Origin of the sequence: Brachybacterium ginsengisoli (assembly GCF_002407065.1) — a bacterium.
GTDB classification, from domain to species: Bacteria; Actinomycetota; Actinomycetes; order Actinomycetales; family Dermabacteraceae; genus Brachybacterium; species Brachybacterium ginsengisoli.
Window position 1 is genome coordinate 737,009 of the sequence record NZ_CP023564.1, and the last position, 229,074, is coordinate 966,082.

196 protein-coding genes, 7 tRNA genes and 1 pseudogene (2 of these 204 only partly in view) are annotated in these 229,074 nt (G+C 71.8%); 108 read left to right on the forward strand and 96 right to left on the reverse strand.

The genetic code is table 11. The annotated features are described in order from the left end of the window. Both hemG and hemE read right to left on the reverse strand, forming a co-directional pair. Positions 1-566, reverse strand: partial view of a protoporphyrinogen oxidase gene (gene hemG / locus CFK41_RS03165; RefSeq protein ID WP_096798367.1) — the beginning only. 880 nt of this gene lie to the left of the window's left edge; the window shows 566 of its 1,446 coding nt (coding positions 1-566); it begins with the start codon at positions 564-566; its stop codon lies off the left edge, out of view. Then, positions 563-1,603 carry a uroporphyrinogen decarboxylase gene (gene hemE, locus CFK41_RS03170; protein WP_096798368.1) on the reverse strand — a complete coding sequence of 347 codons (1,041 nt, stop codon included), beginning with the start codon at positions 1,601-1,603 and terminating at the stop codon, positions 563-565. The genes hemG and hemE overlap by 4 nt, the downstream gene beginning before the upstream one ends. Before the next feature lie 276 nt (positions 1,604-1,879). Here hemE and CFK41_RS03175 point away from each other — a divergent pair, with 276 nt between their 5' ends. Beyond that, on the forward strand, positions 1,880-3,409 hold the full coding sequence (locus CFK41_RS03175) for a glutamyl-tRNA reductase (protein ID WP_096798369.1): 1,530 nt from the start codon (positions 1,880-1,882) through the stop codon (positions 3,407-3,409). Positions 3,410-3,434: 25 nt separating this feature from the next. Here the strand turns inward: CFK41_RS03175 and CFK41_RS03180 are convergent, their stop codons facing one another. Continuing rightward, positions 3,435-3,806, reverse strand: a complete 372-nt coding sequence (locus tag CFK41_RS03180) for a hypothetical protein (RefSeq protein WP_096800912.1) — start codon at positions 3,804-3,806, stop codon at positions 3,435-3,437. Here CFK41_RS03180 and CFK41_RS03185 point away from each other — a divergent pair. Beyond that, positions 3,805-4,197, forward strand: a complete 393-nt coding sequence (locus tag CFK41_RS03185; protein ID WP_227873188.1) for a hypothetical protein — start codon at positions 3,805-3,807, stop codon at positions 4,195-4,197. The two genes, CFK41_RS03180 and CFK41_RS03185, sit on opposite strands and share 2 nt — an antisense overlap. Positions 4,198-4,219: 22 nt before the next feature. On the opposite strand, the gene CFK41_RS03190 is transcribed toward CFK41_RS03185, so the two are convergent. The 5 genes from CFK41_RS03190 to CFK41_RS03210 form a co-directional block, all read right to left on the reverse strand. Beyond that, complete coding sequence (locus CFK41_RS03190) at positions 4,220-6,349, reverse strand: acyltransferase family protein (protein ID WP_096798371.1); 2,130 nt, start codon at positions 6,347-6,349, stop codon at positions 4,220-4,222. Between the two features lie 16 nt (positions 6,350-6,365). Beyond that, positions 6,366-7,685 carry a M18 family aminopeptidase gene (locus tag CFK41_RS03195; RefSeq protein ID WP_096798372.1) on the reverse strand — a complete coding sequence of 440 codons (1,320 nt, stop codon included), beginning with the start codon at positions 7,683-7,685 and terminating at the stop codon, positions 6,366-6,368. Then, a complete protein-coding gene (locus tag CFK41_RS03200; protein ID WP_151904657.1) occupies positions 7,682-9,682 on the reverse strand; it encodes a DUF6541 family protein in 2,001 nt (666 codons plus the stop codon). The genes CFK41_RS03195 and CFK41_RS03200 overlap by 4 nt, the downstream gene beginning before the upstream one ends. Positions 9,683-9,787: 105 nt before the next feature. Continuing rightward, positions 9,788-12,226, reverse strand: coding sequence for an acyltransferase family protein (locus tag CFK41_RS03205; RefSeq protein ID WP_096798374.1), 2,439 nt, complete (start codon positions 12,224-12,226; stop codon positions 9,788-9,790). 42 nt (positions 12,227-12,268) lie between these two features. Continuing rightward, entirely contained in the window at positions 12,269-13,276 is a 1,008-nt protein-coding gene (locus tag CFK41_RS03210; protein WP_096798375.1) for a hypothetical protein, read from the reverse strand. Positions 13,277-13,358: 82 nt separating this feature from the next. On the opposite strand from CFK41_RS03210, the gene tgt reads away from it, so the two are divergent. Then, positions 13,359-14,681 (forward strand): tRNA guanosine(34) transglycosylase Tgt, encoded by a 1,323-nt coding sequence (tgt, locus tag CFK41_RS03215; protein ID WP_407641137.1) that lies wholly within the window; start codon positions 13,359-13,361, stop codon positions 14,679-14,681. Between the two features lie 7 nt (positions 14,682-14,688). Next, complete coding sequence (locus CFK41_RS03220) at positions 14,689-16,281, forward strand: hypothetical protein (RefSeq protein WP_151904658.1); 1,593 nt, start codon at positions 14,689-14,691, stop codon at positions 16,279-16,281. 91 nt (positions 16,282-16,372) lie between these two features. On the opposite strand, the gene CFK41_RS03225 is transcribed toward CFK41_RS03220, so the two are convergent. Then, positions 16,373-17,188: a hypothetical protein gene (locus tag CFK41_RS03225; protein ID WP_174705955.1), complete on the reverse strand. Its 816-nt coding sequence runs from the start codon at positions 17,186-17,188 to the stop codon at positions 16,373-16,375. Positions 17,189-17,317: 129 nt separating this feature from the next. Beyond that, positions 17,318-20,323 (reverse strand): glycoside hydrolase family 2 TIM barrel-domain containing protein, encoded by a 3,006-nt coding sequence (locus tag CFK41_RS03230; RefSeq protein WP_096798376.1) that lies wholly within the window; start codon positions 20,321-20,323, stop codon positions 17,318-17,320. 462 nt (positions 20,324-20,785) lie between these two features. On the opposite strand from CFK41_RS03230, the gene CFK41_RS03235 reads away from it, so the two are divergent. Further along, positions 20,786-22,351 carry a DUF3375 domain-containing protein gene (locus CFK41_RS03235; protein WP_096800915.1) on the forward strand — a complete coding sequence of 522 codons (1,566 nt, stop codon included), beginning with the start codon at positions 20,786-20,788 and terminating at the stop codon, positions 22,349-22,351. A gap of 21 nt (positions 22,352-22,372) precedes the next feature. Here the strand turns inward: CFK41_RS03235 and CFK41_RS03240 are convergent, their stop codons facing one another. Then, entirely contained in the window at positions 22,373-23,824 is a 1,452-nt protein-coding gene (locus CFK41_RS03240) for an MFS transporter (protein ID WP_096798377.1), read from the reverse strand. Positions 23,825-23,926: 102 nt separating this feature from the next. Here CFK41_RS03240 and CFK41_RS03245 point away from each other — a divergent pair, with 102 nt between their 5' ends. Continuing rightward, positions 23,927-24,808 carry a helix-turn-helix transcriptional regulator gene (locus CFK41_RS03245; protein ID WP_096798378.1) on the forward strand — a complete coding sequence of 294 codons (882 nt, stop codon included), beginning with the start codon at positions 23,927-23,929 and terminating at the stop codon, positions 24,806-24,808. Between the two features lie 13 nt (positions 24,809-24,821). On the opposite strand, the gene CFK41_RS03250 is transcribed toward CFK41_RS03245, so the two are convergent. Both CFK41_RS03250 and CFK41_RS03255 read right to left on the reverse strand, forming a co-directional pair. Continuing rightward, positions 24,822-25,202, reverse strand: a complete 381-nt coding sequence (locus CFK41_RS03250; protein WP_096798379.1) for an MGMT family protein — start codon at positions 25,200-25,202, stop codon at positions 24,822-24,824. 113 nt (positions 25,203-25,315) lie between these two features. Beyond that, complete coding sequence (locus tag CFK41_RS03255; protein ID WP_096798380.1) at positions 25,316-27,760, reverse strand: hypothetical protein; 2,445 nt, start codon at positions 27,758-27,760, stop codon at positions 25,316-25,318. A 165-nt stretch (positions 27,761-27,925) separates the two neighbouring features. Here CFK41_RS03255 and CFK41_RS03260 point away from each other — a divergent pair, with 165 nt between their 5' ends. The 5 genes from CFK41_RS03260 to CFK41_RS03280 all read left to right on the forward strand — a co-directional run bounded on the left by CFK41_RS03260 (position 27,926) and on the right by CFK41_RS03280 (position 33,878). Beyond that, positions 27,926-28,621 (forward strand): DUF4194 domain-containing protein, encoded by a 696-nt coding sequence (locus tag CFK41_RS03260; protein WP_096798381.1) that lies wholly within the window; start codon positions 27,926-27,928, stop codon positions 28,619-28,621. A gap of 244 nt (positions 28,622-28,865) precedes the next feature. Further along, positions 28,866-29,900, forward strand: coding sequence for an ABC transporter substrate-binding protein (locus CFK41_RS03265; protein ID WP_096798382.1), 1,035 nt, complete (start codon positions 28,866-28,868; stop codon positions 29,898-29,900). A gap of 9 nt (positions 29,901-29,909) precedes the next feature. Further along, entirely contained in the window at positions 29,910-30,905 is a 996-nt protein-coding gene (locus tag CFK41_RS03270) for a FecCD family ABC transporter permease (RefSeq protein ID WP_096798383.1), read from the forward strand. Between the two features lie 74 nt (positions 30,906-30,979). Further along, positions 30,980-31,957: a FecCD family ABC transporter permease gene (locus CFK41_RS03275; RefSeq protein WP_096800916.1), complete on the forward strand. Its 978-nt coding sequence runs from the start codon at positions 30,980-30,982 to the stop codon at positions 31,955-31,957. A 4-nt stretch (positions 31,958-31,961) separates the two neighbouring features. Next, positions 31,962-33,878, forward strand: coding sequence for an SIP domain-containing protein (locus CFK41_RS03280; protein ID WP_096798384.1), 1,917 nt, complete (start codon positions 31,962-31,964; stop codon positions 33,876-33,878). Between the two features lie 19 nt (positions 33,879-33,897). Here CFK41_RS03280 and CFK41_RS03285 read toward each other — a convergent pair whose 3' ends face one another. Continuing rightward, a complete protein-coding gene (locus CFK41_RS03285) occupies positions 33,898-35,757 on the reverse strand; it encodes a CDP-glycerol glycerophosphotransferase family protein (RefSeq protein WP_096798385.1) in 1,860 nt (619 codons plus the stop codon). Positions 35,758-36,123: 366 nt separating this feature from the next. Between CFK41_RS03285 and CFK41_RS03290 the strand changes: the two genes are divergently transcribed. The 6 genes from CFK41_RS03290 (at position 36,124) to CFK41_RS03315 (ending at position 45,095) form a co-directional block, all read left to right on the forward strand. After that, a complete protein-coding gene (locus tag CFK41_RS03290; RefSeq protein WP_096798386.1) occupies positions 36,124-38,217 on the forward strand; it encodes a glycosyltransferase family 2 protein in 2,094 nt (697 codons plus the stop codon). A 186-nt stretch (positions 38,218-38,403) separates the two neighbouring features. Next, positions 38,404-40,146: a CDP-glycerol glycerophosphotransferase family protein gene (locus tag CFK41_RS03295; RefSeq protein WP_096798387.1), complete on the forward strand. Its 1,743-nt coding sequence runs from the start codon at positions 38,404-38,406 to the stop codon at positions 40,144-40,146. Between the two features lie 127 nt (positions 40,147-40,273). Next, a complete protein-coding gene (locus tag CFK41_RS03300; protein WP_096798388.1) occupies positions 40,274-42,289 on the forward strand; it encodes a glycosyltransferase family 2 protein in 2,016 nt (671 codons plus the stop codon). After that, positions 42,289-43,092 carry a polysaccharide pyruvyl transferase family protein gene (locus CFK41_RS03305; RefSeq protein WP_151904660.1) on the forward strand — a complete coding sequence of 268 codons (804 nt, stop codon included), beginning with the start codon at positions 42,289-42,291 and terminating at the stop codon, positions 43,090-43,092. The genes CFK41_RS03300 and CFK41_RS03305 overlap by 1 nt, the downstream gene beginning before the upstream one ends. Before the next feature lie 133 nt (positions 43,093-43,225). Then, positions 43,226-44,176 carry an ABC transporter permease gene (locus CFK41_RS03310; RefSeq protein ID WP_096798390.1) on the forward strand — a complete coding sequence of 317 codons (951 nt, stop codon included), beginning with the start codon at positions 43,226-43,228 and terminating at the stop codon, positions 44,174-44,176. Next, positions 44,169-45,095, forward strand: coding sequence for an ABC transporter ATP-binding protein (locus CFK41_RS03315; protein ID WP_096798391.1), 927 nt, complete (start codon positions 44,169-44,171; stop codon positions 45,093-45,095). Before CFK41_RS03310 ends, CFK41_RS03315 begins: the two co-directional genes overlap by 8 nt. Positions 45,096-45,222: 127 nt before the next feature. Here CFK41_RS03315 and CFK41_RS03320 read toward each other — a convergent pair whose 3' ends face one another. The 4 genes from CFK41_RS03320 to CFK41_RS03335 form a co-directional block, all read right to left on the reverse strand. Further along, a complete protein-coding gene (locus tag CFK41_RS03320; protein ID WP_096798392.1) occupies positions 45,223-45,930 on the reverse strand; it encodes an SDR family NAD(P)-dependent oxidoreductase in 708 nt (235 codons plus the stop codon). Further along, positions 45,923-46,609: an IspD/TarI family cytidylyltransferase gene (locus tag CFK41_RS03325; protein WP_096798393.1), complete on the reverse strand. Its 687-nt coding sequence runs from the start codon at positions 46,607-46,609 to the stop codon at positions 45,923-45,925. The genes CFK41_RS03320 and CFK41_RS03325 overlap by 8 nt, the downstream gene beginning before the upstream one ends. 165 nt (positions 46,610-46,774) lie before the next feature. Beyond that, on the reverse strand, positions 46,775-48,025 hold the full coding sequence (locus CFK41_RS03330; RefSeq protein WP_096798394.1) for a CDP-glycerol glycerophosphotransferase family protein: 1,251 nt from the start codon (positions 48,023-48,025) through the stop codon (positions 46,775-46,777). A 2-nt stretch (positions 48,026-48,027) separates the two neighbouring features. Further along, complete coding sequence (locus CFK41_RS03335) at positions 48,028-49,893, reverse strand: glycosyltransferase (RefSeq protein WP_151904661.1); 1,866 nt, start codon at positions 49,891-49,893, stop codon at positions 48,028-48,030. Positions 49,894-50,195: 302 nt separating this feature from the next. Between CFK41_RS03335 and CFK41_RS03340 the strand changes: the two genes are divergently transcribed. The 3 genes from CFK41_RS03340 (at position 50,196) to CFK41_RS03350 (ending at position 56,270) form a co-directional block, all read left to right on the forward strand. Then, on the forward strand, positions 50,196-53,555 hold the full coding sequence (locus tag CFK41_RS03340) for an ATP-binding protein (protein WP_096798395.1): 3,360 nt from the start codon (positions 50,196-50,198) through the stop codon (positions 53,553-53,555). Positions 53,556-53,739: 184 nt separating this feature from the next. Next, on the forward strand, positions 53,740-54,249 hold the full coding sequence (locus tag CFK41_RS03345; RefSeq protein WP_096798396.1) for a hypothetical protein: 510 nt from the start codon (positions 53,740-53,742) through the stop codon (positions 54,247-54,249). A 56-nt stretch (positions 54,250-54,305) separates the two neighbouring features. Further along, positions 54,306-56,270: an Ig-like domain-containing protein gene (locus CFK41_RS03350; RefSeq protein WP_096798397.1), complete on the forward strand. Its 1,965-nt coding sequence runs from the start codon at positions 54,306-54,308 to the stop codon at positions 56,268-56,270. Between the two features lie 204 nt (positions 56,271-56,474). On the opposite strand, the gene CFK41_RS03355 is transcribed toward CFK41_RS03350, so the two are convergent. The 6 genes from CFK41_RS03355 to CFK41_RS03380 form a co-directional block, all read right to left on the reverse strand. Beyond that, on the reverse strand, positions 56,475-57,080 hold the full coding sequence (locus tag CFK41_RS03355; RefSeq protein ID WP_096798398.1) for a LytR C-terminal domain-containing protein: 606 nt from the start codon (positions 57,078-57,080) through the stop codon (positions 56,475-56,477). Position 57,081: 1 nt separating this feature from the next. Beyond that, the gene (locus tag CFK41_RS03360; protein ID WP_096798399.1) at positions 57,082-58,491 is read right to left on the reverse strand and encodes a beta-N-acetylhexosaminidase; all 1,410 of its coding nucleotides are present in this window, start codon (positions 58,489-58,491) and stop codon (positions 57,082-57,084) included. A gap of 261 nt (positions 58,492-58,752) precedes the next feature. Beyond that, complete coding sequence (locus tag CFK41_RS03365; RefSeq protein ID WP_227873191.1) at positions 58,753-59,751, reverse strand: C40 family peptidase; 999 nt, start codon at positions 59,749-59,751, stop codon at positions 58,753-58,755. 622 nt (positions 59,752-60,373) lie between these two features. Beyond that, positions 60,374-60,450 (reverse strand) — tRNA-Pro (locus CFK41_RS03370). Between the two features lie 56 nt (positions 60,451-60,506). Next, the gene (locus tag CFK41_RS03375; RefSeq protein WP_096798401.1) at positions 60,507-61,445 is read right to left on the reverse strand and encodes a metallophosphoesterase; all 939 of its coding nucleotides are present in this window, start codon (positions 61,443-61,445) and stop codon (positions 60,507-60,509) included. Between the two features lies 1 nt (position 61,446). Next, positions 61,447-63,846, reverse strand: coding sequence for a penicillin-binding protein (locus tag CFK41_RS03380; RefSeq protein ID WP_151904662.1), 2,400 nt, complete (start codon positions 63,844-63,846; stop codon positions 61,447-61,449). A gap of 343 nt (positions 63,847-64,189) precedes the next feature. Between CFK41_RS03380 and CFK41_RS03385 the strand changes: the two genes are divergently transcribed. From CFK41_RS03385 to CFK41_RS03400, 4 genes are read left to right on the forward strand one after another with little or no spacing between them, the layout of a single operon-like run. After that, entirely contained in the window at positions 64,190-64,492 is a 303-nt protein-coding gene (locus tag CFK41_RS03385) for a WhiB family transcriptional regulator (protein ID WP_096798402.1), read from the forward strand. A 42-nt stretch (positions 64,493-64,534) separates the two neighbouring features. Beyond that, the gene (locus CFK41_RS03390) at positions 64,535-64,705 is read left to right on the forward strand and encodes a DUF4177 domain-containing protein (RefSeq protein ID WP_096798403.1); all 171 of its coding nucleotides are present in this window, start codon (positions 64,535-64,537) and stop codon (positions 64,703-64,705) included. 4 nt (positions 64,706-64,709) lie between these two features. Next, complete coding sequence (locus tag CFK41_RS03395) at positions 64,710-65,210, forward strand: RidA family protein (RefSeq protein ID WP_096798404.1); 501 nt, start codon at positions 64,710-64,712, stop codon at positions 65,208-65,210. 7 nt (positions 65,211-65,217) lie between these two features. Next, positions 65,218-66,039 (forward strand): MBL fold metallo-hydrolase, encoded by an 822-nt coding sequence (locus tag CFK41_RS03400; protein ID WP_227873192.1) that lies wholly within the window; start codon positions 65,218-65,220, stop codon positions 66,037-66,039. A 165-nt stretch (positions 66,040-66,204) separates the two neighbouring features. Here CFK41_RS03400 and CFK41_RS03405 read toward each other — a convergent pair whose 3' ends face one another. Beyond that, a complete protein-coding gene (locus CFK41_RS03405; RefSeq protein WP_096798406.1) occupies positions 66,205-66,882 on the reverse strand; it encodes a Crp/Fnr family transcriptional regulator in 678 nt (225 codons plus the stop codon). Positions 66,883-67,040: 158 nt separating this feature from the next. On the opposite strand from CFK41_RS03405, the gene CFK41_RS03410 reads away from it, so the two are divergent. The 4 genes from CFK41_RS03410 (at position 67,041) to CFK41_RS03425 (ending at position 70,256) form a co-directional block, all read left to right on the forward strand. Continuing rightward, positions 67,041-67,733, forward strand: coding sequence for an endonuclease III domain-containing protein (locus CFK41_RS03410; protein WP_096798407.1), 693 nt, complete (start codon positions 67,041-67,043; stop codon positions 67,731-67,733). Positions 67,734-67,882: 149 nt separating this feature from the next. Further along, complete coding sequence (locus CFK41_RS03415; RefSeq protein ID WP_227873193.1) at positions 67,883-68,488, forward strand: NUDIX hydrolase; 606 nt, start codon at positions 67,883-67,885, stop codon at positions 68,486-68,488. A gap of 258 nt (positions 68,489-68,746) precedes the next feature. Continuing rightward, positions 68,747-69,133 (forward strand): cold-shock protein, encoded by a 387-nt coding sequence (locus CFK41_RS03420; RefSeq protein ID WP_096798409.1) that lies wholly within the window; start codon positions 68,747-68,749, stop codon positions 69,131-69,133. 4 nt (positions 69,134-69,137) lie between these two features. Then, on the forward strand, positions 69,138-70,256 hold the full coding sequence (locus tag CFK41_RS03425; protein WP_096798410.1) for a DUF3027 domain-containing protein: 1,119 nt from the start codon (positions 69,138-69,140) through the stop codon (positions 70,254-70,256). 212 nt (positions 70,257-70,468) lie between these two features. Here the strand turns inward: CFK41_RS03425 and CFK41_RS03430 are convergent, their stop codons facing one another. The 9 genes from CFK41_RS03430 to CFK41_RS03470 all read right to left on the reverse strand — a co-directional run bounded on the left by CFK41_RS03430 (position 70,469) and on the right by CFK41_RS03470 (position 82,649). Beyond that, a complete protein-coding gene (locus tag CFK41_RS03430) occupies positions 70,469-71,647 on the reverse strand; it encodes a DNA polymerase III subunit delta' (RefSeq protein ID WP_096798411.1) in 1,179 nt (392 codons plus the stop codon). Between the two features lie 2 nt (positions 71,648-71,649). Further along, entirely contained in the window at positions 71,650-72,381 is a 732-nt protein-coding gene (gene tmk / locus CFK41_RS03435; RefSeq protein WP_096798412.1) for a dTMP kinase, read from the reverse strand. Next, the gene (locus tag CFK41_RS03440; RefSeq protein ID WP_096798413.1) at positions 72,378-73,454 is read right to left on the reverse strand and encodes a Gfo/Idh/MocA family protein; all 1,077 of its coding nucleotides are present in this window, start codon (positions 73,452-73,454) and stop codon (positions 72,378-72,380) included. The genes tmk and CFK41_RS03440 overlap by 4 nt, the downstream gene beginning before the upstream one ends. Positions 73,455-73,539: 85 nt before the next feature. Next, positions 73,540-74,394, reverse strand: a complete 855-nt coding sequence (locus CFK41_RS03445; RefSeq protein ID WP_096798414.1) for a carbohydrate ABC transporter permease — start codon at positions 74,392-74,394, stop codon at positions 73,540-73,542. Next, on the reverse strand, positions 74,391-75,563 hold the full coding sequence (locus CFK41_RS03450) for a carbohydrate ABC transporter permease (RefSeq protein WP_321169383.1): 1,173 nt from the start codon (positions 75,561-75,563) through the stop codon (positions 74,391-74,393). Before CFK41_RS03450 ends, CFK41_RS03445 begins: the two co-directional genes overlap by 4 nt. Next, positions 75,551-76,897, reverse strand: coding sequence for an ABC transporter substrate-binding protein (locus CFK41_RS03455; RefSeq protein ID WP_096798415.1), 1,347 nt, complete (start codon positions 76,895-76,897; stop codon positions 75,551-75,553). Before CFK41_RS03455 ends, CFK41_RS03450 begins: the two co-directional genes overlap by 13 nt. 340 nt (positions 76,898-77,237) lie before the next feature. Further along, positions 77,238-79,967 (reverse strand): type I DNA topoisomerase, encoded by a 2,730-nt coding sequence (gene topA, locus CFK41_RS03460; protein WP_096798416.1) that lies wholly within the window; start codon positions 79,965-79,967, stop codon positions 77,238-77,240. A gap of 109 nt (positions 79,968-80,076) precedes the next feature. Next, on the reverse strand, positions 80,077-81,072 hold the full coding sequence (locus CFK41_RS03465; RefSeq protein WP_096798417.1) for a phosphatase PAP2 family protein: 996 nt from the start codon (positions 81,070-81,072) through the stop codon (positions 80,077-80,079). Further along, positions 81,069-82,649, reverse strand: a complete 1,581-nt coding sequence (locus tag CFK41_RS03470) for a DUF7059 domain-containing protein (protein ID WP_096798418.1) — start codon at positions 82,647-82,649, stop codon at positions 81,069-81,071. The genes CFK41_RS03465 and CFK41_RS03470 overlap by 4 nt, the downstream gene beginning before the upstream one ends. A 94-nt stretch (positions 82,650-82,743) precedes the next feature. On the opposite strand from CFK41_RS03470, the gene CFK41_RS03475 reads away from it, so the two are divergent. After that, the gene (locus CFK41_RS03475; protein WP_096798419.1) at positions 82,744-85,233 is read left to right on the forward strand and encodes a DEAD/DEAH box helicase; all 2,490 of its coding nucleotides are present in this window, start codon (positions 82,744-82,746) and stop codon (positions 85,231-85,233) included. Positions 85,234-85,238: 5 nt separating this feature from the next. Here CFK41_RS03475 and CFK41_RS03480 read toward each other — a convergent pair whose 3' ends face one another. The 7 genes from CFK41_RS03480 to CFK41_RS03510 form a co-directional block, all read right to left on the reverse strand. Continuing rightward, a complete protein-coding gene (locus CFK41_RS03480; RefSeq protein WP_096798420.1) occupies positions 85,239-85,571 on the reverse strand; it encodes an Rv3654c family TadE-like protein in 333 nt (110 codons plus the stop codon). Next, the gene (locus tag CFK41_RS03485; protein WP_096798421.1) at positions 85,568-85,963 is read right to left on the reverse strand and encodes a TadE family type IV pilus minor pilin; all 396 of its coding nucleotides are present in this window, start codon (positions 85,961-85,963) and stop codon (positions 85,568-85,570) included. The genes CFK41_RS03480 and CFK41_RS03485 overlap by 4 nt, the downstream gene beginning before the upstream one ends. Next, positions 85,963-86,163, reverse strand: coding sequence for a DUF4244 domain-containing protein (locus tag CFK41_RS03490; RefSeq protein ID WP_096798422.1), 201 nt, complete (start codon positions 86,161-86,163; stop codon positions 85,963-85,965). Before CFK41_RS03490 ends, CFK41_RS03485 begins: the two co-directional genes overlap by 1 nt. A 161-nt stretch (positions 86,164-86,324) precedes the next feature. Then, a complete protein-coding gene (locus CFK41_RS03495) occupies positions 86,325-87,410 on the reverse strand; it encodes a type II secretion system F family protein (RefSeq protein WP_096798423.1) in 1,086 nt (361 codons plus the stop codon). Then, on the reverse strand, positions 87,407-88,648 hold the full coding sequence (locus tag CFK41_RS03500; RefSeq protein WP_096798424.1) for a TadA family conjugal transfer-associated ATPase: 1,242 nt from the start codon (positions 88,646-88,648) through the stop codon (positions 87,407-87,409). Before CFK41_RS03500 ends, CFK41_RS03495 begins: the two co-directional genes overlap by 4 nt. Beyond that, positions 88,645-89,850: a hypothetical protein gene (locus CFK41_RS03505; RefSeq protein WP_096798425.1), complete on the reverse strand. Its 1,206-nt coding sequence runs from the start codon at positions 89,848-89,850 to the stop codon at positions 88,645-88,647. The genes CFK41_RS03500 and CFK41_RS03505 overlap by 4 nt, the downstream gene beginning before the upstream one ends. A 355-nt stretch (positions 89,851-90,205) precedes the next feature. Beyond that, on the reverse strand, positions 90,206-91,006 hold the full coding sequence (locus CFK41_RS03510) for an exodeoxyribonuclease III (RefSeq protein WP_096798426.1): 801 nt from the start codon (positions 91,004-91,006) through the stop codon (positions 90,206-90,208). Positions 91,007-91,070: 64 nt separating this feature from the next. Between CFK41_RS03510 and CFK41_RS03515 the strand changes: the two genes are divergently transcribed. After that, a complete protein-coding gene (locus tag CFK41_RS03515) occupies positions 91,071-91,919 on the forward strand; it encodes an SDR family NAD(P)-dependent oxidoreductase (protein WP_096798427.1) in 849 nt (282 codons plus the stop codon). A 98-nt stretch (positions 91,920-92,017) separates the two neighbouring features. Then, positions 92,018-92,617 carry an orotate phosphoribosyltransferase gene (locus CFK41_RS03520; RefSeq protein WP_096798428.1) on the forward strand — a complete coding sequence of 200 codons (600 nt, stop codon included), beginning with the start codon at positions 92,018-92,020 and terminating at the stop codon, positions 92,615-92,617. Between the two features lie 109 nt (positions 92,618-92,726). On the opposite strand, the gene ypfJ is transcribed toward CFK41_RS03520, so the two are convergent. Next, positions 92,727-93,674 (reverse strand): KPN_02809 family neutral zinc metallopeptidase, encoded by a 948-nt coding sequence (gene ypfJ / locus CFK41_RS03525; RefSeq protein WP_096798429.1) that lies wholly within the window; start codon positions 93,672-93,674, stop codon positions 92,727-92,729. A 227-nt stretch (positions 93,675-93,901) separates the two neighbouring features. Between ypfJ and CFK41_RS03530 the strand changes: the two genes are divergently transcribed. The 3 genes from CFK41_RS03530 (at position 93,902) to fbaA (ending at position 96,458) form a co-directional block, all read left to right on the forward strand. Then, positions 93,902-94,621, forward strand: a complete 720-nt coding sequence (locus CFK41_RS03530) for a DedA family protein (RefSeq protein WP_096798430.1) — start codon at positions 93,902-93,904, stop codon at positions 94,619-94,621. Then, positions 94,618-95,289, forward strand: a complete 672-nt coding sequence (locus CFK41_RS03535) for a TrmH family RNA methyltransferase (RefSeq protein WP_096798431.1) — start codon at positions 94,618-94,620, stop codon at positions 95,287-95,289. The genes CFK41_RS03530 and CFK41_RS03535 overlap by 4 nt, the downstream gene beginning before the upstream one ends. 143 nt (positions 95,290-95,432) lie before the next feature. After that, positions 95,433-96,458 (forward strand): class II fructose-bisphosphate aldolase, encoded by a 1,026-nt coding sequence (fbaA, locus tag CFK41_RS03540; RefSeq protein WP_096798432.1) that lies wholly within the window; start codon positions 95,433-95,435, stop codon positions 96,456-96,458. 481 nt (positions 96,459-96,939) lie between these two features. Here fbaA and CFK41_RS03545 read toward each other — a convergent pair whose 3' ends face one another. The 6 genes from CFK41_RS03545 to CFK41_RS03575 form a co-directional block, all read right to left on the reverse strand. After that, the gene (locus CFK41_RS03545; RefSeq protein WP_096798433.1) at positions 96,940-97,260 is read right to left on the reverse strand and encodes a DUF2516 family protein; all 321 of its coding nucleotides are present in this window, start codon (positions 97,258-97,260) and stop codon (positions 96,940-96,942) included. A 200-nt stretch (positions 97,261-97,460) separates the two neighbouring features. Continuing rightward, positions 97,461-98,756: an FUSC family protein gene (locus CFK41_RS03550; protein ID WP_096798434.1), complete on the reverse strand. Its 1,296-nt coding sequence runs from the start codon at positions 98,754-98,756 to the stop codon at positions 97,461-97,463. Then, positions 98,753-99,187: a hypothetical protein gene (locus CFK41_RS03555; protein WP_096800919.1), complete on the reverse strand. Its 435-nt coding sequence runs from the start codon at positions 99,185-99,187 to the stop codon at positions 98,753-98,755. The genes CFK41_RS03550 and CFK41_RS03555 overlap by 4 nt, the downstream gene beginning before the upstream one ends. Positions 99,188-99,396: 209 nt before the next feature. Next, on the reverse strand, positions 99,397-100,524 hold the full coding sequence (gene ygfZ / locus CFK41_RS03560) for a CAF17-like 4Fe-4S cluster assembly/insertion protein YgfZ (protein WP_096798435.1): 1,128 nt from the start codon (positions 100,522-100,524) through the stop codon (positions 99,397-99,399). Then, positions 100,517-101,149 carry an FABP family protein gene (locus CFK41_RS03565; RefSeq protein ID WP_096798436.1) on the reverse strand — a complete coding sequence of 211 codons (633 nt, stop codon included), beginning with the start codon at positions 101,147-101,149 and terminating at the stop codon, positions 100,517-100,519. The genes ygfZ and CFK41_RS03565 overlap by 8 nt, the downstream gene beginning before the upstream one ends. A gap of 208 nt (positions 101,150-101,357) precedes the next feature. Continuing rightward, complete coding sequence (locus CFK41_RS03575) at positions 101,358-102,107, reverse strand: hypothetical protein (protein ID WP_096798438.1); 750 nt, start codon at positions 102,105-102,107, stop codon at positions 101,358-101,360. 174 nt (positions 102,108-102,281) lie between these two features. On the opposite strand from CFK41_RS03575, the gene mshD reads away from it, so the two are divergent. The 10 genes from mshD (at position 102,282) to CFK41_RS03625 (ending at position 112,024) form a co-directional block, all read left to right on the forward strand. Then, complete coding sequence (gene mshD / locus CFK41_RS03580) at positions 102,282-103,178, forward strand: mycothiol synthase (protein ID WP_096798439.1); 897 nt, start codon at positions 102,282-102,284, stop codon at positions 103,176-103,178. A gap of 3 nt (positions 103,179-103,181) precedes the next feature. Further along, complete coding sequence (locus CFK41_RS03585; RefSeq protein WP_096798440.1) at positions 103,182-104,126, forward strand: NUDIX hydrolase; 945 nt, start codon at positions 103,182-103,184, stop codon at positions 104,124-104,126. A 112-nt stretch (positions 104,127-104,238) separates the two neighbouring features. Continuing rightward, positions 104,239-104,859, forward strand: a complete 621-nt coding sequence (locus tag CFK41_RS03590; protein ID WP_151904663.1) for a DUF4190 domain-containing protein — start codon at positions 104,239-104,241, stop codon at positions 104,857-104,859. A 239-nt stretch (positions 104,860-105,098) separates the two neighbouring features. Further along, positions 105,099-106,232: a phosphate ABC transporter substrate-binding protein PstS gene (gene pstS, locus CFK41_RS03595; protein ID WP_096798441.1), complete on the forward strand. Its 1,134-nt coding sequence runs from the start codon at positions 105,099-105,101 to the stop codon at positions 106,230-106,232. 110 nt (positions 106,233-106,342) lie between these two features. Beyond that, entirely contained in the window at positions 106,343-107,305 is a 963-nt protein-coding gene (gene pstC, locus CFK41_RS03600) for a phosphate ABC transporter permease subunit PstC (RefSeq protein WP_096798442.1), read from the forward strand. A gap of 9 nt (positions 107,306-107,314) precedes the next feature. Continuing rightward, positions 107,315-108,481: a phosphate ABC transporter permease PstA gene (gene pstA, locus CFK41_RS03605; protein WP_096798443.1), complete on the forward strand. Its 1,167-nt coding sequence runs from the start codon at positions 107,315-107,317 to the stop codon at positions 108,479-108,481. Between the two features lie 28 nt (positions 108,482-108,509). After that, positions 108,510-109,295 carry a phosphate ABC transporter ATP-binding protein PstB gene (gene pstB, locus CFK41_RS03610; protein ID WP_096798444.1) on the forward strand — a complete coding sequence of 262 codons (786 nt, stop codon included), beginning with the start codon at positions 108,510-108,512 and terminating at the stop codon, positions 109,293-109,295. A 216-nt stretch (positions 109,296-109,511) separates the two neighbouring features. Then, positions 109,512-110,315: an ABC transporter ATP-binding protein gene (locus CFK41_RS03615; RefSeq protein ID WP_096798445.1), complete on the forward strand. Its 804-nt coding sequence runs from the start codon at positions 109,512-109,514 to the stop codon at positions 110,313-110,315. Then, the gene (locus CFK41_RS03620) at positions 110,312-111,667 is read left to right on the forward strand and encodes an FtsX-like permease family protein (protein ID WP_096798446.1); all 1,356 of its coding nucleotides are present in this window, start codon (positions 110,312-110,314) and stop codon (positions 111,665-111,667) included. Before CFK41_RS03615 ends, CFK41_RS03620 begins: the two co-directional genes overlap by 4 nt. A 30-nt stretch (positions 111,668-111,697) precedes the next feature. Beyond that, the gene (locus CFK41_RS03625) at positions 111,698-112,024 is read left to right on the forward strand and encodes a rhodanese-like domain-containing protein (protein WP_096798447.1); all 327 of its coding nucleotides are present in this window, start codon (positions 111,698-111,700) and stop codon (positions 112,022-112,024) included. A gap of 48 nt (positions 112,025-112,072) precedes the next feature. Here the strand turns inward: CFK41_RS03625 and CFK41_RS03630 are convergent, their stop codons facing one another. Then, positions 112,073-112,834, reverse strand: coding sequence for a CPBP family intramembrane glutamic endopeptidase (locus CFK41_RS03630; RefSeq protein ID WP_096798448.1), 762 nt, complete (start codon positions 112,832-112,834; stop codon positions 112,073-112,075). A gap of 55 nt (positions 112,835-112,889) precedes the next feature. Here CFK41_RS03630 and CFK41_RS03635 point away from each other — a divergent pair, with 55 nt between their 5' ends. Beyond that, positions 112,890-113,615, forward strand: a complete 726-nt coding sequence (locus CFK41_RS03635) for an SDR family oxidoreductase (protein WP_096798449.1) — start codon at positions 112,890-112,892, stop codon at positions 113,613-113,615. A 45-nt stretch (positions 113,616-113,660) separates the two neighbouring features. Here the strand turns inward: CFK41_RS03635 and purB are convergent, their stop codons facing one another. Together purB and CFK41_RS03645 are read right to left on the reverse strand one after the other, a co-directional pair. Next, the gene (gene purB / locus CFK41_RS03640; protein ID WP_096800921.1) at positions 113,661-115,076 is read right to left on the reverse strand and encodes an adenylosuccinate lyase; all 1,416 of its coding nucleotides are present in this window, start codon (positions 115,074-115,076) and stop codon (positions 113,661-113,663) included. An 85-nt stretch (positions 115,077-115,161) separates the two neighbouring features. Continuing rightward, positions 115,162-115,575, reverse strand: coding sequence for a phage holin family protein (locus CFK41_RS03645; protein ID WP_096798450.1), 414 nt, complete (start codon positions 115,573-115,575; stop codon positions 115,162-115,164). A 124-nt stretch (positions 115,576-115,699) separates the two neighbouring features. Between CFK41_RS03645 and CFK41_RS03650 the strand changes: the two genes are divergently transcribed. From CFK41_RS03650 to CFK41_RS03675, 6 genes are all read left to right on the forward strand, one after another. After that, positions 115,700-116,593, forward strand: coding sequence for an alpha/beta fold hydrolase (locus tag CFK41_RS03650; protein ID WP_169928782.1), 894 nt, complete (start codon positions 115,700-115,702; stop codon positions 116,591-116,593). A 44-nt stretch (positions 116,594-116,637) separates the two neighbouring features. Further along, positions 116,638-117,729 carry a histidinol-phosphate transaminase gene (locus tag CFK41_RS03655; protein WP_096798452.1) on the forward strand — a complete coding sequence of 364 codons (1,092 nt, stop codon included), beginning with the start codon at positions 116,638-116,640 and terminating at the stop codon, positions 117,727-117,729. Positions 117,730-117,964: 235 nt separating this feature from the next. After that, the gene (locus tag CFK41_RS03660) at positions 117,965-119,293 is read left to right on the forward strand and encodes an MFS transporter (protein WP_096798453.1); all 1,329 of its coding nucleotides are present in this window, start codon (positions 117,965-117,967) and stop codon (positions 119,291-119,293) included. Between the two features lie 64 nt (positions 119,294-119,357). Continuing rightward, a complete protein-coding gene (locus CFK41_RS03665; RefSeq protein WP_096798454.1) occupies positions 119,358-120,650 on the forward strand; it encodes a Gfo/Idh/MocA family protein in 1,293 nt (430 codons plus the stop codon). 72 nt (positions 120,651-120,722) lie between these two features. Then, positions 120,723-121,604, forward strand: coding sequence for a DUF6882 domain-containing protein (locus CFK41_RS03670; protein ID WP_096798455.1), 882 nt, complete (start codon positions 120,723-120,725; stop codon positions 121,602-121,604). Between the two features lie 108 nt (positions 121,605-121,712). Continuing rightward, complete coding sequence (locus CFK41_RS03675; protein WP_151904665.1) at positions 121,713-123,353, forward strand: sensor histidine kinase; 1,641 nt, start codon at positions 121,713-121,715, stop codon at positions 123,351-123,353. Positions 123,354-123,364: 11 nt separating this feature from the next. Here CFK41_RS03675 and CFK41_RS03680 read toward each other — a convergent pair whose 3' ends face one another. Genes CFK41_RS03680 through CFK41_RS03690 form a run of 3 tightly spaced genes read right to left on the reverse strand, consistent with a single transcriptional unit; the run spans position 123,365 to position 126,170 of the window. After that, positions 123,365-124,825: a glycosyltransferase family 2 protein gene (locus CFK41_RS03680; protein WP_227873194.1), complete on the reverse strand. Its 1,461-nt coding sequence runs from the start codon at positions 124,823-124,825 to the stop codon at positions 123,365-123,367. Between the two features lie 2 nt (positions 124,826-124,827). Then, positions 124,828-125,808 (reverse strand): HEAT repeat domain-containing protein, encoded by a 981-nt coding sequence (locus CFK41_RS03685; RefSeq protein WP_096798457.1) that lies wholly within the window; start codon positions 125,806-125,808, stop codon positions 124,828-124,830. Beyond that, positions 125,805-126,170 (reverse strand): response regulator transcription factor, encoded by a 366-nt coding sequence (locus tag CFK41_RS03690; protein WP_096798458.1) that lies wholly within the window; start codon positions 126,168-126,170, stop codon positions 125,805-125,807. The genes CFK41_RS03685 and CFK41_RS03690 overlap by 4 nt, the downstream gene beginning before the upstream one ends. 66 nt (positions 126,171-126,236) lie before the next feature. On the opposite strand from CFK41_RS03690, the gene CFK41_RS03695 reads away from it, so the two are divergent. From CFK41_RS03695 to CFK41_RS03730, 8 genes are all read left to right on the forward strand, one after another. Next, entirely contained in the window at positions 126,237-127,712 is a 1,476-nt protein-coding gene (locus tag CFK41_RS03695) for a glycoside hydrolase family 3 N-terminal domain-containing protein (protein WP_096798459.1), read from the forward strand. 17 nt (positions 127,713-127,729) lie between these two features. Beyond that, positions 127,730-129,028: an anhydro-N-acetylmuramic acid kinase gene (locus CFK41_RS03700; RefSeq protein WP_407641138.1), complete on the forward strand. Its 1,299-nt coding sequence runs from the start codon at positions 127,730-127,732 to the stop codon at positions 129,026-129,028. A gap of 63 nt (positions 129,029-129,091) precedes the next feature. Then, the gene (locus CFK41_RS03705; RefSeq protein ID WP_096798461.1) at positions 129,092-130,204 is read left to right on the forward strand and encodes a thiamine pyrophosphate-dependent enzyme; all 1,113 of its coding nucleotides are present in this window, start codon (positions 129,092-129,094) and stop codon (positions 130,202-130,204) included. Next, a complete protein-coding gene (locus CFK41_RS03710) occupies positions 130,201-131,190 on the forward strand; it encodes an alpha-ketoacid dehydrogenase subunit beta (protein WP_096798462.1) in 990 nt (329 codons plus the stop codon). Before CFK41_RS03705 ends, CFK41_RS03710 begins: the two co-directional genes overlap by 4 nt. A gap of 33 nt (positions 131,191-131,223) precedes the next feature. Continuing rightward, complete coding sequence (locus CFK41_RS03715) at positions 131,224-132,750, forward strand: dihydrolipoamide acetyltransferase family protein (RefSeq protein ID WP_096798463.1); 1,527 nt, start codon at positions 131,224-131,226, stop codon at positions 132,748-132,750. 55 nt (positions 132,751-132,805) lie between these two features. Next, the gene (locus tag CFK41_RS03720; protein ID WP_227873195.1) at positions 132,806-133,381 is read left to right on the forward strand and encodes a fluoride efflux transporter FluC; all 576 of its coding nucleotides are present in this window, start codon (positions 132,806-132,808) and stop codon (positions 133,379-133,381) included. Beyond that, positions 133,378-133,791, forward strand: coding sequence for a fluoride efflux transporter FluC (locus tag CFK41_RS03725; RefSeq protein WP_096798464.1), 414 nt, complete (start codon positions 133,378-133,380; stop codon positions 133,789-133,791). The genes CFK41_RS03720 and CFK41_RS03725 overlap by 4 nt, the downstream gene beginning before the upstream one ends. Continuing rightward, positions 133,788-135,665 carry a CopD family protein gene (locus CFK41_RS03730; RefSeq protein WP_096798465.1) on the forward strand — a complete coding sequence of 626 codons (1,878 nt, stop codon included), beginning with the start codon at positions 133,788-133,790 and terminating at the stop codon, positions 135,663-135,665. The genes CFK41_RS03725 and CFK41_RS03730 overlap by 4 nt, the downstream gene beginning before the upstream one ends. A gap of 132 nt (positions 135,666-135,797) precedes the next feature. On the opposite strand, the gene CFK41_RS03735 is transcribed toward CFK41_RS03730, so the two are convergent. Further along, positions 135,798-137,219 (reverse strand): flavin-containing monooxygenase, encoded by a 1,422-nt coding sequence (locus tag CFK41_RS03735; protein WP_096798466.1) that lies wholly within the window; start codon positions 137,217-137,219, stop codon positions 135,798-135,800. A 148-nt stretch (positions 137,220-137,367) separates the two neighbouring features. After that, entirely contained in the window at positions 137,368-138,414 is a 1,047-nt protein-coding gene (locus CFK41_RS03740) for an N-acetylglucosamine kinase (protein WP_227873196.1), read from the reverse strand. A 154-nt stretch (positions 138,415-138,568) separates the two neighbouring features. Between CFK41_RS03740 and CFK41_RS03745 the strand changes: the two genes are divergently transcribed. From CFK41_RS03745 to CFK41_RS03775, 7 genes are all read left to right on the forward strand, one after another. Further along, the gene (locus tag CFK41_RS03745; protein ID WP_096798467.1) at positions 138,569-139,540 is read left to right on the forward strand and encodes an N-acetylmuramic acid 6-phosphate etherase; all 972 of its coding nucleotides are present in this window, start codon (positions 138,569-138,571) and stop codon (positions 139,538-139,540) included. A gap of 135 nt (positions 139,541-139,675) precedes the next feature. Then, the gene (locus CFK41_RS03750) at positions 139,676-141,394 is read left to right on the forward strand and encodes an ABC-F family ATP-binding cassette domain-containing protein (RefSeq protein ID WP_096798468.1); all 1,719 of its coding nucleotides are present in this window, start codon (positions 139,676-139,678) and stop codon (positions 141,392-141,394) included. 95 nt (positions 141,395-141,489) lie between these two features. After that, positions 141,490-142,785 carry a bifunctional o-acetylhomoserine/o-acetylserine sulfhydrylase gene (locus tag CFK41_RS03755; RefSeq protein WP_096798469.1) on the forward strand — a complete coding sequence of 432 codons (1,296 nt, stop codon included), beginning with the start codon at positions 141,490-141,492 and terminating at the stop codon, positions 142,783-142,785. Positions 142,786-142,820: 35 nt separating this feature from the next. Then, positions 142,821-143,534, forward strand: coding sequence for an HAD family hydrolase (locus CFK41_RS03760; RefSeq protein ID WP_096798470.1), 714 nt, complete (start codon positions 142,821-142,823; stop codon positions 143,532-143,534). Next, a complete protein-coding gene (locus CFK41_RS03765; protein ID WP_096798471.1) occupies positions 143,531-144,238 on the forward strand; it encodes an HAD family hydrolase in 708 nt (235 codons plus the stop codon). Before CFK41_RS03760 ends, CFK41_RS03765 begins: the two co-directional genes overlap by 4 nt. Positions 144,239-144,335: 97 nt before the next feature. Next, positions 144,336-146,369 (forward strand): thioredoxin-like domain-containing protein, encoded by a 2,034-nt coding sequence (locus CFK41_RS03770; RefSeq protein WP_096798472.1) that lies wholly within the window; start codon positions 144,336-144,338, stop codon positions 146,367-146,369. Between the two features lie 108 nt (positions 146,370-146,477). Beyond that, entirely contained in the window at positions 146,478-148,982 is a 2,505-nt protein-coding gene (locus CFK41_RS03775) for a sodium/proton-translocating pyrophosphatase (RefSeq protein ID WP_096798473.1), read from the forward strand. Positions 148,983-149,087: 105 nt separating this feature from the next. On the opposite strand, the gene CFK41_RS03780 is transcribed toward CFK41_RS03775, so the two are convergent. Together CFK41_RS03780 and CFK41_RS03785 are read right to left on the reverse strand one after the other, a co-directional pair. Next, positions 149,088-149,663: a TetR/AcrR family transcriptional regulator gene (locus CFK41_RS03780; RefSeq protein ID WP_096798474.1), complete on the reverse strand. Its 576-nt coding sequence runs from the start codon at positions 149,661-149,663 to the stop codon at positions 149,088-149,090. A gap of 121 nt (positions 149,664-149,784) precedes the next feature. Beyond that, a tRNA-Gly gene (locus CFK41_RS03785) sits at positions 149,785-149,855 on the reverse strand. 250 nt (positions 149,856-150,105) lie between these two features. Here CFK41_RS03785 and dcd point away from each other — a divergent pair. Beyond that, positions 150,106-150,699: a dCTP deaminase gene (gene dcd / locus CFK41_RS03790; RefSeq protein ID WP_096798475.1), complete on the forward strand. Its 594-nt coding sequence runs from the start codon at positions 150,106-150,108 to the stop codon at positions 150,697-150,699. Next, positions 150,696-151,526, forward strand: coding sequence for a hypothetical protein (locus tag CFK41_RS03795; protein ID WP_096798476.1), 831 nt, complete (start codon positions 150,696-150,698; stop codon positions 151,524-151,526). Before dcd ends, CFK41_RS03795 begins: the two co-directional genes overlap by 4 nt. A 7-nt stretch (positions 151,527-151,533) precedes the next feature. Here the strand turns inward: CFK41_RS03795 and CFK41_RS03800 are convergent, their stop codons facing one another. Then, positions 151,534-152,886 (reverse strand): MFS transporter, encoded by a 1,353-nt coding sequence (locus CFK41_RS03800; RefSeq protein ID WP_096798477.1) that lies wholly within the window; start codon positions 152,884-152,886, stop codon positions 151,534-151,536. Between the two features lie 149 nt (positions 152,887-153,035). Between CFK41_RS03800 and CFK41_RS03805 the strand changes: the two genes are divergently transcribed. Genes CFK41_RS03805 through CFK41_RS03830 form a run of 6 tightly spaced genes read left to right on the forward strand, consistent with a single transcriptional unit; the run spans position 153,036 to position 160,091 of the window. Continuing rightward, the gene (locus tag CFK41_RS03805) at positions 153,036-155,960 is read left to right on the forward strand and encodes a Na+/H+ antiporter subunit A (RefSeq protein WP_096800925.1); all 2,925 of its coding nucleotides are present in this window, start codon (positions 153,036-153,038) and stop codon (positions 155,958-155,960) included. Next, complete coding sequence (locus tag CFK41_RS03810; RefSeq protein ID WP_096798478.1) at positions 155,950-156,717, forward strand: Na(+)/H(+) antiporter subunit C; 768 nt, start codon at positions 155,950-155,952, stop codon at positions 156,715-156,717. The genes CFK41_RS03805 and CFK41_RS03810 overlap by 11 nt, the downstream gene beginning before the upstream one ends. Continuing rightward, positions 156,714-158,294, forward strand: a complete 1,581-nt coding sequence (locus tag CFK41_RS03815; RefSeq protein WP_096798479.1) for a Na+/H+ antiporter subunit D — start codon at positions 156,714-156,716, stop codon at positions 158,292-158,294. Before CFK41_RS03810 ends, CFK41_RS03815 begins: the two co-directional genes overlap by 4 nt. After that, positions 158,291-158,830 carry a Na+/H+ antiporter subunit E gene (locus CFK41_RS03820; RefSeq protein ID WP_096798480.1) on the forward strand — a complete coding sequence of 180 codons (540 nt, stop codon included), beginning with the start codon at positions 158,291-158,293 and terminating at the stop codon, positions 158,828-158,830. Before CFK41_RS03815 ends, CFK41_RS03820 begins: the two co-directional genes overlap by 4 nt. Further along, on the forward strand, positions 158,827-159,501 hold the full coding sequence (locus CFK41_RS17710; RefSeq protein WP_151904666.1) for a monovalent cation/H+ antiporter complex subunit F: 675 nt from the start codon (positions 158,827-158,829) through the stop codon (positions 159,499-159,501). Before CFK41_RS03820 ends, CFK41_RS17710 begins: the two co-directional genes overlap by 4 nt. Next, the gene (locus CFK41_RS03830; RefSeq protein WP_096798481.1) at positions 159,498-160,091 is read left to right on the forward strand and encodes a cation:proton antiporter; all 594 of its coding nucleotides are present in this window, start codon (positions 159,498-159,500) and stop codon (positions 160,089-160,091) included. Before CFK41_RS17710 ends, CFK41_RS03830 begins: the two co-directional genes overlap by 4 nt. A 128-nt stretch (positions 160,092-160,219) precedes the next feature. On the opposite strand, the gene CFK41_RS03835 is transcribed toward CFK41_RS03830, so the two are convergent. The 5 genes from CFK41_RS03835 to CFK41_RS03855 all read right to left on the reverse strand — a co-directional run bounded on the left by CFK41_RS03835 (position 160,220) and on the right by CFK41_RS03855 (position 164,996). Beyond that, entirely contained in the window at positions 160,220-161,893 is a 1,674-nt protein-coding gene (locus CFK41_RS03835) for a formate--tetrahydrofolate ligase (protein WP_096798482.1), read from the reverse strand. 241 nt (positions 161,894-162,134) lie between these two features. Continuing rightward, positions 162,135-162,770: a maleylpyruvate isomerase family mycothiol-dependent enzyme gene (locus CFK41_RS03840; RefSeq protein ID WP_096798483.1), complete on the reverse strand. Its 636-nt coding sequence runs from the start codon at positions 162,768-162,770 to the stop codon at positions 162,135-162,137. 79 nt (positions 162,771-162,849) lie between these two features. Then, the gene (locus CFK41_RS03845) at positions 162,850-164,010 is read right to left on the reverse strand and encodes an RNA polymerase sigma factor (protein WP_227873197.1); all 1,161 of its coding nucleotides are present in this window, start codon (positions 164,008-164,010) and stop codon (positions 162,850-162,852) included. Next, positions 164,011-164,457, reverse strand: a complete 447-nt coding sequence (locus CFK41_RS03850; protein ID WP_096798484.1) for a YciI family protein — start codon at positions 164,455-164,457, stop codon at positions 164,011-164,013. A 463-nt stretch (positions 164,458-164,920) separates the two neighbouring features. Continuing rightward, a tRNA-Phe gene (locus tag CFK41_RS03855) sits at positions 164,921-164,996 on the reverse strand. A gap of 273 nt (positions 164,997-165,269) precedes the next feature. On the opposite strand from CFK41_RS03855, the gene mraY reads away from it, so the two are divergent. Beyond that, positions 165,270-166,370 (forward strand): phospho-N-acetylmuramoyl-pentapeptide-transferase, encoded by a 1,101-nt coding sequence (gene mraY / locus CFK41_RS03860; protein ID WP_096798485.1) that lies wholly within the window; start codon positions 165,270-165,272, stop codon positions 166,368-166,370. A 198-nt stretch (positions 166,371-166,568) separates the two neighbouring features. Here the strand turns inward: mraY and CFK41_RS03865 are convergent. Together CFK41_RS03865 and CFK41_RS03870 are read right to left on the reverse strand one after the other, a co-directional pair. Next, positions 166,569-166,642: transfer RNA gene (locus tag CFK41_RS03865), tRNA-Asp, on the reverse strand. Between the two features lie 138 nt (positions 166,643-166,780). Next, a tRNA-Glu gene (locus CFK41_RS03870) sits at positions 166,781-166,853 on the reverse strand. Between the two features lie 170 nt (positions 166,854-167,023). Between CFK41_RS03870 and CFK41_RS03875 the strand changes: the two genes are divergently transcribed. Then, entirely contained in the window at positions 167,024-167,389 is a 366-nt protein-coding gene (locus CFK41_RS03875; protein ID WP_096798486.1) for a metallopeptidase family protein, read from the forward strand. A 22-nt stretch (positions 167,390-167,411) separates the two neighbouring features. On the opposite strand, the gene CFK41_RS03880 is transcribed toward CFK41_RS03875, so the two are convergent. Continuing rightward, a complete protein-coding gene (locus tag CFK41_RS03880) occupies positions 167,412-168,095 on the reverse strand; it encodes a response regulator (RefSeq protein WP_227873198.1) in 684 nt (227 codons plus the stop codon). Beyond that, on the reverse strand, positions 168,077-169,210 hold the full coding sequence (locus tag CFK41_RS03885) for a sensor histidine kinase (RefSeq protein ID WP_227873199.1): 1,134 nt from the start codon (positions 169,208-169,210) through the stop codon (positions 168,077-168,079). Before CFK41_RS03885 ends, CFK41_RS03880 begins: the two co-directional genes overlap by 19 nt. Positions 169,211-169,409: 199 nt before the next feature. Here CFK41_RS03885 and CFK41_RS03890 point away from each other — a divergent pair, with 199 nt between their 5' ends. The 4 genes from CFK41_RS03890 to CFK41_RS03905 all read left to right on the forward strand — a co-directional run bounded on the left by CFK41_RS03890 (position 169,410) and on the right by CFK41_RS03905 (position 173,078). Next, on the forward strand, positions 169,410-170,405 hold the full coding sequence (locus CFK41_RS03890) for an ABC transporter ATP-binding protein (protein WP_096798488.1): 996 nt from the start codon (positions 169,410-169,412) through the stop codon (positions 170,403-170,405). A gap of 34 nt (positions 170,406-170,439) precedes the next feature. After that, complete coding sequence (locus CFK41_RS03895; RefSeq protein WP_096798489.1) at positions 170,440-171,174, forward strand: ABC transporter permease; 735 nt, start codon at positions 170,440-170,442, stop codon at positions 171,172-171,174. A gap of 95 nt (positions 171,175-171,269) precedes the next feature. Continuing rightward, positions 171,270-172,922 carry an alpha/beta hydrolase gene (locus CFK41_RS03900; RefSeq protein WP_096798490.1) on the forward strand — a complete coding sequence of 551 codons (1,653 nt, stop codon included), beginning with the start codon at positions 171,270-171,272 and terminating at the stop codon, positions 172,920-172,922. Positions 172,923-173,005: 83 nt separating this feature from the next. Continuing rightward, positions 173,006-173,078 (forward strand) — tRNA-Thr (locus CFK41_RS03905). A 119-nt stretch (positions 173,079-173,197) separates the two neighbouring features. Here the strand turns inward: CFK41_RS03905 and CFK41_RS03910 are convergent. Next, a complete protein-coding gene (locus CFK41_RS03910) occupies positions 173,198-173,923 on the reverse strand; it encodes an SDR family oxidoreductase (protein ID WP_096798491.1) in 726 nt (241 codons plus the stop codon). 136 nt (positions 173,924-174,059) lie between these two features. Here CFK41_RS03910 and CFK41_RS03915 point away from each other — a divergent pair, with 136 nt between their 5' ends. From CFK41_RS03915 to CFK41_RS03925, 3 genes are all read left to right on the forward strand, one after another. Beyond that, positions 174,060-174,833: an SDR family NAD(P)-dependent oxidoreductase gene (locus CFK41_RS03915; protein WP_096798492.1), complete on the forward strand. Its 774-nt coding sequence runs from the start codon at positions 174,060-174,062 to the stop codon at positions 174,831-174,833. A 94-nt stretch (positions 174,834-174,927) separates the two neighbouring features. Beyond that, entirely contained in the window at positions 174,928-175,374 is a 447-nt protein-coding gene (locus CFK41_RS03920) for a Fur family transcriptional regulator (protein WP_096798493.1), read from the forward strand. Between the two features lie 94 nt (positions 175,375-175,468). Further along, the gene (locus CFK41_RS03925; RefSeq protein WP_096798494.1) at positions 175,469-176,962 is read left to right on the forward strand and encodes a catalase; all 1,494 of its coding nucleotides are present in this window, start codon (positions 175,469-175,471) and stop codon (positions 176,960-176,962) included. Between the two features lie 105 nt (positions 176,963-177,067). Here CFK41_RS03925 and CFK41_RS03930 read toward each other — a convergent pair whose 3' ends face one another. Together CFK41_RS03930 and CFK41_RS03935 are read right to left on the reverse strand one after the other, a co-directional pair. Continuing rightward, positions 177,068-177,451: a universal stress protein gene (locus CFK41_RS03930; RefSeq protein WP_096798495.1), complete on the reverse strand. Its 384-nt coding sequence runs from the start codon at positions 177,449-177,451 to the stop codon at positions 177,068-177,070. Between the two features lie 156 nt (positions 177,452-177,607). Further along, positions 177,608-178,249, reverse strand: a complete 642-nt coding sequence (locus tag CFK41_RS03935; RefSeq protein ID WP_096798496.1) for a lysophospholipid acyltransferase family protein — start codon at positions 178,247-178,249, stop codon at positions 177,608-177,610. A gap of 267 nt (positions 178,250-178,516) precedes the next feature. On the opposite strand from CFK41_RS03935, the gene CFK41_RS03940 reads away from it, so the two are divergent. The 4 genes from CFK41_RS03940 to nrdE all read left to right on the forward strand — a co-directional run bounded on the left by CFK41_RS03940 (position 178,517) and on the right by nrdE (position 183,513). Continuing rightward, on the forward strand, positions 178,517-180,046 hold the full coding sequence (locus CFK41_RS03940) for a Gfo/Idh/MocA family protein (RefSeq protein ID WP_096798497.1): 1,530 nt from the start codon (positions 178,517-178,519) through the stop codon (positions 180,044-180,046). Positions 180,047-180,695: 649 nt separating this feature from the next. Next, complete coding sequence (nrdH, locus tag CFK41_RS03945) at positions 180,696-180,953, forward strand: glutaredoxin-like protein NrdH (protein WP_151904667.1); 258 nt, start codon at positions 180,696-180,698, stop codon at positions 180,951-180,953. 23 nt (positions 180,954-180,976) lie between these two features. After that, on the forward strand, positions 180,977-181,375 hold the full coding sequence (gene nrdI / locus CFK41_RS03950) for a class Ib ribonucleoside-diphosphate reductase assembly flavoprotein NrdI (protein WP_096798498.1): 399 nt from the start codon (positions 180,977-180,979) through the stop codon (positions 181,373-181,375). A 5-nt stretch (positions 181,376-181,380) separates the two neighbouring features. Then, a complete protein-coding gene (nrdE, locus tag CFK41_RS03955) occupies positions 181,381-183,513 on the forward strand; it encodes a class 1b ribonucleoside-diphosphate reductase subunit alpha (RefSeq protein WP_096798499.1) in 2,133 nt (710 codons plus the stop codon). A 100-nt stretch (positions 183,514-183,613) separates the two neighbouring features. Here nrdE and CFK41_RS03960 read toward each other — a convergent pair whose 3' ends face one another. Next, entirely contained in the window at positions 183,614-184,534 is a 921-nt protein-coding gene (locus tag CFK41_RS03960) for a WXG100 family type VII secretion target (protein WP_096798500.1), read from the reverse strand. Positions 184,535-184,674: 140 nt separating this feature from the next. On the opposite strand from CFK41_RS03960, the gene CFK41_RS03965 reads away from it, so the two are divergent. Continuing rightward, on the forward strand, positions 184,675-185,091 hold the full coding sequence (locus CFK41_RS03965; protein WP_096798501.1) for a hypothetical protein: 417 nt from the start codon (positions 184,675-184,677) through the stop codon (positions 185,089-185,091). 52 nt (positions 185,092-185,143) lie between these two features. On the opposite strand, the gene CFK41_RS03970 is transcribed toward CFK41_RS03965, so the two are convergent. The 3 genes from CFK41_RS03970 to CFK41_RS03980 all read right to left on the reverse strand — a co-directional run bounded on the left by CFK41_RS03970 (position 185,144) and on the right by CFK41_RS03980 (position 188,009). Beyond that, positions 185,144-185,812, reverse strand: a complete 669-nt coding sequence (locus tag CFK41_RS03970; protein WP_096798502.1) for a hypothetical protein — start codon at positions 185,810-185,812, stop codon at positions 185,144-185,146. Beyond that, on the reverse strand, positions 185,799-186,314 hold the full coding sequence (locus CFK41_RS03975; RefSeq protein WP_096798503.1) for a hypothetical protein: 516 nt from the start codon (positions 186,312-186,314) through the stop codon (positions 185,799-185,801). Before CFK41_RS03975 ends, CFK41_RS03970 begins: the two co-directional genes overlap by 14 nt. Positions 186,315-186,488: 174 nt before the next feature. Continuing rightward, a complete protein-coding gene (locus CFK41_RS03980) occupies positions 186,489-188,009 on the reverse strand; it encodes a DUF418 domain-containing protein (RefSeq protein WP_227873200.1) in 1,521 nt (506 codons plus the stop codon). A gap of 228 nt (positions 188,010-188,237) precedes the next feature. Between CFK41_RS03980 and CFK41_RS03985 the strand changes: the two genes are divergently transcribed. The 5 genes from CFK41_RS03985 (at position 188,238) to CFK41_RS04005 (ending at position 193,484) form a co-directional block, all read left to right on the forward strand. Beyond that, a complete protein-coding gene (locus tag CFK41_RS03985) occupies positions 188,238-189,305 on the forward strand; it encodes a D-2-hydroxyacid dehydrogenase (protein ID WP_096798504.1) in 1,068 nt (355 codons plus the stop codon). A 3-nt stretch (positions 189,306-189,308) separates the two neighbouring features. Continuing rightward, complete coding sequence (locus CFK41_RS03990) at positions 189,309-190,088, forward strand: IclR family transcriptional regulator (protein WP_096798505.1); 780 nt, start codon at positions 189,309-189,311, stop codon at positions 190,086-190,088. Between the two features lie 245 nt (positions 190,089-190,333). Then, entirely contained in the window at positions 190,334-191,734 is a 1,401-nt protein-coding gene (locus tag CFK41_RS03995; protein WP_096800930.1) for an MFS transporter, read from the forward strand. Between the two features lie 132 nt (positions 191,735-191,866). Then, entirely contained in the window at positions 191,867-192,835 is a 969-nt protein-coding gene (nrdF, locus tag CFK41_RS04000; protein ID WP_096798506.1) for a class 1b ribonucleoside-diphosphate reductase subunit beta, read from the forward strand. 109 nt (positions 192,836-192,944) lie between these two features. Next, the gene (locus CFK41_RS04005) at positions 192,945-193,484 is read left to right on the forward strand and encodes a 4'-phosphopantetheinyl transferase family protein (protein ID WP_096798507.1); all 540 of its coding nucleotides are present in this window, start codon (positions 192,945-192,947) and stop codon (positions 193,482-193,484) included. Between the two features lie 70 nt (positions 193,485-193,554). Here CFK41_RS04005 and CFK41_RS04010 read toward each other — a convergent pair whose 3' ends face one another. Then, a complete protein-coding gene (locus tag CFK41_RS04010; protein WP_096798508.1) occupies positions 193,555-194,877 on the reverse strand; it encodes a M1 family metallopeptidase in 1,323 nt (440 codons plus the stop codon). Further along, positions 194,874-198,833 carry a Pls/PosA family non-ribosomal peptide synthetase gene (locus CFK41_RS04015; protein ID WP_096798509.1) on the reverse strand — a complete coding sequence of 1,320 codons (3,960 nt, stop codon included), beginning with the start codon at positions 198,831-198,833 and terminating at the stop codon, positions 194,874-194,876. The genes CFK41_RS04010 and CFK41_RS04015 overlap by 4 nt, the downstream gene beginning before the upstream one ends. Positions 198,834-199,053: 220 nt before the next feature. On the opposite strand from CFK41_RS04015, the gene CFK41_RS04020 reads away from it, so the two are divergent. Further along, positions 199,054-199,338, forward strand: coding sequence for a GlsB/YeaQ/YmgE family stress response membrane protein (locus CFK41_RS04020; RefSeq protein ID WP_096798510.1), 285 nt, complete (start codon positions 199,054-199,056; stop codon positions 199,336-199,338). A 105-nt stretch (positions 199,339-199,443) separates the two neighbouring features. Here the strand turns inward: CFK41_RS04020 and CFK41_RS04025 are convergent, their stop codons facing one another. Next, a complete protein-coding gene (locus tag CFK41_RS04025; RefSeq protein WP_096798511.1) occupies positions 199,444-200,097 on the reverse strand; it encodes an IMPACT family protein in 654 nt (217 codons plus the stop codon). Positions 200,098-200,194: 97 nt separating this feature from the next. Here CFK41_RS04025 and CFK41_RS04030 point away from each other — a divergent pair, with 97 nt between their 5' ends. Continuing rightward, positions 200,195-200,866, forward strand: a complete 672-nt coding sequence (locus tag CFK41_RS04030) for a hypothetical protein (protein WP_096798512.1) — start codon at positions 200,195-200,197, stop codon at positions 200,864-200,866. Between the two features lie 90 nt (positions 200,867-200,956). Here the strand turns inward: CFK41_RS04030 and CFK41_RS04035 are convergent, their stop codons facing one another. The 3 genes from CFK41_RS04035 to ectA all read right to left on the reverse strand — a co-directional run bounded on the left by CFK41_RS04035 (position 200,957) and on the right by ectA (position 203,410). Continuing rightward, positions 200,957-201,349, reverse strand: a complete 393-nt coding sequence (locus CFK41_RS04035; RefSeq protein ID WP_096798513.1) for an ectoine synthase — start codon at positions 201,347-201,349, stop codon at positions 200,957-200,959. 107 nt (positions 201,350-201,456) lie between these two features. Beyond that, entirely contained in the window at positions 201,457-202,776 is a 1,320-nt protein-coding gene (ectB, locus tag CFK41_RS04040) for a diaminobutyrate--2-oxoglutarate transaminase (RefSeq protein ID WP_096798514.1), read from the reverse strand. A 94-nt stretch (positions 202,777-202,870) separates the two neighbouring features. Beyond that, positions 202,871-203,410 carry a diaminobutyrate acetyltransferase gene (ectA, locus tag CFK41_RS04045; protein ID WP_096798515.1) on the reverse strand — a complete coding sequence of 180 codons (540 nt, stop codon included), beginning with the start codon at positions 203,408-203,410 and terminating at the stop codon, positions 202,871-202,873. A gap of 341 nt (positions 203,411-203,751) precedes the next feature. On the opposite strand from ectA, the gene CFK41_RS04050 reads away from it, so the two are divergent. The 3 genes from CFK41_RS04050 to CFK41_RS04060 all read left to right on the forward strand — a co-directional run bounded on the left by CFK41_RS04050 (position 203,752) and on the right by CFK41_RS04060 (position 206,480). Continuing rightward, positions 203,752-205,260: an alanine/glycine:cation symporter family protein gene (locus CFK41_RS04050; protein ID WP_096798516.1), complete on the forward strand. Its 1,509-nt coding sequence runs from the start codon at positions 203,752-203,754 to the stop codon at positions 205,258-205,260. 75 nt (positions 205,261-205,335) lie between these two features. Further along, complete coding sequence (locus tag CFK41_RS04055) at positions 205,336-206,382, forward strand: acyltransferase family protein (RefSeq protein WP_096798517.1); 1,047 nt, start codon at positions 205,336-205,338, stop codon at positions 206,380-206,382. 26 nt (positions 206,383-206,408) lie between these two features. Beyond that, a tRNA-Lys gene (locus CFK41_RS04060) sits at positions 206,409-206,480 on the forward strand. Between the two features lie 195 nt (positions 206,481-206,675). On the opposite strand, the gene CFK41_RS04065 is transcribed toward CFK41_RS04060, so the two are convergent. Together CFK41_RS04065 and CFK41_RS04075 are read right to left on the reverse strand one after the other, a co-directional pair. Beyond that, complete coding sequence (locus CFK41_RS04065; RefSeq protein ID WP_096798518.1) at positions 206,676-207,584, reverse strand: ABC transporter substrate-binding protein; 909 nt, start codon at positions 207,582-207,584, stop codon at positions 206,676-206,678. 74 nt (positions 207,585-207,658) lie between these two features. After that, a pseudogene (locus CFK41_RS04075) lies at positions 207,659-208,228 on the reverse strand (cysteine hydrolase). A gap of 123 nt (positions 208,229-208,351) precedes the next feature. On the opposite strand from CFK41_RS04075, the gene CFK41_RS04080 reads away from it, so the two are divergent. From CFK41_RS04080 to CFK41_RS17900, 4 genes are all read left to right on the forward strand, one after another. Continuing rightward, positions 208,352-208,777, forward strand: coding sequence for a MarR family winged helix-turn-helix transcriptional regulator (locus CFK41_RS04080; RefSeq protein ID WP_227873202.1), 426 nt, complete (start codon positions 208,352-208,354; stop codon positions 208,775-208,777). 11 nt (positions 208,778-208,788) lie between these two features. After that, positions 208,789-209,757, forward strand: a complete 969-nt coding sequence (locus tag CFK41_RS04085; RefSeq protein WP_096800931.1) for a zinc-binding alcohol dehydrogenase family protein — start codon at positions 208,789-208,791, stop codon at positions 209,755-209,757. A 32-nt stretch (positions 209,758-209,789) separates the two neighbouring features. Further along, the gene (locus CFK41_RS04090; RefSeq protein ID WP_096798522.1) at positions 209,790-210,029 is read left to right on the forward strand and encodes a hypothetical protein; all 240 of its coding nucleotides are present in this window, start codon (positions 209,790-209,792) and stop codon (positions 210,027-210,029) included. A gap of 1,513 nt (positions 210,030-211,542) precedes the next feature. Then, on the forward strand, positions 211,543-211,713 hold the full coding sequence (locus CFK41_RS17900) for a hypothetical protein (RefSeq protein WP_169928783.1): 171 nt from the start codon (positions 211,543-211,545) through the stop codon (positions 211,711-211,713). 174 nt (positions 211,714-211,887) lie between these two features. On the opposite strand, the gene CFK41_RS04095 is transcribed toward CFK41_RS17900, so the two are convergent. The 3 genes from CFK41_RS04095 to CFK41_RS04105 form a co-directional block, all read right to left on the reverse strand. Next, positions 211,888-212,202 carry a TIR domain-containing protein gene (locus CFK41_RS04095; RefSeq protein WP_096798523.1) on the reverse strand — a complete coding sequence of 105 codons (315 nt, stop codon included), beginning with the start codon at positions 212,200-212,202 and terminating at the stop codon, positions 211,888-211,890. Between the two features lie 48 nt (positions 212,203-212,250). Continuing rightward, positions 212,251-212,688: a GNAT family N-acetyltransferase gene (locus CFK41_RS04100; RefSeq protein ID WP_151904668.1), complete on the reverse strand. Its 438-nt coding sequence runs from the start codon at positions 212,686-212,688 to the stop codon at positions 212,251-212,253. 110 nt (positions 212,689-212,798) lie between these two features. Further along, positions 212,799-213,134 (reverse strand): hypothetical protein, encoded by a 336-nt coding sequence (locus CFK41_RS04105; RefSeq protein ID WP_096798525.1) that lies wholly within the window; start codon positions 213,132-213,134, stop codon positions 212,799-212,801. Positions 213,135-213,636: 502 nt separating this feature from the next. On the opposite strand from CFK41_RS04105, the gene CFK41_RS04110 reads away from it, so the two are divergent. The 3 genes from CFK41_RS04110 (at position 213,637) to CFK41_RS04120 (ending at position 217,147) form a co-directional block, all read left to right on the forward strand. Beyond that, on the forward strand, positions 213,637-215,064 hold the full coding sequence (locus CFK41_RS04110) for a hypothetical protein (RefSeq protein ID WP_096798526.1): 1,428 nt from the start codon (positions 213,637-213,639) through the stop codon (positions 215,062-215,064). Then, complete coding sequence (locus CFK41_RS04115; RefSeq protein ID WP_227873203.1) at positions 215,061-215,672, forward strand: uridine kinase family protein; 612 nt, start codon at positions 215,061-215,063, stop codon at positions 215,670-215,672. Before CFK41_RS04110 ends, CFK41_RS04115 begins: the two co-directional genes overlap by 4 nt. A 191-nt stretch (positions 215,673-215,863) precedes the next feature. After that, positions 215,864-217,147 carry an MFS transporter gene (locus CFK41_RS04120; protein ID WP_096798527.1) on the forward strand — a complete coding sequence of 428 codons (1,284 nt, stop codon included), beginning with the start codon at positions 215,864-215,866 and terminating at the stop codon, positions 217,145-217,147. A 45-nt stretch (positions 217,148-217,192) separates the two neighbouring features. On the opposite strand, the gene CFK41_RS04125 is transcribed toward CFK41_RS04120, so the two are convergent. Then, positions 217,193-218,020: an aldo/keto reductase gene (locus CFK41_RS04125; RefSeq protein WP_096798528.1), complete on the reverse strand. Its 828-nt coding sequence runs from the start codon at positions 218,018-218,020 to the stop codon at positions 217,193-217,195. A 40-nt stretch (positions 218,021-218,060) separates the two neighbouring features. Continuing rightward, entirely contained in the window at positions 218,061-219,263 is a 1,203-nt protein-coding gene (locus CFK41_RS04130) for an MFS transporter (RefSeq protein ID WP_096798529.1), read from the reverse strand. A 152-nt stretch (positions 219,264-219,415) separates the two neighbouring features. On the opposite strand from CFK41_RS04130, the gene CFK41_RS04135 reads away from it, so the two are divergent. The 3 genes from CFK41_RS04135 to CFK41_RS04145 all read left to right on the forward strand — a co-directional run bounded on the left by CFK41_RS04135 (position 219,416) and on the right by CFK41_RS04145 (position 222,272). Further along, positions 219,416-219,877, forward strand: a complete 462-nt coding sequence (locus CFK41_RS04135) for a MarR family winged helix-turn-helix transcriptional regulator (protein ID WP_096798530.1) — start codon at positions 219,416-219,418, stop codon at positions 219,875-219,877. Positions 219,878-219,979: 102 nt separating this feature from the next. Next, positions 219,980-220,909: an aminoglycoside phosphotransferase family protein gene (locus CFK41_RS04140; RefSeq protein WP_096798531.1), complete on the forward strand. Its 930-nt coding sequence runs from the start codon at positions 219,980-219,982 to the stop codon at positions 220,907-220,909. 106 nt (positions 220,910-221,015) lie between these two features. After that, the gene (locus tag CFK41_RS04145) at positions 221,016-222,272 is read left to right on the forward strand and encodes a Mur ligase family protein (RefSeq protein ID WP_169928784.1); all 1,257 of its coding nucleotides are present in this window, start codon (positions 221,016-221,018) and stop codon (positions 222,270-222,272) included. Between the two features lie 51 nt (positions 222,273-222,323). Here the strand turns inward: CFK41_RS04145 and CFK41_RS04150 are convergent, their stop codons facing one another. The 8 genes from CFK41_RS04150 to CFK41_RS04185 form a co-directional block, all read right to left on the reverse strand. Further along, on the reverse strand, positions 222,324-222,557 hold the full coding sequence (locus CFK41_RS04150) for a hypothetical protein (RefSeq protein WP_174705956.1): 234 nt from the start codon (positions 222,555-222,557) through the stop codon (positions 222,324-222,326). A 110-nt stretch (positions 222,558-222,667) separates the two neighbouring features. Further along, the gene (locus tag CFK41_RS04155; RefSeq protein WP_096798533.1) at positions 222,668-223,129 is read right to left on the reverse strand and encodes a VOC family protein; all 462 of its coding nucleotides are present in this window, start codon (positions 223,127-223,129) and stop codon (positions 222,668-222,670) included. 375 nt (positions 223,130-223,504) lie between these two features. Next, positions 223,505-224,899: an acyltransferase family protein gene (locus tag CFK41_RS04160; RefSeq protein ID WP_174705957.1), complete on the reverse strand. Its 1,395-nt coding sequence runs from the start codon at positions 224,897-224,899 to the stop codon at positions 223,505-223,507. 124 nt (positions 224,900-225,023) lie between these two features. Beyond that, on the reverse strand, positions 225,024-225,695 hold the full coding sequence (locus CFK41_RS04165) for a response regulator (RefSeq protein ID WP_096798534.1): 672 nt from the start codon (positions 225,693-225,695) through the stop codon (positions 225,024-225,026). Beyond that, positions 225,692-226,912, reverse strand: a complete 1,221-nt coding sequence (locus tag CFK41_RS04170) for a sensor histidine kinase (protein WP_096798535.1) — start codon at positions 226,910-226,912, stop codon at positions 225,692-225,694. Before CFK41_RS04170 ends, CFK41_RS04165 begins: the two co-directional genes overlap by 4 nt. Positions 226,913-227,033: 121 nt before the next feature. Then, entirely contained in the window at positions 227,034-227,960 is a 927-nt protein-coding gene (locus CFK41_RS04175) for a carbohydrate ABC transporter permease (protein WP_096798536.1), read from the reverse strand. Further along, on the reverse strand, positions 227,957-228,913 hold the full coding sequence (locus CFK41_RS04180) for a carbohydrate ABC transporter permease (RefSeq protein ID WP_096798537.1): 957 nt from the start codon (positions 228,911-228,913) through the stop codon (positions 227,957-227,959). Before CFK41_RS04180 ends, CFK41_RS04175 begins: the two co-directional genes overlap by 4 nt. Before the next feature lie 34 nt (positions 228,914-228,947). Continuing rightward, a protein-coding gene (locus CFK41_RS04185) for an ABC transporter substrate-binding protein (RefSeq protein WP_096798538.1) crosses the window boundary here: on the reverse strand, positions 228,948-229,074 show its end. 1,157 nt of this gene lie beyond the right edge of the window; 127 of the gene's 1,284 nt are visible here — the last part of the coding sequence; its start codon lies off the right edge, out of view — the gene reads right to left on this strand; its stop codon occupies positions 228,948-228,950.

The window sequence follows — 229,074 nt, forward strand, 5'->3', positions numbered from 1 at the left end:
AGACCCGGGGAGGCGGCGGCGAACTCGAGCGTCGCCGGATCGGCGGAGTGCACGCCGCCCACGATGGGCGCGACCAGCCGCTCGAGGACCTTCGGCCCCAGTCGACGACGGATCACCTCGGCGACCGTGGCCCCGTCAGGGTGCCCGTAGGAGGCGGGCAGGAAGCGCTCGAGCGCCGCGCGCAGCGCGCCCGTCGTGCCGAGCACTGCGCGGACGTCGCGGGCGAGCGGGCGGGAGGGCACGCCGAGCACCGCGTCGGCGGGGGAGCGGTGCACGCCCGCGGCGGAGACGACACGGCTTCCCAGGCCCTGGCGCGGGGCCACCACCCGGTCGCCCAGGCCGAGCTCCCGGACCAGCGCGTCGACCGCGCCGGAAGCCGTCGCCCAGGCCTCGGCACCGGCGTTCGCCTCCACGCCGCCGGCGTGCTCGAGGCGGGTCCCGGCGATCGCACCGCCGACGGCCCGGGAGGCCTCGAGCAGCACCACGCGGTGACCCGCGTGCTGGTGCCGATGGGCGGCGAGCAGGCCGGCCAGCCCGCCGCCGACCACGAGGACGCGGGTGCTCATGCCGGGCGGACGTCCTGCTCGTGGAGGAAGCTGACGAGGTCGGTGAGGACCTGCGGATCCGTGTCCGGGGCGACCCCGTGGCCGAGGTTGACCACATGGCCGCTCGCCGTGGCGCCGGCCTCCAGCACCGAGCGGGCCTCGGCGAAGCGGGCCTGCTCCGAGGTGAACAGCACGGCCGGGTCGATGTTGCCCTGGACGGGAGTGCCCTCGGGCAGGATCTCCAGCGCGCGGTCGAGCCGCATCCGGTGATCGACGCCCATCGCGGTCGCCCCGGCCTCGAGCATCGGGGTGAGCAGGTGGGAGGCGCCCACGCCGAAGTGGATCCGCGGAACGGGGAGGTCCGCGACGCGGGCCAGGGCGGCGGCCGAGTGGGGCTGGACGTGGGTGCGGTACTGCTCCTCGCCGAGGGCGCCCACCCAGGAGTCGAAGAGCTGCACGGCGGAGGCTCCGGCGAGCACCTGGGCGCGCAGGAAGCGGCCGGAGAGCTCGGCGACCCATGCGGCCAGGCGGGACCAGGCCTCGGGATCGCTGCGCATGAGCGCGCGGGTGCGCAGATGGTCGCGGCTGGGCCCGCCCTCGACCATGTAGCTGGCCACGGTGAAGGGTGCGCCGGCGAAGCCGATCAGGGGAGTGGTGCCGAGCTCCGCGACGGTGAGGCGCACGGCCTCGCGGATCGGGTCGAGCGCCGCCTCGTAGTCGTCGCCGAGCACGGGCAGGGCGTCGATGTCCGCCGCGGTGCGCACGGGGTGGTCGAAGACCGGGCCGACGCCCGGTCGGATCTCGACCCCGAGACCCGCCTGCCGGGCGGGGACCACGATGTCGGAGAAGAAGATGCCGGCGTCCACGCGATGGCGGCGCACGGGCTGCACGGTGATCTCCGCGGCCATGTCGGGGCGCACGCAGGAGTCGAGCATCGTGGTGCCCTCGCGCAGAGCGCGGTACTCGGGCAGGGAGCGGCCGGCTTGTCGCATGAACCACACGCTGGGGGTGGCGCTCCTCACGCCGCGCAGCTCCTGGAGCAGTGAGGCGTCGGCCACGCCGCCCTCAGCCGTCGAGCGCCGTGCCGGGTGCTCCGCGGGCAGCTCCGAGGAGGGCCCGACAGGAGCTGCGGAGGACGATGCGACAGTGGGATCGAGCCCCGGGCCTGCGGCGTTCCCGGATCCTGACAGGTGTCGCGAAGGATCTGACGACCTGTCGGTAAAAATGGGCTCTGACGTGGAGTTCTGTGTCATGACACCCCATTGTGCACATCAATCCCGATGGGGCTCCCAGGGGCGGTGGACGCTCCCGTCGACCGGCCTAGACTGACGATCATGCTCGCCGCTCTCCGTGCCTCCCACGAGCACCTCGATCTCGAAGTGCTCGATGCCCTGACCCGGAAGGCGGACACCCTCCCGGCGGTCATCGACCAGCTCCAGGCCGAGCGCGCCGCCCTGGGCGCCGACCCGATCATCGCCGGCGAGGTCGTGGTGAGCACCTGCAACCGCCTCGAGGTCTACCTCGACACCGATCGCTTCCACGAGGGCGTGGACCTCGTGGTCGATGCGGTCGCCCGCACCAGCGGCCTGGACCGCGAGGTGGTCTCGCTGTGCTTCGACGCGGCGATGGACGATCCCGTCCCCCACCATCTCTACGAGGTCACCTCGGGGCTGCGCTCCCTGGTGCTCGGCGAGGCCGAGATCGCCGGGCAGGTGCGGCAGGCCTATGAGCGGGCACGCCGCGAGAACCGCACCACCTCGATGCTCCACGACCTCTTCCAGCACGGCTTCCGCTGCGCGAAGTCCGTCGCCACCCAGGCGCCCGTCGGCGCGGCCGGGCGCAGCGGCGCGACCGTCGCCGTGGACCGCGCCGAGGTGGAGCTGGGCGGCTTCGCGGGCCGCAGCGTGCTGATCGTCGGGACCGGGGCCTACGCCCGCCTCGGCCTCGCGGAGCTGGTGCGCCGAGGCGTCCAGGACGTACGAGTGTTCTCCCCGTCCGGCCGCGCGGCGGGCTTCGCCGAGCGCCACGGCGTCCAGGTGGTCGAGCCCGCCGGCCTCGAGACCGCCCTGCGCGAGGCGGATCTGGTGCTCGCCTGCTCGGGTCGGGGCACCTCGCTCTTCCCCGACCAGTTCCTGGGTGCGGGCCGCACCGTGGTCCTCGACCTGGCCCTGCACTCCGACCTGCACCCGCTGGTGCGCCACCTCAAGGGCGTCACCGTGCTGGGGCTCGCGGACCTCAAGCTCGGCACCGACGCGCTCGCCGATCCCGCGCTGGTCCTCGCCCGCGGGATCATCGAGGAGAACGTCGAGGCCTTCCGCCTGCAGCAGGAGGTGCGCCGGATCGACCCCGCGATGGCCGCCCTGCGCCGCGAGGTCTTCGACGCGGCCGACGTGGAGATCGACCGGCTGCGTCGGGACGTCTCCGGCGAGACCGCCGATCAGCTCGAGCGCTCCGTGCGACGGATCCTCGGCAAGGTCATGCACCAGCCCGCCGAGCGGGCGCGGCACCTGGCGGAGACCGGCTATGCCGACGCCTACGTGGACGCCTTCCACACCATCTTCGGCATCGACATCTCCGCCGGTCAGCAGCTCACCACGGGGGCGCAGGAGCCGGCCGAGGACAGCACCGCACCGGTGCCCGCCGGGTGGATGCGCGTGGACCGCACGGTGCCGCCGCGGGAGGCCGCCGCGCTCGATGCCTCAGCGCTCGATGCCGCACCGCTCGACGTCCCTGCCCCTGAGCTCGAGCCCGTCGGCCGCCTCTCCGCGGCGGACATCGCCCGGGTCGCGCTGCGCGGCGGCAGCTGCCCCGCGGGGTACGGCGACGGCGGCGCAGGGGATCCCGGCCGGCTGCCGGAGGCCTGAGCCCTCGCGTCAGCCCTCCGGGACCTCAGCGGCGGCGGAACAGTCCGCGTCGTGCCCGCCGCGGCGGAGGGAGCTCATCCTGCTCGCGCCGTTCGGACGGCTCGGGAGGGTCGATCGGGAGCCCCTCCTCGTCCACCCACACATCGGTCCAGCCGATGTCGGACTCGTCGCGCGGGCTGAACTCCTTCCGCGGGCCGAGCGCCTCGCGGACGTCCTCGAGCTCGATCTCCTCGGGTGCCCGGACCTCCTCCCCGCGATGCGGCACGGGACAGGTCCAGAAGTACGGGCAGCCCGGACACCCGGCGGTCTCCTCGTCGGGGGCCGCCTCGCGCTGCATCTGGACGCCGTCGATCTGCTGCAGCATGCGCAGCCGCGCCTCGTAGGGATTGATCTCCATGACCTGCTCAGAGTACGTGCACCGGAGGGTGCGGCGTAGGATCGGAGACCACTTCGACACCTCGCGCGTCCCGTCCGCGCGCCGCACCCAGGAGACCTCGATGAGCACCCCGCAGGAGCGCGTCCACGACACCACCCGCCGGCTGCTGGACCTGCTCGAGCACGGCGAGTCCCTCTCCCCGGAGGCCATCGAGCTGCGCGCCGAGCTCGCGGAGGCCACCGCGGAGGCCGGGCATCTCGACGACTCCTATTACCAGGTCGAGGAGCTGGTCAAGGACGCCCGGCGCGAGCACGGGCCCGACCACCCGGCAGTGCTCCGGGCCGTCGAGGCCGTCGAGGCGGTGCGGGCGATCGGGATGCGCGCCGCGGAGTCATCGGGCGCCGAGGGCTGATCCCGTCGGCCCGCGCCGGGAGTCACCAGCGGAAGCCGGCCTCCCGCAGCCGCGCGTCGACGGCGTCCTGCATCGACTCCGCGTAGGTGCGGGTGATGTGGTCGTCGTCCAGGGAGACGCGCACGTTGCCGATCACCGGCGAGCACGTCTCCTCCGGGCAGATCAGGTCGTTGACCTCGAGGGGGACCACGTGCTCGCGGTCCCGGGCGAGGAGCTCCGCATCGGGCCGCTCCTTCGTGAGGTCCTCCGGCAGCGGTGAGGCGCAGGAGGGGTCGTCGGCCCCCTTCTCCTCGACGCAGGGGACGGGCTCGACCGTGAGCCGCGGCTGGTCCCGCAGGGCGATGACCTCGGTGCCGAGTGCCGTGATGGCCGGGAGGGTCCTGTCGATCCCGGGCACGAGCCCCTCCTCGAGGTCGGGGGTGAGGAAGGTCGAGTGGAGCACCACCGCGTCCGGCTCGATCTGCCGGAGGTAGGCCATGGTGTCGGCGCTGAACTCGTCGCACACAGGGGAGACCTGGGCGTCGGGCGCGAAGGTGCAGCCGCCCTCCCACAGGGTGATCACGGTCCAGCCCTCGCGCTCGGCGATCGGGGCCAGGGCGCCGGTGAACTGCTCGATCCGGGAGTTGCCGATGCTGACGAGGACGGGGCCGTCCTCGGCCCCGGGCCGGATGGCGCAGCGCTCGGTCATCCGCTCCACGTTCCCGCTGCGTGGGACGAGATCGCCGGTGCAGGGCTCCGTGCCGGTGAACCAGTCCTTCCCGATCGTCGCCGCGGTGGGCAGCGGGGCGGCCGACGGGTCCGCGTCGGGATGCTGCTGGAAGTCGGGATCCAGCACCCGTGCGCCGGGGTTGTCGGCCACGGCGCGCGCCGCGGCCTCCCGCTGCACGCCGAGCAGGTGCTCGCGCGCCCCGACGGCCGGGGCGATCGCCAGCGCCAGGCAGCACAGGACGACCAGCCCGGACCGGCGGGCGCGGGCGTTCGCCCAGGACCAGCGGCGGATCGGGGTGTCCACGAGCCGGGTCAGCAGCCAGGCCAGCACCAGGGAGGCGAGGATGATCAGCGCCCCCGCGCCGACGCCCGCCCGATCCGTCTCCGTGACGGCGAGATAGATCGCGAGGATCGGCCAGTGCACGAGGTACAGCCCGTAGGAGATGTCGCCGAGCAGCTTCCCGGGACCGGTGGCCAGCAGCGTGTCCACGCCGAGCCGGTGCCCCGTGGTGCCGGCGACGAGCACCAGCGCGGCGGCGGCGAGGGGCCAGGCCGCGACCCAGCCGGGGAAGGCGCCCTGGACGTCCAGGAGCAGGCCGCAGGAGACCAGGCCCGCGATCCCGACCCATCCCAGCAGCACCCGCCACAGGGCGGGGCGCTCGGTGCGGCGGCGCCGGCCCCGAGCACGGAGGCGGTGCTCCGCGCGCCGCTCCCACCAGGGCAGCGCGAGACCGAGCAGGCTGCCGGCGGCGAACTCCCACAGCCGGGTGAAGGTGTCGAAGTAGGCGATCTCCTGCTGGGCGGCGGTGGAGTGCACCGACCAGACGAAGGAGGGAATGAGGACGGCGAGGAACACGATCGCCATCGCCGCGCGCGGGCTGCGTCGCAGCACCCGGGCGATCAGGACCGCCGCGGCGATCAGCAGCGGCCACAGCAGGAACACCTGGCCCTGGATCGACAGGGACCAGAAGTGCTGGAACGGCGAGGCGCCGGTCTCCTCCGCGGCGTAGTAGTCCACCCCGCGCTGGATCAGGACCCAGTTCTCCACGTGCAGGAGCGAGCCGATCGCGTCGGTGATCGCCGGCATCCATCGCTCCTGGCCCAGCAGGAGGTAGACCGCGCCGAGGGTCCCCAGCGCGACGACCGCCGTGGGCGGCAGCAGGCGCTTGAAGGTGCGGGCCCAGTAGGCGGCGGGCCGCATCGGCAGCCCGCGATCGATGCGGCGAGTGAAGGTGCCCACCAGCAGGAACGAGGAGAGGAACAGGAACACGTCCACCCCGCCGGAGACCCGGTCGAAGAACACGTGGTAGAGCACCACCAGGCCGATCGCCAGGCCGCGCAGGCCGTGCAGCTCGGGGCGGAAGCGGCCGGCATGGGTGCTGACGGCGGGGCTGTCCGGCGGGGTCCCCGGCGCGGGCGTCGTGGAGGACGTCGTCGTGGGCATCGAGGGGAGGAGCCCGTCAGCCGTGCAGGAAGGCCGCGCAGGCCTGCTGCAGCAGCAGCGGATCGGCGGTCGCGCACATCTCGCGGGCCGAATGCATCGACAGCAGGGTGATGCCCACGTCGATGGTGGTCATCCCCAGACGGGTCGCGGTGATCGGGCCGATGGTCGACCCGCAGGGCATCGCGTTGTTCGAGACGAAGTGCTGATGGGGCACGCCGGCCCGTTCGCAGGCCGCGGCGAAGGCCGCGATCCCCACGGCGTCGGTGGCGTAGCGCTGCTGCGCGTTGATCTTCAGCATCGGGCCCTCGCCCAGACGGGGCCGGGTGACCGGGTCGTGGCGCTCGGGGTAGTTCGGGTGGGCGGCGTGGCCGGCGTCGGCCGAGAGCACCAGCGAGGAGGCGAGCACCCGTCGGCGGCTGGACTCGTCGCCGCCGAGGGCGGCGTGGACCCGCACCAGCACGTCCTCGAGGAACGGACCGGCGGCGCCGGAGCGGGTCGCCGAGCCCACTTCCTCGTGGTCGTTGGCGACCATCAGCGCGATGGGCGCGGGACCGGAGGCGGACTCCGTGCGCGGGGCGGCGGCGACCGAGAGCAGCGCCTCGACCTCGGCGTGCACCGAGGTGAGGTTGTCCAGCCGGCCCGAGGCGAGGAACTCGCCCTCCGCGCCGAAGAGCGACGGGGCCTGCGCATCGACCGTCACCACGTCCGTGCCCACGATGTCCTCGCGCGCCACTCCCGCGTGCTCGGCGAGGATGCCCAGCACGTCGGCCGGGGCGAAGCCGAGCAGGGGCTGCATGTGCCGCTGGGGGTCCAGCTGCAGCCCGTCCTTGTTCACCGCCCGGTCCAGGTGCACGGCGAGCTGGGGGACGCGCAGCAGACCGGGGGTGTCCACCAGCACGGTGCTGCCGTCGGCCAGCGCGAGCCGGCCCGCCATCCGCAGCTCGCGGTCCAGCCAGGAGTTCAGCAGCGGCCCGCCGTAGATCTCGACGCCCACCTGGGAGAGGCCCTCGGCGCCGAGCTGCGGGTTCGGCTTGAGCTTCAGCGCCGGGGAGTCGGTGTGGGAGCCGACGATCCGGAAGGGCGCGGAGGCGTCGGCCCCCTCCGGGGCGGACCAGGCGATGAGGGACCCGTCGCGCAGCACGAAGCGGTTCCCGGCGACGTCGGCACCGTCCCAGGCGTCGGTCTCGAGCAGCTCGGTGAACCCGTCCCGCTCGAGCCGGCGGGCGGCCTCCCGCGCGGCGTGGAAGCTCGACGGGGACGCAGTGACGAAGGCGCCCAGATCGAGGGCGGTGTCGCGGGCGCGGGGGGAGGGAGCGGAGGCGGAGAAGCGAGTCACGGGTTCATTGAACCATCGGTGCCGCGGCAGGGGAGCATGCGCAGCAGCTTGGCGTCGCCCACCTGGAGCACCACCTCGGCGGCGCCGGTCTCCGAGATCTCGTTCAGCCCGGTGTAGGTCGCGGAGCGCTCGTGCAGCTCCTGGGGGCCGAAGTCCAGGGCGTAGTCCACGTGCAGGTCCTCGGCGGCGTCGCACACCTCAGGGTTCGTGGTCGCCTCGTCGAGCCGGCCGTTGAGCAGGTGCACCTCGGGCTCGGCCTGGAAGCTCATGTAGGTGTTGAGCACCTGCCGGTCGGAGAGGGCGTAGGCGAGCGAGCTGCCGTTCCAGGCGTTGGTCGCGATCACAGCGTCCTCGGGGACCACCTCCGGCAGCTGCTCGAGCAGCTCCCGCTCGTCGGACGTGAGCAGCACGCCGGACTGCCAGTCGTTCTCGAAGTAGCCCTGGTTGACGCGGGAGCCGGGGGAGATCAGCGCCAGCACGAGCACCAGCACCGCCGCGGTGCCCGCGGCGGCCTGGCCCGGCAGCCCTGCCAGGCGCGGCATGCGGCGCCCGGCCCAGCGCTGGAGGCTCTCGATGCCCAGGGCGAGCACCGGGATCGCGGCGACCGCGATGAGGGCGGTGACCCGGTTGTTGTCCGTGTACCAGTTCCCGGTCAGCAGGTAGCGCAGATCGCCCTCCGGGGTGCTGCGGGTGACCACCGACGCCACCGACGCCGCGATCCAGGGAGCCAGCAGCCAGCGCGAGCGGGAGAGCAGCAGAACCGCCGCCGCGCAGACCAGCATCACCGCGCCCATCGGCACGAAGGAGGGGGTCGCGTTGGGGGCCAGCGAGATCGCCTGCCCCACGGCCTCCTTCACCGAGGCGTTCGGCTTCCAGACGGCGGAGGACTGCACCGGTCGGAACCGCGTCCACAGGTCGGAGGAGACCGCGATGCCCACGACGGTGAGCACCGCGAGGGGCCACAGCCGATGGCCGGGCACACGGGCGGCGGAGAAGCGCTCGCGTGCCCTCGACACCGTCCCCCAGACCAGGATCGGCAGTCCCAGGACCATCGCCGAGAACACGCCCTGCGGGTGCGCGAGCGCGACCGCCGCGCCGGTCACCGGCAGCAGCACCGCGAGCTGCCCGGTGCCCAGGCGCTGCGCCGAGGACGGGGCCAGACCGGCCACGTGGGCGAGGCCGATGATCACCAGCGGCATCAGCACCATGGTGAGGAAGTAGGGCAGCACGATGCCCCAGTACATGAGGGATAGCGGGAAGGCTCCCGTGACCCCGGCGAGCGTGCCCGCGGCCATCCAGCCGACCGGTCCCGCGGTGGTGGCGGTGCGCATCAGGGCCATCAGCCCCAGCGGCCACACCACGGCTGCCAGCAGCAGCATCACCACGTTGGAGGCGAGGGGGATGTCCTGGCCGGAGACCTCCACGACGAGGCTGACCGCCTGATGCCAGGCCGCCGGGTAGTACACCGACTCGCCCGGCATCGCCGTCATCCCGCCGACCACCCATGCCGAGGCGTCGTGCAGCCGCAGGATGTGGCGCACGGCGTTGAGGTGGTAGACGTTGTCGTAGGTCTGGCTGATCGCGTCGATCCCGCCCATCATCGGCAGCACGCGCGCCAGCAGGATGCCGCCGCCGAGCACCAGGCCGGTCAGGACCGCGGCGGCCCGCCCGCGGGCGGTGCCGAGGAAGCCGGTGGGGGCATCGGGGTCGGCGTCCGGGGCGTCGGGTGCGGATGCCATCGCCGGGCGGCGCCGTCCCAGCGGCCACAGGGCCGCGCCCGCCAGCAGACCCAGCGCCAGCGGCCAGGCGATCGACCAGTGGAGCCCGATCAGGTGGCCGAGCTCCGCCGCGACGGCGATCATCAGGAGCGAGGCCGGGACGGTCGCGACGGCGGCGGTCAGCGGCCGCAGCCGGAGCGCCAGGACCAGGGGCAGGCCGGGCGCTCCGAGCGCCAGCAGGGCCGAGCCCACGGTCGCGAGGATGTTCAGGACGTCCACGCGCTGTGCACCTGCTTCCCTCTCGAGCGGGCGAGATCGCCCCCTGACCGGCCACATCGTAACGGGAGGGAGAGCGGTGGGACCAAGCGCCGCTGCCAGCCGGGATCAGCCGGTCGTCGCCTCCAGCTCGCGGCTCACCGTCGGGGCGAGCGCCTCCTCGACGAAGAGCCTGGTCAGGTGGTCGTCATCCATGTACACGTAGACGTCTCCGAGCACCGGGGAGCAGCGCCCCCCGGGGCAGATCTGCGGTGTGAGATCGAACAGGGTCACCGAGGCCTCGGGGCCCCGGAGGTCCGCCAGCGGAGCGGCGGGGTTCTCGGGAGCGAGCTTGTCGCGGGCCGCGGCGCCGCAGGACTCGTCGGCTTCCGCCGGAGTGCCGCCCGCGTCGATCACGGCTTCGGCACACTGGTACTCGTTCTCCGACCAGCGGGGGGTGTCGCGGAAGGCCAGCACGTCGATGTCCCGGTCCAGCAGCTGCTGGATCGCGGCGTCGGACCCGTCGGGCAGGACCTCGCCCTCGTCGACGGAGGAGAGGGTGACGGTGGTCAGCACGATGTCGGGCTGCACGGCGTCGAGGTACTCCAGGACGTACTCGTCGTAGCCCTTGCAGTACGCGTAGCGCTCCGTGCCGGCGAGGTAGCCGCAGCCGTCCATCGTGAGGTTCACGATCTGTGCGCCGCGGTCCTCCGCGGTGGGGAGGAGCGCGGGGATGAACTGGCGGGAGTGCGAGCTGCCCACCACCACGATGGTCTCGGAGGCCTCCGCGTCGCCGGGCAGCAGCTGCTGGCAGTTCACGTGGGGGAAGGTGCGCTCCGGCGTCCAGGAGCCTCCGCAGTCCTCGGGCAGATCGGGCCACTGGCCGCCCAGCTGCCAGCCGGAGGGGCGCACGTCGGGCGGGGCCTCGGTGGCGACCTCGTCGGTCGCGAGGGTCGGTCCCTCGGCCACCGGCGGCTCCGCCTCGCTGCTCGTGAGCAGCGCCCACCAGCCGCCCGCCGCGCCCGCCACCAGCGCCACGCTCAGCGCGATCGCGGTCATCGCCCTCCAGGGGTGCGCCTCGAGCCAGCGCGAGCGGCGCACCGGGGAGTCGACCGCACGGGTCACCAGCCAGGCCAGCAGCACCGACCCGGCCAGCACCACCAGGCCGTCCCACAGACCGGCGCGGGCCTGGGAGCTGTGGTGCAGCCAGATCACCAGGATCGGCCAGTGCACCAGGTACAGGGCGTAGGAGATGTCGCCGATGAACGCCGCCGGTCGCGTCGACAGCACGGCGTCCACGCCCCAGCGGGTGCCGGAGTGGCCCGCGACCACGATCGCGGCGGCCGCGGCCAGCGGCCACAGCGCGATCCAGCCCGGGAAGATCGAGGAGACGTCCACCAGCACGCCGCAGGCCAGCAGGGCCGCGATGCCCGCCCAGCCGGTCAGGGCACGCACGATCCGCAGCTGCGGGGACGTGCCGTCCTCGGGGCGCCGGGCGCCGGTGAGCCGGTCCAGCAGCGGGAGGGTCAGGGCCAGCAGGGACCCGGCGGCGAACTCCCACATCCGGGCGGCGGTGTCGAAGTAGGCGATCTGCTGCTGTGACTGGGTCGAGAGGATCGACCAGGTCAGGGAGGCCGCGCCGATCACCGCGACGAGGACGATCAACGGGCGCCGCACCGACCGCCCCGCCCGGGCCCGACGGGCCACCAGCAGGAACAGCAGCGGCCACACCACGAAGGCCTGGCCCTGCACGCTGAGGGACCAGAAGTGCTGCAGCGGCGAGGCGATGCCGGCATCCCGTGCGTGGTAGTCCACCTGGAGCAGCACCAGCAGCAGGTTCTCGAGATAGACCGCGGAGGCGACCGCCTCCTGCATGATCGTCTCCCACATCGAGGAGGGCAGGAAGGCGGCGGTGCCGGCCAGGATCAGCAGGATCGTGACCGCGGCCGGGGGCAGCAGGCGCTTGAAGGTGTGCAGCCAGTAGCGCGGGATCGCCAGAGGCCGACCGCTCTCCAGACGGCGCACGAAGGTCCCGGTGAGGAAGAAGGCGGAGAGGAAGAGGAAGACGTCCACCCCGCCGGAGACCCGGCCGAGCCAGATGTGGTAGACCGCGACCAGCCCCAGCGCCACCGCGCGGAGCCCGTGCAGCTCGCGGCGGAACGAGGCGCGGGAGGTCGGGGCGGCCGACGGCGCGGAGCTCTCGGCCGCGACGGGCGGCTCCGGGCTGCGGGAATGGACGGAGCCTCCGTGCTCGCCCCAGGTGCCGGAGACGGAGCCCGAGGTGGACCAGGCATCCTCCGCCTCGCGCTCGGCGTGGAGCTCGATCGGCCCCTGCAGCCAGTCGTCGAGGGAGGAGGCCCGTGAGGGCAGCGATGCTGAGGGGGAGGGATCGGGCTCCTGGACCCAGTCCTCGAGCGCGTCCGCGAGCGGGGCGGGCTGCTCCCACGCCTCGCGCCGCGCGCGCCGCTCCGCCGCGGAGGGCTGAGCGCCGCGGCCGCCGCGACCTGGGCGCGACGGATCACTGGACGAGCTGATCGCGAACCCCTTCCGGACGGCCGATGACGGCACCGTCCGTGGAGGGCTGCCCTCGCGCCCGGCGCTGCGTGGATCTTAGTGGATCGGGTCCCCCGAGAGCATCGGGGAGCCGCGGCGGGGGGCGGCGGCGAGCAGCACCAGAGCGACGACGACGCACAGCGCCAGCAGCACCGGGCCGAGGATCCCGAGCACCATGTGCGCCCCGAGGATCCATTCCGCGCCTCCGCCCGGCCCCGAGGTCAGAGCGGTCGCGTAGGCACGCAGCAGGACGACGCCGAGGAGCTGCGTGCTCCAGAGGAGCCCCAGCCCCACCCAGAGCGCCCGCCTCGCTCCGACGGGGGCGAGCGCGATGACCAGGCCCGCGCACAGGGTGATCAGGGCGACCATCAGCAGGAGGACGATGGCGAACAGCGAGTTCACCGCCAGGAGCAGGTCGAGATCGAGATCTGAGAAGCGCAGGGCGAGGCCCTGCAGGGGCACCGCCGCGGCGGCCGCGAGCGCCGCCACCAGCAGCACGAGCGCCGGGATCGCCGGGCCGACGGGCAGTCGCACGGAACGGGTCGGCGGGGATGCCCGCTGCAGGAGCACGAGGGCGAGCACCCCGAGTCCGAGGAACATCACGATGGCGCCGCCGGAGGAGAGGAGCGTGGAGACTCCGTAGCGCAGGCCGTAGCCGGACGAAGAGCTTCCATCGCTGACGATCAGCCCCAGGATCGTGCCGATCAGCTGAGCCAGAGGGGCCGCCAGCTGGGCCAGCGTGATCAGGCCCAGGGCGAGCAGCGACACCCGCAGGACCCGACGGTCCTCGAGGCTCCCCGCCCGGACCAGAGCGAGGACGGCGATGACGAGCGCCGTCTCGACGAGCGCGGCGACCAGGTGAGCGCCGCTCGAGACCACCACCATCACAACGCTCGCCCCCTGCAGGATCTCCAGGACCACCCGCATCGTCTCCGCCCCTGCGGCGAGGACGGCGAGCACCCCCACGGCGAGCGCCGCGCGGCGCAGTCGCGGCGACAGGGCGGCTGGGGCGTCCGGGACGTCAGGCGGGAGGGGAGCGTCGGGAGGGGCGGCAGCAGAGGTCACGGGGAGTCCTGACGGCGGAGGGCGGCGGCACCTCGATCCTACGGAGCGTCCCGGGTCCGGACGGGCGGATCGGGGAACCCGGATGCCGGGGCGTCCCCTCCCGTCGTGGGACCATGGGACGGTGACCGAGCTCCCTCCCGACCCCTCCCGCGCGCCGTCCTCCACGGACAGCGGATTCGAGATCCTCGCCCGCCACGGCGAGAAGGCCCGGGCCGGGGTGATCTCCACGCCGCACGGCGAGATCGCCACCCCCGCCTTCGTCCCCGTGGGCACGAAGGCGACCGTCAAAGCAGTGCTCCCGGAGTCGATGAGCGAGCTCGGTGCGCAGGCGCTGCTGGCCAACGCGTACCACCTCTACCTCCAGCCCGGTCATGACCTGGTCGATGAGGCCGGTGGCCTGGGCGCCTTCATGAACTGGCCCGGCCCCACCTACACCGACTCCGGCGGCTTCCAGGTGATGAGCCTCGGCGCCGGCTTCCAGAAGGTGCTCTCCAGCGAGTTCTCCGGCGGGGAGAAGGCCCGCACCTCCAACGGCGAGGACGACGCCGTCCGCGAGGGCAAGGAGCGCCTGGCGCACGTCGACGACGACGGCGTCACCTTCCGCTCCTTCATCAACGGCGACGAGCACCGCTTCACCCCCGAGATCTCGATGCAGATCCAGCACGGCCTCGGAGCGGACATCATGTTCGCATTCGACGAGCTGACCACCCTGATGAACTCCCGCGGCTACCAGGAGCAGGCGCTGGAGCGCACCCGTCTGTGGGCGCTGCGCTGCCTCGCCGAGCACGCCCGCCTCACCGAGGAGCGCACGCACCGCCCCTACCAGCAGCTGTGGGGCGTGATCCAGGGCGCCCAGTACGAGGACCTGCGCCGTCAGGCCTCTCGCGACCTCGGCACGATGGACGTGGCGGGGCAGGCCTTCGACGGCTTCGGCATCGGCGGAGCCCTGGAGAAGGAGAACCTGGGCACCATCGTCGGCTGGGTGACCGATGAGCTGCCCGACCAGAAGCCGCGCCACCTGCTGGGGATCAGCGAGGTCGACGACCTCTTCGTCGCGATCGCCGCCGGCGCCGACACCTTCGACTGCGTCTCGCCCTCGCGGGTGGCGCGCAACAGCGCCGTCTACACCGCCACCGGGCGGGTGAACCTCACCGGTGCGAGGTACCGCCGCCAGTTCTCGCCGATCGACGAGACCTGCGACTGCTACACCTGCACCCACTACACGGCCGCGTACGTGCACCACCTGTTCCGGGCCAAGGAGATGCTCTCCTCGACCCTGTGCACGATCCACAACGAGCGCTTCGTGGTGCGCCTGGTGGACCGCATCCGCGCCTCCCTGCTCGACGGCGATTTCGACGCCCTGCGGGAGGAGACCACCGGCGCCTACTACGGCTCCCCGCGGTGAGGCGCGGATGAGCGGACACGCAGACTCAGTTGCAGCCGCCGACGGCCTCGAGCCCGAGGACGGCGGGAGCCGGGACCGGGCCACCCTGATCGGCCTCGCCGTGGTGCTGCTCGCCGCCGCCGGCATCTGCGCCCTGCTGGGGAGCCACTTCCTGCTCGGCGCGCTGCGCCTCGCGGCCGGGATTCTCGCCGGGCTCGGGCTCGGAGCGGTGCTGCTCGCCCTGCTCCCCGCCCGGCTCGCCGTGCGCCCGCGAGTGCTCGTGGCCGGTGCGACGGCGCTCGCGACGATGCTGGTGCTCACCGTCCCCGCCGTGATCGCCACCCGGGTGGCGCCGCTCGCCGATCAGGCGGTCCTCTCGATCCCGGCGCTCGGAGAGGGCGATGCCGTCCACTCCCTCCCCGCCCCGGACAGCCCGGTGCTGGTGCGGCGCGCCGACGGCTCCGCGCAGGTGCTGATCGGCCAGGTCCCGCACTCGATCGAGGCCACGCCGCACGACGTCCTCGCGCTCTCCGCCGACGGCCGACGCCTGGTGCGCGCCACCGGCGCCTCCACCGAGGTGATCCTGCTGGACCCCACGGCCTCCACCGCGGACGGCTCCCTGCCGAGCCGGAGCTTCGAGGGCACTCCGATCGCGCTCGACGGGGACCGGCTCGTGCAGCGCACCTGCTCCGACGGGCTCTGCCGGAACTCCGGCTACGACCTCGGCGGGTCGGAGGAGCCGCTGTGGGTGGTCAGCGCCCCGACGGAGACGCGCGGCGCCGACCCCGTGGGCCTCGAGGTCGCCGCCGTCCCCGGAGAGGCCCCGGGGCTCCTGGACGCGGCCCGCGCCACCGGGGTGATGCCCTCGGTGCCGCTGAGCTTCGACCCCTCGCAGGGCTGGGTCCAGCTGGACCCCGGCTCGGGGATCCCCGTCGGCCGCATCCTCGCCGGCGACGAGGAGGAGTGCCGCATCGCCGCCACCGCCGAGGCGGTCGCCGCCCAGGACCCCCTGCAGGCCTCCCCGCTGGTGATCACCGCCTGCTCCGCCGAAGACGGCGCGCTCACCGCGACCGCCTTCCGCGACGGCGAGGTGCTGTGGGAGTCGGCGGCATCCCCCGTGGGGACCTGGGACGTGCGGATCGACCACGGTCGGGTGCTCGCCAGCGGCACCGAGGCGGGCGGCGATGCACCGGGCGAGATCATCGCGACCGAGCAGCGGGCGGCCTGGACGGCCCCGGGCGGCGAGGGCGTCGCGCAGGCAGCCGCGTTCACCGCCCGGATCGGTCTCGACGGCACGGCCATGGTCGTCTCCAACGAGAGCGGCCAGCTGCTCGCCTACGAGCTCGCCGACGGCGCCAACACCTGGACGCTGCCGCTCTCCACCTCGGAGGGAGAGGTGCGCGGAACTCTCTCCGCAGGCACCGCGGTGGTGCTTGACGGGGTCCGACGGGAGCGGCCGCTGGAGCCGCGCAGCACCCGTCTGCTGCGGGTGATCGACGTGGCCACCGGAGAGGTGACCTCGACGGATCTCGTCGCCGCGGAGGTGAGCGCGATGCGCGCCGTGGGCGGGGGCCGGGCGCTGGTCACGGTCGGGGACGAGACGCTGCTGCTCGGGGCGTGAGCGGCTGAGCGTGAGGCGCGGCGCCCGAGACGTACAGCGCCCCGGACCTCTGCAGAGGTCCGGGGCGCCGGTGCCGGTCAGGCGAGCGATCTCAGGCGGAGAGGTTCTTCCTGGCGGTGCTGTGGACCAGGAAGGCGCCGACACCGATGATCACCGTCATGACGAGGGCGTGCAGGATGCCCGCCACCGCCGTGGTGACGTAGATGCTGGAGCCCGGCTCGTCGACGGACCCGCCCATGATCCCGAAGACGACTCCTGCGAGGAAGACCGTGATCCAGTAGAGGACCGCGGAGAGGGGGATGGCGGCGGCGACCACGATCCCGCCCACGCGGGCTCGGGAGCGTCCCATCACGGCGGCGGTGATCCCGAGGGCGAGCAGGGCGAGAGCCACGATGAAGTTCACGCCGTACAGCAGGAGGCTCGCCAGGCTCGACCCGATCCCGGCGGCGCCGAGCTCCTCACCGGCGTCCGAGGCGGCCATGTCCTCCGCCCCGATGAGCGTGGTGAGGTTGATGCCGAGGCGCACCAGCAGCAGCACAGCGGTCCCGATCAGCAGGATCAGGCCGATCAGCTTCACCCGGCGCCAGTTGACCCCGTTGCCCGCCTCGAACTGCGGGCCTGCGAAGCCGGTGCTGCCCGGGTACCCACCCGGAGCGCCGGCGGGCGAGGCCTGGCCCCACTGGGGCTGCGCGGGGGCCGCCGGAGAGGGCTGTCCCCACTGAGGCTGCTGCGCGGGAGCCGCGGGGGAGGCCTGACCCCACTGGGGTGCGGAGGCCGGCTGCTCCTGCTGGCCCTGCCCGAACTGCTCCTGCTGGCCCCACTGGCCCTGCTGACCCTCGTGCCCCTGCTGGCCCCACTGGCCCTGCTGGCCCTGCTGGCCGTTGTCCGGTCCGTACCCCTGAGTCATGCTGTCCCCTCTGTGCGGGTCCGTCGCAGCGGCTGCGCGGTCCTTGGAATCCTGCGTGGTCACGACGTCACGGCGACGTCCGTCCCAGGGTATCGGGCGTCGCCGTGACGTGGGTCGTCGGCCTGCGGCTCAGACCGTCCCGGGGGAGAGGTGGAAGGCGAAGGTCTCCTCCCGTGCGGAGAGCACGTACTCCGGCAGCGGCTCCGGGCCGCAGGCCGCGGATCCCACGCCGTGCAGTGCGGAGGACAGCGTCACCCAGGTGCGGCCGTCGGCGCGCAGCGCCCCGTCGTGCGCCCGGGCATCGAGCTCGGCGGTGGACCACGGACGCGCAGCCAGCCCCAGCCCCTCGGGCGCCCGCACCTCGAGCCCGGCGCCGCCGGCGCCGCGAAGGTGGGCGCTCACCACGCCGGCGCGGTTCCCGTTCTCCTGCGGGAACACGTACGGGACCTGGAGCTCCGCGAGCGTCGAGGTCCAGAGGCCGAAGGTGGTGCCGCCGCCGGTGTCCGGGTAGGACTCGTGCGGGCCGTAGCCCTCGTACTCCACCTGGTCCGGCGCGGAGGGCAGGGCGAAGGTCCAGCCGATCCGCGGCAGCGGAAGATCCGCGGGCCAGAACGCGGAGGGGGTCACCGTGACCTCCACGCCGACCCCGTCGGCCGTGCCGCTCCAGCGCTCGGTGACGTCGGCGCCCAGCGCCGATCCGTCCAGCCCCAGGCGGCTGCGCACCACGAGGGCGTCGCCGTCGGCCGTGATCTCCGCCAGACGGCGGCGGGCATGGTCCAGGCCGATCCGCTTCCAGCGGGCCTCGAGCGGGGCCCGGGTGCGGGCGCGCTCGTTGTCCACCGGGGCGCGGTAGAGGTCCGCTCCGGCGTGCTCGATCTCGAGCTCCCCGAGACCCACCAGGCGCCCGAGGTCGTCGAAGCGTGCCGGACCGAGGCTCCAGGTGCCGTCCTCGGCGCGCACCGGCGCGACGGCCCCGTCGGCCGACGGGGTCTGTGCGGCGCGCAGCCGCTCAGCATCGACATGGTCCGCGGCGACGACGAGGTGGCCGGCGGGGACCGGGCCCTGCACCTCGCGGGTGGTCAGGCGCACCGTGGTGGCGGCGCCGTCGTGCACCGGGAGGGCCACCTCGCCGCTCTCGCCCGGGGCGATGGCGGGCAGCTCGATCTCCTGCCAGGTCGCCTGGGCGTCGAGGGACACCTCGGCGCGCAGGTGCGTCAGGTCGCTGAAGGCGTAGCGGTTGGTGATCCGTGCGCCGCCCGCGCTCACCTCGAGGCCCACCGGGGAGTAGTGGTGCTTCGCGTCCAACAGCGCCGGGGAGGGCGTGCGGTCCGGCAGCACGAGCCCGTCGGCCACGAAGTTGCCGTCGTGCAGGCGCTCGCCGAAGTCGCCGCCGTAGCCGTAGATGCGGTTGCCCTCGGCGTCGGTGGTCTCCAGGCCGTGGTCGATCCACTCCCAGATGAAGCCGCCGTGCAGCGCCGGGTGCTGCTCGGTCAGCGCCATGTACTCCTTCAGCGAGCCGGCGCCGTTGCCCATCGCGTGGGCGTACTCGATCCACAGGAACGGCTTGGTCAGCGCCGGCGGATCCGCGAAGTGGCCGTCCGGCACGTCCAGGGCGAAGCTGCGCAGCATGCGGGTGAGCTTGTCCTGGTACTCGGGGGACAGGTCGCGGCGGCCGATCTGCGCGGACTCGTCGACGGTCGGGTACATCAGCGAGAACACGTCCACGTACTCCGCGGCGTAGTCCTGCTCGTAGATCACCGGGCGGGTGGGGTCGGTCTCGCGCACACGGGCGACCATCGCCTCGGTGACCGGGCCGGAGGCCGCCTCATTGCCGATCGACCACATGATGATCGAGGCATGGTGGCGGTCGCGGCGCACGAACCGCTCCGAGCGCTCCACGAGCGAGGCCTCGAAGAGCGGGTTCTGCGCCGGGCCCTCGGCCGCGCCGGTGCCGTCCTCGCCCCAGGTCTCGTCGGCGTGGAAGCCGTGGGTCTCGAAGTCGCCCTCGCAGATCACGTACAGCCCGGCCTCGTCGCACACGTCGAGGAAGCGCTGGTGGGGCGGGTAGTGGGAGGTGCGCACGGCGTTGAGGTTGTGCTGCTTCATGAGCGCGACGTCGAGGTCCTGGTTGCCCTCGTGCTGGGTCCGGCCCACGAGCGGATCCGCCTCATGACGGTTCACGCCGCGGAACACGATGCGCTCGCCGTTGACGCGGAAGATCTCGCCGTCCACCTCGACGCGGCGGAAGCCCAGGCGCAGCGTCACGGTCTCGGCGCCGGTGCTGATCGTGGCGTCGTACAGGTGCGGGTCCTCGGCGGACCACGGCCGCACCTCGCCGAGATCGACGGCCTCGGCGCCGGTGGCGGCGGAATGGCCCAGCGCCGGGATCTCCACCGTCGCGGCGAGCTCGGTGCCGTCGGCCGCGAAGGCGGTCGCCCGCAGCGAACCGGTGCCGGTCGCCGGGTCGAAGTCCGCGACCGTGACCAGGTCGTGGATCCCGCCGACGGGCCGCAGCAGCAGGTCCACGCTGCGGAAGATGCCCGAGGCCCACCACATGTCCTGGTCCTCGACGTAGGTGTTCACCGACCACTGCACCACGCGGACCTCGAGCAGGTGCTCGCCGGCGGTCGTGAGGGCGTCGGTGACGTCGAACTCCTGGGTGAGGCGGGAGCCGGCGGTCACGCCGACCTCGGCACCGTCGATCCAGACCTTCGCCGCGGAGTCCACGCCCTGGAAGCGCAGCAGCACGCGCGCCCCGGCGGCGAGCTGCTCGGCCCACTCGGCCGGGGTGGCCAGGGTGCGCGAGTAGTGGCCGGTGGGGTTCTCGTCCGGCACGTGCGGGATCTCGCGCGGGATCGGGTAGATGACGTTGGTGTACTGCGGGGCGCCGTGGCCCTGGAACTGCCACAGGCCGGGCACCGTGATCTCGCCTGCGTCGCCGAGGTCGCTGCCGTCGGCCCGGGTGCCGTAGCGGAAGTCCCAGGTCCCGTCGAGGTTCAGGGCCGGAGCGTCGGAGCGCAGGTGCGCGCGGCCGGCCAGGCGGTTCCGGCCGGCGGGAAGCTCCTCCCACCAGCGGTCGGTGGGATCTTTGATGCCGGCGGACCGGCTGTCGGCGGACTGCTGCGGGGTGCTCATCGGTGAGGCGTCTCCTGGACTCGAGGCCGGCGGCTGGCCGGGTTCGTGAACGTTCACGGATCAGCGTACCCGGATTCGCCCGCCGCGTCGCCGCCCGATCGCGCGCCGGCGGTCGGGCGGTTCTCGGGTCGACGGGCGGTTCTCGCGCCGACGAGCGGTTCTCGCGCCGACTGTCAGCTGGCGAACCACTTTCGGGCGGAATCTGGTTCGCCAGGTGACAGTCGACGCTCGGACGACGGGTCGGCCCGGCCGTCGGCGGTTCGTTGGCCGACTGTCAGCTGGCGAACCACTTTCGGGCGGAATCTGGTTCGCCAGGTGACAGTCGGGGCATGGGGCATGGGGCATGGGGCATGGGGCATGGGGCATGGGGCATGGGGCGCGGGGCGCGGGGCGACGGGCGCCGCGCGGCGATCGGCTGATGGCGGCACCCCGCCGGCGGGCTCGACGGTAGACTCTCCCCTCGTGACCACGACCGAGCCGAACCGGTGGACCGACCGCCGCAGCGACGCCGTGTCCGCGCGCAAGGAGGCCTACGAGCAGCTGCGCCGGGCCAGCACCTGGCGCCTGCTCGCGGCCACGAAGGCGCCCGCGGTGCTCGCGATCCTGCAGGCGACCTTCCCCGCCGGCGACCGTCGGCTCCCGCGCAGCGAGCTCATCGCCCGTGTGGGGGCGCATCTCGCCCTGCTGCATGACGAGGACGGCGCCGAGGAGTCGGAGCTCGCGACCGGCGATGCCGGCGAGGACCTCGATCCCTCCGAGGGCGAATCCCGTGGCGGCCGCACCGCGGCGGAGTACGTGGACGGCTGGGTCCGCGAGGGCTACCTGACCCGTCGCGACGACCCGCAGCACACCGAGACCACCTTCGAGCCGTCCCCGGCCACGATCGACGCGATCCAGTTCATCGCCTCCCTCGAGGAGCACCGCCCCACCACCACGCAGTCCCGTCTGCAGCTGGTGGTGCAGCAGTTCGAGCGCCTCGCCCAGGAGACCGAGACCGACCGCGACGTGCGCCTGGCGGACCTGCAGCGTCGCCGCGAGCGGATCGAGGCCGAGATCCGGGACCTGGCCGAGGGCGAGCTGATGCTCCCCAGCCCCGAGGCGTCGACCGACCGGCTGCGGGACATCCTGCAGATCGCGACCGAGCTCTCCGGCGACTTCCTGCAGTACCGCGAGGACCTGCGCGCGGTGGACCTGCACCTGCGCGAGCAGATCCTCTCCCCGGAGGGCTCGCGCGGCGAGATCCTCGAGCAGCTGCTCGCCGGAGACGACCTGCTGGGTCAGTCCAGCGTGGGCCGCACCTTCACGGCGTTCTTCCGCATGCTCAACGATCCCGTGCAGACCCGCACCACCCAGGAGCTCGTGGATCGTCTGCTGGAGCGGGACTTCTCGCGAACCCTCGGCCGGGACGAGCGGGAGCGCCTCGCCAACGTGTTCAGCGACCTCTACGAGCCGGCGCAGGAGGTGCTGGACGTCAAGACGGAGCTGTACCGCTCGCTGGCCCGCTTCGTGCGCTCGCAGGACTTCCGCCAGCACCGGGTGCTGCTCGAGGCGCTGCAGGAGGCCCAGGGCCTGGCGCTCGCGCAGAAGGACGAGGTGCCCACGCGCAGCCCGTTCCCGCTCGAGCTGGACCTCTCGCGCGCCCAGCTGGGCTCCGTCTCCCAGCACCGACTGAAGGACCCCACCGACCCCGGCGCCCCCGCCGAGGCCGAGGTGCACGACGCGACCTCGCTCAGCGTCGAGGTGCTGCAGGACCTCGTGCGCACCAACGACATCGACATCGTCGGCCTGACCTCGGACGTCAACTCCGTGCGGGGCCGCAGCGGCCAGGCCTCCCTCGGGGACGTGCTGCGCGAGCGGCCCGCCGAGCAGGGTCTCGCGAGCGTCATCGGGCTCATGTTCCTGGCGACCAACCACGCCCAGCGGCGCGAGGGATCCACGGAGATCGTCACGTGGCGGGAGCTCGACGGCAACGACTACGCCGCGAAGGTGCCCGCCTTCTACTTCCTGGACGACGTCCCGGTCGACTGAGCGCTGCTCGCACCCGCCCGCTCAGCGGGGCTCGGGCCCATGGGCGCGCAGGCTGCGGGCGATCACGGCGAAGGCCAGCGCGCTGCCCGCGTGGATCCACACCACGACCGACAGAGCGCTCTGCGCGTGCTCGTGGGCGGGCCCGGCGAGGGACCAGAACAGGCCCCCGAGCAGCGCCACCCCGAGCGTCAGGCCGAGCTGCTGGACCGTGGCGAACAGTCCGCTGCTCACCCCGGCCGCCCACGGCGGCGTGCGGGAGAGCACCGTCTGCAGGACAGGGCCGAACATGAGCGCCTGGACCACTCCGAGCGGGATCAGCGCCCACTGCAGGGACGCCACGTCGTGGTGGCCCGTGGTCACGAGCACCGCGATCGCGGCCAGGACCACCGCCTGGGCGAGGCCGGCCGCGGCCATGGTCCGCTCGTCGGCGGCGGGGATCAGCCGCGGCAGGGCCAGGGAGGTCGCGATGAACGCGATGCCGAAGCCGAGCACCAGCAGCGCCGGGCCCAGCGATCCCAGCGTGTACCGCAGCTGCGCGAAGGCGGAGAGCTCGTACAGCAGCGCCCCGTAGGTCGTGAAGAACAGCAGCGTCATGAGCAGGCCCCGGCGCACCACGGTCAGGCGCAGCACCGCCGGCGGCACCACGGGCACGACGCCGGCCCGTTCGGCCCGGCGCTGCAGCGACCAGAACCACGCCAGCAGTCCGGCTCCCGCGGCGAGGGAGAGGACGGTCCACACCGGCCAGCCGAGCGAGCGGCCCAGGGTCAGCGGCACGACGATCGCCAGCAGGCTCGCCGCGAGCACCCCGGCGCCGGCCGCGTCGAGGGAGAGCGGAGCGGTGGAGCGGGTACGCGGCACGAGGCGCAGCCCGGCCACCCCCACCAGGGCGATGAGGCCGGTGAGGACCTGCACGGCGCGCCAGCCCACGTGCTCCGGCAGCGCGGCGGCGAGGGCGCCGGCCGAGATCTGGCCGATCACGGTGCTCGCTCCGCTGACCGCGACGAACAGCATCAGGCCGCGGGAGCGGGCCGACCCGGTGGAGGCCGACTGGATCGTCGCGAGCACCTGCGGGGTGAGCAGACCCGCGGCGACCCCGAGCAGGACCCGGAGCGTCACCGCGGTGGTCAGGTCCGGGGCGAGGCCGGTGGCGGCGCTGAGCAGGGCGACGCCGAGGCCGCCCATGAGCAGCAGTCGCCGTCGACCCCACCGGTCGCCGAGCCGCCCGGCGATCACGAGGCTCGCGGCGAAGGCCGTGGTGTACGCCGCGAGCACGAGCTGCTGTCCGGCCCCGTCGGCCCGGAGGTCGCGGCCGATGGCGTCGGCCAGCACGTTGACCGCGCCGAAGGTGAAGTTCACCGGGGCATAGCTGATCAGCAGCACGGCGAGGCCCCAGCCGGTGAGCGCCGCAGGAGCCGGAGGCGGCGCGATGGGCTCGGAGACGGGGGAGGGGGCGATGAGGGGGTCGGAGGACATGCCTCCACGGTCCTGCCGCGCGCATCCTGGGACCAGGAGCCTGCTCATACGGGTACCAGCACCACCTGGCTGTCGGCGGCCGGACGGCGCACACTGGAGGACATGGAGTCCTCCGCCGACCGACGCAAGCAGCTGGGTGCCTTCCTCCGGGCACGCCGGGAGAAGGTCACCCCTGATCAGGTGGGCCTGCCTCCGATGGGCCGACGGCGCACGCCGGGGCTGCGCCGCGAAGAGGTCGCCCAGCTCGCCGGCATCGGCACCACCTGGTACACCTGGCTCGAGCAGGGCAGGGCCACCGGGGTCTCGGAACAGGTGCTCGAGGCGGTGGCCCGAGTGCTGCGGATGTCCGACGCCGAGCGCCACCACCTGTTCGTGCTCGCCGACCGCGGCCCGGTCAAGCACGCCCCGCTGATGACCCTGCGCCCCGAGCACGCGGCGCTGATCGAGCAGCTCCTGCCGTTCCCCGCCGCCGTGCAGACGGACGCCTACGAGATCGTCGCCTCCAACCGGATGTACCGCTACCTGTTCGGTGATCTGGACGCGCTCCCGGTCGGCGACCGTAACTGTGCGTGGCTGATGTTCACCGATCCCGTCTGGCGCGGGAGCCTCGTGGACGAGGACATCGTGCTGCCCGAGATCGTCGCGCGCCTGCGCGCCCGTCGGGCGGAGCATCGCGACGAACCGCGCTGGGTCGCGCTCGTGGAGCGCCTGCTCACGCACTCCGAGGACTTCCGTGCGCTGTGGGAGTCCTACGAGGTCGCCGACGATCGGCCGCGACTGCGTCAGTACGACTCCCCGCACGCCGGGCTCTTGGAGGTGCACTTCCAGAGCCTGTGGATCGATCCTGATCGGGGGTCGCGGATCATCGTGATGGTCCCGGCCGACGAGACGACCCGGGAGCGGCTCGAGCGCTTCGCCACGCTGATCGAGGCCGCGCCGGCCTGGACGGCCCGGGAGGATGCGGTGGCGACGCTCGCGAGCTGACCTGCGCCTCGGCTCAGCGCTCGGGAGGCCCTGACGGCTCGTCGAGCTCGGCGAGGGAGGCCGATGCCGCGCGGCGCAGAACGTCGAGGTCGACGCCATGGTCCGCCATCCGGCAGCCCCGCCCGTTCGGCTTCACGGCGATGCCCTCCTGCTCCCAGTGCGGCAGAGCGCGTGCCAGGAGGGGGTGGTCGCCGTAGCTGTTGGCGACCCGCCACCACGGCACGCCCGAGCCCCAGGTGCCCATGATCCGTCCGACGAGCCGGGGACCCACGCCCACGATCGATCCGACCTCGCCGTAGGCAGCGACCTGCCCAGCAGGGATCGCCTCGACCACGCGGAGCACGCGCTCGACCGTGAGGTCGTCCATGCGGGTGCGCGGGGGAGGGGTGGCCATGGCGTCAGTCTGGCACGGGCGGACAGGACGACGGCGGCCCGGGACCTCGTCATGAGGTCCCGGGCCGCCGTCACCGGTGGGAGGCCCTGGTCCGGGCTCCCGTCATGCTCCGCTCAGCCGCGGTGCGTGCCGTCCTCCGGGTCGCCGAACTCCGGCGCCTTCGGAGGCTGCTCGCCGTTCTGCTGACGACGCAGCTGCTCCTGCTGCCGGAAGAACGGGTCGTCCTCCTCGACGCTGCTGTCACCGCCGAACGTGCGGTACTCGTCGGACCGGCCCTGCTGGCGGACATCCTCCTGCTGGCCGAGGGTGCCGCTCTCGCGACGCTCTGCCTGCTGGCCGTATCCGTCCTGCTGTCGGTACGGGTCCTGCTGGCCGAAGCCGCCGTCCTGCTGAAGGGTGGCGTCGGACTGACCGTACGCGTCCTGCTGACGGAATTCGTCGTCCTTCGGGGTCTCGCCCTGCTGGCCGAAAGCCCCGCCGGTCGCGGCGCGATCGGCCCCGACGGCGGAATCGTGACGGGCCGAGTTCTCGCTCAGGGGCTCGCCGTGGCCGAGCCCGTCGTTCTCGCGACGCTCTGCCCGCTGGCCGTACGCGTCCTGCTGGCCGAACCCGTCGTCCTTCCGGGCCCTGTCCGTCTCACCGAACGCTCCGCGGTCCTCGTCGCGATCGATCCCGAGGCCGGAGCCGTGACGCGGCGAGTCCCCGCTCACGGGCTCGTCCTTGCCGAGCTCCGGACCGTCCTGCTCGCGCTGGTCGAACGGCTGCCCCTGACCGTCATGGTGGCCGAACTGCTGTTCGGCCGGAGGGGTCTGGCGGCCATCCGTCGTCTGCGGAGAACCGAACTGCTGCTCGGCCGGCGGTGTCTGCTGCTCGCGCAGCGGGTCGCCCTGCGGAGCCGCACTCTGCTCACCGGCAGCAGGGACCTCGCCCCGCTGCGCGGCATGCTGACCGCTGGTGTCCCCGCCGGGACCGCGATCGGTTTCGAGCCCCCGCACGTCATTGCGACGCTCTCCGGTCGCCGTCCGGCCGTGCTCACCCGCAGCGGTGGAGTCCCCGATGGGGGTCGCGGCGTGCTCGCCCCGGCCTTCTCCGCGATGCTCGCCGGCCACGGGCTGACGATGCTCGCCGGGAGCGTCGGTGGTGCCTGCCGGGGTGACCCCGGCATCGCGGCCGACCTCTCGGGACTCATCGGACACGGGTCGACCCTGCTCGGAGTCGGTGGACGAGGAGCCGGCCGCAGCGGTCGCTCCTGCGCCGGCCCCCGCTCCTGCGCCGACCGCACCCGCCGTGGCGGCCGTTCCACCGGCCCGGTGGTCGGGGCTCGACGTGGGCGTGCTCTCGGCACGCGTCGCGTCGGTCGTGCGCTCGGGGGAATCCCCGGTCAGCGGGTCCTGGTCCGCCGTGCGCGCGGCGCGCCGACCATGGCTCGCGTCCTGGTCGGCGGTGACGCCGTCGCGAACGCCGTCCTGGCCGGCAGCATCCGGAGCCGCCGATTCGCCACCGAGACGGTCGGTCTCCCGACGATCCAGGTCATGGTGATCCTCGCCGAGGCTGTTCCGGCTCTGGCCGGCACGGTCCTGGGGGAGGCGGTCCTGGGCTGTCCCGGCCGGTGCGGCGCGGTCCGTGCCGACGCCGTCCTGGCCGGCGGTGTCGCGGCGCGTCTCCGGAGCGCGGGTCTCTCCGCGCTCGTCGACGCCGGTGCGCTCATCGGCCCCACGGGCCTCGTCGCCGTTCCGGTCGTGCGACGCCACAGCGGCGCCTGCACCGACCCCGGCGACACCGGCAGCGCCGGCGGCCACGGCTCCGCCGTGCCCGCCACGATCCTTCTCGGAGGTCCCGGCCTCGTCGACCGGTCGCTCCTCCCCCACGGTGCGATCGCCGGTCGTCCCGGCGTCGCCCGAGCGGGGCTCGCCCGCGTGCGGATCCTTCTGGGCGGTGCGGTCGCCGACGTCGGGATCCTGTCCGGCAGCAGCAGCGCTGCCGGCGTCCGCCGCACGGTCTCCGGTCGAGCTCGAGTCGCCCGCCCGGCGGCCGTCAGCCGTGGCCGCGGAACCATCGGCGGTGCGCTCATCGCCGAGGGCGCCGTCGTCGTCCACAGTGCCGGCACCGGCGGCTCCGGCGGCGGCGCCGTCACCGCGTGCGGTGCTGCCGTCGCGGGTCGCGGAGTCGTCGACGTCCGGGTCCAGGCGGTCGGCCTCGGCGCGCTGGGCCTCCACGCTGCCGCGCTGCTCCTCGACCTGTGCGCGCTCGCGCTCGGCCTCGGACTGTCGGCGCTCAGCCGCGATCTGCTCCTGCTCGGCCTCCTTGGACTTCCGCTCGGCCTCGAGGCGGGTGCGGTCGGCGTCGAGCTCGGTCTCGCGCGCCTTCAGATCGCGTTCCTGGACCACCTTCTCCTTCTTCTGCGCCTCGTCGCGGAGCTGCGCGGCGCGGCGCCTGTCCTCCTCCTGCTGTCGCGCCTTCTTGCGCTTCGAGGACATCACACCGAGGACGATCAGGATGATCAGGATGACGAGCACCAGCACGACGATCCCGATGATGAGGGGTGTGGACAGTTCCATGGTCGGCTCCTTGCGGTCGACTCCTCCGCACGGTGAGCACGGAGGTCTTCCTGCGTGTATCGGCGATTCCATCAGATATACGTCCGCCGTGGGGACTTTTACCCGTACCGATCCGTGCTTCGGAGCGCTCCGTCGACTCCGGGTGCGCCGGTAGGGTAGGGGCTCGTGAGCACCTCTGCCCCCCGCACCGATGTCGATGACTCCCTGACCGAGGACTCGGCCCCCTCCGCTCCCGGCGCGGCCCTCGTGGACGAGTCCCGACGGGTCCTCGTCCATCTGCTGCAGGGCCCCTTCCTCGACGGTCGCCGCGACGGGGCTCGTTACGCCCAGCTGCTGCGGGACCGCTCTGCGATCGAGTCCCGGCTCGCGGATCTCTTCCTCGAGCTGATCGTCGACGACGACGCGCAGGTCGCCTTCGTGCGCCAGAGCGAGGAGGACCCCGACGCTCCCAAGCTGCTTCGCCGTCTGACCGGCATGAACCGCTTGGATTCGGTGCTGATGCTGGTGCTGCGCCAGATGCTGCTCACCCAGTCCTCGAGAGGTCAGCGCACCGTGGTCTCCGAGGCGGAGCTGCAGCAGGCGCTGGCCGCCTATCGCCGCACCACCTCGACCGACGAGGCGGGCTTCGCCAAGGAGGTCCGAGCCTCGATCGCCAAGGTGCAGCGCGCCGGTCTGCTCGACGAGCAGGGCGATGACTACGAGGTCTCGCCGGTGCTGCGCCTGATGATCGGCCCGGACACGGCGCGGGAGTTCATCGGCCTGTACCGCGAGGCGGGCGTCAGCGGTCTCGAGGACCCCGAGGAGAGCTCCGGCGAGGATGCCGCCGAGGGATCTGACGCGGAATCGTCGGCGCAGAGCTGACCCTTTGGTCGGTCGGGCGTGTCCCCGTCGCGCCGCGGGACGTGACGATCGCGGCGCGCGCCGTCGGGCGGACACGCCGCCCGCTCCGTGACATGCCTCGCTTTCACCGGGCTCCCCGTGCCTGAGAGGTCGCCGTGCTCGTCCCCAGCACACGATCACCAATTGCGCACCGTTCGGCTTTCGGAATAAGGTCAGGCTCGCCTAACCGTCGAGTCTCGACGGTCCCGACCCCGGAGGTTCCGCTGTGACGCTCTCCCGTCGCGCGCTCGTCGCCCTGTCCGTCCTCGCCGTGCCCGCGCTGGCGTCCTGCTCCGGAGACCCCACCGGTGCCGCCGAGGACAAGGGCGATGCCCAGTCGTTCCACGCGACCATCACGCACATCTACGGCGAGACCGTGCTGGAGAAGAAGCCGACCACGATCGTCACCGTCTCCTGGGTCAACGCGGACACCCTCCTCGCCCTCGGCGTGGTCCCCGCCGGGATGCCGACGGTGACCTGGGGAGGGAACGACAACGGCTCGACCGACTGGATCGACGCGAAGCTCGACGAGCTCGGCGCCGGCTGGGACACCGACAAGGCACCGGTCACGTACGACGAGACCGATGGCATCAACGTCGACGAGATGGCCGCACTGGTCCCGGACCTCATCGTCGCCGCGTACTCCGGCATCACCAAGGAGGAGTACGAGCAGCTCAGCAGGATCGCCCCCACCATCGGCCCGCTGGCACCGAACTACACGGCCTCCTGGGAGGACGTCCTGGCCGCCGTGGGTGCCGCGACCGACCTCGCCGACGAGGCGGCGGAGCTGGCCGAGAAGATCACCGGCGACCTCGCCGCGGTCGGGGCGGAGAACCCCGCGATCGAGGGCGCCACCTTCATCGCCGGCACCCTGGGCCTGACCGACAACACCATCTCGCTCTATGTCGGGGAGGACACCCGCCCGCGGTTCTTCACGGCGCTCGGGATGACCCAGGCCGACGTGGTCACCGAGAACACCGAGGGCGAGGAGACCTTCTTCATCGACTGGTCCCCCGAGCGGGCCGACGAGCTGGACTCCGACCTCTTCTACTCCTGGGCCGCCCCGGGCACCACCGTCGAGGACTTCCGGGCGAACCCGCTGTTCGCCCAGATCCCCGCCGTGGCCGCCGGGGGAGTGGTGCTCACGGACGACGACCACCTCACCCTGTCGATCTCGGCGGCCAACGCCCTGAGCCTGCCGTGGGCCCTGGAGAACTTCGTGCCCACGGTCGTCGAGGTCGCCCAGAGCGTTCGGGGCTGACCGCATCTCGTGAGACGGTCCACCCCGCTCGTGATCGCCGGGGGCGTGCTCGCCCTCGCGCTCGCGTGCCTGCTCTCCCTCATGGTCGGGGCCCGCACGGTGTCCCCGGGCACCGTGATGGAGGCGCTGCGCTCCCATGACGGCGCGCTCGCGGACCACGCCGTGATCCAGTCACGCCTGCTGCGCACCGCTGCAGGGGTCGCCGTCGGTGCGGCGCTCGCCGTCGCCGGAGCCGCGATGCAGGGGATGACCCGCAACCCGCTGGCCGATCCCGGGATCCTCGGGATCAACGCCGGGGCGACCACCGCGGTGGTGCTCGGGGTGTACCTCCTGGACGCCTCCCGCGTGGCCCAGTTCATGGGGCTCGCCCTGCTCGGCGCCGGCCTGGGGACGGTCGCGGTCTACGCCGTCGCCTCCCTCGGCCGCGACGGGGCGACCCCCGTCAAGCTCGCCCTGGCCGGCGCGGCGCTCACCGCGGGGCTCGGATCGCTCATCAACGCCCTGGTCATGGTCGACGACTCCTCGCTGGACCGGCTGCGGTTCTGGCAGGTGGGCACCCTCGGGGCGCGCAGCCTCCGGGACATCGCCGGCGTCGGGGGCCTGATGGCCGTGGGCGCCGTGGTGATCCTGCTGGCGGCCGGCGTGCTGAACGCCCTCGCACTCGGAGACGACGCCGCCGTGGGCCTCGGGGTGAAGGTGGGGCGCGCCCGGATGCTGCTCGGCGCGGCGATCATCCTGCTGTGCGGCGCGGCCGTCGCCCTCGCCGGACCGATCGGGTTCCTGGGACTGGTGGTCCCGCATGCCGCCCGGCTCCTGGTGGGCGGCGACTATCGGCGGATCGTGCCGGTGTGCCTGCTGGGCGGGCCCGTGCTGATCCTGGTGGCCGACACCGTGGGCCGCGTGATCGCTCCGCCGGCCGAGGTGCAGGTCGGCGTCATGACCGCCCTCCTGGGCGTACCGGTGTTCGTGGTCCTCCTGCGCACCCGACGGCAGGTGGGACTGTGACCGCTCAGCGCGTGACCTCGCGCCGCTCGCCGCGGCTGCTGCGCACCCCCCGCTCCCGCCGCACCGCCCTGGTCATGGCGGGCACCGGCCTGCTGCTGCTCGCCCTGCTCCTGGTGCGGGTGCTGGTGGGCACCCCGATGGTCCCGATCGACCTCGCGCTGCGGGCGATCAGCGGGGAGGTGGTCCCCGGATACTCCTTCATCGTGGTCGACCACCGCCTGCCCGCCGCCGTCGTCGCGCTCCTCGCCGGCGTCTCCTTCGGACTCTCCGGCACCGTGTTCCAGACGCTCCTGCGCAACCCGCTGGCCAGCCCCGACGTGATCGGCGTGACCCTCGGCTCCTCGGCCGGAGCCGTGCTGGCCATGGCGTTCCTCGGAGCCGACGGACGGGCCCTGTTCTGGTGCGCCCTGCTGGGAGGTCTCGCCACCGCCGGACTGCTGCTGCTGGTCTCCGGAGCCGGTGGGCCGGGAGCCTCGGGCGGTGCGGACAACCGGTTCGTGCTGGTCGGGATCGGGGTCGCGGCGGCCCTCAGCGCCCTCATCTCCTACCTGCTCACGAGGCTGTCCCTGCAGTCCGCAGGCGACGCGCTGCACTGGCTGATCGGCTCCCTCTCCTCCTCCACCTGGGACCGCGCCGCCGTGCTGGGCGGGGCGCTGCTGGTGCTGGTCCCGGTGCTGGCGCTGCTGGTGACGAGGCTGAGGATCCTGCAGCTCGGCGACGACACCGCCACCAGCCTCGGTCTTCCGGTGCCCCGCACCCGGGTGGCGCTGGTCCTGGTGGCGGTGGCGCTGACCGCGCTCACGGTCGCGGTCACCGGGCCCCTCTCCTTCGTGGCCTTCCTCGCCGGGCCGATCGCCCAGCGTCTCGCAGGCCGTCCCAGCTTCCCGCTCGCCGCCGTGGTGGGAGCCGTGATCGTGCTGCTCGCCGACGTCATCGGGCAGAACCTCATCCCCGGCACCGAGCTGCCCGCGGGCGTCGTCACCGGCGCGCTCGGGGCCCCCGTCCTCCTGTGGATGATCGCCCGCACCTCGACCTCCGGATCCGGAAGGTGACCCCATGGCACTGATCGAAGCCCAGCACCTGCACCTGGCGTACGACCGCCGGGAGGTCGTCCGCGACCTCTCGCTGACGCTGCCCGAAGGACAGATCACGATCATCGTGGGCGCGAACGGCAGCGGGAAGTCGACCCTGCTGCGCGGTCTCTCGCGCCTGCTCACCCCCACCAGCGGCGGTGTGCTGCTGGACGGTCGGGACCTCCACTCGCTGCGCGGCAAGGAGCTCGCCCGTCGCCTCGGGCTGCTCCCGCAGACCCCGGTGGCGCCCGACGGCGTCACGGTGCGCGAGCTCGTCTCCCGCGGCCGCTTCCCCCACCAGGGGCTGATCCCGCAGTGGTCGGAGCAGGACGAGCGGGCCGTGGCCGAGGCGCTCGCCGCCACTCGCACCGACGTGCTCCAGGACCGGCTGCTCGAGGAGCTCTCCGGCGGCCAGCGCCAGCGGGTGTGGATCGCGATGGCCCTCGCCCAGCAGACCGAGGTGCTGCTGCTGGACGAGCCCACCACCTACCTCGACGTCACCCACCAGCTCGAGGTGCTCGACGTTGTCCGCGACCTGAACCGCGAGCGCGGCATCACCGTGGGCATCGTGCTGCACGACCTCAACCTCGCCGCGCGCTACGCCGACCACCTGATCGCCGTCCGCTCCGGCGAGATCCACTCCCAGGGGTCCCCGTCCGAGGTCATCACCGAGCAGATGGCCCACGAGGTCTTCGCCCTGGACGCCCATATCGCCCCCGACCCCGTCACCGGCACCCCGATGGTGCTGCCGCTGGGACGGGACCGCACCGCCGCACCCCACCGACCCCAGGAGGATCCCGTGCCCACCGCCACCGCCGCGAGCACCGCGACGACCACCGAGACCGCCGCATCGAGCAGCGACGCCGCCGCCACGACCAGCGGGGCCGCCCTCGTGCCCGCGCTCGAGCACTCGAGCATGCTCGCCCTCGACCTCACCGTCGCCGGGCGCCGCGCCCTGTGCCCCTCTCTGGTGCGGTTCACCCTCGCCGGTCCAGATCTCGAGCACTTCGGCACCGGCTCCCACCCGCTGGACCTGCGGGTGAAGCTCATCGTGCCCGGGACCCGTCCCAGCGGCGACCACTTCGCCCCGGTGCGTCCCGGCGGGCTGCTCGACCCCGAGACGCAGACCGAGTGGTACCGCACCTGGCTCCAGATCGATCCGGCCGACCGCGGCTGGATGCGCACCTACACAGTGCGTGAGCAGCGGGCCGCCGGCCATCCCGGCAACATCACCGAGCACCCCGAGATCGACATCGACATGGTGCTGCATCTCGACCCCGTCGAGGTCCCCGGTCAGGGCGTCGCCTCGCGCTGGGCCCGGGACGCGCAGGTGGGGGACAGCATCACCCTGCTGGGCCCCAACCGTCACCTGGTGGGACCGGAGTACGGCGGCATCGAGTTCCGTCCCGGCTCCGCCCGCACGGTGCTGCTGGTGGGCGACGAGACCGCGGTCCCCGCGATCGGCTCGATCCTCGAGGCCCTGCCCGACTCGATCACCGGCCACGCCCTGCTCGAGGTGCCGCACGCCGAGGACGAGCAGGCCCTGCTCAGCCGCTCGGGGGTGCAGGTGACCTGGCTGCCTCGCGAGGGGCGCCCGCACGGCGAGCTGCTCGACGCCGCGGTGCGCCGCGTGATGAGCGAGAACGCGCAGGCCTTCCGGGACACCGCGGCCGATACCGCCCCACAGGAGCCGCAGGAGCCGCAGGAGCTCGAGGACGTCGACGTCGACGAGACGATCCTGTGGGAGACCACCACCGGCCACGGCACGTTCTACGCCTGGCTCGCGGGGGAGGCCGGCGTGATCAAGACCCTGCGCCGCCACCTGGTCAGCGAGCTGGGGCTGGACCGCAAGCAGGTCTCCTTCATGGGCTACTGGCGACTGGGCCGACCCGAGCACTGAGCTCCCGACGGGGGAGGGGTCACCGCTCCTCGAGGAGGTGCTCCTCGAGCGCCGCTTCGGCGTCGCCGTCCGCGACGGCGGCGGCCGTCTCGTCATCGGCGTGCCCTGCCCCGCCGTTGTCGTCCTCGTCGATCGACGCATCCATCGCGGTGACGGGCTTGCGATCCACCCGGACCACCTGCCGGGCGGCGTCGAGGAAGGCATCGGCATAGTTCTCGGGGGCGAAGGGGCCCAGGTAGTACTCGCGGGTGGACCGGCGCAGATCCGCCTTGGTGTCGGTCACCAGCAGCTCCTCGAGAGCGTCCTCGAGGTTCTCCAGCCCACGGGTCATGACGTACGCGGAGCGTGCGAGCGGGAACGCCCGCTCGAACTCCTCGACCGTCGAGGTCATCGTGATCAGGCCGTACGGCTTGCCCGAGTAGAGGAAGTCCGGGACCACGGAGGAGACGTCGGAGATCATCGCGTCGGCGGCGTTGAAGCATCCGAAGGCGTCCAGATGCTTCTCCGCGGCGGCCCGGTACAGGTGCTCGGGGCCGCCGGCGGCCACCGACTCCGCGAGCAGCTGATGGATCTCGCGGATCTTCGCGGTCGCCTCCGGGTTCCGGTAGCTGAAGGGGTGCGGTCGGAAGACGACCCGCATGCCGCGCGCCAGGAGCGCTCGCACCAGGTCGGGACCGACGGGGAGGGAGCCGTAGTTGGTGTCCGCGTAGTGGCCCTCCCAGGTGGGTGCGTAGAGCACGGTGCGGACGGGCAGGTTCTGCGGGCCCTGCTGCTCGACCGTCTCCACCTGGGGACGGCCCACGATGGTGAACTTCTCCGCCGGGATGAGCACGCCGTTGTTCTCGTAGCGGTCGATCGCCGCCTGGCCGGCCACGAAGATCCGGTCGTACAGCGCGGTGACGGGGTTGAAGCTCGAGGCCTTGTCGCTGTCGCCGTGCAGCAGCTGGACATGGGTCATGTGGGGGTAGCGCACCAGGTGGACGTTGGGCGCGGAGTTGTTGACGTAGAACGCGGTGGTCATCTGCGGGGTGATGACGTCATCGAGCTGCCAGATGTTCGTGCGCACCACGACGGGCGCATCGGTGAGCCTCGAGATCTCGCGGAACGCCGAGGTACGGCGCAGCACCACGATGAACTTCTCGCCGATCCGCTCGAGATGCTCGATCCACATGCCGACCTGGTAGGCGGAGCCGGAGGGCACGCCGTAGTAGAGGACGAACCGGGGATCGTAGGCCTCCACGGCCGCGTAGAGCCCGTTGTCCGAGTCCACCGACTCGCGGATCCGGCGGTAGGAGTCCAGCGCGGAGGCGCCGGCCAGCCCCAGGGCGATCAGCGGCAGGATCATCAGCGCGCCCGCGGGGACGCCGACCAGCAGCAGGAGGGTCGCCAGGACGGTCACCGAGAGGTCGAGGACCAGCACCAGGTTCACCGCGAACTTCGGCGGGCGGGTGTCCTGGATGCCCGGCAGGTTGCTCACGCGGAGCTTGCGGCCCGGGGCGACCCGGGTGACGACCAGCTCGGCGAGCGGGAGCACGGCGAACAGCGACAGGGCGATCCACCCGATCGGCCCCGCGGTGCTCAGCGACCAGGCGACGCTGAGCGGGAGCAGGCCGAGCAGGAGGCGGATCCCGTGCTCGCCGGTCAGGCCGGCGCGGGTCACATGCTGGCGCAGCCGCCGCACGCCGCGCCGGATGAGGATGAACAGGGGATAGGCGGCCGGCAGCACGGCCAGAACCGGCGGGAGCCCCGCCGCGAGCAGCACCAGGGGGAGGAGGGCGAAGACCGTCTGGGTGAGGCGCCGGCGCAGGCTCACCATCCGCGCCCAGGGCACCGTCATCCGATGCCCGGATCCTGTCGTCGGGCTCGCGGTCTCGCTCATCTGCTCCCTGCTCCTTCGCATGGGTCCTGTCGCCGGCACCGCGCGGGGAGCGGCGATCCCGGATGCGGTGAGGTCCCCTCGATGTCGAACAGGCCCCCGCCACAGATCCACTGTACGGATCAGGGGAGGTGTATCGCCGCATATGGGCGATTCGGGGCGTTGCGCGGAGCCGAGGCATCGTCGGTCGACGTTCGGGGAACGAGGGCACACGCCCCGGCGCCGTCCCGTCGGCCGCGACGGACCCCGCGTTGATAGATTCCTCCCCGACGGCGGTGCGGCGGTCGGATCCCCGGATCCTCCCGCTCGGCCCGCGGTCCGGCCCCGCGGATCCGCGGCGCCCCCTCCGAGATCTGCACGAGGTGCCCGATGCGCGATCCCGATGCCCGCCCTGTCCCGGACGTCTCCGTGGTCATCCCCGCGTACAACGCGGAGGACTACGTGGGGGAGGCGATCCGATCGGTCCTCGCGCAGACCATCGCGCCCGAGCGTCTCGAGCTGATCGTCGTCGACGACGGATCGACCGACGGCAGCGGTGCGGTCATCGCGGAGCTCGCGCGGGAGGACCCGCGGATCACCCTGATCACCCAGGAGAACTCGGGGACGCCCGGAGGGGGTCGCAACCCGGGCATCGGTGCCGCCCGGGGGACCTTCCTGTTCTTCCTGGACTCCGACGACCTGCTGCCCGAGGGGTCGCTCGAGCGCATGGTCGACGTCGCGATCGAACAGGGCTCCGACGTGGTGCTGGGCCGGCTGGGCAGCACCGACGGACGCCGGGTGCCCTCGAGCATGTTCACCAGGACGGTCCTCGACGCCGACCTCCTCAAGGACAGGATCTTCCAGACCCTGGGACCGACCAAGCTGATCCGTCGCGAGCTGGTGGAGCGGCTCGGGCTCCGGTTCCCGACGGACCAGACCGTGGGGGAGGACCAGCCGTTCATGGCCGCCGTCTACCTCAACGCCTCCCGGATCTCGGTCCTCGCCGACACCGACTACTACCTCACCCGGTACCGCACCGACGGCGCCAACATGACCCTCGCCTCGCGGGACTCCGCCTCCTTCGCGATCGTGGCGATGCGGGTGGCCGCCGTGGTGGAGCAGTACACCGAGCCCGGCCCCCGGAGGGACGCGCTGCTCCTGCGACCCTTCCGCCGACCGCTGGCCGGAGCGCTCGGCACTCGGTGGCTCGCCATGGAGCGCCCCGCGCAGGAGGCCCTTGCGGAGGAGATCCGCTCGGCGGTCGGGCACCTCTACACCGAACGGCTGCGGACGGCCCTGCCCCTCGAGATGTCGGCCAAGCTCGATCTGCTCCTGGCGGGCGACCTCGACGGCCTCGCCCTGGTGATCCAGCACGTCGTGGAGTCCAAGTCCTTCCCCGTCTCCTGGGACGGGGAGGGGTTCCGGCGCGTCGTGCCCGCGGAGATCGACGGGCTCGTCTCCGAGGATCTGCGCCGGACCGCCCTCCCCAAGGCGACCGGACGGCTCGAGGACCTGGCGGTGGAGCGGGCCTCCGTCTCGGTGGCGGCCACGCTGACGATCCCGGGTCTCGAGGGGGCGCCCGACGCCCTGGGCCTCCGGCTGCGGCTGCGCGGCGGCGAGGACGTCCGCGACCTCGAGATCCTGCGGACTGACCTCGCGGCGCCGTCGGGCGGCTTCCTCGTGCGAGGCCGGGCGGACCGCCTGCCGCGCGGCGTCTGGGACCTGTACGCGGTGCTGCGGTTCGTCGGGCCCGACGGCGACGACGGGCCCGACGGCGCCGCTGATCCGGAGCGCGCCGCGGGTCTGACGAAGGAGATCCGGATCGGGGCGGACCGCTCCCCGGCGATCGATCCCGACGGGGCCTCGAACCTCGCCGACGACCCGGAGGCGGAGGACCGCCTGCTCGCCTACTTCACCAAGGGCCAGGGCAACCTGTCGATCGACAGCGGGGCCGTCCTCCATCGGAACCTCGCCCTGGCACGGGGGGAGGGCCTCCTGCCCGGCGAGGACGGGGCGGTGCTGCTGCTGGTGCGGACCAGCCGGGAGCCGCAGCCCGGTGATGCCTACAGCGCCGAGCTCTCGGGGAGCGGCCGTGCCGCGGCGAAGCAGGACCTGCCGCCGCTGCGGCTCGGGGATCGTCTGATCGGACTGCGGCTGCCGATCTCCGCGAGCACGGCCGGCACCTCGGTGCGGGTGTCGGCGGTGCTCGGGGGGATCCGCAGCACGCTGCCGATCACCGGGATCGCGCACTGGCCCGAGGCGTCGGCAGGCTTCGGCCTGCAGGAGCGGGAGGACGGATGGGTGGAGGTCCTCGGCGCCGACGGGGGCTCCGGCCCCCTGCCGCCCGCCTCCTCAGCGTCCGCCTCCGCGGCGTCCGCCTCCGCAGTGATCGCCTCCGCCGCGACCGCCTCCCGGAAGGCCGCGGGCAGCACCGCCCGACGGGCGCGATCGGCCGCCGCACGACTCCTCGGCGGCCGCTCCTGAGGAGCGCTCTCCGCCCTCGTGGATGCCCTCGGCCGTGCGGGGCGCCGGTGCTCCAGCTCACGCGCCCCGTGTGACTCCGGTCCGCGCCACCGGGGCGGAGATGCCCCCGCGCCGGGGACCATGGCAGGATCAACCGACCCCTGATGCCTCCTCGGCATATCCCCTCAGCGGCAAGAGGTAGAGCCTGTGTCCTCCTTCGGCATCGCCAAGATCGCGAAGATGCTGTCCATCTGGTCCGTGGTCGTCAACACGCTGGCCGCGCTCGCGGCGGTGAGCACGGTCGTCCTGGACGGCGCGCTGCCGACCGTCCTGCTGGCCCTGATCCCGCTGCTGATCATCATGTGGCGGCAGCGACGCGCCCTCCTGCGGGCACCGGGTCGCGTGGGCGGCATCGGCCGCTATGTCACCGCGCGCTACCTCCTGGTGGTCGCGGCGGTGGTCCAGCTGAACGCGATCGACCGGCTCGAGATCCTCGGGATCTCCGCCAGCCTCCTGCTCGTGATCGCCATCGCCCTCGAGCCGGTGCTCAGCGCGCTGAGCCGGTTCTCGATCCCCTACGCGGCCAACATGCCCTCGGACACCTCGCGCCCCGGCCCGGCGTTCCGCTACGGCATCGCCTACCCCCTGGGCGTGGCGGCCGTGCTGGTGATGATCCTGGCGAGCCTCGCGCCCACGCCGCTGCTGATCCTCGCGCTGGTGCTCGCCCTCGCGACGGCCGTGGCGCTCGCGGTCGCCCTCCTCGACACCGCGATCGGCATCCGCGACCGCCTCCGGTTCCAGGAGCACCTGCCCCAGATCCTCGAGGAGCTGGCGCCCGTCTTCTACGTGTACTGGCACGCCCCGCCGAAGTCGGCCTTCCAGGTCACCATGTGGCTGCCGTACCTCGAGCGCCTCGGGGTCCCCTTCGTGCTCGTCACCCGGACCGTGCCGTCGTTCCGGCAGCTCCGGGCGGCGACCGACCATCCCGTGATCCTCCGCCGCTCCCTGACCGACCTCGACGACCTGATCGTGCCCTCGGCGCGCGGAGTCTTCTACGTCAACAACGCGATGCGGAACAACCACATGATCCGCTACTCGCAGCTGACCCACATCCAGCTGCTCCACGGCGAGTCGGACAAGGCCGCGAGCGCCACTCCGATCATCCGCATGTACGACCGGGACTTCGTGGCCGGTCAGGCGGCGATCGACCGCTTCGAGACCTTCGGGGTGCCGATGCCGCGGGAGATCTTCCGGATCGTGGGCCGGCCGCAGGTGGAGGATGTCGCCGAGGAGCGCGGACCCATCGGCGAGCTCCCCGACCGCACCGTGCTGTACGCGCCCACCTGGCTCGGCTACCAGGAGGAGACCAACTACTCCTCCCTGCTCGCCGGTCCCGAGATCGTCCGGTCGCTGCTCGATCGCGGATGCCGGGTCGTGTTCCGCCCCCACCCCTACAGCAGCCGCTCGCCCCAGCTGCGCGAGGCCTCGAGCACGATCCGGGAGATGCTCGCCGCGGATGCCGAGGCGTCCGGTCGGGAGCATCTCTTCGGCGAGGTCGCCGAGCGCGAGATGAGCGTGGTGGACTGCTTCAACGCCTCAGACGCGATGATCTCCGACGTCTCCGCCGTCGTGGGCGACTTCCTCCACTCCGGCAAGCCGCTGGGAATGGTCTCGCCCCGCACGGGTGCCGAGGAGTTCGTCGAGCAGTTCCCGATGGCGCGCGCCGCCTATGTGCTGGTCGCCCGCGACGGCGAGCTCGAGGGCCTCGAGTCCACGCTCGACCGCCTGCTCGAGACCGACCCGCATCGCGAGGAGCGGCACCGCTGGGCGACCTACTACCTCGGCGACATCCCGCGCGAGAACTATGCGCAGCGGTTCGTCGACACGGCCCGCGAGGAGCTCGGCATCCCCGCGCTGGACGCGGAGCCCCTGACCCCGCAGGTGCGCTGAGCGTCCGCCCGACGCCCGCCCCCGCTCCCACCTCCCGGCACCGGGGACCCCCGGTGCTACGCTTCCCGCCACTGCGGCCGCCCGCCCGCGACCGCCCCGTCGGCCCGACAGAAGAGGTCCCCAGCTCATGACCCCTCAGGTCTCCGTGATCGTCCCGGTGTACAACTCCGTGGACTACGTGCGCGACGCCGTGCAGTCCGTGCGGGACCAGACCATCGATCCCGAGGCGGTGGAGATCCTCGCGGTCGACGACGGCTCCACCGACGGCAGCGATGAGGTCCTCGCCGAGCTGGCCGCCGAGGACCCGAGGATGACGGTCATCACCCAGGAGAACTCCGGCACGCCCGGCGGCGGTCGGAACCCGGCGATCGGCCGCGCCCGCGGGGAGTTCCTCTTCTTCCTCGACTCCGACGACCGGCTCACGCCCGACGCGCTGCGCACGATGGTGCAGACGGCGCAGGACGAGGGCTCCGACGTGGTGCTCGGCAAGCTCGGCAGCTCCGACGGTCGGAACGTCCCCACCTCGATGTTCTCCCGGACCGTGCTGGACGCCGATCTCGTGGAGGACAAGGTCTTCAACACGCTCGGGCCCACCAAGCTCATCCGTCGTGAGCTCATCGAGCGCCTGGGCCTGCGCTTCCCCGAGGACCAGAAGATCGGGGAGGACCAGCCGTTCATGGCGGCGGTGTACCTCTCGGCGCGGAAGATCTCGATCCTCGCGGACAAGGAGTACTACGTCATCCGGCACCGGGAGGACGGCAGCAACCTCACCCTCACCGCCCGGACCGCGGAGTCCCAGCTCATCATGGCCGTCCGTCTCGCCCAGGCGATCGCGGAGCACACCGAGCCCGGAGAGCTGCGCGACTCCCTCCTGAAGCGGCCCTTCGGCTGGACGATGAAGCGGGCGCTGGACTCCCGCTGGACCTCGCTGGACCGCGCGGAGCAGAGCCGTCTGGTCGAGGTGTTCCGCGACGAGCTCGCGCCGCTGTACACCGACGGCGTCCGGAAGGTCATCGAGGTGGACATCCGAGCCCAGCTCGACCTGCTGCACAGCGGGGACCTCGACTCCCTCCAGGCCTACTGCGATCACCTCGCCGAGGGGGCGCCGCGGCGCATCGGCTGGCAGGACGGGCAGTTCGTGCGCCGGCTCCCGGCCGAGCTCGAGCCGCTCGTGCCGCCGCTGGACCGTGTGGTCCCCTCGCCGAAGATGGCCTGCCGCCTCGAGGACGTGCGTCTCGAGGGCACCGCTCTGACCGTCTCCGCGAGCGTGCGGATCCCGGACCTCGACGGCAGCCCGGAGGAGCTGGGACTGCGCGCGCGGCTGCGCGGGCAGGAGACCGTCGAGGAGCTCCGCACCACCTCCCAGGACCTCACGCCCGGCGCTCGCTCCTTCGCGATCACCGCCGAGCACGACGGCCTGTCCCGCGGCATCTGGGACCTCTTCGTCGTGGTGCGCTTCGGCGACTGGGAGAAGCAGATCCGCCTGGGGTCCGAGCGCGCCCGATCGATCCCGCCGGAGGGGATCTCCAACCTCGGAGGCGACCTGCCGGCGCAGGAGAGGGTGCTCGCCTACTTCACCCAGGGGCCCGGCAACCTCTCGATCGACAGCGGCAACGTGCTCCACCCGAACCTGGCCGTCGCCCGGGCGCTGGGCCTCGTGCCCGACGAGAACGGGCGCGCGCTGCTCCTGGTGCAGCTCTCGGCCGCACCCCAGGCCGGGGACGAGTTCTTCGCGCACCTCAGCGGCATCCCGCAGCACGGCGGGCGCCAGCTGCTGCCCCTGCAGCAGCTCGGGGACCGGCTGCTGGGCCTGCGCCTCCCGGTGGGCGCCCGCGAGATCGGCGCGACGCTGACCGTCACCTCGGTGCTCGGCGGGGCGAGCGCCCCGCTACCCGTGACCGGCGCCGAGCACTGGCCCGCCCGGGTCACCGGGTTCGGGCTCGCCACGACCGAGGAGGGCGGGCTGCTCGTCACCTCCCCGTCCGAGAGCGGACGCGACCGTCGCCCCCTGCCGGGCATCCGCACGCCGGGCGCGGCGCCGACGAGCCTGCGCGAGCGGGTCGTCCCCGCGGTCAAGTCGGTGCCCGTCCTGGGCCCGGCCCTGACCCGCGCGGTCCGCACCGTCCGCGAGCGGAGGGCGTGATGGCGCCGATCAGGACCTTCTGGTGGCGGTGGAAGTTCCCGCACCGGCTGAACTTCGGCGACGAGCTCACCCCGCCGCTGGTCGAGCGCCTCACCGGGCGCCGTGTCGTCTGGTCCGCGATGGACCGCTGCGACCTGGTGGGTGCCGGGTCGGTGGTGCAGATGGTCCTGCGCAAGCAGAAGGGGAACCAGCCCCGTCTCTGGGGGAGCGGCTTCATCAGCGCACAGGCTGTGGGGGAGGAGCCCGTGGAGCTCGACCTGCTCGCCGTGCGCGGCCGGTCCACGCTGGGACGGGTCCAGAACCTCGCCGACCGGCCGATCGCCCTCGGCGACCCGGGGATCCTCGCGCCCCTGCTCGTGGACGGCACGGTGAAGAAGCGCTACTCGCTCGGCGTCATCCCGCACTACCACGACGCGAAGTCCCCCGTGGTCGAGAAGATGCGCTCGCTCGGATCCGGGGTGCGGGTGATCGACGTGGCCTGGACGCCGCAGGAGGTGGCGCGAGAGATCGCCTCCTGCGACGCCGTGATCTCCTCCAGCTTGCACGGGCTGATCTTCTCCGACTCCCTCGGCGTCCCCAACGCCCACATCCGTCTCGGGGACAAGCTCAAGGGCGGTCTGTACAAGTTCCACGACTACTACTCCGCCTACCCCGTCGCGGATCGCTACCGCGAGTACCAGGTGCCCACCGGCGGCCCGGCCTCGCTGACCGCGGTCATCGACGCGGTGGTGGACGGGTACGCGGAGCCCACGGGGCTGCAGGACCTCCAGCAGGGCCTGGTGACCGCCCTGCAGGAGATCTGAGCGCACGGTCGGTGGCGGATCCGTCCCGTGAGGTGGGTCGCGCCGATCATGGACGAACGGCGCGCGTCGTTATGATGAACGGCAGGTTGCGGACCCGCGGCCGCGGACCGAGACCCCGGGAGGAGCTGAGCAGATGGTGAGCGTCGACCAGCGAGGACCGGGCGCCCCGCCCACGCCTCCCGAGCCGCTGACCCGCGTCTTCTCCGACGAGTCGGTGAGCGAGGCGGTCGCGCAGAACGATCTCGAGCAGATCGGCGTCCGCCCGCGCCTGGGCACCTACTTCAAGGAGCTGTGGGCCTCCCGGTCCTTCATCCAGGTCCTCGCCGTCTCGCGGGCGGAGTCGGAGAACCAGAACACCTACCTCGGGCAGATCTGGTCCCTCATCTCCCCGATCATCAACGCCTCGGTGTACGTGCTGATCTTCGGCTTCCTGTTGAAGATCGGGCGCGAGGGCATCGAGAACACGATCGCGTTCATCGTGGTGGGCGTGTTCATGTTCCGCTTCTTCGAGCGCTCGGTCATGGCCGGGGCGCACTCGCTGAACAAGAACATGAACCTCGTGCGCTCCGTGCAGTTCCCGCGCGCGGTGCTGCCCATCGCGGGCGTGCTGGCCGAGCTGACGATGCTGGGGCCGGCGCTCCTGGTCATGTGCGTGATCTCGTACCTCTCGGGATTCTTGCCGGTGGCCGGGAAGGTCACGATCGACGCCTACTGGCTGCTGCTCATCCCCGCGGTGCTGCTGATGTGGATGTTCTCCACGGGCTGCGCCTTCATGGTGGCGCGCTGGGTCGCGATGACCCCCGACCTGGACAACCTGCTGCCGCACTTCCTGCGCATCATGATGTACGCCTCGGGCGTCATCTTCTCCGTGGACCGCTACCTCGGCCAGTTCAGCTGGGGCTGGCTGATGGAGTACCAGCCGGTGGCCGTCTACCTGTATCTGGTGCGCTCCTCGATCCTCGACGAGCCCGCCTACCAGCCCGATGCCCTCATGTGGCTGATGGGCGTGATCTGGGCGGTGCTCTTCGGCGTGATCGGGTTCCTGATCTTCTGGGGCGGAGAGGAGCGCTACGGACGTGACTGACGTGGACGAAGTCGACTTCGAGATCGACAAGGACGAGCTCGACGACACCCCGGTGCTCGAGGTCCCCTCCGATCAGCTCTCCCTGCTGGTCAACGACCTGCACGTGTCCTACCGCGTCTTCGGCGCGAAGAAGGTCGGCCACGGCGCCGGCCGCGAGTGGGGAGTGCTGGACCGCCTCGTGCGCCGCGGCGCCCGGCAGCCTCCCGTGCGCGAGGTGAAGGCGGTCCGCGGGATCACCTTCGCCGCGAAGCACGGCGAGGCCATCGGCATCATCGGCATGAACGGCTCCGGCAAGTCGACGCTGCTGCGTGCCATCGCCGGGCTGATCCCGCCGGCGGCCGGCACGGTGCACGTCGCCGGCAATCCCTCGCTGCTCGGCGTCAACGCCGTGCTCATGAAGGACCTCACCGGCGAGCGCAACATCATGATCGGTGCGCTCGCGCTGGGCCTGACCAAGAAGCAGGTCCGTGAGCGGTACCAGGAGATCGTCGACTTCGCCGAGATCGGCGACTTCGTGAACCTCCCCATGAAGACCTACTCCTCGGGCATGGGGGCGCGCCTGCGCTTCTCCATCTCGGCCTCGGCCGTGCCGGACATCCTCATGATCGACGAGGCGCTCGCCACCGGTGACGCCGCCTTCCGCGCCAAGAGCAAGGCGAAGATGGACGAGGTGCGGCAGTCCGCCGGCACCGTGTTCCTGGTCAGCCACTCCCTGGCGACGATCCAGAGCATGTGCACGCGCGTGCTGTGGGTGCACGAGGGCCGCCTGGTGATGGACGGGGATCCCAAGCAGGTCTGCGTCGCGTACCGCGACTTCGTGCACGCGCGCACCGCGTACAAGCTCGCCGCCGCGGGGAAGTCCCCGGGCGGGAAGAAGGGCGCCGGGAAGGGCACGGGGAAGAGCGCGACGAAGCGCTGAGCCCACGAGTCGGCGGAGCCGCTTCGCACCGCTCCTCGGCCGACGTCCGCGGCCTCGAACGCCAGCAGGGACCGCGCAACGACGTTGCGCGGGCCCTGCTGGCGTGAGTGCTCAGCTCACCGTCGGCTCATTGCCGCACGACGATGTTCTCCGAGTCGATGAACCGCCCCACGGGGGAGGACATCGTGTTGATGACCTGGGCGACGTGCCCGGGCTGCATGATGGTGCTGGGGTCCTCGTCCGGCGCGAGCGTCTTGCGCAGCGCGGTCGCGGTGCGACCGGGGGAGAGGCACACCACGCGGGTGCCGTAGATGGCGAGCTCCTCGCGCATCACCTGGCTCATGTTGATCACCGCCGCCTTGGAGGCGGAGTAGGTCAGCCAGCCCGAGCGGCCGTTGATGCCGGCCGTGGAGGCGATGTTCACGATGAGATCGAAGCGGTTGCCCAGGTTCAGCAGCGACTGGACGATCGTGAACGGGCCGTAGAGGTTGACGTTGATCGTCTTCTCGAAGTCGGCCATGTCGACCTGCTGGAGCGGCACCGGGTTGGTGTACCCGGCGTTGTTGACCAGGATGTCGATGTTCCCGACCTGCTCGTGGGCCTCGGTGACGGCCTGCTTGAGCGCATCGCGATCGCCGACGTCGACCGTCATGGGCACGATCCGGCGCCCGATGGGCAGCTCCTTCTCGAGCTCGGCGACGTTCGCGTCGAAGTCCTCGGAGGCGCGGGCGAACATCACCACGGTGGTGACGTCGTCGTTGTTGAGGATGAAGCGTCGGGTGGTCTCGAGGCCGATGCCGCGGGATGCTCCGGTGACGAGGGCGGTCTTACTCATCGTCGTCCTCCTCGGGCCGCAGCAGGAAGCCGGCCATCTTCAGATCGGTCTTGGTGGTCACCTTGAGGTTCTCGTCGGAGCCCTCGATGAAATGGACCGGGTGGCCGAAGTCCGCGACCAGGGTCGCGTCCTCCGTGAACTCGATCCCCTGCTCGACGGCACGGGAGTGCGCGTCCTGGAGGTCCGCCTTCGCGAACTTCTGGGGCAGCTGCACGTTGCGCAGCCGCGAGCGGTCCAGCGATCCCGTGACCGCGGAGGTCTCCGGGTCGACCGGGGCCACCGTGAAGGAGATCTCGGACATCAGCGAGACGTTGCGGTGCTCGGAGTCGATCAGCCGCTGGAAATCGCTGCTGCGCACGAGCGGCCTGGCGGACTCGTGGATGATCACGTCATCGTTGGTGCAGTGCTCCACCATCGCGGCGACCGAGGAGTGCCGGGATGCTCCGGCCTCCACGAGGGTGACCGGGGTCGAGATCGCGTAGGCCTTGAGGATCGCCTCGACGTCCTCCCGCCACTGCGGCGGGTAGTTCAGGACGATCTGGGAGATCTGCTCGACCCGGTCGGCGGTGACCAGGGTGTAGACCAGGATCGGGATCCCTCGGAGCTTGAGCAGCTGCTTGGGTGAATCGGCGCCGGTACGGCTGCCTATTCCTCCGTTGAGGAGGATCAATGAGTACATGGGGAATGCCCTTCATGCCGGTCGGCGGGCCCTCCAGGACGAGTCCCGGAGAGGATCCGCATCCGTCGGATTCCACGCGACGTCATCGGGACGCCACGTTCCGTTCACTGTACAAGTCGCGGCGGCGCGGCCTGGGCGGCTCGCGGAGGTTCGAGGTGAAGTGCTTCACCACGAGTCGGATCCGGCGGGGCGCTCCTGCTCCTGGATCCGGGCCCAGAGCTCGTCGCGGCGGGCCGACAGACGCCGGCAGGCCTCGAGGAATCGGGCGAGGGACGCGCCGGGGGTGACATCGCCGAGGTAGTACTCGATCATCTCCCGCCGCTCCTCCCGCAGCAGGTCGTGCTCGATCAGCTCGCGCGCGAGAGAGCCGGCGGTCGCGGCCTCCGAGGCCGCCAGCCGCGGGGACATGCCCAGCAGCGCCGTCGCGGCATCGCGGGCGTGCGGATCCGCAGGCCGGGTGATGAGCAGCGGCTTGCCCGAGGGCAGCCAGTCGCCCATGACCGCCGAGACGTCGCAGAGGATGAGGTCGGAGTCGATGACGTCCTGCTGCAGCGAGCGATCGGTGCTGACCCGGTTCCCCGAGGCCTCCACCAGCTCGCGCAGCTCCCGGTCCGTCTCCCCGTAGTCCCCGACCCGCACCCCGGTCAGGGGATGGGGGCGGTAGATGACGCCGAGGCCCGCGTCCAGCAGCGACTGCACGGCTGCGAGGCCGTGGGTGCGCAGCGAGCTGTACGCCGCGGAGGACTGCCCGCCCTCCCAGGTCGGCGCGTACAGGACGGTGCGGTGGTCGTCGGCGCGGACCGTCACCGCGACCTGGTCGGTGTCCAGGGAGGGGCGGCCCACGGGGATGCAGCGGGCCGGGGCGTCGAACAGCGTCGTGTACCGCTCGAGCCGGTCGATCGCGGCCTGCCCGGCCACGAAGGAGTAGTCGTAGGCCTTGATCTGGTTGGAGACCGAGACCACCTTGTCCGAGTCGCCGTGCAGCAGCGAGACGTGGATCGCCGAGCGCGAGCGCAGCGCCGCGGTGTTCAACGGGTTGTAGTTCACGTAGAGCACGAGCTTCGTCCCGCTGCGCAGGATGATCGCGTCGAGGGTGGCGTCCAGCGCGATGGTGACCACGGGCAGGTCCGTCTCCGCGCGCAGCGCCGCGGCGGTGCGGGAGTCCATGCACACGATGGTCACGCCCTGGGCGCGGTGCAGCTCCTGCAGCGGCCCGTACCAGCTGCGCAGCTGGTAGAGGCTGTCCTGGGTGTCCGGGAAGTACACCACCACGTCGCCCTCGAGGGAGGAGCTCGCCAGCGCGGCGTCGTCCCCGAGTCCGTCGGGCATCCCGCCGGGCAGCAGGCCGAAACGGCGCAGCAGGCGGCCGCCGGAGCTGCGCACCCGGCGCTTGAGGGCGTTCCCACGAGCGGCCATGGTCAGCTCCTTCCGTGGGAGTCGTCGGGGCGGGAGTCGTCGGGGCGGGAGCTGTCGGCTCCGCGGGGATCGGCCGCGCGTCGCGACCTCGCGGCACCCCGGGGGTCGAACCGTCCGGTCGCGTCCTCCGCGCCGGCGAACAGCGCGGCCCAGGAGCTCCGGGTGGTGTGCTCGGGCAGGGCGCGGTGATAGCTCGCCTGCAGCTCGGGCCAGCGCCGTGCCAGGTCCAGATGCGAGCGCACCGTGCGGGACAGGGCGCGGCGCATGGCGGAGCCGTGCACCGCGAAGGCCACCTCGACCTGCCCGTCGGCATCGGTGACCAGCAGGCCGTCGCCGCCGAGCGTGGTGCGCCAGTGCACCTCGTCCGCGGGGACCTCGAGCACCATCCGGGGCGGGGCGTCCGGGAGCAGCACGCGGAGCAGGGCCCGGCGCAGCGCCGTCGGGAGCGGGAGCGGCGAGGCGTGGGTGGGGCGCAGGTCGGTGTCGATGTCGTTCTGCTCGTGCCAGTGGTCCACGATCTCCGCGCCGTCGGTGCGGGCCCGGGCGCCCTCCAGATCGTCGCCCAGCCAGCTCTCGGGGCCGCTGCGCACCGCGTCGATGCCGTTCTCCCACAGCTCGGCGGTGAGCAGGTGCCCGGCCAGGACGTGCTTGGTCTGGTGCAGCAGGGAGGAGGCGATCACGCCCCGCCCGGCGCCGTAGGCCGCGGCGATCGCCAGGCGGTTTCGATGCAGGATGCGCGCCGTCCAGGTCATCTGGGTGCGGTACGCGGACCACGGCGGATGGTGGACCGCCGTGCCGGGCAGCACCACGTGGACGTAGCCGCGAGCGGTCGCGCGCAGCCCGTACTCCGCGTCGTCCCACTTCAGGAACAGAGGCACCGGGAGCCCGAGGTCGTCGGCCGTCCCCGGGGGGAAGAGCGTGCCCCACCAGCCGGTGTAGTTCGCCTCCTCGTGCGCGGCGAGGAAGGTCCACTCCTCCGGGGTGGTGCCCGCCAGCTCGATCGTGCCGTGCATCCGGTCGGCGGGCCGCCACTGGAACGCCCTCGCGTCCACCTTCTCGGAGTGGGCGATCAGCTCGGTGGGGTGCTGCGCCGAGAACAGCGGGGTGCCCACGATGGTCGGCACGACGGCGAGCGCCTGATAGGTGAGCATCCGGCGCAGCGACTCCTCGGAGAGGACGGCGTCGTCGTCGGAGAACAGCACGGCCGTGCTCGGATCGGCCTCGAGCATCCCGCGGGCGTACCCGCCGGATCCGCCGAGATTGGGCTGGGTCACCAGGCGCAGGCCCGGCTCGGCGGCCTGCAGCTGTGCGAAGGTGCGGTGCTCGGCCAGCGTCCCGCCCTGATCGACCACGACCACGGTGGTGACGGCATCCATGGCCAGGAAGCGCCGGACCTGCGCCAGGGCGTCGGCCTCCCGGCGATAGGTGGGGACCACCACGGTCACCGGCGGGAGCTCGAGGGGCTCGGAGAGGGTCCAGGTCACCTCGCTCGCCTCGCCCTCGACCCAGAACCAGTCCTCGTCGTGCTCGGCCAGGGAGAGCTCGCGGCGGCCGTCGACCAGCGGGCCCAGGCGTCGCACATGCCCGTCGTGGGCGCCCAGCAGCGAGGCGGGACCGCCCTCGACGGTGACGAGGATGGTGCGCGCGCCGAGGATCTTCCGCCAGGTCGCGGCCGGGAAGGCCTGTCCCCAGAGCAGGGGTGGGGAGTCGGGGTCGGTGCGCTGCAGGATGGTGGAGGGGGGACCAGCGGCGATGCGGCGCGCTGCGGCGCCGTCGGGCGGGAGGGCGCCCTCGGGGGCGCCGTCGCCGTCGACGGTGGCGGCGTCGCGCTCATCCGGCGCACCGGATCCGCTCAGCTCGTCCTGCATCCGCTCTCCTGACGACATCGGAAGCGTCCTGGACCTGGTCACCGCGCCTCGTCGGGAGGGCGGGCGCTCGTACCACGGGCCGATCGCTCCGGGCGTGGGACCCACGACAGCGTCGCGACTATAGCAAGGTGAACGGCGCATGAACGGGCGACGTGGCCGGTGCCTCCATGACTCCCGTCGCACCGCAGAACCGGGGGCGGAACCGGGCTCGGCGCCGCCGCGGCGGATGCGCCCTTCCCGACGGGCGATCCCGGTACCCTTCAGGGGTGGATTCCGCAGCCGACACCCTCGATCTCCCCGGCATGGCCGAGACCGACGCCCCCGCACTCCCGGGCGAGCGCGACCCCGACCATCCCCATCCCGGGCAGTGGCGCCTGGTCGCCGTGCAGGTCTCGAACTGGGGGACCTTCCACGGCACCCATGATCTCGCGATCTCCGCGAAGGGGTACTTCCTCACCGGCGGTCCCGGCACGGGCAAGTCCACCCTGCTCGACGCGATCAGCGCACTGCTGACCCCGCCTCGCACCCTGCAGTTCAACGCCGCGGCCTCCGACGCCGGCCCGCAGCGGTCCAAGTACCGCCGCACCGTGGCCAGCTACGTCCGCGGCGCCTGGGCGATGCACTACGACCAGGCCACCGGCGAGTTCAGCCAGGAGGTGCTGCGGGAGAAGACCACCCTGTCCGTGCTCACCCTGCGCTACAGCGACGGCCAGGGAGGCACGGTGCAGCTCTCGCGGCTGCTCCTGCTGCACGCCGGCCACTCCGCGGATTCGGATGTCAAGAGCCTGTACGTCATCGCCCGGACCCCGCTGGACGTCACCGACCTGCGCCAGTTCGTCTCCACCCAGATCGAGGGCAAGGCGCTCGAGGCCGCCCATCCGGGCACCCAGACCTTCCGTCAGTTCCGCGAGTACCGGGCGGCGTTCAGCCAGCTGCTGGGGATCCCGGACGAGAAGGCGCTGGGCCTGCTGCACAAGATCCAGTCCGCCAAGGAGCTCGGCGACGTCAACGCGCTGCTGCGCGACTACATGCTCGACGCCCCTCGCACCTTCGACCTCGCCGATCAGGCGCTGGCGAACTTCCAGAACCTCTCCGAGGTGTACGAGGCGCTGGTGACCGCGCGCGAGCAGCGGGAGCTGCTGCGCGGGCTGCGCGGATCCCATGAGGACTGGTCCTCGATGCGCGAGCGCGGGGGCGCGCTCGTGGATCGTCGGGCCGACATCGACGTCTTCGCCGCCCAGCACCTGGTGCGCCTGCTGGGGGAGGAGACCGGCCGCCTCCAGCTGGAGCGCGACAGCCTCACCGCGCAGCAGCGGCGCCTGACCCAGGACGTCGCCGAGGCCCGCTCCGATCTCGCCCAGCTCAAGGAGCAGCGCAAGCGCGCCGGCGGCGGGGAGATCGACGACTGGAAGCAGCAGATCGCCGGCCTCGAGGTGGAGCGCGAGCGCCGTCGCGAGCGCGGCACGGAGTTCGCCGCCCAGCTGGCCACCGTCGAGCTGCGCACCCCGGCGGGGGAGGACATGTTCATCGCGCTGCAGCGCGAGGTCGCGTCCCTGCGCGAGGCGCTGGACGCCGAGGAGAAGGGCGCGGACTCCGCGCGCTGGGAGGCCGAGGCGACGGTCCGGGAGCTGGGGGCTGAGCTCGCCCGCACCCGCGAGGAGCTGGCCTCCCTCACCCGGCGCGCCTCGAACCTGCACTCCGAGGACGTGGCCCTGCGCGATCACATCGCCTCCGAGGTGGGGATCGCCCCCACCGAGCTGCCCTTCGCGGCCGAGCTGCTGCAGGTGCGCACCGGCGAGGAGGAGTGGACGGCCGCCGCGGAGCAGGCCCTGCGCGGGCTCGCCCGCTCGATCCTGGTCCCGGACCGGGTCTACCGCGAGGTGGCCGCGGTCATCGACCGCACCAAGCTGCGTCGGCGCATCTCCTACAACCGGGTCAACACCGATCTGCGGCGGCCCGCCAAGAACATCGACCAGCGCTCCCTGGCCGCGAAGCTCGACGTCAAGGACGGCGAGTTCCATGTCTGGCTGTCCCACGAGATCGCCGCCCGCATGGACTACACCTGCGCGGAGAGCCTCGAGGAGTTCACCCGTCTGAACCGTGCCGTGCTGCGCTCGGGGCAGATCAAGCACTCCGCCACCCGGCACGAGAAGAACGCCGACCGGCAGATCAACGACCGCTCGCAGTGGGTGTTGGGCTTCGACAACCGCGCCAAGCGCGCGGTCTTCGAATCCGAGCGCACCCGCGCCGAGCAGGCGCTGTTCGAGGCGCAGGCCCGGCGCAAGGACGTCGAGTCGGAGCGGGAGCGGCGCAGCGAGCGCCTCTACGCGCTGCAGATGATCAGCGCCGTGGAGTGGGACGACATCGACGCCGCCTCCGTGGCCCGGCGCGTGGCGAACCTGCGGGACATGGTGCGCGCCGCGGAGGACGGCTCCGCCGCCCTCACCGAGCTCGCCCGCCAGATCGACGAGGTCGAGCAGTCCATCGCCGACAGCGACGAGGAGCTGCTGGACGTGGTGCGCAGCGCGGGCAAGCTCGGCGAGCAGGCCGAGCGGGCCGAGGAGCGTCTGGTCGAGGCCCGTGAGCGGATCGCGGAGTCCACGCTGGATCCCGAGGTCGAGAAGGAGCTCGCCGAGCGCTTCGCCGCGATCGCGCCCACCCTGGTGCTGTCCACCATCGACCAGGTCACCAAGGACGCCTCGGCGACCCTGGACGCGGAGCTGATGGACCTCACCCGGCGCACCTCCCGCGCCGAGGAGGACATGCGCACCGCGATGCGGGAGTTCTCCCGGCGCTGGCCCGCCCAGGCAGGGGACACGGCGCCCACTCTCGAGGGGGTGGACGACTACCTCGCGATCCTGCAGCGGATCGAGGAGGAGAAGCTGCCCGAGGTCGAGGACCGCTTCTTCGACTTCTTCACCGGGAACACCCTCGGCGACGTGCAGGCGCTGGCCACGGCCATCGCCCGGGAGCCCGCGGAGATCCGCAAGCGCCTGCAGCGGATCAACTCGCTGCTCGCACAGGTGGAGTTCCACTCCGGGCGGTTCCTCCAGCTGTCGATGCGGCCGGTTCACCTGGCCGCGCTGGATGAGTTCAAGCGCGCGCTCGAGGAGGCGGTGGCGGACACCGCGCTGAACGACATCTCCCGCGACCGCGACCTCGCCGAGGAGCGCTTCCTCTCGCTGCGCCATCTGATGGACATGATCGGCGCGGCCCGCACCCGGGACGACCAGGTCTCCCGGGTGATCCTGGATGTGCGTCGCCACGTGCACTTCCACGCCGAGGAGGTCGACGCCGAGGGCACCGTGGTCCATGCCCACGAGTCCGGCGGCCCGCTCTCGGGCGGTCAGAACGAGAGGCTGGCCACCTTCTGCCTCGCCGCCGCCCTGCGCTATCAGCTGGCCGGCACCGGCCAGGCCGTGCCGCGCTACGCCCCGATCATCATCGACGAGGCGTTCTCGAAGGGCGCGGGCAAGTTCATCACCGCGGCGATGGAGTCCTTCCGTCACTTCGGCTTCCAGGTCGTGCTCGCCAACCCTGGCAAGAACCCGCAGGCCCTGGCCCCGTTCATCGGCGGGGTGGGCGTCGTGTCGATCCGGCAGGACCGCTACTCCTCCGTGGCGCCGGTGCAGTTCGTGCCCGCCACCGACGACCGGGACTGACCGACGGACCGGGCCGGTCCGGGAGGCGACGCCGCGTGACGCCTCCCGGCCCGCGGCCGATGGGGAGTTCTCCCCATCGGCAGCGGTCCCGGGAATGGGTACCCTGGTCGCCGACCGTTCCGGCCGGGCGGTGCAGCGTGGCGCTGCCGCCCCTGGGCGGCGCAGTGGTGGAAGGTGAACAGCGATGTCGGCTCTCCGCCCCCGCGCACCGGAAGCGATCCCCGGCCAGGACGAGACCCATCAGCGGATGCTCGACCTCCTCACCTCCGTCACCGGAGCAGCGCTCCAGGAGCAGCCGGAGCTGATCGGCTTCGAGGACCACCGTCCCCAGCGGGATCGCTCCTCGGGCGACTCCTGGCGCGGGCTGCAGACCCTGTGCCACGTGAGCGCGCTGCTGGCCGCCACCGGTCGGCGGGACACCTCCGAGGGTGCGACCGCCGCACTCATCGAAGCCGTCGACACGGTCGCGACCGCGCACGGGATGCTCCGCAGGTCCCATCGGGAGGGACCGGGGATGACCACCATCAGCTGGGCGTCGCCGCCGGGCGACCTGCTCGAGATGCTGCTCGGAGTCCGGCTGGCGCTGCGAGCCGTGAGCGCCCCGTTCCTGCCCGGTTCCCTGGATCCGATGGCCAGCACGAGCCCGTCCTCCGCGCTCAGCCCGCTGACCCCGCCGCCGCGGACGGTCCGCTGATCCGCCTGCGCTCGGCGATCCAGGGCGATCCCGGCCCGCGTTGCTACTCTGGCCGGGTGCTCGAGCCGTCACCGCGTTGTCCCTCGCGCGCACGACCGGGGTATCTGGCCGCGCGCGCCGCGGCGCTGTGCGCCGGCGGCCTCCTGGCGCTCTCGACCGCTCTGCCGGCCTCGGCCCTGGGCGAGGACGGCCCCTTCGAGTTTCCGGCCGAGTCGCAGACGCTGCGCATGATCCCCGGCTCGGTCACGAGGATCCCGCTGGCCTCCGTGGTCGAGGACGGGCGCGAGGACGAGGTGGATCTCGGATCGGCGCGTCTCGCGATCCCCGACGGGGCCGACGCGAGCACGCGCGCCCGGATGAGTCTGGGTGAGGATGCCCGCAGCCTCGAGGTGGCGAGAGAGGGCACCTGGTCCCTGCAGGACGACGAGCTGATCTTCACCCCGCTGGTCGGGGTGGACGGTCCGAGCTCGCCCATCGACATGACCATCGGCGGGGCACTGGAGGGGAGATCGCATCCGGTGGAGCTGACCCCCGAGATCCTCGAGCTCGAGGAGATCGCGGCCCGCGGGTCGGCGGGCGAGGCCTCGACGATCGATCTGCCCGGTTCCGTGCCCGGTGAGGGCTCCGCCCGTCTGGGGCTCGTGGACCTCCCGGCCGGGTCCGCGGTGCTCGAGGACGGAAGCCGCGTCATCGTGCCCGACCAGGGCACCTGGCAGCTCTCCGCCGACGGCTCCGCGCTCACCCACACCCCGGCGGGGATCGCGCTGGGCCGCCAGCTGGACCCGATCCGGTTCGTGACCGTGGACGACGAGGGCGCGGTGCAGAGCGCCGGCGAGGTGACGCTCTCCGTCCCCATCATCTCGGACATGGACTGGTCCGCGCCCTACGGCGAGGACATCCTGTTCGTCGTCGGCGAGGGCCAGCAGTTCGTCGACCCCGCGACGATGCGGCTGCAGCCGCTGGGACCGCCGGACTCCGCCGTGGCCTCGCAGGACGGCACCCGCGTCACGGTGCCGGGGCAGGGCACCTGGGCGCTCGACCGCGAGGCGGCCACCGTGCGCTTCTCCCCGGAGAGCGCCGAGGTCCGGGAGACGGCCCCGATGGGCATCACCGGCGGGGACGGCATGGACGACACCGCCGCCACCGCGCAGCTCAGCACGGCGTATCCGATCCTGCGCTCGCTCTCCGTCGCGGGGACCCCCGGCAGCGACATCAGCATCGATATGAGCACCGACAGCCGGGACGTCAGCTCCGACTCGCTGCGCTTCGATCCGGCGGCGGCACCGGAGGGGGCGGAGCTCGCCGCAGGCGGAACGGAGATGACGGTCCCCGGGCAGGGCACCTGGAGGATCGACTTCGAGACCGGCACCGTGGTGATGACACCCGCCGAGGGATTCGTCGGCACCGCCGACCCGGTCGTGGTCGTCGCCCGTGGCGTGTACGCGGACAATCCCGTCCGTGCCACGGTGGAGGTGGTGGTCTCCGAGGTCATCGCCACGCCCCGCGATGACGAGGGGCGGACCGCGCCGGGGACCCCGGTCACCGTCGACGTGCTGAGCAACGACACCGCCGGCAGCGGCAGCCAGCCACTCCTGCCCGAGACCCTCCGGATCAGCTCCCTGCAGGCGACCAATCTCGATGAGCTCGAGGACGGCACGGGCACCCGCCTGGTCATCCCGGGGGAGGGGACCTACACCGTCGAGCAGACCGGCACGGTCACCTTCACCCCCGAGGAGGGGTTCTCCGGCACCACCACCCCGATCACCTACCAGGTCAGCGACAGCGCGGGAGTCCCCGTGCGGGCGACCCTCGTGGTCGACGTTGATCCGGAGGGGGCCGCTGCGTCGACGTCCACGCAGGAGGTCAGCGGGATCAACAGCCTGCTGGTCGGGCTCATGCCGGGAGCATCCGGCACGTCGGTCCTCTTCGGCACCATCATGCTTCTGCTGATCTTCGGCGGCGGCGTGTCGCTGTGGATCGGCGTGCGTATGGAGTCCGACCGCCGCACGTGGGAGGACTGATCGACGTGCTGCGAGGGACGAGCGGCAGGAGATCAGTCGGTGGGGTGCTGGACTGATCGACGTGCTGCGAGGGACGAGCGGCAGGAGATCAGTCGGTGGGGTGCTGGACTGATCGACGTGCTGCGAGGGACGAGCGGCAGGAGATCAGTCGGTGGGGTGCTGGACTGATCGACGTGCTGCGAGGGACGGGCCTGCCCTCGCCTGTCAGCAGCCCTCGGGCATCTTCGCCGGCTTCTTGAGCACCGCGGCGGCGGCCGGCTCCTCCTGCAGCGCCGAGTATCCGTCGCCGATCAGCAGGTTCACCTCGTTCCCCTCGATCTTCTCGTCCAGCTTCAGCGTCGCGTCCGGGAACTGCGCCTGCACCGACAGCGCCGCCAGGTAGCCGTCGGGCCCGTGGACCACCGTGGCGGGGCCGGTGGACTGGCGGGTGTTGCCCGGCTTCCCGACGGTGTAGCCGCGCTCGGCGAGCTGCTCGGAGATGGTGCCGGCCAGGCCGCTGCGACTGGTCCCGTTCAGCACGGTCACCGTGACCTCTCCGGGGGGCTGGGGGAGGGCGCCGTCCTCCGGGCAGGTGATCGCGGTGGGCGACGCCTTGAAGTCCTTCGGGGAGATCACCCCGGGCTCGTCCATCGGCCGGCTCAGCTCACCGACCGCGTACGCACCGATGGCGATCAGGACCACGGTGAGGACGGCGAAGATCGTCAGCTGTGTGACCCGCAGCCGTCGGGTGCGGCGCAGCCGCTGGTCGCGTCGCCGGACGTCGTCGGACGAGCGGCCGTACGGATGCGCGTCGCGGTGGGATGAGCTCATCTCAGTCCAGCGGGCGGTAACGGATGCCGAAGGCATCGAGCCGGGGGAGATGGGCGCGCAGGCGCTCCTCGAACTCGTCCCAGCTCTGCTCCGGGGAGCCCCAGGCGCGCTCGGCGAGGGCGCACATGCGAGGGAAGGCCATGTACTGGACCTGTTCGGCCGTGGGCATGTACTCGGTCCAGATCTGGCCCTGGATGCCCATGATGAGCTTCTTCGCATCGTCGTCGAGCTTGTGGGGCGAGAACTCGGCGGTGTAGACGTCCTTGACGGTGGTCAGGCCGCCGATCGCGAGCGGCTCGTCCTTCGGGGACGCCTGGTAGTGGTCGAAGTAGGTGTGCTCGTTGTTGGCGATGATGGTGCGGAATCCGCGCGAGGTCGCGTCCTTCACCCCGTTGCCGTGGCGCCAGTTCATGATGACGGTGTCATCGGGAAGGTGGCTCTCGAGGACCTCGTCCCAGGCGATGACCCGCTTGCCCTTCTCGGCGAGGACATCGGCGGCGAACTGGGTGAAGCGGCCCTGGATCTCGGAGACCCGCGTGAGACCCCATTCGTTCATGCGGGCGCGCGCGACGGAGGAGCGCTCCCACTCCACGCGCGGGCACTCGTCGCCGCCGATGTGCACGTACGGGGCGGGGAAGAGGTCGGCGACCTGGGTGAGCACGTCACGCACGAAGTCGAAGGCCGTGTCGGTGACTCCGAGGACGTGATCGGAGATCCCCCAGACCTCGCGCACGCCGAGCTGCTGCTCGGGGAAGTTCCCCAGCTCGGGGTAGGCCGCGATCGCCGCCTGCATGTGTCCGGGGAGGTCGATCTCGGGCACGATCATGATGCCGCGGCGACGTGCGTACTCGACCAGCCCCGTCAGCTCCTCCTGGGTGTAGGAGCCGCCGTGGCGGACGCCGTCGAAGGTCCAGGACTCCTCGTCCTCGCCCATGTGGCCCACGAGGGTCTGCTCGCGCCAGGCGCCGACCTCGGTCAGCCGCGGGTATCCCTTAATCTCGATCCGCCAGCCCTGGTCATCGGTGAGGTGCAGGTGCAGCACGTTCAGCCGGTGCAGCGCCATGGCGTCGATCAGGGTCTCGATCTCCGGCGCCGGGAGGAAATGGCGCGAGACGTCCAGATGCATGCCGCGCCAGGCGTGCTTCGGGCGATCAGAGATCGTCACGCACGGGATGGATCCGTTCGTGCCGGTGATGATCTGCGCGAAGGTGTTGCGGCCGTCGGCCAGGGCGGCCTCGCTGCCGGCGCTGAGGGCGGCGCCGTTCGGCGAGATCGACAGCGCGTACTCGGCGGCAGGGAGATCGTCGTTGAGGCCGACGGAGAGGCCCTCCCACGGGTCGGTCGTCTCCCATGTGCCCTCGGACCACACGACGGACTGGGGCAGCGGGACGAGTGCGAGCGGATCGGACATTGCTTCTCCTGGACGACGGCGACCGTGATCGAGTCCAGTTTGCCACGGCGAGGGGCCATGACGTGACCTGAGCCGCATGGTCGTGGAAGGCCGTCGCGGCCCGTCCACGGCGCGGCGCCGCTTCGGCGTCCGGATGCACAGGAGCCCGGTCGGCGATGCCGACCGGGCTCCTTCACGCCGCCCTGCTCCTTCCCGTGGACGCTCTCGCGTCGAGCAGGCCGTCGTGGCCTTGGGTCCGTCTCCTCAGAGCCGCCGAGGGACTCAGCGGTAGGTGACGAACACGTGCGGTGCGTTCCAGATGGAGCGCTCGACGACCTGCTGGCGCGAGCCGGAGGCGTCGATGATCCTGCCGTTGCCCACATAGATGCCCATGTGGCCGTAGTCGTTGCCGGTGAAGGCGACGAGGTCGCCGGGCCGGGCCTCGGACTGCGAGATGATCCGGCCGCCGAAGGTGTAGCCCTTGGCGGTCTTCCGCGGCAGGTAGGTGCCGGACTGGTTGTACGCGTAATGCACCAGGCCCGAGCAGTCGAACCCGGTCGACGGCGAGGAGCCGCCCCAGGTGTACCGGGAGCCGATCTGGGATCGGGCCGCATCGATGATGGCCTGTCCGCTCACGCTGACGCCGCTGGCCGGCCCGCGGTCGTCGTCGCGGCTGCCGGAGCCCGTGGAGATGCGGACACCGTTGGCGAGCGCGCCCCAGGTCTTGGGGCCCACGACGCCGTCCACGCCGATGCCGGCCGAGGACTGCAGGGACCGGACCGCCGAGAGCGTCGCGGATCCGAAGGACCCGTCGACCCGCAGGGAGGCGCCGGCGGTGTTGAGCTGCCTCTGCAGGGACGACACGGCGGCGCCGCGCGATCCGCTGCGGAGCTTCGTCTGCCCGGTGCTCGTGGACGGGGCCTTCGAGGCCGCGCCGGAGAGCGCGCCCCAGGTCTTGGGGCCCACCACGCCGTCGACGCCGATGCCGGCCCGGGACTGCTGGGCCCGGACGGCCGCGAGGGTGGCGGGGCCGAAGGACCCGTCGACCCGCAGGGAGGCGCCGTGGGAGTTCAGCCGCTCCTGGAGGTAGGAGACGGCCGCGCTGCGCGCACCGAGTCGGAGCTTGACGGAGGAGAACTGGGACGGGGCCGCCGGGGCGACGCTCGGAGCGGCGCTGGGGGCGATCCCGCGGACGGTGCCGACGGCGGGGGCGGCGGGCGCCTGGGCCGTGGCTGCTGCGCCGCCGGTGATGGCGGCGGTGGCGGAGACGGCGCCGATCACGGCAACGCCTCCGACGCCTCGACCGACCGGGGCTGCGAGCCCGCGGTAGTCGATCACGGCGCGGCCCGGTGCCCGGTGCGCGCCTCGTGGGGATGACTGGAACATCGTGGGTCGATCACTTTCTCTGGTCGCCCCGCTCGGGAGGTGCGGCGGCGAGGACGACGCGCACGGACCGACGCCCGTCACCCAGGGAAGAGGAGGAAGGAACCGGGCCGGTGACGGGAAGGCGACAGCCCGGTGCGCGCTGTCTGAGCAACGGCAGCACTGCGGATCACTGTATGTGCAGGTTGTGAAGGGCTCACACCTGAGTTTGCGCTCCGAGCGCCACGTCTTTGCAAAGATTTTACCGAAAACGAGGATATTGCCCCGTGTTCCCCTCGGAAATCGACTCCCGTTGTGGTAGTTACACCATTGTTATTCAGGGCCTGAATCCGGGGCTCCGGAATGTGCTGGGCTCCGCCGTGGGCGATCCGCCCTGGTCATGGGCGGGCGTTTCGTCCGAATTGTCCTTGGGGGCGTGCATTCGCCGTCGCCGGGGCATGTCCGGCGATGCGGCATCCGGCAATTCCCGGAAAGGAAAGAAGGACCGGGGATCGATCGACGATCCCGCGGTCCTTCTGCATGGTCGGGGTGACAGGATTTGAACCTGCGACCTTGCCGTCCCGAACGGCACGCGCTACCAAGCTGCGCCACACCCCGGTGATGCCTGCCGAAGCGGGTCACCGAGGAGAAACTCTAACAGGCCCGCGGAGTGCTCAGTGCACCGGTGAGGCCTTCGGCGCACGCAACGTGAGCAAGGTCGCCTCCGGCGGCGTGAACAGGCGGTAGTTCGCATACGGGCTCGCGCCCATCCCGGCGCTGACGTTCAGGGGCACGCCCTGCCAGGTGGACAGTCCTCGAGCCTGATGGCGGGGGATGTCGCAGTTGGTCACGATCGCGCCGATGCCGGGCAGTCGCAGCTGTCCGCCGTGGGTGTGGCCGGCCAGGAGGAGGTCCGCGCCGTCGGCCGCGAGGGAGTCCAGCACGCGCCGATAGGGCGCGTGCGCCACTCCGAGCCGGAGCACGCTCCCGTGTGCGGGCAGGGGCGGCTCGGGGTCCAGGGGCGCGGGCATCTCGTCGAGCTCCAGATGGGGATCGTCGACGCCGGTCAGGCGCACCTCGAGCCCGCCCAGCTCGATGCTCGCGCGCGTGTTGGTGAGGTTCTTCCAGCCATGCTCCGTGAGCCGGTCGGTGAGCTCCTGGACCGGGAGCGTGGGTTCCTTCGGATCGGTCATCCCGGAGGGGCGGGCGTCCGGCAGCAGGTAGCGCGCAGGGTTCTTCGGCATCGGGGCGAACATGTCGTTCGAGCCCCTGACGAACGCTCCGGGGCGGCGCAGCAGCGGCTCGAGCGCCGCCGCCAGCACCGGGATCGACGCGGCGGAGGAGATGTTGTCCCCGGTGTCGATCACCAGATGCGGGCGCAGCAGGGCGAGATGCTCGAGGAAGTCGAGCTTGCGCTGCTGGTCGGGCATCAGGTGGATGTCGCTGATGTGCAGGATGCGGATCGTCCGCGTGCCCGGAGGCAGGATCCGCAGCCCGACCTCTCGCAGCGTGTAGCGGTGGATCTCGACGTGGCGCGCCCACACATGGGCCGCGGCGGCGGCACCCAGCCCGAGGGCGCCTGCTGCACCGGCGGCCGCGACGACCGGCCGCACCTCAGCCCTTCCCGGTGGACTGGCGGATCACGACGGTCTGACCCTCGGGCAGACGGGTGCCCGCGGCTGGGTCGGTGCCGATCACGTACCACTTGCCCACCGAGGCGCTGGCCTCGTTGCGCACCTCGACCTTGTAGCCGGCCGACTCGACGGCGCTCGTCGCCTGGCTGAGCACCATGCCCGAGACATCGGGGACCACGCCCTTCTGGGCTGCGTCCGCGGACTGCCCGGCCGGCTTCGCGGGAGCGGCGGGGAACGGCTCGCTGGGCAGGCCCTGGTGCGCCCGGGTCATGTACTCCTGCCACGTGGGCAGGGAGACGGTGTTGCCCCAGACCTTGCCGCGCTGGAGCATCTCGCCGTCCACGGCGAAGCCGCCGGGGCGGACGTTCGCGTTCGGATGGCCGAACCACACGGCGGTGGACATCTGGCGGGTGAAGCCGACGTACCAGGTGTGGAACTGCTGGCCCGAGGTGCCGGTCTTGCCGCCCGCCGGGTGGCCCTCGATGATCTTCCCCTTGCCGGTGGCCCTCGGGTCCTCGAGATCCTGCTGGAGGGTCCAGGCCATGGCGTCGGCGACGTCCTTCTCCACCGCCTGGTGGCAGTCGGCGCCGGAGATCTTCATCGGATCGCCGTTGCGGTCGAGCACCTCCTCGATGGCCTGCGGGGAGCAGTAGGTGCCGCCCGAGGCCCAGGTGGCGTAGGACGCCGCCATGTTCAGCGCCGAGATCCGCACCTCGCCGAGCACCAGCACCGCCGGGGCCAGCTCGGTCTTGTAGATGTCCTCGATCGGCATCTCCCACGTGGTCGGGTCGTAGGGGTCGTAGGTCGCCGGGACCACACCGATCTTCCGTGCTGTGGTCGCGATGTCGCACAGGTCCAGCTGGCGCGCCATGTCGGTGTAGGCGGTGTTGATCGAGAACTTGGTCGCGTTCAGCGCCGGCTCCATGGGGGCGATCGGCACGGAGACGGCGTTGTCCGGGTTCCAGGACTCGCCCGAGCGCCAGGCGCCGTGGGACAGGCACTTCGCCGGCGACCGCGAGATCGGACGGCGCTCGGTGTTGACCTTGTCGTAGATCGACCGGTCCTTCTCGAGCCAGTCCTGCAGCACGAAGGGCTTGAAGGTCGAGCCGACCGGGAAGCCGCTGCCGCCGCCGAGCGACTTCGGCACGTTGTAGTTGATCGCGGTCTCGCCGGGCTTGACGTCCGCGTACGGGTTGAAGGTGCGGTTCTCCGCCATCGTGAGGATCTTGCCGGTGCCGGGCTCCACGGTGACGATGGAGTGCCCGAACCCGCTCTGGGAGTCGCCCGGGACCTTCCGGTTCACGATGTCCACCGCCGCCGCCTGGGTCTTGGGGTCCAGCGTGGTGCGGATGGTGAGGCCGCCGCCGTAGAGGAGCTGGCGGCGCTCCTCGTAGCTCGGGGCGAAGTCGGGGTCGTTGAGCAGCGAGCGCGTCACGTAGTCGCAGAAGAATCCGCTGGTCCCGGCGGAGGCGCAGCCGGCCTGGACGTTCTTGATGTCCAGCATGTCCTCGACGGGCTGCGAGGTGTACTTCTCGTACTCCGCGTCGGTGATGTAGCCGTCACGGCGCATGTCGCCCAGGACCTCGTTGCGCCGCTTCTGGCCGGCCTCCGGGTGGGAGACGGGGTCGTACTGGTTCGGGCCGTTGGTGACGCCCGCCAGCAGTGCCGCCTCGCCCGGGTTCAGGTCCACGGCGCTCTTGTTGAAGTAGTGGCGGGCCCCCGTCTCGACCCCGTACTGGGAGGGGCCGAACTGCGCCACGTTGAGGTAGGCGTTGAGGATCTCGTCCTTGGACCACTGCTTCTCGAGGGAGAGGGCCAGCTTGGCCTCACGCAGCTTGCGGCCGTAGGTCTGCGAGGTCGCCTCGAGCTGGTCCTCCTGGTCGCCGCGCTGCACGGCGTCCATGAGGAGCGCGTTCTTCACGTACTGCTGGGTCAGGGTTGAGCCGCCCTGGGTCGCACCGCCGGCGGCGTTCGAGGCGAAGGCCCGGACCATGCCGCGCGGGTCCACGCCGCCGTGCTCGTAGAAGCGGCGGTCCTCGACGGCCACCACCGCGTGCTGCATGTGCGGGGAGATTTCCTCCAGCGGCACCATGATGCGGTTCTCGGAGTAGAAGATCGCCAGCAGGGACCCGTCCGAGGCCTCGATGCGGCTCGCCTCGTTCAGCGGCTCGACCTCGAGCTCGCTGGGGTACGAGTCGAACAGGTCGACGCCGTCCTTGGCGGCCGCCGAGCCGGCGGACACCATCGGCAGGAAGAACGCCGCCATCAGCACGCCGGCCAGGGCGGAGACGGCGAGCAGTCCCAGCAGCAGGTAGACGGTCTGCAGCAGGGCGACGGGGAGCGAGCGACCGGAGGCGGGCGCGGAGGTGGTGCGGGCCATGCTCCCAGACTACGGCCAGGGGCTGTTCATAGGCCATCAGGCATGCCACGAGCGCGGAATCTTCACCATTCCGTGCCGTGGGGCGGGCACTTCGCCGGCGACCGCGAGGAACGGGCCGCGTCCTCGTCCGAGGCCTCGCGAGGCGTTCGCTGAACGTCCTCTGGTCGTCACCCGAACGCGATGTCCGCACCTCATGTGACACGTGACCAGGAACTCTGTCCTATATCACGGCCAGTCCGAACCTCTGGGAGCTCGGCGGCGTTTTGCACTGTGGCGACTGTCTCCATACAGTGGGGTCTCGGAGCGGATCAATGTCGATCCGACGCATGGGAAGGGGAAACGCATGACGATCGGGGAATCTCCCGTCACCACGGACTCCAGCTGGGCCACGCGGGGTGCCTGCGTGAGCATGGAGCCCGACGGCTTCTTCGTGCAGGGAGCGGAGCAGCATTCCGTGAAGGTCGCCTGCGGCGCCTGCCCCGTCAGGACCGAGTGCCTCGCCGATGCCCTCGACAACCGTGTCGACTTCGGGGTGTGGGGCGGGATGACCGAACGGGAGCGCCGGCGGCTGCTGCGCCGTCACCCCGATGTGAACAGCTGGTGGGACGTCCTGCGTCGCGCCGAGAAGGCGGCCGTGGGCGACTGAGGCGCCACCACCTCGCAGCGCGTCGGCCGGTAGGCTCGCCCCATGAGCACCGTCACCCGCTGGGAGTACCTGACCGTCCCGCTGCTGATCCACGCGACCAAGCAGATTCTCGACAACTACGGCGAGGAGGGGTGGGAGCTGGTCCAGGTCGTGCCGGGACCGAATCCCGAGAACCTGGTGGCCTACCTCAAGCGCCCCCTCGGCGAGGGCTGAGTCGATGACCGTCGCCCCGAGGAGCACGCGCATCCGCGCCCGGCTCGCCGAGCGCGGGCTCGCCCTGCCCGCCGTCGCCGCTCCGGTCGCCGCCTACGTGCCGGCCGTCGCCACCGGCCACCAGGTCCACACCTCCGGCCAGCTGCCCTTCGTGGACGGCGCCCTGCCCCGGACCGGCAAGGTCGGGGCGGAGGTCACGCAGGAGCAGGCCGCCGAGCTCGCTGCGATCTGCTGCCTCAACGCGCTGGCTGCCGTCGAGTCGCTGGTGGGGGATCTGGATCGAGTGGTCCGGGTCGTCAAGCTCACCGGCTACGTCGCCTCGGATCCCTCGTTCACCGCGCAGCCCGCGGTGATCAACGGCGCCAGCGAGCTGCTGGGGGAGATCTTCGGCGAGGCGGGCACCCATGCCCGTGCCGCCGTCGGCGTCGCCGTCCTCCCGCTGGACGCCCCGGTGGAGCTCGACCTGCTGGTCGAGCTCGACCGCCCCGCCGTCCCGATCGGCTGAGGACGCCGTGGACGAGCACGTCTCCCTGCGGGATCCCGAGGGGCCTCCCGTCGAGCTGATCCAGGTGCGGGCGGGCAACCCCGGCCCGATGACCCTCACGGGCACCAACAGCTATGTGCTGCGCGACGGTGACCTGGTGTGGGTCGTCGACCCCGGCCCCCGCGATCCCGAGCACCTCGCCGAGCTCCTGCTGCGCTGCGGCGCGGCCGCCCGGCCCCAGGGCGTGCTCGTGACCCACCGTCACCTCGACCACTCCGCGGGAGCCGCGACCCTGGCGCGGCAGCTCGCCGCCCGCAGCGGGCACGAGGTGCCGCTGTGGGCCGCCGACCCCTCCGCAGTTCCCGGCGCGCGGCCGCTGCCGGCCACGCTGGAGGGCGACCACGGGACCGTCGGCCACGTCATCCACCTGCCCGGGCACACCTCGGACTCCGTCGCGGTGCTCGTCGACGGAGGGCGTCTCCTCAGCGGCGACACCCTGCTGGGCGGCTCGTCCACCGTGATCGTGCCGGACGACGGCGGGTCCCTCACCGAGTACCTGCAGTCCCTGGCGATCCTGCGGGCGATGACCGTCGACGGGCGCATCGGCTCCATCCATCCCGGTCACGGCACCGTCATGGAGACGCCGCTCGACGCCCTCGAGGCGATCGAGGGGGCGATCGCCCACCGCCGCGAACGCATCGAGGAGGTGCGTCGCGCACGGACCGCCGGCGTGCTGACCATGGACCGGCTGCTGCGCGTCGTCTATGGCCCGGATCTTCCCGCCGAGCTCCTCGGCGCCGCCCGCTGGAACCTGCGCGCCACGCTCGAGCACCTCACCGAGGAGCGCTGAGGAGCCGGATCGGCTGTGCTCGACGGCTCGTCGACAGCTCGGAGCCCCAGGCCGTCGACCCGGAGCCCGGGAACGACGGATCCCCCGGCACCGTCCGCAGGGAACGGGGCCGGGGGATCCGGTGGGTGGGTGGCGACGCCGCTGCAGGTGCCGCGCCTCAGGACATCAGCGGGCGCGGCGGCGCAGACGCTCGACGTCGGAGATGAGCACCGCACGGGCCTCGAGGCGGATCCAGCCGCGCGAGGCGAAGTCCGCCAGGGCCTTGTTGACGGTCTCGCGGGAGGCGCCGACCAGCTGGGCGAGCTCCTCCTGGGTGAGGCCGTGGGCGACCATCACGCCATCGTCCGTCTGTCGGCCGAAGCGCTGGGCGAGATCGAGGACGTTCTTCGCCACGCGACCGGGCACGTCGGCGAAAACCAGGTCCGCGAGGGACTCGTTGGTCTTGCGGAGGCGGCGGGCGAGCGAGGCGAGCAGGTGGCGGGCGACCTCGGGCCGCTGGGCGAGGACCCGGTAGAGGTCCTGCTGCGAGAGTGAGTAGAGGGTCGACTCGGCGACCACGGTGGCCGTCGCGTTGCGCGGTGCCGGGTCGAACAGCGAGAGCTCGCCGAGGGTCTCCCCGGGGCCGAGCACGGCCAGCAGGTTCTCGCGGCCGTCGCCCGAGGCGTGGCCGACCTTCACCTTGCCGGAGCCGATGATGAACAGGCGATCGCCCGGATCACCCTCCCGGAAGATGATGGCGCTGCGGTGGTAGTCCTCCTGCTTCATCGACGCCAGCACGGCCTGCTTGCCGTCCTCGTCGAGCGCAGCGAACAGCGGTGATGACCGTACGATGTTCTCGTCCACGGAACCTCCTGAGTGTGGGGCCCCGACGACCGGGACCGTGCTGTGCTACTCGATGTGGCGAGGACCACCAACTGCGGTGGCCGCTGTCACATGATGGTCAAACCCTACCGTGCCGAGGCCGTTCGGTCCCGCCACCCGCCCGAGGAGGATCAGTCCAGATGTCGAGGTCGACCCGTCCGGGCACGAGCGCGATCCGTGCCTCCGAAGCGGCGGACGCCTCGATCGTCGCCTCCCGGCTGGAGGATCTGCACCGCGGCGCACGCACGGAGCTCGACCATCGAGACGCCTTCGAGCTCCTGGTCGCGACGGTCCTGTCCGCGCAGACCACCGACGTGCGCGTCAACCAGGTGACCCCGGAGCTCTTCTCCCGCTGGTCGGGGCCCGTCGCGCTCGCCGGGGCGGAGGAGTCCGACGTCACCGCGATCCTCCGCCCGCTGGGGATGGGAGCCACCCGGGCGCGTCGGATCATCGGGCTCGCGCAGGGGCTCCTCGAGCACCACGGCGGGCAGGTCCCCGATGATCAGGTCGCCCTCGAGGCGCTGCCCGGGGTGGGGCGCAAGACAGCCCATGTGGTGCGCGGAGCATGGTTCGGCCACTCCCTGCTGGCGGTCGACACCCACGTCGGCCGCCTCTCGCGCCGTCTGGGCTGGACCGAGCGCACCGACCCGCGCGCCGTCGAGGAGGACGTGGTCGCGAGGATGGATCACGACGGATCCGGCGCCGAGTCCGAGGAGCTCACCCTGCTCGGACTGCGGATGATCCTCCACGGACGGCGGGTGTGCACCGCACGGTCGCCGCGCTGCGGGGAGTGCGTCCTCGCCGACGTCTGCCCCCGAGTGGGCGTCGCATGAGCGCCCTGGATCCTCGGGATCCTCGGGACCCTCGGGACCCTCGGGACCCTCGGGGGGCTCGGCCCGGCCCGGCCGGCGGTTCCTCGCTGCCCCCGCTCCCGGCCTTCCTCGCGCCGCTCGGCGAGCGGGCCGGACGAGGGGATGTGCTGGTGTCCCGCGATCCTCGGGTCCCGGCTCCGCCGCGCACCGAGCGGCCCATGCGCCGCAGCGCCGTGCTCATCCACGTGGCCGGCACCGAGATCCACGACGCCCAGCTGGTGCTCGAGGAGCGCGGCCGCACCATGCGCTCCCAGCCGGGGCAGTTCTCCCTCCCCGGCGGCGGCCGTGATCCCGGAGATCAGGACGACGTCGACACCGCCCTGCGGGAGGCTCGTGAGGAGACCGGGCTCGTCGCGGCCGACGTGAGGGTGCTCGGCGCCTTCGCGCCGATCCCCATGCCGTGGCGGTCCCAGGTGGTGACCCCGGTGCTGAGCTGGTCACCGGCCCCGCCGCCGCTCGACGTGCAGGACCCGATCGAGGTGGAGCGCCTGGTGTGGGCGCCGCTGACCGGCCCCGGGTCCCTCTCGGACCCGGCTCTCCAGCAGCGGGGGGAGCTCGACGGCCGCGGCGTCGGCCCTCTCTTCGACCTCCCCGGCGACGCCCTCGTCTGGGGCTTCACCGCGATGATCCTGGAGCAGGTGCTCATCGGGCTCGGCCTGGACCCCGTCCCGCCCGCCGCTCCGGCGCGGGAGATCCCGCCCGAGCGCCGTCGCTGAGCGGAGCGTCGGCCGGGTCCGGGAGCCTTCGGGTGCGGCGCCCGTCGGCCCCTCCCGGTCTCCGTCGCGGTGTCCGTGGTCACCACGGCATATTCCGCTCGCCACGGTGCGGCACCGGCACGATAGACTCGAGCGTTGCCGGACGGTCTCCGGCAGCCCCTCGGGGCGGATGCGGAGCGGCCGGCACGGAGGCTCCGCCCGCGTCCCGGGAACCAGTACCCGCAGACCGATGAACAGCAGACAAGGAATGGGATCCAGGTGCCACGCGGCAAGGTGAAGTTCTACGACGCCGAGAAGGGCTTCGGCTTCATCCTCGATGACGAGGACGGACAGAGCGTCTACGTGCACGCCTCGAACCTGCCCGAGGGAGCCGCCTCGCTGCGGCCCGGCGCTCGGGTGGAGTTCGACATGGTCGACGGTCGTCGCGGACCGCAGGTGCTCTCGCTGCAGCTGCTCGAGCCCGCGCCGTCGGTCAGCCGCGCCCGGCGCCAGAAGCCCGACGAGATGGCGGGCATGGTCGAGGACCTGATCCGTCTGCTCGACGACGCCTCCAACGGACTGCGTCAGGGGCGTTACCCCGATCGCGGCCACTCGCAGAAGATCGCCACCGTCCTCCGCGCCGTCGCCGACAACTTCGAGGCCTGAACCCATGACGTCACCGACCACCGCACCCCGCCGCGCCCGCACCGCGAAGCCCAAGCTCGACGCGATCGCGGCTGAGGCCGTCGAACTCGCCCGCGAGGCCCTGCTCGAGGTCACCGAGCCCGGCCAGGTCGGCGAGCACCTCCGCGCCGAGGCGAGCGGGGAACGGCTGGTCACCCACGTCTTCGAGTGCACCATGCCCGGGTACCGGGGATGGTCCTGGGTGGTCGTGGTCACCCGCGCCTCGCGCGCCAAGGTCGCGACGGTCGCCGAGACCGCGCTGCTGCCCGGTGACGACGCGATTCTCGCCCCCGACTGGGAGCCGTGGTCCGAGCGCCTGAAGCCCTCGGACGTCGGCGCCGACGACCTGCTGCCCTACCGCGAGCAGGACGACCGTCTCGAGCAGGGCTATGAGGCCACGGGCGACGAGGACGCCGACCAGGTCGCTCTGTGGGAGCTGGGCCTGGGGCGCACCCGCGTGCTCTCCCAGGAGGGCCGTGGCGAGGCCGCCGAGCGCTGGCTCGAGGGCGACTTCGGACCGCGTCAGACCTCCGGCCGCGGTCGCCGCGGAACCGTCGCGGCGAACTGCACCAGCTGCGGATTCTTCGCCCAGCTCTCCGGCTCCCTGCGCCACGAATTCGGGGTCTGCACCAACGAGTGGTCCCCGGCGGACGGCCGTGTGGTGCACCTGAACTACGGCTGCGGTGCGCACTCCGAGACCGGCCAGGAGGACGAGGACCACGAGATCCCGCGCGGCAGCGGCGTGGTCGTCGACGAGCTGGACGTCGAGCTGGAGAAGGATGCACCCGCCGACGCGTCGCCGATCGAGGTGACCCCCGCCGGCGAGCAGCCCGCGGGTGACGCCGCCGACGCCGGCGAGGCCGGCGAGGCCGCCGACGCCGCCGAGGAGTCGCCGAGCACGGCAGACCAGGCGTCCGACGGTCAGGTCGAGCAGGTCACGGCGGGACGGGTCGCCGACGAGCTGCCGATCGACGCGGTCACGCCCGAGGAGGCGGCTGAGCAGCCGGCCCACGAGCAGGTCGCCGCGGAGCTGCCTGCCGCTGACCAGCCCACGGAGGAGGCTCGGGTCGACGAGGTCCCCGAGGCCGACTCGCCCGAGGACTGACCGCTGCGGCCGCGCCCGCGGCTCATCGTCGATGCGCGCTTCTGAACCAGGATCTGGTTCAGAAGCGCGCATCGCTGTGTGAGGGCCGCGTGGCGCGGCCGGGTGCCGCGTGCCGAAGGGCCGGGTGCCGAGTGCCGAGGGGCCGGGTGCCGGGTGCCGCGTGCCGGGGCGGCGCGGTGCCCGGGGAGCTCGGCGTGGCCTCGCCCGGCTGGTCAGCGCAGGGAGACCGCGATGCGGGACAGGAGGGCCTCGATCGCCAGCAGCGGCGGCACGTTGCCGCTGATGCGGTCCCGGGCGCCCTGCACGGCCTCCAGCAGCCCCAGCGTGATCCGGCCCGAGCCCTGCGAGGCGGCCTGCTCGATCTCGGGAGCGACCTCGATGTTGACCAGCTCCGCCTCGGTGCCGAGCTGTTTGCTCAGGACGTCCCGCAGCACGGAGTGGGCATCGAGGAGGTAGCGGTCCAGCACGTCGCGGACCAGGCGGGTCTGCCGACGCTTCGCGTCCTCCTCGAGCTGGCGCACCTGGGAGCGCAGCGAGGGCGGCACCTTGCCGTCGTCGATCCCGGCGGAGCGCAGGAAGCGCTCCTTCTCCTCGGCGGCGACGACGTCCGCGTGCTCCTTCGCCTCGGCGGTGGCGCGATCCACCAGTCCCTGGGCAGCGAGCACGGCCTGCCCGGCGCTGCGCAGCGAGAGCAGCGTGCGAGCCGACTCCTCCCGTGCGGCCAGGGCGCCCTCCTGCGTGGCGTAGCGCAGCGCGAGACCGATGTGGCCCTGGGCGGCGCGAGCGGCCCGCACCGCGAGCTGCTCGTCGATCCCGTCGCGGCGGCGCAGCAGATCGGCGACCACCTCGGAGGGCGGCACCGAGAGCGTCACCAGGCGGCAGCGGGAGCGGATCGTGGGGGCGAGGTCCTCGGCGGAGGGGGCGCACAGCATCCACACCGTCGCCGGAGGCGGCTCCTCGATCGACTTCAGCAGCACGTTGAAGGTGCCGGCGCTCATGCGATCGGCGTCCTCCACGATCAGCACCCGGCGGTTCCCGGTGGCGGGGGCGCGCTGCGCGGTCATCACCAGCCCGCGCACCTCCTCCTTCGCGATGGACAGCTTGTCCGTCGCGACGACGGTGACGTCAGGATGGGTGCCCGCGAGCGTGGTCCGGCAGGCCCGGCACTGACCGCACCCGATCCCCTGCTCGCACTGCAGCGTCGCGGCGAAGGCCCGCGCCGCGGTGGAGCGCCCGGAGCCCGGGGGGCCGGTGACCAGCCACGCCTGGGCCAGCGAACCCTCGGGCGAGGCAGCGCGACGGAACTGCGCGACGGCGGCGTCCTGCCCGACGACGTCGGCCCAGACGCCGTCGGCCGACACGGTCGGACCTCCGGAGGGGGCGCCGGTCATGGTCACTGCTCGTCCCGGTGGCGGGTGGGCGTCTCGGGCTCGAAGGTGGGGTCGAAGAGGCTCAGCACCTCCCCGACGGCGGCGAGCACCTGGGCGTGCACCTCCTCGCGGGGCAGGGTGCCGTCGATGACCGCGTAGCGGTCCGGATCCTCCGCGGCGAGGTCGAGGAACTCGCGGCGCACCGATTCGCGGAAGGCCACCCCGGCGGACTCCAGGCGGTCCCGAGCCGCGGGGGCGCGGCGGTCGTCGAGGGCCTCCGGCGGCACGTCCAGGAGGATCGTGCGGTGGGGGAGCAGCCCGCCGGTCGCCCACAGGGACAGGGCGGCGATCTCGTCGGCGTCCAGCTCCCGACCGGCGCCCTGGTAGGCGACCGACGAGTCGAGGTACCGGTCGCCGAGCACCAGGCCGCCCCGGGCCAGGTGGGGCCGGATCAGGGTCGCCACGTGATGGGCGCGGTCCGCGGCGTAGAGGAGCGCCTCGGCGTACGGGTCCACGTCCTCCCCGTGCAGGAGCAGGTCGCGGATGCTCCGTCCCAGCGGCGTCCCCCCGGGCTCACGGGTGGTGAGGATGAGGTCCTCGGAGACGGAGCGGTCCGTGACGAGGTGGTCGTGCAGCAGCTTCATCTGCGTGGACTTGCCCGCACCGTCACCGCCCTCGAAGGAGATGAACACGCCGCGCTTGGGCGGATGGGGAGAGGGGACGCGCAGGCCGCGCGCGGAGTCCTGGATGCTCATGCGGTCTCCTCCCCGGGGTAGACCACGCCGAGCCGGGCCCGGATCTCATCCATCGTGCCCATCACGCTGAGGGTGTCCTCCCAGCTCATCAGCGGGGACTCGAGATCCCCGGCCGTGATCCGCCGGGCCGCCTCCGCGATCTCGTACGCCATGCCGTCGCCGACGGGACCGGGATGGGAGAAGGTCGCGGATCGGCCGTCCAGCAGGGAGACGGTCAGGGTGCCCGGGGCGAAGAACGCCCCGGAGAGACGGGCGGTGCCCAGGGTGCCGCTCACCACCGCCTCTGTGGGGGTGCGGGAGCGCAGGGTGGAGGCGAGGCGGGCACGACCGCCGTCCGGGCCCGTCGCGAGCAGGCCGAAGGTCGCGTCGACGCCGGTCTCGGTGAGGTCGCCGCGCACGGCCAGGTCGTCGAGGGGGCCGAGCACCATCTGCGCGAAGGAGACGGGGTACACGCCGAGGTCCAGCAGCGCGCCGCCGCCCAGCTCGGGGGCGTACATGCGGTGGGACGGATCCATGGGGAAGGACTGGCCGTGGTCGGCGGCGACCTCCACGATCTCGCCGAGCAGCCCGGCCTCGAGCACCTGGCGCAGCACGTCGTACTGCGGCAGGAAACGGGCCCACATCGCCTCCATGGCGAACAGTCCGCGCTCGCCGGCGAGGTCCAGCAGGTCCCGGGCCTGGCCGGTGTTGAGGGTGAAGGCCTTCTCGACCAGCACCGGGAGGCCTGCCTCCAGGACGGGGCGGGTCAGCTCGTGGTGCTGGGCGTGCGGGGAGGCGATGTAGACGGCGTCGATCCCGCCTGCGGCGAGCATGTCCGCCACGGAGGAGAAGGCGCTCTCGATCCCATGGGCGGCGGCGAACTCCTCGGCCCGCTCCTGCGAGCGGGAGACGACGGAGACCACCCGGGAGGCGGTCGCCCGGTGCGCGGTGTCGACGAACTGCCCGGCGATGTGCCCGGGCGAGATCACTCCCCAGCGCAGGCCGGGAGCCGTCGACGGCTCGGGGACGGTGGTCGCGGGCAGGGCCAGGGGCGGCGTCGCCTCGCCGCTGCGGGCCTCGTCGTTCTCGGTCATGGGTCCAATCTACCGAGCGTCCCCGACACCGTGCTGGGGTCGGGGACGCTGTGGAGGGAGCTACGCCGAGGGCGCAATCGGCCGGCTACCCCTTGACCGACCCCGCCGTCATGCCTCGCACCAGGAAGCGCTGGAGGCCGAAGAAGACGAGCATCGGGATCACCATCGAGATGAAGGCACCGGCCGTCAGGAGCTCGGCTCCCTGGCCCTGGGTGCCCAGCATCTGCTGCAGGCTCACGATGACCGTCTTGTTGTCCCCGCCGCCCAGGAACAGCTTGGCGATGAGCAGGTCGTTCCACACCCACAGGAACTGCAGGGTGGCGAAGGCCGCGATCGCCGGCGAGGACATCGGTGCCACCAGCCGCCAGAACGTCTGGAAGTGCGAGGCGCCGTCGATCTTCGCGCTCTCCACGACCGAGGTGGGGAGAGTGGCCATGTAGTTGCGCAGCGTGTAGACCGCCAGCGGCATGCCGAAGCCGGTGTGCAGCATCCACACCGCCACGAACTGTCCGTTGATCCCGAGCCCGCGCGGCCCGAGGAGGTCCAGCATCGGCTGGAAGGACACCTGGATCGGCACCACCATCACCGCGACGATCGCGATGAACAGGAAGTCCTTGCCGCGGAACTCGATGAAGGTGAAGGCGTACGCGGCGAAGGCCGCGAACATGATCGGCAGCACCGTGGCCGGCACCGCGACCACGACCGAGTTGATCAACGAGCCGGAGATCGAGGGATCCCCGAGCACCGTCGCGTAGTTGTCGAAGGTCCAGCCGCCCTCCCAGAGACTGCTCCACCAGCCCGTCGAGGCGGCGGCCTCCCGCGAACGGAAGCTGGTGACCAGCAGACCGATCGTGGGGATCGTCCACAGCAGTGCCAGGAGCGGCATGGTGATCGTGGCGACGAGCGAGCGCTTGCGCCCGTCCTTCATGGTCCCGTTCATCGGTTCGCCTCCTGGTCCCTGAAGCTCTTGACCTGATAGATCAATATCGGGATCACCAGGAGGAGGAGCACGACGACGACGGCCGAGGCCTGTCCGGCCTGCTGATCGGTGAACAGCTTGCGGAAGAAGAGGTTCGCGATCACGTCGGAGTTGTACAGGCCGTTGGTCGTGACGTAGATGATGTCGAAGACCTTCAGCACCAGGATCAGCACCGTGATCAGCACGGCGATGAGTGTGGTTTTCACCTGCGGGAAGATGATCTGCCAGAAGATCCGTACCTCGCTGGCGCCGTCCATCCGGCCTGCCTCGACGGTGTCCTCGGGGACGCCCTTGATCGCGGAGCTCAGCAGCACCATCGCGAAGCCCGTCTGCAGCCAGATGAGGATCACCATGAGTGCGAGAGAGTTCAGCCGTGCAGTGTCGATCTGGTACCAGGGCTGCGGGTCCCCGCCCAGGGCGGTGACGATCGCGTTGAGCAGCCCGGTCTGGGCATCTCCGGGGGAGTTGAAGGCGTACACCAGTCCCCAGATCGTCGCCGCGCCCACGAAGCTGATCGCCATCGGCAGGAAGATGAAGGACTTCGCCGCCTTCTCCCCGGTGGGGGAGAGCTTGTCCGCGAGGACCGCGACCGCCAGGCCGAACGCCACGGTGACGACCGGGACGATGAGGATCCACAGGAAGTTGTTCAGCAGGGAGGACCAGAAGGCGCCGCTGCCGAAGATCGCCCGGTAGTTGTCCAGCCCCACCCAGTCGGTGGAGTCGTCGTTCGCGAACGAGTAGACGATCGTCTGGATCGTGGGATAGAGCAGGAAGATCGCGATCAGGCTGAAGCCGGGCAGCAGGAACGCGTAGGGGATGAGTCCCTCGGCGAACCTCGACGGAAAACCCTCGATGCACAGGTTCAGGAAGTAGAAGAACACCAGCGAGCCGCCGATGCCGATGACCAGGCCGAGGACCCCGATGAGGATCTCGGAGCCGGCGAACCACTGCGGGTAGTACGCGAAGGCGAGGAACGCGTTGCAGACGAACCAGGCCGTCGCCGCCATGCCGACCGCGCCGATGAGCACCCGTACCGGGCGTGCCGGAGAGCTCTTGCGCTCGTTCCTCTCCAGTGGTGCTGCACCGCCGGACCCGTGGCGAGCGGGTGCCGTGGTGGTCACTTCGGCCACCCGGCTTCGATCTCATCGCAGACCTCCTGCGAGGTCTTCGCGCCCTGCAGCCACTGGACCATGCCCGTCCAGAAGGACCCGCCGCCCACGGACGTCGGCATCAGATCCGAGCCGTCATAGCGGAACACCGCGGCCCCCGACGCGATCTCGGCGACCTTTCGGGTGATCGAGTCGGAGTACAGGGACTGGTCGAAGGTGCGATGCGGGCTCAGCCAGCCACCGGCCGTCGCCCACTCGCCACCGAAGGCATCCGAGGTCAGGAACTCCATCACCTTCACGGTGTCGTCATTGAGGGTGAACAGGGAGGCGAGGTCGCCGCCGCCGAGGATCGGCTGGCCGTCGAAGCCGCCTTCCCAGGTGGGCATCGCATACACACCCACCTCGTCGTCCATGTTCGCCTGGATGTCCTCGGGGAAGAAGCCGGTGACGAAATTGCCCTGGCGCACGAGCATCGCCTTGGGCGGATCCTCGAACAGGGGCAGAGGGGCCTCGGAGAACGGCGTGTTGATGATCGCGTCGGTCCCTCCCAGCACGTTGCCCTCGCCCTTGAGGAGCTCGCCGACGATGTCGAAGACCTCGACGACCTCCTTGGCGTTGAAGGGGATGCGGTGCTTCGTCCAGTCGTCGTACACGACCGGGCCGTGCACGCGCAGCATGAACTCCTCGATCCAGTCGGTGCCCACCCAGCCCGTCGCCTGCTCTGCACCCCAGCCGTCGGACCACGGTGCGATGTCGTCGGACTTGATCTGCTCCGTGATCTTCGTGAGCTCCTGCATGGTGGCGGGCTCCGTGGAGTAGCCACCCTCCTCGTACGCCTTCTTGGGGTACCAGATCAGTGACTTGCAGGCCATGCGCATCGGGGCGCCGTAGACGCGGCCCTGGTATCTGGCCGAGTCGAGGAAGCCGGGGATCAGGGTGGAATTCAGCGCGTCGTAGTCCAGGAACACGTCGATCGGGGTGATCAGCCCCTTCCCGGCGAGGTCGAACATCCCGCCGGGCTGGGGGAACAGGGCGATATCCGGTGCATCGCCGGCTCCGGCCCGCTGCTGGATCGTGTTCGTGAAGTCCGAATCCGGGGTGTAGTTGATGGTGATCCCGGAATCGGCCTCGAACTTCTCGAGGGAGGCCATGAAGGCTTCCTGCTCCTGGCCTCCGTACGCCCCGAGGATGCTCACCGAGCCGTTTCCCGGGGTGTCGCCGGGCGTGTACTTCTCGCCCCCGCCACCACCGCTGCCGCCGCTCTGATCCGGGTTCTGAAGACATCCGGTCATGCCCAGCGCCGCGGTGGCCGCGGCTCCAGCCATGACCGTGCGCCGGCCGAGACGTCGAGTCATGATCACTCCTTTGTGAGTCGACTTGGTGCTTCAGGTCACACTGTATGCCGTCGGTGCAGGCGATCGCTCCGCCGGGCGCCCGCGAGAGGTGCCGGAACCTCTCTCGTGACCGCCTTGTGACCCGAGATGCTCGGTCATGACCACTCTTCGTGCATATCGCCACAAGTCGGTCATAGTGCGGTGACGCGGGCCAGCACGGGAAGAGGTCGCGGAGGAGCGCGGAGCGCCGACCCGCGGCGCGGCGCACCGGGTCACACGACGAGAGGGGCACGGACCGTGTGGTCCGTGCCCCTCTCGTCGCCCGGGTGCCGCGCAGCCCCTCCGGGGTCGACCGCCGCCGTCACTTCTTCGCGGTGGAGGCCTTCTTCGTGGTGGTGGCCTTCTTCGCGGGAGCGCGCTTCGCGGGCGCCTTCTTCTTCACCGGACCCTTGGCACGCTTCTCCGCGAGCTTCTCGATCGCGACCTTCTCGGTGATCTCCTCGACCCTCTCGGTCGCGCGCAGCGAGACGTTCGTGGTGCCGTCGGTGATGTACGGACCGAAGCGGCCATCCTTGATCACGATCGGCTTCTCGCTGGTGGGATCGGTGCCGAGCTCCTTGAGCGGCGGCTTGGCCGCGGCCCGTCCCCGGGTCTTGGGCTGGGCGTAGATCTTCTCGGCCTCCTCGAGGGTGATCGAGAAGATCTGCTCCTCGGTCTCCAGGGAGCGGGAGTCGGTGCCCTTCTTCAGGTACGGGCCGTAGCGACCGTTCTGAGCGGTGATCTCGGCGCCGTCCTCACCGGCGCCGACCACGCGCGGCAGGCTCAGCAGCTTCAGCGCGTCCTCGAGGGAGACGCTCGAGAGGTCCATGGACTTCAGCAGCGAGCCGGTGCGGGGCTTGGGCTGCTTGGACTTGGGGACCTTCTTGCCGTCGACCGTCTCCGGGTCGGGCAGGATCTCGGTGACGTATGGGCCGTAGCGGCCGTCCTTGGCGACGATCTCGTGCCCGGACTCCGGGTCGGTGCCGAGCACGCGGCCGTCGTCCTTGGCGCGCTCGAGCATCTCCTTCGCCTTCTCGACGGTCAGCTCGTCGGGCGCGACCTCGTCGGAGACGTTCGCGCGGCGCGGGTCGGAGCCCTCGACCACCTCGCCGTCCTCATCGCGCACCTGCTGCTCGACGTAGGCGCCGTAGCGGCCCACGCGCAGGGTGATGCCCTCGCCGATCTCGATCGAGTTGATCGCGCGGGCGTCGATCTCGCCGAGGTCGTCGACCATGGGCTTGAGGCCGATGGGGCCGTCGGTGCCGTCGGAGAGGTAGAAGTTCTTCAGGTACTCCGAGCGCGCCAGATCGCCCTGGGCCATGCGGTCCAGCTGCTGCTCCATCTGGGCGGTGAAGTCGTAGTCGATGAACGGCCCGAAGTGCTCCTCCAGCAGGCGGACCACCGCGAAGGCGGTCCAGCTGGGCACCAGGGCGGTGCCGCGTCGCAGCACGTAGCCGCGGTCCTGCACGGTCGCCACGGTCGAGGCATAGGTCGAGGGGCGGCCGATGCCGCGGTCCTCGAGCGCCCGCACCAGGGAGGCCTCCGTGTAGCGGGGCGGCGGGGTGGTGGTGTGGCCGTCGGGCAGGAGTGCGCGGGTCTCGAGCGACTGCCCCTCCGTCATCTGCGGCAGGCGCTTGTCGTCGCCCTTGTCGGAGTCCTCGCCGTAGCGGGAGGCGTCGCGGCCCTCCTCGTAGGCGGCGAGGAAGCCGCGGAAGGTGATCACGGTGCCGGCGGCGCGGAAGGTCGCGGTGCGGCCGGAGGCCTCCAGCTGCAGCTCGACGGTGGAGGTGGTGCCCTTGGCATCGGCCATCTGGGAGGCGATGGTGCGCTTCCAGATCAGCTCGTAGAGACGGAACTCGTCACCGGCGAGCTGACCGGCCACCTCGGCCGGCGTGCGGAAGTGATCGCCCGCGGGGCGGATCGCCTCGTGCGCCTCCTGCGCGGACTGCGACTTGTTCTGGTAGATGCGGGGCTTGTCCGGCACGTACTGCGAGCCGTAGAGCTCGGCCGCCTGGGCGCGGGAGGCGCGGATCGCCTCGCCCGAGAGCGTCACCGAGTCGGTACGCATGTAGGTGATGTACCCGTTCTCGTACAGCGACTGCGCCACCCGCATCGCCTGGCGGGCACCGAGGCGCAGCTTGCGCGAGGCCTCCTGCTGCAGGGAGGAGGTGGTGAACGGCGCGGCGGGGCGGCGCGTGTACGGCTTGGACTCGAGCGAGGAGACCGTGGCCGGGGCCTCGCCGAGCACCTCGACGAGGGTCCGGGTGGTCTCCTCGGTGAGAACGGTCGCGCTCTTCGAGCGGGGCTTCAGGGTGCCGTCGTCGGCGAAGTCGGAGCCGGTGGCGACGCGGGCGCCGTCGACCGTGGCGATCTTGGCGGTGAACTGGGTGGAGTCCCCGCCGTCCTGGCCGGCGAAGGTGCCGGTGATGTCCCAGTAGTCGGAGGCGACGAAGGCCATGCGCTCGCGCTCGCGCTCGACCACCAGACGGGTCGCGACGGACTGCACGCGACCGGCGGAGAGCGACGGCTTGATCTTGCGCCACAGCACCGGCGAGAGCTCGAAGCCGACCAGGCGATCCAGGATGCGGCGCGTCTCCTGCGCATCGACCAGGCTCGCGTCGATGTCGCGGGTGTTCTCCAGCGCCGCGCGGATCGCGTCCTTGGTGATCTCGTGGAACACCATGCGCTTGACCGGCAGGGACTTCTTGGGCTTGAGGGTCTCCAGCAGGTGCCAGGCGATGGCCTCGCCCTCGCGGTCCTCATCGGTGGCGAGGTAGAGGGTGTCGGCGTCCTTGAGGGCCTTCTTCAGCTCCGCGACGGTCTTCTTCTTGTCGGGGCTGACGATGTAGAAGGGGTCGAAGCCGTTCTCGATGTCGACACCGAACTTCCCGTACGGGCCCTTCTTCATCTCGGCAGGGAGGTCACGAGGCACCGGGATGTCGCGGATGTGGCCCACCGAGGCCTTCACGTCGTACTCGTCGCCGAGATAACGACCGATGGTCCTGGCCTTCGCCGGGGACTCGACGATCACCAGATGTCGTCCGCCAGTCACGTTGCTGTGTCCTTCCTCGCCGCGTCGTCTCGCGGCCCGTCTGCCGTGCCCGAATGCCGTGGCCGAATGCCGTGCTCCGGGATGAACCGGGCACATGCTCGGCGCGTGCTCACGGTACACGCTCCGCGGAAGGGCTCCTGTGTGACGTCGGAGCGCGCAGCAGCAGCGTCAGCGCCATCCACGCGGCCGTGCCGCCGCCGATCAGCACAGCCGTGTCCACGAAGGAGGAGACCTGCAGGGCCGCGTCGTCCAGCTCCAGCGGGCGCGGCAGGGAGGCCAGGCCGAGGCCCCCGACCACGAGACCTGCCGCTCCGAGCACCATCAGCAGCACGGCCACCGCGCGTTCGGCGAGGGGGAGGCGCGGTCGATGGGAGAGATCGATCGGGGCGCCGTCGCGCCGACGACGACCGCGGTCCGGCCGGGCAGCGGCGCGGGCGCGCCGACGACGGACCCCCATGCCCTCGAGGGCGAGGATGAGGAAGGTCCACGCCGCGACCACCGTGATCGCGCCCACCACATCGCTGGGCCGGTGCCACCCGACCACGAGCGTGCCGATCCCGGCCGCCGCGGTCCACACCGCGCCCACCGGGGCCAGGACCACGCGCGACCGGCCGCCGGCCAGCACGAGGGCGATGATCGCGGTCGCCGCCAGGGTGGTGTGCCCGGAGGGGAAGGAGTTGGGGGTGAGGTCGATGCCGGGCCCGAGCGCCTCCCGGGTGACCAGCAGACGCTTGATCACCTGCGTGGTGAGGTTCGCCCCGAGCACGAGGGTGGCGATTCCCACCAGCTGCCCGGGTCGCCGACGCACCAGCACCAGCACCACCGCGAGTGCCAGCAGAGCGCTGACCACGGGCACGCTGACCGTGCCCACCGCGATCTCGGCATAGGTGGACAGACGGCCCTCGTGCTCGGTGGCCCCGGAGAAGATCAGCTGGTCCAGACGCTGACCGCTCGCGGTCCCGACGGCGAGGCGGGACAGGCCCACGATCGCGACCGCGCACACGGCGGCGGCGAGGAAGGAGAGCAGGGGGCGCAGCACGCCGCCCACGCGGGGCGTGGTCCCGTTGTCGGGTGCGGTGCTGCCCGGTGCGGTCTCGGTGTTCACAGCGTCACCATCCCGGTGATGATCAGCTCGCGCACGACGGGCAGGACCCGGGAGAGGGTCTCCTCCTCGTCCGCATCGGTGAGCGCGCACACGGCGCCGATCACCTGGCCGAGGGTGAGGGTGCCGTCCAGGGCCCCGACGGTGGCCGCCAGCTGCTGGTCGGCGCGCACGCTGCGGGCGAAGCCGGCTCCCTGCACCAGCTCGATGAGCATCGGATCCCACTCGCCCGGGGTGAGGTGGCGTCGTTCGACGACGTCCTCGGCCCGCACCGGGCGGGCCGCGGCGAGGGCCGCGTCGTCGAGGTCGGCGAGGGTCGACATCGCGCGCAGGCCCGCGGCCAGATGCGGGGCGAGGGCTCCGCTGCCGGTGGCCGGGACCTGCTCGGTGCGCAGCGCGCCGGGTCGCGGGGCGGGGCCGGACGCTGCGGGGGCGGATCCGGGATCCGCGGCATCGGGGCGACGAAGCAGCAGGTAGCCGAAGCCGATCCGGGCCACCTCGCGACGCTCGAGATCGTCCAGCCAGGCGCCCACCAGCGGCGCCCACTGAGGATCGCGGTCGATGATCCCGCCGTCGCGCACCCAGGTCTCGGCGTACTGCGCCGGGTCCTCCTGCTCGCGCTGGAGCACCCAGGCGTCGACCCCGTCGGCGCCGGCGTCCTGCAGCCAGGTGCGGGGATGGGCGTCCCAGGACTCCGGGTCGGTGATCTCCCAGTTCCCGAGCATGACCGCGCTGCCGCCCTGAGCCAGATGCCCGGGCAGGTCGTGCAGCAGCTCCGCCAGCAGCGTGTCCCCGGCGCGGCCTCCGTCGCGGTAGGTCCAGGTGGTGGAGTCGTCCTCGGGGGTGCGGGGAGTGATGACGAAGGGCGGGTTGGAGACGATGAGGTCGAAGCTCTCCCCGGTCACCGGCTCCAGCAGCGATCCCTGGCGCAGCTCGATCTTGATGTCGTTGAGCGCCGCGTTGAAGGCGGCGAAGGAGAGGGCGCGCTCGGAGAGGTCGGTGGCGACCACGTGCTCCGCGTGACGGGAGGCGTGCAGGGCCTGGATACCGCCGCCGCAGCCCAGGTCCAGGACCTTCCGCACCGGGGCGCGCGGGGTGATCCGGGCCAGGGTGAGGGAGGCGCCGCCCACCCCGAGCACATGCTCGGGGCCGAGGGGGCGGGAGGTCGCGAGCTCCGAGAGGTCCGAGGCGATCCACCAGCCGATCTGCCCGGCGTCGTCCTGCGCGGAGTACGGCGCGAGGTCCACCAGGGCGCGCACCGATCCGTCGGTCGGTGTCACGAGCCCCAGGCGCTCCGCGCCGTCCACGCCGAGCGTGGGCAGGGCGGTCTCCAGCTGGTCGCGTGCAACGACCGCGCCCAGGGTGAACAGGCGCAGCAGCACGGCCGCCGGATCCGGCAGCGGGGCCAGCGCCCGGTGGGCGGGCACGGGGTTCTCCCGGCCCAGCGCGGACGCGGCCACCGGTCCGAGCAGCTGCTCGACGGTGGCGGAGGTGTAGGAGCTCGCCGCGAGGTCCGCGCGCAGGGCGGCGATCTCCTCGGGCAGGACCCGCGGGGGGTCGATCGGGACGTCGGTCGGCATGGCTACGATTGTGCCCCAGCCATCTGGACCGACGTCGAAGGCCTGGTGGAGGAGATGCGCAGGCCCTGTGGGCGCTGCAGGGAGGTGGGAGCGGATGAGGGCAGGTCGAGCACCCGAGCTCCTCGCCGACCTCTCCGCTCCGCTGATCCGACGCACCTGCCTCACCCACGTGGAGCGGCGCGCGGCGCGACCGGGACGTCGGGGCAGCTTCCCGGAGTGGACGGATCCGCGGCTCGTCGCGCACCTCGCCGAGCGCGGCATCACCGCGCCCTGGATCCATCAGGAGCAGGCGGCGCAGCTCGCCCATGATGGACAGGACGTGGTGCTCGCCACGGCGACCGCGTCGGGGAAATCCCTCGCCTACCTGCTGCCGATGCTGACGGCGATCGGTGCGCGCGAGCACGACGGCGAGGCGCCGCGGGCGACCGCGCTCTACCTCTCGCCCACCAAGGCCCTGGCCGCGGATCAGCTGACGAACATCACGGCGATGGCGGACGGCGCCGGGATCCGCGACGCTCGGGTGGCGGTCTACGACGGGGACACCCCCGCCGAGCAGCGCCGATGGGTGCGTCGGCACGCCTCGATCGTGCTGACCAACCCGGACATGCTGCATTTCGGGATCCTGCCCGGGCACGAGCAGTGGGCCCACTTCTTCCGCGCCCTGCGCTACGTGGTCATCGACGAGTGCCACAGCTACCGGGGCGTGTTCGGAAGCCATGTCTCCCTCGTGATCCGCCGCCTGCGCCGGATCGCGGCGCACTACCGCGCCGATCCCACCTTCGTCCTCGCCTCGGCGACCACGGCGAACCCGGAGCTCTCCGCCTCGCGGCTGATCGGGCGGGACGTCGAGGCGGTCACCGAGGACGGCTCCCCGCGGGCGGGGCTGACGATCGGACTGTGGGAGCCGGGGACCCGCACCCGCGTCGACGGGCGCGGGGATCCGGCGCGATGGGCCGACCGGGACGGCCGGGCGGACCCACCGCCCGAGGAGCAGGATCTCGATCACCCGGATCTCGATGCCCCCGACCTCGAGGACGGCGAAGGCGGGGGATCCTCGCCGCGCCGGGCCGAGGACCCGCTGCGCCGGTCCGCGACCAGCGAGGCCGCGGCGATCCTCGCCGATCTCGTGGAGCGCGAGGTGCAGACCCTGGTCTTCGCGCGTTCCCGGCGCGGGGCCGAGCTGGTCGCCGGCGGGGCACGTCGCCTGCTCGAGCAGAAGGCAGAGCAGGGCGGGGGGCCGCAGCTCGCCGAGCGCGCCGGGAGGGTCGCCGCCTATCGCGGCGGGTATCTCGCACGGGAGCGGCGCCAGCTGGAGGACGCCCTGCGCTCGGGCGAGCTGCAGGCCCTGGCCTCGACCAATGCCCTCGAGCTCGGCATCGACATCGCCGGTCTGGACGCGGTGGTGGTGGCCGGCTGGCCCGGCACCCGGGCTTCGCTGTGGCAGCAGTTCGGCCGGGCCGGGCGCAGCCAGGACGCCGACGGCGGCGCACTGGCCCTGTTCGTCGCGCGCGAGGATCCCCTGGACACCTACGTGGTCCACCACCCCGAGACGATCTTCGGCGCGGAGGTCGAGGCCTCGGTGTTCGACCCCGGCAATCCGTACGTGATGACCCCTCATTTGTGCGCCGCGGCCTCCGAGCTCGCGATCCGCGACGGCGAGGAGGAGATCTTCGGGCCCACCGCCCGGGACCTGCTCACCACGCTCGCCGCCCGCGGAGTGCTGCGCTCGCGGCCCACCGGCTGGTACTGGACGATGAGCGAGTCCGCACATCAGCTCACCGACCTGCGGGGCAGCGGCGGGGAGCCGGTGCGGATCGTCGAGCAGGCCAGCGGGGTGCTGCTGGGCACCGTGGACGCCGCGAGCGCCCATACCCAGGTCCACGACGGCGCCGTGTACCTCCACCAGGGCACGAACTACGTGGTCGACCATCTCGACGTCGACCAGGCGGTGGCCTTCGTGCACCGGGAGGATCCGCTGCACAGCACCCATCCGCAGACCGCCTCGACCCTGCGGATCCGGCAGGTCGATCGCGAGGTGGAGTGGGCCGAGGGCGTGCGGCTCTGCTTCGGCACCGTGGACGTGACCGACCAGGTCACCGGCTATCAGGTCCGCGACGTGTTCACCCAGGCCGTCCTGGCCCAGCACCCGCTGGACCTGCCTCCGCGCACCCTCACCACCAAGGCGGTGTGGTGGGTCATCCCCCAGGAGAGCGCCGACGCCGCGGAGATCCCGGGGGAGGAGCTGCCCGGGGCCCTGCACGCCGCCGAGCACGCCGCCATCTCGATGCTGCCGCTGCTGGCCACCTGCGACCGGTGGGACATCGGCGGACTCTCCGCCGCGCAGCACGAGGACACCGGGTCGCCGACGATCTTCGTCTACGACGGCGCGCCCGGCGGGGCCGGATTCGCCGAGCGCGGGGCCGACGACGCCGCGGCCTGGGTGCGGGCCACCGCCGACATGATCGGCGAGTGCGGCTGCGAGGCGGGCTGTCCCGCCTGCGTGGTCTCCCCGAAGTGCGGCAACGGCAACGAGCCGCTGTCCAAGGCGCAGGCGGTGCGACTGCTGGAGCTGCTGCGGCCCTGAGCCCGTCATGGTCGCTCCTCGGGGCCGGGCCCTGCCCGGGACCGGGCCGAGGCGGCGGGCAGCGGGGAGGCGTCGACCTCGACGGTCACCAGCACGTCCCACTCCCGCTGCTCGCATTGGAGCAGCCGGGCCCCGTTCCGGGTGGCGACGTCGGCGGCGATCCGGCAGGGATGGGCGTGCGCGACGGCCACGGCGTCCGCCGCGGCGAGCGAGGAGAGGTCCGCGGCCGTCGCGGCCCGGGACTGGGCTATCAGCCCGGTGCCCAGCAGGGACAGCCCCGCCACCATCGTGGTGGCCGCACCGGTCCAGGCCAGCACGGAGGCGGCGCCGGTGCTCACGGCGCACCACTTTCGAGCAGCTGTGGTTCGCGCCGCGCCTCCGCATCGGCGCTGAGAGTCCAGCCCGCTCCGGACAGCGGACCGGTCGGGGCCTCGAGGGTGCGGCGCACCTCGACCCGGACCCACTCGCCCGACCCGGAGATCGAGATCTGCAGGTCCTCGCCGCCGATCCGTCGGGCGACCTCCACGGCAGCGGCGGAATCCTCGCCGCGGGCGAGCTCGCGTGCGGCGCCACGGGCCGCGCTCTCGAGGCGCACCTGGGAGCCGAGGCCCACCCCGGTCAGCAGCAGGACCATCACCATCACGACCACCACGGGCAGCACGATGGCGGTCTCCGCGGTGGCGGACCCCCGGTCGTCCCCGAGCAGGGACGACCGGGCGGACCGCGGCATCACATCCCCTTGGACAGGGCCGAGGTGATGATGGACATCAGCATCTCGCGCACCTCCCCGGACGCCAGCAGGGCGACCAGGACGGCGGCGAAGCCGCAGGCGGCGAGCACGGTGATGGCGTACTCGGCGGTCGAGGCGCCGGTCTCGTCGCGCAGTGCGCGATCGAGGGTGCGGCGCAGTCGCACCAGGGTGTGGGACATGGTGTCCTCCTTCGGATCGTGGACGGAGGGGTCTCCGCCCGGGGGTGCGGCCGGAGCCGCAGGTCCCGCAGCGGCGGTCGCCGTCGCGGGGCGGCGGCCGGGGCCGCCGAGCGCCGACCCGGGAGGGCCGGTGCGCCGGGCAGTGCCCGGGGGTCTGTCCCTCACCCCGTACCGGGGGTGAGCGCGAGGGTGCCGCCCAGCAGCGAGAGGACCGTGGGGATGATCCCGAGGGCGACGAAGGCGGGCAGCAGCGCCAGCCCGGTGGGCAGAACCAGTCGGACCGCGAGCTGCGCGGCCAGCACCTCGGCCTCGCGGGCCCGGCCGCGGCGCGCATCGCGGGCCGCGGAGCGCAGCACCCGGGACAGGTCGGATCCGGTGCCCTCGGCGAGCACGGCGGAGCGGGCCAGGGAGTCCAGCTCGGTGGGCAGGGCCCGACCGGCGAGGGCCGCGGGGACCCCGGCCTCCAGGGCGGCGGAGACCCGCTGCAGCGCTGTCGCCTCGTCCCCGGCGGGCAGGGCGTGGCCGACAGCCGCCGCTGCACGGGAGAGGGGCAGCCCCGAGTCCAGTGCGCCGGCGATCAGCTCGAGCTGCACGGAGGGGTCCACGCGGCGGCGGCGCGGGGGATCGGCCCGATGGATGAGCCGTCGCATCCACCACCAGCCGAGGCCGGTCAGGGCGAGGCCCGCGAGGCCGAGCAGGTTCCCGGCTCCGGAGGTCAGCAGGAGGCGCAGGGGGTCGCCGCCGAGCAGCATCCCCAGGCCGAGCCCGGCCGCAGGCAGGACCAGCAGTATCCGGGCGGTGGACCGGGGGCCGGCAAAGGCTGTGCGTCGTGCCTGCGCGGCATCGTGCAGATCGCGCAGGGCCTCGGCGAGGTGCTGCAGCATCATCGCGGTCGGCGCCCCGGTCCGCTCGCACACCGCGAGGGCGGTGCTCAGGGAGGACACCATCTCGGTGCGCCGCAGCCTCTCTCCCGCCGCGCGGCGGAGGTCGGCGCCCGTGGCGGCGGCGCGGGCGAGGTCCTGCAGCTCGCCCTCGGGGAGCGAGCGCCCCAGCGCGGCCCAGGCCTGGCGTGGTCCCGCCCCGGAGCTGATGACCGTGGCGAGCTGTTCCACCAGGTGCGCCATCTCGAGGGGACCGGCGCCGGCCCGGCGGGCCCGGCGGGGGAGGGCCGGAGCAGGGGCGTGCGGAGGCGGCGGAGCGAGCACCCATCCCAGCGCCAGCAGGGCCCCGAGCACGAGGGCGATCATGCCGTCCGCCGATGCTCGGCGCGCGGTGCTCCGGGTGCTCCGACGACGGACGGCCCCGCAGCGGGGGAGGAGGAACCCGTCAGGAGGCGGTGGGCGAGAGCCTCGGCGGCCGGCCCGTGCTCGAGCCGGCCCTCCCGGATGCGCAGCGCCGTCGTCGCCTCGAGCAGCCCGTCCTCTCCCCGCTCGAGCAGGGCGATCTCCTCCAGCGCCCGGGTCCCGCCCCGTCGGCCGAGGTGGATCACGACCTTCAGGGCGCTCGCGACCTGGGAAGCCAGCGCGGAGCGGTCGAGTCCGCCGAGCGCGCCGAGCGCCTCGAGCCGGGCGGGCACATCGGCGGCGGTGTTCGCATGGACGGTGCCGCAGCCGCCCTCGTGCCCGGTGTTCAACGCCTGCAGGAGCTCGCGGAGCTCTCCTCCGCGGCACTCTCCGAGCACGATCCTGTCCGGTCGCATCCGCAGGCTCTGCCGCACCAGGGCGGTGAGGTCCACGGCGCCGGCGCCCTCGCTGTTGGCGTGCCGGGACTGCAGGTGGACCACGTGGGGATGGTCGACGGAGAGCTCCTGCACATCCTCGACCACGACGATCCGTTCGTCGTCAGGGGCCTGGGAGAGCATCGCCGCCAGCAGGGTCGACTTCCCGGTGCCCGTTCCACCGGTGACCAGGAAGGGCACCCGTGCCGTGATGATCGCGAGCAGTACCGCCCGGGCATCGGTGCCCAGAGCGCCGAGGCGCTCGAGGTCCTCCAGGGAGAGCGCCGTCGCGCCGGGCAGGCGCAGCGAGAGGATCGCCCCGCCCGGGGACAGCGGCGGGAGCACCGCGTGGAAGCGGATCCCGGAGGGCAGATGCGCATCGGCCCAGGGCATGGCATCGTCCAGCCGCCGTCCGCCGACGGTGGCCAGACGGACGGCCAGGTCCCGCGCCTGGGCGGGGCCCAGGCGCCGGTCGGTGGGGTGGAGTCCCTCGAGGTCGTCCACCCAGACCGTGCCGTCGTCGTTGACCAGCAGGTCGGTGACCCCGGGGACGACCAGTGCCTGCAGCGGGCCCAGTCCGTCCACGTGATCGCGGATCCGATCGGTCAGCTCGAGGGTCGCCGCCGCTCCCAGCACCCGGCCCTGGCGGCGCAGCACCCGCACGATACGGGGAACGTCCACCGTGCCGGGTGTGCGCACCAGGTCCTCCCGCACCAGGTCGAGCAGCGGGGCGAGGTCGTCCTGGGGCAGAGTCTCCTCGCCGATCATGCCGACCTCCCGGGGACGAGGCGGGCCATCAGCTCGACGGCGGCGCGGTCGGCGCCGCGACGGCGCCGGTCCAGCAGGGGCACCCAGCTGCGGGGTGAGTCTCGGAAGGTCGCAGCCAGGTCGAGGCCGAGGTCCTCGCAGACCTCGCCGGCGCCGAGCGGTCCGCTGCGGCGCACCACCGCGCTCGCGAGCCCGTCGGGCAGCTGCCAGGCCCGCAGCCGGCGCATCGTCGCGCGCACGGCATGGTCCGTGGAGGGGACGACCACCAGCAGCTGGTGGAGGTGCTCCACCGCGATGGGCACCATGGCGGAGCTCAGATCAACCACCACCGTTCCGTCCAGCGCGGACAGCGCCGACAGCACGGGTGGGAGGTCCTGCTCCAACGGGCCGTGATCCTCACCGGCGACCAGCAGGTGCACCTCGTCGACCTGGGGGAGCCCGGCGCGCAGCGCCTCGCCGTCGTCCGGACCGAGGGCCGCGGTGTCCCTCCACCGGATCCCCTCCGATTCCGGGGCCTCGACGAGCAGGTCGATCCCGCCTCCGAAGGGGTCGGCATCGATGAGGGCGACCGGGCCCCGTGCCCGCGCCGCTCCGGCCACGCGGGCCGCGAAGCTCGAGGCGCCCGCTCCGCCGCAGCCGCCGACCACCCCGACCAGGAGCGAGGACGAGCGAGGGCGGGCCAGCTCGGCCAGGCGGGAGAGGAGATCGTCGGAGCCGCTCGGCAGAGGGAGCACCGCCTGCGCGCCGGCCGCGAGCGCCGCGGACCAGACCGCTGCGGGGATCTCGGGGGAGCCCGTGACCACGAGCAGCGGCGCTGCGCCGCGACCGGGCGCCCTGCCGTCGGCGAGGGAGGCGGCGTCCACCACGGTGCAGACGACCGCCGACGCGCCGATGCCGACGGGACCTCCGGCGTCCCCGACCTCGACGGCGCCGCCGTGCAGCTCGAGGCCGACGGCCGTGGCATGGTCGCGCACGAGGGCACGCAGCGCCTGGTCGGACCCCGCCCAGCGCACCGCGGAACGCCCTCGGGGACCCGGTGCGGGAGCCTCCGGTTCAGGGCCGGGGAAGCGGGTGCGCCGGCGGCGCGCGGTGGCCTCCGCCCCGCCCGCCGGCTCGGTCGGGACGAGGGCGTCGGGCAGGCCCGGCACCGCGCTCTGCTCGCCGCTGCGCATGCCCGGTGGGATGGTGATCGTCCTGGTCATGCGGCCATCGTGGCCGAATCGTCGAGGTCAGGACAGGGGTCGACGAGGACGGTGGACAACCGGTCTCTGTGGAGGAGAGATCAGGTCCGGTTCGGTACTTGCAGAGCCCGGAACGTGCGCGTAGTGTGATCTGCACAACGACGAATACCGGCATCGGAACCCACGTACGACTGGTCCCCGCAACGGACCGGCTGTGAGGCGTCGAAAGCGCCACCGCAGCCAGATCACGTGTACGCCTGATCCCGATGCAGACGGCTCGTCCGGAGCGGCGTCGCGAGAGATCGCGTCGCCGCTCCTCTTGTGTGCGGACTCCCGGGGGCCGCAGCGAGGGCGGGCCGGAGGCCCGCCCTGCGGCTCAGAACTCCAGGTCCACCACCACGGGCGCGTGGTCCGAGGCGCCCTTGCCCTTGCGCTCCTCGCGGTCGATGAACGACCCGGTCACCGCGGATTCCACGGCGGGGGAGCCCAGCACGAAGTCGATGCGCATCCCCTCCTTCTTCGGGAAGCGCAGCTTCTGGTAATCCCAGTAGGTGTAGACGCCGGGGCCGGGATGGTCCCCGCGCACCACATCGGCGAATCCGGCGTCCACCACGGAGCGGAACGCGGCCCGCTCGGGCTCGGTGACATGGGTCTTGCCCTCGAAGAACTCCCGGTCCCAGACGTCGTCGTCGAGCGGGGCCACGTTGAAGTCGCCCACCAGGGCCACGCGGGCGTCGGCATCCGCGGCGAGCTCGCGCGCACCCTCGGCGCGCAGCGCCTCCAGCCAGCGCAGCTTGTAGGCATAGTGCGGGTGGTCGATCTCGCGACCGTTGGGCACGTACAGGGACCAGATCCGCAGGCCGTCGCCCACGACGCCGCCCAGGGCCCGGGCCTCGACCACCCCGGTCTCGTCCTCGGGATAGGAGGGGACCGCGGGCAGCTCGGTGCGCACGTCGGTCAGGCCCACGCGGGAGATCAGCGCCACCCCGTTCCACTGGTTCAGGCCGTGCGCCGCGACCTCGTACCCGGCCGCCGTCAGGGCCTCGAGATCGAGCTGCGCGGGCTTGGCCTTGATCTCCTGCAGGGCCAGGACGTCCACGTCGTGCCGTTCGAGGAAGTCGAGCACCCGATCCATCCGGGCACGCAGAGAATTGATGTTCCAGGTCGCGATGCGCATGCCACGATCCTACGGGTGTGCGAAGTTGCGCGCCGAGGGGCGCGGAGCGTCGTAAACTCACGGCATGGCGCGCGCACTCGTCACCGGATCGACCTCCGGACTGGGCCTCGAATTCGCCTGGCAGCTGGCCGGGACCGGGCATGACCTCGTGCTGGTCGCCCGCGACGAGGATCGGCTGCGCGCGGTCTCGGAGCAGATCCGCGACGTGCACCAGGTCCAGGTCGAGGTGCTCCCCGCCGACCTCTCCGATCGTGAGCAGCTCGAGCGCGTCGCGATCCGGCTCACCGATCCCGTGGATCGGGTCGAGCTGCTCGTCAACAATGCCGGCTACGGGCTGCGCGGAGGATTCCTCGAGGTCGGCGTCGACGACCATGTGCGGCAGATGGACACCCTGATGCGGGCGGTGCTGGTCCTCTCCCACGCCGCGGCGCGCACGATGGTCCAGCGCCGGCGCGGCGCCATCCTCAACGTCAGCTCGCTGGCCGGGTACACCACCGCCGGCCCCTATGCCGCCTCGAAGAGCTGGGTGACCGTGTTCACCGAGTCGCTCGCGATGGAGCTCGAGGGCACCGGCGTCTCCGCGACGGCCCTGCTGCCCGGGTTCGTGCAGACCGAGTTCCATGAGCGCGCCTCGATGGCCATGGACGGCCTACCGAGGATCACCTGGCTGAAGGCTCCCTACGTCGTCGAGTGCGCGCTGAAGGACACCGCACGGGGCACCGTCCTCTCGATCCCCTCGGTGAAGTACCGCACCGCCGGCGAGGTCTCCCGCATCGCCCCGCGCTCCCTGGTGCGGGCGCTCACCTCGCCGGACTGGTACCGGCGGGTGCAGGCGCGGTCCGTCCAGCGCTCCCGACGCAAGGCCTCCCGCCGGAACCTCCACGCCCCCTGGCAGCGGGACGACGAGGCCTGATCGGGCCCAGGAGCGCCGCCGGTGCGGGTCGTGGACCGTCGGCAGTACGGTGCCGGACGCCGCCGGATCGGCGAGGCGACGTCCTCTATCCTGGCCGCATGGCCGATCCCCGCACCGCCCCCGCTCAGTCCCTGCCCATCGAGGACGCCCGTGAGCGTCTGCGCGTCCTGATCCGGGACCTCGCCGTGGTCCGCGGCCACGTCGTGCTCTCCTCGGGCGCCGAGGCGGACCACTACGTGGATCTGCGCCGGATCACCCTGCACCACGAGGCCGCGCCCCTGGTGGGCCGGGTCATGCTCGATCTGCTGCAGCGCGAGGGCCTGGTCCCCGGCATCGAGGCCGTCGGCGGCCTGACGCTCGGCGCCGACCCGGTCGCCACCTCGATCCTGCACGCCTCCGCGGCCGACGGGACGAGCGACCCGCTGGACGCCTTCGTGGTGCGCAAGGCCAACAAGGCCCACGGTCTCCAGCGACGCATCGAGGGGCCGGACGTCACCGGCCGACGCGTGGTCGCGGTCGAGGACACCTCCACCACCGGCGGCAGCGTGCTCACCGCCTGCGAAGCCCTCACCGAGGCCGGTGCCGACATCGCGGCGGTCGCCGTGATCGTGCACCGCTCCGAAGCCTCCCGCGAGACGGTCGAGGCCGCCGGGCACCGCTACCTCGCCGCGTACGACATCTCCGAGCTGGAGATCTGAGCAGGCTCCACCTGCCAGGAACGGCCCCGGGGTCGGCGCAGCGATCGAGCTGTCACCGCACCGAGCTGTCACCGCACCGAGCTGTCACCGCACCGACCGGGGGAGCCGCTCAGACCTGATCGGCGGAGAAGGTGTCGCAGGACGCCACGGTGCCCTGCTCATAGCCGGTGGTGAACCAGGACCGACGCTGCTCGGAGGAGCCATGCGTCCAGGACTCGGGTCGCACCTGACCGCCGGCGACCTCGCCCTGGATGTGGTCGTCGCCCACGGCGCTGGCCGCGGAGAGGGCCGAGGAGATGTCCTGATCGGTCAGGGGCTCGAGCATGGCGTTGCCGTCGTCGTCCACGGTGTTCGCGGCGTGATGCGCCCACACCCCGGCGTAGCAGTCGGCCTGCAGCTCGATCCGCACCTGATCGGACTGCGGTCCGGTCTGCGAACGGTCCGCGCTCTCCATCGTCCCGGACAGGTGCTGGATGTGATGGCCGTACTCGTGGGCGACGACGTACATCTTCGCCAGCTGGCCGCCGTCGGCGCCGTACTGGCTGGAGAGGGAGCTGAAGAAGTTGACGTCGATGTAGATCGTCGAATCGGCGGGGCAGTAGAACGGGCCGACGTCCGCGGTCGCGGCACCGCAGCCGGTCTGCACCTCCCCGGGGAAGATCTGACCCGTCGGCTCGACGAAGTCGAACCCGGACTCGGGTGCCAGCTGCGACCACAGCGAGTCCGCGGACTCGATCGTCGCCTGGACCAGGCAGTCGTCCTGCTCGTTGGCGTCCGCGCCCGTCTGGCAGTGCTCGAGCGGCCCGCCCTGGGCCGCCGGGGCCTGCTGGGGCGAGCCGCTGCCACCGCCGCCGAGGAGATCCAGGGGGTTGTTGCCCATCAGGGCGTAGATGATCACGATGACGAGCAGCAGGCAGCCGCCGCCACCGCCGAGCTGCAGGCCGCGACCGCCCCGTCCGCCGCCTCCGGGCAGACGGAATCGGCCGCCGCCACCGCCACCGCCACCTGAGGCGGAGACGTTGTCGGACCGGATCTCCGCATCGGGGTTGAACGTCATGGCCACAGAGTAGACCGAGACCGCCGTGTGAGCAGGAGGAACGGGCAGAGTGAAGGTCCTGCGGACAAGACCGTCCGGTCGGTGTGCGGTCAGTATCCACCGCCTAGCATGGAGGTCGGGCCGCACAGCGGCGCATCGGGGGAGCGGATCCCCTGTTCCGTCGGCCCGGCCCGTCGGCCACGACCGACTCACCCGCCGTCCCGGACCGCATCGCGCGAGGAGCCTGAATGAACATCGTCGACTGGGCGGTGGAGACCATGGACAGCCTCGGGGCTCTCGGCGTCCTCCTGCTGATCTTCCTCGAGAACGTCTTCCCGCCGATCCCCTCCGAGGTCATCCTGCCGCTGGCCGGGGTGACGGCCGCCGGACCGAACAACTCCTACTGGGTCATGCTCCTGGCCTCCGTGGCCGGATCCGTCCTCGGGGCCTGGCTGCTGTACGGCATCGGCCGCGCGCTCGGCCCGGAGCGGCTGCGGAGGATCGTCATCCGGCTGCCGCTGGTGCATGTCGGGGACTACGACAAGTCCGTCGACTTCATGGACCGCCACGGGCACAAGGCCATCTTCTTCGGCCGCTTCGTGCCCGGGGTCCGATCGCTGATCTCGATCCCCGCCGGGCTGTATGCGATGCCGATCGGCACGTTCACCCTGCTCACCGCCGCGGGCAGCGCCGTGTGGAACACGATCTTCCTGACCATCGGCTTCTACATGGGCAGCAACTGGACCGTCATCGAGCCCTACACCGACGTCTTCTCCAACGTGGTCTACGCGATCATCGTGCTGGTGGTGCTGGTCGTCCTGGTGCGCCTGATCCTGCGCGAGCGGAAGCGACGCGCCCTGGGTCTGCCCGATCCGGATCAGGCGTACGTCGATGAACTCGACGCCGAGGGCTCCGCGGACGGAGCGAGCGGCACGCACAGCGCCGACGAGCGCGGCGGGGAGCGATGACCGAGCCCGCCGCAGATGGTGGAACCCGCGAGAGACCGGAGCAGGAGCCCCGCGAGGTCGGCGTCGGCCCCCACCCCGAGCCGTGGCCGACGGATCCCCGCCTGGACCCGGAGCTGCTCGCAGGCGGCGACCGGCGCAATGTCGAGGACCGCTTCCGCTACTGGCGGCGCGAGGCCGTCGTCGCCGAGCTCGACCTGCACCGTCATGCCCTCCACGTCGCGATCGAGAACCTCGAGCACGACGCGAACATCGGCTCCGTGGTCCGCACCGCGAACGCCTTCGCCGTCGGCGCCTTCCACATCGTGGGCCGACGGCGCTGGAACCGTCGCGGCGCGATGGTCACCGACCGCTACCAGCACGAGATCCACCACCCCGACGCCGCGCACCTGATCGCCTGGGCGCGGGAGGAGGGCCGGCCGATCGTCGCGATCGACCTGGTCGAGGGGGCGCTGCCGATCGAGCACACCGAGCTGCCGCAGAACGCGCTGCTGGTGGTGGGCCAGGAGGGCCCCGGGGTGAGCCCCGAGATCCTCGCCGCGGCAAATCTCGTCGTCGGCATCACCCAGTTCGGCTCCACCCGCTCCCTCAACGTCGCCGCGGCCGCGGCGATCGCGATGCACAGCTGGATCGTGCAGCACGCCGAGGTGCCCGAGGGCCCGCTGCGCTGAGCTCTTCGCCGCCGCTGTCCACGAGGGACCACGCCCAGGGATCGAGCCCGGCCGCTGTGGAACAATGGGCACGATCGGATGGCCCTGCGCGGTGCACCGCACCGCCGGCCGTCGTACCCAGCTTCAGCGAAGGAGAATGCCTCATGGCAGTCGTCACCCCGGATCAGTACAACGAGATGATCGACCGGGCCAAGGCCGGAAAGTTCGCCTACCCCGCCGTCAACGTCTCCAGCTCGCAGACGGCCACCGCCGCGCTCCAGGGCTTCGCCGAGGCGGGCTCCGACGGCATCATCCAGGTGTCCTTCGGCGGCGCCGAGTACCTCTCCGGCTCCACCATCAAGGATCGCGTGGCCGGTTCCATCGCGCTCGCCGAGTACGTGCACGCGGTGGCCAAGAACTACCCGATCAACGTCGCGCTGCACACCGACCACTGCGCCAAGGAGGTCCTGCCCACCTGGGTCGAGCCCCTCATCGAGTGGGACCTCGAGAACCGTGTGAAGAAGGGCCTGAACCCCCTCTTCCAGTCGCACATGTGGGACGGCTCCGCCGTGCCGGTCGACGAGAACCTCGAGATCGCCGAGCGTCTGCTCGAGAAGTCCGTCGAGGCCAAGAAGATCCTCGAGATCGAGGTCGGCGTCGTGGGCGGCGAGGAGGACGGCGTGGTCGCCGACGTGGACGCGGACAAGCTCTTCTCCACCCCCGAGGACGGCCTGAAGACCGCCGCGAAGCTCGGCCTGGGCGAGCGCGGCCGCTACCTGACCGCCCTCACCTTCGGCAACGTGCACGGCGTGTACAAGCCGGGCAACGTCACGCTCACCCCGTCGATCCTCCTGGACATCCAGAAGGCCGTCGGCGAGAAGTACGGCAAAGACATGCCCTTCGACCTCGTCATGCACGGCGGCTCCGGCTCCTCCCTCGAGGAGATCCAGACCGCGGTCGACAACGGCGTCATCAAGATGAACATCGACACCGACACCCAGTACGCCTTCACCCGCCCCGCGGTCTCGCACATGTTCGAGAACTACGACGGCGTCATGAAGATCGACGGCGAGGTCGGCAACAAGAAGGCCTACGACCCCCGCGCCTGGGGCAAGAAGGCCGAGGCCGGCATGGCCGCTCGCATCGTCGAGGCCTGCGAGAACCTGCGCTCCGCCGGCACCCACGCCTGAGCGGTCGCTGACCGGTCCGCCGCTGCGCGGACCCTGCACGATCACGGAACCCCGGAGCTTCGGCTCCGGGGTTCCGTCATGTCCGGGGCGCGGGCGGGCGGTGTCGCGGGTGGGTCGATGGCGTGGACGGGCCGGGCCGGGACGGGCCGGGCCGGGCCGGGGTGTCATGGAGCGGTCTATGGCGACGAGAGCTGGCTATATAGCCACCTCACGTCGCTATAGACCCGCGCGCGACATAGGCCGATTCGCGACATAGGCCGATTCGCGACATAGACCCCCGCGCGACACAGGCCGACTCGCGACATCGACCCCCGCGCGACACGGGCCGACTCGCGACACAGGCCGACTCGCGATTTCAGCCGACCCGCGACGCGGCAGGGCGGACGGGGCGTCTCCACGACGGGCGCGAGGACACGCGACGGCCGCGGGCGCGGCCGGGCCCGGCGCGGTGGCGCCGCCGCTCCTCAGGCGCGGCGGGGCGTCACCAGCGGTTGCCCTGTGCGCGACCCATGACCCGCTTCAGCGCGGGCAGGACGTCGGCCAGGAAGACTCCCGCGATCACCACACCGGCGAGCATGAACAGCATCGAGCTGCCGCCCCGGCCGATGGGGTAGGGGAGCGAGAGGAAGCCGAGCAGCACGGCGACCCCCGTCAGCACGCCCCAGAAGGTCTTGCTGCGCTTGCCGGCGGCGGTGTAGGCATCCGGACGGAAACGCAGGGCGTTGACCAGGGCCCAGACCTCCACGGCCAGCAGGGCCACGGCGAGGACGAGGAAGATCCACATCTGGATGAGGGCGATCATCGGGTCAGGATACGGGGCCAGGCTGGACGGTTCCGGGACCGGGCGGAGCGGCCGACACCCCGGTTGCGGAACCGTCCAGCACCGACACCCCGGTTGACGACCCGCTCAGCGCCGCCGGACCGGCTCAGCGCTACCGGACCCGCTCAGCGCCACCGGACCGGCTCAGCGCCACCGGACCCGCTCAGCGCCACCGGACCGGCTCAGCGCCGCCGGTCCGGATCGGAGCGGTCGGTGATCAGCAGCTCGAGGGCCTCGGTGGTGGCCTGCGGCTCTAGCGCCCGCATCTCCATCGTCATCGGGCGGGGCCCGATCGCGTCGCCGTCCGCGGCGACGACCAGGCTGGGCAGGAACTGCTTCGCCTCGGCGGCGCTGAGCCCGGTGGCCTGCAGCAGGTCGATCGCGAGGGAGCGCAGCTGGATCGTCAGGGTGACGCCCTCGAAGTGGCCCGCGCGGCCCGGCCGCTTCCCCTCGTCGTTGCGCAGCAGCATCTCGGGGGTGAGGTAGGAGCCGTACAGGCGCAGCTTCCGCCGCGCCTCGGTGAAGTCGACGTCCTCGTGGGAGACGGCGGTGCTGAGCTCCTGGACCGCATCCCGGGCGGCCAGCAGCGCGTCGGCGAGGGTGGAGTGGGCGTCGCCGCGCACCGCGTCGAGGAACTCCGTCTGACGCCGGGCGATCACGCGCATGTTCCGCATGGCGCGGTCGGAGCCCACCAGCAGGTGCTGGAGTCGGTTCACATCGTCGGCGTGGCGCAGACCGGAGGGGGAGAAGGTGGCGATCTCGTCGGCGACGTCGTTGGCGAGCTTCCACTCGTCGGTGTACTTCTGGGAGACCTCGCGGATCTTCTTCAGGGCGGCCTGGGCGATCCCGCGGTCCCCGCTGCGGGCTGCGAGCGCGAGGTTGACCAGGGTGCCCTCGAGCTCCCGGTAGAACGAGGCGGCGGCTCGGCGCTGGAGGCGTCGCGGATCGCCGGAGAGCAGCAGGTGGACCACGATCGCGACGCTCACGCCGGTGAGCGCGTCGAGCACACGGGCCCCCGGGGTCATGGTGGGGGTGGTGGGCATGATCATCACCAGCAGCGACTGGATGGCCGTCTGGAACCCGAAGAGGTTGCTCGAGTCGATGAGCCGGGCGAGCATCCCGGCGGTGAACACCACCACCAGGATCTGCCATGTGCCGGAGCCGATGGTGGCGCGGGCGAGCTCGCCCAGGAGCACGCCGAGCATCACGCCGCAGGACAGCTCGACGATCTTGCGCATCTTCTTCTCGATGCCGAAGCCGATGATGATGAAGCCGACGATCGCCGAGAAGAAGGGGTACTGGTGACCCCAGATGATTCCGCTGAGCAGGTAGGCGAGGCTCGCGGCGACCGCGGCGCGGCCGACGGTCAGCGCATCGCCGCGACCCCGCGAGATCCCGCTGGAGAACCAGTCGCGGACGGCGCCGCGCGCCCGCTCGATGACCGGGATGGAGGAGGTCGGGGTGGGCTGGGTGCTCATGCCGTCACCGGGTCCTGCAGGCGCATCTCCAGCAGCTCCTCGAGGCGGAAGGTGTCGCCGTCCCGGGCACCGCGCCCGACGATCAGCGGCGCCATCCCCGGCTCAGGGGTCGCCCCGCGCAGCCGAGCCACGAGGGAGCCGTCGACGCGCATCACGTAGTAGCGGCCCTGGTCGTCCACGGCGAGGGAGCGATCCTGCTTGAGGTACCAGCCGGTCAGAGAGGTGCGGATGGTGCCGTTGCCGCGATAGGGGCGGGCGCGCAGCGCCACCGGTGCGATGCCGGCGGCCTGATAACGGGCGACGGCCTCGCGGATCATCGCGGTGGCCTTCTCATGCTCGGCCTCGCGCGCGGCCTGCAGCGCCTGCTCCTTGGCCTCGAACACCTCCCGACGGTGCCGGGTCCAGTCCTCCTGGTCGCCCTCAGCTCTCATGCCCGACATTCTTCCAGGTCGAGAGCGTCTGCACAGCGGGGATGGCGGAGGAGGGCGGTGCAGGATCGGTGAGGGCGTCGTGGAGGCCGACGGATCGTCGGCCCCGCACGAGCGCGAGGAGCACGGCGGACCCCTGAAGATCAGAGCGGGGCGTGACGGGCGCGGCGCCCCTCGGTCAGGGCGTGGCTGCGGTCAGAGCGTGGCTGCGGTCAGAGCTTGGCGGTGGCAGGGCGGGCGTCGTGCTCGCGCGGCACCACGATCGGCTCCTGGGCGGCGTCGATCCAGAGCGCAGGGCCCGAGCCGTCGTCGTCGGCCTCCCCGACGCGGACCTGGACGCTCAGCGCGGCGTCGAGCGGCACCGCCCGGCGCACCACGGCCAGCGCGATCGGGCCCAGGTCGGCATGCAGCGCCGCGGAGGTGACGGTGCCGACGACCTTCCCGTCGGCGCCTCCGAGGCGCACCTCGCCGCCGGGTGCGACCGGCATGTCCTGGGAGCCGTCGAGGTGGAGCATGACCAGCCGTCGCGGCGGCTGGCCGAGGTTGAGGACCTTGGCGACCGTCTCCTGGCCGCGGTAGCAGCCCTTGGCGGTGTGCACGGCGGTGCGCAGCAGATCCAGCTCGTGGGGGATGCTGCGCTCGTCGACCTCGCGGGCGGCGCGCGCCCGATGGTCCGCGATCCGCAGCGCCTCCCAGGAGGTCATCCCGGCCAGGTCCTCGCGGCGCCAGGGCAGCTCCTCGAGCGCGGCGGCGTCGAGGACGGTGAGCACGCCGCCCACCGGGTCCTCGGGGTCGGGGCCGTAGGCGACGCCGCCGGGGGCGACCTCGGGCCAGGCCTCGGTCCAGATCGCGACCGGATCGGGCAGGCCGAGCCGGGGGAGGATCTCGGCGGCGGGGGAGAGGCCGCCGAGGACCCGCAGGTCGTCCCGGTCGGTCAGCTCGACGCGTGCGGCGAAGCGCATCATCTCCAGGTATCGGCGCAGGCCGGCACGGCACCCGGCATCGAGCACCAGGAGCAGCGCCTCCTCGTCGAGGACCACGGCGGAGGCCATGTGCTCGACCCGGCCCTGCGGGGACAGCACGGCGAGCGAGGAGCTGGAGCCGATCGGGGTCCCGGTGAGGACCTGGGTGGTGATGGTGGTCATCCAGCTGCGGGCGTCGGCCCCGCGCACCTCGAGCAGCTCGAGATGGCCCAGGTCGACGACGGCGCTGCCGTCGAGCAGGTGCCGCTGCTCGCGCAGCGGCGCACCGTAGTGGGCGGGGACCGCCGCGTCGGGACCGTCGCCCAGCACGGAGCTCTCGCGCAGCAGGGGGCGGATGTCGCGGGCGAGGTCAGGCACGGTGCATCTCCAGGGAGAGGTAGGGGGTCAGCTCGGTCTCGCCGGGGGCGCCGTCGGGGACGGGCAGGCGGTGCTCCCACAGCCACATGAGGCGGCCGCTGATGTAGCCGAACATGCGGGTCGCGGTGACCTGGCCGGTGGCGTCGGCGAGCGCGAGCTGCACGCGCGGACCTCGCACCTCGCCGGTCCATTCCTCGGTCGGCTCGTCCCGACGGGTCAGCTGCGCCCCGAGGCGGTAGGAGAGGATGCTCGCCGGGGTGCCGGGGCGGGCCGCCTCGGCGGCCGCATGGTCCTGACCGGGCAGGAGCTCCCCGACGGACCAGACCCCGTCCTCACGATGCAGCAGCGTGCGCTCGCCGGAGCCCGTGGACTCCGGCGCGGGCGCGGCATCGCGGGCGAAGGCGCTGGTGGGCGGGAGCGGAGCGGGGGCGTCGACCCGGTGGATCGTGGAGCGCCACCCCAGCGTGCCGTCCTCGCGGGCGGTGCAGACCAGCTGCTGCTCGATGCGGGCGTCCGGGGAGTCCGGATCCGCATCGATGAGCGCGCCCGAGCCCTCCCAGCTGCCGATCAGCCAGGCGAGGGGGTACAGGGACGACGGGAGGGAGGTGTCGAGCGAGATGGGCATCGGCGCTGCGGGACCCTCAGCGGTCGAACAGGCGGGAGATCACCAGGACGGCGAACGCGAGCGTGGCGACCCCCACCAGGACGACGAGGGCGAGGAAGAACAGAGACATGGCGGACATGGCTCGAGTCTATCTCCCCGGGTGCCTGTCGAGGGAGCGTGCGCGCCAGGTCACCCGGGCGGCGCGCTCGGCTCCGTCGATCAGGGTCGATCAGGGGAGCAGGACCACCACGAGGTGCGCGACCACGCCGACGGTCGCCGCAGGGACCGCCGCCACGGCCAGCGAGGGCAGCGGCTCCTTGGCGACGAGCGAGGAGCCCGTCAGCAGGTGGGCGCAACTGGCCCCGACCGCGGTCACCAGTCCGATGGCCGCGCCGAGCAGGGGATCCAGACCCACCAGCGAGGCGGCGAGGGCCGCTGTGACGCCGGTCCCGACGACGGCCGAGAGCAGGAAACGCAGCAGCGAGGGCAGGGGCGTGGCGTTCACCAGAAGCGTCGCCGCCAGTCCTGCCGCCACGGCGGTGATCACCCCGGTGGTGCCGGCCTCCACTGCGATGCTCTGGGCGATGATCCAGCACGCGGCGATCGCCGAGACGAACACCCCGGCCACGGTGCCGGTGAGCGAGGCGGTCAGCTCACGGCGCTCGGTGCGCAGCATCTGGTGCATGAAGGCGGCGAACACGCCGACCGCGCACGCCATCACCACACCGGAGATCGGGGGGAAGCGGCCCGGTCCCAGCACGGTGACCAGGGCGCTGAGGACACCGCTCCCAGCGACGACCGCACGGGTCCCGCCGGGGGAGGGCAGCTCCAGGAGGTCCGGCCAGGCGATGCCGATCAGCAGGGCGAGCAGCGCGATGGCGACGGCCATCAGGAGCGGCGAGAGCGGGCCCGTGAGCGAGACCACGGCCAGCAGGATCGCGAGGGCGGCACCGAGCGGAGCGCGCTCTGGGACGGTCACAGTCGGTCCTCCCAGGTCGTCGATTCAGGTCTCGGTCGGCACCGACGAGGGGTGTCCGCCGGGCGCTACAGTGGCAGTCTACGAGTGCCCGATGGTGAGGGCATACTCGACCCCCGGGTACGGCATGGCCCTGTGCTCGAGCCCGCATCCTCTCAGAGCTCCGGGAAGGACCCCATGATCACGACGGCTGCCCTGCCGCCCACCCTTCGGACGGCGGTCCGCGAGCTGTTCGCGATCGTGACCGAGCACGACGGGGTCCGTCCCCTGGACGAGGCCGCCGAGCTCGCTCTCGACGGGGGCTCCGCCCAGCACCTGCTCGTCGAGGGGCCCGCGGGTACCGAGGGTCCCGGTGCTCTGATCGGCTACGTGAGCCTGCTGGAGGACGGCACGGTCCAAGGCATGGTCCATCCCCAGCACCGCCGACGGGGCCACGGCACCGCCCTGCTGCGAGAGGCGCTCGCGCTGCGCCCCGACGCGGGCGTCTGGGCCCATGGCGCCCTGGACGGATCGCTTGCCTTCCTCGGCGCCGCGGGCCTCCAGGAGACCCGGCGGCTGCTCACGCTGCATCGGGCGCTCGGCGGCGAGCAGGCTCCCGTCGCCGTCGGGGCGGCCCCGGAGGGTCTGACGCTGGGCACCTTCGACGCCGGGCGCGATGCCGAGCGCTGGGTCGAGGTCAACGCCGCCGCCTTCGCCGAGCACCCCGAGCAGGGCTCGCTCACGCGCGAGGACCTCGAGCAGCGGATGGCCCAGCCCTGGTTCGATGCCGAGGACATGCAGGTCGCGCTGCGCGACGACGTGCTGGTGGGCTTCGTCTGGGTCAAGCGCGAGCATCGCGGCGCCGTCGATCGGGACGCGGAGATCTACGTGGTCGCCACCGATCCCTCGGTGCAGGGGAAGGGTGTGGCGGCCGCGCTGATGGGAGCGTCCCTGGACCGGCTGCGCCGTGACGGCGTGCCCGGGGTGGAGCTGTACGTCGAGGCGGACAACGCCCCGGCGCTGCGCCTCTACGAGGCGTGGGGCTTCACCGTCGCCGGCCGCGACGTGCAGCTGCGCGCGTCGGAACGGGGCTGAGCGGTGCGCGTCGCTCCCGGCTCCCCGCGTCCCGTCCTCGCCGCCGGCGCCCTCACCTGGCGTGTGAAGCACGACCGGGTGGAGGTGCTGCTGGTCCATCGGCCGCGCTACGACGACTGGTCCATCCCCAAGGGGAAGCTCGACAAGGGGGAGACCTTCCCCGCCGCCGCGGTGCGCGAGGTCGCCGAGGAGACCGGCTATCGGGTGCGCCTGCAGCGCCCCCTCCCGGCCGCCACGTACCTGATGCGGGACGGCCGCTCGAAGATCGTGCAGTACTGGGTGGCGACCGTGCGCGCGAAGATCGCCCCCGGCCCGAAGGATCGCGGCGAGGTCGACGAGACCCGCTGGGTCCCGCTGGACGAGGCGATCGATCTGGTGACCCGCCAGAGCGACGAGGCCCCGATCGCGGCCCTGCAGCGCCACCTCGAGGCCGACGAGCTCGAGACCGCGCCGATCATCATCCAGCGCCACGGCGCCGCCCTGTCGCGGGCGAAGTGGCGCAAGGCCGAGGAGGCCCGGCCCCTGAACGGCAAGGGGAAGAAGCAGGCCCGGGCGCTGCCCCCGCTGCTGGACGCCTTCGACCCGGCCAGCGTTCTCAGCAGCCCTTGGGAGCGGTGCCGGTCCACGATCGGGCCGCTCGCGACCGTCGAGGGGCTGAAGATCCGCACGAAGGACGAGCTGACCGAGGCCGGTCACGCCGCGCATCCGGCACGGACCGCCGCGGTCATCGACCGAGTGCTCGCCCAGGCGCGGCCCACGGTGGTGTGCACCCACAGGCCGGTGCTGCCCACGGTGATCGAGTCGGTGCGGGCGGTGTGCGATCCCGGGGTCGCCCTCGAGCTGCCGCGCGAGGACCCGTACCTCGCAGCCGGTGAGGCGCTGCTGCTGCACACCACGAGCGCGGGCAGGGTGGTCGCGATCGAACGGCACCTGCCGAACATCGACTGACAGCACATCGACAGGCGGCGCGTCGACAGACAGCACGGCGACAGAGAGCACCGCGACGGACGGGCCGGCCGGATCCTGCCTCGGGGGTGAGAGCAGGGATGAGGAGGACGACATGACCGCAGGACAGGACCGAGACCTGCCGGACTTCATGGGAGGGAGCGACTTCTCCGCGTCGAGCGGCGGAGGCGTCGAGGACCCGTACGCCCCGTCGGCCGCGACCTCCGACCCCTACGTCTCGGCGGCCTCCGATCCCTACGCCTCCCCGGCCTCCGACCCCTACGCCGTCGACCAGGTGCAGGATCAGCCATGGGCCGAGGACCCGTACGCGGGGACGTCGCCGGCCGGCGGGACGTACGGCGCCGTGGGGCCGTACGGGGCCGACGCCCAGGGGTACGGCCCGTGGCCGCACGGCCCCGGCGCGCAGGCGCCCTGCGGACCACCCGTCCAGGGCGGCTTCGGGCCCCCGCCGGAGTCCTCGAACGCCGCCATCGCCGGACTCGTGCTGGGAATCCTGGCCCTGTCGATGTGCAGCGGCCTCACCTCCCCGTTCGGGATCTTCTTCGCCCTGAAGGGGATGCGGGAGACGGATCCCACGGCGATGGCGCCGAAGGGTGGCCGGGGCCTCGCCGTCGCGGGCCTCGTGTGCTCGCTGGTGGGGATCCTCCCGCTGCTCCTGCTCCTCTTCTACGTGGTGGTGATGGGCCTCGGCATCGCCCTGGAGCTCTCCTCCTGACAGGCATCGAGGTCACCTCGCCCACGGTGGCCCCGATCACGGGGCGAGGCTGTGGCCCCGCACTCTGTGACCTGTTCGTATCCTGCGTATGACCTGGGGTTTCACCACGCCCTGAGACGTGTTCACCTGCTGTTCATGCGAGTGCGGGCGCGCCGTCATCTGCTCTCCTTAGCGTCCGCACTGCCACACCTTCTCGATGGACAGCATCCAGGGCCCACGCGCCCCCGAAAGGACTCGCAGTGAACGTTCGCAAGAACAAGCTCGTCTCGCTCGTCGCGCTCGGCCTCACCGCCGGCCTCGCCCTGACCGCGTGCGGCGGAGGCGCCGAGGAGAACGGCGCCTCGGACAACGGCGGCGCTGCCGCCGGCGGTGGCTACGCAGAGCTCACCGGCAACCTCGCCGGTGCCGGCGCGTCCTCGATGGGCAACGCCCAGACCGCATGGACCGAGTCCTTCATGGGCCTCGCCGGCGCCGAGGGCTCCGATCTCCAGGTCACCTACGACCCCACCGGCTCCGGCACGGGCCGCGAGCAGTTCCTCTCCGGTCAGGTGAAGTTCGCCGGCACCGATGCCGCCCTGAAGGACGAGGAGCTCAAGGCCTCCGCCGACGTCTGCAACGGCGAGCAGGCCTTCGACCTGCCCGTCTACATCTCCCCGATCGCGGTCGTCTTCAAGCTCGAGGGCGTCGACAAGCTCAACCTCTCGCCCGAGGTCATCGGCGGGATCTTCTCCGAGGACATCAAGACCTGGAACGATCCGAAGATCGCCGAGCTCAACCCCGATGTCGATCTGCCCGACACGGCCATCGTCCCGGTCCACCGCTCGGACGACTCCGGCACCACCGAGAACTTCACCGAGTACCTCTCGGCCAACGCGCCCGACGCCTGGAGCCACGGCCCGGTCGAGACCTGGCCGATCGACGGCGGCCAGTCCGGTGACGGCACCTCCGGCATGATCTCCGCCGTCGAGGGCGGCGAGGGCACCATCGGCTACGCCGACGCCTCGCAGGCCGGCAACCTCGGCACCGCCTCCATCGAGGTGGGCGAGGAGTTCGTCGACTACAGCGCCGAGGCCGCGGCCAAGGCCGTCGACGTCTCCCCGCGAGTGGAGGGCCGCGAGGACAACGACATCGTCATGGAGCTCGATCGCACCACCACCGAGGCCGGTGTGTACCCGATCGTCCTGGTCTCCTACCTCGCCCTGTGCGGTTCCTACGAGGACGCCGCGACCGGCAACGCGGTCAAGGCCTACGCCTCCTACATCATCTCCGAGGACGGCCAGAAGGTCGCCGCCGAGAGCGCCGGCTCCGCGCCGATCTCCGAGGATCTCCGCAAGGACGCCCAGGCATCGATCGACGGCATCACCGTCGGCTGATCCTGCCCCGCACGACGGCGTGCCGCCGGGCCCATCGTGGCTCGGCGGCTTCGCCGTGAACGGGCGTCATGCCACCCACCTCAGCACCGTGAGCTCGGAGGAAGGTCCCCATGAGCACAACTGACATCGAGCAGGAGTCCGCACCGACTCCGCCGCCCTCCATGTCGTCCAGCCGCCGACGCATCGGCGACTCGGTCTTCTCGTCCCTGAGCGTCGGCTCGGGCCTGCTGATCTTCCTCACCCTCGCCGCTGTGGCGATCTTCCTGACCACGGAGTCCATGCCGGCGGTCATCGCGAGCCAGGAGTTCTCCGGCACCGCCGACTTCTCCCTGGTGAAGTACGCGCTGCCGCTCGTGTTCGGCACCGTGCTCGCCTCCGGGATCGCCCTGCTGATCGCGATCCCGATCTCCATCGGGATCGCCCTGTTCATCTCCCACTTCGCACCGCGCCGACTGGCCTCGGGCCTGGGCTACATGATCGACCTGCTGGCCGCGGTGCCCTCGGTCGTCTACGGCCTGTGGGGCGGGATCTGGCTGGTCCCCAAGCTCGAGCCGCTCTACTTCTTCCTGAACACCTACTTCGGGTGGATCCCGCTGTTCGCCGGCGAGCCGCACGCCCCGATGCGCAACCTCGCCTCCGCCTCCGTGGTGCTCGCCGTGATGGTCCTGCCGATCATCACGGCCGTCACCCGCGAGGTGTTCCTGCAGACCCCGCGCCTGCAGGAGGAGGCCGCGCTCGCCCTCGGCGCCACGCGCTGGGAGACGATCCGGACCGTCGTGCTGCCGTTCGGGCGCGGCGGCATCGTCGCCGCGTCGATGCTCGGGCTCGGCCGCGCGCTCGGCGAGACCATGGCGGTGCTGATGATCCTCGCGCCCGGCGCCACCTTCTCCCTCCGCATCCTCGAGGTGGGGCAGCACAACTCGATCGCCGCCAACATCGCCTCGAAGTCCGCGGAGGCCTCCGGCGTCGACATGTCCCTGCTGGTCTTCACCGGCCTGGTGCTGTTCGTGCTGACGTTCATCATCAACGCCATCGCCCGGTGGATCGTCGCCCGCAGCGGCCCCAAGAGCTGAGAGGTCCCCATGAGCTCCATGACGTCCGCGCCCACCGAGGCCTCGGTGCATCGTCCTCACGACGAGCGCCGACTGCCCTGGTACCACCTGATCTTCACCGGTCTGACCGGCCTGCTGGTCGCCATCGCCGGCCTGGCCATCGTCGACGCCCTCTCGATCGCCAGCGCGATCGTGGTCGGCTTCCTGCTGCACCTGCTGTTCGGCTGGGTGTACTCGCTGGTGCGCGAGGGCCCCCGCTGGGCCATGGACCGCCTGGTGACCCTGCTGGTCATCGGCGCCTTCGCCGTGGCGATGTTCCCGCTGCTCTCCCTGCTGTGGGAGGTCATCCGACGGGGCCTGACCCGCGTGCTCGCCGCGAAGCCGTCCGTGCTCTCGTTCTGGACCTCGGACATGTCCGGCATCATCGGCGGCGCCGATGCGGGCGGCGTCCTCCACGCGACCGTGGGCACGCTGCTGATCACGCTGTGGGCCTCGATCATCTCCATCCCGATCGGTCTGTTCACCGCGATCTTCCTCGTGGAGTACGCGGATCAGGGGTGGAAGAAGACCCTCGGCACCGGCGTGACCTTCCTGGTCGACGTCATGACCGGCATCCCCTCCATCGTGGCGGGCCTGTTCGGCCTGGCCGTGTTCATCACCCTCATGCCGGACGCCAGCGTGCGCATGGGCATCATGGGCGCCGTCGCGCTGTCCCTGCTGATGATCCCCACCGTGGTGCGCAACAGCGAGGAGATGCTCCGGCTGGTCCCGATGGACCTGCGCGAGGCCTCCTATGCGCTGGGCGTGCCCAAGTGGCTCACCATCGTCAAGGTGGTGCTGCGCACCGCGATCGCGGGTCTGACCACCGGCATCACCCTCGCGATCGCCCGCGTGATCGGCGAGACCGCCCCGCTGCTGCTCACGGTCGGCATGGTGACCTCGATGAACTGGAACATGTTCGACGGGCGCATGGCGACCCTGCCCACGTTCATCAACCAGCAGTACCGTGCCGGCAGCGCCAACTGCATGAGCGACTCGGTCACCAACCCGATCACCCATGAGGTGTACGCCTGCTCGATCTCGACCAACATCGATCGCGCCTGGGCCGCAGCCTTCACCCTGATCGTCATCGTGATGGTGCTGAACATCGTCGCCCGACTGATCAGCCACTACTTCTCTCCCAAGCTCAGCCGCTGAGCCCTCGCCCCACCCGAAAGGACTCCAGATGGCAGCCCCTCAGCCCATCAACGTCGAGGATCTCGACATCTTCTACGGGGACTTCCTCGCCGTGGAGGGCGTGAACGTCCAGATCCGCCCGCGCTCGGTCACCGCGCTCATCGGCCCCTCCGGCTGCGGCAAGTCGACCTTCCTGCGCACCCTGAACCGCATGCACGAGGTCATCCCCGGCGCCTACGCCAAGGGCAAGGTCGAGATCAACGGCGAGGACATCTACGACTCCAAGGTGGACCCGGTCAACGTGCGCCGCCGCGTGGGCATGGTGTTCCAGAAGGCGAACCCCTTCCCGACCATGTCGATCCGGGACAACGTCCTGGCCGGCGTGAAGCTCAACAACCGGCGGATGTCCCGCTCAGCAGGGGACGAGCTGATGGAGAAGGCGCTCCGGGGGGCGAACCTCTGGAACGAGGTCAAGGACCGCCTGGACAAGCCCGGCATGGGCCTCTCCGGCGGCCAGCAGCAGCGCCTGTGCATCGCGCGGACCATCGCCGTGCAGCCCGAGGTGGTGCTGATGGACGAGCCGTGCTCGGCGCTCGATCCGATCTCGACCCTCGCCATCGAGGACCTGATCCACGAGCTCAAGCAGGAGTACACGATCGTGATCGTGACCCACAACATGCAGCAGGCGTCGCGCGTCTCGGACCGCACCGGCTTCTTCAACATCGCGGGCACCGGCAAGCCCGGTCACCTCATCGAGATCGACGACACCGACACGATCTTCACCAACCCGACGAACAAGCAGACCGAGGACTACATCTCGGGTCGTTTCGGCTGATCGACGTGCTGCGAGGCACGAGCGGCAGGAGATCAGCGGGACAGCACAGCTGATCGACGTGCCCATTCCGCACGCAGGGCGTGCGCTCCTCTCGGGGAGTGCACGCCCTGCGGCGTCGGTGGGGTGGCTCCCTCCACCCACGGTCTGACGCCGCAGGGTCAGGATCGATCCCCGGGCCGACGCGGCGGGCGGGGCGCGGGGACGACGCTGGATGCCATGAACACCGCACCCGTCTCCCACTCCGCTCCTGCCGGGCACCGTCCCGCCGATCCGGCACCGCAGCACGCCGCGCCCTCTGCGTCGCGGCACCCCGCTCCGGTCCTCTCCGCTCGCGGCCTGATCCAGACCTACGGCAGCGCGAGCGCAGCGACCCGCGCCCTGGACGGCGTGGACCTGGACATCGCCGCCGCCGATTCGCTCGCCGTGATGGGCCCGTCGGGCTGCGGCAAGACGACGCTGCTGCACATCCTCGCCGGCATCCTCACTCCCACCGCCGGCTCCGTGCAGCATGCCGGCATCGACCTCGCGTCCCTCGGGGACCGGCGTCGCACCCGCCTGCGTCGCAGCGACTTCGGCTTCGTCTTCCAGGACGGTCAGCTCCTTCCCGAGCTGACCGCACTGGAGAACGTGATCCTGCCGCGCATGCTCGGCGGCACCTCCCGACGCGCCGCGACCGCAGAGGCCGCCGGCTGGCTGGACCGTCTGGGCCTGTCGGGCATGCACGACCGTCGTCCCACCCAGCTCTCCGGCGGGCAGGCGCAGCGCGTCGCGATCGCCCGTGCGCTCGCCGGCAGGCCCTCGGTGGTCTTCGCCGATGAGCCCACCGGCGCCCTCGACCAGGACACCGGCAGCTCCGTGCTGCAGATCCTGGTCGACTCCTGCCTCGACACCGGCGCCAGCCTGGTGATGGTCACCCATGACGCGAAGGTCGCCGCCGCCTGCCGACGCACCGTCGCCATGCGCGACGGCCGCATCGCCCAGGAGTACGTGCGCCCCGAGGGCGCGGGGGCGACCCGATGAACGCCCTGCTCGCCTCCGCCCCGCTGCTGCTCCGGCGCCGAGGAGCCCTCGCCGACGTGCTCCCGGTGATCGCCTTCGCCGCGGCCACCACCATCACCGCGACCGTCCTCGGCGGCACCGCCGCCTTCGTCGGCCGGCTGCCGGCCTCGGGCCTGGAGATGCCCTCGGGCGAGGAGACGCTGATCCCCTTCCTCGTGATGTGTGCGATCACGGCCTCGGTCCTGCTGATCCCGAGCGCCATCGGGCTCGGCGGCTCCGCCGCACGGCTGTCCCTGGCGCGCCGGGAGAAGGATCTCGCCACGATCCGCCTGGTGGGCGGCACCGGCGGTCAGGTCGGCGCAGTGGCCGTGCTCGACGTCGCCGCCCAGGCGCTCCTGGGCGCGATCATCGGCAGCGTCCTGCATCTGGCGGTCGCCCCGCCGCTGACAGCGCTCGACTTCGGGATCGCTCCCTTCACCCTCGGGGAGCTGCTGCTCCCGTGGTGGGCGTACCCGCTGCTGGTGCTCGGGATGGTGCTCCTCGCCGCGGGGTCCGCGGCCGTGTCGCTCACCGGCGTGGTGCTCAGCCCCCTCGGCGTGGCCCGGGATTCGCGCGTGGTGCGGATGTCGGTGGTGCGCGTCGTGGTGTGGGTGGTCCTCATCGTGGGGCTGTTCGGATTCATGCAGGTCGGCGGGGCGCTGTTCGGCCAGTTCGCAGACGGCATGGTGACGATCGCGATCATGGTCGTCTTCGTCGGCGCGATCGTGGCCGGGGTCAACATCGTGGGTCCCTTCGTGGTCTGGGCGACGGCGCTTCTGGTCGCCCGCACCGCCCCGACCCCCTCTCTGCTGGTGGGGGCCCGACGCCTCGCCGCGGACCCCCGCGCCGGCTGGCGCGCCGTCTCCGGGATTACCTTCGCCCTGGTGATCGCCGGGTTCCTCACGGTGCTCTCGCTGATGACGCGCGGCAGCGGCAGCAGGCCGGAGGACGTCCTGATGGCGACCGCGCTGTCCACCGGCGGGCTGCTGACCCTCGGGATCGCCGCGGTGCTCGCGGCCGTCAGCACCGGGGTCACGCAGACCGCCCGGGTGATCGACCAGGCCCCGGTGCTGCGCGCCCAGCACATCGCCGGCGCCGAGGTGGGCCAGCTCCATCGCGCACGCATCGCGGAGATCTCCCTGCCCGTGCTGCTCAGCTCGATCCTCGCCACCCTCACGGCGCTGCTCGTCGTGGTGGCGGTGCTCGGCGCACCGAACCATCCGCTGGTCGCGGTGCAGTACCTGCTCAGCGTCCTCGCCTCCTACGCGCTGGTGATGGCCGCCGTGCTGGTCGCCTCGCCGCTGGTGCGCCGGTACGCGCTGCGTGGCGCCTGAGCCGACGCGGTGGGCAGTACGCTGGAGAGCATGGACATGGAGAACGTCGCCCCGACCGCGATCCCCGAGGGCGCGCACCTCATCGACGTGCGCGAGCAGAGCGAATGGGACGCGGGTCATGCCGCCCAGGCGCAGCATCTGCCGGCCAGCTCGCTGCTGGAGAACCTCGACCAGCTCCCCGAGGTGGACGAGCCGCTGTACATCGTGTGCCGCAGCGGCGGGCGCAGCTTCCAGGTCTCCCAGTGGCTGAACGGGAACGGCTTCGAGGCGATCAACGTCGCCGGCGGCATGGACCAGTGGTTCGAGGCCGGACTCCCGATCGTCTCCGACGGCGAGGGCGACGCCTTCATCCTCTGATCCGTCCGACCAGCTTCTCGGGGCCTGCGCCCCGGATGCCGGGCGGGCTCAGATCGAGATGACGTCCTTCAGCAGCGCGTAGCCCACGAACGCCACCACGTCGAGCAGGGTGTGCGCGATGATCAGCGGCATCGTGCGCCGGGTGCGCCGGTACCACTCTCCGAACACCAGCCCCATCACCAGGTTCGCGATCCCCGGACCCACCCCCTGATAGGTGTGGTACGCCCCGCGCAGCAGGGCGGAGGCGATGATGATCCGACGAGGTGACCAGCCCAGACGCTCGAGGCGCTGGAACAGGTACCCCACCACGATCACCTCCTCCAGCACGGCGTTCTTCACCGCGTGCAGCACCAGCACCGGGAGCGTCCACCAGTGGGTGTCCAGCGCCGCCGGGACCACCTCGACGGTCGCGCCCAGAGCGCGCCCCAGGTAGTAGATCGCGAGCCCAGGCACTCCGATGCCCGCGGCGATCAGCACCCCGTGCAGCAGGTCCCGCAGCGGCCGGCTGAGGTCGAGGCCCAGGTCCACCAGCGCCTGGTGCAGGGATCCGGCGGTGAGAGCGAGCAGCAGCAGGACCAGCGCGACCGGCATCAGCGTGAAGCCGATCGAGAGCAGCTGCTGGAGCAGGTCCAGCCACGGGTTCTCCTGCAGCGAGGAGTTCAGCGCGGTGGACTGCTCGGACAGCGGTCCGGCGGCGAGGGCCTGGATGAGGGCGATCGTCGAGTACACGGCGCTGCGGCCCAGCGACAGCGCGAGGACGATCAGCACCTCTGCGCGCACCAGGCGCCGGCTCGGGGTCAGGGTCTGCACCGCGTCATCGTCTCACCCGGCGGAGCGGCCCGGTCCTCGTGACAGACTCGAACCCATGACCCCGTCTCACATCGCCCCGCGCACCACTCGCCCCGTCGTCCTCATCACCGGTGCGAGCCGGGGGATCGGCCGGGCCGTCGCCGCGGACCTCGGCCCGGACCACCACCTCATCCTCGCCGGCCGGGACGAGCGGGCGCTGGACGCCCTCGCCGCCGAGCTGCCGTCGGCCGAGACCTTCGTCGCCGAGCTCACCGACCACGCCGCGACCGCCGCCGCGGTGGCGGCGCTGGATCTGGGGGAGGGGCTCTCCGGCGTGGTCCACTCCGCCGGCATCCTGGTCACCGGCTCCGTCGAGGAGCTCGACACCGCGGACTGGGAGCGCAACTTCGCCGTCAACGTCACCGCCGTCTCCGAGCTGACGCGGGTGCTGCTGCCCGCGCTGCGCGCCGCCCGCGGCACGGTCGTGGCCGTGAACTCGGGGGCCGGATACAACTCCAAGGGGAAGCGCAGCGCGTACTCGGCCTCGAAGTTCGCCCTGCGCGCCTGGACCGACGCGCTGCGCCAGGAGGAGCTGCCGCACGGGGTCCGCGTCAGCTCGGTGCACCCGGGTCGGGTGGACACGGACATGCAGCATGAGCTGCGCGCGGCGGAGAGCGGCGACTACGAGTCCGAGAAGTACCTGCGCCCCGAGACCGTCGCGGCGGCGATCAGCTACGTCCTGCGGGCCCCGGAGGAGGCGGTCATCGCGACGATCGACATCCGCCCCCGCGCGATCGGCTGAGACAGGGCGACGGGGCCCCGATGCGGGGTCCCGTCGCGGGCGTGATCAGGCCTGCGCGTCGTCCAGGTGCGAGACGAGCTGCGCGGCGTAGCCGACGTAGGTGTCGGGGCCGAGGGCCAGCAGACGCTCCTGCTCCGCCTCGGGCAGGCCCAGGCTGCGCACGAACTCGCGCATCCCCTCGCCGTCCACGCGGTGACCGCGGGTGAGGTCCTTGAGCCGCTCGTAGGGGTTGTCCAGGCCCGGCACGCCCTGCACGCCGAGGGTGCGCATGACCGACTGCACCGCCTCACCGAGCACCTCCCAGTTGCCGTCGAGGTCCGCGGCCATCGCGTCGGCGTCCACATCCAGGCCCGCGAGGCCCTTGCGGAGGTTCGCGATCGCGAGCAGCGAGTGGCCGAACGCGGGGCCGATGTTGCGCTGGGTGGTGGAGTCGGTGAGGTCGCGCTGCAGGCGCGAGGTGACCAGGGTCTGGGACAGCGAGTCCAGCAGAGCGCCGGAGATCTCGAGGTTCGCCTCGGCGTTCTCGAAGCGGATGGGGTTGACCTTGTGGGGCATGGTCGAGGAGCCGGTGCCGCCCTGGGCGGAGAGCCGCTGGCGGAAGTAGCCCATCGAGATGTAGGTCCACACGTCGGTGGCGAGGTTGTGCAGGATCCGCCCGGCGCGGGCGACGTCCGCGTAGACCTCGGCCTGCCAGTCATGGGACTCGATCTGGGTGGTCAGCGGGTTCCAGCTCAGGCCCAGGTGCTCCACGAAGGTGCGCGAGACCTCCTGCCAGTCGGCCGACGGAACGGATACCGCGTGGGCGGCGTAGGTGCCGGTCGCGCCGTTGATCTTGCCGAGGTACTCGTCGGCGAGGATCCGCTTCTCCTGGCGGCGGAGGCGGTGGGCGAACACCGCGATCTCCTTGCCGAGGGTGGTGGGGGTGGCGGGCTGGCCGTGGGTGCGCGAGAGCATCGGCACCTCGGCGGCGTCGCGGGCCAGGGCGGAGAGATCCTCGATCACCTCGCGCAGGGCGGGCAGCCACACCTTCTGGACCGCGCCCTGGACCATCAGGGCGTAGGAGAGGTTGTTGACGTCCTCGCTGGTGCAGTAGATGTGCACGACCTCGGCCAGGGGCTCGAGGGAGGTGCCGGCCAGGCGGCGCTTGATGTAGTACTCGATCGCCTTGACGTCGTGGACGGTCTCGCGCTCGATCTCGGCGTGCTCGGCGATGCCCTCGGCGCCGAAGTCCTCGGGGATGGCGCGCAGCAGGGCGCGCTCGTCCTCGGTGAGGGTGCGCAGGCCGGGGATGACCTCGCCGTCGAGCAGGTGGATCATCCACTCGGTCTCCACCACGAGGCGGGAGCGGTTCAGGGCCGCCTCGGAGAGGTGGTCCACCAGCGGCGCGGTCTGTGCGCGGTAGCGGCCGTCGAGCGGGGTCAGGGCGATCTGCGGGGTGATGTCCGCGAAGGAGTGAGCCATGAGGGCCATTCTCCCAGACCCGGAGGGGTCCGCGTCGGAGCGTTCCCCGACGCGGACCGTCCACGGGGACGGGCCCTGGTCGGGATCAGTCCCGTGCGGCGCGGGAGCGGTCCCCGCGGGACTCGCCGAGCCCGGTGACGGCCTCGACGATCGCGGAGAGGATGCCGATGATGATGCCGGCGCCCAGCGCCCACCAGAAGCTGTCGAACTGGAGGGTGAGCCCCGCCAGTCCCGAGACCCAGCTCGCGAGCAGCAGCATCAGCGTGTTGATGACCAGCTGGAACAGGCCGAGCGTGAGGCAGGTGAGGGGGAGCGCGAAGAACTCCAGGATCGGCTTCACGATCGTGTTGATCAGCGCCAGGATCAGGGCGATCGCTCCGATGGTGAGCACCTGCGTGAGCAGGCTCGCGCTGTTCTCGCCCAGGTGCATCCCGGGCAGGATCAGCGCGGTGATCCACAGGGCGAGGCCGGTGACGATGACGTGTCCGAGGAATCGCATGACGTCATTCTTCCCGGCGGAGCTGAACGCCGCATCGGGGTTATCCCCACTCCTCGTCCCGGGGCGGACGGATGACGGATGGTCGGCTGTTGTCCCCGGCGGGTCGCGCTGGCACGATCGGCGGATGGAGGCCGACGCTGCAGATCCTTGCGCCCCGCACCCGCCGACGCGCGAGACGGGGCAGGTGCGCTCCCTGACGGTGCGAGCGGCCGACGGTCGATCCCTGCACGCGCTCACCCAGGGCGAGGGTGATCATCTGGTCGTGCTCGAAGCAGGCCTCGGAGCGGGCGGGGCCTCCTGGGCGGGGGTGCTCGACCTGCTGGGACCGGAGGTGCGAGCGGTCGCCTATGACCGTGCCGGCTATGGCGGCAGCGACCGGGTCCGCGGGCCCCGCGATCTCGCCGCCCTCTCCGCGGATCTTCTCGCGGTGGTCGATGCCGTCCCCGATGATCGACTCGTGCTGGTGGGGCACAGCTGGGGCGGACCGATCGTGCGCCATGCCGCGCAGCAGCTCGCCGACCGCGGCCGGGAGGTGCGTGGCGTCCTCCTCGTGGATCCGGCCGAGGAGCTCGCGGACCTGTACTTCACCCCGCTCGCGCGCGGGATGAACCGGGCCCAGGGCGTGGCCCTCCCCGTCCTCGCCCGCCTCGGCCTTCTCGCGCCGCTGCAGCGCGCAGCCGTCTCCGGACTGCCCGAGGCGCTCCGGGCCGAGGCGGCCGCCTCCGTCTCGACGCTCGGGGCCGCGTTCGCGGTCGCCGAGGAGTCGCGGCACATGACCCGGGGACTCCAGTCCCTGCGCCTGGATCCGCCGCCTCCGCTCCCCGGCGCGGTCAGCGTGATCTCGGGCCGACGACCGGAGGGCCTCGGACGGCGGATGCGGGACGAGCTCACCGCGGCCCATCGGGCGCGGGCCGACCGCGAGCTGGGCCGGTTCCTGCCGGCCGAGCAGTCCGGGCATGTGGTCGGTGCGTCCCAGCCCGAGCTGATCGCCGGTGAGATCGAGCGTCTCCTGCGCTGAACGCGGCCCTCCCCGCACGGGTCGCCGGACTTACCCTGGGGACCATGTCGACTGAGCCCGCCGAGAACGTCCGCCTGCGCCCCGCCCTGGAGGACCTTCCGGTCTACGTGCCGGGCCGGCCCTCCGCCGACGACGGCGTCCCTCGCTTCAAGATCTCCTCCAACGAGTCGTCCTTCCCGCCCGTGCCCGCCGTGCGCGAGGCCGTGATCGACTCGCTCGACGCGATGTACCTCTACCCCGATGCGGCCGGCCTCGAGCTGCGTGCCGCGCTCGGGGAGATCCACGGTGTGGAGCCCACCCAGATCGCGCTGTCCAACGGCTCGGTGTCCGTCACCGCGGATCTGGTGCGGGCCCTGGTGGGAGAGGGCGATGAGGTGGTCTTCGCCTGGCGCTCCTTCGAGGCGTACCCGCTGCTGGTGGGCGGCCACGGCGGCACCTCGGTGCAGGTGCCGCTCGCCGCGTCCGGCGAGCACGACCTCGAGGCGATGGCCGCGGCGATCACCGACCGCACCCGGCTGGTGCTGCTGTGCACCCCGAACAACCCCACCGGCCCCTCGCTGTCCACCGAGCAGGTCGAGAGCTTCCTCGTCCAGGTGCCCGACCATGTCGTGGTCGCGATCGACGAGGCCTACCGGGAGTTCCACGACCCGGCCACGGTGCTGGGCACCGCCGGGATCTTCCGCCGCCACGGCAACGTGGTGCTGCTGCGCACCTTCTCGAAGCTGCAGGGACTGGCCGGTCTGCGCCTCGGCTACGCGGTCGCCCATCCCCGGCTGGCCACGGCGCTGGGCCAGGTCGCGGTTCCTTTCGCCGCCAGCAGCCCCGCACAGGCGGCGGCGCTGGCGAGCCTCCGACCCGAGGTGAGGGCGGAGCTCGATCGGCGTGCCGAGTGGGTGCGCTCCGAGCGCTCCCGCGTGCAGCGCGCGCTCGGCGAGCAGGGCTGGGAGCTGCCGTCGAGCCAGGGCAACTTCGTGTACTTCCCGGTGGGGGAGGACAGTCCGGAGTTCGCCGCCTTCTGCGACGCCCGCGGTCTGGTGCTGCGCGCCTACGGCGTCGAGGGCGTGCGCGCCACGATCGCCGAGCAGGAGGCGAACGATCTGCTGATCGAGATCGCCGGGGCCTGGCGCAGGCGCTGAGGCCGAGCCGGCGCGGGGCGCGGCGCGGCGCGGCGCCGGTCCGCTGCCGCGGCGCGGGGGAGCGACCGGTCGCCGGGGGAGATCCCCGGGCCGCACGGCACGAGGCGGACAGCATTACCGTCCGAGCACCTCTCACGGATACCCTCGATGGTGGTCGGGCCCCTGCCGAGGTGGGTGAGGGCGCCCGCGGCGTCCGAACCGACTGACACCGCCCGCCCGACCTCGAAGGACCGCCATGAGCACCCCCGCCGCGCCCGCCCCCGCACTCGGCGGAGCCCGAGCGAACGTGGTGTGGATCGCCGCGGTCACCGCGTACTCGATCGCCGTCCTGCAGCGCACCACCATGGGGGTCGCCGGGCTCGAGGCCACCGAGCGCTTCGGGGCCTCCGCCACGATCGTCTCCACCTTCGTGGTGCTGCAGCTGGCGGTCTACGCGATCTGCCAGATCCCCGCCGGCGTGCTGCTGGACCGCTACGGCTCCCGGGCCACCCTGGTGGCCGGCGCGCTGCTCATGGGTGCCGGTCAGCTGCTGATGGCCGAGACGGACACGGTGGGCGTGGCGATGGGGGCCCGCATCGTCCTGGGCGCCGGGGACGCGCTGACCTTCTCCAGCGCCATCCGACTGGTCCCCGCCTGGTTCCCCGCCGCGAAGGTCCCGATCCTCACCCAGCTCACGGGGATCCTGGGACAGGTCGGGCAGATCGCCTCCGCAGTGCCCTTCGTGGCGGTGCTGACCGTGGCCGGATGGGGCACCGCCTTCTCCGCCGCGGCCTCCGTGAGCGCGGTCGCGGCGCTGCTGGCGCTGCTGGTGGTCCGGGCCACGCCGCCCGGCGTGCCGCGGCCCCGTGCGCGCCAGGACCTCGCGAGGATCCCGCTGGTGCTCTCCCGGATCATCCGCCATCCCTCCACGCAGCTGGGCTTCTTCACCCACTTCACCGCGGGGTTCACCGGCATCTCCTTCTCGATGATGTGGGGCTACCCGTATCTCACCGCGGGGGAGGGGCTCAGCCGCCCCGCGGCCTCCGCCGTGATGACCGTGCTGGTGGTGGTCGCCGTCGTCGGCGGACCGCTGATCGGCGCGCTCACCCAGCGCCATCCGCTGCGCCGCTCCACCCTGGTGCTGCTGATCGTGGGCGCGATCGGGGTCCCGCTGGTCGCGCTCGTGCTGTGGCCGGGGCCCGCCCCGATGTGGCTGCTGATCCTGCTGGTCTCGGGCTTCTCGATCGGCGGGCCCGCCAGCAGCGTCGGCTTCGACTTCCCGCGCACCGACCTGGCCCGGCACCGGCTGGGCACGGCGACCGGGATGGTGATCATGGGCGGCTTCATCGGCGGTCTGATCTCGATCCTGCTGATCGGCGTGGTGCTGGACCTCCTGCGGCCCGACGGGGACTACGACCTCCACGCGTTCCGCCTCGCCTTCGCGGTGCAGCTGCCGCTGCTCGCCGTCGGCGTGGTGGGGATGCTGGTCACGCGGCGCTCCCTGCGTCGCCGCATGGCCGCGCGGGGCCTCGAGGTGCCGCCGTGGCGCGATCTGTGGAGATCCGGCAGATGGCGGCGCCTGTAAGGGCTTGCCCAGGCCCCTGCGCTGGCGTAGCGTTCCTCCCGACACTTAATTTCAAGGAGGAAGTATGTCTTTCACGCTGGGGATCATCGGGATCGGCCAGTTCGGCTCCCACTTCGCCGAGCTGTTCGCCGCCCACCCCGAGATCGAGGCGCTCTACGCCGTCGACGCCGTCCCCGAGAGGATCGACGCGGTGGAGGCGCGCGGTGTCACCTTCGACAAGCGCTTCGACACCCTCGAGGACCTCCTCGCCTCCGACGTCGATGCGGTGGCGATCTTCACCCAGCGCTGGACCCACGGTCAGCACGCCCTGGCCGCGCTGCGCGCGGGCAAGCACGTCTACTCCGCGGTGCCGATGGCCATCGAGGAGGAGGAGATCCGTCAGATCACGGAGGAGGTGCAGCGCACGGGCCTGGTCTACATGATGGGCGAGACCAGCCAGTACAACGCCGCCGTGGTCCTGGCCCGACGGATCCACCGCTCCGGTGCCTTCGGCGAGGTGTTCTACGCCGAGGGCGACTACGTCCATGACATGGACCTGGGCTTCTACGACGCCTACAAGTACTCCGGCGGCGAGCAGTGGAAGTCCACCGCCTCCTACCCGCCTCTGCTCTACCCGACCCACTCCATCGGCGGCATCCTCGGCGTGATCGGCGAGCGCTACGCGACCTCGGTCTCCGCCCTCGGTCGCCCCGACACCCGCGGCGACGGCGTCTTCGACAAGGACGTCTCGATGTTCGGCAACGACGTCTCCAACGCCTTCGCCCTGTTCGGGATGGACAACGGCGGGGCCTTCCGCACCAACGAGCTGCGCCGCGTGGGCTACCCCAGCCACAAGCGCGAGTCCCGCTTCCGCTTCTTCGGCGAGGAGTCCAGCTTCGAGGAGACGGTCGACGTCACCTACTGGCACGACAAGAAGCGCGTGCTGGACGTGACCGAGCTGATCGCCACCGGCTCCACCATGAGCCTGGACGACCCGCGGCTGGCGGACGTCTCCCCGGCCCTGCGCGACGCCTTCGTCGCCGGCGCCGCCCAGGTGCACCATCAGGCCCGCCTGCCCAAGGAGTTCCAGGGCATGCCCAACGGGCACGAGGGGGCGCACCACTTCCTCGTGGACGACTTCGCGCGCGCCGTGGCGGACGGCCACCAGCCCTTGGTCAATGCCTGGCAGGCCGCCCGCTACACCCTGCCCGGCGTCATCGCCCACCAGTCGATGAACCAGGGCGGCGAGCGACTGGAGATCCACGACCTCGGCGAGAGCCCGCTGCCCGTGGTCGACCTCGACGCCGATCAGGAGCCGCTGGACCTCGAGGCGCTGTACGCCGAGCAGGAGGCGCGCACGGGCACTGCCGCGGAGTGAGCCTTCTGCCGACGGGCCGGGAGGGGAGAAGTCCCCCTTCCGGTCCGTCGGCCCGGCTCATAGGCTCGCGGCATGAACAGGCCGGACTTCCGCAGGACCGCACAGCACACCGCGCTCTTCGCCGTGGAGCGCCAGGTCGCGCTCGACGCCGCGCTCACCGAGGCGCTGGGCGAGTACCGCTGGGACCTCGACCTCGCCGCCCATGCGCTGACCTTCCGGTCCGAGGACCGTGCGCTGAGCGGGCGCGCCGACCTGCTGGCCTCCGTCGCCGCCCGCCCGGCGACCCTCCTGTGGGCCTGGTCCTCGCAGCTGGTCGACCTGGTCGGCCCGGACCCCCTCGCCGAGCGGCTGCGCGAGCACGGGACGGCCCACAGCCTGCCGGCGCTGACCGCCGAGGAGATCGACTACGACCTCCCCGAGGGACAGGATCAGCGCGAGGTCATCGCCGAGGTCGCGCACGAGGTGGGGCGCATCGGTCTGGAGGTGTTCGGTCCCGAGGCCCTCTATTACACCTTCCCCGCCGGCGGGGGCTCTCGGGGCTGCGTGCTGCTGCGGGACCTGCCCCTGGAGCTGCCGCCGGTGCGCCTCGAGTCGATCGCCACCGCGCTCGGCCGCTCCGCCGCGATGCTCGACGACATCGGATGGGCTTTCGACGGGCTCGCCCGCCTGCTGCCCGGTTGGCAGGCGCAGCCAGGGAGAGCGGCCGATGGAGCCTCCGTCGACGTGATCGCCGATGCACAGGGCCGACGGCTCTCCGCCACCTCCACCCTCGACGAGCACGGCCGGATCACCCGGCTCTCGGTCACCATCGAAGCAGGTGAGCCGCCGATGGAGGAGCGACCGGAGGCGGCCGGCGCGGCGGTCCCCGCGCAAGCACCGGTCGAGGACCAGGGGGTCGATCCCGCTCCGCGCCGAGGGCCCTTCGCCGGGATCCGACGGCTCTTCGGCGCCTGAGGCCCGGCGCCGCTCCCGCAGGCAGCACCGGCGGCCGACGGGCCGGACGGAGTCCTCCTCCCGGCCCGTCGGCCGTGGGCGGGCTCCTCGGACACCTAGAGTGCAGTGGTGAACCTCCACCTCCTCACACTGCGCGTGCGCGGACTCCTTCGGACGTCGAGGGACTCACTCGACGAGCCGGTCGGTCCCGTCTCGGCGCTCGCCCATCAGCTCGCTCTGTCCACCTGCATGGTTCTGGGCATCGTGGTCGTCGACGACCAGGGGCTCGGGATCCCCTGGCTGTACTGGACGGGCCAGACCGTGGTCCACCTGCTCACCCTCGCCCTGGTCCTCGCCCTGCTCTCCTCGCGGACCGGTCGCGTATCGCGGCGCTGGACCGGGCACCTCATGGTGGTCCTTCCCTTCGTCGATCTGCTGGTCCTCGCGGTGTGCCGGTGGTCCGTGGTCAACGCCGGAGGGTTCCAGGGCTTCCTGATGGCGGTCCCCATCGTCTGGCTGGCGGCGCGCTATCGCTTTCGCGGCGTGACGATCGGCGTCGCGTTCGGCGTCTGCTCGATGGTGCTGGGTCTGCTCATCTCGCCGGAGTGGGCGGCGATCGACCTGATCTCCCGGGGTCTGGCCACGACGGTCCTGACCGGAGCAGTGGCGCTCGTGGTGGCCGGTGCTGTGGCCCGACTCGAGGAGCAGAGGCGTCGGTTGCAGACCGTCAGTGCGGCGCTCGGTGTGGTCTCCCTGGTCCTCGGCGAGGAGGGGGAGCTGGTGGAGGTCGATGGTCGCCTCGGCGGGATCGCGAGCGGACGGGCGATCCCCGAGCTGCTCAGGGACCCGGTCTTCGCCGACAACGGGCGCACACCGCTCCCGCCGGCGCGGAACCCCCTGGCCCGCGCGGCGGGCGGGGCCGAGCTCGACGGCGCGGCCGTCTGGGTGGACCTGGAGGACGGGCGCCGGATCGCTCTGTCGGTGAGCTCCACCCGACTCGACGAGGCGCGGATGCTCGTGGTCGTCCACGACGTGACCGCTTCCCTCGCCGCCGTGCTGCAGGAGGAGCAGTTCCTGGCGAACGTCTCGCACGAGCTGAAGACTCCGCTCACCTCGATCTCGGGATACATCGAGCTCGTCGAGGACGAGATCGCCGAGGAGGGCGGCGGCGATACGGAGACGATCCGCGCGCATCTGCACGTGGTCGGCCGCAATGTCGTCAGGCTCCAGCAGCTGATCCTCGGGCTGCTGGAGACTGCTCGCACCGTGAGCGCCGACAGGGTCGGCTCCCGCACCGGTGCTCCGCGAGCGATCGCCCTCGACGAGCTGGTCGGGCAGCAGCTCGCCTCGATCCGTCCGCGGGCGGACTCCCGACGCCTGCGCTGGGCGGTCAGCGGCGTCGATCGCGAGGTCGAGCTGCTCAACGCGGATCCCGAGCGCCTGGGTCAGGCCCTCGACAACATCCTGTCCAACGCGGTGAAGTACGCGCACGAGGGGGGTCTGATCACGGTGCGACTCGGCGTGGAGGGGCAGGCCGCCCGGCTCCACGTCGCCGACGAGGGCATCGGCATCGACCAGGAGGATCTGCAGAAGCTGTTCACGCCCTACTTCCGTGCCCGCACGGCGACCGAATCAGGGGTCGCCGGGTACGGACTGGGCCTGATGATCACCCGCCGGATCGTCCGTGCTCACGGCGGGGAACTCACCATCTCCTCACGGGTCGGCAGGGGGACTCGCGTCGAGATGGTCATCCCTCTGGTCCGGACCTGAGAGACCGGTCCTCAAGATCCTGTGAAGCCCGTGCGGGTCATCTCGCCCCACACGGCCTTGCGGCCGCGGAGGGCCTGCCACCAGCCCTGGATCCGCCACACGGCGGTGAGCTGTCTGTATCCGAGGTTCTCGAGGAAGGCGCAGCTGATCATGATCACGAGGTCTCGGGCGGTCGATCGACGTCGGCGGGAGGACTCCTCCAGCAGAATCGACAGCACGGTCACGAGGATCCCGCATCCGAGGGCGATCCCCAGCAGCGCGAGGGCCATCCCGGCATCCACTGCCCCGGTGACCAGCGCGGCGACGATGAGCACCGTCCCCAGCAGCTCGAACAGCGGGGCGAACAGCTCGAACAGCCAGTAGTAGGGCAGGCCGATCATCCCGATCCTGCCGTAGCGGGGGTTCAGGAGCATGTCCCGGTGCATCCACAGCACCTCCCACAGCCCTCGGTGCCAGCGAACCCGCTGTCGGCGCAGGACGGGCAGGTTGTCGGGCACCTCGGTCCAGCAGGTCGGGTCCGAGGCGAAGACCATTCGATAGGCGCGGCCACGGCGCCGGCACCAGCGGTGGACCTTGAGCGTGAGCTCGAAGTCCTCGCCGATGGTGTCCGGATCGAAGGCACCGACCGTCAGCAGGACATCCCGCCGGTAGACCCCGAAGGCTCCCGAGATGAGCAGCAGCGTGCGCAGACGCGACCACCCGGCGCGGCCCAGGCTGAACGCCCGCAGATACTCGACGACCTGGAAGCGGGCGAGCCACCCCCGAGGCATTCCCTCCTCCGTGACGCGGCCGGCGACCACCCGGCTCCCGTTCACGGCGCGGATGTTCCCGCCGACGGCCACCACCCGCAGGGGATCGTCGAGGAAGGGCTGCACGGCGAGCAGCAGCGCGTCGGGGTCCATGATCGAGTCCGCGTCGAAGATGACCACCAGGTCCTTCGCCGCTAGGCCGATGCCGGCATTGGTGGCATCGGACCGGCCGGAGTTCTCCGAGTCCACCACGATCAGCGGCGTGCCGGGATCCTTCGCCTCGTACACCTGACGGATCCGGCCGCGGAGATCGACCTGCGGCCCCGGGTCCACTCTGCGCGTGCTGGGGACCAGGTCGAACGCTGTCCTCAGCACCTCCAGCGTGTCGTCGGTGGAGCCGTCGTTGACCACGACGACCTCGTGATCGGGGTAGTCCAGCGCCAGGGAGGAGCGCACGGAGTCCGTGATGACGGCGGCTTCGTTGTACGCGGGCATCACGACCGTGAGCCCGAGGGAGACGGGGGCAGTCGCCGACTCGGCGAGATCGAGCACGGAGCGGCGCGAGGCCGAGCGGCGGATGTCGACGAATCCCAGCAGCACCAGGACCGCGTAGGTCAGGTTGAGGGCGACGAAGTACAGCAGGGTCGGCCACGCGGTCCACACCAGCACCATGCGCACGATGTCGTGGGCGGCGGTGCCCGTGAGGTCGAAGAGGTCGAGCATGGTCAGCGGCTCCCGGCAGGTCGATCGGACGGCGGCAGCAGAGGGGTCAGGAGCGCGTCACCGCGACGAGCCACCTCGGTGATCGCAGACGCCGTGACGTCCCGCGGAAGCGCGAGGAGGGCCAGGAGGCAATGGGTGCGCACCGGGCCCCACGGGGATCGGGTGCCCTCGAGAAGGGCCGGGATCGACGAGGCGCGGCCCACCCGCGCCAGGGCGTGCGCGGCGGCGAACTGCACCGACGGGGTGGGGTCACGGCGGAGCAGCAGGGCGAGCCGATCGGCATCGGACGCGCTGGTCAGCTCTCCGAGCGTCTGGGCGCACGCGGCGCGGACCTGGGCGAGCGGGTCGTCCAGCCCGGCGCGGATCGCTCCGAGCGCCGCGGAGGATGCGGTCCCCTGGCCGATCAGCGAGGTGGTGACCACCAACGAGGGGACCTCGCCGCGACCGCGCAGCTGATCGAGCACGGTGACGACCGCACGGGCGGACGGGTACGAGGCGGCGGCGCGCACCGCCACGGTCCGTACGACGGGCGAGCGATCGGAGGTCGCGGCGAGCACCAGATCCTCATCCATCGGCAGCGCGAGCTGTCCCAGCCGGCGGATCGCCGAGGCCCGCGTCATCGAGCGTCGCGCGCCGGCCAGTCGCCTCAGCCGCGTCGGGTGCCCGCGCTCGACGAGCAGTGCGGCGACGCGCCCGCGCGCCTCGCCGCGCAGGGTCTCGAGCACCGCGAGCAGGCGCTCGTCCACCTGGTCGCCGAAGGGTCCGCGCGCCTCGCGGAGGGGCGTCATCAGCGCCGGGTCCTCGTCCTCCGTGAGAGCGAAGCGGATCACCAGGGGACGCGCCCTGGACGCGAGGTCCTCGCGCCGGCGCTCACGGGCTGCACGCACCGCGTGCACGATGCCGAGCGCGAAGAGCACGAGCGCGATGGCCGCCCACAGCGCCATCAGGGCCGTGAGCACGAGCCCGGGCTCGAGGGAGATCATCGGCGGGACAGCATCGAGGTGACGCGTGCGGCGAGCTCACGAGGCGAGAACGGCTTGGTCATGTAGTCATCGACACCGGCGGTGAACCCGTTCTCGAGATCTCGTTCCTGGCTCCGCGCCGTGAGCATGAGGACCTTCAGCGTCGACCCGCCGGCACGCAGGGCGCGGACGAGGTCCACCCCGGTCATCCCGGGCATCATGTGGTCCACCACCGCGAGATCCACGTCCGTGCGCGTGGCGAGGGTGTCGAGCGCCGCCTCCCCGGAGCCGACGGCCGTGACCTCGTGCCCGGAGGAGCGCAGCTTCAGGGAGACCAGCTCCACGATGTCGGGATCGTCGTCGACAACAAGAATGTTCGCCATCGTGACATCGTAGAGAAGTCGGACAGCGCGGCGCACCCCGGCCTCGCCGCCGTGCGATGCTGAAGCATGGATATCACCTCCTCGGGGACCCGGACCTGGGACGCCGACGCGCTCGGCGTGCTCATGGCCCCCTTCACCGGCACCGAGCTGCCGGACTGGATGCGCGAGGTGCTCGGCGCGGGCCTGGCCTCCGTGATCCTCTTCGGTCACAACACCCCGGATCTGCCGACGGCCGCGCGCCTGTCGCGCTCGGTCCACGCCTGCGCCGAGGACTGCGTGGTCGCGATCGACGAGGAGGGCGGGGACGTCACGCGACTCCAGGCGGGGGCCGGCTCGGCGCTGCCCACCGCGTGGGCGCTCGCCGAGGTCGACGACATCGAGCTCACCCGTCATCTGGGCAGCGCGCTGGGCGGCCTGCTGGCCGCCTGCGACCTCGATCTGGACCTCGCACCGGTGCTGGACGTCTCCACCGATCCGGCGAACCCCGTGATCGGCACCCGCTCCTTCGGCGACGACCCCGACCGGGTCGCCGCCCACGCACGGGCCTTCGCCACCGGCCTGATCGAGGCAGGGCTGGGCACCTGTGCGAAGCACTTCCCCGGCCACGGCGCGACGGACACCGACTCCCACACGGCGCTGCCGCGGATCGGTCTCGACGCCCGCGAGTTCGAGCGCGACCACCTGGCGCCCTGGCGGATCGCGCCCTGGCTCGACAGCGTCATGACAGCCCATGTGCTCGTCCCCGCCCTCGGCGAGGGTCCCGCCTCGATCGCGCCCTGGGCGCGGCCGCTGCTGGACCGCGCCGTGGGCGGGCACTTCCAGGGCCTGGTCATCACCGACGCCCTGGACATGGCCGCCGTCGCCGCCGATCCGGGCTACGGCGAGGCGGCGGTGCGGGCGATCGAGGCGGGCGCGGACCTGCTGTGCCTGGGGACCTCGATGCGGAAGGACGACCAGCAGATGCTCCGCGAAGCGCATGACGCCCTGATCGACGCCGTCGACGCCGGGCGCCTGGATCGCGCGACCCTCCGCGACCGCGCCGAGCGGACCCGGGCCCGGCTGCGCACGTTGCGCACCCGTCGACGCTTCGTCCCCGCCCCGCCGCTGGAGGACGCCCTGGCCCGCGCCGAGCAGCTCGGGGCCGAGGCCGCGGGTCGCGCGGTCCGCGCCCGCCACGCCGCCCTCGACCTGCGGCCCGCCACCGTGGTCGACCTGAGGTTCCGAGCCCAGCACGCGTCCGGCTCCCGCGCCCAGCAGCTCGTGGCCGCGCTGCAGGAGCAGGGCATCTCCGCTGCGGAGCCGGACTACCCCGACCAGGTGGACGACGCCGCCCAGCTGCTCGCCCTCACCCGGCTGCCGCGCAGCGACCCCGAGGAGGGTGCGCGCCTGGCCGCGCTGCTCGCGCGCCGTCCCGACACGATCGTGGTCCACACCGGGGTGCCCGCCGCAGCCCCGGACCACCGCCGGCTGGTGCTCGCCCACGGCGCGGGGCGCACCATGATGCGTGCCGCGGCCGCGCTGCTGCGGCGAGTGGAGGGGTGATGCGGATCCTCGGGATGATGTCCGGCACCAGCCTCGACGGGATCGACGTGGTGCTCGCGGACTTCGACCGGGACCCGGAGGATGCCTCGACGCTGCGGGCCCGGCTGCTCCACGTCGGCGAGGAGTCCTGGCCGGGCGGCACCCGGGACGCGCTGCGGGCCGTGCTGCCGCCCGCCCCCGCCGACATCGCCACCTGGAACCGCCTGCACGCCGCCGCCGGCGCCGCCTTCGCGGACGCCGCCGCCCGGGCGCTCGCCCGCCATGGCGGCGCCGACCTCGTCGCCACCCACGGCCAGACCCTCCATCACGACGTCGACGCGGACGGCCGGGTGAGCGGCACGCTGCAGATCGGCGACGCCTCCCGGATCGCGGAGGCCACCTCCACCCCGGTGCTCTTCGACCTGCGCGCCGCGGACGTCGCCGCCGGCGGCCAGGGCGCTCCGCTGGCCCCGATCCTGGACCAGCTGCTGCTGGGCGGCGGGACCGGACGCACCGCGGTGCTGAACATCGGCGGCATCTCGAACGTGACCGTCGTGGGGGAGGGGGAGGTGGTCGCCGGCGACCTCGGCCCGGGCAACGCCCTGCTGGACGCCGCCGTGCACGCCGCGACCGGCGCCCCCGCCGACCTGGACGCGGCGCTCGCCCGGCAGGGCCGGGTCGACCCCGCCGCCCTCGAGACGCTTCTGGGCGAGCCCTTCTACGCCCGGCCCCTGCCGCGCTCCACCGGGCGGGAGCACTTCGACGCCGAGCACGTGCACCGCCTGCTCGGCCCCGAGATGCTCGCGGCGATGACCCTGCCCGACCTGCTGGCGACCCTGGTCGAGCTGACCGCGGTGACGATCGCCCGCGGCATCGCCCCGCTCGGCGTCTCCCGCGTGGTCGCCTCCGGCGGAGGGATCCGCAACCCGCTGCTGCGGGAGCGCCTGGCCGCGCACCTCGACCCGGTGCCGCTCCTGGACGCCGACGAGCTGGGCATCCCCGCCGACGGCAAGGAGGCCCTGCTCATCGCCCTGCTCGGCTACCTCGGCGCCCACGGCCTGCCCGGCACCATCGCGCGCGCCGACGGCACCGCGCACACCGGAGCGCGCCGAGCCGCGGTGCTCGGTGCGCTGGCCCCGCCGCACGCCCTGCGCGACCTGCCCGTCGAGGCGGCGGACCGCGTTCCCGTCGGCCGCCTGGTGCTGGACGTCCCACCGGCCGACGGCCCGTCGACGGAGGGCGACACTGTGATCGAGGGGAGGATCTCCTTCGACAGGCGCGACACGCCAGGTCGCAGGCCTGGGACGGGGCGCTCCGTGACACCTACGGCACCGTAGGTTACGCTTCCCGGCGTGAGCGTCTTCCGATCCACGATCCCTGATGTCGCGGCCGAGGAGCCGATGGTCCAGCTCCTCGCGGCCGACGGCACCCGCACCCCGCACGAGCAGCTCGACGCCGTGCTCGAGGAGAGCGGACTGGCCACCCCCGAGCGCCTGCGCGGCTACTACCGCGACATGGTGATGATCCGCGCCGCGGACCTCGAGGCCACCAGTCTGCAGAGGCAGGGCCAGCTGGGCCTGTGGGCCAGCGCGCTGGGTCAGGAGGCCGCGCAGATCGGTGCCGGCCACGCCTCCCGCGTGCAGGACTACCTGGTGCCCACCTACCGCGAGCACGGGGTGGCCTGGGCGCGCGGCATCGAGCCCTGGCGCCTGCTGGAGCTCTTCCGCGGCGTCAGCCACGGCGGCTGGGACCCCAACGAGCTGCGCACCCACCCGTACATGCTCGTCCTCGGCTCGCAGGCCCCGCACGCGGTGGGCTACGCGATGGGCCTGCAGCGCGACGGCGTGGTGGGCACCGGCGACCCGGAGACGGACACCGCCGTGCTGACCCTGTTCGGGGACGGCGCCTCCTCCGAGGGCGAAGTCTCCGAGTCCTTCACCTTCGCGGCCTCCTTCCAGGCCCCGGTCGTCTTCTACACCCAGAACAACCAGTGGGCGATCTCGGTCCCGACCCAGGTGCAGTCCCGGGTGCCGCTGGCCCAGCGCTCCCGCGGCTGGGGCATCCCCTCCGTGCGGGTCGACGGCAACGACGTGCTGGCCGTGCTCGGCGCCGTGCGCACCGCCCTGGACTCGGCGCGCTCCGGGAACGGGCCGCTGTTCGTCGAGGCCCTGACCTATCGCATGGCTTCGCACACCACGAGCGACGACGCCTCCCGCTACCGGCCCGCCGCCGAGGAGGCGGAGTGGGCCGAGAAGGATCCGATCCTGCGCCTGCGCCGCCACCTCGAGCAGATCGACGAGATCGACGAGCAGCACGTGGCCCGCTGCGACGAGGAGGCCCACGACCTCGCCATGCAGCTGCACCACCACATCCACGGCATGGAGGATCCGGACCCCGTGCACATGTTCACCCACGCCTACGCCGAGCCCCATCCGGTCGTCGAGGCCGAGCGCGCGGAGTACCTCGAGTACGTCGCACAGTTCGAGGACGAGGACGAAGGGACCGACGCATGAGCGCCTCCTCCACCACCCTGCCGATCGCCAAGGCCATCACCGCCGGGCTGCGCGATGCGATGACCGCCGACGACCACGTCCTGCTGATGGGCGAGGACATCGGGGTGCTCGGCGGCGTCTTCCGCGTCACCGATGGGCTCCACGCCGAGTTCGGCTCCCAGCGGGTGGTGGACACCCCGCTGGCCGAGGCCGCCATCGTCGGCACTGCGCTGGGCCTCGCCGTGCGCGGCTATCGCCCCGTCGTCGAGATCCAGTTCGACGGCTTCGTCTTCCCGGCGTTCAACCAGATCACCACCCAGGTCGCGAAGATGCACAGCCGCACCAGCGGCGCCGTGAACCTGCCGATGGTCATCCGCATCCCGCACGGCGGCGGCATCGGCGCGGTCGAGCACCACTCGGAGAGCCCCGAGGCGCTGTTCGCGCACACCGCCGGGCTGCGGATCCTCGCCCCCGCCACCGCGCAGGACGCGTACTGGATGACCCGCCAGGCGATCGAGTCCGAGGACCCGGTGATCCTGCTCGAGCCCAAGCGCCGCTACTGGGTCAAGGGGGACGTGGATCCGGACCGACGGCCCGAGCTCTCGCCCTGGGAGGCGAAGATCGTGCGTCCCGGCACCGACGCGACCCTGCTGGCCTGGGGCCCGTCGATGCCGCTCGCGCTCGAGGCCGCTGAGGCCGCCGCGGCCGACGGGATCGAGCTCGAGGTCATCGACGCCCGCTCCCTGGCCCCGGTGGACTTCCCGACGATCGCCGAGTCCGTGCGCCGCACCGGCCGCCTGCTGATCGTCCACGAGGCGCCCGTGCTCGGCGGGCTCGGCGGCGAGATCGCCGCACGCATCTCCGAGCAGTGCTTCTACCACCTCGAGGCGCCCGTGCTCCGCGTGGGCGGGTACCACCTCCCGTACCCGCCGGCCCGCATGGAGCACGCCTACCTCCCCGACCTCGACCGGGTGCTCGACGGCGTGGACCGCCTGCTCGAGCACTGACGGACGCCTCCCCTGCGTGAAAGGATCACGACCATGACTGCAGCCTCCACCGGTCCGACCGGCTCGCCGATCGTCACCGTCCCGCTGAACGATCCCGGCGAGGGCCTCACCGAGGCCGAGATCCTCGACATCAAGGTGGCCGTCGGCGACCGGGTCGAGATCAACGCGCCGGTGGTCGAGGTCGAGACGGCCAAGAGCGCCGTCGAGCTGTCCACCCATGTGGCCGGCACCGTCGTCGCGGTCCTGGTCGAGGTGGGCGACGAGGTCGCCGTCGGCGCCGGGCTGATCCAGATCGACACCTCCGACGGCGCGGCCTCCGCCGCGGAGCCGGCCCCCGCCGGCTCGCAGGAGGCACCGGCACCCGGGGCGGGTGCGGACGACGAGGTCGAGGCAGATCCGTCGGCCGAGGAGCTCGCCGAGCAGGTGCCGGCGCCCGCCGAGTCGGGCGCAGAGACTGTCGCCGAGCCCGCCGCCGAGCCCGCCGCCGAGCCCGCGAGCGAGGAGCCCAAGAACCTCGTCGGCTACGGCTCCCGCTCGGCCCCGCAGCGGCGCCGCCGTCGCCGTGCCGAGCAGGCGCAGTCCGTGGACGAGCAGCAGGTCCCGATCGATCGGATCCTCGCCAAGCCGCCGGTGCGCAAGCTCGCCCGCGATCTGGGCATCGCCCTGCACGACGTGCTCGCCACCGGTCCCGAGGGGACCGTCACGCGGCAGGACGTGCTCGCCGCCCAGCAGCGCGCCTTCGGAGGCGCCGACGGAGACGGCGACTTCTTCCCCGAGGAGTCCCCGCAGGCCCCCGAGGGCCTCGGCGGGGCGATGAAGTCCACCCGCGACCAGCCGTTCTCGGGCGTCACGACCGACGAGCGCACCACCCGGGTGCCGATCCGCTCGGTGCGCAAGCGCACCGCCGAGGCGATGGTGGCCTCGGCCTTCACCGCCCCGCACGTCACGGTCTTCAACGAGATCGACATGACCAACGCGGTGAGGATCGTCAGCACCCTGCGGGCCTCCCGCGAGTGGGCCGACGTGAAGGTCAGCCCCCTCGCGGTGATCGCGAAGGCGCTGCTGGTCGCGATCCGGCGCAACCCCGAGGTCAACGGCTCCTGGGACGAGGCCGCGCAGGAGATCGTCTACAAGCATTACGTGAACCTCGGCATCGCCGCGGCCACGCCCCGCGGCCTGATCGTCCCGAACCTCAAGGACGCGCACCTGATGACCCTGCGCGAGCTGGCCGAGGGCATCAGCGAGCTCGCCCGCACCGCCCGCGCCGGGCGCACCTCCCTGCGGGACACCCGCGACGGCACCATCACGGTCACCAACTACGGCGTCTTCGACATCGACTCGGGCACGCCGATCCTGAACCCGGGGGAGTCCGCGATCCTCGGCGTGGGTGCGATCAAGGAGAAGCCCTGGGTGGTCGACGGCCAGGTGGTCCCGCGCCAGGTCGCCACGCTCTCGCTGAGCTTCGACCACCGCCTCATCGACGGCGCCCTGGGCGCCGAGCTGCTGCGCGACGTGAGCGCCGTGCTGGAGGATCCGTCCCTCGGCCTCGTGTGGGGTTGAGCGGCATCCGCGCCGTGCTCAGCCGCTGCGCGGGGGCCCTCGGTACGCTGTGGCGGTGACCTCGAGCCCTTCTCCCGCGCCGCGCGGATCGCGCAGCACCGATCCGCGGATGCACACCGTCGAGATGGCGGCCCTGCGCATCGACGAGGTCACCGACTCCGAGACCCTCGACTCCGGACCGGTCCACGCCGATCTGGCCCCGTGGCGCACGGCGCTCCTGGTCGCGGCCGGGGGAGCGGTCGGGGCGATGCTCCGGTTCTCCCTGACGGTGATCGCCCCCGCCGTGACCACCCCGACCCTGGTCGAGCTCCCCTGGACGACCCTCTGGGTCAACCTCCTGGGCTGCCTGGGGCTCGGTCTGCTGAACGGGACCCTCGAGGTGCGATCTCCCCGTCCCTGGCTGACGCCGCTGCTCGGCACCGGCCTGTGCGGTGGGTTCACGACCTTCTCGACGGTGGTGCTCGAGGGGTCTGCGATGATCGGTGCCGACTTCCCGGTCCTCGCCATCACCTATGCGACCTCGACCGTGGTGCTGTGCCTGGGCGCCGTCGTGCTCGGTCTGCTCGGCGGGCGCCGCCTGGCGCAGCGGCAGCTCGACCACCGCCCCTCGGACCAGGAGGAGAGCGCATGAGCGCGGGAACCTTCCTGGCGGCCATGCTGCTGGTGGGAGTCGGCGGAGGCGCCGGCTCCGTGCTCCGCTGGGGGATCCGCACGCTCGGCCTGCGCCTCGTCGCGGCGCAGGGACGGGAGCACCTCCGCGAGGAGATCGGACCCTGGACGACAGTGCCGGCCAATGTGCTGGCCTGCTTCGTGCTGGGCGTCGTGGTCTCGCTCATCGGATCGTCCGGAGGAGGGGGCGAGCTGATGTACATGATGCTCGCCGCCGGCTTCTGCGGCGGTCTGTCCACCCTGTCCACCGCGGCGAGCGACGTCATTGAGCTCGTGCGCCGCCATACCTTCTCCCTCGCCCTGGCCTACCTGCTGCTGAGCGTCGGCGTGGGGATGGCCGCGCTGTGGCTGGGACTGGTGCTCGCCTCATGACGACGACCCTCCCGTCGCGGCCCCGACCCGCGACGATGCTGCTGCTCCTCGGCGCCCTCGCGGTGCTCGCGGTGCTCGCGGTGATCGCCGTGCTCGCCGCCGACGCGGCCGGCGGCGACAACCTCGTGCTGCTGGACGCCGGGGCGCTCGCCCGCCACGGCGCGCCGATCGCCTCGATGCTCGCCGACCTCGCCGGGGCGCTGACCCTCGGCGGTGCTGTCGTCGGCGGCTGGCTGCTGCGGGACCCGGCGGACCGCTCCCGCGTCCTGCTGGCCGTCGCGGTGGCGGCGGGGGCGACCACGCTGATGCGGGGCACCTCGCTCGCGTTCTCGTACGCGGTCGCGACCGGCCAGCCGGTGTCCTCACCGCGCTTCGGCTCCGACCTTCCGGTCTTCCTGGGCACCGAGCTCGGGGTCTGGCTCCTCACCGGGGTGGTCCTCGCGGCGGCGACGACGACGGTCGCGGTGCTCGGCACCTCGGTGGTCCTGGCCCGCATCGTGGCCGTGCTGGCCTCCACGGTGGCCTTCGCCGCGGCGATGACCGGTCATGCCGCCGGCGACGAGACCCACGAGGTGGGCACCTCGACGATGCTCATCCACCTCCTGGCGGTGGGGATCTGGCTGGGCGGACTGGCGGTGCTGCAGCTCCTGCCCGCCCGCGGCCGGGATCACGCCCCGGTGATCCGCGGCTACTCCCATCTGGCCCTGATCTGCTGGATCGCGCTCGCCCTGAGCGGGGTGTGGGCGCTCAGCGTCCGGATGAACGGCCCCGGCGACATCCTCACCAGCGCCTATGTCCAGCTGGGACTCGCCAAGGCCGTGCTGCTGCTGGTCCTGGGAGCGCTGGGTGCCCTGCAGCGCCGACAGATCGAGGTGGGCTTCGCGGCGTCCGCGTCCCGGGAGCCCGCGGCCCGAGAGCTCGCCGCGGCCGGGGAGCAGGCCCGCAGCACCTACCGCCGCCTCGCGATCCTCGAGCTCGCGCTGATGGGCCTCGCGGTCGCCCTGGCCGCCGCGATGAGCTCCTCGCCGCCACCGGCCGAGGCCGGGACCCCGCCCGGCGGGCCCGCCGGTGTGCTCACCGGGTACCCGCTGCCCGCCGCGCCGAAGCCGCTCACGGTGCTGGCCGCCTGGCGCCCGGACCCGTTCGGCATGGCCCTGGCCTGCGTGCTGGTGCTGCTGTGGTGGCGTCCGAGCGCGCCGCCCCGCTCCCGGTCGCAGAGCCTCGCCCTGGTGCTCGGCGCCGCGGCGACGGTCCTGATCACGAGCGGTCCGCTGAACGTCTACGGCAAGGTGCTGATCTCGGCGCACGTCCTCCAGCACCTGCTGCTGGTGGTGTGCGCGGGAGTGCTCCTCGGGGCGGCGATGACGATCCCGTCGTGGCTGCGCGCCGTCGTCGGGGGCCGCTGGTGGGCGGGGGCGCTGCTCGCCGCCGTCGGTCCGCTGCTGCTGATCACCGTCTACGTCTCCCCGCTGCTGCGCCTCGCGCTCGACGGCCATGCCGCGCACCTGGCCCTGCAGATGCTGGCCGTCGCGGCCGGTGCGCTGGCCGCCCTCGCCGGACGGATGATGGCCGAGCCCGCCTCCGAGCCCGCCTCCGAGCCCGCCTCGTCACGCGTCGCGGCGGGGCCGCGCTGGGCGCTCGCCGTGGTGATCTCTGTGCCGCTGCTGCTGGGTGTCGCAGCGGGCATCACCCTGCTGCTGACCGACTCCCTGATGGCCTCGAGCTGGTTCGGGGCCACGGGCCGCACCTGGTGGGCCGACGCCCTGGCGGATCAGCGCCGCGCCGGGATCGCCGTGCTGGCGGTGGTCCTGGCCACGGCCGTCGCGGTCGGCGCCCTGGTCTTCGCCCGTCGGCCGCGCGCCCAGCGGGGCTGACCGACAGCAGGGCTGACCGACAGCAGGGCTGGTCAGGCGCGGGGCCGACGAGCGGCGGGACCGGTCGGCCGCGCGACTGCGTGCGACCGACCATGAGCGGAGCGGGGCCGGCCGTCCGCCGGCCCCTCCGTCTCAGGCGAACAGCTCCCGCACCGAGCGCAGGCGCGCGAGCAGGGTGTCCCGGTCCACCTGCGGGACCAGGGCCTCGTCGGTTCCCGTCCCGGAGGTGCTGCGTGCGGTGACCTTCCGTGCCCCGAGCAGGCCCTCGACCCGGCCGCGCACGCCCGAGGCGGCGGGTGCGGGCGTGGTGGGGACCGCGTCCTCGCTGCCGGCGCGCAGGCGGCGGAACTGCTCGACGGCGGGGGAGGAGCCGTCCCGGGTGGCGGCGAGCATGTAGGCGGCGATGTCCGCCTGCTCGACGAGGATCGGCAGGATCCCGCCGGAGACGCGCTGCTGACCGAGGATCACCAGGTCGTCGCGGCCGCGGGCGAAGGCACCCAGGAAGAGGTCCGGCCGGCCCGAGGCGGTGCGGGGCACCAGGTCCTGGGGGAGGTGCGCGGCGCCGGTCTCGTACCCGGTGGCCAGCACGATCAGGTCGGGGACGAAGCGCACGTGCCCGGCATGGGAGCCGACGGCGAGATGCGTGACGGAGCCGTCGGCGTCCACGCCGGTGATCGCACCGGCCGGGGTGATCCGACCCTCGCGCACCCGGTCCAGCACGTCGTCGGAGACGATCACCGCATCTTCGAGCAGAGGAGCCGCCGGGGCCGGCAGGCCCGCGTCGGCCGGATGGCCCACGGTGCGGCGGATGACGGTCTCGGCGATCTTCGCGTTCAGGCCCCCGAGCAGGGACGGCTCACGGGAGGCGGCGACATCGCCCGGCATGCCGGCGATCCGGCGCGGCACCACCCAGTGCCCGGTGCGCATCGACCAGCGCACCTCGAGGGCGCGGCGGGAGGCGTCGACCGAGATGTCGGCGGCGGACTGCCCCGAGCCGACCACCAGCACCCGCTGTCCCTCGAGCCCATCGGCCCCGGTCCAGTCCCTGGCGTGGATCACGCGGACCGAGGAGGGGACCTCATCGGCCCAGTCGGGGCGGTGCGGGCGCTCGGAGATGCCATGGGCGGAGATCACCGCGCGATAGATCCCGACCTCGCCGGTGGACAGCTCGACCTCCCAGACGCCCTCGTCGAAGGGCCGGGCGGAGCGCACCGTGGTGCGGGGCCGGAAGTGCTCGGTGAGATCGTGGCGGGCCGCATAGGCGCGCAGGTACTTCGCCATCTGGGTGGGGGAGAGGTACTCCGGGAAGGAGACCGGCTGGACCAGGTCCTCGTACTGCGTGTACTCGCGGGAGGAGATCATCTCCAGCGTGGGCCACACGGGGGAGTCCTCGCGCTCCGGGTTCCAGATCCCGCCGACGTGCGGGGCGCGGTCCACCAGCTCGAAGGGGACGTCCAGCGCCTTCAGCGAGGCGGCGGCGGCGAGGCCGGCCGGGCCGGCACCGATGATCAGCACCTTCTCGCGGGTGGGGATCCGGTCGTGGAGATCGGGCATCGAGGGGAGCCTTCTTCCGAGTCGTGCGGCGCGCGGCACCCGGCACGATCCCGGGCGCCCGGCCCAGCGGCGGGCGGTCGCTGGCCATCCTAATCGTCGTGCCCGCCCCGGGACGCCCTTCGGGCGGGGGCGGGCGCGTGGGAGGCGCTCAGACGGTCGCGGGCCCGACGTGCTCGCGGGCCAGGAGCAGGGCGCCCGGCAGTCCGGTGGGGGCGGCGCGGAAGGACCTCCCCGCGGAGCCCAGGGCCTCCGCGAGCTCGTCCCTGATCGGTCCGTCGCCGGTGAGCACGGATCCGGCCAGCACCACGGGCAGCTCGGCGCCGGGATCCAGCGCCTCGACGGTGTCGAGCGCGTGGCCGATCGCCGTGTCCAGGATCGCGCGGGCCACGGGATCCCCGGGGATCCGCCCCGGCAGCGGGGCGAAGCGGCCCAGCGCTGCGGGGGCGCCGGCGGGGAGCTGCTCGTCGAGCGCCCGGATGAGGTCCTGGCGCACGTCCCCGGTGCTCGAGGGCGGCAGCAGCCCCTCCCGCAAGTCCAGGTCGAGCATCTCGCCCACCTCCTGCGTGAGCTCAGTGCGCGGACCGCGCCCGTCCAGATCGGCGGCGACGGCCTCGAGGGTGCGTCGGCCCAGCCAGACCGCGGAGCCGATGTCGCCCAGCAGCCAGCCCATGCCGTCCCGACGGGCCACGGCCTCCCGGTCGCGGAAGCGCACCGCGACCGCGCCGGTGCCCGCGAGCACCAGCAGGCCGTCGTCGCCCACGCCCCCCGCGAGGAAGGCCGTGAGCAGGTCATCGGTGATCAGGATGCGGTCCTCGGCGATGTCCAGGGCGGCGAGGCGCTCGACCATGGCGCGGCGCACCTCGCCGGCGCGGGCCGGACCAGCACCCGAGATCCCGAGGGCCACGGCGGCCACGTCGCCCCGCCCCTCGAGCACGGCACGGGCCTGCTCGAGCGCTGCGCGCATCGTGTCGACGAGCCGGTCGAGGGCATCGGCGCCCGAGGAGCGCAGGTTGGCACCCGGCCCCTGGACCTCGGCCACCACCGCTCCGTCGAGCGGGGCGACCACCAGGCGGGAGCTGGTCCCCCCGATGTCGCCGGCGATGACCAGGAGCGGCGACGCCCCCGCGCCGGCCGGTCCTCCCGGACCCGTCATGCCCCCGGTGCCCGCCGGTCCGGTGGCGGCTGCGTCGACCATGTGGTCCCTCCTCGTGGATGAGAACCTCATGGTAGGCCGCATGCAGGAGCGCAACCCTCGGTACGCTGGGTCTCCGTCGGCGAGCACCGCCCGGACCACGGGTCCGGGAGATCGCCGGCCACCGATCTCCGCCCCCGACCCCCAGGAGTCCGACGTGAGCAACCCCCCGCGGGACGAGGCTCCCCTCGATGTCCGGCTGGTCGATCTCGCCTCGCCGACGGAGGAGCGCAACCCCGCCAGCACCGAGCTGGACACCCTCGACGCCCGCGGGATGGTCGACACGATCCTCGGGGAGGACGCCACGGTCGCCGCTGCGGTCCAGGCATGCGCCGGGGAGATCGCCGCCCTGGTCGAGGTGTGCGTGAGCGCGATCTCCGCCGGCGGCACCGTCCACTACCTCGGCGCGGGCACCTCCGGTCGCCTCGCCGTGCTCGACGCGGTCGAGCTCGCCCCCACCTTCAACGCCGACCCCTCCATGGTCTCCGCGCACCTGGCCGGCGGTGCGGGAGCCTTCCTCACCGCCGTCGAGGGCGCCGAGGACTCCGCCGCGGCCGGGGCCGAGCTGGTCCGCACCGAGTGCCGCCCCGGGGACGTCGTCATCGGCCTGGCCGCGAGCGGTCGCACCCCCTTCGTGGGCGGGGCGCTCGAGGAGGCGCGGTCGGCGGGGATGCCCACCGCGCTCATCTCCGCGAACCCGCAGGCCTCGCTGGCGCCGCTCGCCGACCACGCGATCCTGCTCGACGTGGGCCCCGAGGTGGTCACCGGCTCCACCCGCATGAAGGCCGGGACCGCGCAGAAGCTGACGCTGAACGCCCTGTCCACCGCGACGATGGTGCGCCTCGGCACCACCTTCGGGAACCTCATGATCGATGTGCGCCCCACCAACGCGAAGCTCGTGGCCCGCACCGTGCGCATGCTCGTGCAGGCCAGCGGCGCCGACCCGCTGGATGCGGCGAGCGTGCTCGAGGCGGCGGGCGGCAGCGTGCGCCTGGCCCTGGTGGCTCTGCTCTCCGGCGCGGAGGTCGAGACGGCCCGCGGCGTGCTCGAGCGGTTCCCCCGCGACGCCGCACGACTCGGCGACCCGGCCGGGATCCGCTCCGCGGTCGCGGCGCTCGCCGAGGGCTGACAGCACCCGGGCGGGCGGCCGACGGAGCCCGGCCCGAAAATACCTGGCCCACCGCGCGGCGTGCCCCTACGGTGGAGGCATGCGCCTGTGATCAGCCCCGTCGTCCGTCGTCCCTCCGCGTCGAGGAGCTGATCCATGCCCGCGCACCCCTCTCTCCCCCTGCCCGCCACCTCGGTGGGCGTCCCGTCCGGCCCCGGCGATCCCTCGCTGCACCTGTGGGCCGAGGGCATCTCCTTCTCCTACCCCGATCGCCAGGTGCTCACCGACGTGAGCCTCGTGGTGCCCGCCGGTCGACCCACCGGACTGCTCGGCGAGAACGGCAGCGGCAAGTCCACGCTGCTGCGGATCCTCGCCGGACAGCTGCCGCCCGAGGCCGGGGACTCACGGGTCCCCGGCCCCGTCGGGGTCCTCCACCAGGAGCTCCCCTTCGCCGCCACCGCGACCCTCCAGGACGTCCTCGCCGACGCCCTCGAGCGCGCCCGACGCCTCGAGCGCGAGCTGATCGCCGCCGGCGAGGCGCTCGCCGATCCGGATCCTCACTCCGAGCAGGACGACGTATCCCTGGGCAAGGAGGCGGTGCGCCGCTACGACGCACTGCTCGCCGAGGCGACACTCGCCGACGTGTGGAACGCCGAGCGCCGTGCCGAGGAGGTCCTCATGGGCCTGGGCCTCGGCGCGGTGGATCCCGCCACGGCGCTCGGCCGGATCAGCGGCGGGCAGCGCGAGCGGCTCGCCCTCGCGCATCTGCTCATCGCCCGCCCCACCAGCTGGCTGCTGGACGAGCCCACCAACCATCTCGACGACGACGGCGCCGCCTATCTCGCCTCCGCGATCGCCGCGCACCCCGGCCCGGTGCTGATCGCCAGCCACGACCGCGCCTTCCTGGACGACGCCACGCTCGCCCAGCTCGACCTCGACCCCGCGGAGTCGCCCGCGGCCGCCGAGCCCGGCGGCCTCACCGCGTACACCGGCGGCTTCAGCGACTACCTCGAGGCGCGCTTCGACGCCCGGGACCGCTGGGAGCACCGGTTCCGCACCGAGCAGGAGGAGCTGAAGGTGCTGCGCCGGGCGGTCGAGGACTCGGCGACCGTCGGCCATGAGGGCGCGGCCCCGCGCACCGAGGCGCGGGCCTCCAAGAAGTTCTACGCGGACCGCAATGCCACGGTGGTCTCGCGCCGTCTGCGCGAGTCGCGGGCCCGCCTGGCCCAGCTCGAGCAGGACCAGGTGCGCAAGCCGCCGGCGGAGCTGCACCTGACGCACCTGCCCGCTGCGCCCGGCGGGAGCCGCGGCGGGGTGCAGCTCGCCCTCAGCGAGGTCGCGGTCGAAGGCCGGCTCGCCCCGACCTCCTTCAGCCTCTCCGCCGGTGAGCGTCTGCTGATCACCGGCGCCAACGGCAGCGGGAAGTCGACCCTGCTCGAGACCATCGCGGGCCGTCTGGGGCCCACCTCGGGCACCGTGGACCGGCCCCGCGGGCTGCGGATCGGCCATCTCGGCCAGGACGACCAGGCGATACCCGGCCGCACGGTCGGAGCGCACCTGCGCGCCGCCGCCGGGTTCGCGCCCGGCGAGGAGGACGCCGTGCCGGAGCTGTTCGGCCTGGTCCATCCGCGCGATCTCGGGCGCCCCCTCGAGCTCCTCTCCCGCGGCCAGCTGCGCCGCGTGATGCTCGCCGCGGTGCTGCTGGACCCGCCCGAGCTGCTCGTGCTCGACGAGCCCACCAACCACCTCGCCCTGGTCACCGCGACCAGGCTGGAGGCCGCGCTCGCGCAGTGGGAGGGGACCGTGCTGATCGCCTCACACGACCGGTGGCTGCGCAGCCGCTGGGAGGGCGAGGTGCTCGAGATCGGGGGCTGAGCCGCGCCGGGGCGTTCATCGACGTTCACAGTTCTCGGTCGGGCGGCGGGCGTCGGGTGAGGCTGTGCTCGACACCCGCCTCAGGAGGAGCCCCCATGACCGAGCAGAGCCCGAAGTTCGAGACCCTCGCGATCCACGCCGGTCAGGTGCCCGACCCGACGACCGGGTCCCGCGCCCTGCCGATCCACCAGACCACGAGCTTCGTGTTCCCCAGCGCGAAGTCCGCCGCGGACCGCTTCGCGCTGGCCGAGCTGGGCCCGATCTACACCCGGCTGAACAACCCCACCACCGAGGTGGTCGAGAACCGCCTCGCCGCGCTCGAGGGCGGCGTCGCCGCGCTGCTGGTCGCCTCCGGGCAGAGCGCGATCACGCTGTCGATCCTCAACGTCGCCCAGGCGGGCGACACGATCGTGGCCTCCCCGAGCCTGTACGGCGGCAGCTACAACCTGCTGAAGAACACCCTCTCCCGCCTCGGGATCACGACCAGCTGGGTGGAGGACCCCGACTCGCTGGACTCCTGGCGCGCCGCCGTCACCCCCACCACCAAGGCGTTCTTCGCCGAGACGGTCCCCAACCCGCGCCAGGACGTGCTCGACATCGAGGGCGTCTCCGCGATCGCGCACGAGGCCGGGGTCCCGCTGATCGTGGACAACACGATCCCCACCCCGTACCTGCTGCGCCCGATCGAGCACGGCGCCGACGTGGTGGTCCACTCGGCCACCAAGTTCCTCGGCGGCCACGGCACCGCGATCGGCGGCGCGATCATCGACGCCGGCCGCTTCGACTTCAGCGCCGAGCCCGAGCGCTTCCCCCTGTTCAACGAGCCGGACCCGTCGTACCACGGCCTGGTCTACAGCTCCCTGGCCCCGACCCTGCCGCCGTACGCGATCCGCGCCCGGGTGGCGCTGCTGCGCGACCTCGGCCCCGCGATCTCCCCGCACAACGCCTTCCTCATCGCGCAGGGCGTGGAGACCCTCCCGCTGCGCATCGAGCGCCACGTGGAGAACGCGCGCACGGTCGCCGAGCACCTCGAGGGCCGCGCGGGCGTCGTCTCCGTCGCCTACGCGGGCCTGCCCTCCTCGCCCTACTACGAGCGTGCGCAGAAGTACCTGCCGCGCGGGTCCGGCGCGGTGCTGGGCTTCGTCCTCGAGGGCGGGCACGACGCCGGGATTGCCTTCGTCGATGCGCTGGAGCTGCACTCGAACGTCGCGAACGTGGGCGATGTGCGCAGTCTCGTCATCCATCCCGCCTCCACCACCCACTCGCAGCTCAGCGAGGAGGAGCAGCGCACGGCGGGCGTCGAGCCGGGCTTCGTGCGGCTGTCCGTCGGCCTCGAGCACATCGACGACATCCTCGCCGACCTCGACAAGGGGTTCGAGGCGATCGCCTGAGGCCACGTGCAGGGAGGGTCGATACGCTGGACGGCATGAGCACCCTCCCTGCCGACCTCGCCGCTCCCGACGCGTCCCCGCTGGAGCAGTGGCCCCCGCGCTGGACCCCGGCCGCGGTGATCTTCGACTGCGACGGGCTGCTGGTGGACACCGAGGGTCAATGGGTGATCCTGCAGGACGCCTACCTCGCGCGCCACGGGACGGCGCTGGATCCGGCCACCCGCCGCACCCTGACGGGGAGCGCCGCCGAGCTGGTCATCGTCACCCTCGCCGAGGCCGTCGGCAAGGATCCCCACGTGGTGGGGGAGGAGCTGCTCCAGGAGCATCGCGCGCACATCGGCGAGACGCTCACCCCGCTGCCCGGGGCGATCGAGGCGCTGCGCGCCATGGCCGCCGTGCGCCCCGTCGCGGTCGCCTCGAACTCCCCGCGGGACATGCTCGACACGAAGCTGGCCGGCCTCGGCATCGCCGACGTCCTCGACGCCTCGATCGCCATCGAGGACGTCGAGCGGCCCAAGCCCGCCCCGGACATGTACCTCGCCGCGGCGCGGGCGCTCGGTGCGGATCCCGCGGACTGCCTCGGCTTCGAGGACTCCGAGACCGGGGCCGACGCCGCCCGGGCCGCCGGGCTGCAGCTGATCGCGGTGCCCTCGATCCCCGGTCAGGAGCCGGTCGCGCCCCGCCGCCTCGATTCCCTCGCCGACCCGGTGCTGACCGACTGGATCGCCGGCTGGGAGGCGCGCCGATGAGCACCGACCCCCGCCCGGTCGGGGCCGCCGCGCCGATCCCCGCCCGTTTCGCCGAGGCCTTCGGCGACTGGACCCCGCGGGCCGTGGTCTTCGACTGCGACGGGCTGCTGCTGGACACCGAGTCCGTCTGGCAGCTCGCCGAGGACAGGGTGGTCGCCGCGCACGGCGCCGTGCTCGAGGAGGGGGACCACGCGCTGCTGCACGGCTCGACCCTCGAGGTCGCCTCCGAGCTCATCGCCCGCCGCTCCGGGCACGACGAGCAGGTGGTCCGCGAGGACCTTCACCGCGAGTTCGATCGCGAGCTCGCCGCCGGCATCCGCACCCTCCCCGGCGCCGGCGAGATCCTGCGCCTGGCCGGAGCGAAGGTGCCGCTGGGCTGCGCCTCGAACTCCTGGCTCGAGTCGCTCCAGGACAAGCTGCGCCTCGGCGGGTTCCTCGAGCACTTCACGGTGCTCGAGGCCTCCGACACCGTGGAGAACCCCAAGCCGGCCCCCGACATGTACGCCGCCGCCGCCCGGGCGCTCGGCGCCGAGCCCTCCCAGGTGCTCGCCCTCGAGGACTCCGGGACCGGGGCCCAGGCCGCCCGGGACGCCGGGCTGCGGCTGATCGCGGTCCCCACCGGCGGGCACGAGGCGCCGCCGGCGGACCTCGCCCTCACCTCCCTGACGGACCCCGATCTGCAGGCGTGGATCGCGAGCTGGTGAGAAGCCTCGACGCGCTCACCTGCGTCTCGGCCCCAGGATGTCCATCCATGTCACCCCGGTTCGCCACGCGGCGTCGATCCGGTGTTCACTGGACCCCATGAACGCTTCGTCGGACCCGTCCACGCCCCTGACCGCCCGCGCGCACGGCACCGCCCTGCGCGGCCGCGGCTGGCTGAACACCGGCGGCGCCGAGCTCGACCTCGAGTCGCTGCGCGGGAAGATCGTCCTGCTGGACTTCTGGACCTTCTGCTGCGTGAACTGCCTGCACGTCCTCGACGAGCTGCGACCCCTCGAGGAGAAGTGGGCCGATGAGCTGGTCGTCGTCGGCGTCCACTCCCCGAAGTTCGAGTTCGAGAAGGACCCCGAGGCCCTCGCCGCGAACATCGAGCGCTACGAGGTCTCCCACCCGGTGATCGACGATCCCGAGCTCGAGACCTGGACCGCCTACGGCGCCCGCGCCTGGCCCACCCTGATGGTGCTGGACACCCACGGCCGCATCGCCGGGAACCTCTCCGGCGAGGGGCATGCCGCGAACCTCGACCAGCTGGTCTCCGAGCTGGTCGCCGAGGGCGAGGCCGACGGCTCGCTGCGCCGCGGCCCCGCCCCCACCGTGCTCACCGAGCGCACGCCCCAGACCCTCCGCTTCCCCTCGAAGCTCGCCCTGCTGCCCGACGGCCGCCTGGTGGTCTCCGACGCCGGCCAGCACCGCCTGGTCGTCTTCCAGAACGACGGCGTCACCGTCGACGCGATCATCGGCACCGGCCTGCGCGGGCACGCCGACGGCGACGAGGAGACCGCGCAGTTCGCCGAGCCCAACGGTGTGCTCGCCCTGCCGGCCGAGGTCGCCGAGGAGGTCGGGTTCGACCTGCTCGTCGCCGATACCGCCAGCCACCGCCTGCGCGGGGTGAAGGTGGGCCAGGACCGCCTGCTGCGCTCCCGCACCGCGACCGAGGTGACCACGCTCGCCGGGACGGGCGAGCAGTGGATGCAGGGCGATGCCCTGCCCCGCGGCGAGGGCGACGCCCGCACCTACTCCCTGTCCACCCCGTGGGACCTCACCTGGTCGCACGTGCTGGGCCGTGCTGTGATCGCGATGGCGGGCATCCACCAGCTGTGGACCTTCGACCCCGTCACCGGCGCGATCATGGTGCTCGCCGGCACCACCCAGGAGGGTCTGGTCGATGGTCCCGCCGTCACCTCCTGGTGGGCGCAGCCCTCGGGGCTCGACGAGCTGCCCGACGGCCGCATCGTGATCGCGGACTCCGAGACCTCCGCCGTGCGCGTCCTGGACCCGCGGACCATGCAGGTCAGCACGCTGGTCGGCAAGGGGCTCTTCGACTTCGGCCACGTGGACGGCCCGGCGGACGTCGCCCGGCTCCAGCACCCTCTGGCCGTCACCGCCCTGCCCGACGGCCGCATCGCCGTCAGCGACACCTACAACGGCGCGATCCGGATCATCGAGGAGGCGCCGGCCGAGGGGGAGGGCACCGCCACCGGCGCCATCAGCGCCCTGCCCGGCGTCGTCTCCCTCGCCGACCTGTCGGGCGTCGCCGCCACCTCGGACGGGGAGACCGCCGCGGCGCCTGCGACCGCCGGCGAGGCCCATGTCGTCACCGTCGCCACCGATCTCAAGGAGCCCTCCGACGCGATCGTCGGCCCGCCGGTGGACGGCATCGGCCAGCTGATCGTCGTCGAGTCCGGCATGCACCGCATCACCTGGGTCCCGGTCGCCAAGGCCGCCGAGCGCCTGATCGACAAGGGCGCGCAGCGCTCCGAGCGACCGGTCACCGAGGTCGGCCCCGGTCCGCTGACCGTGCGGGTGCTGTTCACCCCGCCGGCCGGGCACAAGCTCGACGACTCGCTGGGCCCCTCCACCCAGGTCACGATCTCGACCACCCCCTCCTCGATGCTGACCTCCGGCGCCGGGGTGGACACCGACCTGGAGCGCACGCTCGAGCTGGACCCGGCCTACACCGAGGGCGTGCTGCACGTCAGCGCTCGCGCCGCCTCCTGCGATGCGGATCCGACGGTCGAGTTCCCCGCCTGCCACATGCATCAGCAGGACTGGGGCGTGCCGATCCGGATCGTCGAGGGCGCGCCCACCCATCTCGATCTCTCCCTGCTCGCCTGAGTCGCTGAGCGCAGCGATCACCCTGCTCGGTTACCCTCGGACGCCGGAGCCCTGCTCCGCTGTGTCCTCCAGCTCGGCCCGCCGAGCCCCGTCGTCGGAAGCTCTCACGTGGATCTGATCACGCAATTCCCCCTGGGCGACGATCTCGCCTGGACCCTGATCGCTCTCGGCGTCCTCGCCGTCGCGGCCCTGGTCGTCGGCGCCGTCGTCCCCAGCCGGATGCGGCGCGACGAGGACAGCGAGGAGGTCGACGACGAGCTCGGCCGCCGCCTCGGCGGGCAGCTGCTCTCGGCCGGCTCGATCCTGCTGTGGGTGGGCCTGCCGCTCGCGGTGCTGCTCTACCTGGCACCCGGCAGCACCGACGACCGCCTGCTGCGCTCGGGACTGCTGCTGGCGGGCCTGGCGCTCGGGCCGCTCGCCGCCTGGCGCGGGATCGCCGTCCAGCTCGCGTCGCTGGGGCTGGATCTCGATCGTCGCCCGGCGATGATCTCCCGGCTGGGGGCGCTCACCGTCACCGGTGCCCTCGCCCTCGCCGTGCTGCCCATCGCCATCATCATCTGGTTCCTGCAGGCCTCGTCGGGCCCGGCGCTGGTCGCCCTGGCGGGCGGCGCCGCGATCTCGGCGCTCGCGATCCGGATCTGCGCCGCCCCCGTCGACACCGCGGCCTCCTCGGCCGCGTTCCTGGTGGGCACCGACGAGCACGAGCTGGAGTCCGACGACCCGGCGAACCTCGGCGGGCCGCACCAGCGCAGCGCCCGCATGGCCTCCCGCGGCGGGGCCCTGAGCTCCGACCTGGTCGCCGTCGCCACCGCCGTCGCCGCCTTCGGCGTGCTGCTCGGCGTGCCGGTCCTGGCCGCCGAGGGCTTCATCGTGGTGCTCCTGGGCCTCGGCACGGCGATGCTCGCCGCCGCCGTGGCCGCCGTGGTGCCCCATGTGGGCACGGCAGGTCATGAGCGCGGCGCCCTGCGCCTGGGCGGGCTGATCCCCTCGGTGCTCGGCGGGGCCGGGGCCGTCGCGGCCGCCGCCCTGTGGATCCCGTCCCAGTACAAGAACCTCCGCTTCGAGGACGTGGGCCTGGCGAACTTCACCGACCCCGCCATCACCGGCGGCACCCCGACCCCGCGCGAGCAGCTCGAGCCGCAGATCGAGACGGCGCTCTCGGACATGGGCCAGTGGGTCTCCGCGACCGACGAGTCCCAGTACGCCGGCGCCTTCCTGGACGTGATGGGGCTGTACTCGATCACCCCGAACGTCGTGGTCGCGGTCGCCCTGGGACTCGGCGTCCTCGTCGGTCTGGCCGGCGTGCTGCTGCTGAGCGGCACCGGGAACCGGCTCGGCGGCACGGTGCTGCGCACCGCCCGCACCGCCCGCACCGGCGGGGCGCTCGGGATCACAGCGGGCCTGGGGGCCACGGCCCTCACCGCCGCCGGAGCCGTGGCGCTGCTGGTGCTGGTCCTCGTCGTCGTCTCGGTGCTCGCCGCCGGCGTGCCGGGCCTGGCCCTCGTGCTGCTGGTCCACGCCGGGATCGGCGCGCTGATCGTGGTGGCGGCGCACGCCGGCTCCCTGCTGGCCAGCACCGTCACCGACCGTCCGGACACCGAGGCCTCGCTCCGCACCGCCACCGCGGGCTCCGGCACGGGCCCCCGCGCCGTGCTGCTGATGGCCGGGACGCTCGCCGCGCTCGGCGCCCTGGGCCCCGTGGTCAGCGCCCTCCAGCTCGCTCCCCGCGCCGGCACCGTCTGGGAGGACCGTGCGCTGCACGCGATCACCCCGAGCTCCCTCACCCTGCTCGGCGGGGCCGGGCTCGGCGTGCTCGCCGTGCTGCTGGTGACCTCCTCCCTGCTGGACGGCGCGCGCCGTCTCGGGGCGAGCGCGGTCGTGGAGACCCGCGCCTCCCTGCTGGAGGGGCGTGCCCGTGCCGACCTCGGCGACCTGACCGACACGGTGCGCCGTGCCGCCGTGCCCCCGCTGGTGCTGGCCGTGCTGATGCCGGTGGTGGCAGGGTTCGGGATCGGGCCGGGAGCGCTGCCCGGTCTGGTCCTCGGCGTGGTGCTCACCGCCGCGGGCATGGGCCTGTGGACGCTCGGAGCCGGCTCCGCGCTCGGGAACGCGTCGGCCGTGATCGGCTCGGGCCGGTACGGCGGCCGCGGCTCCTGGGGCCACTCCGGCGCGCTCGGCGGCGCCGTCCTGACTGGCGTGCTGCGATCGACGGTCGGTGCGGTCGCGCTGCCCCTGGCGCTCACCACGAGCCTGCTCGCCGCGCTGTCCATCAGCGCCGTGGTGGGCATGAACACCGACGGCACCAGCAGCTTCCTGCGCTGGGGCATCGCAGTGGTGGCCCTGGTCATCGTCCTCGCCTGCTGGGTGGTCGCCGCGACCGCCCCCGAGGTGGATCTCGAGGACGGCGAGGGGGAGATCTCCACGCCGCTGTTCAGCCGCGCCACGGACGGATCGGCCGACGATCTCGCGGCGATGGACTGGGAGTCCGACGACGAGCACGTCGAGCAGGTTCCGGTGACGACGACCTCGAAGCGCCGGAAGCGGAAGGGGCGCCGTGCCGCGGAGCCCGGGACCGGCTCCGCGAAGGACGACGACGAGGATCCGTCGGCCTGACCCGACGAGCGCCCCGTCGGACCGCCCCGACATGACGAGCGCCCCGTCCTTCCTGCTCGCGCAGGGGGACGGGGCGCTCCGTGGTTCGTGGGGGCGTCGGCGGGGTCAGTCCGCGGCGCCGAGGCCCCGCAGCACGAAGGCCTCGAGGGCCGTGCGGGAGTACCGCTTGGCCGAGGAGCCCACCAGCAGGCCGTTGATGATCCGCACCGTGGAGTCGATGTCGAGATCGGGGGCGAAGTCGCCGTCGGCGACGCCGTCGCGGACGATCGTGCGCAGCACGTCCTCGATGAGCACCACGTGCTCGCGCATCCGGGCCGCGGTCTCCGGGGAGAGGGTGGCGCCGCCCGAGGTCTGCGGGACATGGAAGGAGACGTTGAGGTCGAGCTGGGTGTGCACGTAGGCGATCGCGGCGTCGCGCGGGGTGGCGGAGTCGCTGACCCCGGCCTTCAGCTGCTCGATGTAGTCCGTGGTCTCGTGGATCGCGTACTCGACCAGGAGGCTCTCGCGGTCGGGGAAGTGGTTGTACATCGCCGTCCGTCCCACCCCCGCCGCCGCGGCGATCCGTGAGAAGGTGACCGACTCGAACTCCTGGGTCTCCAGGATCTCGGCGAGCGCGGCGAAGATCTTCTCGCGCGTGCGCTCCCGATGCTCCTCGAGGGATCCTCCGATGATCTTGGGCATGGCCGCATTCTTACACTTCCGCGAAGACCGACATAACCCTGGTGCCGGGGAGGCAGGGAGGGCCCTCGCGCCGCCGGGAATGCAGAACGCCGGCCCCTGATCAGGGACCGGCGTCTCGGAGAGCGGGTGACGGGAATCGAACCCGCGCTATCAGCTTGGGAAGCTGAAGTTCTACCATTGAACTACACCCGCGAAGGCGGCTCATCCGGCTCCGGATCCCGGGGGATCGGTGCCGCTCGAGCAACGCGGAACAGCATACCCCGAGACGGCGGTGCTGTGCGAACCGGCCTCGCCGCCCAGCTCAGGCGCGGTCCGGCCTCGCGGGGACGGCCCCGGCGGGGGAGGGCGTGCGAGCCCGCGACGGAGGTCCGGCAACGGCCGGGGAGGCCGAGCGGATGGGACGGAGTGCCCTTCGACGGGCCGGGAGACTAGTCTGGGCGCCGTGCTTCTCAGCGATCATGACATCCGGAACGAGATCGAGCTCGGACGGGTGCGGCTGGACCCCTTCGATGCCGAGATGGTCCAGCCCGCCTCCGTCGACGTGCGGATCGACCGGTACTTCCGGCTCTTCGACAACCACAAGCATGCTCTGATCGACCCCTCGCTCGAGCAGCCCGACCTCACCCGCGAGGTCGCCGTCGCACCGGATGAGCCGTACATGCTCCACCCGGGAGAGTTCGTGCTCGCCTCGACCTACGAGCAGATCACCCTCCCGGACGACGTCGCCGCCCGGCTCGAGGGAAAGAGCTCGCTGGGCCGCCTCGGGCTGCTGACCCACTCCACCGCGGGCTTCATCGATCCGGGATTCCAGGGCCACATCACCCTCGAGCTCTCGAACATGGCGACCCTGCCGGTGGCCCTGTGGCCGGGCATGAAGATCGGGCAGCTGTGCTTCTTCCGGCTCTCGAGCGCCTCCGAGCGCCCCTACGGAAGCGCCGGGAACCTCAACCGCTACTACGGCCAGCGGGGACCGACCCCCTCCCGCTCCGCCCAGAACTTCCATCGCACCCTGATCCCTGTGGAGGAGCAGCCGTGACCGCGCAGCTCGGCCCGTCGGCCGTCGAGGAGACCGGCACCGCGCACCGGCTGCAGCTGCCGCGGGACACCGATCCCGCCGCCGTGCTGAGCATGGTGCGCAACGTGCGCCCCGAGGCGAGCGAGGCGGAGGACGGCACGATCACGCTCGGGGACGGCCAGACGCTGACCCCGGACCGCTCGCCGCGCGGCGCCGGTCGCTGGACCCTGGGCACCCCGCAGGTGCGCGAGGACCCCCTGCCCGAGGGGATGGAGGACTCCCACGGCTACGGCCGAGCCTTCCCGGAGGGGATGCCCCTCGGCCTCGAGCGGCAGGGGCTGGACCTCGCGTGGTCGCTGGCCCGTCGGCTCGGCGGGGCGGTGGTCACCGACGGCGGCGCCCGCCTCGAGCCGCACCCCTTCCACGTGCGCGACCTGACCGTGGTCAGCCCGCACGCGCTGGCCCCGGAGTCGCTCGCCGAGCTGCTGGGGCCGATCGAGCCCGAGGCCGAGCTCGACCAGGTCCCCGATGGAGCGCCCCGCATCGGATACAGCGTCACCCTCCCGCTCGCGGACGGCGAGGAGATCTCGCTGCGGGTGGGCCGCACAGCCCGCCCTGCGGCACTGCAGGCCCTGGGCTGGCTCGACGACGCGGTCGACTACGCGCTCGTGCACCTCCCCGCGGACCCGGAGTCCGACGAGGTCGAGAGCCCGGATGCGGAGACCGCCGAGCGCTGGCAGGTCGCCTACCGGCGGATCGGTCAGATCGCGGGCCTGCTCGTGGAGACCGTCGGCGGCTACGTCGTGGACCTCGAGGGCTTCCTGGTCGATCCGAACGACCTCGCCTGAGCCGGAATCAGGCGGCGCTGCTCGCGCGCCCCGCGGCGCCGAGCCGGATCGGCAGGAACGCGATAAGGCCCACCGCCATCACCAGCACGATCCCGAGGATGCCGGTGCGGGTGTCGCCGGAGATCGCCACGGTCGCGGCGAAGGCGGCGGTGCCCAGGAAGCCCAGCGCCCGCCCGGTGGTGGCGTAGAGGCCGAAGTTCTCCGTCTCCCGGCCCGGCTGGGACAGGCGGGTGAGCAGGTTCCGCGAGGCGGACTGCACAGGGCCCACGAACAGGCAGATCGACAGGCCCGCGACCCAGAACACGGCGGACGACGCAAGGAACAGCACGACCAGGCCCAGCACGATGATCCCGATGCAGCCGGCGATGATCACGGGGCGCGGCCCGACGCGGTCGTCGACCCGGCCGCCGAGGAAGACGCCGATCCCGGCCACGAGGTTCGCGGCGATCCCGAAGATGATGATCTCCACCGTCGAGAAGCCGTAGGCGTTGGCCGCCAGGACGCCGGCGATGGAGAAGACGGCGCCGAGCCCGTCGCGGTAGATCGCGGAGGCCACCAGGTACTGCAGCATGACCGGCTCCTCGCGGAAGGCCCGGATCACGCGGCGCACGATGTGCGCATAGCCCTGCCAGGGGTTCCACCGCTCGCCCGGAGCGGAGGCCGCATGCTTCGGCGCCCGCAGCATGAGCGGCAGAGTGCCGACCAGGATCCACAGCGCGACGAACAGGGGGATCGCGCGGTAGTTCCAGCCGTTCTCCCCGGTGATGCCGAGCAGCCCGGTGCCGGGCATCACGAACAGCACGAGCACCAGTCCCAGGCACACGATCGAGCCCCAGTAGCCCACGGCCCAGGCCGTGCCGGAGATGCGTCCGCGGTTCTCCGGGGTGGAGATCTCCGGCAGCACGGAGTTCACGAACACCCCGGCGAGCTCGCTGAACACCACGGCCAGAGCGATCAGCGCCGCCCCCAGCGTCAGGTAGTCGGCGTCGAGGGCCACCATCGGCATCAGCGCGACGGTGACCACCGTGGCGAGGGTGGTGACCCGCAGCAGGGTGTTGCGGGCGCCGCCCCGGTCCGCGAGGTTGCCCAGCAGGGGAGCCAGCAGCGCGATCGCCACCGCGCCGACCGCCTGCCAGGTGGTGAGGACCTGGGATCCGTGGTCCTGCGCCGCCTTGACGGCCTCGTCGCCCACGGCGCCCTCGGAGGCGACCGCGCTGGCGACGTAGGTCGCGAAGACGAAGGTGAGGATGACCGAGCTGAAGGCGGACATCCCTCCGTCCCACAGGGAGAAGGGGACGACGGGCGGACGCGGGCGACGCGCGGCGGCTCGGGGCGCCGCGGAGTCCGGGATGCTGGCCATGGGCACACTCTACGGAGACGCCGGGCGGCGGAGGGACGGTCCGGGAGGTGGGAGGAACCCCACGCGTGTCCAGGAAGCGGAATCCGCCTCCCGTAGGATGGTGCTGGTCCCTTTCCTCCCCCCGCCCGGACGGAGAACCTGTGTTCACGATGCTGCTCGCCCACATGGTGGCGGCGCTCGTGGGACCCCTCCTGGTGCGGCGGATCGGCCGCAACGCCTTCTACCCGCTGGCCGCGGTGCCGGGTGCCTCCGCGGTGTGGCTGGCGACGCTGGACCCGGTGGCCCTCGCCGAGCATCCGCGCGAGGCGGTCCTTCCCTGGATCCCCGCCTTCGGCATCGACCTCGCGTTCCGCCTGGACACCCTGAGCTGGGTCCTGGCGCTGATCGCCACCGGCATCGGGGCGATCGTGCTGCTGTACTGCGCGCGGTACTTCAAGGACACCGAGCCCGGGCTGGGCCGCTTCGCCGCGCTGCTGACCGCCTTCGCCGGGGCGATGGTGGGCCTGGTGCTCTCCGACGACGTGATGATGCTCTACACCTTCTGGGAGCTCACCACGATCTTCTCCTACCTCCTGGTGGGCCACTACCAGGACAAGCAGGCCTCGCGACGTGCGGCGCTGAACGCGCTGATCTCCACCACCGCCGGCGGTCTGGCGATGCTGGTGGGTCTGCTGATGCTCGCGCTGCCCGCCGGGTCGATGCGGCTCTCGGTCATCGTGGCCGATCCCATGTGGGAGCAGGCGGGGCCCTTCCTCGTCACCGCGATGGTGCTGATCCTGGTGGGCGCGACGAGCAAGTCCGCGCTGGTGCCCACCCACTTCTGGCTCCCCGGGGCGATGGCCGCGCCCACCCCGGTCTCCGCGTACCTGCACGCCGCGGCGATGGTGAAGGCAGGCATCTACCTGATCCTGCGCGTCGCGCCGGCGCTGACCCACCTCGAGGTCGTCTCGATCGTCCTGGCGGCGGTGGGCGCGGCCACGATGCTGGTGGGCGGCTGGCGCGCCCTGCGGCAGACGGACATCAAGCTCCTGCTCGCCTACGGCACCGTCTCCCAGCTGGGATTCCTCGCGGCGGTCGCCGCGATCGCCACCCACGACGCGGTGCTGGTGGCGCTCGCGATGCTCATCGCCCACGCTGTCTTCAAGGCGCCGCTGTTCATGGTCGTGGGCATCATCGACAAGAAGTTCGGCACCCGTGACCTGCGGGTGCTCTCCGGCGTATGGCGGGCCGCCCCCGTCGTCGCCGTGATCGGCATCGTCTCGGCGGCGTCGATGGCCGCCGTCCCGCCGCTGTACGGCTTCGTCGCGAAGGAGGCGATCTACACCGCGCTGTGGACCGCCGGAGGCTGGCAGCGCCTGCTCCTGATCGCCCTGATCGCCGGGTCGATCCTCACCGTCGCCTACTCGTGGCGCTTCGTCCACGGAGCCTTCGGCGCCGCACCGGGCGCCCCGCGGGTCGCGACGCCACGGATCCCGGTCCTGTACTGGCTGCCGCCGGCCGCGGTGGCCGCGCTCTCGATCGTCCTGTGCGTGGTGGTCGGCCCGCTGGAGGAGATCCTGCGCGCGTACTCCTCGATGCTCCCGGAGACCGGCGAGGGGGTGCACCTCGCCGTGGTCCCGCATGTCGGGGTGCCGCTTCTGGCCTCCGCCCTCACCCTCGGGCTCGGCATCGTGGTGAGCGTGCTCGCCCGCCCCGTCGCCGCGTTCCAGAAGAAGGTCTCCCCGCAGTCCTGGGCCGAGGGCGGCCTGGCCGAGGCCTTCGACGCCGAGCGCGGCTTCCGCCGGATCCTGCGCGCCACCGACGCGCTCTCGATCGTGGCGACCTCGTTCTTCCAGCGGGGCTCCCTGCCCTACACCCTGGGCACGATGCTCGTGGTGCTGATCGCCCTGGTGGTGCCGGTCGCGCTGACCCAGTCGCCGCTGCCGGACAACCTGGTGCTCTTCCAGCATCCGGTCGAGCTGATCGTGCTGCCGATCGCCGCGCTCGCCGCCCTCGGTGCCGCGCGCTCCCGCCGTCGGCTGCGCGCGGTCTTCCTGATCACTGTTACCGGGTACTGCGCAGCCCTGCTGTTCCTGGTCGCGGGCGCTCCGGACGTGGCCATCACCCAGGTGCTGGTCGAGACCGCGATGACCGTGGTCCTGGTGCTCGTGCTGCGGCGCCTGCCGATCCACTTCTCCCGTCGTCCGCTGCGGATCGGCGCCTGGGGGCGCTGGGGGATCGCGATCTCGACCGCCGTGGTGCTCTGCGGCGGGACGCTGTACGCGGCGGACGCCCGCTACCGCGAGGCGCTCGGACCCGGACTCATCGAGCCGGCCTACACGATCGGCGGCGGGCACAACGTCGTCAACGTGACCCTGGTCGACGCCCGCGTCTGGGACACGATGGGCGAGATCGGCGTGCTCCTGGTGGTCGCCACCGGAGTCGCCTCCCTCGTCTTCGTCACCCGGCGCGAGCGTCCGATCGCCCGCGTGCGCGACCTCCAGTCCAAGACCTCCATCTGGCGTCGCCGGGTGGACGCGGAGCTGCCGCAGAACGCCCTGGACTTCGACGCCCGCCCCGACGACGCCGCCGGCGGCAACCGCTGGCGCACCTGGCTCTCGGCCGGGCTGACCCTCGCCCCCGAGCGGCGCATGGTGATCCTCGAGGTCATCACCCGCATCGCCTTCCCGATGATGATGATGTTCTCGATCTACCTGCTGATGGCCGGGCACAACCTGCCCGGCGGCGGCTTCGCCGGCGGGCTGGTCGCCGGTCTCGCCCTGGCGCTGCGCTACATCGCCGGCGGCCGCTACGAGCTGAGCGAGGCGGCACCCGTGCAGGCCGGCCTGGTGCTCGGCGCCGGCATGGCCCTCGCCGTGCTGGCCGGGGTGCTCCCGGTGCTCATGGGCGGGAACGTCTTCGCCACCGCCACGCCCGTCGTGCACGTGCCGCTGCTGGGCGAGCTGCACTTCCCCAGCGCGCTCATCTTCGACATCGGCGTCTACCTGGTGGTGCTCGGCGTGATGCTCGACTTCCTGCGCTCCCTCGGATCGCAGATCGACCAGCAGCAGGAGGCGGAGACCGATGCCCGTTAGCCTCGCCCTGCTCCTGACCGCCGGGGTGCTCGTCGCCTGCGGCGTCTACCTCGTGCTCGAGCGCACCCTGAGCCGCATCGTGCTCGGCTTCGTGCTGCTGGGCAACGGTGTGAACCTGCTGTTCATCATCGCCGCCGGGAAGCCCGGGCTGCCACCCTTCGAGGGCAGCGCGGACCCGGAGCAGATGACGGACCCGCTGCCCTTCGCGATGGTGCTCACCGCGATCGTGATCTCCCTGGGCATCACCGCCTTCGGCCTCGCGCTGGCCTACCGGGCCTGGCAGCTCTTCGGCCACGACGAGGTCCCCGACGACGTCGAGGACCGCCGGGTCCTGCGCCGGCGGCGCCGGCGGTCGGAGGAGGTCGACGACCTGCCCTGGTCGCAGGCCCTCACCGAGGAGTCGCGGCGCGGCGCGCTCGCGCACTCGCAGGGGATGTACCGGCCCGAGGACGAGGACCCGCTGGGCGCGGACCTCACCAGCGCCGAGGACGTCCCCCAGGACGCCACCGAGGCCGACGAGGGCTACGAGCCCCTCCCGTCGCGCGGATCGCGTCGGCGGGCGGCGAAGAGGGAGGCGCGCGGCGGCTCGCGGCGCGAGGTCCCGCCCGACGGCCACGAGGACGCCACGACCTCGCACCTGGACGGCCCGGATCCCGAGGCCGCTCCCCGGGCGGCCGGGGCACCGGGCACCGGGCCCGCGACCGAGATCGACCACGAGAGCGACCACGAGCGAGACGAAGGGCCGGGTGAGGAATGAGCATCGAACTCCTCCTCGCCCTGCCGGTCATGCTGCCGCTGGGCGGCGCCGCCATCACGCTGCTGCTGCGGCACTACGCCCGTCTCCAGCTCTGGGTCGCGATCCTCACCCTGGCCGCCATCGTCTCGGTCGCGCTCACCCTCGGCTATCACGTCATCCAGCACGGCGTGCTGGTCCTCCAGATCGGCAACTGGACCCCGCAGCTGGGGATCGTGCTGGTCGCGGACCGTCTCACGGCGCTCATGCTGCTGGTCTCGAGCGTCGTCACCCTCGCGGTGCTGGTCTACTCGAGCGCGCAGACCGTCAGCGAGAACACCGAGCGCACCCCGGTGGCGATCTACCACCCCACCTATCTGGCCCTGGTGGCCGGGGTGTCGATGGCGTTCCTCGCCGGCGACCTGTTCAACCTCTACGTCGGCTTCGAGGTGCTGCTGGCGGCGAGCTACGTGCTGCTCACCCTGGGCGGCTCCGCCTCGCGGGTGCGCGCCGCCACGACCTATGTCATCGTCTCGCTGCTGAGCTCGGTGATCTTCCTGGCGGCGGTGGCCGCGGTGTACTCCGCCGTCGGCACCGTGAACCTGGCCGAGATGGCCGTGCGGCTGGACGGGCTGGAGCCCGGCACCCGGATGATCCTGGAGCTGATGCTGCTGGTGGCCTTCGCCATCAAGGCCGCGATCTTCCCGCTGAGCGCATGGCTGCCGGACTCCTACCCGACGGCCCCGGCGCCCGTGACCGCGGTCTTCGCGGGCCTGCTCACCAAGGTCGGCATCTACGCGATCCTGCGCCTGGAGACCCTGCTGTTCCCCGCCTCGCAGATCTCGAACCTGCTCCTGGCGGCCGCGGCGCTGAGCCTGATCATCGGCATCTTCGGCGCCGTCGCGCAGACGGACCTCAAGCGCGTGCTGTCCTTCACCCTGGTCTCCCATATGGGGTACATGCTCTTCGGCATCGGGATGACCACGCAGATGGGCATGGCGGCGACGATCTACTACGTCGCCCACCACATCACCGTGCAGTCCACGCTGTTCCTCGGCGCCGGTCTGATCGAGCACCGCGGCGGCACCACGAACCTCATCAAGCTCGGAGGGCTGCAGAAGCTCGCCCCGGTGATCGCGGTGCTGTTCTTCATCCCGGCCATGAACCTCGCCGGCATCCCGCCGTTCTCCGGATTCATCGGCAAGGTGGGGCTGATCGAGGCCGGCATCGCCTATGACAGCACCTCCGGCTGGATCCTCATCGCCATCAGCGTCCTCACCAGCCTGCTGACCCTGTACGCGATCGCGAAGATCTGGAACCGCGCCTTCTGGCAGGAGCCCAGCGAGGACATGATCGCCCGCGACGTGCCGCTGCCGCGGGTGATGGGCGGGGCGACCGCCGCGATGATCGTGTTCTCCCTGGCGCTCACCGTGTTCGCCGGCCCCCTGATGAACTACGCGGACGAGGCGGCCAGCTCCGTGCTCGAGCGCGTCCCGTACGTCAGCGCAGTGCTCGGCGACGAGGCCGCGCAGCACCTCGAGTACCGGATCGACGACCAGGGCAATCGCCTGGACGGCGACGGACAGGAGGTCGAGCGATGATCAGTCGACGCCTCGGCGACCTGCGGCATTCCTGGATGTGGATGCTGATCTCGGTCGCGCTGTGGTGCCTGCTGTGGGGCGGGATCGACCTCAAGAACGTGCTCGGCGGCCTCGTGGTGGCCCTCGGCGTGTTCGTCCTGTTCCCGATGCCGCCCACGGGCCGCGAGCTGACCCTGCGGCCCGTGCGCTTCACCCTGTTCGTGCTGCGCTTCCTCGCCGACTGCGTGGTCTCCGCCATCCAGGTGGGGTACTTCGCGCTGCGCCCGGGGCCCCAGCCGCCGAGCTCCGTGATCGCCGTGACCATGGCCTCCCGCTCGGACTTCTTCCTCACCTTCACCGGGGTGCTGTGCACCCTGATCCCGGGGTCCGTGGTGGTCGAGGCCCAGCGCGCGACCGGCACGCTCTTCCTGCACACCTTCAACGCCGGCACCCCCGAGGCGGTGGAGCGGGCCCGGGCGGACGTCCTGGCGCAGGAGGCGCGGCTGCTGTGGGCCGTCGGGCGCCGCGAGGTCCTCGAGGAGGCGGGTCTGCGATGAGCACCTTCGAGATCGTCCTGATGGTCTTCGCCGCGATCCTCGCCGCCGCCTCGCTGGCCGTGGTGTACCGGATGATCGTGGGCCCCACGATCCTGGACCGGGCCCTGGCGAGCGACTCGCTGGTCACCCTGGTGGTGATGGGCATGGCGCTGTACGTCGCGCAGTCCGGTGCGACCTGGGCTGGCCCGGCGATGCTGGGCCTGACGGGCCTGGCGTTCATCGGTACCGTCACCTTCGCGCGCTTCGTGGCGCGCGAGGACCCCCGTCAGGGGACCCTCGGCAGCCATCCCGCCGAGCCGGTCACCGACACCTCGGGCCACGAGGCGATCCACCCCGATCCGGTCGCGGCTCCCGCAGCGGGGGACGAGTCCGACAACGCCTTCGGTCCGCTCCCGGAGGACGCGGGCCAGGACCCGGCGCTGGATCCCTCGCTGCATCCGGAGCTGGGCGCCGACGATCCGCCCGAGGACCCCGATCATCCCGGGGAGCCCCTGTCCGAGGAGAAGCGGGTCGCTCAGGCGCAGGCACGGGCCGAGGGAGCCGCCGGGAGCCGGGACGGGGCCGACGGGCTCGAGTCCGACGGCTTCGGCTCCGACGGGTTCGGATCCCGGGGCTTCGGGGACGAGGGCCGCTCCCGCTGGCCGGACGAGCCGACAGGAGGGACACGATGACCGTCCTCGAGATCATCTCCGCCGTGCTGATCGGCGGCGGACTGCTGCTGGGCGTCGTCGCCGCCATCGGCCTGAACCGATTCGACGGCGTGCTGATGCGCATCCACGCCGCCTCCAAGCCGCAGGTGCTGGGCCTCATCCTGGTGTTCGCCGGGGCCTCGCTCGCGGCGCGCTCCTGGTCCCTGGCCGCCTTCCTGCTGGTGGTCCTGCTCGCGCAGATGCTCACCGTGCCGGCGGCCAGCGTGATGGTGGGCCGTGCCGCCTTCCGCCGCGGCTTCGTGCGCGGCGGCGACTACGCGATCGACGAGCTCACCCCGCGCCTCGCGGACACCGATGACGACGATGACGACGAGGACGGGTTCGTCGACGAGAGCGGCGACGACCACGAGGGCATGGCCGACGGCGACCACGACCGGTTCCCGGAGAACGTGGTCACCCTGACCACGGAGCCGCTGACCGATCCGAACTGGGAGGAGCCGGAGGGCGGCGCCGCCGAGGTCGAGGACGAGGAAGTCATCGACATCGACCTGGACGACGAGACCGAGCTCGAGGCCGAGCAGGTCGCCGAGCGCGCCCCGCGCCGGGACTGAGCCGGGCGCGCGGCGCCGGGACTGAGCCGGGCGCCCCGCGCCGGGAGTGGCCGGTCGTGCGACGCGCCGGGACCGGCCGGGCGCGCCCTGCGCTGTGATCGGCTGCGAGCGCCCCGCGCCGGGTCCGGTCAGAACAGACCGATCGCCTCGCCCTCGTCGGTGACGCCCATCCGCAGCGCCGCCGGCTCCTTGGGCAGGCCGGGCATGGTCATGATCGCGCCGGTCAGCGCCACCACGAAGCCGGCGCCGATCTTCGGCACCAGGTCCCGCACGTGCAGCACGTGCCCGGTCGGTGCCCCCAGCGCGGTGGGGTCGTCGGAGAAGGAGTACTGGGTCTTGGCGACGCACACCGGCAGGGTGTCCCAGCCGTTGCGCTTCAGCATCCGCAGCTGGGCCGGGGCGCGGTCCTCGAAGACCACGTCGTCGGCGCCGTAGATCTCGCGGGCCAGGGTGCGCAGCGTCTCCTCGACCCCGTCAGCGGGGTCGTAGAGGTGGTGGAAGTCCGGCTCGTCCTGCTCGATCGCGGCGAGGACCTGCTCGGCGACGGCCAGGCCGCCCTCACCGCCCTTGGCCCAGACCTCCGAGAGCGCGGCGCGGAACCCCTGCTCGCCAGCCCACGCGAGCACGGCCTCGAGCTCCGCCTCGGTGTCGGTGGGGAAGCGGTTCAGCGCGATGACGGGCTCGATCCCGAACTTGCGCATGTTCTGGACGTGCCGGGCGAGGTTCGCGGTACCCGCGAGGGCCGCGTCGATGTTCTCCTCGGCCAGGTCGCCCTTGGCGACCCCACCGTGCATCTTCAGGGCCCGGACGGTCGCGACCACCACGCCGGCGTCGGGGGAGAGGCCGCCGAGGCGTGACTTGATGTCGAGGAACTTCTCGGCCCCGAGGTCGGATCCGAAGCCGGCCTCGGTGACGGTGATGTCCGCCAGGGACAGCGCGAGCCGCGTCGCCGCGAGGGAGTTGCAGCCGTGGGCGATGTTCGCGAAGGGGCCGCCGTGCACGAGCGCCGGGGTCCCGCCGAGGGTCTGGACCAGGTTCGGCAGCAGGGCGTCCTTGAGCAGCAGGGTGATGGCGCCGCCCACGCCGAGATCGGCGACGCTCACGGGCGTGCGGTCGTCGGTGAAGCCCACCACGATCCGGTCGATGCGGGCGGCGAGGTCCTCCAGATCCGAGGCCAGGCACAGCACCGCCATGATCTCCGAGGCGACCACGATGTCGAAGCCGTCCTCGCGGGGCACGCCCTGTGTGGGGCCGCCCAGCCCGATGGTGATCTGCCGCAGCGCCCGGTCGTTGACGTCCACGACCCGCTTCCACTGGATCCGGCGGGGATCGATGTTCAGGGCGTTGCCCTGCTGGAGGTGGTTGTCGACGAGGGCGGCGAGGGTGTTGTTGGCGATCTGGATGGCGTGGAAGTCACCGGTGAAGTGGAGGTTGATGTCCTCCATCGGCACCACCTGGGCGTGGCCTCCGCCGGTCGCGCCGCCCTTGATGCCCATGATCGGGCCGAGCGCCGGCTCGCGCAGGGCGACCATGGTGCGGTGACCCTGCAGGGAGAAGGCGTCGGCGAGACCCACGGTGGTGGTCGACTTCCCCTCGCCGGCCGGGGTCGGGGACATCGCCGAGACCAGCACGAGCCTCCCCGTCGTGCCCGTCGGCGTCATCCTGCGCACGTCGACCTTGGCCTTGTTCGTTCCGTAGGGCACCAGCGCCTCGGCGGGGATGCCGGCCCGCTCGGCGATCTCGGTGATGGGCAGCAGCGTCGCCGCCTGGGCGATCTCGAGGTCCGGGTTCTCGGCAGACATCTTCGTCCTCCAGGGTGTCGAGGGCTCGGGTGGCGGTCCGAGCGGGTCCGATCGCCAGCCTACGGGGGCGCGGACGCGCAGGAGGGGGCGAACCGGATCCGTCTCGGAACAGATGAGCACCGGTCGGGTACTGGCGCGGGGGCGAGGTCTATGCCGATATCGCCGTAGTCATCGCTCTGGGTCCCGTACCCGACCACGCTCGTCGTCGGTGACCGGGGCCGAACCGCTCCGGTGCCGGGTCTCAGCGCCGCGCCAGACGCCGCCGCAGCACGTCCACGCCCTCCCCCTCCAGGTCATCCAGCGCGACGGAGCGGCCAGCCATCGCCATGACCAGCGACAGCATCGTGCCGCGCACCGGCGGACCGTCCCCGAGGCGGAGGTCGTCGTCGCTCGCCTCGAGCCGCACCCCGCGCACGAGGGTGTGGCTCTCGACGGCGAAGTCCTTGCGGGCGTAGAACTCGGCGACCGTCCGCGTCGCCTCGCGCGAGGGGGAGAGGGGAAGCCCCAGCGGGATGGCGATGTCCTGCCCGTGGACGAGCACCTCGCCGAGCGCTCCCTCGACCACGCCGAAGGGTGCCCGCCTCGCGGTCACCGCGCTCTCGAACCGGTCGAGGGTCTCGGCATCGTCCATCCCGCGGTGGCGCAGCAGCAGACGCTGGTTGTGCAGATCGGTGTCGAAGCGCGTGGCCAGCATGTTCGTGAGCCACGGCAGGGTCGGGGTGCACGCGGCGGCGGTCAGATGGGCGACGACGTCGCGGACGGACCAGGCATCGCACAGCGTGCTCGCACCCCAGCTCGTCGCCGGCAGGGTGCGCAGGACCTCGGCGAGGTGCAGGCGCTCGGCGTGGATCCGGTGCCACGGATCGGGGCTGGTCATGTGGCGACACTAGGCAGGCCGCGGCCGACCGACAAGACCCGTCGGGCGGATTCCGCGGCCTCTGGGGCGGGAGCAGGGCTCAGCGCCCGTCGGTGTTCAGCCGGGCGGCCTGCCGCACCAGGTGATCGCGCTCGGCGAGCGAGGCCGCCTGCTCGGCCGCCTCGGCGTAGAGGCGCGCCGCCGATCGGCGGTCCCCGTCGGCCTCGTGCAGGTGCGCGGAGACCGCCGTGTACCGGGGTACGGCGGGGTCGATCTGGGCGAGCGCGGCGAGGCCTGCCCGCGGGCCGTCGGCCTCGCCGACCGCGACGGCACGGTTGAGCTGCACCACGGGGCTCGCGGTGAGCGCGGCGAGCTCGTCGTACCACTGCACGATCTGGACCCAGTCGGTCTCCTCCGTGCTCGGGGCGTCAGCGTGCAGCGCGGCGATCGCCGCCTGGGCCTGGAACTCGCCCAGACGATCCCTGGCCAGCGCCGCCTGCAGGATCTCGACGCCTTCCTGGATCAGCGCGGTGTCCCACCGGGAGCGATCCTGCTGGGCGAGCGCGACGAGGGTGCCGTCGGCCGCGGTGCGGCTCGCGCGACGTGCGTGGTGCAGCAGCATCAGCGCGAGCAGCCCGCGGACCTCGGGGTCGTCGATCAGGTGGGCGAGCTCGCGGGTGAGGCGGATGGCCTCCGCCGCCAGATCGATGTCCCCCGAGTAGCCCTCGTTGAAGATCAGGTAGAGCGTGCGCGCGACCGCCGCCGCGGAGCCCGGCTCGTCGAGGCGCCGGCCGGCGAGGGTGCGTTTGGCCCGACTGATGCGCTGGGCCATCGTCGCCTCCGGGACGAGATAGGCCTCGGCGATCTGACGGGTGGTGAGGCCCCCGACCGCCCGCAGGGTGAGCGCCACGGCCGCGGACGGCGTCAGCGAGGGATGCGCGCACAGGAAGAACAGCTGCAGCGAGTCATCCTTCGACGCGGCGGGACCGGGCAGCGGCTCGGCCTCGAGCAGACCCTCGCGGCGGCGCCGGGCGGTCTCGGACCGGGCCGCATCGAGGAACTTCCGCCAGGCGACGGTGATCAGCCAGCCCTTCGCATCCCTCGGCGGAGCATCCGGGAAGGTGCGGAGCGCTTCGATCAGGGCCTCCTGGACGGCGTCCTCCGCCGCGGCGAAGTCGGCCCCGCGGCGCACGAGGACCTGCAGGACGGCCGGGGCGGTCCGTCGCAGCAGGTCCTCGTCCAGCCCGCGCCGTGTGCTCACTCAGCGGCTCTCGCGCCTCTCGCGGCTCACGATCTCGCCGACCTCCGAGAGGGTGGGCGGCGGGACGAACAGCGGCCGCAGCTCGAGCCACTCACCCATCGGCTCACCGCCCGCGCCGGGCTCGGAGGACAGCTCGCCCGCCAGCTCGACAGCACGCTCGTAGGAGTCCACGTCGATGAGCATCCAGCCGGCGATGAGGTCCTTGGTCTCCGCGAACGGCCCGTCGGTGACCGGCGGCTTCCCCTCGCCGTCGTAGCGCACCCAGGTGCCCTCGGGGCTGAGGGCCTGGCTGTCGACGAACTCGCCGCTCTCCTTGAGCCGGTCGGCGAAGTCGTCCATGAACTGCATGTGCGCCGCGATCTCGTCCTCGGTCCACTCGCTCATGGGGGTGTCGTTGACGGTCTTCGGAGCGCCGCGGTAGTGCTTGAGCATCAGGTACTTGGCCATGGGTCTCTCCCTCTGTGCGAGGCGACGCTCTGTGGTCGCCTTCATGTCCGGGACGGAGCAGGTTGCTGGATCTCGACATCCACGACGACGTGGATGTGGAGAAGCATAATCAGCGGCTGTGCGGGGGAGGGGGAACGTCGAGCTCCTGTCCCATGGCCGGGGTCCGGGCCATGGCTGGGGCCGTTGGCCTCGTCACCGCCGGGGAAGGGGGAGGAGTGGTCGTCTTCTGGCGCCATGGCGAGGAGTACGGCGATATCGGCATAGTCCTCGCTCCTGCGCCAGCAGCCGACCATGAGGTGCAGGTGCAGGTGCAGGTGCAGGTGCAGGTGCAGGTGCAGGTGCGGGTGCAGGTGCAGGTGCAGGTGCGGGCAGGGCGCTGGTGGCGGAACGAGCGGCGGATGCACGGGCGCGCACAGCACCCGAGGAACGACGAAGCCCCCTGGGTGACCAGGGGGCTTCGTGGTGGTGGCTCCGACCGGCGTCGATCCGGTGACCTTTCGATTTTCAGTCGAACGCTCTACCAACTGAGCTACAGAGCCGTGGTCGCGCAGAACGACCGGAACCAAGATTAACAGCAGTCGAGACCATCCCCCAAACCGTGGCGCCCGGTGAGAGGCACGCCACGCCGCAGGGGCGCACAGGGCGTCCGGCACTGCGCGACGCGGGCGGGCGGCACGGCCCGCTGTGGCGCACGGCGCTGCTCCCGCGGCACGGCGCGTGGGGGCGGCCGGAGCCTCCCGGTCGCTTAGTCTTGCGCTTCGTGGGTCGACCGGCCTGCAGTGATGCTCCTGGCCCCTGACCCGAGGACGACGATGAACCTGATCCTGATCGGCGCGACGATCTCCGTGGTCGTCGGGCTCATCGGCACACGTCTGTACGCGGCGCTCGCGCGCCGCCGGGGGTGGGGGCAGTTCGTCCGGGTCGACGGCCCCACCAGCCATCTGTCCAAGCGCGGCACCCCGCAGATGGGCGGCATCGCCATCATCGCGACCACGCTGATGGCCTACCTCGGTGCGCATCTGGCGACCTGGTCGGTGCCCACCGTCTCGGGACTGCTGGTGCTGCTGCTGATGCTGGGCGCCGGGTTCATCGGCTTCCTCGATGACTTCTCGAAGATCCGCAAGGAGCAGTCGGAGGGCCTTACCTCGAGGCAGAAGCTGGCTGGTCAGATCGGCATCGCCGTCGTGTTCGCCCTGCTGGCGACCCGCTTCCCGCGGGACGGGCTCACCCCGGCGAGCTTCCGGATCTCCGTCGTGCGGGACACGGCTGTGGACTTCGCGGTGCTCGGGACCGTGATCGGTCTGGTGCTGTTCATCGCGTGGGCGACGCTGATGATCGCGGCGGCCAGCAACGCCGTGAACCTCACCGACGGGCTCGACGGACAGGCCACGGGTGCGTCCGTGATGGTGTTCATCGCCCTCTCGCTGATCGGCGCGTGGCAGTCGCTGAAGAGCTGCTCGATCGCCGTCGTGGCAGGTTGTTACGAGGTGCGTGATCCGCTGGACCTCGCGCTCGTGGCCACCTGCATCGCCGGGGCCTGCATCGGCTTCCTGTGGTGGAACGCGCCGCCGGCGAAGCTGTTCATGGGCGATACCGGCTCCCTGGCCCTCGGCGCCGCGCTCGCCGGCATCGCGATCATGTCCCGCACGGAGCTGCTGATGATCGTGCTCGGCGGCCTGTTCGTCTTCGAGACCGCGGCCGTCATCATCCAGGTCAGCGTCTTCAAGGCGACCAAGCGCAGGAACGGCGGGGTCGGGAAGCGGGTCTTCCGCATGACCCCCATCCATCATCACTTCGAGCTGCTCGGGTGGAGCCAGGTCACCGTCGCGATCCGCTTCTGGATCATCGCCGCCGTGTGCGTGAGCGCGGGCCTCGCGATCTTCTACGGGGAATGGGTGCTGGCTGCGGGGTGACCGGCCCGGTGTTCTGAGCTGCGGGAGAGTGAGCGGCGGGGGAGAGGGCGGCGGCGCCTGACGTCGGGGGCCGGACGGCCGCGGCGGCCGGGGCCGACTGCACGGCCATCGAGCCGCGCGCATGCCGATCCGGGACGTCGTCGTCCCGGGGGAAGGAGAAAGGCCCCGGAACGATGTTCCGGGGCCTACTCGCGGGGGCGACCCTGACCGGGCTTGAACCGGCGACCTCCGCCGTGACAGGGCGGCACTCTAACCAACTGAGCTACAGGGCCTTGCGTGTCTCTGCGGTTGCCCGCTTCGACCTGGATAACTCTACCGGACGTTCTCGGGGCTCTGCACCACTTTGGCTGTGAGCCGCCTCGCACTTCCGTCTCGCCTGGTCGCAGCACGAATGCTGCGGGTCCGACGAGTACCCCCAACGGGATTCGAACCCGTGTCGCCGGCGTGAAAGGCCGGTGTCCTGGGCCTCTAGACGATGGGGGCCCTGGGCAGTGCACTGCCCGACGACGAGCATACCCATCCTGGGAGGTCCTCGCCTCCGGCTTCTGGGCCGATGCGTCGTATCCGACACGTCCGGCGGAGCCGCCCGCGCCGCTCTGTTGCGTGGGTCGCGTCCCCACGCCGTTCCCGGCCGGGCGTGGTTCGATGACCCCATGATCCGGATCAGCCGCGAGGAGTTCGAGGAGGCGGTCGACGACGCCCTGGACTCGCTGCCCGAGGAGGTGGCCCGCACGATCGCCGAGGCGAACGTCGTGATCCTCGTCGAGGAGGAGCCCACCCCGGAGCAGGCCGGCGGTTCTGAGCTGCTGGGGCTGTACGAGGGGATACCGCTGGACAGGCGCAGCGTCTTCCAGGGCTACGCGATGCCCGACCGGATCTTCGTCTTCCGCGGTCCGCTGCAGCGCCATGCCTCCTCGCGCGAGCACCTCGTTTGCCAGATCGCGGTGACGGTGCTGCACGAGATCGGTCATCTCTTCGGCCTCAGCGACGCCCGCCTCCACGAGCTGGGCTGGGGCTGACCGAGGTCCCCTGCCCGGTCCCTCAGATCTGGCCGCTGTCGAGGTCGGTGAGCCCGGCCTCGTGCGCGATGATCGCGATCTGGACCCGGTTGGTGCAGTCGAGCTTCGCGAAGATCTTCGAGACGTGCGCCTTCACCGTCGCCTCGCTCATGAACAGCCGCATGCCGATCTGAGCGTTGGAGAGTCCGGCGCCCACCGCCCCGAGCACCTCCGTCTCGCGCTCGGTGAGCAGGGAGATCCCGGGATGGCGATCCTGGCGAGAGCCCGGATTCGCCTCCGAGAAGTGGGAGAGCATGCGGCGGGTGATGGTCGGCGAGAGCATCGCGTCGCCGCCGGCGACCACATGGACCGCACGGGCCAGGTCCTGCGGCGGGGTGTCCTTGAGCAGGAAGCCGTCCGCTCCGGCCTCGAGCGCCTGGAACACGTACTCGTCCATGTCGAACGTGGTGAGCATGATGATCTTGGGCGGGTTCGGCAGGTCGCTGACGGCACGGGTCGCGGCGATGCCGTCGAGCTTGGGCATGCGCACGTCCATCAGCAGCACGTCGGGCCGGTGCTTCTGCACCAGCGTCACGGCCTCCGCACCGTCGCCGCCCTGTGCCACGACCTCGATGCCGGGGTCCGCCCCGAGGATCATCGCCAGCCCGGCGCGCACCAGGGAGTCGTCGTCGATCAGTCCTACGCGCGTCACGTCGCCATCGGCCACGGGATCACCGCCCTCACTTCGAATCGTCCGTCGTCGGTGGGTCCCGACGTGATGGTCCCGCCCGCATGCGTCACGCGCGTCTCGATGCCCGACAGCCCCATCCGGGCCCCGGGGAGATCTGTGGTGAACCCCTTGGGGAGCACATTACTGACCTCGATCACGAGCTCGGTGCCGGGCTCGCCGATCAGCGCGACCCTCGCCCGGGTGTGCAGCGCGTGCTTGTGGATGTTGGTCAGCCCCTCCTGGACGACGCGGTACGCGGTGCGAGCCAGGGGGTCCGGCACCACGTCGTCGATGAAGTCGAAGAGGTCCACCGCGATGCCGGCCTCCCGCGAGGTCGTGACCAGGCGGCGCACGTCCTCCCAGGTGGGCTGCGGTGCGAGCGGGGCCTCGTCCCCGTCGCCGCGCAGAACACCCAGCACCTCGCGCAGCTCCGACAGCGCCGTCGCCGCAGTCTGCCGGATGAGCCCCGCGGACTGCTGGACCTGCTCGCGCTCGAGGGTCGGGTTCACCTCGAGGGCACCGGCATGCATCGCCACCAGCGAGATCTTGTGCGCGACGATGTCGTGCATCTCGCGGGCGATGCGGGTGCGCTCGGCCCGTCGGGCCTGCTCCTCGGCGACGGCACGGCCGGACTCGGCCTGTTCGGCGCGCTGCTGCAGCTGGTGCAGCAGCGCCCGACGGGCCGAGGTGTACATGCCCGTCGCTGCCGAGGCCGCGACGACCAGGACGATCAGGATGAGGCTCGTCAGGTCCATGTACGGGCTGGTCGAGACCCACAGCAGGGGCGGCAGCGCACCGGTGAGCACGGCGAGGACGGCCACCAGGAGCGTGAGCACGCGGTGGTGGCTGCGGGTCGCGTAGGCGTAGGTGACGACGATCAGCACCGTGATCGACATCGAGATGATGTTCGCGACCAGCAGCACCGGGAGCAGCCAGCGCCAGTGCTGGTGCCGCTGCAGCAGCGCCGCGCCCAGCACGAGGGTGAGGACGGCCCGCCACACGTCGCCGGCGGACGAGGAGAGGATGATCCCGAGGATCGTCTCGGTCAGGATCGCGACGACGAGCAGCACCTCCTGCCAGCGGTGCCTCATCGGTGCTCCCTGTTCGTCCACGCGTTCACTGTAGTGGCGCGACCGGAGGCGCTCGCCGTCGGAACGGCCGGGCGGTGCGCGGGTCGCCCCAGGTCGCCCCCGCGACCGACGGAGGTCGACCCCGGCGGTCCCGTCACGGCCGACGGGCGCGACCTTCGTCGCCGGGCGCCTGGCCCGCGGTCGCTGTCCGCCACCGCGCCCCGGGGAGGAGTGTTCTGACATGACTTCCACGACCCCCTCCACCGCCCCCGGCATCGGCCTCGAGGTGCGCGGCGTCCGCAAGGTGTACGGAACCCGCGCCGCCGTCGACGGCCTGACCTTCTCCTGCGCTCCCGGCTCGGTCACCGGCTTCCTCGGCCCCAACGGCGCCGGCAAGTCGACCACCCTGCGCATCCTCACCGGGCTCGCCCGGGCCGATGAGGGCGAGGCCCTCGTCGGCGGTGAGGAGTTCCGACGCCTCGAGCACCCCGCCCGCACCATCGGCGTGATGCTCGACGCCCGCGCCCTCCACAACGGCCGCACCGGCCTGGAGACGCTGCGCCTGACCGCCCGCACCGTCGGGATGCCGGCGGCGAGGGCCGACGAGGTCCTCGAGATGGTGGGCCTGAAGGAGGCCGGGGCCAAGCGCGTCGGCGGCTACTCCTACGGCATGCGCCAGCGGCTCGGCATCGGCGTCGCCCTGATCGGCGACCCCGCGGTGCTGGTCCTGGACGAGCCGGCCAACGGCCTGGATCCCGAGGGGATCCGCTGGATGCGGCGCCTGCTGCGCTCCTTCGCCGACGCCGGCGGCACCGTGCTGCTCTCCAGCCACCAGCTGCGCGAGGTCGAGGCGACCGTGGACCGCCTGGTGGTCATCTCGCAGGGCCGCCTGGTCAGCGAGGGCACCCTCGAGGAGCTCACCGCCGGCTCCGGCACGAGGGTGACCTCCCTGGATCCGCAGGGCCTGCGGGCGGCGCTCGACCGCCACGGCATCGCCTACGAACCTCGCGCCGAGGGCGAGCTCGAGGTGAGCCTCGCCCCGGAGGACGTGGGCCGCCTCGCGCTGCGCGAGCAGCTGGTCCTCACCTCGCTCGGCGCCACCCCCGGCGGCGGCCTCGAGGAGGTCTTCTTCACCCTCACCGGCCAGAGCGAGGCCCCCGCCGGCGGCGCCGACCCTGCGACAGCGGCCGCCGAGCCGACCCCCAGCGCCGAGCCCGCCGCGGCCCCGCAGCGTTGACCCATCCGACCCGACCCGATCGAGGAACCTCATCATGCGACCCGACATCGACCTGCGCGCCTATCTCGACACCCGCGGCGCGACCATCCTGCTCACCCTCTCCCTGCTCGCGATCCTCGCCTTCGCCGCGCTCGGCGGCCTGATCCAGCCCGCCGTGATGCCCGAGGGCACCAGCGACGTGGAGTTCACCTTCATCGTGCTCAGCCTCCCGCTGAGCCTGATCATCCCCGTGATCGTCGTGATGATGACGGCGGGGGAGTGGTCCGACCGCTCCATCCAGAACACCTTCCTCCAGCGCCCCGGACGGCTCGGGGTGCTGGCCTCCAAGGTCATCGCCGCGACCGCGTTGGTGCTGGTGGTGGTGGCGCTCTCGATCGGACTGGCGGCCGCGGCCACCTGGGTCGGCGGCGAGCTGATGGGGGAGGGCGCCGTCTTCTCCTCGTTCGAGAGCCTGCTGAGCACCCAGCTCGTGGTCCTCGCCGCGAGCCTGCTGTTCGCCCTGGCCATGGGCATCCTGCTGCAGTCCACCGTGATCGGTCTGGTCGTCGCGATCGGCGTGCCCTTCGTGATCAGCACCGCCGGCGCGCTCACCGCGGCGTTCGGTTCCGAGGTCGTCGCCGACGTGGTGCGGGCCGTGGACCTCACCTCGGCGGCGAGCGCGCTGGGCACCGGGGATGCGGGAGCGTTCGAGCTGCTGCCCCTGCTGCTGCTCGTGGTGGTGCCGACGGTGCTGGGCGTGCGTCGCTGGAGCCTGCGCGAGGTCGGATGATCGATCGGGGATCCGAGCACGGCCTGGGCCTAGGATGGCCGGGCCGTGCTCCGGATTCCCGGCCACGGTCCGACAGCCCGGACAAGGAACACCGCATGGCCCCTCCTGCTCGCACCCGCCGCCCGCTCGCCCGCCTCGCCGCCGGTGCCGCCGCGGCGCTCCTGCTGCTGGCGGGATGCACCGATGCCGGGCCCGCTCAGGGAGACGCCGGAGCCTCCGACGGCGCGGCGGCGAAGGGAGCCGCCGCCTCGGACGGCGGTGCCTCGGACGCCGAGGACGACGGTCCTGCGCTGCAGGCGGTCGACCCCTCCGCCGCCGCGGATCTCCCCGGCGACCCGGCGGAGGACCCGGCCTACGCGACCTATTACGACCAGCAGATCGAGTGGGGTCCCTGCGAGGACGTCTACGCCGAGGGCGTGGAGTGCGGCACCCTCACCGTCCCGCTGGCCTGGAACGATCCCGGCGCCGGGGACATCGATCTCGCCGTGGCGCGGGTGAAGGCCTCGGGCGAGTCCACGGGCTCCCTGGTCACCAACCCCGGCGGGCCCGGCCTCTCCGGGGTGAACGCCCTCGACGGCCTGATGTACTCGATCTCGCCCGCGGTCACCGCGTCCTACGACGTGGTCGGCTTCGACTCCCGCGGGGTGTACCGCTCGGAGGGCATCACCTGCCTGGACGACAAGGACCTCGACAAGTACCTCTCGGGCACCGCCGAACCCTCCTCCGAGGGGACCAACGACGAGCCCGTGGACTGGGCCGCGCGTGCCGCCGAGGCCTGCGAGGCGCACTCCGGCGGCATCCTGCCCTACCTCGACACCCTCTCCACCGCCCGTGACATGGACGTGCTGCGCGCCGCGCTCGGCGAGGAGCAGCTCGACTACCTCGGCTACTCCTACGGCACCTACCTCGGATCGAGCTACGCCGAGCTGTACCCGGACCGGGTGGGACGCTTCGTGCTCGACGGCGCCGTGGACCCCACGCTCACCCGTCAGCAGTTCGGGGCCGGTCAGGCGGAGGGCTTCGAGCGGGCCACCGAGGCCTTCCTCGCCGACTGCCTGGACGCGGGATCGAGCTGCCCCTTCCACGGCACCGAGGAGGAGGCGAAGCAGCAGCTGCTGGACCTCCTCGCCGGGATCGACGCCGAGCCGCTGGGCACCACCTCCGTGGATCGTGAGCTCACCGGGGCGATCGCCCGCTCGGCCGTGCTGTCGCTGATGTACGAGGACGGGCAGTGGGAGCTGGGCCGGGAGGCGCTCACCGCAGCCGCCGACGGAGACGGCTCCCTGCTGCTGGACTACTCGGACCGCTCGAACGAACGAGGCTTCGACGGCACCTATCGCACCAACGCCGCCTTCGCGATGACCGCGGTGAGCTGCCTGGATCGGCCCGGCCTCGCCGATGCTGAGCAGGCGGCCGAGGAGGCGGAGCGGATCGCGGAGAAGTACCCGACCTTCGGCCCGGTCCTCGGCGGGGACGCCTGCGCGGAGTGGCCGGTGCCACCGCTGCGCGAGCCCGCCCCGATCACCGCGAAGGGTGCCGGTCCGATCGTGGTCATCGGCACCACCGGGGACCCCGCCACCCCGTACGCCTGGGCGCAGAACCTCTCCGCGCAGCTCGACGACGCGGTGCTGCTGACCTTCGAGGGCAACGGGCACACCGCCTACGGCCGCTCGGGCGGCTGCATCGAGAAGCAGGTCGACACCTTCCTGCTCGAGGGCATCGTGCCGGAGGACGGCATGACCTGCTGAGCGTGACGCGGATCGCCCTGCACCGCTTTGCGCAGGCCGTGACGGTTCACGTACAGTGAACCGGTCTGCCGCCCAGCGGCGACGCCGCCTTAGCTCAGTCGGTAGAGCGATTCACTCGTAATGAATAGGTCGGGGGTTCGATTCCCCCAGGCGGCTCCGCAGATCAAGGGCCCCGCCCCCGTGTCGCCACGGGAGCGGGGCCCTTGTGCATGCCCGGCGGGCCGTCTTCCGTCGACGCCGAGACCCGACGCCGTTGCCGGGGCGGCCCCCGTCGCTCAGGCGGCGGGCTTCGCCGGGCTGATCACGAGCTCGTCGATGACCACGTGCGCGGGGCTGGTCAGCACGAAGGCGACGGCGCGGCCGATGTCCTCGGGCGTCAGCATCACCGCGCGGTCCTCCGCGCCGGGGACCACCGGGCGCTGGTCCAGGAAGTCGCTGTCCACGTCGCCGGGGCAGAGGTGGCAGGCGCGGATCCCGTGACCGTTCTCCTGGGCGTTCAGGGTCGCGGCGAGCGGTCCGAGCGCCGTCTTGGAGGCGCTGTAGGCGGCGCCGGCGTCGGGGGAGAAGCGCCAGGCGGAGTACGAGGAGATCAGCACGATGGTGCCGGCCTCGCGCTCCCGCATCCCCGGCAGCACGGCATCGATCACCGAGACGGGACCCAGCAGGTTGGTGTCCACGATCGCGGCGAACTCGGCGAGGTCCTGATCGCGCCAGTAGCGCTTGGGGGCGTTCAGGCCCGCGGAGAGCACGAGGGCCTCCACCGCGCCGAGCTCCTGCTCGATGCGGGCCGCGGCCTCGCGCACAGCGCCCGGGTCGGTGACGTCCAGCGGCACCGTCAGCGCCGTCCCGCCCGCAGAGCGGATCTCGGCGGCGACCTCGTCGAGCACCTCGGGCCGACGACCGGACAGCGCGACCGGACGTCCGTCCTGCGCGGCGGCGAGCGCCGAGGCCCTGCCCATGCCGGAACCGGCCCCGGTCACCCAGACGGTGCGTGCATCCATCGCTGTACTCCTCTTCTCGTCCCTTGACCCTGCTCGGAGCAGAGGTGACAGTGGAATACGGTATCCCGGAGCCCTGACCGGGGCCTGCTCGCGCAGGGCGCGCCCGCGCCGCTGCGACCATGACCCGAGGAGAAGCATGCAGATCGACCTGTCCGGGCGCGTCGTGCTCGTCACCGGTGCCGGCCGAGGGATCGGCCGCACCATCGCAGAGGCCTTCGCGGGGGAGGGGTCGACGGTCGTGGCCCTGGATCTCGATCCCGGGGCGCTCGCCGCGCTGGAGGCGGAGTCGATCGCCGACCTCGCCCTCACCTGCGACATCACGGATCCGGAGCAGGTGCGCGACGCGGTCGCCACGATCGAGGAGCGCTACGGGCGGCTCGACGTGCTCATCAACAACGCGGGCATCAACGCCGAGGGCCCGCTGGAGTCCTTCGACCCGGCGCTGTGGGACACCGTCTTCGCCGTCAACGTGCGCGGCGTGCTGAACACCTGCCAGGCCGCGATCCCGCTCATGAAGAAGCAGGGTTCGGGCCGGATCATCAACGCGGCCTCGTTCGCCGCGATCATCCCGAGCGTGGACGCCGCCGCCTACGGCGCCTCCAAGGCGGCGGTCGTGCAGATGACCCGCGTGCTGGCCAGCGAGCTCGGCCCGTGGGGCATCACCGTGAACGCCTACGCCCCCGGCATGATCCCCACGGCCATGAACGGTTTCGCCGCCCTGGACGAGGAGGCCGCTGCGACGAAGCTGGACCAGCTGAGCCTGCGCCGCTGGGGACTGCCGGAGGACGTCGCGAACCTCTGCCTGTTCCTGGCCGGGGACCTCTCGAGCTACATCACCGGGGCGCTCCTCGACGTCAGCGGCGGGAAGTTCGCCACCCAGGACCCCGGGGCGGCCTGGCGCGCGCTCTGAGCCGTCGGCCGACGAGGCGGTCCGTCGGCCGACGAACCCGCTGAGAGCCCGACGCTTTCTTGAGATAGTCCAGAAAACTGGGTAGTGTGAGGGCATGTCGACCGCTCAGCACACCTCCGCCCTCCGGGGCGCGGGACTGCGCGTGACCGCACCGCGGCTCGCGACGCTGGCGGCCGTCGAGGAGCATCCGCACGCGGATGCGGAGACCATCGCCCAGTCCGTCCGCGGGAGCCTCGGGACCGTGTCCCGGCAGGCTGTCTACGACGTGCTGAACGCCCTCTCCGACGCGGAGCTGCTGCGTCGTGTGTCGGTGGGCGGGCGCAGCATGCAGTACGAGCTGCACCGCCACGACAACCACCACCATCTGGTCTGCCGCGAGTGCGGTCGGCTCGAGGACATCCCGTGCGCGGTCGGGGAGGCCCCCTGCCTGACCCCGCACGATGACCACGGCTTCGACATCGAGATCGCAGAGGTCGTCTACCGCGGCGTCTGCTCGGACTGTCGTGCGGCCGTCGGCCGTTCGGAGCCCGCCGCCCCCTGAATCCTGCCGGAGGTCGCCCGACCTCGTCTCCGGCACCACTGTCTCGACTTTTCCTTACAGCTTGTCAGAATCCCCCACCACCCAGGAGATGCAGATGAACGACATCGATCCCACGATCCCCAGCACCACCGAGTCCGGCGCACCGCGCGAGTCCGATGCGCACTCGCTGAGCGTCGGCGCCGACGGCCCGCTGATGCTCCATGACGTGGCGCTGGTCGAGAAGCTCGCCCGCTTCGACCGCGAGCGCGTCCCGGAGCGCAGCCCCCACGCGAAGGGCTCCGGCGCCTTCGGCGAGCTCGAGGTGACCGAGGACGTCTCGCAGTACACCAAGGCCGATCTGTTCCAGAAGGGTCGCACGACCCCGATGCTGGCCCGCTTCTCCACCGTCGCCGGTGAGCTCGGCTCGCCCGACACCTGGCGGGACGTGCGCGGCTTCGCGCTGAAGTTCTACACCCAGCAGGGCAACTACGACATCGTCGGCAACAACACCCCGATCTTCTTCCTGCGCGATCCGATGAAGTTCCCCGACTTCATCCACTCCCAGAAGCGCACCCCGGACTCGGGCCTGCGCGACAACACCATGCAGTGGGACTTCTGGAGCAACTCGCCCGAGTCCGCGCACCAGGTCACCTACCTCATGGGCGAGCGCGGCCTGCCCAAGTCCTGGCGCCACATGAACGGCTACGGCTCGCACACCTACATGTGGGTCAACGAGTCCGGCGAGAAGTTCTGGATCAAGTACCACTTCCACACGGACCAGGGCCTGGAGTTCCTCAGCAACGAGGAGGCCGAGGCGCTCGCCGGCTCGGACGCCGACTACCACCGTCGGGACCTCTTCGAGGCGATCGCGCGCGGGGAGAACCCGAGCTGGACCATGTCCGTGCAGGTGATCCCCTACGAGGACGCGAAGACCTACCGCTTCAACATCTTCGACCTCACCAAGACGGTCTCCCACAAGGACTACCCGCTGATCAAGGTGGGGCGCTTCACGCTGAACAAGAACCCCAAGAACCACTACGCGCAGATCGAGCAGGCCGCCTTCAGCCCCAGCAACACCGTGCCCGGCACGGGCGTCTCCCCGGACAAGATGCTGCTGGGCCGCGTCTTCTCCTACCCCGACGCGCAGCGCCACCGCATCGGCACCAACTTCAACCAGCTGCCGGTCAACGCGCCGATCGTGCCCACGAACTCCTACGACAAGGAGGGGCACATGCAGTTCCTGCACTCCGGTGACGCACCGGTCTACGCACCGAACTCCTACGGCCGCGCCTACCAGGACGAGCAGGGCCCGGTCGACAACGGCTGGGAGGCCGACGGCGAGATGGTCCGCGCCGCGTACACCCTGCACGCGGAGGACGGCGACTTCGTCCAGCCCGGCATCCTGGTGCGCGAGGTCTTCGACGACGCGCAGCGCGACCAGCTGGTCGAGACCGTCTCCGGCGGCCTGAGCACCGTCGAGGAGCCGGTCCTCGCCAAGGCGATCCAGTACTGGAAGAACGTCGACGCCACCATCGGCGAGCGCATCGAGACCGCGCTCAACTCCGTCGAGGCCGACCAGCAGGTCGGCGGCGACCCGCTGGACGCCTGATCCTCGGCGCCGGTGCCGTGCCCGCGCACGGCACCGGCCCGGCAGGACGAACGCGGCCCGTCCCCTCGAGGGGACGGGCCGCGTTCGTCCTGCGGTGGGGCCTCGTCAGACGACGAGCACCTCGCTGCCGGCGGAGAGCAGGAGCTTCTGGACGGTCAGCCCCAGGAGGTGGCGGGCGAGATCCTGCTGGCGGCGCACGCCGAGCACGAGCAGCTCGGCGTCCTCCGCCTCGACCACGTCGAGCAGGATGTCGGCGATGTCGTCCTCGGTGGTCTCCTGGCGGAACTCGACCCGCACGGTGGCGCGTCGCAGCTGGTCGCGGGCGATCTCGAGCTGTTGCTCGTTCGCGTGGCGGGGATCCTCGCCGACCCCGTCGCGCAGCACGTTGACCACGATGAGGGGGCCGCCGCGCTGCTCCGCCTCCTCGCGGGCTGCGGCCAGCGCCTTGAAGCCCACTTCGGTGGGGATGAATCCGACGACGACGGCCATCTGGTCTCCTGCGGTGCGGTGCGTGCGGCCGCCACCATGTCGGCGAGCGCCCTGGCCAGATCCTACTGGTCCGGGGGCCGCTCGCGGGGGCCCGGCGGAGATCCGTCGTCGTCGGCCGCCGCCCGCAGGGGGTCGTGGCCGCCGCGCGAGCGGGAATCAGGCGCGGCGCTGGCCGGAGAGCTTCTGGATCTCGTCCATGATCTTCGCGTTCAGCAGTCGCCGCCGCACCCCCTTGGAGGCGGTGGGGTCGATGTCCTCGAGATGGATCGGGGCGCCCACGCGCACGGTGACCGATCCGCGCTGCGGGATCAGACGGGAGAGCATGTGCTGGGTCCCCTTGAGGCCGACGGGGATCACCGGGCAGCCGGACTCGACGGCGAGCCATGCCGCGCCCTGCTTGCCGGGATGCAGCAGACCGTCCCGGGAACGGGTGCCCTCGGGGTAGATCGCGAAGCCGTCGCCGTCGCGGAGGATCGACAGCCCGGCCTGGAGCGCGCCCTTGCCGGAGGACAGCGCCTCGCGGTCCACCGGCACCGCCTCGACGGCCTCGAAGAACCAGTGCAGGATGCGGCCGCGCAGACCCTTCTGGGTCCACAGCGTGTCCTTGGCGACGAAGCGGATCTGCCGGGGCAGGACCACCGGCAGCACGAAGCTGTCGATGTTGGAGAGGTGGTTCGAGGCGACGACGAAGCCGCCCTCGCTCGGGATGTTCTCGAGTCCGGTGACCCGTGGGCTCCACAGGAGCTTGACGAAGGGGCGCGAGACGTTGCGGGCGCCGAAGTAGAAGCGTCTGGCCACGGGGGTCCTCCTGAGACGTGCTGATCCGCGGACCACGATAATCCTGCCGGGCGGCCGGGGGCGGCGATGCCCGCAGGGAACGGGCGTGAACCTCGTCGCTCGCGCCGCTGGTGGGGCGGGCGGAGCGGAGGGGCTGAGGATCGGGAGTCTGTGGTAGAAACGGGCGTGCGCCCCGCGGTGAGCGGGCCGCGATGCCGGAGACGGCACGGCGCCCGCCGCGAGCCGGCGGAGCTGCCGCCGATCCCGCCGAGCCCGAGGAGCCTCCCGATGCCGAAGACCTTGAACATCGCCGTGATCGGCGCCGGAACCATGGCCCAGGCCGTGCACCTGCCGGTTCTGCGTCGGCGCTGGGACCGCTTCTCGATCGCCGCCCTGGTGGACCACTCGCCGCGCCGCCGCCGAGAGTCCTCCGAGGTGTGGGGCATCGAGGAGGACAAGCGCTTCGAGACCGTCGCCGATCTCGTCGCGGCGGTGCGCGCCAAGACGATCACGCTGGACGGCGTGGTGCTCTCCACCGACGGCCTGCACGTCGAGGACCTGCTCGCGCTGATGCGTCGGGGCATCCCCGTGCTGGTCGAGCCGCCGCTGGGCTTCTCCGCCGAGGAGATCGCGGAGGTCGCCGACTTCGAGCGGATGACCGGTCGGCGCCTGGTGATGATGGCCCACCCCCAGCAGTACGACGACTCGGTGACGCGGATGGCCGAGCACATCGCCGTGAAGGACCTGCGGATGGTGGACCACGAGATCCTCATGCCGGCCAGCCAGCCGCTGTACGGCGGGGCGCACGTGACCACCTCCTCCTACGACCTGCCCACCGAGGTGCGCTCCTCGCGACGCAAGGCGCTGCAGGCCGCGGTCGAGGCGGGGGCCGGTGGCGGCGCCACCCAGCGCGACCGCGACCTCTACGTCAAGGGGCTGCTCACGGGCGTCGCCCATCAGATGGCGGTCACCGAGGCGACCTACGGCCCGATCGCCCGGCTCTCCGCCGTGCGCCACTGGCCCAAGGGTGTGATCCCCGGATCGATCGAGCTGCTCGGTGAGCTGGAGGGCGGGGCGCAGGTGCGCCTGGTGTGGCACTACCTGCCCTTCGCCCCGGAGTACTCGGAGACCCTGCAGGTGCTCTCCGCCCGCCGCCGGATGCGGGTCGAACTGCCCGCGCCCTCCCACGGGGACGAGCGCTCGACGCTCTCCCTGCGGGAGAAGAAGAGCGGCGTGGTCCAGGAGACCTCGACGACGGCGCCCAAGGGGTCCGCCGAGCTGATGTGGGAGGCCTTCCACACCTTCGTGGAGAAGGGCAAGGAGCCCGTCTCCGGCGCGGCGGAGGCTCTCGTCCAGGTGGAGCTGCTGCGCGAGGTGCTCTCGAGCATCGTCGTCGCGGACGGCCGGAGCCTCGAGGCGGAGGAGAGCGATGGCGCCGACGCCGACGCCGACGCCGCCGCCGCCGACGGCGACGAGACGTCGGGGGAGACCGCTGACGGGACCTCCGTGGAGGATTCCGCCGAGGAGTCCGCACCGAGCGCGCCGGTGCTGACCGTGGAGGCCCCGGCGTCCGTCGACGCTCGGACCGAGGAGCCGCCGGTCGCTGAGGACGCAGCGCGTGCTGACGACTCCGCCGGCGTCGAGCAGACGGCTCCGATCACCGCAGGCGCTCCCGAGCCCGCGCCGGTGGCGGAGCCCGTACGGGACGCCGACGAGGAGATCGCCGACGCGTGGGGCACGGGTCCCGCGCCCACCGACCCGTCGGCGTCCGAGGCCGGAGCGCCTGACGCGCCGACAGGTGAGGGTCCCCGCTCCTGACGTCCCCGGCGGCGTCCCCGCCACCGCGCTGACGCCGTACCGGACCGGCCTTCCCGATCCCCGCACCGCCCCGACATCCGGGGGTGTGCGGGGATCGTCGCGTCCGGCCCGGGGGAGCGGCCGCCCGGGGGCCTCGCAGGCCTCCGGGGGCGAGCCGGGAGAGGCCGTCGCGGCGACACGCCCGCAACACGCCGGAGACACGCCGGAGACACGCCGGAGACACGCCGGAGCGATGCCGGGGACACGCCGAGGAACCGGGTGGATGACATGTCGTGTGGACCTCATTCGAGGGTGGGACGGGGCGGTCGGAGCGAGCTCCATCCACCGCCGGTGCGGGCTGTCGGACCCGTCGTCCACACTCGACTGTGCACGCATCCTCGGGTTTCGTGCGTGGAGCCTCCGCTCCGTCCCCATCGCGCACCGTCCATCCACAGCCTGTCAACATGTCGCTGTGGATGACATGTTTGTAGTTCAGTACATCTAGTGGTCCTCGCGTCGGGTCACCACTAGGTGTAGTGTTGACGGAGTCGAAGCGAACCGGTCCCCAGAAGCTCCGGAACACGACGACAGGGTCCATCGGACCCCCACAGACAACCTGCGACACCTCCTGTTCCGCGCCTCGGCGCAGCGCTCGTGAAAGGCCCTTCCCTTGGACATCACCGTGTACTCGAAGCCCCTCTGCGTGCAGTGCGATGCGACCAAGCGCGCACTGAACAAGGCCGGCGTCGCCTACGACGTCGTCGACATCACCGAGGACGCCGAGGCGCTCGCGACCGTCAAGTCCCTGGGCTACGTCCAGGCCCCTGTGGTCATCACCTCCGAGGATCACTGGTCCGGCTTCCGCCCGGACAAGATCAAGGCGCTCGCGGGCGCCGGTGCACAGCAGCGCACCGCGACCGCGATCTGACAGGCCGCGGAGGAGCGTCGGGAGTGACCAGGCTCGTCTACTTCTCCTCGGTCTCCGGCAACACCAAGCGCTTCGTCGAGAAGCTGGGCGTGCCCGCAGAGCGGATCCCGCTCTATCCCAAGGATGATCCCCTCGTCGTGGACGAGGAGTTCGTCCTGGTGGTCCCGACCTATGGCGGGGGCAACGGCCGCGGTGCCGTGCCCAAGCAGGTCATCAAGTTCCTCAACGACGAACGCAACCGGAGTCGGATCCGGGGCGTGATCGGTGCGGGGAACACCAACTTCGGGGAGTCCTACTGCATGGCCGGGGACATCATCTCCGCCAAGTGCCGGGTCCCCCACATGTACAAGTTCGAACTGTTCGGCACTCCGCGCGATGTCACGCGGGTCCATGACGGATTGGAAGAGTTTTGGCGACACTGACCGAGATGCCCCCGGTCGAGCACAACAGGCAGCTCGACTACCACGCCCTGAACGCGATGCTGAACCTGTACGGGCCCGACGGGTCCATCCAGTTCGAGAAGGACCGCGAGGCCGCGCGGGAGTACTTCCTGCAGCACGTGAACCCCAACACCGTCTTCTTCCACTCGCTGCGCGAGAAGATGGACTACCTGGTCGAGAACGACTACTACGAGAAGGACGTGCTCGACCAGTACGACTTCTCGTTCATCGAGTCGCTCTCGGAGCAGGCCTACGCCAAGAAGTTCCGCTTCCCGACGTTCCTGGGCGCCTTCAAGTACTACACCTCGTACACGCTGAAGACCTTCGACGGCAAGCGGTACCTCGAGCGCTTCGAGGATCGCGTCGTGATGGTCGCGCTCGGCCTCGCCCGCGGTGATGAGGAGCTGGCCCGCAACCTCGTCGAGGAGATCCTCGACGGTCGCTTCCAGCCCGCGACCCCCACCTTCCTCAACGCCGGCAAGGCGCAGCGCGGAGAGCTCGTCTCCTGCTTCCTGCTGCGCATCGAGGACAACATGGAGTCCATCGGCCGCTCCATCAACTCCGCGCTGCAGCTGTCCAAGCGCGGAGGCGGCGTGGCCCTGCTGCTCTCGAACGTGCGCGAGTACGGTGCGCCGATCAAGCACATCGAGAACCAGTCCAGCGGCGTCATCCCCGTGATGAAGCTCCTCGAGGACTCCTTCTCCTACGCCAACCAGCTCGGAGCCCGTCAGGGCGCCGGTGCGGTGTACCTCAACGCCCACCACCCGGACATCCTGCGCTTCCTCGACACCAAGCGCGAGAACGCCGACGAGAAGATCCGCATCAAGACCCTCTCCCTCGGCGTGGTCATCCCCGACATCACCTTCGAGCTCGCCAAGAAGAACGAGCCGATGTACCTGTTCTCCCCGTACGACGTGGAGCGCGAGTACGGCAAGCCGTTCGCCGAGGTGAACGTCTCGGAGACCTACCACGAGATGGTCGACAACCCCCGGATCTCCAAGAAGAAGATCAAGGCCCGCGACTTCTTCCAGGTCCTCGCCGAGATCCAGTTCGAGTCCGGCTACCCGTACATCATGTTCGAGGACACCGTGAACCGGGCGAACCCCATCGCCGGCAAGGTCACGCACTCGAACCTGTGCTCCGAGATCCTGCAGGTCTCGACCTCGTCGACCATGAACACCGACCTCAGCTACGACGAGCTGGGCCGGGACATCTCCTGCAACCTGGGCTCGATGAACATCGCCAAGGCGATGGACTCCCCGGACTTCTCGCAGACCATCGCCACCGCGATCCGTGGCCTGACCGCCGTCTCGGACACCTCGGACATCGAGTCCGTGCCGACGATCGCCGAGGGCAACCGCAAGTCCCACGCGATCGGGCTCGGGCAGATGAACCTGCACGGCTACCTGGCGCGCGAGCGGATCTTCTACGGCTCCGACGAGGGCCTGGACTTCACGAACATGTACTTCTACTCGGTCACCTACCACGCCATCAAGGCGTCGATGGAGATCGCGAAGGAGCGCGGCGAGCGGTTCTACGACTTCGAGAACTCGAAGTACGGCACCGGCGAGTACTTCGACAAGTACATCGACCAGGTGTGGGAGCCCCGCACCGAGAAGGTCCGCGGCCTGTTCGAGAACTCCTCGGCGCACCTGCCCACCCAGGACGACTGGAAGCAGCTGCGTGCGGACGTCGCCGAGCACGGCATGTACAACGCCTACCTGCAGGCGGTGCCGCCCACCGGTTCGATCTCGTACATCAACAACTCCACGAGCTCGATCCACCCGATCGCCTCGAAGATCGAGATCCGCAAGGAGGGGAAGATCGGCCGCGTGTACTACCCGGCTCCCTACCTCACCAACGACAACCTCGAGTACTACGAGGATGCGTACGAGATCGGCTACGAGAAGATCGTCGACACCTACGCCGAGGCCACCCAGCACGTGGACCAGGGCCTGTCGCTGACGCTGTTCTTCAAGGACACCGCCACCACCCGCGACATCAACAAGGCGCAGATCTACGCCTGGCGCAAGGGCATCAAGACCCTCTACTACATCCGCCTGCGGCAGATGGCCATCGAGGGCACCGAGGTCGAGGGCTGCGTCAGCTGCATGCTGTGAGCCTCTGACTCGTCGACGAACGGCCCGTCCCGAGATCCTTCCGGATCCTCGGGACGGGCCGTTCGTCGTGGGAGGGGGTCGTGCGGGTGACGCCCTGCTCTCAGTCCAAGAAGGTGTCGATCACGGAGTCCGCCGTGGTGGCGCCGATGTAGCTGCCCACGACGTCACCCACGATCCCGCCGACCACGCCGCCGACCCCGACCCCGGCGGCGCCACCGGCCGCGGCACCGGGCACGGCGCCGACACCGGCCGCCGGGGCCCCGGCGGCGGCGCCGCCACCACCGCCGAAGAGCCCGCCGATCGAGGAGCCGAGGCCGGTGCCGATGGCACCGCCGATCGCGCTGCCGATCAACGAGCCGGCGAAGTTCACCCCTCCGTCGAGAACAGCTCGACCGATCCGCTCGCCGGTCGAGAGGTCGGTGCGCCCGGCGTCGTCGTTCCACCGGTCGACCCCGGCCATGATGCCGGTGAAGGCATCGCCGATCATCGGGATGAACGCCGGGACGCTGCCCTTGCCGAATGCGAAGTCGCCGAAGTTCTTCGCGAAGCTGTGGGTGATGCCGACGATCCCGCCGGCGCCATCGACGCCGTCGATGCCGATGTTCTCCTTGACGTTCTGCCAGAACTCACCGAAGGAGACATCTCCCCAGTCCGCCCCCAGGAAGTTGCTGCTGGCGCCTGGCGTGCCGGGGCCGGCCTGCGGTGACCCGGGGCCGGCCTGGGGTGATCCGGCGACTCCGATGTCCGCCGAGGAGGTCGTCTCCTGCTCCTCCCGGTGCCCGTCGAGCTCGGTGCCTCGACCGGTCAGTGCGTCCACGGCTGAGGTGAAGCGAGGCTGCACGGACGAGCGGAAGGTGGTGGAGAAGGTGTCCGCGTCGGGTCCCACCCACAGGGTTCCGACGGTGCTGTCCACCGTGACGGCGAGGTCGTCCAGCAGAGTCGACAAGGTGCCTGCCCTGTTCGAGAGCAGTGCCGAGAGATCGGCGATCTGCTCGGTGTCCATCCCCTGGAACTCAGACATGTCTCCCCATTCCTCCAGTGCTGTCCCGGTCGACGCTACTGCGCGGCAGGTCGCGCGTCGATGGGGAGCTCTCCCCATGCCGGGCGCCCGGGCTCTCCGGGGCTCCCGGGCCTGACCCATGGCGATGCGAGAATGGCGCGATGGATCCCGTCATCGCTCTGTTCGCTGCAGTGGTCGTGCTCGCAGGGGTCGTGCTGGCCGCCATGAGCACGTACTTCCGAGGGGGTCGTGGGGCAGGCGCCCGGTTCTGGGTCGACTCGACTCCGGACGGACAGCGATCCGGGCACCGCTATGCGGAATCGGCGGTCCTCGTCGTGCTGCCCCTGCTCGCCCAGCTCCTGCTCGTGGTCGGAGTGCTGGTGGGCGTCACCTCGATCGACGTGCTCCGGGACCTCGGGGTGGGGCCGGTGATCGCGGTCGTCGTCATCGTCGAGGTCGTCCTCATGGTGGTGCTGCTCACGGCGACGTCGTACCGCACGGTCATGCCGCTGTGGGTCTACCCCTCCTGGCTGCGTCCCCGCAGGAAGCAGGAGCGGGACCAGATCCGTTCCCGCTGACCGGCGGCGGGTCCTCACCCACGGTGGGTCGGCGCATGACCAGCAACGCTGCTCATCGGGGGAGGAGCGCCGTCATCAGGGACCTGACCGCTCCCGTCGGCGAGGAGCCGTGCAGGGCAGACAGGGCCGATCCCTCCGCGAGGAGATAGCGTCCGCGCAGCAGCACGACTGTCGCCGACCGGTCGCCCCCGGGTCGATGGCGGACAAGCCGCGCGGCTCGGGGAGGAGCCTGCTCGAGCTCACTGCGCATCGCGGCGGGAAGGGCCGTGGACGCCTCGATCATCGTGGACCAGGCGGCGTGCCGGGTCGACGGCTCGGCGTCGAACAGCGAGTCGACGACTGTGGCATCCACGTCGAGCGTGACGTCCTCGGCGAGCGGTTCGACGGGGGAGATGGCGGTCAGCCGCAGCAACAGACCCGGCAGGGCGGAGGTGGGGTGGACGGCCAGATCCTCCCGTGCGGGAGTCTCACGGCTGCGCCGCAGCAGGCCGGCGCGTGCCAGAGTGAGGTCGTGCCCGCTGACCCTCTCCGGCGCGGAGAGTGTCACGGTGAGCGTGCCGCCCGGCGCACGGAGGATCTCGGCGAGCGTCGACACCAGCTCCTTCGGAAGCGTCTCGACCTCGTCGATCGCCGAGCCTGACACGATGGCGTCGAGGAAGACATCGATCTCGTCGCGGGACCCTGAGACCCCAGCAGGATTGTTCGGATCAGGAGCGAGCATCGGAGTCTCCGTTCCGGGGCGAGGCGCCGAGGCGCCAGGAGGCGGCGAGGCCGTCGAAGAGCTCGCCATGTCGAGCATCCACTGTCGGCAGCGTGGTCAGGGTCAGCGTGAGCCCGATGCCGGGCACCACGCGACTCCAGCGGCGGACCAGCAGGGTGGCTCCGTTCGGATCCGTCATCACCGAGGAGTCGTGCCACTGCGCCGTGCCGTCGTCCGTGTCGAGGCGGCGATCCTCGATCACCTGCAGGTCCGGCAGGGTGGAGAGCTGTTCCTCGCGCACCACGCTCTGCCAGGCCTCGAGGTCTGTTCCTGCGGCGAGCGGGACAGCGGTGAGGGTGGCGTTCGAGGCGATGCCGGGATCGAGCGAGCGCGCGTCCGAGAAGGCCCCGAGTACGGGCCCGGCGTCGGCGACCTCGACCCACCCCGCAGGCAGGTCGAGGGCCATGGGCGGGACGGTGGACTCGGGATCCTGCACGGTGACGGTCCGTGTGGCTGTGGTCATGGCTTCACCTTAGAGGGTGGGGTGAGGGGCAGATCGGTACGGGGAGCCGGAGGGTTGGCGGGCGCTCTGTCAGGAGGGTCAGTGACGGGTTCTCGGAGAAGAGGGCTCCGGGCCACGGCGGTTACCCAGCATTCATGCGCGGTTCGGAGCCAGATCCTGGTTCGGAATCGCGCCTTACCGTCCAGTCATCGTGGACGTGGACGTGGACGTGGACGTGGACGTGGACGTGGACGTGGACGTGGACGTGGGCGTGGGCGTGGGTGCGGCAGTTCGATCCGGCGCCGGATCGAGCTTCCCGTAGGTCATCCGACGCAGCAGCATCTCGGCCGGTCCGCGCATCCCGCGTGAGCCCATCCAGGCCGCGATCGGCAGGGACACCAGCCACACCCCGAGCGCGATCGCGAGCGCCGGGGCGGTGGAGAGGCTCCCGCCGAGCCCGAGGCCCCAGGAGGCCATCAGCGGCGCGAGCAGCAGCGACTGGAAGAGGTAGAAGCTCAGGGAGCGCTGGCCCACCGCGGCGAGGGTCCGCTCGACCAGGCCGAGGTCGCGGGTGCGGTCGGGAGCACCGTCCGCGCGGGGCACGCCGTAGGCCCGCTCGGCGGGGGCCAGGTCCCGGTCGGTCGACGAGTCCGGGCGCGAGGCGTCCTGGCCGGGCGCCCGTCCCTCGAGACGCAGGGCGAGCAGCCCGAACAGTGCCGCATAGCCGATCCCGCAGGCGATGCCCGTGACGGAGCTGATCCCCGTGAGCATCCACGGCGCGGCGGCGGGCAGCTCGTACGCGCCGAGGAGTGCGAGCGCCTCGGGCAGGCCGCCCAGCCAGCCGATCGCGATGCCGCCGATCGCCGTGCGCCGCAGCAGGCGCACGTGCCGCCACGGCTCGTCGAGGATCCGTCGGCGGGCGGCGATCCAGCCCAGCAGGATCGGCAGCGGCGCCCCCATGAGCGCCGCGAAGGGAAGGGTCATGAGCCATAGCCCGAGCCGGTGCAGGACCGAGACGAGATAGGGGTTGTCGTAGGACGCAGACCGGGCGAAGCCGGTGCCGGTGTCCACGGACTCGAGCTCGGCGAGCACGTCGGCCGGGACGAACTGCGAGAGCACGATCCCGCTGACGACGCTGAACAGGGCGAACAGCGTCATCACCGCGACGAGCACGATCGCCCAGAGGCGCAGGGTGCGCTCGCGTCGGCCGAAGAACCACCACACCAGCACGAGCCCGCAGAGCCCGTATGCCCCCAGGATGTCGCCGTAGAACAGCAGTGCGGCGTGCAGCGCCCCCAGCAGGAGCAGCGCCCAATGGCGGCGGCGCATCATCCGTCTCACGGAGCGCGGGTCGAGGCCGCGATCGATCCGCGAGCGGTAGAACTGCACCATCCCGTAGCCGAACAGGAGGGCGAACAGCGGCATCGCCCGATGGTCCACCGCGATCGTCATCACGACCTGGGTGATCGTGTCGAGCGGTCCGTCGGCCGGGATGTGCGGGGTGCCGCCGGCGGATTCGGTCGTGCCCCACAGATACCAGGAGACGTTCGCGACCGCGATGAGCGCGAGCATGAGCCCGCGGGCGATGTCGGGGGCGAGCGAGCGCTCGGGCCGTCCTGTCGCAGGACCCGAGCGCGGCGGCGCGGCAGGGGAGGGCGCGGAGCCGACGACGGGATCGCCGGCGGAATCGTCGGCCGGGGTGGCGGTGGAGGTCACGGTGTGGCCTTTCGCTGGACGGCGTGCGCGGTGCACGCCTCGACGCTACGTACCGCCGCGAACTCGGGCATGCGACCAAAGTCGGAAGGCCTGTCACGGAACGGCCAGGGATCGACCTCCTGATCATCCGGCGGCCAGTATCGTGAACGGCGTCCAGCAGGTTGGGTGGATCGGTATGCTGGAACCACCCCTGCATCGCCAGGGCCCGGCCGAGCAGAGGAGCTCTCCATGGACACCCGCCCGAACCAGACCGCCCGCCCGCAGGTCGTCATCGCGGTCGACCTGCCCGAGGAGCGGTGCCGGGAGATCGAGCGGGCCGTGCCGGAGGTGGACGTGGTCCGAGACCGTGCGCTCTATCGTCCCCGTCGCGGCCCGGCCGACTGGTCCGGAGACCCCGCCCACCGGCGGACGCCCGAGCAGCAGGCCGCCTACGACGCCATGATCGACCGCGCCGACATCCTGTTCAGCCTGCCCGACGTGGACCCCGCCCAGCTCTCCCGCACCGCGCGCGCCAACCCCCGCCTGCGCTGGGTCCAGGCGATGGCGGCCGGGGGAGGGGCGCAGCTGCGGGCCGCCGGCCTCGACGCCGACCAGCTCGAGCGCATCCAGGTGACCACCACCGCCGGGGTGCACGGGTCGCCGCTGGCCGAGTTCGCCGTCCTCGGCGTGCTCGCAGGGGCCAAGGAGCTCCCGCACCTGCAGGCCGACCAGGCCGATCACCGCTGGCCCGACCGCTGGGAGATGCGTCAGGTGGACGAGATGACCGTGCTGGTCGTCGGGCTCGGCGGCATCGGTGCCGCCTGTGCGCAGAAGCTCTCCGCCCTCGGGGCACGGGTGATCGGCACCTCGCGCAGCGGCCGGCAGGTGGCAGGGGTCGATGAGGTCGTGCCGGTGGAGCAGCTTGCGGAGGTGGCAGGGCGGGTCGATGCGCTCATCGCGACGCTCCCCGGCACCGCCGCGACCGACGGTCTCCTCGGCACCGAGGTGCTCGCCGCGGCCAGGCCCGGGACGATCCTGGTCAACGTGGGTCGCGGCACCGTGGTGGACGAGGAGGCGCTGCTCGACGCCCTGGATGCGGGCCGCATCGGATACGCCGCCCTCGACGTCACCGCCGTCGAACCGCTGCCGACGGCGAGCCGCCTGTGGGATCATCCCCGTGTGCTCATCAGCCCGCACACGGCGGCGCTCTCCTCGCGCGAGGAGGAGCGGATCACGAGGCTCTTCATCGACAACCTCGGCCGCCATCTCGCGGGGCGCCCGCTGCGCAACGTCGTCGACACCGTGGAGTTCTACTGAGCCATGACCGAGTCCCGTGATCCCTCGCCCGCCGTCTCCCGTGCCCTGGGCATCCTCTCCGCATTGGAGGCCTCCGGCGGCGTCCCGCAGTCGCTGTCGGAGATCGCCCGGTCCGTCGGCATCGCGAAGTCCTCCACCTCGAACATCTGCGCGGCGCTCGAGCGCGAGCGGATGATCCACCGGATCGGCGGCGGCTACCGCCTGGGGATGCGCACCGCCGAGCTGGGCGGCGCCTTCGCGGCGCAGTTCAACCAGGTGCGCGAGTTCTTCGAGGTCGTCGAGACCGATCCCGTGCTCGACACGCAGGTGGTGCAGATCGCGACCTTCGATGCGCCCGACGCGATCTACCTGGCGCGCCACGAGGGCCGGGCCGAGCGGCTGGGCACCCCGCTCGGCTCACGGCTGCCGCTGGTCTACTGCGCCGTCGGCACCGCGATGCTCACCACCCTCCGCGACGAGGAGGTGGACGCGCTGATCGCCGAGGCCCCCGAGTCGCCGCGCACCCCGCGCTCCGCCCGCAGCGCCGAGGAGCTCTGGGCGAAGGTGCACCGTGCGCGCGAGCACGGCTACGCGGTGGACCTGGGCGAGTCCTTCGAGGGGATCCACGGCGTCGCCGCGGCCCTCGAGCCCTGGCAGCCCGGCGATCCGCTCATGGCGATCGGGGTGGCGCTGCCCGCCCGGGAGGCGGACGACGAACTCATCGCCGAGGTGGGCCGCGCGGTGATCGCCGCCGCCGAGCGACTCACCAACCCGCTCTCGCGCCGCCCCGACGGCGCCGCCTGATACACCCTCCGCGCAGGGGTCGGCCCGCCGGTCGACCCCTGTTCGGCATGCCCGGAGGGCGGAATCCGCTCCGACGGTCAGTGCGCAGGGGGCCGAGAGCCCTCATCGTTCAACACGTTGCACGCTGTTCAGAAAAGAGTACTCTGGCCGCAGACACGACGCCCGGGCCGGCGGCCCGCGTCCCCACCATCGAAGGAGATGTCGTGAGCTCATCGCAGAGCAGCCCCGCCACCACCCCGCAGCCGATGGATCGCGCCGAGTACGAGGCGAACCTCCGCCGCGCCACGCTGTCCTCGAGCGTGGGCAGCGCCCTGGAGTACTTCGACTTCGCGATGTACGGCCTGATGACGGCACTGGTCTTCGACCGCCTGTTCTTCTCGACCGAGAACCCCGCCATGGCGACCGTCGCGGCGTTCGGGATCTACGGCGTCGGCTTCGCCGCCCGACCCTTCGGCGGTCTCTTCTTCGGCACCATCGGGGACCGCATCGGTCGTCGCTGGGTCCTCGTGGCCACGATCGTGCTCATGGGCGGAGCGTCCACCCTCATCGGCGTGCTGCCCACCTACGAGCAGGTGGGCATCCTCGCCCCGATCCTGCTGGTGGTGCTGCGGCTGCTGCAGGGCTTCGGCGCCGGCGCCGAGCAGGCCGGCGCCACGGTGCTGATGGCCGAGTACGCCCCCGTGAAGCGCCGAGGATTCTTCTCCGCCCTGCCGTTCGTGGGCATCCAGGCCGGAACGCTGCTGGCCTCGCTCGCGTTCTTCGCCCTCACGCTGATGCCCGAGGATGCCTTCCTCTCCTGGGGCTGGCGCCTGCCGTTCCTCGCCTCCCTCGCGCTGATCCTCATCGCGCTGTGGATCCGTTCGAAGCTCCGCGAGACCCCCTCGTTCATCCAGCTCGAGAAGCACGAGCAGATCGCCGAGAAGCCGCTGCGGGAGATCTTCACCCGCGGCCGCGGGGGAGTGGTGGTCGGCATCGGGCTGCGGATGGCCGAGAACGGCGGCTCCTACATGTTCCAGTCGATCGCGCTGGCCTTCGTCACCTCGGCCGCGATCGGCATGGACCGCGGGATCGTGACCTGGGGCGTGACCTTCGGCAGTCTCATCGGGATCTTCTCCGTTCCGCTCACCGGTGCGCTCTCGGACCGGCTGGGACGTGTCCCCGTCTACCGCTTCGGCGCCGTGTTCATGCTGATCTACTCGTTCCCCGCCTGGTATCTGCTCTCGCTCGGCGACGAGCTGGTCGCCGTGGCGGTGATCGCCGTCGGGATCGGCGTCGCCGTCAACTCGATGCTCGGCCCGCAGTGCGCGATGCTTCCCGAGCTGTTCGGCAACCGCCACCGGTACCTGGGTGTCGCGATGGCCCGGGAGCTCTCCGCCGTGCTGGCCGGCGGCCTCGCCGGCGTGCTCGGCGCCGCCCTGCTCGCCTGGACCGGCGGGAACTGGATCGTGCTGGCGATCTACATGACCACCCTCGCCGCGATCACCACCGCCTCCACCTTCCTGGTGCCCGAGACCCGCAGCCGCGACCTCCTGCGCATCGAGGACGCCGTGCGGATCTCGACGTCCGAGGAGGGCACCGCCACCGAGATCGAGCTCTCCGAGGGGGCGTCGGCGCAGGCCACCGGAGCCGGCTCGGAGCGGCGGTGAGCGAGCGCGACGAGCGGGGTCGCGGTGGTGTCGTGAACCACCGCGCCGCAGAGCCCCCGCGTCCCCTTTCCGGAGCCGACACTGCCTAGACTGGCGAGTGCTGAGAACACCACAAAAGACAGTGAGGCTGCGGTGAACGACCACCTGAAGACGACGGTCCAGGCGATCAACTGGAACCGGATCCCGGACCAGAAGGACCAGGAGGTCTGGGACCGCCTGACCGGGAACTTCTGGCTTCCCGAGAAGGTCCCGCTGTCCAACGACGTGCAGTCCTGGAACCGGCTGCCCGAGTCCGAGCAGGGCCTCGTGATGCGCGTGTTCACGGGCCTGACCCTGCTGGACACGGTGCAGGGCACCGTGGGCGCGGTCTCCCTGATCCCCGACGCGATCACCCCCCACGAGGAGGCGGTGTACACCAACATCGCGTTCATGGAGTCGGTGCACGCGAAGTCCTACTCGCAGATCTTCTCGACGCTGGCCAACACCAAGCAGATCGACGAGGCGTTCCGCTGGAGCGAGTTCAACGAGCCGCTGCAGAAGAAGGCCCAGATCGTCATGGGCTACTACGCCGGCGACGACCCCGAGAAGCGCAAGGTCGCCTCCACGCTGCTGGAGTCGTTCCTGTTCTACTCGGGCTTCTACCTGCCCATGCACTACTCCAGCCGCGGCGAGCTCACGAACACGGCGGACATCATCCGCCTGATCATCCGTGACGAGGCCGTGCACGGCTACTACATCGGCTACAAGTTCCAGCGCGCGGTGGAGAAGGCGACCCCGGCCCGCCAGGCGGAGCTCAAGGAGTACACCTTCTCGCTGCTCATGGAGCTGTACGACAACGAGGAGGAGTACACCGAGGATCTCTACGATCCGGTGGGCTGGACCGAGGAGGTCAAGACCTTCCTGCGCTACAACGCCAACAAGGCGCTGATGAACCTCGGCTACGAGTCGCTGTTCCCGCAGGAGTCCGTCGAGGTCAACCCCGCGATCCTCGCCGCGCTCTCCCCGAACGCCGACGAGAACCATGACTTCTTCTCCGGCTCCGGCTCCAGCTACGTCATGGGCAAGGCCGTGGAGACCGAGGACGACGACTGGGACTTCTGAGTCCTGACACGCAGAGCCCTCGCACCGAGGTCTCCGCATCCCGCAGGACGGGCCGGGCGATCACGCCCGGCCCGTCCTGCGTGGCGACCACATCACGCGGAGGGCAGGGATGAGCGGCCGACGGTCCGGGAACAGCGTCCCGCAGGACCCTGCGGGGATCCTCGCCCTGCACCGGGCGGAGGAGGACGCCGACGGGATCCTGCAGGCGCGCGTCGCCGCGCTGCTCGGCGCCCCTGCGGCCGACGTGCTGGTGGGGCGCTCCTGCCCCCGCTGCGGCTCCTCGGAGCACGGCCGGCCCTGGGCTCGCCGACGCGGAGCGAGGCGCGAGGTGTTCGTGAGCCTCTCCCGGTGCGGTGAGCACCTGATGACCGCGGTGAGCGAGGACGGGCCCGTCGGCGTGGACCTCGAGGCGATCGCCGCCGTGGGCCGGGCCTGGGATCCGCAGCTGACGCTGCACCCGAGCGAGCGGGCGGCCGCCGAACAGGCGGGACCGCGCGAGCTGGCGGCGCTGTGGGCGCGCAAGGAGGCGGTGCTGAAGTTCCTCGGCACCGGGCTCGAGACCCCGATGAGCGCTGTGCGCCTCGCCGACCATCACGTGGTGGACGTCGCGGCGCCGCCCGGGCACGTGGCGGCGCTGGCCCGGCGCTGAGACCCGGGTCCCGCCGCCGGCTCTGAGCCCCGGGCCCTGCCGTCGGCGCGGATCCCGCCGCGCCGCCGGCTCAGGCCGCCTCGGGCACCGGGCAGGCGGGCAGCGCGGTCTCGAACAGCCACGGCTCGAGCAGGGCGGCGGCGTCCTCGCCGGCCGCTCCCCGCACGTGCTCGAGGAACATCTCGGTGGTGACGTTCCCCGCCCGGTGCTCGCCAAGCCAGCCGGTGAGGAGCGCGAAGAAGCGCTCGTCCCCGAGGTGCAGCCGCAGCGCGTGCACGGCCAGGGCGCCGCGCTTGTAGACACGGTCGTCGAACATCAGCTCCGGGCCCGGATCGGCGAGCTCCAGATCGTCCTGGGGCAGACCCTCGAGCAGGCGGTGATGCGTCTCGACCTCGGCCTGCACCGTCGAGACGCCGGACTCCTCGGCCCACAGCCACTCGCAGTAGCAGGCGAAGCCCTCGTGCAGCCAGATGTCCTGCCAGCGCTTCAGCGTCACCGAGTTGCCGAACCACTGATGGGAGAGCTCATGGGCGATCAGCCGCAGGGACTCCCAGGCTGTGTCCACGAAGTTGCTGCCGAAGGTGGACAGCCCCTGGGATTCCAGCGGGATCTCCAGCTCGTCCTCGGTGATCACCGCGGTGTACGAGGCGAAGGGATAGTCCCCGAACAGGCCGGCGAAGAAGGCCAGCATCGCCGGCTGGCGGCCGAAGGTGCACTCGAGCGCCGCCGAGTCCACCGAGGTCGGGGCGAGGGTGCGCACGGGCACCGGGGCACCGGGCTGGTCCACCTGCCGGTAGCGGCCGATCTGCACCGTCGCGAGGTAGGTGGGCATCGGCACCGTCTGCTCGAAGGCCCAGGTGACGGCGTTGCCCTTGCGGCGGGTGCCGCTGGGCTCGCCGGAGACGGCCACGGTGTAGCCGGGCGGCACCGACAGGGAGATGTCGTAGGTCGCCTTGTCGTCCGGGCGGTCGTTGCACGGGTACCAGGAGGGTGCCCCGTGCGGCTGGGCGGCGACGATGACGCCGTCCTCGAGCTCCTCCCACCCCGCGGTCCCGAGGCCTCGCGAGCGCACGGGTCCCGGTGTGCCGGAGTACTTCACGCGCACGGCGAGGTCCTCGCCCGGGGTGAGGGGGTGCTTGATGGTGAGGCGTCCGCGCAGGTGGGTGAAGCGCTGCGGCTTCCCTCCCACGAACACCTTGTGCGGGGTCAGGCCCTGGAGGTCGAGCTGGAAGGACGGAGCCTCGACCAGCGGGCGGCAGGTCAGGGTCGCCTCGCCGTCCAGGCGGTTGCCCTCGAGCTTGTAGGCGAGGGCGAGGTCGTAGTGCCGCACGGCGAAGCGCGCATCGCCGTGCCGGGGGACGTAGGGGTCGGTGCCCGTGCTGTGAGGGCTCATGCGTCCTCCTCCTCGTCCCAGGGGCCGATGGGGTTGCCGGTCCAGCGCGTCCCGGCCGGGACCAGCTCGCCCCGCATCACGAGGGAGACGGGGCCGACGGTGGCGTGGCGGTCGATCGTCGCGGCGGGCAGGATCACGCCGCCGGGGCCCAGGGTCGCACCCTCGGCGAGGGTCACGGCGTCCATGCTCAGCACCCGGTCGTGGAAGAGGTGGGTCTGGACCACGCAGCCGCGGTTGACGGTGGCGCCGTCGCCCAGGGTCACCAGGTCCATCTCCGGCAGCCAGTACGAGTCGCACCACACGCCCCGGCCCACCGTCGCCCCGAGCATGCGCAGCCAGACGTTCAGCGCGACGGTGCCGGTGGTGAGGTTCGCGAACCAGGGGGCGGCGAGCACCTCGGTGAAGGTGTCCGCCAGCTCGTCCCGCCACACGTACGGCGTGAACAGGGCATGCTCGCCCGGCCGGTGGCGACCGATGATCAGCCACTTCGCGGCCACGGTGACGAGCGCTGCCAGCACCCCGGCCAGCAGCAGCAGCGGGCCGCCGAGCACCACGGCGGCCGCGATGCCGGCGGCGCCCCGGAGCAGCAGCGCGAACAGCGCCGCCCCGATCGCGACCGGGAGCAGCTGTGCGAGCACCAGCGGCACCAGCCGGCCGGTCTCCACCAGCCCGCGCTGGATCAGCAGGCGCCGCGGCGGATCGAAGGTGAGCGAGGTGTCCTCCTCGCCGCTGGTGCGGCGGAGCTTGCGCGGCGGGCTGCCCAGCCAGGACGATCCTGCCTTCGCGGACTTGCGACGCGGGGCGGCGGAGAGCACCGCGACCAGGGACTGCTTGGGGACCTTGCGGCCCGGGGCGAGCATGCCGGAGTTGCCCACGAAGGCGCGCTTGCCCACCTTGACGCGCTCCACGCGGATCCAGCCGCCGCCGAGCTCGTAGGCGCCGATCAGCGTGTCGTCGGCGAGGAAGGCGTGGTCGCCCACGGTCACGAGCGACGGGATCAGCAGCACGGTGGAGATCTCCGTGCCCCTGCCCACCCGCGCTCCGAGCAGACGCATCCAGATCGGGGTGAGCGCCCCCGCGTACAGAGGGAACAGCCAGGTCCGGGCCTCGTCGAGCAGCCGCAGCGTGGCCCAGATCGAGACCCCCGCCGCCGAGCGCAGCGGGTGGTGGCCCGGGGAGACGGCGAGGGAGAGCAGACGGGTCAGAGCCAGCACCAGCAGAGCCAGCACGGCCAGGGACACGAGCGCGGCGAGCGGCAGCCACGGCAGGGCGGCGACCACCGCCGCGCCGAATGTCGCGGTCCCGCCGACGGCCGGGAGCAGCACGGCCGCGCCGGCCGCCATCGCGAGGGCGGGCAGGGCGGCGATCACGGTGGCGAGCAGGGCGTAGACCGCCAGCCAGACGGGCGGCCGGGGCGGGGCGTCGGCGGACCACGGGCCGCGGGCGGCGCCCTGGTGCTCTGCCGGGGACCCGGACCAGAACTCCTCCGCCGGGACGTGCCCGAGCACCGCGGAGCCCGGGGCGATCTCCGCCTCACGGCCCACGACCGCTCCGGGACCCAGCGTGCTGCGCGCGCCGATCCGGGCCCGCTTGCCGATGCGGACCGACCCGATCAGCAGCCGGTCCCCGTCGATCCAGTGACCGGCCAGATCGACCTCGGGCTCGATCGAGGCGCCGGAGCCGATCTCGAGCATCCCGGTGACCGGCGGCAGGCTGTGCAGGTCCACGTCGCGCCCGATCCGCGCCCCGAGCAGCCGGGCGTAGAGCCCGAGCCAGGGCGCACCGGCGAGGCTCACCGCGGCGAGCTCCTCCTGGATCCGCTCCGCGAGCCAGAGCCGGAGGTGGACCTTCCCGCCGCGCGGATGGCTGCCGGGGCGCACGCCGCGCAGCAGCAGCCGGGCCAGCAGCGCCGCCAGCGCCATCCGACCCGGCGGCAACAGCATCACGGCGGCGAGCGGGAGCACCAGCCACAGCGGGAAGGTCACCAGCCAGGGCACCTCGGTGACGAGGCCGCCGATCGTGGAGATGAGCAGGAGCCAGGTGATCCAGCGCAGCGCCGCGAGCGCCCGCAGAGGAGCCAGGGCCAGCAGCTGGGCGACCTGGGTGCGCCGGCGCAGCGGGGAGACGGTGCGGTCGTCGCGGGCCGTGGAGGTGCCCATCTGGTCCAGATGGGCGGCGAGGGCGGCGAGCGTGGAGTGGGTGTAGACCTCGCCGACGGTGAGCTCGGGGTGCTTCGTGCGCAGACGGCCCACCACCTGCGCGGCGGTGAGCGAACCGCCGCCGGCGTCGAAGAAGTCGTCCCCGCCGGAGGTGGCCTCGAAGCCCAGCACCTCGCCCCAGATCTCCGCGATCCAGGCGGAGGTGCCGGAGAGCGCGGCCGACGGGGCGGAGGCGGCGGTGGGCAGCGGCCAGGGGAGGGCGTCCCGGTCGATCTTGCCCGAGGTGCGGGTGGGCAGCTCGTCCACGATCGCCAGACGGGGCACCAGGGCGGCGGGCATCCGCTGCTTCAGCAGCCCCTTGGCGACCTCCGCGTCGTAGCCGGCGTCGATCGTGAGGTAGCCGACCAGGAGCTTGTTGCCGGACGTCGTGGAGCGCACGGCGGAGGCCGCCCCGACCACCCCGGGCAGGCGCAGCATCTGGTCATCGATCTCGCCGAGCTCGATGCGGCGACCGCCGAGCTTGATCTGGTCGTCCGCCCGACCGGCGAAGAGCAGGCCGTCGGGGTCGTTGACCACCACGTCGCCGGAGCGGTAGGCGCGCTCCCAGCCGAGAGTGGGCATCGGCGCGTACTTCTCGGCGTCCTTCTCGGGGTCGAGGTAGCGGGCCAGGCCCACCCCGCCGATGATCAGCTCGCCGGAGGCTCCGGGCGCCACGGGGCGGCCGTCGGCGTCGACCACCGCGAGGTCCCAGCCGTCCAGCGGCAGGCCGATCCGCACGGGATCCGTGCCGTCGAGCATCGCGCCGCAGGCCACCACGGTCGCCTCGGTGGGGCCGTAGGTGTTCCACACCTCGCGCCCCGGGGCCTGGAGCCGGGCGGCGAGCTCGGGCGGGCAGGCCTCGCCGCCCATGATGAGCAGGCGCACCTCGGTGAGGGCGCTGTCCGGCCACAGGGAGACCAGCGTGGGCACGGTGGAGACGATGGTGATGCGGTTGGCGGCCAGCCAGGGGCCGACGTCCACCCCGGAGCGGACCAGCGAGCGCGGGGCGGGCACCAGGCAGGCACCGTACGCCCAGGCCAGCCACATCTCCTCGCAGCTGGCGTCGAAGGCGACCGACAGCCCGGCCATGACGCGGTCCCCGGGACCGATCGGGGCGTCCTGGAGGAACATCCGCGACTCCGCCTGTACGAAGGCGGCGGCGCTGCGGTGGGAGACGGCGACGCCCTTGGGCCTGCCGGTGGATCCGGAGGTGAAGATGACCCAGGCGTCGTCCGTCGGCTCCGCCTCGCGGGCGGCGACGGGGTCCGCCTCCCCGTCGGCCGGGACGCCCACGCGGCTCGCCGCGGTGGGAGTGATGACCAGGTCGTTGCCGATCACCGCGACGGAGGCGGACTCCTCGAACACGACGCGGGCGCGCTCGTCGGGATCGTCGGCATCCACCGGCACGTAGGCAGCGCCGGCCACCAGGATCCCGAGGATCGCGACGTAGAGATCGGTGGTGCCGGACTTGATGCGCACGCCGACCTTGTTCCCGGGCCGCACGCCGTGCTCCGCCAGACGCACGGCGAGCTCGGCGGCCGCCTCGTCGAGGGCGCTGTAGGTGAGCATCTCCTGCCCGCTGTCCACCGCGGGGGAGTCGCCGTGGTCCCTGACCACGCGATGGAAGAGGTCCACCAGGGTGGAGGGTGCCGGCGCACGATCACCGGCCAGGAGCTCGGGGAGCAGCCCCGCGGGGCGCTCGGCGGGGGGCTCGGCCGGCAGGGACGGAGTGTGGTTCACCGGTGGATTAACCCCCATGGAGATGAACGGCAGGGAACAAGACGGCCGCAGAGGTCGCGGAGCTCACCCCGCGGCTTCTTCCGCCGCCGATCCCGGAAGTGCTCAACAGCACGACACGGACCAGACGGTCGCTCGCATGACCTGGGCTTCTGTACCAGATGCCAGAAATTCCTGCGACGAAGCCCCACACTGTGACAGCAGGACACTTTCCTTCCCCCTATGAAGTGGAGAAACGATCATGGGCCTTCTCTGGGCAATCATTTCCTGGATCATCATCGGCGCGATCATCGGTCTCATCGCTCGGGCCATCATGCCCGGCAAGCAGGCCATGGGCCTCGGCCTGACGATCGTCCTGGGTGTCATCGGCGCGATCGTCGGCGGATTCATCGGCGGCCTCCTCGGGGGCAACGGCGTCAGCGGCATCCTGTCGAACCCGTGGAGCATCGGGACCATCCTGCTCGCCGTGATCGGTGCGTTGATCGTCATGGTCATCTACGGCCTGGTCACGAAGAACCGCGCCTGACGCGATCCTCCCGGGCTCCGAGCCCCCACCTCGGACCCGCAGCACGGCGGCGCCGTCCCGGATCTCCGGGCGGCGCCGTCGTCGTGCGTGGAGGGGCCGGGCGGTTCAGAGCGGGACGTCGGCCGTGCGCCGCCCCGCCTCCTCCACCGGGTGGCGGCCGGAGGACCAGCGGGCGGTGTCGGCGCGCAGGGCGTCGAGGTCCTGCGCGGCCACGAGCACGGTCAGGATCGCGCTGCGCGAGGAGTACTGCGTGGGCTCGACGCTCGCGCCCTGGGCGGCGGCCCAGATCCTCACCGCGTTCTCCGCGATGCCCACCTCCGCCGGGGGCACCTCGATCCGCGCCACCGCGAGCTCGGTGCGCCGCAGCAGCGGGGCGGCCGCCACCGCCTGCTCGACCCCCGCGGTGTAGGCGCGCACCAGCCCGCCGGCGCCGAGCTTCACCCCGCCGAAGTAGCGGATCACGATCGCGAAGGTGTCCACGAGCCCGGCGTGGAGCAGCGACTGCAGCATCGGCATCCCCGCGGTCCCCGCGGGCTCGCCGTCGTCGTTCGAGCGGTGCATGACGGCGCGGTCCGCCGTCTCGCCGATCACGAGCGCGGTGCAGTGGTGACGGGCATCGGGGTGCTGGGCGCGAGCGGTGCGCAGCAGGGCATCCGCCTGTTCCACCTCCTGTACGCGGTGCAGGCGGGTGAGGAACCTCGATCGCTTCTCGACCAGCTCCGTCTCGACGTCATCGGCGAGGACCAGAGCATCGGGCATGCCCTGGAGTCTAGGCCGAACAGGGCCGGACTCCGTGATCGGAGGTCACGGGGGCGCTAGCCTGTGAGCGCATCCCTCACCTTCTCAGGAGCTCGCCGTGACCCAGCCTCCGCAGTCCTCGTCCCCCGGACCTCTCTCCCCGCAGAACGGCCCGTACGGGCAGGGCGGTGTCCCCTCGCCGGGGTCCGCTCCCCAGCAGGGCTTCGGCCCGCCCCAGCAGGGGTACTCCCAGGCCCCGCAGGGCGTCGGGCAGGCCCCCGCGAAGAAGCCCTCCAAGGCGCCGAAGATCCTCATCATCCTCGGCGCGGTGCTCCTCGCGCTCAGCCTGATCATCGGCGTGGTGCTCGCGGTGATCGGCATCGGCGGCGTCGTGGGAGGCACCCAGGACCTCGAGGTGTTCGACTCCGGCAGCGGCACGATCACGGCCGAGGAGGGCGAGTCCCTCCAGATCTTCGCCGAGGAGGGCGCGCCCGCCCCGAGCTGCACGGTCGACGGCCCCTCGGTGGGGGAGGGCACCTCGCAGAGCAGCACAATCGGCATCGGCGGCAGGTCGTGGGTGTCGGTGGACTCCTTCACGGCCGAACAGGCCGGTGACTACACCGTCACCTGCGGCGACAGTCCGATCGCGGTGGGCCCGCCGGTCTCCATCGGCGGCATCTTCGCAGGCGTCGGCGGCATCCTGCTGGCCGTCTTCGGCGGGGCGCTCGGATTCCTGCTGCTGCTCATCGGCGTGATCCTGGTGATCGTGCGGAAGAAGAGGACCGCCTGATCGCAGCGGATCCCGGCACCCGGTGCCGGACACGACGGAGCCCGGCAGGAGTGATCTCCTGCCGGGCTCCGTCGTCGTCGGGCGCCGGGCTCAGGCGTCCTCGGTGATCAGCGGGTACACGCCGTTCTCGTCGTGGACCTCGCGGCCCGTGACCGGCGGGTTGAACACGCACACGCACTTGATCTCGGTGCGGGGGCGCACGATGTGCTTGTCGTGGTCGTTGAGCAGGTAGAGGCTGCCGGGGGCGAGTTCGTGGATCTCACCGGTGGCGAGGTCCTCGATGGTGCCCTCGCCCTGCGTGATGAAGACGGCCTCGATGTGGTTGGCGTACCAGAAGTAGCTCTCGGTGCCGGCGTAGAGGGTGGTCTCGTGGACGGAGAAGCCCACGCCCTCCTTGGCCAGGATGATGCGCTTGGAGCGCCAGTTCTCCGACGTGATGTCGGCGTCGGTGCCTTCGACCTCTGCGAGGGTGCGGACGAGCATGGGGGATTCCTTCCGGTGGATGGTCCAGGGTCAGGGGTCTGCGCGGGTGGGCCCCGGCGCAGAGCGTCGGCCCGTCGACGGCTGCCGACGGGCCGACGAGAGGGTGGTCAGGCGGCGAGCGACTCGTCGACGGCGGCCTCGATGATGTCGAGGCCCTTCTCGAGGAGCTCCTCGGGGATGGTGAGGGCGGGCAGCAGCTTGACGACCTCGTCGGAGGGGCCGGAGGTCTCCACCAGCAGGCCCTCCTCGAAGGAGCGCGCGGCGATCGCGCCGGCGATCTCGCCGGTGGGCATCTGCAGGCCGCGGGCGAGGCCTCGGCCCTTGACGATCAGCTCGTGCTCGGGGTGCTTCGCCGCGATGCGGTTGAAGCGGCTCTCCACATAGGCGCCCTTGGCGATGGTCGCCTTCTCGAACTCGTCATCGCCCCAGAACAGCTCGATGGCCTTGGTGGCGGTGGCGAAGGCCGGGCCGAAGCCGCGGAAGGTGCCGTTGTGCTCGCCGGGCTCCCAGATGTCCAGCTCGGGCTTGATGAGGGTGAGCGCGAGCGGGTGGCCGTAGCCGCTGATCGACTTCGAGAGGGTGACCATGTCCGGCTCGATGCCGGCCTCCTCGAAGCTGAAGAAGCCACCGGTGCGGCCGCAGCCCATCTGGATGTCGTCGACGATCAGCAGGATCTCGTGCTTCTTGCAGAGGTCCGCGAGGCCGCGCAGCCACTCGGCGCGGGCCGCGTTGATGCCGCCCTCGCCCTGGACCGTCTCGACGATCACGGCCGCGGGCTTGTTCAGGCCGGAGCCGCCGTCGATGAGCATGTGCTCGAGGTACATGAAGTCCGGGACGATCTGGCCGAAGTAGTCGTCGAAGGGCATCGGCGTGGAGTGCACCAGCGGGATGCCGGCGCCGCCGCGCTTCATCGAGTTGCCGGTGACGGAGAGGGCGCCGAGCGTCATGCCGTGGAAGCCGTTGGTGAAGCTCACGACGGACTCGCGACCGGTCACCTTGCGGGCCAGCTTCAGCGCGGCCTCGACCGCGTTGGTGCCGCCGGGGCCGGGGAAGGCGACCTTGTAGTCCAGGCCGCGGGGGCTCAGGATCTTCGCGTCGAAGGTCTGCAGGAACTCGCGGCGCACGTCGGTGAACATGTCCAGGCCGTGCACCACGCGGTCCTCGAGGTAGTGGTCGATGACGACCTTCTTGAGCTCGGGGTGGTTGTGGCCGTAGTTCAGGGTGCCGGCGCCGGCGAAGAAGTCGATGTACTCGCGGCCGTCCTCGGCGGTCAGGACGGAGCCCTTGGCGTGGGTGAACACGGTGGGCCAGCCGCGGGAGTAGCTGCGCACGCCCGACTCCAGCTCGGTCGGGTCGACGGTGGAGGCGCTGACCTGATCGGTCAGCTCGGGCTTCTCGGTGGTCTCGGTCTGTGCGGTCATGGTCATGACATCTCCTGAGGGGTCGATCGATGGTCTGGGGGGGGCGTCCGGGCGCGACGGGGCGCCCGGGCCGATGGGCTCCGGGGGCGGAGGAAGCGGGTCAGCGACCGCGCTGCAGGCCGGTGATCCGGTGGAGCAGCTCGGCGCCGTGGCCGTCGTCGGGGAAGTGGTGCTCCTCGAGGAGGTCGGCGACCTCCTCGTCGGCGCCGTGGCGCTCGGCGAAGGAGGCGAACAGTCGCTGGGAGGCGGCGTTGTCCGCCGTGATGGTGGTCTCCAGCGTCGTGATCTCGGGCAGCTCGGCGAGCAGATCGTCGAGGAGTCTCCCGGCGACCTTCTTCCCCCGCTGGGAGGCATCCACCGCGATCTGCCAGATGAACAGGGTCTCCGGCGCGGTGGGGCGCAGGTATCCGAGCACGAAGCCGACTCCCTGCCCGTCGCCCACGGCGAGGCGCGAGGTGGCCGCGAAGTCGCGGGCCATCAGCAGGTAGGCGTACGAGGTGTTCAGATCGAGCGTGCCGCTGTCGCGGGCGATCCGCCACATGGCGGCGCCGTCCTCCATCGCAGGAGGGCGGATGTCCAGGTCGGAGCCTGCTCCGGTGGCCTGGTCAGGGGTGGACGGGTGGTCTGCGCTGTGCGTCATCAACGGGCCCATATCGCCGTCCACGGTATCGAGAGCGGCGACGCTTGTGGAGCCCGGGGGGCGGGCCGAGGGGGTGTTCCACGGAGTGTCGTGACGGAACTGTGACTGTCGGGCATCTGAGAAACGGATTGTCGGACAGCCCCGGATCATTCGTGCCGACCTGCGGTGATGTTCACTGCGGGGTGCTGGATACCTGTCGGTCGAATCGCCGCATGTGGTGTGCGTCACGAGACCGCGATGCGGGACACGCCCTCGCGCGCGCGAGGAGCAAGGGTCCCCGGGGGCCGTGAGGAGCGCTCCGCCCGAGGGGCACGCGGAGCGTTCCCGATACGGTCGAGGCCATGAACCCCCTCGAAAAACTGAACGAGTTCCTCGGACATGCCGAGGGCTGGCTCTGGACCTGGGCAGGGATGCCCGTGGTCCTGGTGCTCGGCCTGTACTTCACGATCCGCACCGGCGCGGTGCAGCTGCGGATGATCCCGGCGATGCTCGGCGCGATCACCCAGAAGCCGCAGCGCGAGGAGGTGACCGGGGGCGAGGGCGCCTCCCAGCGCACCAAGTCGCTCAGTGCCTTCCAGGCGTTCTCGATCTCGGCGGCGGCCCGCGTGGGCACCGGCAACGTCTCCGGCGTGGCCGGTGCGATCTTCCTCGGCGGCCCCGGCGCGGTGCTGTGGATGTGGATCATGTGCATCGTGGCCGGAGCGGCGAGCTTCATCGAGTCGACCTTGGCCCAGCTGTGGAAGACCCGCGCCGAGGACACCTACAAGGGCGGCCCGGCCTTCTACATCCACCGCGGCCTCGGCAGCCGCGGATTCGGTGCGTTCTTCGCGATCCTGTTCATCTTCTGCTTCGCCTTCGCGTTCACCTCGCTGCAGGCCAACACCATCGTCGACGCCGTCACCGGCGCCGTCGCCCTGTACGCCGATCCCGAAGGCCTGCCCTGGCTGCCGGTGGTGCTGGGCATCGTGCTGGCGGCGCTGACCGCGGGGATCGTGTTCGGCGGGATGCGCCGCGTGGCAGGCGTGGCCCAGTCGATGGTGCCGATCATGGCGCTGCTGTACCTGATCATCGGCATCGTCATCGTGGGCATGAACCTCGGCGAGCTGCCGCGCGTGCTCACCCAGATCGTCACCGAGGCGTTCGCGCCGCAGGCCGTGATCGGCGGCGGCATCGGCGCCGCGATCGTCAACGGCGTCCAGCGCGGCATGCTCTCCAACGAGGCCGGCATGGGCTCGGTGCCCAACGTCGCCGCCACCGCCTCGGTGAGCCACCCCGTCAAGCAGGGGCTCGTGCAGACCCTCGGGGTCTACTTCGACACCCTATTGATCTGCTCCATCACCGCGTTCATCGTGCTGGTCTCCTTCCCGGACGTCTCTGCGGGCGGCGAGGGCCTGGTGATGGTGCAGGAGTCGCTGGCCTCGAACCTCGGCCCCTGGGCCGCGGTGCTGCTGGCCGCGATCATGTTCCTGCTCGCCTTCACCTCGGTGCTGGGGAACTTCTCCTACGGCGAGGCGAACATGCACTTCCTCACCGCCAAGCGCGGCTGGCACATCGCCTTCGGCGTGGCCGTGGTGGCGCTGGTGCTGATGGGCTCTGTGATCGCCGTGGACCTTGCCTGGACGATCGCCGGGGTGTCCATGGTGTTCATCGCCCTGATCAACCTCGTGGTCATCGCGCTGCTCACCCCCACCGCCCTGAAGCTGCTGCGGCACTACAACGCCCAGCGCGCCCAGGGCCTGGACCCGATCTTCCTCGCCTCCGATCTGCCGGAGATCAAGAACGTCGAGGTGTGGGAGGACGAGGACGTGGCCGACTACCAGCGCGAACGGGAGCTCGCCGCGCAGAGCTGACGCTCACCGGATCTGCACACCGAGGTCGCTCGGTGTTCATCGAGGCGGTGGTTCGGTCTCCTACGCTCCCGGGCGATGAGATCGACCCCGCCACCTCCGCCCTTCGCCCCGACCGAGCGCCAGCACTGGATGGACCTGGTGCGCGGCGGGGCGATCCTGCTGGTGATCGCGCATCATCTGCGCATCCTCCAGCAGATCTGGGACGGCGGCACGCCCTGGGTGATGCTGGAGCTCTCCGAGGGGTTCGCGCCCTTCCGGATGCCCACGCTGCTGTTCGCCTCCGGGCTGCTGCTGGCGCGGTCCCTGCGGAAGCCGGCCGGGCAGTTCCTGCGGGGCAAGGTGCGGGGGCTGCTGTGGCCATGGCTGCTGTGGTCGGCCGTGATGCTGGCGATCCTGGGGTGGGGCAACGCCACGAACCCGCTGTGGTGGGTGAACGGGATGTACACCTGGTTCCTCATGGCGCTGTTCCTCTACTACCTCGCCGGGCTGATCACGCGGCGCCTCCACCCCGGCTGGCTCGCGCTGGCGAGCATCGTGGGCTGGGCGGCGATGCCGCTGCTGGGCATCGAGTACGACATGACCGGGCCGCGACCGGACAAGTTCGTCTACTACGCGGTGTTCTTCTTCGCCGGCGCCGCCCTGCACCGGACCCTCGCCGAGCGGCGGATCCCCTGGGTGATGCTCGCCCCGGCCCTGGCGATCGCCGCCGCGTGGGGGCTGCGCGCCGCCCACCAGGACCGCGAGCCCGTCACCCCGGTGATCGCCCAGGTGGTGGTGCTGATCGCGGTGATCGCCGCGGTGGGGGTGGCCCAGCGACTCCCACGCCTGCGTGCGCTGCGGCCCCTGGAGTGGCTGGGGCGGAACTCGATCGTGCCCTACCTCGTGCACCTGCCGGTGCTCGAGCTGCTCATGCGCCACCTCGACCTCCCGCCGAGCGCGGGGAGCGCCGTGCTGTGCTTCGCCGTGACGCTCGGCGTGTGTGCACTCGCGATCTGGCTGCGGCCGGTGACCGGGTTCCTCTACGCGTTCCCGTCGTCGCGCCGGCGGCCGACGGACGTGGAGATGCCGCAGCCGGTCCCGGGCTCTGAACGGCCGTCCGAGCGGGAGCCGGTGCGCCGGTAGGATGGACGCGCCCGCTCAGCGGGCGCGGGCCTGTAGCTCAGTGGTAGAGCATCGGACTTTTAATCCGCGGGTCGTGGGTTCGATACCCACCGGGCCCACTGGTCAGAGCCACTTCTAGCCCTCTTTAGCCCTTCGCCCTTAGTGCTTTGACAGCAACGGAACCGCGACTGAGTTTCGGGTCGGGTGTTTGGGGGCCTGAGGCGCAATGCCCGCGTCTTCGTCGTTCGTGGGTCACCACGTCGACCAGTCGGCCCGTAACGGGCCACCGGCTACGAGTCATTCTCTCGAACCCGTCACTCCAAGTGTTCTTCAAGCCACTCGGCAGCGAGGTTTCCTGCGGACGACTGTTCCTCGACGCTTCGGGTGTTCAACTCGAGCAGTCCTTCGGGGGTGAGTTCGGCGCTGATGTCATTGATGATCTCGGCGGCCTGGTCGTCGATCTTCTCGCTCGCGAGAGGAACTACGTGCGAGGAGAGGAGTAGGCCCTTGGGGTCCTCGAGCTGTACGAGGTCTTCGTCGCTGAGCGATGGGGAGCCGGTGTAGAGGACGGCGAGGTCGATGTCCCCGTCGGTGAGGGCCTTGACGGTGAGTGGGCCGCCGCCGTCCTCGACGGGAGTGAAGTCCACGCTCACTCCGTAGACCTCGGAGAGTCCTCGGGGGCCGATCGGTCGCTCGGCTCCTTCGGAGTTTCCGCCGAGGGTGAGCGCATGCGGGACGTCAGCGAGGTCTGCGACCGAGGTGACACCATACTTCTCGGAGAAGTCCTTAGACACGACATAGGCGTCTTGATCCGTGGCGGGGGAGGCGTCGAGGATTCGCAGGTCGGAGGGCGCGGCGTCGACCAGGGCGGGGTAGACATCCTCTTCGCGTCGATCCTGGGTGTCGGGGCTCCAGTACTGCAGGAGTGGGCCGGTGTACTCGGGGAAGAGGTCGATCGCGCCGGCTTCGATCTCCGGGAGGTAGACCTCGCGTTGACCGATTCGGAACTGGCGTTCGACGGGGTACCCGGCTTCCTCGAGCGCCTGGGCGTAGATCTCCGCGATGATCTCGTTGGAGTAGTACTCCTGTGAGCCGATCACGATCGCCTCTTCCGAAGCTCCAGCGCCGGATAGTGGATCGCTTCCGATCTCGCAGGCAGCGATAGCGAGTGCTGCCGCTGCGGTGGCGGCGATGACGGGCACGTAGCGGGACAGGCGGGGCATGAGTTTCCTCGGAGTTCAGCGGTGACGGCTGGTTCACCACGGGCGCAGAGCGGCCAGAGGTGTGGGGGACGTAGTCAGGAACGGAGCGCAGTGATGACCGAGTCGGTGTCGGCGATGGTCGCGATGTTCTGCAAAGCGAAGTTCAGTTCCGCGTGCTGCCACCCCGCGCTCAGGGCCGAGGTGGCGTCGGCGACGGCGGTGACGTCGTATCCGTGGTCTGCGGGATCGCGGATGCCGTGCTCAACTGCCATGTTCGACTACGCGCCGACGACGACCAGGTCCGTCACCGCGAGGTCACGGAGCATGTGGTCGATCCCCGTGCCGTTGAAGATGCTCATCCGGTTGCGGTCCAGCACGATCTCGCCGTCGAGCGGGGCGAGCTCATCGACGATCTCTGCGCCCCAGGTGCCAAGCTTGAAGGACTCGGGGCCGAGCATTCGGAAGATCGGGTCGTTGCTGCCGCCGACCTCACCGGGGTAGACGACGATCCGGTGGAAGAACACCGGAGTGCTCGTGGCGCGCGTGGTCTCCACGATGTTCAGCACGTTCGGAATCACGTGCTGGCTGGCGGCGTGGTCGGCGGCACCGGTGGACGCGAACGCCCCTTCCGGGTGCACGGTGTCGTTCTGCATGTCGATGACGATGACGGCGGTCTTACGGCTTCACGCATGATGTTCTCCAGTTCCACGACGACAGCTCACCCCTCCATGCAGGGCACGACACCACCATAGCTTCTCCAGAAGCAGCTTCCTGATATGCTTTATCGCATGATGGAAGCCTTCGACGCCCTCGTGCGTACCGAGACCGAACTGTGGAACCTGGTGGAGTCCGACCTCCGCGATGCCGGGGCAGCAGGCCTGGGCACCCTCCAGTCCTTGCGCGTGCTCCATAGGCGCGAGGGTCGCGGGCGGGTTCGCGATCTCTGTGACGAGTTGGCGATCACCACTGGCGCCGCCAGCAAGCTCACCGATCGCCTCGAGGGCGCGGGACTGATCGCGAGGGCCCCCCACCCTGAGGACCGGCGCTCCTCCTTGCTCCAGCTGACCCCGGAGGGGGAGGACGTGCGAGTTACGGGCGAGGAACGCGCTCGCGCTCTGATCGGCCAGGTGATCGAGCCGGAGGATGCCGCCAGCCTCGAAGCGGTTCTCGAGCGGATCCGTACCCGGATCAGCGAAGCGGAGCCTGCGTCATGAGGGGCGATCGCATGAAGGCCGTCGTCATCGACCAGACGGGCCCACCCGACGTGCTGCACGTGCGTGAGGTCCCTGCGCCCGTGCCGGCGACCGGTGAGGTCCTGATCAGGGTGCACGCTTTCGGACTGAACCGCTCCGAGCTGCACTTCCGGCAAGGGCTCGCTGAGAGCGGATCCCTGCCGCGCGTCCCCGGCATCGAGGCAACCGGGACCATCGTCTCCGCGCCGGGAACAGATCTCACCGAAGGCACCCAGGTGATGACGATGATGGGCGGGATGGGTCGTGCCTTCGACGGTGGCTACGCCGAGTACGTGCTCGTGCCCGCCCAGCAGGTCATCCCCTTCCACAGCAACCTGCCCTGGGAGCAGCTCGGCGCGGTGCCCGAGATGCTCCAGACCGCGTACGGCTCGCTCACCGTCGGTCTCGATGCGCAACCGGGACAGTCCCTGCTGATCCGCGGCGGCACCTCCTCGATCGGACTCGCACTAGCCGTCCTCGCAAAGCGGCAGGGCCTCACCGTCCTATCGACCACGCGCCGGCCCGAAGCGCGCCCACAGCTCGAGCAGGCAGGTGTGGACCACGTCCTCATCGATGACGGTGACATCGCCGCCCAAGTGCGTCGCCTCCAGCCAGAAGGTGTGGATACGGCCGTCGAGCTCGTTGGGGTGAATGCCCTCAAGGACACGCTCCGCGCCGTCAGCATCGGCGGAACAGTCTGCTTCACCGGCATGCTCTCGGACCAATGGACCATCGACTCGTTCTACCCCATGGACTGGCTACCGAACGGGGTACGCCTGACCGCCTACTCTGGTGAAGCCGCTGACCTCCCGTCCAATGTTCTCCAATCGTTCCTCGATGACGTCACCACCGGAGACGCCGTCATCCCCCTTGGCAACGTGTACGGCATCGACGACATCATCGAGGCGCACCGCGACATGGAAGCCGGCCGCGTCGGCGGCAAGGGCGTCGTACTCCTCTGACCACTGACCACACCCCGCACGAGGGGACTAGCATGCGAGAACTCCCCACCGAACACCTCCGCCTCGACACCCTGCCCGAGGGCACGCACCTCAGATCGGTGACAGCGGTCCCCGGCATCGTCGACGGCCGCGCCAGCACCAGAATCTTTCTCACCCAAGAGATCGCCCGGCACGGAACCCCCGGCGTGGACTACGTCGACCAGCCGACCATGGCGCGCCTCCCCTGGAGTTCACAACCGGGCAGATCAGCGTTGACATCCATTCCCAGCTGACCATCGAAGCCCCGGACTACGCGCGCGGCTTCGCAGGACTCGCCTTCCATGTCACCCCGGAGCTCGACCGCTTCGAAGCCATATACCTCCGCCCCACCAACGGCACCCTCACCAACACGGACCCACCTCGGAACACTCGCGGCATCCAGTACTTCGCCTACCCCGACTGGCCCGTCGACCGACTGCGCGAAGAGCACCCAGGCGGCACCTACGAAGCCGCGGCCCCCATCGCCCCCGGCCGCTGGTTCCGGCTTTCAATCGACGTCGCCGCTGACAGGATCACCGCGTCTGTCGACAATAGCGAGGTCCTTCACGTCCAGACCCCGCTCGCGCGACCATCACTCGGAGCAATCGGCCTCTTCGTCGACATCGGCACCGACGCCCACTTCGCAAACCTCACAATCACGCCCAGCCGAGCCTAGGTGTAGTTGGCCATGGCGTTGCCCACCTGGAGGCCGTGGTGCTGCGGTGTCCCTTGAACAGGGCTTAGCCAGGATAGCTAGCAGAGAGGTTTGCATAAGTTCTCCGCCGGGGCGGATCTGAGGCGGCTGCGGATCTGACAGCAATGCTGACAGCAACACGATGGCGTCCGGTCGGTTTGCTCGGGTCGCATCGTCGTGTTGACCTGCTAAAACATGATCGTTCGCGCATGTCTTGGCGGACTCTTACTCCGCGGGTCGAGGGTTCGATCCCCACCGGGCCCACCGCTTGTCGGGGCAATTCTGCGCAGCCGAAGAGAGCGCTCCGGAGTACCCCGGGCCGTTCCCCGACTGTCGGAGAGCGGTCTGTTGCGGACCTGGGTCGGATCGGGCCCGACAGGCGTGCCGGAACACTTCGAATCCTCCTTTCTCGTACACGATGACCGCCGCGGTCCTCGCCGCCGATCTGTAGGCCGAGCCGAAGGCGGCGGGGCGCCGCTTCCCGCAGTTCACCAGTGCGGCCTCGACTGAGCTCGTGGGCCGTCCGTCGCGCCCCCGGGCAGCACGTCTGGCTCACGACAATGACGACGAGCAGCTCGACGGAGATCATGGTCAGCCCACCGGGCGGGAGCGGGATGTGCCGCGTGCCCGCGGGAGGCGTTGCCGGCGAGATGCGACCCTCATCGCGGCCCAGGGGCCGGGATGAGGGCTTTCGTCGAACGGACCGCTCAGTGAGTTTCAAGAGTTCAGCGAACCATCTTGCGCGGCACTCGTGACCGTGTCCGGAGAGAAGCCCACATGCGGTGCTCAGCCGCTGAGCAAGCGGAACGCGGTCCGGCTCGACGCCTCCGAGCGATGCAGAGATCTGACTCCGGTCCGCAGAGAGCGTGCGCCTCTTCCGAGGTCGAACGGATGATTCGTAGCCGACAGGGAGGCCGGATTGGCCGTGACGCTGTGCGGTTCGAGACGTCGGTCGAGCCTTCCCCCGCGCGGTCCCGTCGGCTACTTTCCTCGTAGGTCCGGAGGAGTGAGAGTGCCCCGAATCGCGGTGCAGGACTTCTCGCCCGCAGGAGCTACTCACTTCGGGAGTTCGCATGGAAGCACGCTCGCTCGAACTGTCAGATCCCGACCGCGATGCGCTCACCGTGTTCCGCGACGACACCGGAATCTGGATGACCTGCACCAGCGGAGATCACGAAGTGACGGTCGGGCCGCTGGCACTGGAGCCGCTCACACGCTGGTTCGCGGCGACGCCGCCCCAGTAGCTCCGTGGAATCGAGACGTGCTCTGCCCGTGTGGGTGCTTCTCGTGGCATCAGTCGTCTCGAGGCCCAGGGGCGAACCCGTCGATCCTCCCTCGAACGAACTCTGTGCCTCGCTCGCCGTGGCCGGGGCGCTGTCCGACGGCATCGACGGCGACGGATGAAGTCATCCTCCTGGTCAGCCCCTGTCGGAATGCAGGAACGACACCGCCGTACCGCTGGCTCGGGCGTAGTCGATCTCGCGACTCGTGGACTCGCCGATGTAACCGCCGGGGTTGACCACCACGATGCGATCGGCCAGATCGATCTTGCGCAGATGCAGCTCGCCCAGCAGAGCCCTCTGTTCCTCGGAGATGCCGTCCTCAGGCCCTCCGAGCTCACCGGGCGCGAGCACGATCGCGCCTGCGAGGGTCAGCTCGCGGTTCGCCGCCCGCATCTCCGCGGAGAACCGGAGGGAGCCGCACAGGCACACGATCTCGGGGCGCTCGGTCATGGCCAACGGTCTCACGGCGCAGCGAGAGATTCGCCGACAGCGTCCGACCTACCGGAACTGCTTCTTGAAGTAGGTCGCCGAGTCCTCGTACCCGATCGAGGAGTAGAAGCCCTGCGCCCGGCGGGTCGCGACGGCCAGGTAGGCGATGTCCGAGCGATCACGGGCCCAGGACTCCGCGGCCTCCATGAGGGCGCGGCCGGCGCCTGAGTCGCGCCGTTCCGGGGCAACCATCAGCTCCTCCACCCACCCGATCGCGCCGTCGGCGTGGAAGGCCTCGTGCGTGAGCACATGGACGTAGCCGATGATGCGCTCCCCGTCGGTTGCGACGAGCACGGTGGCCTGCGGATCGGCAGTGATCCGGCCCAGGATCTCGGTGAAGGCCGTGCGAGTGGGCCGATACGAGGTCGCGAGCGCCTCCGCCAGCGGCCAGATCTGCGCGGCATCGTCGATGGTCGCTTCGCGGATCAGGGGAGTCTGCGGCTGCATGCGGACGATGCTAGCCGCGCCGGCCACGGCAAGGCGCTGCCCTCGCTCTTCCCTCTGCACGCACTGGACTGTGGCACTGTCGCGTGAGGGGCGAGCGGGAGATCCGCTGCTCAGCCGTGCAGCGTCGCGGACAGGCCGTCGACGAACTTCGTGATCGTCTTGGTGTTCTTGCGACCGTCCATGAGCGCCCGGGGCGAGCCGTCGACGTTGTCGTAGTCGATGACGACGTTCGTGCCGGATCCGGTGGGAGTCAGGGTGAGCACCACGGCGGTACCCCAGTTCATGGCCGTGCGCTTGGTGGAGACCTCGAAGCGCATCTGGTCCTGGCTCACCGATCCGAGATGGTGCCCCTGCTCACGGCAGTGCTCGGTGATGGCAGTGCGGACTGCATCGACGTCGTCGGAGTACGACTTCTCGAGAGTTCCGTTGGAGGCGAACAGGCCCATGGGTATTCCGATCTCGGGGAGGGGCGAAGAGTTTCGGACAGTAGCAAGATCACGGTGTCGCGTCGATGGCCCTCGTCCGCCGGTCCTGGCCCGAGATGGGCCTGCACCTCCCGATAGGCTCGTTCCCAGGGGGTACATCACCGCGCCCAACAGAGCTGAGCACGTGAGAGGGACGCACATGTCGGAGTCGAATCAACCTTTCGGCGACCAGGGGAATGCAGGGAACCCGGGTGGGGGATACCCGGGACAGGATTCCACCCGGTACGGGTACGATCAGGGACGTCCGGCGACGCCGCACGCCGGGCAGGGCGGGCAGGTCCCGTCGGCCCCGCAGTTCGGTTCGCCCAGCGGGTACCCGTCGGCCCAGCCGACGTCCGCCTCCTCGGCCCCGCCCGCGTCCGCCGGATCCGCGGCGCCGAGCCCCTGGGCCGCGTCCGCGCCGTCGGCGGCCGGCGCGCCGGATGGTTCCGGTGCCCCGAGCGGTGCGCAGGGCGCGCAGGCCGTGTCCGCTGCGCAGGTCGGGGCGACGCTGGGCAAGATCGGGATCGGCAACCCGCTGCCCACCTTCGCCGTCGGAGCGATCGCGTACGTCGTGGCCCTCGTGGCCTCGCTGGTGGTGATCGCCTCCGCCTTCATCGCCTCGCTCTCCCTGGACACCGGTGATCTCACCGGAGGCGCCGACCCGACCGGCGGCGCCGGCTCCTCGGGAGGCGGCGGCGGAGCGGAGGTCATCCTGGGCCTGCTGGGGCTCCCGTTCCAGCTGGTCTCCCTGGCCACGTTCGGCTCCTACGAGATGGAGCTGAACCTCGGCTTCCTCGGCAACGCCACCATGAGCCTCCGCGGGATGCCGCTGCTGATCACCCTCGCGATGGTCCTCGCCGCCTTCCTCGCCGCACGCTTCACCCAGCGCCGGTGGGGGAGCAACGGGGTCCTCGGCGCGCTGGTGTGGTCCGGGATCTCCGGGCTCGCCGTCGCGATCTTCGCCGTCATCGTCGTGCGGCTCACCGCGTTCTCCGTCCAGGACGATGAGCTGGGGCTCTCGGTCTCGATGCACTCCGCCGGGTTCGACATGTTCCTCGGCACCTGGTTCCTCATCGGCATGCCGCTGTTCCTCGGCCACCTCGCCGGGATGACCAAGCCCAGCTGGTGGCCGATGGTCGCGGACCTCGCCGCCGCGCCGCGCCTCGCGATCGTCCACGCCCTGACCTTCGCGCTCCCGGTGGGAGTGCTGGCGATGCTGGGCGGTGCGATCGGGATGATGGCCGAGGGCGACGGGCGCTCCGCGCTCTCCCTGCTCCTGGCGCTGCCCGTCTGGGGGCCGACCGCTCTCGCGCTGCTCCCCGGGCTGGGGATGCTGGTCGTGCCCGTGCACATGAACGCCCAGGGCAGCGTCGAGGAGCTGGGGATGGAGCGCACCGCCGAGTTCCTGTGGTTCTTCGACCTGCCCTGGTACCTGTGGATCCCCATGGTGCTGATCGCGCTGGTGGTGCCGCTGATCATCGCGGTGCTGTGGAACCGGGACCGTGAGATCGCAAAGGGCGACATCGCCGCCCAGGTCGTCTCCTGGGCCGCGCTGCCGCTCGCGTACGGCACTTGCTCGATCATCCTGCTCGCGCTGGTCTGGACCAGCATGTCGATGGAGATGGCGTTCCTGGGGAACCTCACCGTGAACTTCGGGCTCGCCGCCTGGATGCCCGTGGTCGCCTTCTTCCTCGGTGCCGTGATCGAGGCGATCTCCCGCTTCGGCGCTCCCTTCGTGGACCGTTTCGTGCCCGGCGTGCTGGTCAACTGGTTCCGTCGCTCGGCGCGGGCGCGCCGCACGGAGCAGGCATCGGCGGCCGACGCGGCTGCGCCGAGCGAGTATCCGGCGTCGCCGTACGGACAGGCCTCGCCGTACGGGCAGGGGCCCGCGTCCGGCACGGGCTGGTGAACGCGGGGGCGGCTGCGAGCGGTCGGAGCGAGGTCCTTCGCTCCGTCGGGGCGGTCGCCGCCCTCGTCGATCAGACGCATCGGGAGGCGGGCCACCCGATCGTCGCGGGGATCTCCGGGTTCGGCGGGTCGGGCAAGTCGACGCTGGCCCGCAGCCTGGAATCCGCTGTGCAGGGCGCCGTGCGGATGCGAGGGGACGACTTCCTGGACCCGGCCCGCTCCCATCGTCGATCGACGGACTGGGACGGCGTCGATCGGGAGCGGCTCATGCATGACGTCCTCCTTCCTTTCCGTGACCGGCGTGAGGCCACGTTCCAGCGCTTCGACTGGTCCCGGCGCGCCCTCGGGGAGCCGAAGCCGGTTCCCCGGGGCGAGGTGATGCTCGTGGACCTCATCGGCCTGTTCCACCCCAGCACCGAGGCGGCGCTGGACCTGCGGATCTGGTGCGACGTCGACCTCGAGACCGCCACCGCCCGGGGACTCGCCCGCGATGCGGCGATCGGCCGGAAACACGAGACGCTGTGGAAGGACGTGTGGGTCCCCAACGAACGCGACTTCTCCGAGCGGTTCGATCCGCGCGGCGCTGCAGAGGTGCTTTTCGCGGGGTAGCTGGTACCGGGTTGCGGAACAACACACGAACGTCGAGCGGACCGCCGCCCCGTGGCAGCTCGCCAGGCGCTCGCGCTGCGCCGCCTGGATCCTCCGCCACCGATCCGACATACTCCATCAGCTGGGCCTCTGACCGACCACGCCCCACCACCACCACCACCACCGACAGCCACCGGGAAGCAGGGAGCCGCGTGCACGATCCGCTGCAGCGGCGCACCCTCGCCGTGCTCGTCGTCTCCCAGATCCTCGGCACCATCGCCCTCGGCGTCACCCCGTCGATCGGGATCCTGCTCGCCGGCGAGGTGATGGACAGCGAGGCCTGGGCGGGGCTCGCCCGCACCTCCTCCACCCTCGGAGCCGCGCTGCTGGGCATCCCGCTGGGCACCCTCGCCGCGCGTCGAGGCCGACGCGTCGCGCTCACCACCGGCTGGTGGACCGCCGCGGCGGGCGGGGCCCTGCTGGTCGCCGCCGCGCAGTGGCACCTGGTGGCGGCCCTGTTCCTGGGCCTGCTGCTCACCGGCGCCGGCACCGCGGCCGGCCTGCAGTCCCGGTTCGCCGCCACCGACCTCGCCGCCCCCGAGACCCGCGCCCGCTCGCTCTCGCTGGTGATGTGGATGGGGGCGACCGGCAGCGTGATCGGCCCGAACCTCGGCGTGCCGGGGGAGGCGCTCGGCGCCGCGACGGGCCTGGACGCCTATGCCGCCGCGTTCCTCCTCGCCGCCGTCGCCTCGCTGCTCGCCGGCGGCGTGATCCTGTTGATGCTGCGCCCGGACCCGCTGCACGTCCTCGCCCGACGGCGATCGGAGGAGAGCGGAGAGCCCGCCGCGTATCTCCCCGTCGGCCGACGCCCCGGGACCCAGGAGCGGTTCGCGCGGATGATCGCGGAGCTGCGTGCGAACCGGCGCGCCCGCACGGCGCTCGTGGCGCTTCTGACCTCGCAGGTCGTGATGGTCTCGCTGATGACCATGACCCCGGTGCACATCGCGCACCAGGGCGGGTCGCTGAGCGTGGTGGGCGTGACGATCAGCCTGCACGTGCTGGGGATGTTCGGCCTCGCGCCCGTGGTGGGCCATCTCGTGGACCGGCTCGGCCACCGCGCCGTGGCGGGCATCGGCCTGGTCCTCTTCGCCTTCTCGCTGGGGCTGGCGGTCCTCGCCTCGGAGACGATGGGCGGGGTGATCGCCTCGCTGATCCTGCTGGGACTGGGCTGGTCGTTCCTCAACGTCGCGGGGTCGGCGATGTTCTCCACCGTCATCGCCGACAGCTCACGGGCCTCGGCGCAGGGCGGGGCGGATGCCCTGTCCAACCTGTGCGGCGCGACGGCGGCGTTCCTCGCCGGCCCGCTGATGGCCGCGACCGGCTTCCCGGCGCTCGGGATCCTCGCCGCGGTGGTGATGATCCCGATCCTCATCCTCGTGCTGCGGCCCTCGGCCTGGGCCGGCCCCGGGACCACCGCCGCGACGACGGCGGCGTGAGAGGGCACGAACCGCCCCCTCACGCCGCCGTCGGACTCCCGACCCTCAGCCGTTGAACTCGGCGGGGTGCGGGCCCGTGCGCTGACCGCGGTCCAGGGCGTCGATCGCGGCCATCTCCGCCTCGCTCAGCGTGAAGTCGAGGACGTCGAGGTTCGCGGCGATCCGTGCCGGGGTCACCGACTTCGGGATCACGATGTTCCCGTGCTGCAGGTGCCAGCGCAGCACCACCTGCGCCGCCGAGACGCCATGCGCGGCGGCGGCCTCGACCACCGGAGCCTCGCCCAGCACCGCGCCCTGCGCCAGCGGGCTCCAGGCCTCGGTGGCGATCCCGAGCGCGGCGTTCGCCGCGACCGTCTCACGGTTCTGCAGTGCGGGGTGCAGCTCGATCTGGTTCACCGCGGGGACCGCGCCGCCCAGGCCGACGACCCGGTCGAGGTGCTCGGGCAGGAAGTTCGAGACGCCGATGCCACGGGTGAGCCCGGCCGCGCGCAGATCCTCGAAGCCCTGCCAGGTCTGCAGGTAGACGTCGGTCGCCGGGGCGGGCCAGTGGATGAGATACAGGTCCACGCTCGCAAGGCCCAGCCGCTCCAGGCTCGCCTCGAGGGCCGGACGCGCCGCCCCGCGGCCGTGGTCGTCGATCCACAGCTTGGTGGTGACGAACAGGTCCTCCCGAGCGATGCCCGAGGCGGCGAGAGCGCGACCCACGCCGTGCTCGTTGCCGTAGATCATCGCGGTGTCGATGCTGCGGTAGCCGGCCTCGAGCGCGGACTCGACGGCCTGCTGGGCCTGGTCGTCGGGGACCTGGAAGACGCCGAAGCCGAGCTGCGGCATGGTCAGGCCGTCGCGGAGGGTGAGGGTGGGGAGGGTGGTCATGGTGACTCCTTCAGAGATCAGCGGAGGGACGGGGGAGCGGTCAGTGGGCGGGCGCGAGCGCGGGTTCGTCCGCCGCGGCCGTGGGGGTCGGGGCGAGCTCTCCGCCGCGCAGCCGGGCTGCGATCAGGTAGACGGCGAGGCCCACGAGGGTGATCGCGGCGCCGGCCCACAGCGGGGAGGTGTAGCCGAGGCCCGCGGCGAGGGTGAGCCCGCCGATCCAGGCGCCGACGGCGTTGCCCACATTGAACGCGGCGATGTTGGCACCGGAGGCGAGGGTCGGCGCGGCCGAGGCGTGGGCCATGATCCGCATCTGCAGGCCGGGCACGGTGGCGAAGCCGATGCCGCCCATGAGCACGAGCGCGATGATGGTCGCTGCCTTCGACTCGGCGGTGAGGGCGAACGCCGCGAGGATCACGGCGAGCAGCCCCAGCAGCACCGTGAGGGTCGCGAACAGGTTCCGGTCCGCGAAGCGACCGCCCAGCAGGTTGCCGGCGAAGAGGCCGGCGCCGAAGAGCACCAGCAGCCACGGGACGGTGCTGCTCGCGAAGCCGCTCACTCCGGTGAGGGTGAAGGCGATGTAGGTGAAGGCGCCGAACATGCCGCCGTATCCGAGCACGGTGACCAGCATGGACAGCCACACCTGGGGGCTGCGGAAGATCCGGAACTCGCCGAGCGCGCTGCCGGTGCGCGGGGCCGCCGGCGTGGCGGGGACCAGCAGCTGCACGCCCGCGAGGGCGATCAGGCCGATCACGGTGATGGCCCAGAAGGTGGCGCGCCAGCCGGCGGCCTGGCCCAGGAAGGTGCCCAGCGGCACGCCGGCGACGTTCGCCACGGTGAGGCCGGCGAACATGATGGAGATGGCCTGGCCGCGGCGGGCGGGGCCCACGAGATCGGCGGCGACGACCGCGCCGATGCCGAAGAACGCGCCGTGGCAGAGGGCCGCGACGATCCTCCCCAGCATCATCAGCGCGTAGGTGGGTGCGAGGGCGGAGAGCAGGTTGCCGGCGATGAACAGCACCAGCAGGCCCAGCAGGGCCTTCTTGCGATCCACGCGGCCCAGCAGGGTGGTCAGGCCGATGCCGCCGATCGCGACGGAGAGGGCGTAGCCGGAGATGAGATAGCCGGCCACGGTCTCGGTGACGGCGAAGTCTGCGGCCACCTCGGGCAGCAGGCCCATGATGACGAACTCGGTGAGTCCGATGCCGAAGCCGCCGAGGGCCAGGGCGTAGAGGGCTGCGGGCATGGGGGGAGCTCCTTGTACGGGGGGTGGGTGCCGGCTCGTCGGACGAAACAACCGGCGTCTGCAATCATTGCGTGCGCAACGAGATGAGATAGTTGCACACGCGGTCTAAGAGCGCAAGCTGTTAGACTCGCTCCCGACACGAGGAGGCCCACATGGGTATCGCGGATGATGCGGTGGAGATCCGAGCACGCGGCTGGCGGACTCTCACCGCTCTGCACGGACTGATCGAGGCGCGGCTCGAGCGCACCCTGCAGGACGAGCATGGCCTGTCGGTCGTGGAGTTCACGGTGATGGACGCCCTGAGCAGGCAGGACGGCTGGCACATGCGCATGCAGCAGCTCGCCCGCGCCGCCGCGCTCTCCAGCAGCGCGACCACGCGCCTGGTGACCCGTCTCGAGGATCGCGGTCTGCTCACGCGGGTCCTGTGCACGGACGATCGCCGCGGGATCTACACCGAGCTCACCCCGCCGGGGCATGCTCTGCTCGACGGTGCGCGACCCACCTATGACCGGGTGCTCGAGGAGGTCCTCGACGAGGCCTCGGACATGCCGGAGCTGAGCCCGCTGGTCGATGCCCTGCACGCCCGGGACGTCCTGGAGCCCACCGCCGGATGACGCCCGGCGTGACCCGTCGGCATGGTCGCGCCCGACGGCTGATCGAGCACTCCTGATCCACATCGCCCCCGTGGCCCGGTGAGCACCTGCGATGATGCCGAGATGGACCAACCGCTCCAGCTCCCGGAGGCCTTCCGGCGGCGCCTCCTCCATCAGAACCGGGCCACCGCCCCCTGGCTCGAGGACGTCCCGGACCACGCCCGATCGATGGTCCGGGACTGGGAGCTCACACCCGACGGGCAGCCGTTCTTCGGCGGCACCAGCATCGTGCTGCCCGTCCGCACAGCCGACGGCGACCCGGCCGCCCTCAAGCTGGTCTCTCCGCTCGCCGACGCCGCGCTCGAGGTGACGGCGCTGAGCGCGCTCGCCGGTCACGGCATGGTCGAGCTCCTGCGCTCCGACGCGGATCAGGGCGCCCTGCTGCTCGAGCGCCTCGCCGGTCCGACCCTCGTCGAGCACCCCGAGCCACTCGCCGCCGCGCGGATCGCCGGTCGGGTCGCGGCCCGCATCGCCGCGGTCCCCGCCCTATCGGATGCCCCGCGCCTGGCCGAGACCTCCCGCGCCTGGGGCCAGTCGTTCCAGGCCCAGCACGCCCGCGCCGTCGCAGACCGCCTCCCGCTCCCGGCCGGAGCGGGGGAGCGAGCCGCCGAGATCATCGACGACCTCGCCGAGGACACCTCGAGCACCCTCACCCACGGCGACCTCAGCTTCGCGAACGTGCTGCGCCGGGCGGAGGACGACTGGGTGGCCATCGATCCCGGCTGGCTGTGCGGTCCGGTCGAGAACGAGGCGCACACCGTGGTACGCAGCGTCCTGCCCGCCGTGCTCGACGCGCCGCGCCCACGCGAGGGTCTGCGGGCCGTGATCGAGGCCTTCTGCGAGACCGCCGGGGCGGACGTCGAACGGGCCGAGACCCTCTCCTACGCCCGCTTCGTCGCCTCCTACTTCTGGGAGGCCCAGCACACCGGGAGCACGGACGACATCGAGCGCCTGCACCGCGCCATCGAGCTCACCACCGCGCCACCGGACTGACCCTCACGAAGGGTCATCGGCGCGATGCGCAGCCCGTCGGCTCCCGATGTGGTGGGATGGGTGCGTCTCGTGGCCCGGGGTGGGCCGCTCGTCTCGGGGGAGTCGTATGAACCGGCAGGAGAATGACAGGATCCGGCCCGTCAGTCCGCCCGCGGGCCGCCCGCTGATCAGCGCGGTCACGGGCACCAACGGCAAGACCTCCGTCGCGACGGCGACGGTCCAGCTCATGAGGCTGGTGGGGTGGAGCGCCGCCGGGTACGACTCGACCGGGATCACCGATGTGGCCGGCGTGCTGCACGAGGCGCGACCCCGGCGCTCCCCGGACTACCTCCCCGAGCTGATCGAGCGGCAGGTGCAGGCCGGCGCGGAGGCCATCTCCCTCGAGGCGTTCGTGGGGATCCTCAAGGACGGACTGTTCGAGCGGGTCCCGGTGGACGTCGCCGTCTGCACCGGCCTCGAGCGCGACCATCTCGACGTGCACGGCAGCCTCGAGGCGTACTGGGGCGCGAAGCTGTCGCTGTTCTCCCAGCACCTGCGCGCCGACGGGGTGGCTGTGATGGCCACGGACTGCGTGCGGGGAGAGATGGTGCGCGAGGCCGTCGCGAGCCGCGGCGCCCGACTGCTGACGGTGGGCGAGGGCGGCGACGTGCACTTCACGGAGACCCTCGGATTCGGCGGGAAGCCCGCCGTGGGCAGGGCGGCCGACGGGGCGGCCCTCGGCAGCGGGGCTGAGGGCCGGGGGACGGTGGGCCTGCTCACCGTGGGGTCGCAGACGCTCGAGACCACCCTTCCCGTGCGGCACTCGATCGCGGTGACGAACCTGCTGCTCGCGGCGACCGCGGTGATCGCCGCCGGGGCCCCTGCCGAGGCCGTCGCCGCTGCGCTCTCCAAGGTCGCGCCACCGCCGGGCAGGTTGGAGACCATCTCCCTGCAGGACGGGATCACCGCGATGGTGGACACCGCGCACAACCCCGCGGCGCTGCGCACCGCGCTGGAGGCCGTACGGCGCGAGACCGAGGGTCGCCTCCTGGTGGTGTTCGGGGCCGGCGGGGAGCGGGATCGAGCGAAGCGCCCCGAAATGGGGGAGATCGCTGCGGCGCTCGCCGATGTCGTGGTGCTCACCGACGACAACCCGCGCCGCGAGCCGCCGCAGAGGATCCGCTCCGAGGTGAGGGCGGGCTGCCCGGAGTGCCTCGAGATCCCGCGACGATCCGACGCGATCCGGGCTGCGCTGCTGATGGCCCGGCCCGGGGACACGGTGCTCGTGGCCGGGAAAGGGGACGAGACCGTGCAGCTGGTGGGCACGGAGCGCCTTCCCCACGACGACCGCGCCGTGATCCGAGAGGCGCTGGCGCACCCCTGACAGGGTGATGCGCCGTGCCCGATCAGATCGGGCACGGCGCATCGAGGTCACTCAGACGAGGCCGCCGTCCGGGTCGTACCCGCCGTCCGGGTCGTAGCCCCCGTCGGGGTCATATCCGCCGTCGGGGTCATATCCGCCGTCGGGGTCGTACCCGCCGTCGGGATCCGAGCCCCCGTCCGGGTCATACCCACCATCCGGGTCGTACCCGCCGTCGGGGTCGTACCCGCCGTCGGGGTCGTAGCCCCCGTCGGGGTCGTAGCCTGTGGTCTCATCGATGCCGGTCATGATTCCCCCTCATGTGGTGCGTGAGCAGTGCCACACCGATTCAAACGGTCGATGCGGCTCCGCGCAAGGGGGAGACGGCGATGGATGCGGCTGCTGCGGCGAGCCTGCCGTCAGTCCAGGCAGAACTCGTTGCCCTCCGGATCGGCCAGCACGAGGAAGCCGATGCTCATCGGCGGCTCCGGCTCGTGACGCGCCAGCCGTGTCGCCCCGAGCTCGACGAGCTCCTCGCAGCGGGCTTCGAGCGCCGCCATCCGCTCGTCCCCGATGAGATCGGGCGCGGTGCGCACATCCAGGTGGACCCGGTTCTTGACGACCTTGTCCTCGGGGACGCGCTGGAAGTAGATCCGCGGGCCGTCGCCGTCGGGGTCCTCGAGAGCGGAGGCGCTGTTGCGCTCGTCCTCGGGAACTCCCATGCGTTCGAGGAAGGCGTCCCAGGCCGCGAGCGGGTCCTCGCCCTCGGCGAGCTCGACGCCGGGCGGTCCCGGATGCACGTACCCGAGCACCTCCCTCCAGAAGATCGAGACCGTGCGCGGGTCATGGACGTCGATGGTGATCTGGACGGTGGCGCTCATGGGTGCTCCCGAGAGGGTGAAGGATCGTGCGACGACGGCTGTCGACGCGGGTCGGCGATGCCTGCCCATCGTGTCGGCAGGAGAGGACAGATGCTGTCCGCTGACCTCGGGGGCCGTCGAGACGCACCCGATCCGGCGGCCGGCTCCGACGGGAGCAGGGCACCGGCGTCACCGGTGCCCTGCGGGAGACGGACGTCGCCGTCCTGCGGATCCCCGCCCGCTCAGAGGACGAGCAACAGGATGATGATGATCAGCAGAAGGGTCGTGAGACTGATCGGAAGTACGGCCTTGCGCATGAGCGGCTCCTTCGGTCGCCTATCCCGCGGGGTCTCCGACGGGGTTCAACACCGTAGGGGACGGTCTCGGGCAAGCGGATCAGATGGCTGTGGAGAGTCGCATCGGTGCAGGTCCCCGTCGCCATACCGGGCGGTCGAGCAGTGTCGCCAGAGTCCGTCGCAGGGCGATCAGGATCAGCACCACCGCGCCGAGGGCCGTCACGGGCCAGGTGCCCGCCAGGAGCAGCAACAGCACCGCCGCCACGCCCAGCACCACCCCGAGCCGGGCCTCGCGGGGTCGGGTGGTGAGCGCCGGAGGCCTCCTGGCCTCGATCCCGCCCAGCACGGTCGCGACGCCGAGCGTGAGGAGCAGCGAGAGAGCCAGCCAGGAGGGCCGGGACAGCCACCACAGGATGCTCGAGGGCTCGGGGAGGGGGATCGGACCGAGCAGGGCGAGCTGCGCCGACGCTCCCGCCATCACCAGCAGCACCGGCAGGTTCCACAGGTAGATCGTCATCGTGCGGGCCGTGACGAATCCGGTCAGGGCGGCGATGCGCGGCCGCTCGGCGAGAGCACGGAGCCGGGTGCGCACCAGCGTGAGCAGCATCGTCTGCGCCACGCCGACCAGCAGCAGCGCCGTGGTCGGCGGGTTCAGGTGCGCGATGAGATCGGGCGAGCAGATCCCCAGCAGCATCCCGAGCGCGAGCAGTCCGGCGGCCCCGGCGCCGATCCCGATCCGCCACCGCGCCGAGAGGCGGTCCAGGTGGCCGTCGGCCAGGAGGAACCCGAGCTGCTGCAGGGCGAGCCACACGAAGGCGAGGTTCGCATACCCGATCGCGTCGACCCCGGTGACCAGCCGCAGCAGGTCCACCGCCACCGCACCGGCCGCGAGACCGGCGAAGCTGCGCAGCGGTGCCCGCTCGTGGAGCCCGGCCATGGTGGGCAGCATCGCCTGGACCGCCAGGAACACCCCGAGGAACCACAGCGGCTGGCCGTACCGCAGGCTGATCTCCGCCATCAGCTCGCCAGGGACCCCGGCGGCCATCAGCGCCAGGAACCCGACCCCCACGGCGCCGATCGTCGCGAGAGCGGGGACCAGGAGACGGTGCACGCGCCCGGCCACGAACTCGGCCGCGGTGCGGCCGGCGGCCCGGGACCGACGATGGGCGAGCACGCCCGCGAACCCCGCGATCATGAAGAACAGCGGCAGCACCTGCAGCACCCAGGTGAGCGGGGCGTACCAGGCGGCGCCGCGGGTCGCGTACTCGAGCACGCCCTGACCGCCGTCCACCGTGACCCCGACCTGCAGTCCATGGATCAGCAGCACGGCGATCACGCACAGCGCCCGGGCCAGGTCGATCCCGGCATCCCGTGCCCCGGAGGCGGCGGAAGGGCGCGGGCTTCCCGACGGGGGAGCCGAGCGGACCTGCGGGGCGCGCGGCGGGTCGAGCCGCGGCGCACCGGGGCGGGGGAGCGGGGTGTCGATGGCGGTCATGGGGGTCCTCCTCGGGTGGTCCCGAGGAGGTTAGGAGGACGGCGCCCACCGGCACGTCACCCGTGAGGGCGAACCGCCGTCGCCCGGAGGGGCGACCTCGGGACCTCCGGGGTCACCCGGCCGCTCAGGACGCAGGCTCGACCAGGCCGTTGTCGAAGGCGAAGATCACGGCCTGCACCCGGTCCCGGGCGCCGATCTTCGCCAGCAGACGACCCACGTGGGTCTTCACCGTGTGGTCGGAGATGAACAGCTCGTCGCCGATCTCCCGGTTCGAGAACCCGCGGCCCAGCAGCACCAGCACCTCGCGCTCGCGCTCGGTGAGGCGGGCGATCTCGGCGGACGCCCGGGCGGGCCGCGGCTTCGAGGCGGTGAACTGCGAGATCATCCGGCGCGTGATCCCGGGGGACAGCAGCGCATCACCCTCGGCGACCACCTCCACGGCATGGACGAGCTCCTCGGCGGAGGCGTCCTTGAGCAGGAACCCGCTGGCCCCGGCCTCGAGCGCGGCATAGACGTAGTCGTCGATGTCGAAGGTGGTGAGCATGAGGACCTTGGGCACCTTCGCGGCCGGGAAGGCGGGGCTGTGCAGGCGCCGCGTCGCCTCGATGCCGTCCATCTCCGGCATCCGCACATCCATCAGCACCACATCCGGCCCCAGCCGGGCCGACTGCGCGACGGCCTCCGCGCCCGAGACCGCCTGACCGACCACGCGGATGCCCTCCTGCGCGTCCAGCAGCGCGGCGAAGCCGGCACGGATCATCGCCGCATCGTCGGCGATGAGCACGGAGATCGTCATGAGGAGCCCTCCTGGGCGGTTAGCGGCAGCATCGCGGTCACGGTCCAGCCGCCGTCGGCCTCGGGACCCGCCAGCAGGCTGCCGCCGAGCAGCGTGACCCGCTCCTGCATCCCGCGCAGCCCGTGACCGGATCCGGTGATCGCCGCGGCGGCGCCCCCGGCTGTCGCGTCCCGGGTCGCGCTGCCATTGTGCACCCGCAGCACGAGCACGTCCTCCGTGGGAGCGATCTCCACCTCGAGCGCGGCACCGGGCGCATGGCGCACCGCGTTGCTCAGCGCCTCCTGCGTGATGCGGAAGGCGGCGACCTGCAGGGAGGGGCTCGGCTCCGGGGAGGGGGCGTCGAAGTGCAGGCTCACCTCGGCTCCTGCCCGTCGGGCGCCCTCCACCAGCTCCGGGATGTCGGCGATCCCCTGCTGCGGGGTGAGCTCGGGGACGTGGTCCTCCGTGCGCAGCACCCCCAGCAGCCGGCGCATCTCCAGCAGCGATCCCCGCGCCGTCTCGGCGATCTCCTCGAACTCGGAGGTGGCGGCCTCCGGCAGCTCCGGGATGCGATATCGGGCGGTCGAGGCCTGCACCTGGATCAGCGAGGTGGTGTGCGCGATGACGTCGTGCAGCTCGCGGGCGATCCGGGTGCGCTCCTCGACCAGCAGACGGCGCTCCTGCTCCGCCGCCGAGTGCGCCCGCTCGCGCGTGAGCTCCTCGCCCACCCGGATCCGGCCCGCCAGGAGAGAGCCCACGATGAGCGCGGACCCCGTCAGGGACGTCGTGACCAGGAGGTCCACACCCGCGGTGCCGGTCACGGCGGTCGTCGGCAGGACGGCCGAGAGCACCAGCGGACCGGCCGTGCCCACCGCCCACGAGGCGAGTCCCAGGCGCCAGCCGTGCCGGGTGGTGGTCACGAGCAGGAACAGGACGAAGGCGATCATCGCCGGCACGGACCACGGCCAGGGCCAGGAGGGCTCGCGCTCCGCTCCGGCGAACAGGGGGAGCGCGATCGCGGCGAGGCCGAAGACCACCAGCGCCGCACGAGGACGGTCGATGGCCAGCAGCGGCGCCCCGCACAGCAGCGCCCCGAGCGGGAGCGCGATGGTCACCGGGGTGCGGTAGCCCGCGGAATGGATCGCGACCAGCACGGTGAACAGGGCGATCGTCGCCACCAGGAGGGCGATGAGCATCCAGGGGCGCAGGGCGCGGTGGGGCGCGGAGTCGGTGGTCACCCGTCGATCCTAGGAACCACGGCGAGCGGGTGCATCCACCGCAGGAGGGGTCCGCGTAGTCCCAGCGAGGGATCTGCCCCCGGCCGCCGGTATCGGGCGGCCGGGGGCGGATCCGGGGTCATCACTTCACCGCGCCCTGGGTGAGCCCGGCGATCACCCACTTCTGGGTGAGGACGTAGACCACGATCGCCGGGGCCATCGCCATCAGGTACGAGGCGAAGGCGATGTTGTAGTTGTTGCTGAACTGGTCCTGGAACATCTGCTGCAGCACGGGGAGCGTCTGCAGCTCGGGGTTCGTGGTGATGAGGTTCGGCATCATGAAGTCGTTCCACGAGCCCAGGAAGGCGAAGATCCCCACCGTCGCGGACATCGGCGCCAGCAGCGGGACGATCAGCCGCACGAACACCTGCCAGGTGCTCGCGCCGTCCACCCGCATCGACTCCTCGAGCGAGAGCGGGATCGAGCGCAGGAACGCCGTGAACAGCAGCGTGTTGAACGCGAGCGCGAACACGATGTGCAGGATCGCCACCCCGAGCGGGTTGTCGAGCCCCACCAGACCCGTGAGCTTCACCTGCGGCAGGGCCACCACCGGGAACGGGATGAACATCGCCGCGAGCAGGTAGAAGAAGGACCAGCGGAACAGCCGACGGTCCCAGTTGCGCACGATCGCGAACGCTGCCAGCGAGGAGATCAGGATCTCGCCCGCCACGGCGACCGCCGTGATGAGAGCGGAGATCGCCAGACCGCGCGGGAAGTTGGTCAGCTGCCAGGCCTCGCGGAAGCCCTCGATCGAGAAGGGCGCGGGCAGGGTGAACGCGGAGCCGTCGACGGCCTGCGCGGTCGTCTTCAGCGACATGTTCACGGTCACCAGCAGCGGGATCAGCACGGCGAGCGAGCACACGATGAGTATCACGGTGAGCGGCCAGTTGTAGCGGTCGGTGCCGACGCCCTTGCGTCGTCCGCGGCGTCGTGCGCCGGGCGTCGGGGTCGACGGATCTCCGGCGGAGGACCGGCCGGCGGGCGGGGTGGAGGTCTGGGTGGTGCTCATGCTCCGAAACTCGCTTTCCCGGCGGTGAGCCGCAGCTGGAGGCCGGCGAGGATCACGGTGATCAGGAAGAACACCGCGGCGTTCGCCATCTGGTAGCCGTAGTCGCCGCCGCCGAAGCCCTTGAAGATCGACATCGCGATGGAGGTGGTGGCGGTGCCCGGGCCGCCGTCGGTGAGGCCCACGATCACGTCGTAGGCGTTGAGGAAGCCCTTGAATCCCAGGATCGTGTTGATGAGGATGAAGCCCGAGACCATCGGCAGGGTGATGCGCAGCAGGCGCTGCCACGCGCTGGCGCCGTCGATCGAGGCCGCCTCGTACAGCTCGGTCGGGATCGTCACCAGACCGGCGATGTAGATGAGCATCGCGCCGGGGATCGAGGACCAGGCGGTCACGATCACGATGCCGAGCCAGGCGAGGTTCTCGTTGGCCAGGATCGGCTCGGCGAGCACGTCGATGCCCAGGGCGGCGCCCAGGGCGGGCAGCGAGTTCGAGAACAGGAACTTGAACACGAACGCGATGATGATGCCCGAGATGACCATGGGGATCACGAAGATGGTGCGCAGCGCCGTCTGGAAGCGGATCCTCGAGGTCAGCATGACCGCGAGCGCGAAGGCGATGACGTTGACCGCGATCACCGTGATCAGGGCGAAGCCCAGCGTGAACAGGTACGCGCTGAGGATGTTCGGGTCCTGGAACAGCGCGATGTAGTTCCGCAGCCCGATGAACTCGTAGTCGCCGAAGCCGAGGGAGTTCGTGAAGCTGTAGTAGAAGCCGATGATGGCCGGAAGCGTGATCGCCAGGGTGAAGACCGCCAGGGCCGGGAAGAGGAAGAGGTAGTAGATCGGGTCCACCCGGCGCCGCGATCGGCTCTGCACGGGGGCGGGGGAGGACTGCGGGCGGGTGTCCGGCCCGCTCTCGCTGATCCTCGGGGCGGGTGATGTCTGCGCTGACATGGGAGTGTCCTTGGGGTCGACGGCGGGAGACCGCTCAGGCGCGGTACGCGAGCCGGGCGAAGTCGGAATCGAGCTGGGTGAGGATCGGCTCGGGATCCGCGCCGAACACGATCGACTGGAGGTAGTTCCCGAAGGGGATCGTGGGCGGTATGAACTGTGAG

Excerpts from the sequence above, each read along its gene's own strand:
- CFK41_RS03770 (WP_096798472.1), top strand. The coding sequence starts at position 144,336 with ATGAACGCTTCGTCGGACCCGTCCACGCCCCTGACCGCCCGCGCGCAC.
- CFK41_RS03670 (WP_096798455.1), top strand. The coding sequence starts at position 120,723 with ATGAACAGGCCGGACTTCCGCAGGACCGCACAGCACACCGCGCTCTTC.
- CFK41_RS04160 (WP_174705957.1), bottom strand. The coding sequence starts at position 224,899 with ATGACCGCCATCGACACCCCGCTCCCCCGCCCCGGTGCGCCGCGGCTC.
- CFK41_RS04080 (WP_227873202.1), top strand. The coding sequence starts at position 208,352 with ATGATGGAAGCCTTCGACGCCCTCGTGCGTACCGAGACCGAACTGTGG.
- CFK41_RS03335 (WP_151904661.1), bottom strand. The coding sequence starts at position 49,893 with ATGCAGGACGAGCTGAGCGGATCCGGTGCGCCGGATGAGCGCGACGCC.
- CFK41_RS03690 (WP_096798458.1), bottom strand. The coding sequence starts at position 126,170 with ATGGCGAACATTCTTGTTGTCGACGACGATCCCGACATCGTGGAGCTG.
- CFK41_RS04055 (WP_096798517.1), top strand. The coding sequence starts at position 205,336 with ATGAGATCGACCCCGCCACCTCCGCCCTTCGCCCCGACCGAGCGCCAG.
- mshD (WP_096798439.1), top strand. The coding sequence starts at position 102,282 with ATGATCACGACGGCTGCCCTGCCGCCCACCCTTCGGACGGCGGTCCGC.
- CFK41_RS03380 (WP_151904662.1), bottom strand. The coding sequence starts at position 63,846 with ATGGCCCGCACCACCTCCGCGCCCGCCTCCGGTCGCTCGCTCCCCGTC.
- CFK41_RS03280 (WP_096798384.1), top strand. The coding sequence starts at position 31,962 with ATGGCACTGATCGAAGCCCAGCACCTGCACCTGGCGTACGACCGCCGG.
- CFK41_RS03175 (WP_096798369.1), top strand. The coding sequence starts at position 1,880 with ATGCTCGCCGCTCTCCGTGCCTCCCACGAGCACCTCGATCTCGAAGTG.
- CFK41_RS03635 (WP_096798449.1), top strand. The coding sequence starts at position 112,890 with ATGACCCCGTCTCACATCGCCCCGCGCACCACTCGCCCCGTCGTCCTC.
- CFK41_RS03225 (WP_174705955.1), bottom strand. The coding sequence starts at position 17,188 with ATGACTCAGGGGTACGGACCGGACAACGGCCAGCAGGGCCAGCAGGGC.
- CFK41_RS04145 (WP_169928784.1), top strand. The coding sequence starts at position 221,016 with ATGAACCGGCAGGAGAATGACAGGATCCGGCCCGTCAGTCCGCCCGCG.
- CFK41_RS03310 (WP_096798390.1), top strand. The coding sequence starts at position 43,226 with ATGGTGAGCGTCGACCAGCGAGGACCGGGCGCCCCGCCCACGCCTCCC.
- CFK41_RS03530 (WP_096798430.1), top strand. The coding sequence starts at position 93,902 with ATGAACATCGTCGACTGGGCGGTGGAGACCATGGACAGCCTCGGGGCT.
- CFK41_RS03190 (WP_096798371.1), bottom strand. The coding sequence starts at position 6,349 with ATGCCCACGACGACGTCCTCCACGACGCCCGCGCCGGGGACCCCGCCG.
- CFK41_RS03445 (WP_096798414.1), bottom strand. The coding sequence starts at position 74,394 with ATGAACGGGACCATGAAGGACGGGCGCAAGCGCTCGCTCGTCGCCACG.
- CFK41_RS03820 (WP_096798480.1), top strand. The coding sequence starts at position 158,291 with ATGATCAGTCGACGCCTCGGCGACCTGCGGCATTCCTGGATGTGGATG.
- CFK41_RS03590 (WP_151904663.1), top strand. The coding sequence starts at position 104,239 with ATGACCGCAGGACAGGACCGAGACCTGCCGGACTTCATGGGAGGGAGC.
- CFK41_RS03755 (WP_096798469.1), top strand. The coding sequence starts at position 141,490 with ATGACCGAGCAGAGCCCGAAGTTCGAGACCCTCGCGATCCACGCCGGT.
- CFK41_RS03290 (WP_096798386.1), top strand. The coding sequence starts at position 36,124 with ATGCGCGATCCCGATGCCCGCCCTGTCCCGGACGTCTCCGTGGTCATC.
- CFK41_RS03655 (WP_096798452.1), top strand. The coding sequence starts at position 116,638 with ATGTCGACTGAGCCCGCCGAGAACGTCCGCCTGCGCCCCGCCCTGGAG.
- purB (WP_096800921.1), bottom strand. The coding sequence starts at position 115,076 with ATGGCTCACTCCTTCGCGGACATCACCCCGCAGATCGCCCTGACCCCG.
- CFK41_RS04140 (WP_096798531.1), top strand. The coding sequence starts at position 219,980 with ATGGACCAACCGCTCCAGCTCCCGGAGGCCTTCCGGCGGCGCCTCCTC.
- CFK41_RS03660 (WP_096798453.1), top strand. The coding sequence starts at position 117,965 with ATGAGCACCCCCGCCGCGCCCGCCCCCGCACTCGGCGGAGCCCGAGCG.
- CFK41_RS03875 (WP_096798486.1), top strand. The coding sequence starts at position 167,024 with ATGATCCGGATCAGCCGCGAGGAGTTCGAGGAGGCGGTCGACGACGCC.
- CFK41_RS04050 (WP_096798516.1), top strand. The coding sequence starts at position 203,752 with ATGAACCCCCTCGAAAAACTGAACGAGTTCCTCGGACATGCCGAGGGC.
- CFK41_RS03805 (WP_096800925.1), top strand. The coding sequence starts at position 153,036 with ATGCTGCTCGCCCACATGGTGGCGGCGCTCGTGGGACCCCTCCTGGTG.
- CFK41_RS03680 (WP_227873194.1), bottom strand. The coding sequence starts at position 124,825 with ATGCTCGACCTCTTCGACCTCACGGGCACCGCCGCCCACGACATCGTG.
- CFK41_RS03685 (WP_096798457.1), bottom strand. The coding sequence starts at position 125,808 with ATGATCTCCCTCGAGCCCGGGCTCGTGCTCACGGCCCTGATGGCGCTG.
- CFK41_RS03345 (WP_096798396.1), top strand. The coding sequence starts at position 53,740 with ATGTCGGCTCTCCGCCCCCGCGCACCGGAAGCGATCCCCGGCCAGGAC.
- CFK41_RS04035 (WP_096798513.1), bottom strand. The coding sequence starts at position 201,349 with ATGCTCGTCCGCACCCTCGCAGAGGTCGAAGGCACCGACGCCGACATC.
- CFK41_RS04020 (WP_096798510.1), top strand. The coding sequence starts at position 199,054 with ATGGGCCTTCTCTGGGCAATCATTTCCTGGATCATCATCGGCGCGATC.
- CFK41_RS03325 (WP_096798393.1), bottom strand. The coding sequence starts at position 46,609 with ATGTACTCATTGATCCTCCTCAACGGAGGAATAGGCAGCCGTACCGGC.
- CFK41_RS03220 (WP_151904658.1), top strand. The coding sequence starts at position 14,689 with ATGAGCGGACACGCAGACTCAGTTGCAGCCGCCGACGGCCTCGAGCCC.
- CFK41_RS04100 (WP_151904668.1), bottom strand. The coding sequence starts at position 212,688 with ATGCAGCCGCAGACTCCCCTGATCCGCGAAGCGACCATCGACGATGCC.
- CFK41_RS03555 (WP_096800919.1), bottom strand. The coding sequence starts at position 99,187 with ATGAGAGCTGAGGGCGACCAGGAGGACTGGACCCGGCACCGTCGGGAG.
- CFK41_RS04155 (WP_096798533.1), bottom strand. The coding sequence starts at position 223,129 with ATGAGCGCCACCGTCCAGATCACCATCGACGTCCATGACCCGCGCACG.
- CFK41_RS03750 (WP_096798468.1), top strand. The coding sequence starts at position 139,676 with ATGCCCGCGCACCCCTCTCTCCCCCTGCCCGCCACCTCGGTGGGCGTC.
- CFK41_RS03730 (WP_096798465.1), top strand. The coding sequence starts at position 133,788 with ATGACGACGACCCTCCCGTCGCGGCCCCGACCCGCGACGATGCTGCTG.
- CFK41_RS03475 (WP_096798419.1), top strand. The coding sequence starts at position 82,744 with ATGAGGGCAGGTCGAGCACCCGAGCTCCTCGCCGACCTCTCCGCTCCG.
- CFK41_RS03705 (WP_096798461.1), top strand. The coding sequence starts at position 129,092 with ATGGTCCAGCTCCTCGCGGCCGACGGCACCCGCACCCCGCACGAGCAG.
- CFK41_RS03940 (WP_096798497.1), top strand. The coding sequence starts at position 178,517 with ATGCCGAAGACCTTGAACATCGCCGTGATCGGCGCCGGAACCATGGCC.
- CFK41_RS03725 (WP_096798464.1), top strand. The coding sequence starts at position 133,378 with ATGAGCGCGGGAACCTTCCTGGCGGCCATGCTGCTGGTGGGAGTCGGC.
- CFK41_RS03520 (WP_096798428.1), top strand. The coding sequence starts at position 92,018 with ATGGCCGATCCCCGCACCGCCCCCGCTCAGTCCCTGCCCATCGAGGAC.
- ectB (WP_096798514.1), bottom strand. The coding sequence starts at position 202,776 with ATGACCATGACCGCACAGACCGAGACCACCGAGAAGCCCGAGCTGACC.
- CFK41_RS03245 (WP_096798378.1), top strand. The coding sequence starts at position 23,927 with ATGGAGTCCTCCGCCGACCGACGCAAGCAGCTGGGTGCCTTCCTCCGG.
- CFK41_RS03515 (WP_096798427.1), top strand. The coding sequence starts at position 91,071 with ATGGCGCGCGCACTCGTCACCGGATCGACCTCCGGACTGGGCCTCGAA.
- CFK41_RS03485 (WP_096798421.1), bottom strand. The coding sequence starts at position 85,963 with ATGCCGCGGTCCGCCCGGTCGTCCCTGCTCGGGGACGACCGGGGGTCC.
- CFK41_RS03410 (WP_096798407.1), top strand. The coding sequence starts at position 67,041 with ATGTCGAGGTCGACCCGTCCGGGCACGAGCGCGATCCGTGCCTCCGAA.
- CFK41_RS03385 (WP_096798402.1), top strand. The coding sequence starts at position 64,190 with ATGACGATCGGGGAATCTCCCGTCACCACGGACTCCAGCTGGGCCACG.
- CFK41_RS03780 (WP_096798474.1), bottom strand. The coding sequence starts at position 149,663 with ATGCCCAAGATCATCGGAGGATCCCTCGAGGAGCATCGGGAGCGCACG.
- CFK41_RS03970 (WP_096798502.1), bottom strand. The coding sequence starts at position 185,812 with ATGCTCGCTCCTGATCCGAACAATCCTGCTGGGGTCTCAGGGTCCCGC.
- CFK41_RS04025 (WP_096798511.1), bottom strand. The coding sequence starts at position 200,097 with ATGCCCGATGCTCTGGTCCTCGCCGATGACGTCGAGACGGAGCTGGTC.
- CFK41_RS03565 (WP_096798436.1), bottom strand. The coding sequence starts at position 101,149 with ATGCCCATCTCGCTCGACACCTCCCTCCCGTCGTCCCTGTACCCCCTC.
- CFK41_RS03735 (WP_096798466.1), bottom strand. The coding sequence starts at position 137,219 with ATGCCCGATCTCCACGACCGGATCCCCACCCGCGAGAAGGTGCTGATC.
- CFK41_RS03765 (WP_096798471.1), top strand. The coding sequence starts at position 143,531 with ATGAGCACCGACCCCCGCCCGGTCGGGGCCGCCGCGCCGATCCCCGCC.
- CFK41_RS04085 (WP_096800931.1), top strand. The coding sequence starts at position 208,789 with ATGAAGGCCGTCGTCATCGACCAGACGGGCCCACCCGACGTGCTGCAC.
- CFK41_RS03840 (WP_096798483.1), bottom strand. The coding sequence starts at position 162,770 with ATGACCAGCCCCGATCCGTGGCACCGGATCCACGCCGAGCGCCTGCAC.
- CFK41_RS03615 (WP_096798445.1), top strand. The coding sequence starts at position 109,512 with ATGAACACCGCACCCGTCTCCCACTCCGCTCCTGCCGGGCACCGTCCC.
- CFK41_RS03810 (WP_096798478.1), top strand. The coding sequence starts at position 155,950 with ATGCCCGTTAGCCTCGCCCTGCTCCTGACCGCCGGGGTGCTCGTCGCC.
- mraY (WP_096798485.1), top strand. The coding sequence starts at position 165,270 with ATGAACCTGATCCTGATCGGCGCGACGATCTCCGTGGTCGTCGGGCTC.
- CFK41_RS03650 (WP_169928782.1), top strand. The coding sequence starts at position 115,700 with ATGGAGGCCGACGCTGCAGATCCTTGCGCCCCGCACCCGCCGACGCGC.
- CFK41_RS03455 (WP_096798415.1), bottom strand. The coding sequence starts at position 76,897 with ATGACTCGACGTCTCGGCCGGCGCACGGTCATGGCTGGAGCCGCGGCC.
- CFK41_RS03890 (WP_096798488.1), top strand. The coding sequence starts at position 169,410 with ATGACTTCCACGACCCCCTCCACCGCCCCCGGCATCGGCCTCGAGGTG.
- CFK41_RS03320 (WP_096798392.1), bottom strand. The coding sequence starts at position 45,930 with ATGAGTAAGACCGCCCTCGTCACCGGAGCATCCCGCGGCATCGGCCTC.
- CFK41_RS03395 (WP_096798404.1), top strand. The coding sequence starts at position 64,710 with ATGACCGTCGCCCCGAGGAGCACGCGCATCCGCGCCCGGCTCGCCGAG.
- CFK41_RS03960 (WP_096798500.1), bottom strand. The coding sequence starts at position 184,534 with ATGTCTGAGTTCCAGGGGATGGACACCGAGCAGATCGCCGATCTCTCG.
- CFK41_RS04095 (WP_096798523.1), bottom strand. The coding sequence starts at position 212,202 with ATGACCGAGCGCCCCGAGATCGTGTGCCTGTGCGGCTCCCTCCGGTTC.
- CFK41_RS03425 (WP_096798410.1), top strand. The coding sequence starts at position 69,138 with ATGACGTCACCGACCACCGCACCCCGCCGCGCCCGCACCGCGAAGCCC.
- pstA (WP_096798443.1), top strand. The coding sequence starts at position 107,315 with ATGAGCTCCATGACGTCCGCGCCCACCGAGGCCTCGGTGCATCGTCCT.
- CFK41_RS03180 (WP_096800912.1), bottom strand. The coding sequence starts at position 3,806 with ATGGAGATCAATCCCTACGAGGCGCGGCTGCGCATGCTGCAGCAGATC.
- CFK41_RS03490 (WP_096798422.1), bottom strand. The coding sequence starts at position 86,163 with ATGTCCCACACCCTGGTGCGACTGCGCCGCACCCTCGATCGCGCACTG.
- CFK41_RS04165 (WP_096798534.1), bottom strand. The coding sequence starts at position 225,695 with ATGACGATCTCCGTGCTCATCGCCGACGATGCGGCGATGATCCGTGCC.
- CFK41_RS04005 (WP_096798507.1), top strand. The coding sequence starts at position 192,945 with ATGAGCGGCCGACGGTCCGGGAACAGCGTCCCGCAGGACCCTGCGGGG.
- CFK41_RS03800 (WP_096798477.1), bottom strand. The coding sequence starts at position 152,886 with ATGGCCAGCATCCCGGACTCCGCGGCGCCCCGAGCCGCCGCGCGTCGC.
- CFK41_RS03995 (WP_096800930.1), top strand. The coding sequence starts at position 190,334 with ATGGATCGCGCCGAGTACGAGGCGAACCTCCGCCGCGCCACGCTGTCC.
- CFK41_RS03390 (WP_096798403.1), top strand. The coding sequence starts at position 64,535 with ATGAGCACCGTCACCCGCTGGGAGTACCTGACCGTCCCGCTGCTGATC.
- CFK41_RS03330 (WP_096798394.1), bottom strand. The coding sequence starts at position 48,025 with ATGGCCGCTCGTGGGAACGCCCTCAAGCGCCGGGTGCGCAGCTCCGGC.
- CFK41_RS03545 (WP_096798433.1), bottom strand. The coding sequence starts at position 97,260 with ATGATCGCCCTCATCCAGATGTGGATCTTCCTCGTCCTCGCCGTGGCC.
- CFK41_RS17710 (WP_151904666.1), top strand. The coding sequence starts at position 158,827 with ATGAGCACCTTCGAGATCGTCCTGATGGTCTTCGCCGCGATCCTCGCC.
- CFK41_RS03355 (WP_096798398.1), bottom strand. The coding sequence starts at position 57,080 with ATGAGCTCATCCCACCGCGACGCGCATCCGTACGGCCGCTCGTCCGAC.
- CFK41_RS03300 (WP_096798388.1), top strand. The coding sequence starts at position 40,274 with ATGACCCCTCAGGTCTCCGTGATCGTCCCGGTGTACAACTCCGTGGAC.
- CFK41_RS03895 (WP_096798489.1), top strand. The coding sequence starts at position 170,440 with ATGCGACCCGACATCGACCTGCGCGCCTATCTCGACACCCGCGGCGCG.
- CFK41_RS03505 (WP_096798425.1), bottom strand. The coding sequence starts at position 89,850 with ATGACCAGGACGATCACCATCCCACCGGGCATGCGCAGCGGCGAGCAG.
- CFK41_RS04175 (WP_096798536.1), bottom strand. The coding sequence starts at position 227,960 with ATGAGCACCACCCAGACCTCCACCCCGCCCGCCGGCCGGTCCTCCGCC.
- CFK41_RS04150 (WP_174705956.1), bottom strand. The coding sequence starts at position 222,557 with ATGACCGGCATCGATGAGACCACAGGCTACGACCCCGACGGGGGCTAC.
- CFK41_RS04065 (WP_096798518.1), bottom strand. The coding sequence starts at position 207,584 with ATGCCCCGCCTGTCCCGCTACGTGCCCGTCATCGCCGCCACCGCAGCG.
- CFK41_RS03965 (WP_096798501.1), top strand. The coding sequence starts at position 184,675 with ATGGATCCCGTCATCGCTCTGTTCGCTGCAGTGGTCGTGCTCGCAGGG.
- CFK41_RS04130 (WP_096798529.1), bottom strand. The coding sequence starts at position 219,263 with ATGCCCGCAGCCCTCTACGCCCTGGCCCTCGGCGGCTTCGGCATCGGA.
- CFK41_RS03625 (WP_096798447.1), top strand. The coding sequence starts at position 111,698 with ATGGACATGGAGAACGTCGCCCCGACCGCGATCCCCGAGGGCGCGCAC.
- CFK41_RS04180 (WP_096798537.1), bottom strand. The coding sequence starts at position 228,913 with ATGTCAGCGCAGACATCACCCGCCCCGAGGATCAGCGAGAGCGGGCCG.
- CFK41_RS03535 (WP_096798431.1), top strand. The coding sequence starts at position 94,618 with ATGACCGAGCCCGCCGCAGATGGTGGAACCCGCGAGAGACCGGAGCAG.
- CFK41_RS03815 (WP_096798479.1), top strand. The coding sequence starts at position 156,714 with ATGAGCATCGAACTCCTCCTCGCCCTGCCGGTCATGCTGCCGCTGGGC.
- CFK41_RS03470 (WP_096798418.1), bottom strand. The coding sequence starts at position 82,649 with ATGCCGACCGACGTCCCGATCGACCCCCCGCGGGTCCTGCCCGAGGAG.
- CFK41_RS03500 (WP_096798424.1), bottom strand. The coding sequence starts at position 88,648 with ATGATCGGCGAGGAGACTCTGCCCCAGGACGACCTCGCCCCGCTGCTC.
- CFK41_RS03645 (WP_096798450.1), bottom strand. The coding sequence starts at position 115,575 with ATGCGATTCCTCGGACACGTCATCGTCACCGGCCTCGCCCTGTGGATC.
- CFK41_RS04135 (WP_096798530.1), top strand. The coding sequence starts at position 219,416 with ATGGGTATCGCGGATGATGCGGTGGAGATCCGAGCACGCGGCTGGCGG.
- CFK41_RS03305 (WP_151904660.1), top strand. The coding sequence starts at position 42,289 with ATGGCGCCGATCAGGACCTTCTGGTGGCGGTGGAAGTTCCCGCACCGG.
- CFK41_RS03240 (WP_096798377.1), bottom strand. The coding sequence starts at position 23,824 with ATGTCCTCCGACCCCCTCATCGCCCCCTCCCCCGTCTCCGAGCCCATC.
- CFK41_RS03250 (WP_096798379.1), bottom strand. The coding sequence starts at position 25,202 with ATGGCCACCCCTCCCCCGCGCACCCGCATGGACGACCTCACGGTCGAG.
- tgt (WP_407641137.1), top strand. The coding sequence starts at position 13,359 with ATGCCGGGGCGTCCCCTCCCGTCGTGGGACCATGGGACGGTGACCGAG.
- CFK41_RS03360 (WP_096798399.1), bottom strand. The coding sequence starts at position 58,491 with ATGTCCGATCCGCTCGCACTCGTCCCGCTGCCCCAGTCCGTCGTGTGG.
- CFK41_RS03275 (WP_096800916.1), top strand. The coding sequence starts at position 30,980 with ATGGCGGGCACCGGCCTGCTGCTGCTCGCCCTGCTCCTGGTGCGGGTG.
- nrdE (WP_096798499.1), top strand. The coding sequence starts at position 181,381 with ATGCCCCCGGTCGAGCACAACAGGCAGCTCGACTACCACGCCCTGAAC.
- CFK41_RS03900 (WP_096798490.1), top strand. The coding sequence starts at position 171,270 with ATGGCCCCTCCTGCTCGCACCCGCCGCCCGCTCGCCCGCCTCGCCGCC.
- CFK41_RS03665 (WP_096798454.1), top strand. The coding sequence starts at position 119,358 with ATGTCTTTCACGCTGGGGATCATCGGGATCGGCCAGTTCGGCTCCCAC.
- CFK41_RS03620 (WP_096798446.1), top strand. The coding sequence starts at position 110,312 with ATGAACGCCCTGCTCGCCTCCGCCCCGCTGCTGCTCCGGCGCCGAGGA.
- pstB (WP_096798444.1), top strand. The coding sequence starts at position 108,510 with ATGGCAGCCCCTCAGCCCATCAACGTCGAGGATCTCGACATCTTCTAC.
- CFK41_RS03925 (WP_096798494.1), top strand. The coding sequence starts at position 175,469 with ATGAACGACATCGATCCCACGATCCCCAGCACCACCGAGTCCGGCGCA.
- CFK41_RS04010 (WP_096798508.1), bottom strand. The coding sequence starts at position 194,877 with ATGAGCCCTCACAGCACGGGCACCGACCCCTACGTCCCCCGGCACGGC.
- ypfJ (WP_096798429.1), bottom strand. The coding sequence starts at position 93,674 with ATGACGTTCAACCCCGATGCGGAGATCCGGTCCGACAACGTCTCCGCC.
- CFK41_RS03285 (WP_096798385.1), bottom strand. The coding sequence starts at position 35,757 with ATGAGCGAGACCGCGAGCCCGACGACAGGATCCGGGCATCGGATGACG.
- CFK41_RS03850 (WP_096798484.1), bottom strand. The coding sequence starts at position 164,457 with ATGGCCAAGTACCTGATGCTCAAGCACTACCGCGGCGCTCCGAAGACC.
- CFK41_RS03255 (WP_096798380.1), bottom strand. The coding sequence starts at position 27,760 with ATGGAACTGTCCACACCCCTCATCATCGGGATCGTCGTGCTGGTGCTC.
- CFK41_RS03550 (WP_096798434.1), bottom strand. The coding sequence starts at position 98,756 with ATGAGCACCCAGCCCACCCCGACCTCCTCCATCCCGGTCATCGAGCGG.
- CFK41_RS03510 (WP_096798426.1), bottom strand. The coding sequence starts at position 91,006 with ATGCGCATCGCGACCTGGAACATCAATTCTCTGCGTGCCCGGATGGAT.
- CFK41_RS03440 (WP_096798413.1), bottom strand. The coding sequence starts at position 73,454 with ATGACCGAGAACGACGAGGCCCGCAGCGGCGAGGCGACGCCGCCCCTG.
- CFK41_RS17900 (WP_169928783.1), top strand. The coding sequence starts at position 211,543 with ATGGAAGCACGCTCGCTCGAACTGTCAGATCCCGACCGCGATGCGCTC.
- CFK41_RS03340 (WP_096798395.1), top strand. The coding sequence starts at position 50,196 with ATGGCCGAGACCGACGCCCCCGCACTCCCGGGCGAGCGCGACCCCGAC.
- fbaA (WP_096798432.1), top strand. The coding sequence starts at position 95,433 with ATGGCAGTCGTCACCCCGGATCAGTACAACGAGATGATCGACCGGGCC.
- CFK41_RS03930 (WP_096798495.1), bottom strand. The coding sequence starts at position 177,451 with ATGGCCGTCGTCGTCGGATTCATCCCCACCGAAGTGGGCTTCAAGGCG.
- CFK41_RS03740 (WP_227873196.1), bottom strand. The coding sequence starts at position 138,414 with ATGGTCGACGCAGCCGCCACCGGACCGGCGGGCACCGGGGGCATGACG.
- pstC (WP_096798442.1), top strand. The coding sequence starts at position 106,343 with ATGAGCACAACTGACATCGAGCAGGAGTCCGCACCGACTCCGCCGCCC.
- CFK41_RS03910 (WP_096798491.1), bottom strand. The coding sequence starts at position 173,923 with ATGGATGCACGCACCGTCTGGGTGACCGGGGCCGGTTCCGGCATGGGC.
- CFK41_RS03760 (WP_096798470.1), top strand. The coding sequence starts at position 142,821 with ATGAGCACCCTCCCTGCCGACCTCGCCGCTCCCGACGCGTCCCCGCTG.
- CFK41_RS03695 (WP_096798459.1), top strand. The coding sequence starts at position 126,237 with ATGGATATCACCTCCTCGGGGACCCGGACCTGGGACGCCGACGCGCTC.
- CFK41_RS03495 (WP_096798423.1), bottom strand. The coding sequence starts at position 87,410 with ATGATCGCCCTCGTGCTCGGGGCCCTGCTGGCGCTGGGATGGGTGCTC.
- CFK41_RS04090 (WP_096798522.1), top strand. The coding sequence starts at position 209,790 with ATGCGAGAACTCCCCACCGAACACCTCCGCCTCGACACCCTGCCCGAG.
- CFK41_RS04125 (WP_096798528.1), bottom strand. The coding sequence starts at position 218,020 with ATGACCACCCTCCCCACCCTCACCCTCCGCGACGGCCTGACCATGCCG.
- CFK41_RS04105 (WP_096798525.1), bottom strand. The coding sequence starts at position 213,134 with ATGGGCCTGTTCGCCTCCAACGGAACTCTCGAGAAGTCGTACTCCGAC.
- ectA (WP_096798515.1), bottom strand. The coding sequence starts at position 203,410 with ATGACGCACAGCGCAGACCACCCGTCCACCCCTGACCAGGCCACCGGA.
- CFK41_RS04015 (WP_096798509.1), bottom strand. The coding sequence starts at position 198,833 with ATGGGGGTTAATCCACCGGTGAACCACACTCCGTCCCTGCCGGCCGAG.
- CFK41_RS03920 (WP_096798493.1), top strand. The coding sequence starts at position 174,928 with ATGTCGACCGCTCAGCACACCTCCGCCCTCCGGGGCGCGGGACTGCGC.
- CFK41_RS03710 (WP_096798462.1), top strand. The coding sequence starts at position 130,201 with ATGAGCGCCTCCTCCACCACCCTGCCGATCGCCAAGGCCATCACCGCC.
- CFK41_RS03230 (WP_096798376.1), bottom strand. The coding sequence starts at position 20,323 with ATGAGCACCCCGCAGCAGTCCGCCGACAGCCGGTCCGCCGGCATCAAA.
- CFK41_RS03185 (WP_227873188.1), top strand. The coding sequence starts at position 3,805 with ATGACCTGCTCAGAGTACGTGCACCGGAGGGTGCGGCGTAGGATCGGA.
- CFK41_RS03990 (WP_096798505.1), top strand. The coding sequence starts at position 189,309 with ATGACCGAGTCCCGTGATCCCTCGCCCGCCGTCTCCCGTGCCCTGGGC.
- CFK41_RS03985 (WP_096798504.1), top strand. The coding sequence starts at position 188,238 with ATGGACACCCGCCCGAACCAGACCGCCCGCCCGCAGGTCGTCATCGCG.
- CFK41_RS03700 (WP_407641138.1), top strand. The coding sequence starts at position 127,730 with ATGTCCGGCACCAGCCTCGACGGGATCGACGTGGTGCTCGCGGACTTC.
- CFK41_RS03430 (WP_096798411.1), bottom strand. The coding sequence starts at position 71,647 with ATGACCGGCGCCCCCTCCGGAGGTCCGACCGTGTCGGCCGACGGCGTC.
- tmk (WP_096798412.1), bottom strand. The coding sequence starts at position 72,381 with ATGAGCATCCAGGACTCCGCGCGCGGCCTGCGCGTCCCCTCTCCCCAT.
- CFK41_RS03715 (WP_096798463.1), top strand. The coding sequence starts at position 131,224 with ATGACTGCAGCCTCCACCGGTCCGACCGGCTCGCCGATCGTCACCGTC.
- CFK41_RS03835 (WP_096798482.1), bottom strand. The coding sequence starts at position 161,893 with ATGTCTGCCGAGAACCCGGACCTCGAGATCGCCCAGGCGGCGACGCTG.
- CFK41_RS03915 (WP_096798492.1), top strand. The coding sequence starts at position 174,060 with ATGCAGATCGACCTGTCCGGGCGCGTCGTGCTCGTCACCGGTGCCGGC.
- CFK41_RS03975 (WP_096798503.1), bottom strand. The coding sequence starts at position 186,314 with ATGACCACAGCCACACGGACCGTCACCGTGCAGGATCCCGAGTCCACC.
- CFK41_RS03830 (WP_096798481.1), top strand. The coding sequence starts at position 159,498 with ATGACCGTCCTCGAGATCATCTCCGCCGTGCTGATCGGCGGCGGACTG.